194 protein-coding genes, 3 tRNA genes, 1 other RNA gene and 1 riboswitch (1 of these 199 running past the window's edge) are annotated in these 230,686 nt (G+C 55.7%); of the genes, 95 read left to right on the plus strand and 103 right to left on the minus strand.

Translation table 11 applies throughout. From position 1 onward, the window contains the following. Positions 1-17: 17 nt before the first annotated feature. Both FHW74_RS08895 and FHW74_RS08900 read left to right on the plus strand, forming a co-directional pair. A tRNA-Met gene (locus FHW74_RS08895) sits at positions 18-94 on the plus strand. A 92-nt stretch (positions 95-186) separates the two neighbouring features. Then, a tRNA-Met gene (locus FHW74_RS08900) sits at positions 187-263 on the plus strand. Positions 264-348: 85 nt separating this feature from the next. Here FHW74_RS08900 and amiC read toward each other — a convergent pair. Beyond that, positions 349-1,611 (minus strand): N-acetylmuramoyl-L-alanine amidase AmiC, encoded by a 1,263-nt coding sequence (gene amiC, locus FHW74_RS08905; RefSeq protein WP_183170090.1) that lies wholly within the window; start codon positions 1,609-1,611, stop codon positions 349-351. A 231-nt stretch (positions 1,612-1,842) separates the two neighbouring features. On the opposite strand from amiC, the gene argA reads away from it, so the two are divergent. Continuing rightward, positions 1,843-3,174 carry an amino-acid N-acetyltransferase gene (argA, locus tag FHW74_RS08910; RefSeq protein WP_183170091.1) on the plus strand — a complete coding sequence of 444 codons (1,332 nt, stop codon included), beginning with the start codon at positions 1,843-1,845 and terminating at the stop codon, positions 3,172-3,174. A 9-nt stretch (positions 3,175-3,183) separates the two neighbouring features. Here the strand turns inward: argA and recD are convergent, their stop codons facing one another. From recD to rppH, 12 genes are all read right to left on the minus strand, one after another. Next, the gene (gene recD / locus FHW74_RS08915) at positions 3,184-5,013 is read right to left on the minus strand and encodes an exodeoxyribonuclease V subunit alpha (protein ID WP_183170092.1); all 1,830 of its coding nucleotides are present in this window, start codon (positions 5,011-5,013) and stop codon (positions 3,184-3,186) included. After that, positions 5,010-8,552, minus strand: coding sequence for an exodeoxyribonuclease V subunit beta (gene recB, locus FHW74_RS08920; RefSeq protein WP_183170093.1), 3,543 nt, complete (start codon positions 8,550-8,552; stop codon positions 5,010-5,012). The genes recD and recB overlap by 4 nt, the downstream gene beginning before the upstream one ends. Beyond that, complete coding sequence (gene ptrA / locus FHW74_RS08925; protein WP_183170094.1) at positions 8,549-11,437, minus strand: pitrilysin; 2,889 nt, start codon at positions 11,435-11,437, stop codon at positions 8,549-8,551. Before ptrA ends, recB begins: the two co-directional genes overlap by 4 nt. 149 nt (positions 11,438-11,586) lie before the next feature. After that, positions 11,587-14,961: an exodeoxyribonuclease V subunit gamma gene (gene recC, locus FHW74_RS08930; protein ID WP_183170095.1), complete on the minus strand. Its 3,375-nt coding sequence runs from the start codon at positions 14,959-14,961 to the stop codon at positions 11,587-11,589. 21 nt (positions 14,962-14,982) lie between these two features. Then, positions 14,983-15,303, minus strand: coding sequence for a prepilin-type N-terminal cleavage/methylation domain-containing protein (locus FHW74_RS08935; RefSeq protein WP_183170096.1), 321 nt, complete (start codon positions 15,301-15,303; stop codon positions 14,983-14,985). Then, entirely contained in the window at positions 15,288-15,704 is a 417-nt protein-coding gene (locus FHW74_RS08940) for a DUF2509 family protein (protein ID WP_183170097.1), read from the minus strand. The genes FHW74_RS08935 and FHW74_RS08940 overlap by 16 nt, the downstream gene beginning before the upstream one ends. Next, complete coding sequence (locus FHW74_RS08945) at positions 15,701-16,261, minus strand: prepilin peptidase-dependent protein (RefSeq protein ID WP_183170098.1); 561 nt, start codon at positions 16,259-16,261, stop codon at positions 15,701-15,703. Before FHW74_RS08945 ends, FHW74_RS08940 begins: the two co-directional genes overlap by 4 nt. Then, entirely contained in the window at positions 16,255-16,725 is a 471-nt protein-coding gene (locus FHW74_RS08950; protein WP_183170099.1) for a prepilin peptidase-dependent protein, read from the minus strand. The genes FHW74_RS08945 and FHW74_RS08950 overlap by 7 nt, the downstream gene beginning before the upstream one ends. A gap of 180 nt (positions 16,726-16,905) precedes the next feature. Then, positions 16,906-17,700 (minus strand): thymidylate synthase, encoded by a 795-nt coding sequence (gene thyA, locus FHW74_RS08955; RefSeq protein WP_183170100.1) that lies wholly within the window; start codon positions 17,698-17,700, stop codon positions 16,906-16,908. 6 nt (positions 17,701-17,706) lie between these two features. Next, entirely contained in the window at positions 17,707-18,582 is an 876-nt protein-coding gene (gene lgt / locus FHW74_RS08960) for a prolipoprotein diacylglyceryl transferase (protein WP_183170368.1), read from the minus strand. Between the two features lie 150 nt (positions 18,583-18,732). Beyond that, positions 18,733-20,979 carry a phosphoenolpyruvate--protein phosphotransferase gene (gene ptsP / locus FHW74_RS08965; protein WP_183170101.1) on the minus strand — a complete coding sequence of 749 codons (2,247 nt, stop codon included), beginning with the start codon at positions 20,977-20,979 and terminating at the stop codon, positions 18,733-18,735. An 11-nt stretch (positions 20,980-20,990) separates the two neighbouring features. Further along, positions 20,991-21,521: an RNA pyrophosphohydrolase gene (gene rppH / locus FHW74_RS08970; RefSeq protein ID WP_125295292.1), complete on the minus strand. Its 531-nt coding sequence runs from the start codon at positions 21,519-21,521 to the stop codon at positions 20,991-20,993. A gap of 441 nt (positions 21,522-21,962) precedes the next feature. Between rppH and FHW74_RS22845 the strand changes: the two genes are divergently transcribed. The 4 genes from FHW74_RS22845 to FHW74_RS08985 all read left to right on the plus strand — a co-directional run bounded on the left by FHW74_RS22845 (position 21,963) and on the right by FHW74_RS08985 (position 24,427). Then, positions 21,963-22,112 (plus strand): hypothetical protein, encoded by a 150-nt coding sequence (locus FHW74_RS22845; RefSeq protein WP_370527989.1) that lies wholly within the window; start codon positions 21,963-21,965, stop codon positions 22,110-22,112. A 90-nt stretch (positions 22,113-22,202) separates the two neighbouring features. Further along, positions 22,203-22,883, plus strand: a complete 681-nt coding sequence (mutH, locus tag FHW74_RS08975) for a DNA mismatch repair endonuclease MutH (protein ID WP_183170102.1) — start codon at positions 22,203-22,205, stop codon at positions 22,881-22,883. A gap of 170 nt (positions 22,884-23,053) precedes the next feature. Further along, the gene (locus FHW74_RS08980) at positions 23,054-23,272 is read left to right on the plus strand and encodes a YgdI/YgdR family lipoprotein (RefSeq protein WP_183170103.1); all 219 of its coding nucleotides are present in this window, start codon (positions 23,054-23,056) and stop codon (positions 23,270-23,272) included. Positions 23,273-23,386: 114 nt separating this feature from the next. Beyond that, positions 23,387-24,427: an NADP(H)-dependent aldo-keto reductase gene (locus FHW74_RS08985; RefSeq protein WP_183170104.1), complete on the plus strand. Its 1,041-nt coding sequence runs from the start codon at positions 23,387-23,389 to the stop codon at positions 24,425-24,427. Between the two features lie 30 nt (positions 24,428-24,457). Here FHW74_RS08985 and lplT read toward each other — a convergent pair whose 3' ends face one another. Together lplT and aas are read right to left on the minus strand one after the other, a co-directional pair. Further along, positions 24,458-25,651, minus strand: a complete 1,194-nt coding sequence (gene lplT / locus FHW74_RS08990; RefSeq protein WP_183170105.1) for a lysophospholipid transporter LplT — start codon at positions 25,649-25,651, stop codon at positions 24,458-24,460. Continuing rightward, complete coding sequence (gene aas / locus FHW74_RS08995; RefSeq protein WP_183170106.1) at positions 25,644-27,800, minus strand: bifunctional acyl-ACP--phospholipid O-acyltransferase/long-chain-fatty-acid--ACP ligase; 2,157 nt, start codon at positions 27,798-27,800, stop codon at positions 25,644-25,646. Before aas ends, lplT begins: the two co-directional genes overlap by 8 nt. 629 nt (positions 27,801-28,429) lie before the next feature. Here aas and galR point away from each other — a divergent pair. Continuing rightward, entirely contained in the window at positions 28,430-29,437 is a 1,008-nt protein-coding gene (gene galR, locus FHW74_RS09000; RefSeq protein WP_125295299.1) for an HTH-type transcriptional regulator GalR, read from the plus strand. Here galR and FHW74_RS09005 read toward each other — a convergent pair. Continuing rightward, entirely contained in the window at positions 29,434-29,883 is a 450-nt protein-coding gene (locus FHW74_RS09005; RefSeq protein ID WP_183170107.1) for a GNAT family N-acetyltransferase, read from the minus strand. The genes galR and FHW74_RS09005 overlap by 4 nt on opposite strands. A 30-nt stretch (positions 29,884-29,913) precedes the next feature. Then, positions 29,914-31,176: a diaminopimelate decarboxylase gene (gene lysA, locus FHW74_RS09010; RefSeq protein WP_183170108.1), complete on the minus strand. Its 1,263-nt coding sequence runs from the start codon at positions 31,174-31,176 to the stop codon at positions 29,914-29,916. 124 nt (positions 31,177-31,300) lie between these two features. Here lysA and FHW74_RS09015 point away from each other — a divergent pair, with 124 nt between their 5' ends. Beyond that, the gene (locus tag FHW74_RS09015) at positions 31,301-32,227 is read left to right on the plus strand and encodes a LysR family transcriptional regulator (RefSeq protein ID WP_183170109.1); all 927 of its coding nucleotides are present in this window, start codon (positions 31,301-31,303) and stop codon (positions 32,225-32,227) included. Here the strand turns inward: FHW74_RS09015 and FHW74_RS09020 are convergent. Then, positions 32,214-32,912 (minus strand): aspartate/glutamate racemase, encoded by a 699-nt coding sequence (locus FHW74_RS09020; RefSeq protein ID WP_183170110.1) that lies wholly within the window; start codon positions 32,910-32,912, stop codon positions 32,214-32,216. The two genes, FHW74_RS09015 and FHW74_RS09020, sit on opposite strands and share 14 nt — an antisense overlap. Before the next feature lie 160 nt (positions 32,913-33,072). Here FHW74_RS09020 and FHW74_RS09025 point away from each other — a divergent pair, with 160 nt between their 5' ends. Continuing rightward, complete coding sequence (locus FHW74_RS09025) at positions 33,073-33,396, plus strand: cupin domain-containing protein (protein ID WP_183170111.1); 324 nt, start codon at positions 33,073-33,075, stop codon at positions 33,394-33,396. 101 nt (positions 33,397-33,497) lie between these two features. Here FHW74_RS09025 and kduD read toward each other — a convergent pair whose 3' ends face one another. From kduD to FHW74_RS09040, 3 genes are all read right to left on the minus strand, one after another. Next, positions 33,498-34,259, minus strand: coding sequence for a 2-dehydro-3-deoxy-D-gluconate 5-dehydrogenase KduD (gene kduD, locus FHW74_RS09030; protein ID WP_043865925.1), 762 nt, complete (start codon positions 34,257-34,259; stop codon positions 33,498-33,500). Positions 34,260-34,821: 562 nt separating this feature from the next. Next, positions 34,822-36,003, minus strand: a complete 1,182-nt coding sequence (locus tag FHW74_RS09035; protein ID WP_183170112.1) for an acetyl-CoA C-acetyltransferase — start codon at positions 36,001-36,003, stop codon at positions 34,822-34,824. Positions 36,004-36,233: 230 nt separating this feature from the next. Further along, entirely contained in the window at positions 36,234-36,941 is a 708-nt protein-coding gene (locus FHW74_RS09040) for a phage antirepressor KilAC domain-containing protein (protein ID WP_183170113.1), read from the minus strand. Positions 36,942-37,774: 833 nt separating this feature from the next. Between FHW74_RS09040 and FHW74_RS09045 the strand changes: the two genes are divergently transcribed. The 3 genes from FHW74_RS09045 to pdxY all read left to right on the plus strand — a co-directional run bounded on the left by FHW74_RS09045 (position 37,775) and on the right by pdxY (position 41,389). After that, positions 37,775-39,145, plus strand: a complete 1,371-nt coding sequence (locus FHW74_RS09045) for a tyrosine phenol-lyase (RefSeq protein ID WP_183170114.1) — start codon at positions 37,775-37,777, stop codon at positions 39,143-39,145. A gap of 112 nt (positions 39,146-39,257) precedes the next feature. Then, a complete protein-coding gene (locus FHW74_RS09050) occupies positions 39,258-40,520 on the plus strand; it encodes an aromatic amino acid transporter (protein ID WP_183170115.1) in 1,263 nt (420 codons plus the stop codon). A gap of 11 nt (positions 40,521-40,531) precedes the next feature. Then, positions 40,532-41,389, plus strand: coding sequence for a pyridoxal kinase PdxY (gene pdxY / locus FHW74_RS09055; RefSeq protein WP_183170116.1), 858 nt, complete (start codon positions 40,532-40,534; stop codon positions 41,387-41,389). Positions 41,390-41,819: 430 nt separating this feature from the next. Here pdxY and FHW74_RS09060 read toward each other — a convergent pair whose 3' ends face one another. The 4 genes from FHW74_RS09060 to actS all read right to left on the minus strand — a co-directional run bounded on the left by FHW74_RS09060 (position 41,820) and on the right by actS (position 47,087). Next, positions 41,820-42,446 (minus strand): helix-turn-helix domain-containing protein, encoded by a 627-nt coding sequence (locus FHW74_RS09060; protein WP_183170117.1) that lies wholly within the window; start codon positions 42,444-42,446, stop codon positions 41,820-41,822. Between the two features lie 91 nt (positions 42,447-42,537). Further along, positions 42,538-45,327: an autotransporter outer membrane beta-barrel domain-containing protein gene (locus FHW74_RS09065; RefSeq protein WP_183170118.1), complete on the minus strand. Its 2,790-nt coding sequence runs from the start codon at positions 45,325-45,327 to the stop codon at positions 42,538-42,540. An 860-nt stretch (positions 45,328-46,187) separates the two neighbouring features. Then, positions 46,188-46,261 (minus strand) — tRNA-Gly (locus FHW74_RS09070). A gap of 79 nt (positions 46,262-46,340) precedes the next feature. Next, a complete protein-coding gene (gene actS, locus FHW74_RS09075; protein WP_183170119.1) occupies positions 46,341-47,087 on the minus strand; it encodes an amidase activator ActS in 747 nt (248 codons plus the stop codon). 281 nt (positions 47,088-47,368) lie between these two features. On the opposite strand from actS, the gene xdhA reads away from it, so the two are divergent. The 3 genes from xdhA to xdhC are packed head-to-tail and all read left to right on the plus strand — an operon-like array spanning position 47,369 to position 51,034. Beyond that, positions 47,369-49,666 (plus strand): xanthine dehydrogenase molybdenum-binding subunit XdhA, encoded by a 2,298-nt coding sequence (xdhA, locus tag FHW74_RS09080; protein ID WP_183170120.1) that lies wholly within the window; start codon positions 47,369-47,371, stop codon positions 49,664-49,666. Positions 49,667-49,676: 10 nt separating this feature from the next. Next, positions 49,677-50,555, plus strand: a complete 879-nt coding sequence (gene xdhB, locus FHW74_RS09085) for a xanthine dehydrogenase FAD-binding subunit XdhB (protein WP_183170121.1) — start codon at positions 49,677-49,679, stop codon at positions 50,553-50,555. Further along, entirely contained in the window at positions 50,552-51,034 is a 483-nt protein-coding gene (xdhC, locus tag FHW74_RS09090) for a xanthine dehydrogenase iron sulfur-binding subunit XdhC (RefSeq protein WP_183170122.1), read from the plus strand. Before xdhB ends, xdhC begins: the two co-directional genes overlap by 4 nt. Before the next feature lie 30 nt (positions 51,035-51,064). Here the strand turns inward: xdhC and FHW74_RS09095 are convergent, their stop codons facing one another. Further along, positions 51,065-52,843: a sigma-54-dependent Fis family transcriptional regulator gene (locus tag FHW74_RS09095; RefSeq protein ID WP_183170123.1), complete on the minus strand. Its 1,779-nt coding sequence runs from the start codon at positions 52,841-52,843 to the stop codon at positions 51,065-51,067. A gap of 497 nt (positions 52,844-53,340) precedes the next feature. Between FHW74_RS09095 and ygeW the strand changes: the two genes are divergently transcribed. The 5 genes from ygeW (at position 53,341) to arcC (ending at position 59,503) form a co-directional block, all read left to right on the plus strand. Beyond that, positions 53,341-54,528, plus strand: a complete 1,188-nt coding sequence (gene ygeW, locus FHW74_RS09100; protein WP_183170124.1) for a knotted carbamoyltransferase YgeW — start codon at positions 53,341-53,343, stop codon at positions 54,526-54,528. 67 nt (positions 54,529-54,595) lie between these two features. After that, positions 54,596-55,792: a diaminopropionate ammonia-lyase gene (gene dpaL / locus FHW74_RS09105; protein WP_183170125.1), complete on the plus strand. Its 1,197-nt coding sequence runs from the start codon at positions 54,596-54,598 to the stop codon at positions 55,790-55,792. 71 nt (positions 55,793-55,863) lie between these two features. Beyond that, positions 55,864-57,081 carry a YgeY family selenium metabolism-linked hydrolase gene (locus FHW74_RS09110; RefSeq protein WP_183170126.1) on the plus strand — a complete coding sequence of 406 codons (1,218 nt, stop codon included), beginning with the start codon at positions 55,864-55,866 and terminating at the stop codon, positions 57,079-57,081. Positions 57,082-57,131: 50 nt separating this feature from the next. Beyond that, positions 57,132-58,517 carry a dihydropyrimidinase gene (hydA, locus tag FHW74_RS09115; protein ID WP_183170127.1) on the plus strand — a complete coding sequence of 462 codons (1,386 nt, stop codon included), beginning with the start codon at positions 57,132-57,134 and terminating at the stop codon, positions 58,515-58,517. Positions 58,518-58,570: 53 nt separating this feature from the next. Beyond that, positions 58,571-59,503: a carbamate kinase gene (gene arcC, locus FHW74_RS09120; RefSeq protein ID WP_183170128.1), complete on the plus strand. Its 933-nt coding sequence runs from the start codon at positions 58,571-58,573 to the stop codon at positions 59,501-59,503. A 58-nt stretch (positions 59,504-59,561) separates the two neighbouring features. Here the strand turns inward: arcC and yqeB are convergent, their stop codons facing one another. After that, positions 59,562-61,187, minus strand: coding sequence for a selenium-dependent molybdenum cofactor biosynthesis protein YqeB (yqeB, locus tag FHW74_RS09125; RefSeq protein WP_183170129.1), 1,626 nt, complete (start codon positions 61,185-61,187; stop codon positions 59,562-59,564). Positions 61,188-61,236: 49 nt separating this feature from the next. Continuing rightward, positions 61,237-62,007 carry a selenium cofactor biosynthesis protein YqeC gene (gene yqeC / locus FHW74_RS09130; RefSeq protein WP_183170130.1) on the minus strand — a complete coding sequence of 257 codons (771 nt, stop codon included), beginning with the start codon at positions 62,005-62,007 and terminating at the stop codon, positions 61,237-61,239. Between the two features lie 24 nt (positions 62,008-62,031). Here yqeC and FHW74_RS09135 point away from each other — a divergent pair, with 24 nt between their 5' ends. The 8 genes from FHW74_RS09135 to FHW74_RS09170 all read left to right on the plus strand — a co-directional run bounded on the left by FHW74_RS09135 (position 62,032) and on the right by FHW74_RS09170 (position 75,361). After that, positions 62,032-62,631, plus strand: a complete 600-nt coding sequence (locus FHW74_RS09135) for an NTP transferase domain-containing protein (protein ID WP_183170131.1) — start codon at positions 62,032-62,034, stop codon at positions 62,629-62,631. Between the two features lie 304 nt (positions 62,632-62,935). Beyond that, positions 62,936-66,037 carry a putative selenate reductase subunit YgfK gene (gene ygfK, locus FHW74_RS09140; RefSeq protein ID WP_183170132.1) on the plus strand — a complete coding sequence of 1,034 codons (3,102 nt, stop codon included), beginning with the start codon at positions 62,936-62,938 and terminating at the stop codon, positions 66,035-66,037. A gap of 2 nt (positions 66,038-66,039) precedes the next feature. Next, positions 66,040-67,368, plus strand: a complete 1,329-nt coding sequence (ssnA, locus tag FHW74_RS09145; protein ID WP_183170133.1) for a putative aminohydrolase SsnA — start codon at positions 66,040-66,042, stop codon at positions 67,366-67,368. Between the two features lie 47 nt (positions 67,369-67,415). Next, positions 67,416-68,195, plus strand: coding sequence for a molybdopterin-dependent oxidoreductase FAD-binding subunit (gene ygfM / locus FHW74_RS09150; protein WP_183170134.1), 780 nt, complete (start codon positions 67,416-67,418; stop codon positions 68,193-68,195). Beyond that, the gene (locus tag FHW74_RS09155) at positions 68,192-71,062 is read left to right on the plus strand and encodes a molybdopterin-dependent oxidoreductase Mo/Fe-S-binding subunit (RefSeq protein ID WP_183170135.1); all 2,871 of its coding nucleotides are present in this window, start codon (positions 68,192-68,194) and stop codon (positions 71,060-71,062) included. The genes ygfM and FHW74_RS09155 overlap by 4 nt, the downstream gene beginning before the upstream one ends. A 173-nt stretch (positions 71,063-71,235) precedes the next feature. Then, positions 71,236-72,630: a nucleobase:cation symporter-2 family protein gene (locus FHW74_RS09160; RefSeq protein WP_183170136.1), complete on the plus strand. Its 1,395-nt coding sequence runs from the start codon at positions 71,236-71,238 to the stop codon at positions 72,628-72,630. Positions 72,631-72,647: 17 nt separating this feature from the next. After that, complete coding sequence (gene guaD, locus FHW74_RS09165) at positions 72,648-73,964, plus strand: guanine deaminase (protein ID WP_183170137.1); 1,317 nt, start codon at positions 72,648-72,650, stop codon at positions 73,962-73,964. Between the two features lie 29 nt (positions 73,965-73,993). Further along, positions 73,994-75,361, plus strand: a complete 1,368-nt coding sequence (locus FHW74_RS09170; RefSeq protein ID WP_183170138.1) for an NCS2 family permease — start codon at positions 73,994-73,996, stop codon at positions 75,359-75,361. Between the two features lie 57 nt (positions 75,362-75,418). On the opposite strand, the gene FHW74_RS09175 is transcribed toward FHW74_RS09170, so the two are convergent. Beyond that, complete coding sequence (locus FHW74_RS09175; RefSeq protein ID WP_183170139.1) at positions 75,419-77,362, minus strand: FAD-dependent oxidoreductase; 1,944 nt, start codon at positions 77,360-77,362, stop codon at positions 75,419-75,421. Positions 77,363-77,892: 530 nt separating this feature from the next. Here FHW74_RS09175 and FHW74_RS09180 point away from each other — a divergent pair. Further along, positions 77,893-79,347: a nucleobase:cation symporter-2 family protein gene (locus FHW74_RS09180; RefSeq protein ID WP_183170140.1), complete on the plus strand. Its 1,455-nt coding sequence runs from the start codon at positions 77,893-77,895 to the stop codon at positions 79,345-79,347. A gap of 281 nt (positions 79,348-79,628) precedes the next feature. On the opposite strand, the gene FHW74_RS09185 is transcribed toward FHW74_RS09180, so the two are convergent. The 6 genes from FHW74_RS09185 to xerD all read right to left on the minus strand — a co-directional run bounded on the left by FHW74_RS09185 (position 79,629) and on the right by xerD (position 86,391). Then, a complete protein-coding gene (locus FHW74_RS09185) occupies positions 79,629-80,129 on the minus strand; it encodes a hypothetical protein (protein WP_183170141.1) in 501 nt (166 codons plus the stop codon). A gap of 165 nt (positions 80,130-80,294) precedes the next feature. Continuing rightward, the gene (gene lysS / locus FHW74_RS09190; protein ID WP_183170142.1) at positions 80,295-81,812 is read right to left on the minus strand and encodes a lysine--tRNA ligase; all 1,518 of its coding nucleotides are present in this window, start codon (positions 81,810-81,812) and stop codon (positions 80,295-80,297) included. A gap of 9 nt (positions 81,813-81,821) precedes the next feature. Further along, positions 81,822-82,920, minus strand: a protein-coding gene (gene prfB / locus FHW74_RS09195) for a peptide chain release factor 2 (RefSeq protein WP_183170143.1) whose coding sequence is annotated in 2 segments (ribosomal slippage) — positions 81,822-82,844 and positions 82,846-82,920 — 1,098 coding nt in all. Because the reading frame shifts where the segments join, the coding sequence is not laid out codon by codon here. A 96-nt stretch (positions 82,921-83,016) separates the two neighbouring features. Then, positions 83,017-84,750, minus strand: coding sequence for a single-stranded-DNA-specific exonuclease RecJ (recJ, locus tag FHW74_RS09200; RefSeq protein ID WP_183170144.1), 1,734 nt, complete (start codon positions 84,748-84,750; stop codon positions 83,017-83,019). A gap of 3 nt (positions 84,751-84,753) precedes the next feature. Continuing rightward, the gene (gene dsbC, locus FHW74_RS09205) at positions 84,754-85,467 is read right to left on the minus strand and encodes a bifunctional protein-disulfide isomerase/oxidoreductase DsbC (protein ID WP_183170145.1); all 714 of its coding nucleotides are present in this window, start codon (positions 85,465-85,467) and stop codon (positions 84,754-84,756) included. A 24-nt stretch (positions 85,468-85,491) separates the two neighbouring features. Further along, entirely contained in the window at positions 85,492-86,391 is a 900-nt protein-coding gene (gene xerD / locus FHW74_RS09210) for a site-specific tyrosine recombinase XerD (RefSeq protein WP_183170369.1), read from the minus strand. Positions 86,392-86,492: 101 nt separating this feature from the next. Here xerD and fldB point away from each other — a divergent pair, with 101 nt between their 5' ends. Further along, a complete protein-coding gene (gene fldB, locus FHW74_RS09215; RefSeq protein WP_183170146.1) occupies positions 86,493-87,014 on the plus strand; it encodes a flavodoxin FldB in 522 nt (173 codons plus the stop codon). Positions 87,015-87,018: 4 nt separating this feature from the next. Here fldB and FHW74_RS09220 read toward each other — a convergent pair whose 3' ends face one another. Together FHW74_RS09220 and sdhE are read right to left on the minus strand one after the other, a co-directional pair. Beyond that, positions 87,019-87,438: a protein YgfX gene (locus FHW74_RS09220; RefSeq protein ID WP_183170147.1), complete on the minus strand. Its 420-nt coding sequence runs from the start codon at positions 87,436-87,438 to the stop codon at positions 87,019-87,021. Further along, complete coding sequence (gene sdhE, locus FHW74_RS09225) at positions 87,419-87,685, minus strand: FAD assembly factor SdhE (RefSeq protein WP_183170148.1); 267 nt, start codon at positions 87,683-87,685, stop codon at positions 87,419-87,421. The genes FHW74_RS09220 and sdhE overlap by 20 nt, the downstream gene beginning before the upstream one ends. Before the next feature lie 258 nt (positions 87,686-87,943). On the opposite strand from sdhE, the gene ygfZ reads away from it, so the two are divergent. Further along, positions 87,944-88,930 carry a tRNA-modifying protein YgfZ gene (gene ygfZ, locus FHW74_RS09230; protein WP_183170149.1) on the plus strand — a complete coding sequence of 329 codons (987 nt, stop codon included), beginning with the start codon at positions 87,944-87,946 and terminating at the stop codon, positions 88,928-88,930. Positions 88,931-88,964: 34 nt separating this feature from the next. Here ygfZ and FHW74_RS09235 read toward each other — a convergent pair whose 3' ends face one another. Then, the gene (locus FHW74_RS09235; RefSeq protein WP_125295344.1) at positions 88,965-89,624 is read right to left on the minus strand and encodes a hemolysin III family protein; all 660 of its coding nucleotides are present in this window, start codon (positions 89,622-89,624) and stop codon (positions 88,965-88,967) included. Between the two features lie 220 nt (positions 89,625-89,844). On the opposite strand from FHW74_RS09235, the gene FHW74_RS09240 reads away from it, so the two are divergent. The 3 genes from FHW74_RS09240 to FHW74_RS09250 all read left to right on the plus strand — a co-directional run bounded on the left by FHW74_RS09240 (position 89,845) and on the right by FHW74_RS09250 (position 93,724). Beyond that, on the plus strand, positions 89,845-90,576 hold the full coding sequence (locus FHW74_RS09240) for a MurR/RpiR family transcriptional regulator (protein WP_183170370.1): 732 nt from the start codon (positions 89,845-89,847) through the stop codon (positions 90,574-90,576). A gap of 123 nt (positions 90,577-90,699) precedes the next feature. Next, the gene (locus FHW74_RS09245; protein ID WP_183170150.1) at positions 90,700-92,133 is read left to right on the plus strand and encodes a 6-phospho-beta-glucosidase; all 1,434 of its coding nucleotides are present in this window, start codon (positions 90,700-90,702) and stop codon (positions 92,131-92,133) included. A 199-nt stretch (positions 92,134-92,332) separates the two neighbouring features. Next, positions 92,333-93,724, plus strand: coding sequence for a cytochrome c peroxidase (locus tag FHW74_RS09250; protein ID WP_183170151.1), 1,392 nt, complete (start codon positions 92,333-92,335; stop codon positions 93,722-93,724). 24 nt (positions 93,725-93,748) lie between these two features. Here FHW74_RS09250 and FHW74_RS09255 read toward each other — a convergent pair whose 3' ends face one another. The 8 genes from FHW74_RS09255 to FHW74_RS09290 all read right to left on the minus strand — a co-directional run bounded on the left by FHW74_RS09255 (position 93,749) and on the right by FHW74_RS09290 (position 103,770). Further along, positions 93,749-94,492: an SDR family oxidoreductase gene (locus tag FHW74_RS09255; RefSeq protein WP_183170152.1), complete on the minus strand. Its 744-nt coding sequence runs from the start codon at positions 94,490-94,492 to the stop codon at positions 93,749-93,751. A 60-nt stretch (positions 94,493-94,552) separates the two neighbouring features. After that, a complete protein-coding gene (gcvP, locus tag FHW74_RS09260; protein WP_183170153.1) occupies positions 94,553-97,426 on the minus strand; it encodes an aminomethyl-transferring glycine dehydrogenase in 2,874 nt (957 codons plus the stop codon). A 110-nt stretch (positions 97,427-97,536) separates the two neighbouring features. Further along, positions 97,537-97,926: a glycine cleavage system protein GcvH gene (gene gcvH, locus FHW74_RS09265; protein WP_183170154.1), complete on the minus strand. Its 390-nt coding sequence runs from the start codon at positions 97,924-97,926 to the stop codon at positions 97,537-97,539. A 26-nt stretch (positions 97,927-97,952) separates the two neighbouring features. Further along, the gene (gene gcvT / locus FHW74_RS09270; protein ID WP_183170155.1) at positions 97,953-99,050 is read right to left on the minus strand and encodes a glycine cleavage system aminomethyltransferase GcvT; all 1,098 of its coding nucleotides are present in this window, start codon (positions 99,048-99,050) and stop codon (positions 97,953-97,955) included. Positions 99,051-99,461: 411 nt separating this feature from the next. Beyond that, on the minus strand, positions 99,462-100,664 hold the full coding sequence (gene ubiI / locus FHW74_RS09275) for an FAD-dependent 2-octaprenylphenol hydroxylase (protein WP_183170156.1): 1,203 nt from the start codon (positions 100,662-100,664) through the stop codon (positions 99,462-99,464). A gap of 10 nt (positions 100,665-100,674) precedes the next feature. Beyond that, complete coding sequence (gene ubiH / locus FHW74_RS09280) at positions 100,675-101,850, minus strand: 2-octaprenyl-6-methoxyphenyl hydroxylase (protein WP_183170157.1); 1,176 nt, start codon at positions 101,848-101,850, stop codon at positions 100,675-100,677. Next, complete coding sequence (pepP, locus tag FHW74_RS09285) at positions 101,847-103,163, minus strand: Xaa-Pro aminopeptidase (RefSeq protein ID WP_183170158.1); 1,317 nt, start codon at positions 103,161-103,163, stop codon at positions 101,847-101,849. Before pepP ends, ubiH begins: the two co-directional genes overlap by 4 nt. 25 nt (positions 103,164-103,188) lie before the next feature. After that, positions 103,189-103,770, minus strand: a complete 582-nt coding sequence (locus FHW74_RS09290) for a YecA family protein (protein ID WP_183170159.1) — start codon at positions 103,768-103,770, stop codon at positions 103,189-103,191. Between the two features lie 161 nt (positions 103,771-103,931). Between FHW74_RS09290 and zapA the strand changes: the two genes are divergently transcribed. The 3 genes from zapA (at position 103,932) to FHW74_RS09305 (ending at position 105,145) form a co-directional block, all read left to right on the plus strand. Further along, on the plus strand, positions 103,932-104,261 hold the full coding sequence (gene zapA, locus FHW74_RS09295; RefSeq protein WP_002434440.1) for a cell division protein ZapA: 330 nt from the start codon (positions 103,932-103,934) through the stop codon (positions 104,259-104,261). A gap of 41 nt (positions 104,262-104,302) precedes the next feature. Next, positions 104,303-104,486, plus strand: a non-coding RNA gene (gene ssrS, locus FHW74_RS09300) — 6S RNA. 59 nt (positions 104,487-104,545) lie between these two features. After that, positions 104,546-105,145, plus strand: coding sequence for a 5-formyltetrahydrofolate cyclo-ligase (locus tag FHW74_RS09305; protein ID WP_183170160.1), 600 nt, complete (start codon positions 104,546-104,548; stop codon positions 105,143-105,145). A gap of 37 nt (positions 105,146-105,182) precedes the next feature. On the opposite strand, the gene serA is transcribed toward FHW74_RS09305, so the two are convergent. Continuing rightward, positions 105,183-106,421 carry a phosphoglycerate dehydrogenase gene (gene serA / locus FHW74_RS09310; protein ID WP_183170161.1) on the minus strand — a complete coding sequence of 413 codons (1,239 nt, stop codon included), beginning with the start codon at positions 106,419-106,421 and terminating at the stop codon, positions 105,183-105,185. Positions 106,422-106,691: 270 nt separating this feature from the next. Beyond that, positions 106,692-107,351: a ribose-5-phosphate isomerase RpiA gene (gene rpiA / locus FHW74_RS09315; RefSeq protein ID WP_183170162.1), complete on the minus strand. Its 660-nt coding sequence runs from the start codon at positions 107,349-107,351 to the stop codon at positions 106,692-106,694. Positions 107,352-107,529: 178 nt separating this feature from the next. Between rpiA and argP the strand changes: the two genes are divergently transcribed. Then, on the plus strand, positions 107,530-108,423 hold the full coding sequence (gene argP / locus FHW74_RS09320) for a DNA-binding transcriptional regulator ArgP (protein ID WP_183170163.1): 894 nt from the start codon (positions 107,530-107,532) through the stop codon (positions 108,421-108,423). 30 nt (positions 108,424-108,453) lie between these two features. Here argP and FHW74_RS09325 read toward each other — a convergent pair whose 3' ends face one another. The 6 genes from FHW74_RS09325 to epd form a co-directional block, all read right to left on the minus strand. Continuing rightward, positions 108,454-109,224: an oxidative stress defense protein gene (locus FHW74_RS09325; RefSeq protein ID WP_183170164.1), complete on the minus strand. Its 771-nt coding sequence runs from the start codon at positions 109,222-109,224 to the stop codon at positions 108,454-108,456. A gap of 100 nt (positions 109,225-109,324) precedes the next feature. After that, positions 109,325-109,960, minus strand: coding sequence for an arginine exporter ArgO (gene argO, locus FHW74_RS09330; RefSeq protein ID WP_183170165.1), 636 nt, complete (start codon positions 109,958-109,960; stop codon positions 109,325-109,327). Between the two features lie 139 nt (positions 109,961-110,099). Further along, complete coding sequence (gene mscS / locus FHW74_RS09335; RefSeq protein WP_183170166.1) at positions 110,100-111,065, minus strand: small-conductance mechanosensitive channel MscS; 966 nt, start codon at positions 111,063-111,065, stop codon at positions 110,100-110,102. Positions 111,066-111,264: 199 nt separating this feature from the next. Next, a complete protein-coding gene (fbaA, locus tag FHW74_RS09340) occupies positions 111,265-112,341 on the minus strand; it encodes a class II fructose-bisphosphate aldolase (RefSeq protein WP_161662076.1) in 1,077 nt (358 codons plus the stop codon). Between the two features lie 68 nt (positions 112,342-112,409). Then, positions 112,410-113,573, minus strand: a complete 1,164-nt coding sequence (pgk, locus tag FHW74_RS09345) for a phosphoglycerate kinase (RefSeq protein WP_183170167.1) — start codon at positions 113,571-113,573, stop codon at positions 112,410-112,412. 49 nt (positions 113,574-113,622) lie between these two features. Continuing rightward, complete coding sequence (gene epd / locus FHW74_RS09350; RefSeq protein ID WP_183170168.1) at positions 113,623-114,642, minus strand: erythrose-4-phosphate dehydrogenase; 1,020 nt, start codon at positions 114,640-114,642, stop codon at positions 113,623-113,625. 380 nt (positions 114,643-115,022) lie between these two features. On the opposite strand from epd, the gene FHW74_RS09355 reads away from it, so the two are divergent. The 5 genes from FHW74_RS09355 to FHW74_RS09375 are packed head-to-tail and all read left to right on the plus strand — an operon-like array spanning position 115,023 to position 118,099. Further along, complete coding sequence (locus tag FHW74_RS09355; RefSeq protein ID WP_183170169.1) at positions 115,023-115,460, plus strand: PPC domain-containing DNA-binding protein; 438 nt, start codon at positions 115,023-115,025, stop codon at positions 115,458-115,460. Positions 115,461-115,479: 19 nt separating this feature from the next. Then, entirely contained in the window at positions 115,480-116,058 is a 579-nt protein-coding gene (locus FHW74_RS09360) for an ECF transporter S component (RefSeq protein ID WP_125293241.1), read from the plus strand. Beyond that, positions 116,059-116,766 carry an energy-coupling factor transporter transmembrane component T gene (locus FHW74_RS09365; RefSeq protein WP_183170170.1) on the plus strand — a complete coding sequence of 236 codons (708 nt, stop codon included), beginning with the start codon at positions 116,059-116,061 and terminating at the stop codon, positions 116,764-116,766. After that, positions 116,754-117,431 carry an ABC transporter ATP-binding protein gene (locus FHW74_RS09370; RefSeq protein WP_183170171.1) on the plus strand — a complete coding sequence of 226 codons (678 nt, stop codon included), beginning with the start codon at positions 116,754-116,756 and terminating at the stop codon, positions 117,429-117,431. The genes FHW74_RS09365 and FHW74_RS09370 overlap by 13 nt, the downstream gene beginning before the upstream one ends. Further along, positions 117,425-118,099, plus strand: coding sequence for an energy-coupling factor ABC transporter ATP-binding protein (locus FHW74_RS09375; protein ID WP_183170172.1), 675 nt, complete (start codon positions 117,425-117,427; stop codon positions 118,097-118,099). The genes FHW74_RS09370 and FHW74_RS09375 overlap by 7 nt, the downstream gene beginning before the upstream one ends. A 42-nt stretch (positions 118,100-118,141) precedes the next feature. On the opposite strand, the gene tkt is transcribed toward FHW74_RS09375, so the two are convergent. Beyond that, on the minus strand, positions 118,142-120,133 hold the full coding sequence (gene tkt, locus FHW74_RS09380) for a transketolase (RefSeq protein WP_183170173.1): 1,992 nt from the start codon (positions 120,131-120,133) through the stop codon (positions 118,142-118,144). A gap of 288 nt (positions 120,134-120,421) precedes the next feature. Here tkt and FHW74_RS09385 point away from each other — a divergent pair, with 288 nt between their 5' ends. After that, positions 120,422-121,180, plus strand: coding sequence for a M48 family metallopeptidase (locus FHW74_RS09385; protein ID WP_183170174.1), 759 nt, complete (start codon positions 120,422-120,424; stop codon positions 121,178-121,180). Positions 121,181-121,238: 58 nt separating this feature from the next. Here the strand turns inward: FHW74_RS09385 and speB are convergent, their stop codons facing one another. The 3 genes from speB to yqgB form a co-directional block, all read right to left on the minus strand. Further along, entirely contained in the window at positions 121,239-122,159 is a 921-nt protein-coding gene (speB, locus tag FHW74_RS09390) for an agmatinase (protein ID WP_144130730.1), read from the minus strand. A gap of 174 nt (positions 122,160-122,333) precedes the next feature. Then, on the minus strand, positions 122,334-124,310 hold the full coding sequence (speA, locus tag FHW74_RS09395) for a biosynthetic arginine decarboxylase (protein ID WP_183170175.1): 1,977 nt from the start codon (positions 124,308-124,310) through the stop codon (positions 122,334-122,336). Next, on the minus strand, positions 124,303-124,470 hold the full coding sequence (yqgB, locus tag FHW74_RS22960) for an acid stress response protein YqgB (protein WP_183170176.1): 168 nt from the start codon (positions 124,468-124,470) through the stop codon (positions 124,303-124,305). The genes speA and yqgB overlap by 8 nt, the downstream gene beginning before the upstream one ends. A 719-nt stretch (positions 124,471-125,189) precedes the next feature. On the opposite strand from yqgB, the gene metK reads away from it, so the two are divergent. Then, positions 125,190-126,344, plus strand: coding sequence for a methionine adenosyltransferase (metK, locus tag FHW74_RS09410; RefSeq protein WP_183170177.1), 1,155 nt, complete (start codon positions 125,190-125,192; stop codon positions 126,342-126,344). A gap of 122 nt (positions 126,345-126,466) precedes the next feature. Here the strand turns inward: metK and FHW74_RS09415 are convergent, their stop codons facing one another. Beyond that, entirely contained in the window at positions 126,467-126,916 is a 450-nt protein-coding gene (locus tag FHW74_RS09415; RefSeq protein ID WP_183170178.1) for a hypothetical protein, read from the minus strand. 239 nt (positions 126,917-127,155) lie between these two features. On the opposite strand from FHW74_RS09415, the gene FHW74_RS09420 reads away from it, so the two are divergent. From FHW74_RS09420 to ruvX, 7 genes are all read left to right on the plus strand, one after another. Further along, positions 127,156-128,541 (plus strand): sugar porter family MFS transporter, encoded by a 1,386-nt coding sequence (locus tag FHW74_RS09420; protein WP_370527990.1) that lies wholly within the window; start codon positions 127,156-127,158, stop codon positions 128,539-128,541. A gap of 73 nt (positions 128,542-128,614) precedes the next feature. After that, positions 128,615-129,124, plus strand: a complete 510-nt coding sequence (locus tag FHW74_RS09425; RefSeq protein ID WP_183170180.1) for a SprT family zinc-dependent metalloprotease — start codon at positions 128,615-128,617, stop codon at positions 129,122-129,124. Between the two features lie 96 nt (positions 129,125-129,220). Further along, positions 129,221-129,928: a deoxyribonuclease I gene (gene endA, locus FHW74_RS09430; RefSeq protein WP_183170181.1), complete on the plus strand. Its 708-nt coding sequence runs from the start codon at positions 129,221-129,223 to the stop codon at positions 129,926-129,928. A gap of 74 nt (positions 129,929-130,002) precedes the next feature. Then, on the plus strand, positions 130,003-130,734 hold the full coding sequence (rsmE, locus tag FHW74_RS09435; RefSeq protein ID WP_183170182.1) for a 16S rRNA (uracil(1498)-N(3))-methyltransferase: 732 nt from the start codon (positions 130,003-130,005) through the stop codon (positions 130,732-130,734). A 55-nt stretch (positions 130,735-130,789) separates the two neighbouring features. Further along, a complete protein-coding gene (gene gshB, locus FHW74_RS09440; RefSeq protein ID WP_183170183.1) occupies positions 130,790-131,737 on the plus strand; it encodes a glutathione synthase in 948 nt (315 codons plus the stop codon). 136 nt (positions 131,738-131,873) lie between these two features. Continuing rightward, entirely contained in the window at positions 131,874-132,437 is a 564-nt protein-coding gene (locus tag FHW74_RS09445; RefSeq protein ID WP_183170184.1) for a YqgE/AlgH family protein, read from the plus strand. Beyond that, positions 132,437-132,853, plus strand: coding sequence for a Holliday junction resolvase RuvX (gene ruvX / locus FHW74_RS09450; RefSeq protein ID WP_183170185.1), 417 nt, complete (start codon positions 132,437-132,439; stop codon positions 132,851-132,853). Before FHW74_RS09445 ends, ruvX begins: the two co-directional genes overlap by 1 nt. Before the next feature lie 10 nt (positions 132,854-132,863). Here ruvX and FHW74_RS09455 read toward each other — a convergent pair whose 3' ends face one another. Beyond that, the gene (locus FHW74_RS09455) at positions 132,864-133,841 is read right to left on the minus strand and encodes a type IV pilus twitching motility protein PilT (RefSeq protein ID WP_183170186.1); all 978 of its coding nucleotides are present in this window, start codon (positions 133,839-133,841) and stop codon (positions 132,864-132,866) included. Between the two features lie 17 nt (positions 133,842-133,858). Between FHW74_RS09455 and FHW74_RS09460 the strand changes: the two genes are divergently transcribed. Genes FHW74_RS09460 through hemW form a run of 5 tightly spaced genes read left to right on the plus strand, consistent with a single transcriptional unit; the run spans position 133,859 to position 137,176 of the window. Beyond that, complete coding sequence (locus FHW74_RS09460) at positions 133,859-134,572, plus strand: YggS family pyridoxal phosphate-dependent enzyme (RefSeq protein ID WP_183170187.1); 714 nt, start codon at positions 133,859-133,861, stop codon at positions 134,570-134,572. A gap of 15 nt (positions 134,573-134,587) precedes the next feature. Next, positions 134,588-135,154: a YggT family protein gene (locus FHW74_RS09465; protein ID WP_002434390.1), complete on the plus strand. Its 567-nt coding sequence runs from the start codon at positions 134,588-134,590 to the stop codon at positions 135,152-135,154. After that, on the plus strand, positions 135,151-135,438 hold the full coding sequence (yggU, locus tag FHW74_RS09470; RefSeq protein ID WP_183170188.1) for a DUF167 family protein YggU: 288 nt from the start codon (positions 135,151-135,153) through the stop codon (positions 135,436-135,438). The genes FHW74_RS09465 and yggU overlap by 4 nt, the downstream gene beginning before the upstream one ends. A 15-nt stretch (positions 135,439-135,453) precedes the next feature. Beyond that, entirely contained in the window at positions 135,454-136,047 is a 594-nt protein-coding gene (locus tag FHW74_RS09475) for an XTP/dITP diphosphatase (protein ID WP_183170189.1), read from the plus strand. Continuing rightward, complete coding sequence (gene hemW, locus FHW74_RS09480; RefSeq protein WP_183170190.1) at positions 136,040-137,176, plus strand: radical SAM family heme chaperone HemW; 1,137 nt, start codon at positions 136,040-136,042, stop codon at positions 137,174-137,176. The genes FHW74_RS09475 and hemW overlap by 8 nt, the downstream gene beginning before the upstream one ends. 71 nt (positions 137,177-137,247) lie before the next feature. On the opposite strand, the gene secA is transcribed toward hemW, so the two are convergent. The 22 genes from secA to leuO form a co-directional block, all read right to left on the minus strand. Beyond that, entirely contained in the window at positions 137,248-139,953 is a 2,706-nt protein-coding gene (secA, locus tag FHW74_RS09485; protein ID WP_183170191.1) for a preprotein translocase subunit SecA, read from the minus strand. A 59-nt stretch (positions 139,954-140,012) separates the two neighbouring features. After that, entirely contained in the window at positions 140,013-140,516 is a 504-nt protein-coding gene (gene secM, locus FHW74_RS09490) for a secA translation cis-regulator SecM (RefSeq protein WP_183170192.1), read from the minus strand. Between the two features lie 246 nt (positions 140,517-140,762). After that, a complete protein-coding gene (gene lpxC / locus FHW74_RS09495; protein ID WP_183170193.1) occupies positions 140,763-141,680 on the minus strand; it encodes a UDP-3-O-acyl-N-acetylglucosamine deacetylase in 918 nt (305 codons plus the stop codon). Between the two features lie 101 nt (positions 141,681-141,781). Continuing rightward, positions 141,782-142,933, minus strand: coding sequence for a cell division protein FtsZ (ftsZ, locus tag FHW74_RS09500; RefSeq protein ID WP_183170194.1), 1,152 nt, complete (start codon positions 142,931-142,933; stop codon positions 141,782-141,784). 60 nt (positions 142,934-142,993) lie between these two features. Continuing rightward, the gene (gene ftsA / locus FHW74_RS09505) at positions 142,994-144,250 is read right to left on the minus strand and encodes a cell division protein FtsA (RefSeq protein ID WP_002434382.1); all 1,257 of its coding nucleotides are present in this window, start codon (positions 144,248-144,250) and stop codon (positions 142,994-142,996) included. Then, the gene (gene ftsQ, locus FHW74_RS09510; protein WP_183170195.1) at positions 144,247-145,077 is read right to left on the minus strand and encodes a cell division protein FtsQ; all 831 of its coding nucleotides are present in this window, start codon (positions 145,075-145,077) and stop codon (positions 144,247-144,249) included. The genes ftsA and ftsQ overlap by 4 nt, the downstream gene beginning before the upstream one ends. A gap of 1 nt (position 145,078) precedes the next feature. Next, on the minus strand, positions 145,079-145,999 hold the full coding sequence (locus FHW74_RS09515) for a D-alanine--D-alanine ligase (protein WP_183170196.1): 921 nt from the start codon (positions 145,997-145,999) through the stop codon (positions 145,079-145,081). Further along, positions 145,992-147,467 (minus strand): UDP-N-acetylmuramate--L-alanine ligase, encoded by a 1,476-nt coding sequence (gene murC / locus FHW74_RS09520; RefSeq protein WP_183170197.1) that lies wholly within the window; start codon positions 147,465-147,467, stop codon positions 145,992-145,994. Before murC ends, FHW74_RS09515 begins: the two co-directional genes overlap by 8 nt. A 71-nt stretch (positions 147,468-147,538) precedes the next feature. Continuing rightward, positions 147,539-148,606, minus strand: a complete 1,068-nt coding sequence (gene murG / locus FHW74_RS09525) for an undecaprenyldiphospho-muramoylpentapeptide beta-N-acetylglucosaminyltransferase (protein WP_183170198.1) — start codon at positions 148,604-148,606, stop codon at positions 147,539-147,541. Next, complete coding sequence (ftsW, locus tag FHW74_RS09530) at positions 148,603-149,847, minus strand: cell division protein FtsW (RefSeq protein WP_183170199.1); 1,245 nt, start codon at positions 149,845-149,847, stop codon at positions 148,603-148,605. The genes murG and ftsW overlap by 4 nt, the downstream gene beginning before the upstream one ends. Continuing rightward, positions 149,847-151,163 carry a UDP-N-acetylmuramoyl-L-alanine--D-glutamate ligase gene (murD, locus tag FHW74_RS09535; protein WP_183170200.1) on the minus strand — a complete coding sequence of 439 codons (1,317 nt, stop codon included), beginning with the start codon at positions 151,161-151,163 and terminating at the stop codon, positions 149,847-149,849. Before murD ends, ftsW begins: the two co-directional genes overlap by 1 nt. 2 nt (positions 151,164-151,165) lie before the next feature. Continuing rightward, entirely contained in the window at positions 151,166-152,248 is a 1,083-nt protein-coding gene (gene mraY / locus FHW74_RS09540) for a phospho-N-acetylmuramoyl-pentapeptide-transferase (protein WP_125293208.1), read from the minus strand. Further along, positions 152,242-153,600, minus strand: coding sequence for a UDP-N-acetylmuramoyl-tripeptide--D-alanyl-D-alanine ligase (gene murF, locus FHW74_RS09545; RefSeq protein WP_183170201.1), 1,359 nt, complete (start codon positions 153,598-153,600; stop codon positions 152,242-152,244). Before murF ends, mraY begins: the two co-directional genes overlap by 7 nt. Then, the gene (gene murE, locus FHW74_RS09550; protein ID WP_183170202.1) at positions 153,597-155,084 is read right to left on the minus strand and encodes a UDP-N-acetylmuramoyl-L-alanyl-D-glutamate--2,6-diaminopimelate ligase; all 1,488 of its coding nucleotides are present in this window, start codon (positions 155,082-155,084) and stop codon (positions 153,597-153,599) included. The genes murF and murE overlap by 4 nt, the downstream gene beginning before the upstream one ends. After that, positions 155,071-156,837, minus strand: coding sequence for a peptidoglycan glycosyltransferase FtsI (locus tag FHW74_RS09555; protein WP_125293205.1), 1,767 nt, complete (start codon positions 156,835-156,837; stop codon positions 155,071-155,073). Before FHW74_RS09555 ends, murE begins: the two co-directional genes overlap by 14 nt. Positions 156,838-156,852: 15 nt before the next feature. After that, a complete protein-coding gene (gene ftsL, locus FHW74_RS09560) occupies positions 156,853-157,218 on the minus strand; it encodes a cell division protein FtsL (protein WP_183170203.1) in 366 nt (121 codons plus the stop codon). Next, positions 157,215-158,156 (minus strand): 16S rRNA (cytosine(1402)-N(4))-methyltransferase RsmH, encoded by a 942-nt coding sequence (gene rsmH / locus FHW74_RS09565; protein ID WP_183170204.1) that lies wholly within the window; start codon positions 158,154-158,156, stop codon positions 157,215-157,217. The genes ftsL and rsmH overlap by 4 nt, the downstream gene beginning before the upstream one ends. 3 nt (positions 158,157-158,159) lie before the next feature. Continuing rightward, on the minus strand, positions 158,160-158,618 hold the full coding sequence (gene mraZ, locus FHW74_RS09570; RefSeq protein WP_183170205.1) for a division/cell wall cluster transcriptional repressor MraZ: 459 nt from the start codon (positions 158,616-158,618) through the stop codon (positions 158,160-158,162). A 557-nt stretch (positions 158,619-159,175) separates the two neighbouring features. Beyond that, on the minus strand, positions 159,176-160,180 hold the full coding sequence (gene cra / locus FHW74_RS09575) for a catabolite repressor/activator (RefSeq protein WP_183170206.1): 1,005 nt from the start codon (positions 160,178-160,180) through the stop codon (positions 159,176-159,178). 178 nt (positions 160,181-160,358) lie between these two features. Beyond that, positions 160,359-160,850: an acetolactate synthase small subunit gene (gene ilvN / locus FHW74_RS09580; protein ID WP_183170207.1), complete on the minus strand. Its 492-nt coding sequence runs from the start codon at positions 160,848-160,850 to the stop codon at positions 160,359-160,361. A gap of 2 nt (positions 160,851-160,852) precedes the next feature. Then, the gene (gene ilvI, locus FHW74_RS09585) at positions 160,853-162,577 is read right to left on the minus strand and encodes an acetolactate synthase 3 large subunit (RefSeq protein WP_183170208.1); all 1,725 of its coding nucleotides are present in this window, start codon (positions 162,575-162,577) and stop codon (positions 160,853-160,855) included. Between the two features lie 357 nt (positions 162,578-162,934). Then, positions 162,935-163,879: a transcriptional regulator LeuO gene (gene leuO, locus FHW74_RS09590; protein WP_183170209.1), complete on the minus strand. Its 945-nt coding sequence runs from the start codon at positions 163,877-163,879 to the stop codon at positions 162,935-162,937. A gap of 642 nt (positions 163,880-164,521) precedes the next feature. Here leuO and leuL point away from each other — a divergent pair. From leuL to leuD, 5 genes are all read left to right on the plus strand, one after another. Then, on the plus strand, positions 164,522-164,605 hold the full coding sequence (gene leuL, locus FHW74_RS23005; protein WP_121497546.1) for a leu operon leader peptide: 84 nt from the start codon (positions 164,522-164,524) through the stop codon (positions 164,603-164,605). Positions 164,606-164,701: 96 nt separating this feature from the next. Continuing rightward, on the plus strand, positions 164,702-166,273 hold the full coding sequence (leuA, locus tag FHW74_RS09600) for a 2-isopropylmalate synthase (RefSeq protein WP_183170210.1): 1,572 nt from the start codon (positions 164,702-164,704) through the stop codon (positions 166,271-166,273). Then, on the plus strand, positions 166,273-167,364 hold the full coding sequence (gene leuB / locus FHW74_RS09605; RefSeq protein ID WP_183170211.1) for a 3-isopropylmalate dehydrogenase: 1,092 nt from the start codon (positions 166,273-166,275) through the stop codon (positions 167,362-167,364). Before leuA ends, leuB begins: the two co-directional genes overlap by 1 nt. Before the next feature lie 2 nt (positions 167,365-167,366). Beyond that, positions 167,367-168,767 (plus strand): 3-isopropylmalate dehydratase large subunit, encoded by a 1,401-nt coding sequence (leuC, locus tag FHW74_RS09610; protein ID WP_183170212.1) that lies wholly within the window; start codon positions 167,367-167,369, stop codon positions 168,765-168,767. 11 nt (positions 168,768-168,778) lie between these two features. Continuing rightward, positions 168,779-169,384: a 3-isopropylmalate dehydratase small subunit gene (leuD, locus tag FHW74_RS09615; protein ID WP_183170213.1), complete on the plus strand. Its 606-nt coding sequence runs from the start codon at positions 168,779-168,781 to the stop codon at positions 169,382-169,384. A gap of 31 nt (positions 169,385-169,415) precedes the next feature. Here leuD and FHW74_RS09620 read toward each other — a convergent pair whose 3' ends face one another. Next, positions 169,416-170,594: a sugar efflux transporter gene (locus FHW74_RS09620; protein WP_183170214.1), complete on the minus strand. Its 1,179-nt coding sequence runs from the start codon at positions 170,592-170,594 to the stop codon at positions 169,416-169,418. A gap of 300 nt (positions 170,595-170,894) precedes the next feature. On the opposite strand from FHW74_RS09620, the gene sgrR reads away from it, so the two are divergent. The 4 genes from sgrR to thiQ all read left to right on the plus strand — a co-directional run bounded on the left by sgrR (position 170,895) and on the right by thiQ (position 175,975). Continuing rightward, positions 170,895-172,556: an HTH-type transcriptional regulator SgrR gene (gene sgrR / locus FHW74_RS09625; protein WP_183170215.1), complete on the plus strand. Its 1,662-nt coding sequence runs from the start codon at positions 170,895-170,897 to the stop codon at positions 172,554-172,556. A gap of 35 nt (positions 172,557-172,591) precedes the next feature. Next, a riboswitch (TPP riboswitch) is annotated at positions 172,592-172,691 on the plus strand. Positions 172,692-172,723: 32 nt separating this feature from the next. Continuing rightward, a complete protein-coding gene (gene thiB / locus FHW74_RS09630) occupies positions 172,724-173,707 on the plus strand; it encodes a thiamine ABC transporter substrate binding subunit (RefSeq protein ID WP_183170216.1) in 984 nt (327 codons plus the stop codon). Next, the gene (gene thiP / locus FHW74_RS09635; RefSeq protein WP_183170217.1) at positions 173,683-175,293 is read left to right on the plus strand and encodes a thiamine/thiamine pyrophosphate ABC transporter permease ThiP; all 1,611 of its coding nucleotides are present in this window, start codon (positions 173,683-173,685) and stop codon (positions 175,291-175,293) included. Before thiB ends, thiP begins: the two co-directional genes overlap by 25 nt. Continuing rightward, positions 175,277-175,975 carry a thiamine ABC transporter ATP-binding protein ThiQ gene (gene thiQ / locus FHW74_RS09640; RefSeq protein ID WP_183170218.1) on the plus strand — a complete coding sequence of 233 codons (699 nt, stop codon included), beginning with the start codon at positions 175,277-175,279 and terminating at the stop codon, positions 175,973-175,975. Before thiP ends, thiQ begins: the two co-directional genes overlap by 17 nt. On the opposite strand, the gene FHW74_RS09645 is transcribed toward thiQ, so the two are convergent. Beyond that, a complete protein-coding gene (locus FHW74_RS09645) occupies positions 175,972-176,745 on the minus strand; it encodes a DedA family protein (protein ID WP_183170219.1) in 774 nt (257 codons plus the stop codon). The genes thiQ and FHW74_RS09645 overlap by 4 nt on opposite strands. A gap of 128 nt (positions 176,746-176,873) precedes the next feature. After that, positions 176,874-177,725, minus strand: a complete 852-nt coding sequence (araC, locus tag FHW74_RS09650; RefSeq protein ID WP_183170220.1) for an arabinose operon transcriptional regulator AraC — start codon at positions 177,723-177,725, stop codon at positions 176,874-176,876. Positions 177,726-178,064: 339 nt separating this feature from the next. Between araC and araB the strand changes: the two genes are divergently transcribed. From araB to rluA, 7 genes are all read left to right on the plus strand, one after another. After that, positions 178,065-179,771, plus strand: coding sequence for a ribulokinase (gene araB / locus FHW74_RS09655; protein WP_183170221.1), 1,707 nt, complete (start codon positions 178,065-178,067; stop codon positions 179,769-179,771). A 10-nt stretch (positions 179,772-179,781) separates the two neighbouring features. Next, positions 179,782-181,284 carry an L-arabinose isomerase gene (gene araA / locus FHW74_RS09660; RefSeq protein ID WP_161659400.1) on the plus strand — a complete coding sequence of 501 codons (1,503 nt, stop codon included), beginning with the start codon at positions 179,782-179,784 and terminating at the stop codon, positions 181,282-181,284. Positions 181,285-181,344: 60 nt separating this feature from the next. Then, positions 181,345-182,040 carry an L-ribulose-5-phosphate 4-epimerase gene (gene araD, locus FHW74_RS09665; protein WP_183170222.1) on the plus strand — a complete coding sequence of 232 codons (696 nt, stop codon included), beginning with the start codon at positions 181,345-181,347 and terminating at the stop codon, positions 182,038-182,040. Between the two features lie 191 nt (positions 182,041-182,231). Continuing rightward, the gene (locus FHW74_RS09670; RefSeq protein WP_183170224.1) at positions 182,232-182,828 is read left to right on the plus strand and encodes a YdcF family protein; all 597 of its coding nucleotides are present in this window, start codon (positions 182,232-182,234) and stop codon (positions 182,826-182,828) included. Positions 182,829-182,910: 82 nt separating this feature from the next. Next, entirely contained in the window at positions 182,911-185,268 is a 2,358-nt protein-coding gene (polB, locus tag FHW74_RS09675; protein ID WP_183170225.1) for a DNA polymerase II, read from the plus strand. 129 nt (positions 185,269-185,397) lie between these two features. Further along, positions 185,398-188,304, plus strand: a complete 2,907-nt coding sequence (gene rapA / locus FHW74_RS09680; protein WP_183170227.1) for an RNA polymerase-associated protein RapA — start codon at positions 185,398-185,400, stop codon at positions 188,302-188,304. Between the two features lie 12 nt (positions 188,305-188,316). Continuing rightward, entirely contained in the window at positions 188,317-188,970 is a 654-nt protein-coding gene (gene rluA / locus FHW74_RS09685; RefSeq protein ID WP_183170228.1) for a bifunctional tRNA pseudouridine(32) synthase/23S rRNA pseudouridine(746) synthase RluA, read from the plus strand. Positions 188,971-189,010: 40 nt separating this feature from the next. Here the strand turns inward: rluA and djlA are convergent, their stop codons facing one another. Continuing rightward, complete coding sequence (gene djlA / locus FHW74_RS09690; RefSeq protein WP_183170229.1) at positions 189,011-189,826, minus strand: co-chaperone DjlA; 816 nt, start codon at positions 189,824-189,826, stop codon at positions 189,011-189,013. A 360-nt stretch (positions 189,827-190,186) separates the two neighbouring features. Between djlA and lptD the strand changes: the two genes are divergently transcribed. Genes lptD through apaH form a run of 6 tightly spaced genes read left to right on the plus strand, consistent with a single transcriptional unit; the run spans position 190,187 to position 196,932 of the window. Next, entirely contained in the window at positions 190,187-192,544 is a 2,358-nt protein-coding gene (gene lptD / locus FHW74_RS09695; RefSeq protein WP_183170230.1) for an LPS assembly protein LptD, read from the plus strand. A gap of 48 nt (positions 192,545-192,592) precedes the next feature. Further along, entirely contained in the window at positions 192,593-193,879 is a 1,287-nt protein-coding gene (surA, locus tag FHW74_RS09700) for a peptidylprolyl isomerase SurA (RefSeq protein WP_183170232.1), read from the plus strand. Continuing rightward, the gene (gene pdxA / locus FHW74_RS09705) at positions 193,879-194,874 is read left to right on the plus strand and encodes a 4-hydroxythreonine-4-phosphate dehydrogenase PdxA (protein WP_183170233.1); all 996 of its coding nucleotides are present in this window, start codon (positions 193,879-193,881) and stop codon (positions 194,872-194,874) included. Before surA ends, pdxA begins: the two co-directional genes overlap by 1 nt. Further along, positions 194,871-195,692: a 16S rRNA (adenine(1518)-N(6)/adenine(1519)-N(6))-dimethyltransferase RsmA gene (rsmA, locus tag FHW74_RS09710; RefSeq protein WP_183170234.1), complete on the plus strand. Its 822-nt coding sequence runs from the start codon at positions 194,871-194,873 to the stop codon at positions 195,690-195,692. Before pdxA ends, rsmA begins: the two co-directional genes overlap by 4 nt. A gap of 3 nt (positions 195,693-195,695) precedes the next feature. Then, complete coding sequence (gene apaG, locus FHW74_RS09715; RefSeq protein ID WP_183170235.1) at positions 195,696-196,073, plus strand: Co2+/Mg2+ efflux protein ApaG; 378 nt, start codon at positions 195,696-195,698, stop codon at positions 196,071-196,073. Between the two features lie 4 nt (positions 196,074-196,077). Further along, positions 196,078-196,932: a bis(5'-nucleosyl)-tetraphosphatase (symmetrical) ApaH gene (gene apaH / locus FHW74_RS09720; protein WP_183170236.1), complete on the plus strand. Its 855-nt coding sequence runs from the start codon at positions 196,078-196,080 to the stop codon at positions 196,930-196,932. A gap of 43 nt (positions 196,933-196,975) precedes the next feature. Here the strand turns inward: apaH and folA are convergent, their stop codons facing one another. Then, complete coding sequence (gene folA / locus FHW74_RS09725) at positions 196,976-197,455, minus strand: type 3 dihydrofolate reductase (RefSeq protein ID WP_183170237.1); 480 nt, start codon at positions 197,453-197,455, stop codon at positions 196,976-196,978. Positions 197,456-197,722: 267 nt separating this feature from the next. Here folA and FHW74_RS09730 point away from each other — a divergent pair, with 267 nt between their 5' ends. After that, on the plus strand, positions 197,723-198,337 hold the full coding sequence (locus FHW74_RS09730) for a LysE family transporter (protein WP_183170238.1): 615 nt from the start codon (positions 197,723-197,725) through the stop codon (positions 198,335-198,337). A gap of 46 nt (positions 198,338-198,383) precedes the next feature. Here FHW74_RS09730 and kefC read toward each other — a convergent pair whose 3' ends face one another. The 7 genes from kefC to FHW74_RS09765 all read right to left on the minus strand — a co-directional run bounded on the left by kefC (position 198,384) and on the right by FHW74_RS09765 (position 205,560). Beyond that, entirely contained in the window at positions 198,384-200,246 is a 1,863-nt protein-coding gene (kefC, locus tag FHW74_RS09735; RefSeq protein ID WP_183170240.1) for a glutathione-regulated potassium-efflux system protein KefC, read from the minus strand. Continuing rightward, positions 200,239-200,769 carry a glutathione-regulated potassium-efflux system oxidoreductase KefF gene (gene kefF, locus FHW74_RS09740; protein WP_183170241.1) on the minus strand — a complete coding sequence of 177 codons (531 nt, stop codon included), beginning with the start codon at positions 200,767-200,769 and terminating at the stop codon, positions 200,239-200,241. Before kefF ends, kefC begins: the two co-directional genes overlap by 8 nt. 86 nt (positions 200,770-200,855) lie before the next feature. Beyond that, complete coding sequence (locus FHW74_RS09745) at positions 200,856-202,181, minus strand: MFS transporter (protein ID WP_183170242.1); 1,326 nt, start codon at positions 202,179-202,181, stop codon at positions 200,856-200,858. A 27-nt stretch (positions 202,182-202,208) separates the two neighbouring features. After that, entirely contained in the window at positions 202,209-202,496 is a 288-nt protein-coding gene (gene fixX / locus FHW74_RS09750) for a ferredoxin-like protein FixX (RefSeq protein WP_183170244.1), read from the minus strand. Beyond that, complete coding sequence (gene fixC / locus FHW74_RS09755) at positions 202,493-203,779, minus strand: FAD-dependent oxidoreductase FixC (protein WP_183170245.1); 1,287 nt, start codon at positions 203,777-203,779, stop codon at positions 202,493-202,495. The genes fixX and fixC overlap by 4 nt, the downstream gene beginning before the upstream one ends. A gap of 54 nt (positions 203,780-203,833) precedes the next feature. Next, a complete protein-coding gene (locus FHW74_RS09760) occupies positions 203,834-204,775 on the minus strand; it encodes an FAD-binding protein (RefSeq protein WP_183170247.1) in 942 nt (313 codons plus the stop codon). Between the two features lie 11 nt (positions 204,776-204,786). After that, on the minus strand, positions 204,787-205,560 hold the full coding sequence (locus tag FHW74_RS09765) for an electron transfer flavoprotein FixA (protein ID WP_183170249.1): 774 nt from the start codon (positions 205,558-205,560) through the stop codon (positions 204,787-204,789). Positions 205,561-205,951: 391 nt separating this feature from the next. On the opposite strand from FHW74_RS09765, the gene caiT reads away from it, so the two are divergent. The 8 genes from caiT (at position 205,952) to FHW74_RS09805 (ending at position 214,462) form a co-directional block, all read left to right on the plus strand. Then, complete coding sequence (gene caiT / locus FHW74_RS09770; protein ID WP_183170250.1) at positions 205,952-207,466, plus strand: L-carnitine/gamma-butyrobetaine antiporter; 1,515 nt, start codon at positions 205,952-205,954, stop codon at positions 207,464-207,466. A 39-nt stretch (positions 207,467-207,505) separates the two neighbouring features. Continuing rightward, positions 207,506-208,648 (plus strand): crotonobetainyl-CoA dehydrogenase, encoded by a 1,143-nt coding sequence (caiA, locus tag FHW74_RS09775; RefSeq protein ID WP_183170252.1) that lies wholly within the window; start codon positions 207,506-207,508, stop codon positions 208,646-208,648. 60 nt (positions 208,649-208,708) lie between these two features. Then, the gene (gene caiB, locus FHW74_RS09780) at positions 208,709-209,929 is read left to right on the plus strand and encodes an L-carnitine CoA-transferase (protein WP_183170253.1); all 1,221 of its coding nucleotides are present in this window, start codon (positions 208,709-208,711) and stop codon (positions 209,927-209,929) included. Between the two features lie 65 nt (positions 209,930-209,994). Next, a complete protein-coding gene (gene caiC, locus FHW74_RS09785; protein WP_183170254.1) occupies positions 209,995-211,551 on the plus strand; it encodes a crotonobetaine/carnitine-CoA ligase in 1,557 nt (518 codons plus the stop codon). 66 nt (positions 211,552-211,617) lie between these two features. Further along, complete coding sequence (gene caiD / locus FHW74_RS09790) at positions 211,618-212,403, plus strand: crotonobetainyl-CoA hydratase (protein WP_183170256.1); 786 nt, start codon at positions 211,618-211,620, stop codon at positions 212,401-212,403. A 22-nt stretch (positions 212,404-212,425) separates the two neighbouring features. Next, on the plus strand, positions 212,426-213,016 hold the full coding sequence (caiE, locus tag FHW74_RS09795) for a carnitine operon protein CaiE (protein WP_183170257.1): 591 nt from the start codon (positions 212,426-212,428) through the stop codon (positions 213,014-213,016). Positions 213,017-213,308: 292 nt separating this feature from the next. Further along, the gene (locus FHW74_RS09800; RefSeq protein WP_183170258.1) at positions 213,309-214,097 is read left to right on the plus strand and encodes a lysozyme; all 789 of its coding nucleotides are present in this window, start codon (positions 213,309-213,311) and stop codon (positions 214,095-214,097) included. Next, positions 214,094-214,462 carry a hypothetical protein gene (locus FHW74_RS09805; protein WP_183170260.1) on the plus strand — a complete coding sequence of 123 codons (369 nt, stop codon included), beginning with the start codon at positions 214,094-214,096 and terminating at the stop codon, positions 214,460-214,462. The genes FHW74_RS09800 and FHW74_RS09805 overlap by 4 nt, the downstream gene beginning before the upstream one ends. 518 nt (positions 214,463-214,980) lie before the next feature. Here the strand turns inward: FHW74_RS09805 and caiF are convergent. The 6 genes from caiF to ycgZ form a co-directional block, all read right to left on the minus strand. Then, the gene (gene caiF / locus FHW74_RS09810) at positions 214,981-215,412 is read right to left on the minus strand and encodes a carnitine metabolism transcriptional regulator CaiF (protein ID WP_370527992.1); all 432 of its coding nucleotides are present in this window, start codon (positions 215,410-215,412) and stop codon (positions 214,981-214,983) included. Positions 215,413-215,605: 193 nt separating this feature from the next. Then, positions 215,606-215,839, minus strand: coding sequence for a YgdI/YgdR family lipoprotein (locus FHW74_RS09815; RefSeq protein ID WP_125293159.1), 234 nt, complete (start codon positions 215,837-215,839; stop codon positions 215,606-215,608). A gap of 112 nt (positions 215,840-215,951) precedes the next feature. Next, positions 215,952-216,443 (minus strand): toxin-antitoxin system YwqK family antitoxin, encoded by a 492-nt coding sequence (locus tag FHW74_RS09820; RefSeq protein ID WP_255459892.1) that lies wholly within the window; start codon positions 216,441-216,443, stop codon positions 215,952-215,954. Between the two features lie 197 nt (positions 216,444-216,640). Further along, positions 216,641-216,919: a biofilm development regulator YmgB/AriR family protein gene (locus FHW74_RS09825; protein ID WP_183170262.1), complete on the minus strand. Its 279-nt coding sequence runs from the start codon at positions 216,917-216,919 to the stop codon at positions 216,641-216,643. Between the two features lie 36 nt (positions 216,920-216,955). Next, positions 216,956-217,273, minus strand: a complete 318-nt coding sequence (locus tag FHW74_RS09830; protein ID WP_183170264.1) for a hypothetical protein — start codon at positions 217,271-217,273, stop codon at positions 216,956-216,958. A gap of 164 nt (positions 217,274-217,437) precedes the next feature. Continuing rightward, the gene (ycgZ, locus tag FHW74_RS09835) at positions 217,438-217,683 is read right to left on the minus strand and encodes a regulatory protein YcgZ (protein WP_183170265.1); all 246 of its coding nucleotides are present in this window, start codon (positions 217,681-217,683) and stop codon (positions 217,438-217,440) included. A 444-nt stretch (positions 217,684-218,127) separates the two neighbouring features. On the opposite strand from ycgZ, the gene FHW74_RS09840 reads away from it, so the two are divergent. Together FHW74_RS09840 and FHW74_RS09845 are read left to right on the plus strand one after the other, a co-directional pair. Further along, on the plus strand, positions 218,128-219,339 hold the full coding sequence (locus FHW74_RS09840; protein WP_183170266.1) for a diguanylate phosphodiesterase: 1,212 nt from the start codon (positions 218,128-218,130) through the stop codon (positions 219,337-219,339). A gap of 225 nt (positions 219,340-219,564) precedes the next feature. Next, positions 219,565-220,296 (plus strand): MerR family transcriptional regulator, encoded by a 732-nt coding sequence (locus tag FHW74_RS09845; RefSeq protein ID WP_183170372.1) that lies wholly within the window; start codon positions 219,565-219,567, stop codon positions 220,294-220,296. 53 nt (positions 220,297-220,349) lie between these two features. On the opposite strand, the gene carB is transcribed toward FHW74_RS09845, so the two are convergent. The 3 genes from carB to dapB all read right to left on the minus strand — a co-directional run bounded on the left by carB (position 220,350) and on the right by dapB (position 226,029). Continuing rightward, entirely contained in the window at positions 220,350-223,574 is a 3,225-nt protein-coding gene (gene carB, locus FHW74_RS09850) for a carbamoyl-phosphate synthase large subunit (RefSeq protein ID WP_183170267.1), read from the minus strand. Positions 223,575-223,590: 16 nt separating this feature from the next. Beyond that, positions 223,591-224,739: a glutamine-hydrolyzing carbamoyl-phosphate synthase small subunit gene (gene carA / locus FHW74_RS09855; protein ID WP_183170268.1), complete on the minus strand. Its 1,149-nt coding sequence runs from the start codon at positions 224,737-224,739 to the stop codon at positions 223,591-223,593. Between the two features lie 468 nt (positions 224,740-225,207). Further along, complete coding sequence (gene dapB, locus FHW74_RS09860; protein WP_183170269.1) at positions 225,208-226,029, minus strand: 4-hydroxy-tetrahydrodipicolinate reductase; 822 nt, start codon at positions 226,027-226,029, stop codon at positions 225,208-225,210. Between the two features lie 555 nt (positions 226,030-226,584). Between dapB and bcsO the strand changes: the two genes are divergently transcribed. The 4 genes in view from bcsO to bcsB are tightly spaced (at most 18 nt apart) and all read left to right on the plus strand, a layout consistent with a single transcriptional unit that may run on beyond the window. Next, positions 226,585-227,133, plus strand: a complete 549-nt coding sequence (gene bcsO / locus FHW74_RS09865; protein WP_183170270.1) for a cellulose biosynthesis protein BcsO — start codon at positions 226,585-226,587, stop codon at positions 227,131-227,133. Continuing rightward, complete coding sequence (bcsQ, locus tag FHW74_RS09870) at positions 227,124-227,927, plus strand: cellulose biosynthesis protein BcsQ (protein ID WP_183170271.1); 804 nt, start codon at positions 227,124-227,126, stop codon at positions 227,925-227,927. The genes bcsO and bcsQ overlap by 10 nt, the downstream gene beginning before the upstream one ends. Positions 227,928-227,945: 18 nt before the next feature. Then, positions 227,946-230,060 (plus strand): UDP-forming cellulose synthase catalytic subunit, encoded by a 2,115-nt coding sequence (bcsA, locus tag FHW74_RS09875; protein ID WP_183170272.1) that lies wholly within the window; start codon positions 227,946-227,948, stop codon positions 230,058-230,060. Then, positions 230,057-230,686: the 5' portion of a cellulose biosynthesis cyclic di-GMP-binding regulatory protein BcsB gene (gene bcsB, locus FHW74_RS09880; RefSeq protein ID WP_255459893.1), read on the plus strand. It continues 1,797 nt past the right edge of the window; only the first 630 of its 2,427 coding nucleotides appear in the window; the start codon lies at positions 230,057-230,059; its stop codon lies off the right edge, out of view. The genes bcsA and bcsB overlap by 4 nt, the downstream gene beginning before the upstream one ends.

Genomic DNA, 230,686 nt, shown 5'->3' on the forward strand with positions numbered 1-230,686 from the left:
TGCGCAGCAGAATCGGACGCGGGGTGGAGCAGCCTGGTAGCTCGTCGGGCTCATAACCCGAAGGTCGTCGGTTCAAATCCGGCCCCCGCAACCAATTAAAATTTAATGCAGTAATCATTCTGCAAAGCAGTTCGAATCACAGGAAAGCCAACGCACATGTGATTTGAAATGCGCAGCAGAATCGGACGCGGGGTGGAGCAGCCTGGTAGCTCGTCGGGCTCATAACCCGAAGGTCGTCGGTTCAAATCCGGCCCCCGCAACCAACATCTAACACCCATCCGGGTGTTTTTTTGTTTCTGACGTCTGAAAAAGCCCATTACCGCAGCGCAAGCGCCGCGGCATCAGGATCTATCCGCGCCGCGCCAGCGTTGCCTCGCTGGTAAAGTAGGCTTTAATCCCCGCCAGAATCGACTCCGCCACTTCCTGCTGAAAGGCAGCGGTCTTCAGTTTACGCTCTTCTTCGATGTTACTGATGAATGCCGTTTCCACCAGAATCGACGGGATATCCGGCGCTTTCAATACCGCAAACCCGGCCTGATCGACCCGGTTCTTATGCAGCCGGTTCACTTTGCCCATTCTGTTCAGCACTTCTTTACCAAACTTCAGGCTGTCGGAAATCGTCAGGGACTGCACCATATCGAACATGGTGTGATCGAGATAGCGATCGCCGCTTTTGCTTACCCCACCCACCAGGTCAGCGGCGTTCTGGGTTTGCGCCAGATACCGCGCGGCGGTACTGGTCGCCCCTTTGGTCGATAGCGCAAACACCGAAGAGCCACGCGCCTCACGGCTGGTAAACGCATCGGCGTGTATCGAGATAAACAGATCGGCGCGCTGCTTCTGCGCTTTGGCGACGCGTACCTTCAGCGGGATGAACACGTCTTCGTTGCGCGTCATATAAGCCTTCATATTAGGCTCTCTTTCAATGAGCGCGCGCAGACGACGGGCGATTTGCAACACCACGTCCTTTTCCCGCGTTTTATATTTCCCGATGGCGCCGGGATCCTCTCCGCCATGCCCCGGGTCGAGCATGATAACGATTGGCCTGTCGCGCCCGGCTTTTCCGGGTTGCGGCCCGGTGTTACTGGTTCCGGCAGGCGGCACCTTCTTGTCCAGCTCGCCGCTGTTGTAGTCCTCCAGCAATGCCAGCAGCGGATCCTGCTCGCTGTTGGCATTCACCGGATAGAGGTCCATTACCAGTCGCTCTTTAAATTCGGCGACCGGCGCCAGCGCAAACAGATGCGGCGTCACGTTCTGTTTGAGTTCGAAAACCATACGTACGGTTTTCGGATCGAACTGACCGACGCGTGCTGACTGGATAAAGGGATCATCACTACGGATCTGGTTGCCCACCCCTTTCAACACCGAGTTAAGGTTCACGCCTTCAAGATCCACCACCACGCGCGACGGGTTGCTCAACGCAAACTGGCGGTATTTAATTTGCCGGTTAGATTCCACCGTGACGCGGGTATAAGAGGAAGCGGGCCACACGCGAACGGCGATCACCTGGCTGCTCGCGGCAAAGCCAGGCTGGCTTACGCTTAATAACCACATCGCGCCTGCCCCTTTGATTAACTGGCGGCGACTAAATAATTTACTGGAATCCGACATGCCTCTCCCGAGCACTAAAATCTGTCACTGGCATAACAACTTAAAATCTGGACCAAAAACTTTAGCGAATGGCGTCCGGCCTGTCATCTATAAAAGGGTAAACATTGTGAGCATGCGGGTTGTTTAAGAATAGCGTGGGTAGCGCCTGGATAAAAAAGCCGCTTGCGCCACAGCCAATAAAAGAATAAAAATACATTATTTACGAATAATAATGCACTGAGAGGGTTTGCCGTGGTGAAGGAACGTAGAACCGAGTTGGTCGAGGGTTTTCGTCATTCTGTCCCTTATATTAATACCCACCGGGGGAAAACGTTTGTCATCATGCTGGGCGGTGAGGCCATTGAGCATGACAATTTCTCCAGTATTGTTAATGACATAGGGCTACTGCACAGTCTGGGTATCCGCCTGGTGGTGGTGTACGGCGCCCGTCCGCAAATCGATGCCAACCTTGCAGCGCACCATTGCGAGCCGGTTTACCACAAGCATACCCGCGTCACTGACGCCAAAACCCTGGAGCTGGTTAAGCAAGCGGCCGGGCTGTTGCAGCTTGATATCACCGCGCGCCTCTCGATGAGCCTCAGCAATACGCCGCTTCAGGGCGCGCATATCAACGTGGTCAGCGGTAATTTTATTATCTCCCAGCCGTTAGGCGTGGATGATGGCGTGGATTACTGCCACAGCGGACGTATTCGCCGTATTGATGATGAAGCGATTAACCGCCAGTTAGACAACGGCGCAATTGTCCTGATGGGGCCGGTGGCGGTCTCCGTGACGGGAGAAAGCTTTAACCTCACCTCGGAAGAGATCGCCACACAGATCGCCAGCAAATTAAAAGCGGAAAAAATGATCGGCTTTTGCTCATCTCAGGGCGTGACCGACAGCGAAGGGAATATTATTTCCGAACTGTTCCCCAATGACGCCCAGGCGCGGATCGATGAGCTGGAAGCCGCAGGCGATTACCATTCCGGCACGGTGCGTTTCCTGCGCGGCGCGGTGAAAGCCTGTCGCAGCGGCGTGCGGCGCAGCCACCTGATTAGCTATCAGGAAGACGGCGCGCTGTTGCAGGAGCTGTTTTCCCGGGATGGCATCGGTACGCAAATCGTTATGGAAAGCGCCGAACAAATTCGTCGCGCCACCATTAACGATATCGGCGGCATCCTTGAGCTGATCCGTCCGCTGGAGCAGCAGGGCATTCTGGTGCGCCGTTCCCGTGAACAGCTGGAAATGGAGATCGACAAGTTCACCATTATCCAGCGCGATAACCTGACCATTGCCTGCGCGGCGCTCTACCCCTTCCCGGAAGAGAAAATTGGCGAAATGGCCTGCGTGGCAGTGCATCCGGATTACCGCAGTTCGTCACGCGGCGAAGTGCTGCTGGAGCGCATCGCCAGCCAGGCGAAACAGCTCGGCCTGAGCAAACTGTTCGTGCTGACCACGCGTAGCATCCACTGGTTCCAGGAGCGCGGTTTTACGCCGGTGGATATTGATTCCCTGCCGGAAAGCAAAAAAGAGATGTACAACTATCAGCGGCGCTCAAAGGTGCTGATGGCAGACCTGACATAATCCCTTTCACTACTGCGAGAAATGCGTCAGCAGCCCGCTGCGCCGCTCGGTACGGGCGGTAACGGCCTGGCGCAGCACCCGTTCATCGCCATACAGCGATAGCTTTTCCCGGGCGCGGGTAATGGCGGTATACACCAGTTCGCGGGTCAGCACCGGCGCGTATTGATTGGGCAGAATCAGCGCCGCATGTTTGAATTCCGATCCCTGGGATTTATGCACGGTCATCGCCCAGGCGGTGTCGTGATCCGGCATGCGGCTGGGCGACACCGATTTAATCGTTCCGTCCGGCAGCGGGAACCAGACCCGCAGCCCCTGCCCGCGATTAAGCGCCACGCCAATATCGCCGTTAAACAGCCCGAGCGCGCTGTCGTTACGGGATATCATCACCGGCCGGCCTTCATACCATTTGGAATGTGCCGACCGGGTAATTCTGCGCTTACGGACTAATGCCTGTTCAAGCTGCTCGTTAAGCCCGCTGACGCCATAGGGCCCTTCGCGCAGCGCGCACAGCAGTTGGAACTCGCTAAACTCGCGCAGAATATCCGCCGGTTCGGCCTGCGCATTCACCTGCTTCAGATAACGATCGTAACCGGCAATCGCGTCTTCAATCATCGCCACATAATCTTCGCCACCGTTGAGCGGCTTCTGGCAGATGTCGGCGAAACCGTTGGCGAAAGCCTGATTCACGCCGTGATGGTCGCTACAGTTCACCGCCTGCGCCAGTTGCCCGATACCGGATGAACTGTCGAAGCGGTAGCTGGTGCGCAGCAGGCACAGCGCGTCGCGCAACTCGCACGCGGCGGTGGAGCGGGAATGCGGTACCAAACAGCCGGTCAGTTGGCTCAGCTCGGCAGCGCGCTCCGGCGTATAGGCGTCATGGGCGTAGTGGCAGATATCGCCCAGCACCGCGCCCGCTTCCACTGACGCCAGTTGATCGCGATCCCCCAGGAAAATCACCCGCGCGTGGGGCGGCAGCGCGGCGATTAAACGGGCCATCATCGGCAGGTCGATCATTGAGGCTTCATCCACCACCAGCACATCCAGATGCAGCGGATTGGATTCATGATGGCGCGCCCGCTGACGGCCCGGCGTTACGCCCAGCAGACGGTGCAGGGTGCTGGCATCGTCGGGGAACGCCGCTTTTTGGGCATCGCTGAGCGGTAAACTCGCCAGCGCGGAGCCTAACGATTCCGTCAACCGTGCCGCGGCTTTCCCGGTGGGGGCCGCCAGTTTGATGCGCGGCGGCGTATCATTGAGTTGAACCAGCGCGGCCAGCAGCTTCGCCACGGTGGTCGTCTTCCCGGTGCCCGGCCCGCCGGAAATCACCGATATCCGGCGGGTCAACGCCACCGCAGCAGCAACCTTTTGCCAGTCAATCACTTCCGCAGAAGCAAATAACCCGTTTAATACTTCCGCAACCCGCGAGCCGTCCACCGTCATTACCCGGTTATGCTCGCGGAAAAACGCCGCAACGGCTTTTTCATGCCGCCACATGCGATGCAAATAGAGACATTCTCCCACCAGCTTAAGCGGCGTCGGCTCTTCGCCCTCACTCACCGCATGGCTGCCAAGCAGCAGGCCGCGCCAGTCGCCCGGATTGCCCGCCGCCTCAAACAGCGTCTGCCAGAGCGGGTCGCGCCGCAAACCTGCCGCGTCGTCGGGGTTTAACCGGCTCAGGGGCATACAAACGTGCCCTTCGCCTGCGTCGCGACTGACTAATGCCGCTGCCAGCATCACTGCGGGCTCTTCGGCCGAGGCCACCATAAACGCGAACTGAACGTCCAGCGGACGCAGCAATTTCAGCTGTTGGGCCTGGTGGAGTAATTTATCCATTTTCATTGCGTCGCCAGCTCCTGACCTGCAAACAGCGCATCCATTTCATCGATTAACCGGGCATCCGGCCGGATGGTAAAAATCCCGTTTGACGGCTGGCTCGGGTCCACACCGCGCAGGAACAGGTAAATCACGCCGCCGAAATGCCGCTCGTAGTGATAATCCGGCAGCCGGTGGCGCAGGTAGCGGTGCAGCGCCAGGGTATACAACTGGTACTGCAAATCGTAGCGGTGGGACTGCATCGCCTGCACCATCGCCTCGCGGGTATAGGCTTCGCTGCCCTCACCCAGCCAGTTCGATTTGTAGTCCAGCAGGTAATAACGCCCCTGCCAGCGAAACACCAAATCAATAAAGCCCTTGAGCATCCCGCGTACCTGGCGGAAATCCAGCGGCGGGCACGGCGCGGAGAGCGGATCGTAACCACGAATTATCGCGTCGAGCCGCCGGGGATCAAGATCGGTGTCGATGGGTAAATAAAATTCCAGCTCAACCTGCTTATCCTTGGCGCCGAGTTGATTAAGGCTGGCACCGCTGTCGGTGAGCGGCGCGGCTAAAATCGCCTCGAACCAGCCGGAAAACACCCCGGCCCAGTCGCCATCGAATCCGCCCAGCTGTAGCTGTTCCGCAAGCCAGGCGGAATCGATCGGCGCGGTAAAATCGAGATTTTCAAACAGGCCGTGTAAAAAAGTGCCCGGCGACGCGCCGCGCGGGAAGGTGTGCGGCGTCATATCCAGGCTGACGGTTTCAACGCGATTGCCTGCGGCATCGATATCCAGCCGCGGCAACAGCAGCTGCGCGGCGCTGCCGCCGTGCTGCTGGAGCGCGGAGTAGCTGGTGACTCGCCAACTGTCTTTCACTTCACGCTTAGGCTCACGGGCGTCCAGTTGCAGGGCGGGCGGCTGCGGTGGCTGCCAGGGTTGCATATCAGGTTCGGCGGCAATTTCCAGCGTGATATCGTCGCCGCATAATGCCTCGAGACAGCGACGCAGCCCGGCGGCGTCCTGCGGTTCACCGCCCTGGATCAACCGGCCCAACGCGCTTTGATGCAGGCTGGTATCGCCTTTTTTCCCGCCCCGGCCTTTAAACAGCGGCGCAATACCGATGCTGCAATGCCAGACAGAGCGGGTCAACGCCACGTACAGTAACCGCAAATCCTCCGCCAGACGCTCGGCTTCAGCCAGCGCCAGGCTCTCCTCGCTGTTATCCAAATCCAGCACCGGCGCGAACGTAGCGCGATCGTGATAAAACGCCTGTTTCTGCTCGCGGTAATCGGCGATAAACGGCAGCCAGACCAGCGGATATTCCAGCCCTTTCGACTTATGCACCGTGACGATCTGCACTAAATGTTTGTCGCTTTCCAGCCGGAGCTGCTGGCTGGAGGCGTTGGCATCTGGCTCGGCGATATGTTGGGACAGCCAGCGCAGCAGCGCCGGTTCGCTGTCGAGTTGCGCAGAGGCTTCCTGCAACAGCTCCGTCAAATGCAGCAGATCGGTTAAGCGACGCTCGCCACCGGGCGTCGCCAGCAGGTTTTCGGCAATGCGCCGCTCGACCATCAGCGCGCGGATCGTCGGCATCACACCGCGTGCCAGCCAGATTTGCCGGTAGCCGTCAAACTCTTCCACCAGCGTATCCCAGGCCTCTTCATCCTGATTGATGGCGTCGATAGCGGCGGCGTTCAGGCCGAGCATGCTGGTGGCGATAGCGCTGCGCAACGCGCTTTCCAGCTCCGGATTCAGGATCGCCTGCAACACCCACAGCAAATCAAGCGCTTCCTGAGTCGAAAATACGCTATCGCGGTTGGAGAGATATACCGAAGGAATGTTCAGCGCTTCCAGCGCCTGGCGGATCACGGCGGCTTCAATGCGGTTACGCACCAGCACCGTGATATCGGATGCCTGAACCGGTCGTTGCTTATGGTTATCGCACAGCAGCGCCTTGCCCTGCGCGCCCGCATCCAGCCAGTCGCGAATTTGCCCGGCGCAGAGGGTCGCCATAGTTTGTTGGTACTCGCTCACGCCTGCGCCTTCGCCATCCATTAACCACAGGCGCATGGCCGACTGAGCCTGGCCGTTGAGTTCAAAGCGCAAGCCGTGATTCTTTTCGGCGGCCTTAACCTTCAGGAAAGGAATGTCTTTGAACATAAACGGCTGTGGGAGCTGGCTGAACAGTTGATTAACGCTCGCCACCATACCTGGCGCGGAACGCCAGTTAGTATCAAGCGTATAGTGAGCGCTAACTTCTCCACGGGCGCGCATATAGGTAAAGATATCCGCGCCACGGAACGCGTAAATCGCCTGCTTGGGGTCGCCAATTAACAGCAGCGCCGTATCCGGCTGCTTATGCCAGATGCGGCGGAAAATACGGTATTGCTGCGGGTCGGTATCCTGGAATTCATCGATCATCGCCGCCGGATAGCGGGCGCGTATCGCCTCGGCCAACGCCTCGCCGCCCGGTTGATGCAACGCCTCATCAAGGCGGCTTAACATATCGTCAAAACCCAGCTCGCCGCGACGGCGTTTTTGCATCGCCACGGTATAGCGAATCTCTTTGATGGCGCGGGCTAAAACCAGATCGCGCAACGACAGCGGCTCCGCCAACAGCGCATCGATTTCGCTAAATAGCGCATGGCGCGGCGGCTCGCCCTTTTTAGTTTTCTCATCAAGGGTCGACTGAGCGAATTTTTCCAGCGCATCCGGCAATGTATAGGTTTGAGTCTCTTCGCAGGCCCAGGCGTTAACTTTATCCAGCCAGTTAGGCAGATTGCGGCTGCTGTAACTGCGCTTATCCACACCGGAGTCGGCAATGAGCGGGCCAATATCCTCTGCCGCCGCGCGCCACAGGTTTTTAACGCGCTCAAGCCGCTCGACGATTTTTTTATGGCGGCTTTCAATAGTCTCGTCTTCTGCAGGCGGCGCTTTCAACTGCGGCGCTTCGCCCTGCAGATAACTGTTGATGTCCTGCAGTAAGGCGTGGGGCCCCTGCCATAACTCGCTTACCGGGCGCGCCACGGATTTGTCTAACGGATAGCAGTGGCGACGCCAGAAATCCGCGCACGCCTGATAGCGCAGCAGGGATTCATCTTCGATCAGCTTTTGCTCAAACGGCATCCCGGATTCAAACGCGTTGAGATTGAGCATCCGCTGGCAAAAGCCGTGAATGGTGAAAATCGAGGCCTCATCCATCTGGCGCTCCGCCAGCAGCAGGGCCTGAGCCGCATCGTTCAGATCGGGGATTTCTGCCAGCAGACGCTGAAACAGCGGATTGGCGGTATGCCCGCGCAGGCAGGCGATACGCAACTCATGGATATTGGTGCGGATACGGCCACGGAGCTCTTCCGTAGCCGCTTCGGTAAAGGTCACTACCAGCAGGGATTCCGGCATCAGGATGCGCGGATGGGCGGCGTCACCGCCCAGCCCCAGCAACAGCCGCAAATAGAGCGCGGCAATGGTATAGGTTTTCCCTGTACCGGCAGACGCTTCGATCAGCCGTTCACCAACCAGCGGTAAACGTAGTGGATCAAGGGGCTGCACGGTCTCATCGGTCATGGTTTCTCGCTTAACAGGGGCAAAGATTGTTGCAACGCACTCACGCTGTCCCAAATCTTGCCACCCTCAGGCTTCGCATAATCCGGCTTGCTGCTCTGGCTGCCGGAAACCTGCGACAGAATCGTCATGCCCTGAGGAGCAACCACGGCCTGATGAAAGAAATCGGCCAGTTTTTGGGGCGTCAGCAGTTTAATTTCGGCAATTACTTTATCACGTGAATCAAACTTCATATTGCCCCGATCGAAATCTTTGCTGACGATTGACGCTTCCTGCGCCAGAGTTTGCGGCGCTTCCAGCATTTGATTAATCACGCCCTGCTGAATTTGCGCAAAGGTGGCGTTGTCCATTTCCCGCAGCCGTTTTTCAGCGGTGGGGAAGAACGCCTGATAGCGCGCCCACAGCGCCGCGGGTTGTTTATCGCTGCTTTGCAGCAGGAAGCCCATACCCCACTGGCGGCCTACGCCCATCGGGAAAGCGAACACCGCGTAGCCTAACTGCTCTTCCGTGCGTAACTGGTTATAGAACCATGGCTGGACGATTTGCCCCAGCATGGCGCTATACGCCGAACTGACCGTCTCGCTGTAGCCTGTGGGGACAAAAACCGCAGCCAGCGCGGAGTCGGTACTGCTGCCGACTTTGTTAAAGATCGCCTGCTGCTTTTTATCCACCACAACGTCTTTGTTACGGCACCATTCATTGCCGTGGGTCGCCAGTTGGGTTTTCACCTGGCGCGCCAGGTCGGTAACCTGTTGCGCGGCCATATTCCCCACCACCAAAAACTCAGGGCGGGCGTTGGCTTTCAGCTGTTCACGGTAGCTAAGCACATCGGCAAGGGTAATCGACGGCAGCAGCGCCCGACGCTCTTCGCGCTGGAAATACGGCACCTGAGAAAGCATCTGCACCGGCATAATCGCTTGATCGTAGGCTTTACCCTTCTCAGCCGAATCCATCATCTGGGCGTACCAGGATTTCGCCTGCGCCAGTTGTTGCTCGTCCGGCGTAAAGCTGAAATACCCTTCAAGCAGCGTTAAAAACAGCTTCGGCAAACGCTGGGTATAACCATCCGCATTGACCATCAGGCCATTGTTGGCGTTAGTAGAAAAACTGATACCGCCAACAGAAGCCTGATTGCTAAGCTGGTCGAGCGCCAGACCGGCAAGATAATCATTCAGCGCAAACAGCACCTGGTTTTTGGCGCTATCCATCGCCTGCGGATTGCGCAGAATTACCGAGATATTCGCCTTCGGTTCGCTGGCGAAATAGCGGCTCGGCATATACACCACGCGCAAATCCTGTTCATCGACCAGCAGTTGCGGATGCTTATACGACTTATCCGCCTTGATCAGCGTAAAATCGTCAGGAATATAGGGGTTCAGCTCCGGCAGTTGTAGCTTGATGGACTGCGCTTTTTGCTGCCAGTTCGCCAGCGTCGTAGCAGGGATTTTTTCAACCTGATACGGCGCTTCCACAAAGTAAGCTTTCTTGTTGTGCGGTTCATTGGGGCTGATATACCAGATGCGGGCGTTTTCCGGCGTCATCATGGTTAAGCGCGCGTTGATTTCCTGCGGATCGAAGCGATCGGCAATATTGACCGCATCCAGGGTATGGGCGACAGGCACGCGGATCATGGTATCCGCCAGCCACTCTACATAGCCCATATCACGGGAAATAGACGGGTAACGGAAATCGAGATCCAGGACATGCGCCAGTTCATCGAAGTAACGTTTATCAATGCCCTGGTTTTTTAATAAATTGATATAGCTGAATACCGCTGCGACGACCTCGTCGCGGTTTGCCAGCCCTTTATCCGTCAGGGTCACGGAGATAGCGAAAACCCCGCTGTTGCCATTGACGATAGGATCGGAATCGGCGCGCACGCCTTCAGCCAGCCCCTGCTTTTGCAGCCAGTCAGACAGAGTATCGGCGCTGCGGTTGCCGATCAGGTAGCCAATCAGCTCATCGGTTTTACTGCGAAATTTATCGGTGTTGTTGTTGATGCGAAATTCAATGCGCACCACTTTGCGCGGCATCACTGGCACATAGTGAATAAATAGCCCTTTTTGCGCATCGGTCACCACCGGCACGTCGATAGTCGGCTTTTCGATATTTTTATTCGGTACCCGCCCATAGGTTTGCGCCGCAATACGCGCCAGTTCGGGTAGCGGTTTGTTACTGTAAACCACCGCTTTCATCAGATTGGCGGAATACCAGGTATCGCGAAACGCCACCAGTGCGTCGTGCAACGGATTGCCCGGTTTATCGCTTAACGTTTCCAGGTTACCGCCGGAAAACTGCGATCCGGGGTGTTCAGGGTTGATGGTTTCTGCGCTGACCTGAGCCATACGCATACCGTCTCGCGAGCGCGCCATGGTCAGTTCGGCATTCACCGCGTTTCGCTCGCGCTGCGCATAGGCTTTCGACAACGTCGGCTCGGCGATGGCGTCCGCCAGACGATCCACGGCGCCTTCCAGCGCGTTGTTTTCCACTTCCAGATAAAACGCGGTGCGATAAGGCGCGGTGCTGGCATTATGGCTGCCGCCGTGCATCTTCAAAAATTCAGCGAGACTATCGGGCTGGGGATATTTTTTCGATCCCATCAGCGTCATGTGTTCCAGGTAATGCGCCAGCCCCTGGTGATCTTTCGGATCTTCCAGCGAACCGACCGGCACCACCAGCGCAGACAGCGATTTGACTGCCTGCGGGTCGTTAACCAACAGCACCACCATGCCATTATCCAGGCGAATCGCCTGATATTGACGGGGATCTTTTTCACTTTTACGGATGGTTTCCTGAATCGGTTGCCAGCCCGTATCCGCCTGGCTGACGGGTGCCCAGAGGGCAACGGAAAAGAAAAGCGCGGCTAACCAGGTGCGGCAATTAGGCATTCACGAACCTCATAATCACGAAACCTCTTGTGCTATTCATCATCAATTCAATGTCTTGTTATGACGGTTTTACCCGTAATCGTCGCACCCCTGTCTGGATGAGATGCGCATAGTAAATGAACGCCTTCGACTGTGCAATTTTTATACAGTCATTCTGTTTGATTGAAACGAAATAAGGGCAATAAATAACGCTGCGCCTGCTCGATAATGGCATCGTAGTATTCTGGCTCCAGCGTGCGCCACAGGCGTTGATACCACATATCCGCCCCTTCGCCTTCAATATTGTAACTACCGGTCCAGGCCTGAATCAGCTTGTTGCGCGCCTTTTGCTGGGTTTCGTCATCCCACAAGATGGTATCCGTTTCTTTGTCATAACAGGCTTTTAACCATTCACCGCCGGACTGCGGCAAGACGATCAAGGGCTCGGTTAAGCCGGCCTTATAGCCTTCGATTAACATCAGCAAATACCCTTTCGCCTGCTCCGCGTCCATTGGCGGGAAATGCCAGCGCGTGGATTTTCGCCCATACAACCGGCTACTGCCGTCACGTCCACAGGCACAATAGACAAGATGCTCCAGCCAAAGTTGCATACCATGTTCAACCCGCAATACCGAAGGCCGCCAGCGCAGCAGACCGTCTGCCTGAACCTGCGGCAGCCAGCCGGTAAGGCGATGCCCGTCGAGATGAAGGTCGATTTCCATGTTTTCACTCTCGCAGCGCAGGGCGATGATCTCATCGGCCATGGTTTGCATTTCCGCCAGTTGCTCTTCCCAGAACAGTTCACCAAAGGGGCCATACGGCAGCGAGCCGGCGGCTTTATAGCGGCGGAACAGCGGTTCCGGATCCTGCTGTTCCACCAACGTCGTGAGCAGATCCTGATTGAGATAAAATTTATCTAGGCTGTCGAGGGTAAAAGGCTCGGTGTCCATTAACTCCACCTCTTCGGCGTGGAAATTCACCCGCAGCCTCATCTGGAAGAACGCCCGCACCGGGTGACGCCAGAAACGCGCCAGTTGCTCCAGAGTGATTTCCGTAGTTTCAAATGGCGTCAGCGGATGGATAAACGAAGGCTGCGCCTGCCCTTCTCCGCAGGCAGCGGGCAGCCATTCACGGGCATAGCTCTGCCGCTCATCTCCAACACGAAAATTTTCCGGCTCGAAGGGGGTACGCGGGTGCAGGCGCGTAATGTGTTGCTTAACGCGGCGGGCGCTTTCATCGCAATTGAGCGAGGCATCACCGGGCAGGTAATGGCTTTGCGCCACGTAATCCACCAGTTCCTCCACCAGCACCGAGGGATAGCGCTCCGCATTGTCCTGCACCGAACGGCCAATGTAGCTAATGTAGAGCTGATGCTGCGCGGAAATCAGCGCTTCAAGGAACAGGTAACGATCGTCATCGCGGCGGCTTCGATCCCCCTTGAGCGGTTTATCGCTCATCAGATCGAACCCCAGCGGTGACAGCGTACGCGGGTAAACCCCGTCGTTCATACCTAACAGGCAGACAACTTTGAACGGGATGGAACGCATCGGCATGAGCGTACAGAAATTCACCGGCCCGGCTAAGAAACGCTGGCTGATGCGCTCCTGGTCGAGACGCGACGAGATCTCATCACGCAGCAGGCTCAGCGGCACCTCTTCACCGTAGCGGGAGGCCACACCCTGCTCGATCATGGCTTGCCACTGCTGTTCGATCAGCGTTATGGCCGCTTCGGTTTCACTATCCGGATCGAACAGGCTTTGCAGCAGATCGCGACACACCGGCAGCCATTCCACCAGCGGCCTGTCCTGGCTGAGTCCCGCGCGCCAGATGTTCAGTTGCATCAGCAGGTCTGCCAGATTACCTGCCAGTTCGGCAATCAAACCGCTCGACTCATCATACGGCAGGATTGACTGCCATTCCCCGACGCGGCTCTCCATGGCATAGCCCAACAGCATACGGGTCAGGCCGAAATGCCAGGTGTGTTGACCCGTTGCCGGCAGGTCGAATTCGCGAACGTTGTCATCATCCATCCCCCAGCGGATACCGGCTTCGGTGACCCACTGGCGTAGATAGCGCAACCCCTGTTCATCGATTGAGAAACGCGCCGCCAGCGCCGGGACTTCCAGCAGCGCCAGCACGTCTTCTGCGGTGAAACGGCTATCCGGTAAAGAAAGCAGGGAAATAAAGGCCTGAAGCGCCGGATGCGCCTGCCGCGCCCGGCGGTCGGAAATCGCGTAGGGGATCCGGCGATTATCGCGCGCCGCGCCAAATACCGCCTGAATAAACGGGCTGTAGCTGTCGATATCCGCCACCATGACGATGATATCCCGCGGCGTGAGCTCGGGATCGTCTTCCAGCATTTTCAGTAATCGATCGTGCAGGATTTCCACCTCACGCTGGGGACTATGGCATACGTGGATCGTCAGGCTTTGATCCTCAGGATCGAGCAGCCTTTTGCTTGCGCTATTTTCATAAGTTTCCAGCGTGACGCCTGCCACCGCATGGTTTTCCAGCTCCAGCAAATCGCACTGGATACGATGCAGCAGATTATCCGGCGTGACATCGACAAAGGCGTCAAGCTCCTGGAAACGCTCCAGGCCGGAAAGCAAAAACAGATAATCGCGCCCCAGTTTGCCCCATGAGGCCAGCAGCGGATTTGCCGTCTCCTGCTCGCCGTTGGCGTTAAAAAGCGATGAGGCCAGCGCGCTGTCCTGAAACAGCGGCGTATTTTCATCGCTACGGGTTCTCTGGCGCTGGCGGCTCAGCAATTTCGCCAGATAGCTGGCGTCTTTAATATCACCCCAGTAGTAGCGGCACGGATTGGTGAACAGCAAGTGGATATCAATATGTTTACCCAACGCCTGCAACGCTTCCAGGTAGACCGGCGGCAGAGCGGAAATGCCGCAAATAAACACCCGCTCAGGCAAACCCGCGGGGCGCTCCGTCGCTGTCTCCAGGGTGGAAATAAAACGCTGATAAAGATTGGCACGATGCCACTGCGGCTGATTCAGCTGATGGGTTAATTCGACCAGCGCTTTCCAGAGCGGCGCCTGCCATTGCTGTGATTCGCCGATGCCCTCTACACGCTCATCCGCCTCCCAACGGGCAAGCCAACTGGGCCGATAAACCAGATATTGGTCGTACAGATCCGCGATGCGTACAGCGAGCTGGAAGCACTTCCGTTTGTCCGCGTCATCTTCAAGGTAGTGACGAAGCATGGCGAATTCCGGGCGTTCGAGCATTTGCGGCAGTAGCGTCATCAGTTTCCAGCTCATGCTCTGTTTACTGAACGCGCTCTCCGGGGGAATATCCTTGAGTACCCGCACGAACATATCCCAGATAAAGCTGGCAGGCAGCGGAAATTCAATGTTCGCTGCGATACCAAACTTTTTTGCCAGGGTCATTTGCAGCCATTGCGCCATCCCGGTGCTTTGCACCAGCACCACTTCCGGATCGAAGGGATCGGGCTGAGGCTGTTGCTCAATGAGATACTCCATGAGCTCCTCAAGCACATCCAGACGATTCGAGTGGTAAACCCGCAACATGTAAATACCTCATCAGATAACTTACCGGCATTGCAAACGGGATAATTCACCCCGCCTGCCCGCTGGGCTGGTAACAATAACCGAAATGCTGACACATCCAGCCGTGGATGTCTGCCCCCGCGTAACCGTCCAGCCCGACGGTGGCGGTAGCGCCTGGCGCTCAACCTGTTGAGCGGCGATTCGCCACAGCTCCCGATACTGCCATAACGACTGGAAACTTAACGATAAACCCCGGTGATATCCCATCAGCGCTGAGATCACGACTCCATAAAGCGCCAGCGCCACCAGGACTTCCGTCAGGCTAAATCCGCTGTCTTTACTCGTTGTCAGGGAAGCTGGCATAAGATTGGCTCGCTTAATGGACAGCTGTCGATCCAGCCATTCGCAGAGAAAGTCACGGTTGCCCCCTGTTTGCCCCAACGCCACAGCGTGATTGGCTGACTATCGCTTATCCCCTGCGCCGCCAGCAGCACATCGCCTTTTTGCCCGGCTTTAAGACAAGCCCGCCAGCCCTCTGTTTGCATGGTCTGGCATTGCCATTCGCCGGTGGGTTGCCAGTTTATCGTCGTTCCCCATGCCTGGGCAGATAGCGCCGCGTTAAATGCGCGGATGGCGTCGCGTTCATTGAGCAGCAGCGGCGTCTGGGCGCGTAAATGCTGGTCGAGCCCGTGCAGTAGCACGCCGCCTAATACCAACAGCATCATCACCATGCCGATGGATGAAAATCCGCTTTGCCGGTTCACTGGTTATACCCGACGATCTGTTGTACGACGTTCAGGCTACGAGTCGGGTCCTGTGCCATGGCCGCGGAGAGAGAGATCGTGATTAATGGTTTTTGCCCCGCCCTGTCAATTTTCGCTACGGTAAAATCGTCAATCCTGAACTGTGCGGGGTCGGTCAATCGTTCCCAACCTTTGCCGGTGCACTGCGTCGCGCCGCGCTGGATCTCAATATTTCTTTCCCGCAGTCGGTAGCCGGTCTGCTCTGGCTCTGAGGCTGTGGCACCGTCCCATTTACCATTGTGATTGGCGTCCCACTGCACAATCAGGCAGTGGCCGTCGTCGAGAATCTCCATCCCTTTGCCGGGACATTCGCCGTGGCAGTATCCTGCCCGCTGCGCCTGCTTAGCGATGCCGAATGCGAGTTGCCACACATCTTCTCGCATCAGGTTTAACTGAGATTGCTGTAGCACCGCGCGCTGAAGGGACGGCAGTAGTCGCATTGTGCCGATCATCAGAATACTGCTCAGCGACATCGCCACTAACACTTCCATCAGCGAAAAACCACGCGAGGCTAACATGCCGCCCCCGTTGAGATATTACAGGCGCGTATACGGCCCCAGGCGGAAACGATGATTTTCCATTCGCCGCTGTCGTTACGCAGCCGGATGTGCCCCGGCCAGGCGGTATTGCGCAGGCCGAAAAAACCTAAACCCGGGGTGATGTCCAGCAGTTGAACGTCTGGCGATGGCATCACGATATGCCAGGCAGAACGCGTTTCACAGGTGGTTTGATCCTCTGTCTTACTGCCCATGCACCACCCCTTGCCCCCCTGGCGAGCCCATAACAGATGGTCGCGGTTATGCCAGTTAGCGTCTTCCCGCAAGAAGGTAAGGAAATCCCTTAGCTGTATCGCAGCTTCGCGCAGCTGTTGCTGCTGCTGCCAGTCGCGCCAGCTGTACATACCTGCGCCAGCCAACGCAGTGACAATAACCATCACCACCATCATTTCCATCAGCGTAAATCCATCAGTACGTATTTTCATGGCGGCACGGTGCCATAAAAAAAGCGCGCCGATGAGCGCCAAAAAGCGCAATTACGAGATATGCCGAAGGGTTTTAAGCTGCGTTGCAGTCTGTTGCAGAAGATCGGGAAGCTGTCGCGCAGGGTTGATTATTAAGCGAAAAAAACCGACGCATGGCGCGTCGGTTATGGCAGAGTGCGGTTAAATCGCGACAGGCGCTTTAATGCCAGGATGCGGGTCGTAACCGTCGATTTCAAAATCCTCGAAGCGGTAATCAAACAGCGAATCCGGCTTACGTTTGATAATCAGCTTCGGCAGCGCGCGCGGTTCACGCGTAAGTTGCAGATGCGTTTGTTCGAGGTGGTTGCTGTACAGGTGCGTATCACCGCCCGTCCAGACGAAATCGCCCACGTCCAAATCGCACTGCTGCGCGATCATGTGCACCAGCAAGGCATAGCTGGCGATATTAAACGGCAAACCAAGGAACACATCGCATGAACGCTGATAAAGCTGGCAGGAAAGTTTACCCTCCGCCACGTAGAACTGGAAAAACGCGTGACAAGGCGCCAGCGCCATTTTATCCAGTTCCCCGACGTTCCAGGCGGAGACAATAATGCGCCGCGAGTCCGGATCGTTTTTCAACTGGTTCAATACAGTGGTGATCTGATCGATATGACGGCCATCCGGCGTTGGCCACGCGCGCCACTGCTTGCCGTATACCGGCCCCAGGTTGCCATTTTCGTCGGCCCATTCATCCCAAATGGAGACGTTATTCTCGTGCAGGTACGCGACGTTGGTATCGCCTTTCAAAAACCACAGCAGTTCATGAATGATGGAGCGCAGATGGCAACGCTTGGTGGTCACCAGCGGGAAACCGTCCTGGAGGTTAAAACGCATCTGGTGGCCGAAAATAGACAGCGTACCCGTTCCGGTGCGATCGTTTTTTTGAGCGCCCTCGTCGAGGACCTTTTTCATCAATTCAAGATATTGTTTCATGGTTCGTTACGATACCTGTTGCTGCGGGCGGCGGCGATAAGCCCAAACCATCATCGCGATACCTGCGACGATCATCGGGATAGAAAGGATCTGGCCCATACTGATGTACTGCACCCAGGCGCCGGTAAACTGCGCATCTGGCTGGCGGAAAAATTCAACAATGATACGAAACGCACCGTAGCCAATCAGGAACAGGCCGGAGACAGCCCCCATCGGACGCGGTTTGCGTATAAACACGTTGAGGATAATAAACAGCACAATACCCTCCAGCACCATCTCATACAGTTGAGAAGGGTGACGCGGCAGAACGCCGTAGGTATTGAAAATCGACTGCCACTCCGGATGGGTGGCAAGCAGCGCGATATCTTCACCGCGCGAGCCCGGGAACAGCATCGCGAACGGGAAACTTGGGTCAACGCGGCCCCATAATTCGCCGTTGATGAAGTTGCCTAAACGGCCTGCGCCCAGACCAAACGGGATCAGTGGCGCAATAAAATCGGCAACCTGGAAGAAGGTGCGTTTGGTACGGCGCGCAAACCAAATCATCACGCAGATTACGCCGATAAGCCCGCCGTGGAAGGACATCCCACCATCCCAGACTTTGAACAGATACAGCGGGTTATCGAGAAACAGCGGCATATTGTAAAACAGCACATAGCCAATACGGCCGCCGAGGAATACCCCAAGAAAACCGGCGTATAACAGGTTTTCGACTTCGTTTTTAGTCCAGCCGCTGCCGGGACGGTTGGCGCGGCGGATCGCCAGCCACATGGCAAACACAAATCCGACCAGGTACATCATGCCGTACCAGTGGAGGGAAAGCGGCCCTACGGAAAAGATTACCGGATCGATATCGGGAAAATGCAGATACCCACTGTTCATAGTCATCATAACTCGTTGTTAATGCCGCTAAATTCAGGATGCGGGCTCAATGATGCACCCGGTAAGGGGCGCTCCCAAAGCAGCGAAGCATAGCATAAACGCCGGGCGGCTTGCCGTTGGGTTGATGTAAAAGATATGTAAGAAGCAGTATTACAGACCGCCGCGTATCAGGCCGCCCATGCCCCGGCGCTCCATAAATGCCGCCACCTGATGACGCACTTCTGTCGCTAACTGCGCATCAAGGCTACGTCTGGCAAGGGTTTGCGCCTCTTCCTGGGTAATATGGCGCAGCAGATATTTCACCCGCGCTACCGAACGGCCGTTCATGGAAAGATGACGGAAGCCTAAACCCACCAACAACGCCACGCACATAGGGTCGCCCGCCATTTCACCGCACAGACAGAGATCAATGCAATAACGCTGCGCTTCGCTGGCAATCATGCTCAGCGCCCGCAACATAGCGGGATGCAGGCTGTCATACAGGTTTGCGACACGGGTATTGTTGCGATCTACCGCCAGCAGGTATTGCGTCAGGTCGTTGGTGCCGACGGAGATAAAATCGATGCGGTTGGTCAAATGCGGCAGCATAAAGACCATGGACGGCACTTCCACCATCACGCCGAGGCGCGGACGCGGAATGGCATAGCCCAGCATCTCTTCAACTTCGCGGCCCGCGCGATCAATCAGGCGGCGCGCTTCATCCACTTCGTCAATGCTGGTGACCATCGGCAGCAGAATATTAAGGTTGCCGGTGGCGGCATTGGCGCGCAGCATCGCCCTTACCTGCACCAAAAATATTTCCGGCTGGTCGAGGGTTATGCGAATGCCGCGCCAGCCCAGACACGGGTTTTCTTCGCTGATGGGCATGTAAGGCAGTTGCTTGTCCGCGCCGATATCCAGGGTGCGCAGCGTGACCGGCTTATCGTTGAACATCTGCAACATGCCCTGATACTGTGCGACCTGCTCCTCTTCTGAGGGGAAGCCGCTTTGCAGCATAAAGGGAATTTCAGTGCGATAAAGCCCGATGCCGTCAATCCGGCTGCCGAGTTTTTCTTCGTGCTCCGGGCTTAACCCGGCATTAAGCATAATCTGGACGCGTTCACCGCTTTTCAGCGCGGCGGGTTGGTCAACGTCGTCTTCCGCCAGGCGGCTAAGTTCGTTCTCTTCGCTGACTAACCGCTGGTATTCCTGCAACAATACCGGTTCAGGATCGACCAACAGCTCGCCGCGATAGCCGTCCACCACCAGCATACGGGCATGCAGCACGGCAGGCTGGATATCCGCCCCCATTACGGTCGGAATACCCAGCGCACGTACCATAATGGCGGCATGGGAGTTAGCCGCGCCATCACGCACCACCACGCCCGCCAAACGATCCTGGGGAAGTTCGGCAAGCGTAGTGGCGGAGAGTTCATCAGCGACCAGAATAAAGCGTTCCGGCCAGGTATTCGGCCCCTGAATGGTATCGTCGAGGTGAAACAGCAGCCGCTGCCCCAGCGCGCGCAAATCGCCGGCGCGCTCTTTCAGGTAATTATCGCTTAGCGCGGCGAACTGCTCGGCAAATTTCTCGATAACTTTTTTGACAGCCCACTCCGCCACCGAACCTTTGGTGACTTCTTCGAACAGTTCCCGGCGCAGCCTGGGGTCAGAGAGCAAGTGTGAGTAAAGATCGAAAATCGCCGCCGTTTCTTTTTGCGCGCTGGCGGCATAGCGCTTGCTGTAGCGCCGGAACTCGCCGGAGGCTTCTTCGAGGGCGAAAGTCAGACGCTCACGTTCCATGCCAGGATCCAGCGTTGACGCTTCTGACACCTGCTCGATTAACGGAACGGTGGAGTCCATCCAGCCAGGCGCTACGGCAACGCCTGGCGCGGCGGCGAGCGCGCGAATACGGGTCTGGCGGTACTGGCCAAACAGCGCGGTTAGCTGGGTCTGGGAAAGGATCGCCGCCATTTGGGTGGCGAGCGTCACCAGGAAAGATTCTTCGCTTTCATCATACTGGCGCAGCTCGCGCTGCTGAACCACCAGTACGCCAAGCAGCTGGCGGCGCTGAATGATCGGCACGCCGAGAAAAGCGCGGAAGCGCTCTTCTTTCACAGCCGGAACATATTTAAAGCTGGGATGTTTTTGCGCGTCTGCCAGGTTGATCGGCTCAGCAAGCCGCCCGACAAGGCCGACGATGCCTTCGTCAAAAGCCAGCGTGACCGTACGGCCGCGCGGCTTTTTCAGCCCCCGTGTTGCCATCAGGTAGTAGCAGCGACGATCGTTATCCGCCAGGTAGACAGAACACACCTCGGTGTCCATTGCCAGGCAAACGTCATTCACCAGGATATTCAGCGCTTCATTCAATCGCGGCGCGCTGGCTACCTTTTCAACTATTTCTCGCAACTGGGTCAGCATAGGCGTGTGGCTTAACCTCTTTTTCGTCGATAAGCAGGCGCGTGATGGCGCACTGGCGCTGCTTCCTGCAAGGCCATAACTACGCTGGCAAACTCTTTCATGACTCGACGATACACATCGCGTTTAAAGGAGACTACCTGACGCACCGGATACCAATAACTAACCCAACGCCACCCGTCAAACTCAGGTGTACTGCTGGTCTGCATATTGATATCGGAATCATTGCTTATCAATTGCAGAAGAAACCATTTTTGCTTCTGGCCGATACAAACCGGCTTTGTGTCCCAACGCACCAAACGTTTCGGTAATTTATAACGCAACCAGTTTCGGGTTGTAGCGAGGATCCTGACGTCTTTTCGCTGTAATCCGACCTCTTCGAAAAGTTCACGGTACATGGCCTGCTCTGCCGATTCGCCGGGGTTAATGCCCCCCTGCGGAAATTGCCAGGAGTGTTGGCCGAAGCGTCTCGCCCACATGACCTGTCCCTGACGATTACAAATTACGATACCAACATTTGGGCGGTAGCCATCATCATCGATCACCGGACTACCTCGATAAAAAACAAAATATCATCGATTGTTTCACACTCCTGAAAAACGGTAAACCACTATCCTGACGGGGCACAAAGGTATAACAATTGAATAACTCACAAAAAAAGTCGAGGTTATAAACAGACTGCGGCCATTAAGCGGTGTTTTATTCACTTTTTCTGTGGATATCGCTGTGAAGAAGTACGGAATTTCCTAAGGAAAACTCCGGATAACCTTTTGTATGCTGTCGCGGGCTCGTCACGCATCATTAAATTTATCATAGACTTAACGTTGAAATTCTTGTGGTAGCTTTTCATTGCGTGATCTACGTCACAAGGTAGATCCTTATTATGTTTAAAGATCGAACAACGTCGTTTTTATCCACAGTTTATGCCCCTTACTTAAGTGTTAATTGTTCAAAAACTCGATATTGCTCGCACGTCAAGCCTGTAAATGGAAACAGTATTAAGCAGTTTTACCAGTTATCCCATTTTTCTGTGGATAACATGGTGTAAGATCCTGTTCATTGTCAGTGACCTAATTTGGAAAACCCGCGAAAGGCAGTCATTTTCACCCGTGAATAAGCCTTATTTCATCTTCTAAATCATTAGGTTAATATCGATGAGCTGAAAGTTTTTCCCGCTGTGTATAAGCGGCTTCGATGCAGTACATTTTTTAACCAAGGGAAGTTTTATGATCGCTCCACTGTCGGGTCCGCCAGAAAATGAGAGCCAGTTATTAAGCCAGGCGCAGGCGCTGGCAGGCTATACGCTGAGCGAACTGGCTGCGCTGGCGAGCATACCCATTCCAAAGGATTTACGTCGCGATAAAGGCTGGATTGGCGTGTTGCTGGAACGCTGGCTGGGCGCAACGGCGGGCAGTAAACCCGAGCAGGACTTCGCGGCACTGGGCGTAGAGCTTAAAACCATCCCCATTGACCGCTATGGACGCCCGCTGGAAACCACCTTCGTCTGCGTGGCGCCGCTGACCGGCAACAGTGGCGTGGTATGGGAAACCAGCCACGTACGCCATAAGCTGAAACGCGTGCTGTGGGTACCGGTAGAAGGCGAACGCAGCCTGCCGCTGGCAGAGCGGCGCGTTGGATCTCCGCTGCTGTGGAGCCCTTCCCCCGAGGAAGAAGAACAGCTGCGTCTCGACTGGGAAGAGTTAATGGATTTAATTGTGCTGGGCCAGGTGGAGCGCATTACCGCCCGGCATGGCGAAGTGTTGCAGCTTCGGCCCAAAGCGGCGAACAGCAAAGCATTAACGGACGCGATTGGGATCAACGGCGAGCCGATTTTGACGTTGCCGCGCGGCTTTTATCTGAAGAAAAATTTCACCGCTGCGTTGCTGGCGCGTCATTTTTTATTGTAATCGCCCCGCCAGAACAGGTTTTTTGCGTCACGCCATCCAACCGGATTATGTATATCTGTTACCCGGCCTCAACTTTAGTTGCAGTTTTTAAGACTTACCTGCTGTTTTCCTCCACTTTTTCCCGCTATTACTAACGGGACATCACACCAATTCATACGAGGCGCATAACAATGAAGAAATGGGCTGTAGCAATTTCTGCTGTCGGTTTGGCATTCGCCGTATCAGGGTGTAGCAGCGATTACGTCATGGCGACCAAAGATGGCCGGATGATCCTGACGGAAGGAAAACCGCAGGTGGATAACGACACCGGACTGGTCAGTTATCGCGATATCCAGGGCAATGAAATGCAGATTAACCGCAACGAGGTTTCTCAAATCATTGAACGTTGAAGTTAAAAAGGTCAGTTAGCGCTGGCCTTCGTTTTTTTACCCTACGCTCTTCCCCTTTTGTTTCCCCTCTGCCATGTTTATATCCCCCATAACCACAATAAAAGGTAAGCGGCTATGCAATATCACCGTATTCCCCACAGCTCGCTGGAAGTCAGCACCCTGGGGCTGGGAACCATGACGTTTGGTGAACAAAATAGTGAAGCCGACGCCTGGGAACAGCTCGATTACGCCGTCAGCCAGGGCATTAATTTAATCGATGTGGCAGAGATGTATCCGGTGCCGCCGCGCCCGGAAACCCAGGGTCTCACGGAAACCTATGTGGGCAACTGGCTCAATAAACGCGGTTTGCGCGACAAGCTGGTTCTCGCGACTAAAGTCAGTGGGCCGCCGCGCGCCGGCGATGCGGGCATCCGCCCCGATCAGGCGCTGGATCGCAAAAATATCCGTAACGCGCTGGATGCCAGCCTGAAGCGCCTTCAGACCGATTATATCGATTTATACCAGGTTCACTGGCCGCAGCGCGCCACCAACTGCTTCGGCAAGCTGGGCTACAGCTGGAGCGACAGCGCGCCGGCGATCACGATACTGGAAACGCTTGAAGCGTTAACTGAATTTCAGCGCGCCGGGAAGATCCGTTATATCGGTGTCTCTAACGAAACGCCCTGGGGCGTGATGCGCTATCTGCATCTGGCGGAAAAACACGATCTGCCGCGTATCGTCACTATCCAGAACCCCTACAGCCTGCTGAACCGCAGCTTTGAAGTGGGTCTGGCGGAAGTAAGCCAGTATGAAGGCATTGAACTGCTGGCTTACTCCTGCCTCGGGTTCGGCACCCTGACCGGTAAATACCTGAACGGCGCGAAACCGGCTGGCGCGCGCAATACGTTGTTCAGCCGCTTTACCCGTTACAGCAGTGAACAGGCGCAGCATGCCGTGGCGGCCTATGTCGAGATTGCGAAGCGCCATAACCTGGACCCGGCGCAGATGGCGCTGGCTTTTGTACGCCAGCAGCGTTTTGTCGCCAGCACTCTGCTGGGCGCAACCACAATGGACCAGTTGAAAGCCAACGTCGGGAGCCTGAACGTGACGCTGAATGAGGCGGTGTTGGCTGAGTTAGAAGCGGTTCATCAACGCTATACCTACCCTTCGCCGTAAAAATTAAGGGGCGGATATCCGCCCCTTGCATTATGCTTTCTGACGCCGCTGCCAGAGCCACAGCCCGGCGATCGCCACCGCAAACAGCACGCCAAAACCGATACCGATACCCACGACCGGCACGCCGATTTTCACTGTCAGCGAGTACAGGCCGAGCATTAGCAGCATGGCGCTGTTTTCGCCCAGGTTTTGCACCGCAATCGCATTGCCTGCGCCGACCGAACGCTTTCCACGGTCCTGAAGCAATGCATTAAGGGGCACCACGAAAAAGCCGCCGAAAATCCCCAGCAGCATCAGCAGCACATAGGCAGGTAGCTGCGTTTGTTGAACCGCGAACGCGACAACCGCCACGCCGATTAAGATCCCGGCAGGCATACAGCGGGATACCGTTTCCAGCGTAACCAGTTTCGCCGCCGCGCCAGCCCCTACCACGATCCCGATAGCGACCATAGCGTTGAGATAGGTTGGCGTGGCGTTATCGGTAATGCCCAGCGCCACCGGCACCCACAGCACCAGCAAAAAGCGCAGCGTCACGCCCGCCCCCCAAAATAAACTGGTGCCCACCAGCGTGAAGCGGGTTTCGCCGTTGTTCCACAACTGCCGACAGGCGGCAAAGAACTGCCGGACCATGGTGAAAAGATTCCAGGATTGCCCTGGACGCGCCGCTGCCAGTTTTGGGATATACAGGTTCGCCACTACCGCGCCCGCATAAAACAGCGCACACACCCCAAGTGCTGCGCCGATATGCCAGTCCGCCAGAACGCCGCCTGCTACCGACCCCATCAGGATCGCCGCAATGGTGGATGACTCCATCAGCCCGTTGGCTTTAACCAGTTTATCCCCGGTTGTGATTTCACCAAGGATGCCATATTTCGCGGGTGAATAGGCTGCCGCGCCAACGCCCACCAGGGTATAACCGATAAACGGATTGAAACCGGTGGCGATCACCAACGCGCCGATCAATTTCAGACTGTTCGCCACCATCATTACCCGGCCCTTGGCGAAGCTGTCGGCAAACTGCCCGACAAACGGCGCGAACAGGATATACGCCGCGACAAACACCATTTGCAGCACTGGCTGGCTCCAGTCCGGATAAAACTGCGCTTTCAGCACCGCCAAAGTGGCGAACAGCAAGGCGTTGTCAGCGAAGGCGGACAAGAACTGGGCGGCGATAACCGCCATCATTCCCCGCGAGCGCAACGACGTGTCGGCAATATCATGCATTTTGCTGTTCCTGTTCAACCATGCCTTTGAGGGTGACGAAGTCAGGTTTGCCGCTGCCCAATACCGGCAACTGTTTCAGAACGCGAATATCACGCGGCACTGCCAGCTCCGGTATACCGTGCGCACGGGCATATTGCTGTAAGGCATCGCGGGTTAATTCACCGTCGGTAGTAAACAGCACCAGCGCTTCGCCTTTGCTCGCATCCTGTTTTAACACGGTTGCATGAGGCTTTTCTGGCGAAACGCCGGTCGCCATCTGTTCAACCATCTCCAGCGAAACCATCTCCCCGGCGATTTTGGCAAAGCGTTTGGCCCGGCCCTGAATCTGGCAGAACCCTTGCTCGTCGAAGGCCACGATATCCCCGGTGTCGTACCAGCCGGGCTCCAGCTCGCCCTGGGCGTTTTCCGCCGCGGGCGCTTCCAGCACGCCAGGGTTTTCGACCCGCAGATAGCCTTTCATAATGTTCGGCCCTTTAAGTTGCAGCCGCCCGCCCTGTTCGATGCCGGGAACTTGAAGCAGACGCGCGTCCATACCCGGCAAGATGCGCCCCACGGTGTGAGGTTTTGCCGCCATCGGCACGTTAATCGATACCACCGGCGCGCACTCCGTCACGCCATAGCCTTCCAGAATGCGCAGGCCAAATTTGTCCTGCCAGATCTGCCGGGTGCTTTCCTGGAGCTTCTCCGCGCCCGCCACCACGTAGCGCACCCGGAAGAAATCATACGGGTTGGCGAATCGGGCATAGTTGCCGAGGAAGGTTGAAGTACCAAACAGCACCGTACAATTACGGTCATAAACCAGTTCCGGAACGATGCGGTAATGCAGCGGGCTTGGATAGAGGAACACTTCCGCCCCGGTCAACAACGGCGTAAACAGCCCGACAGTCAGGCCGAAAGAGTGGAACAGCGGCAATGCCGACATAAAACGGTCTTTGGCGGTAAAGTCGGCGATAGTACGGATCTGCTCGACGTTCGCCAGCAGGCTTTTATGGCTGTGCACCACGCCTTTCGGGTTGCCTTCTGAGCCAGAGGTAAATAACACCATCGCGGCGTCTTCCGGCTCCTGTTTCACCTGCGCCAGACGCGGCATTAATACGCGGGAAAAGATCCACAGTTTGTCCGCGCCGGTGACATCGCCTTTGAGATCTTCGAGGAAGACCCAGCGCACCTGGGTGAGCTGTTCCGGTAAGTGCCACAGCTTGCCTTTATCCAGGAACTGGCGTGAGGTAAATACCGTTTTAATTTGCGCGGCAGTGATGGCGCTGCTTAATCCTTTAACGCCAGCGGTGTAGTTCATCATCGCCGGGATGCGCCCGCGTACCGTCGCGCCGAGGATCACCGCCGCGCTGATGGCGGCGTTAGGCAGCATCAACCCGATGGTTTCACGCGGCGCGCTGTATTTATCCAGAATGCGCGCCACAAACAGCGTTTTGGTCAGTAATCCGCGATAGCTGTCAGGGTTGAAGTTAATATCTTCAATGCAATTTTTGCCTGCGCCGTAACGGTACTTTGCTGCCAGAAAAGCCTCGTACAGGGTCTCACGCGGGCGCACCGCCATGCGCGCTTCCATCATGATCTGATGCAGCATCTCACCGGCAATTTTGCGGCGTTCCCTGGCGCGCGGTGCCTGCGGCATTTCCAGCGTCGTAGGCGGCAGAATGTGAATCGTGATCGTGGGGAACAGACGCTGCCTGACCAGCCCTTTCAGGCGGCTGAAAAAGGTCAGCTCTGCGCCTTCGATACGAATCGGGACCACCGTTGCCTGGGATTTTGCCGCGACAAACCCCGCGCCCTCGTAGATTTTCATCAGTGAACCGGTCACCGTCAGGCGGCCTTCCGGGAAAATCACCACCGGCCTGCCCTGCTCTATCAGGCGCACCAGATATTTCACCGACATCGGTTTGGTCGGGTCCAGCGGAACAAAATCAATCAGCGATTTTAACCAGCGCATATACCATTGCTGGCTGATGGAGGTGTATACCGCAAATACCGGGCGGCCAGGCAAAAACAGCGCCAGCAAGATGCCGTCGATAAACGATACGTGATTAGGGGTGATCAGGACGCGGGGCGCGCTTAGCGAGCGCGTATCACCATAAAGCCTGACCCGGAACAGAATGCGACACAGCGCGCGAAAAAAACCGAAAAGCATCTCAACTCCCTTTGGGTTAGCAACGAACAATAGATATTTGCGGGCAGATTACACGAGATAACTCAGGTTGGCTAAGTGTAGCAGGAGCAAAAAAAAACCTGCGCATCTGCGCAGGTTGGTGCAAGTGTTCGAAGGGAATTCTCACCAATCAATACCTCTGGGTACATTAATTCTGGAACCCGCAACGCCGCTGCGCCATGGGAAATAAGCAAGGGAGATTGTTGAAGTGAAACCAGGTGTGTAAAAGCTCGCGGGGTGTAACAGGTTGGGAGAGGCAAAAAAAAACCTGCGCATCCGCGCAGGTTGGTGTAATTCAAGTGAGCAGCAAAGATGTTGCTAACTCCACCTATCAATACCTCTGGGACAACTACTGTATCAGCAGCGCAATTTGGCTCGCCAGCAGCCAATCGCAACAGCCTACAGCAAAGTGTAACTAAAGGTTTTAACAGACATTATTACTGCCGTTTCGGTTACAAATACCGGCGGCTTGCTTGTTTCGTCCCTGGCGAACCCGCCATGATTTTTCAGCGAATTTGCGACGCCGCCATCAGCGGCGGCCTTGTTTCTGCGCCTGTTTTCCGTAAGACTTAACGCTGTGTAAACGCTTACCCTCCAGGAAAAAGTCATTTATGGCGACGATTAAGGATGTAGCGCGGCTTGCAGGAGTGTCTGTCGCCACGGTCTCACGAGTTATCAATGCGTCACCGAAAGCCAGCGACGCCTCGCGGGCGGCGGTGCAAAGCGCCATGGAACAGCTTAACTACCACCCAAACGCCAATGCCCGGGCGCTGGCTCAGCAAACCACAGAAACCATCGGCCTGGTGGTGGGCGATGTTTCCGATCCCTTTTTCGGGGCGATGGTTAAGGCAGTGGAACAGGTAGCCTACCATACCGGCAATTTCCTGCTGATCGGCAACGGCTACCATAACGAGCAAAAAGAGCGCCAGGCTATTGAGCAGCTCATCCGCCATCGCTGCGCGTCACTGGTCGTGCACGCAAAAATGATCCCCGACAGTGAACTGATCCTGTTGATGAAACAGATCCCCGGTATGGTGTTGATCAACCGGATCGTACCCGGCTTCGAGAAACGTTGCGTCGCGCTGGACGATCGTTACGGCGCCTGGCTGGCGACCCGCCATCTGATCCAACAAGGCCACACCCGCATCGGCTACCTGTGTTCCACCCATGCGATTTCCGATGCTGAAGACCGCTTGCAGGGCTATTACGACGCCCTGAAAGAGCACGGTTTGCCCTGTAACGATCGTTTAGTGACGTTTGCCGAGCCTGATGAGAGCGGCGGCGAGCAGGCGATGACGGAACTGCTGGGCCGCGGCAAGCAGTTTACCGCCGTGGCGTGTTACAACGACTCGATGGCGGCAGGGGCGATGGGCGTGCTGAATGATAACGGCATTGACGTGCCGAAAGAGATTTCACTGATCGGTTTTGATGATGTGCTGATTTCACGCTATGTGCGCCCGCGCCTGACCACGGTGCGTTATCCCATCGTGACGATGGCGACCCAGGCGGCGGAGCTGGCGCTGGCGTTAGCGCAAAACCAGACGCCATCGGAAGTGACGCACCTGTTCAGCCCAACCCTGGTGCGCCGTCATTCCGTTGCGGCTCTGGCCGAAAGCTAGAGCGCCTTGTGATACAGATGAACGGTTTTATCCGGGTACTCCAGGCCATCGCCGATGTACTCCCAGCCAAACCGTTCATAATAATCCCGGCAGGCGGAATAGAGATACAGCGCATCAAATCCGGCCTGCTGCGCCGCGCCCATGACATGCTCCTGCATAATTCCGCCTAAGCCTTTACCCCGCGCCGCCTCATCAATGTACAACGCCGCCAGCCACGGCGTGAGATCCTGGCGGCTGATCAAATCGCAGCGCCACAACCCGACGGTGCCCAGTAGCTTGCCCTTGTCCAGGGCGATAAAAGTCAACGGTAAAGCGCCCGGCGTCTGGCTGTGATGAATGATATCGGCGAAAAAGGCGCGCGGTTGTTCCGGGCCAAATGCCTGCCACAGCCAGTCGATTACCCGGTCGGCATACTGTGGAAACTGATAAAGCGGAACGATTTGCACACCCTTTCCTCTGTTTGTGATTCGGCTGGCTTACAGCAATTCCAGCGCCAGCAGCTCTTCGATAGTCTGGCGACGGCGAATCAGTTTAGCCGCGCCGCTATCGAATAACACTTCCGGCAGCAGCGGTCGGCTGTTGTAGTTTGACGACATCGACGCGCCATAGGCCCCGGTATCATGAAATACCAGATAGTCGCCGGTCGTAACCGCAGGGAGCGCGCGGGTTTCCACTTTGCCGCCTTCCTGCTGGGTAAAGACATCGCCTGATTCGCACAGCGGCCCGGCAACCACGGTGTCAACGGTTTGCGCATCAGTCAGATCGCGACCGTCAGCGGCCAGTGCCGTAATGTGGTGATAGCTGCCGTACATGGCCGGACGCATTAAATCATTAAACCCGGCATCCACCAGCACAAAATGACGGGAACCCATGTTTTTCACGCTTCTTACCTGCGCCACCAGCACGCCAGCTTCCGCAACCAGGAAGCGGCCCGGCTCGATTTCCAGTTTTACCGCATGGCCGAGATGGCGGGCGATTTGCTCGCGGGCAGCGTTCCACAAACCAAAGTAGTGCGCGGTATCAATGGCTTCTTCACCTTCGCGATACGGGATAGACAGCCCGCCGCCAGCGGAGATGGCCTCCAGATCCTGACCAAACTCCACCACCTGACGCACCATCGCGCCGCATACCTGCTCAAGATGGCCGTAGTCCACGCCGGAACCGATATGCATATGAATGCCAACCAGTTTCAGGCCATGCTGCTGCATCACCGCCAGCGCCTGCGGCAGATCGCTATACCAGATGCCGTGCTTGCTGTTCTCGCCGCCGGTGTTGGTTTTCTGGCTGTGGCCGTGACCAAACCCGGGGTTGACGCGCAGCCAGACGCGGTGACCCGGCGACACGCTACCCAGTTGATCCAACATATCCACCGAACCGGCATTAACCGGGATCTGGAGATCACGCACTCGCTCAAGCGTCGCAGCGTCGATGACATCGGCAGTGAACACGATGTCATCCGGATGCTGTTTGGGATCGTAACCCGCCGCCAGCGCCCGCTCAATTTCGCCCAGCGATACGGAATCCACCTTCACGCCCTGCTCGCGCATCAAACGTAAAATATGGATGTTTGAGCAGGCTTTCTGTGCGAAACGCACCACGTCGAAGGCCTGAAGCTGGGCAATTTGACGACGAATAATCGACGCGTCGTAAACCCAGACCGGGCAGCCAAACTCGGCAGGCAGACGCAGTAAATTATCGGCATTGAGGTCGGTGTCGTGCTGGTGCAGTGAACGTGGCATAGCGGGCTCCTGAATTCGTTTCGCTTATTACGCCACAGCTGTTAATGAAGAAAAAATATCGATTTCTACAGAGTCTATGCAAAGATGATATGGATAACGTTTGTGATTATTAAGGATACCCGCAATGCCCGCCGTAACGTTGCGTCATATAGAAATTTTCCATGCGGTAATGACGGCTGGCAACGTCACCGAAGCTGCCGCACTGCTGCATACCTCGCAACCCACGGTGAGCCGAGAGCTGGCGCGCCTCGAAACGCTGACGGGCCTGCAACTGTTTGCCCGGAGCCGGGGGCGGCTGCATCCCACTGTGCAGGGGTTGCGATTGTTTGAGGAAGTCCAGCGTTCGTGGTACGGCCTGGACCGCATCGTCAGCGCAGCGGAAAGCCTGCGTCAGTTTCGCCAGGGTGAATTATCGATCGTCTGCCTGCCCGTGTTTTCCCAGTCGTTTTTACCGCTACTGGTGCAGCCGTTTCTGGCGCGCTATCCCGACGTCAGCCTGAATATCGTGCCGCAGGAATCGCCGCTGCTGGAGGAGTGGCTCTCCGCCCAGCGTCACGATCTTGGTCTCACTGAAACTCTCACCACGCCCGCCGGAACGGAGCGCATTCCGCTGTTAACGCTCAATGAAGTGTGCGTGTTGCCGCAAGGCCATCCGCTCGCGCAGAAAGATTTACTGACGCCCCAGGATTTCAATGGTGAGAATTACATCAGCCTGTCGCGTACCGACAGCTATCGCCAGTTACTGGACGCGCTATTTAGCGAGCACGACGTGAAACGCCGTATGGTGATGGAAACGCACAGCGCGGCGTCGGTCTGCGCGATGGTGCGCGCAGGCGCGGGGATATCTGTTGTTAACCCGCTTACCGCGCTGGACTATGCGGCAAGCGGCGTGGTGGTGCGGCGCTTCAGTATTGAGGTACCTTTTACTGTGAGCCTGATCCGCCCGGTACATCGCCCGGCGTCGGCACTGGTCGATGCGTTTTGCGAGCATCTCCAGCGTAACCAGAACCTCTATACCACGCCGCTTGAGGCGCTACTTACCCCTCGCTAAGCATAAAATTGACCGCATCTTCCGCATGCAGCGCGGCGGTATCGAACAACGGTAACGGAGACTGCTGCTGATTGAGCAGCAGGCCGATTTCAGTACAGCCAAAAATCACGCCCTGCGCGCCCTGCTCCGCCAGCCGGGTGATAACCTGTTGGTAGTAACGGCGGGATTGATCGCTAAATACGCCCAGGCACAGTTCCTCAAAAATAATCTGGTTGATGCGTTCGCGCTCGGCTTCATCCGGGATCAGCGTAGTAATAGCAAATTGCTCGGTTAACCTGCCGCGATAAAAATCCTGCTCCATGGTGTAGCGGGTGCCCAGCAGTGCGACTTTATCCATCCCGCTTTGCGTAATGGCGCGGCCTGTGGCGTCGGCGATATGCAGGAACGGCAGTGAACAGGCCGCTTCGATATGTCCGGCCACTTTGTGCATGGTATTGGTGCACAACACGATGGCATCAGCCCCGGCTTTTTGCAGGCCGCAGGCGGCGTCTGCCAACATATCTCCGGCTTTATCCCAGTCGCCGCTCGACTGGCAGGCTTCGATGTCGTGAAAATCGACGCTATGCAGCACCAGCTTTGCGGAGTGCAGCCCGCCGATCCGGGCTTTTACGCCTTCATTAATAAACCGATAATAGGGAATCGTCGATTCCCAGCTCATACCACCAATCAGACCCAGGGTTTTCATTTATCACCTCCGTAATTCACAAGGTATAACAAAACCGCCTGCTGGCGGGAAGCGATAAACATTTGTGATCGGCGGCGCAGTTCACAGCCACAACTTATATTTAAATGGACTCCTGATATAGAATATTTGAAACGTTGTTTCACTAATTAGAGGCAAGCTGATGTTTATTCCCCATAATGAAACCAAACTGGAAGATTTAGGCGGCGGCGTGACCCGCAGGATCCTGGCCCATAACGGCAGAATGATGGCAGTGGAAGTGAATTTTCAGGAAGGCGCAGTGGGCGCCATGCACAACCATCCGCATGAGCAGTTGACCTACGTGCTGTCCGGCGAATTTGAATTTACTATCGGTGATGAAACCCGTCGCGTCACGGCGGGCGATACGCTGTATAAAGAGCCGCATATTATGCACGGCTGCGTCTGTATTAAAGCGGGTACCCTGCTCGATACCTTTACGCCGATACGCGAAGATTTTCTTAAGTAAACATAACGCCACGCCGGGGAAACCCGGCATTTTTTTATCTCGTTCACAGCAAAAAGCCCGTCAGCGTTTCCACTGACGGGCTTTTTCGACGCTGGAGCGGATTAACGCGCCAACCAGCCGCCGTCTACTGCAACGGTGTAGCCGTTGATGTAGTCTGATGCGCTGGAAGCCAGGAAGACGATCGGCCCCTGCAGATCGCTCGGCAGCCCCCAACGGCCCGCCGGAATACGGTCCAGGATCTCTGCGCTGCGCTGTTCGTCAGCACGCAGTTGCTGGGTGTTGTTGGTGGCCATGTAGCCCGGCGCGATAGCGTTAACGTTGATGTTGTGCTTCGCCCACTCGTTAGCCATCAGGCGGGTGATACCCATTACGCCGCTCTTAGAGGCAGTGTAAGACGGTACGCGGATGCCGCCCTGGAAGGAGAGCATCGAGGCGATGTTGATAATTTTGCCGCCTTTACCCTGAGCGATAAACTGTTTGGCTACCGCCTGGGACATAAAGAACACGGATTTGATGTTCAGATTCATTACGTCATCCCAGTCGGTTTCGCTGAAGTTGATCGCATCTTCGCGACGGATCAGACCCGCGTTGTTGACCAGAATGTCGACATGGCCGAATTCTGCGACAGCGCGCTCCAGCAGTTCCGGGATCGCGTCGATCTTACGCAGATCGGCCGTCAGGCTCAGGAAACGACGGCCCAGCGCGGTGACGCCTTCGATCGTTTCAGTCGGTTCAACAATGTTGATGCCAACGATATCGCAACCCGCCTGCGCCAGACCCAGCGCCATACCCTGGCCTAAGCCGGTATCACAGCCAGTCACAATCGCAACTTTACCTTCGAGAGAGAATGAATCCAAAATCATGGTGGTTTCCTTAGTGTTCCCGCCTGTCACAGACAGATGCCTATTCACAACGGTGTACCTGACGCGATTGGTCGCGGATCAGTCGCAGAGTGATCACACCTGAACTGCCTACGGCCGGTTAACACCTTTCGCTATTTGTCTTTACCGTCAAAGCCTCAAAACGCTATTTCGTACTACTGCAAAACATCGTTTCGTTTTCATTTATGGGATTATACTAGCCCCTCTAAAACACGTTTTCAATTATAAATAAAACAATGTTTCATTTTTTGAGGTACCAAAGTGCGAATTTGGAATTAGGATCACGAAACCTCAGCTGGGCCTTTTCGCCACGCCGATGAGCGACTTGAGAGATCAACCCCGTAATAGCTGTTTTGCTGACGCATGGGGAGTTTAGGTTTGGTTTTGCCAGGCAGAACGCATCACATAAATGAACGCAGGCGAAAGGACGCCCATCTTTGGCAAGGGGCGCTTTTTGTCAAAGCCAGGCGCTATCTGAAACCAGTCGGCAGGAAAGGAGAACTATCAAGGAGTTGTGCGCGGCCAACCAGGGCCGCGCCAGTTGCTAATCACGTTCAATCGCCAGCGCGACGCCCTGGCCGCCGCCAATGCAGAGTGTCGCCAGCCCTTTGCGGGCGTCGCGCTTCACCATTTCATGCACCAGCGAAACCAGAATACGGCAACCCGACGCGCCGATAGGATGGCCGAGCGCAATCGCGCCGCCGTTAACGTTAACTTTGCCTGGGTCCCACTCAAGCACTTTACCGACCGATAACGCCTGAGCGGCAAAAGCCTCATTGGCTTCGATGAGATCAACATCATTTAGTTGCCAGCCTGCCCGCTCAAGGCAGCGGCGTGTGGCATAGACCGGGGCTATCCCCATCAGGGCCGGATCGACGCCAATGCTGGCGAAGGCACGAATACGCGCCAGTACGGGCAGGTTGAGTTCTTCTGCGCGGCTGGCGCTCATCATCATGACCGCCGCCGCGCCGTCGTTAATTGTCGAGGCGTTACCCGCCGTCACGCTACCGTGTAAATCAAACGCTGGAGCAAGACTGGCTAATCCTTCCGCGCTGGCATCGGTGCGCGGTTGCTCGTCGGTATCCACCAGTAATTTTTTACCAGGGGCTAACTCCACTTCCACCGGTACGATTTCGTCCCGAAAACGGCCGCTATCAATCGCCACGCGCGCCTTATGCTGAGAAGAGAGCGCATAGGCATCCTGCAATTCGCGGCTAATGCCATATTCCCGCGCCAGATTTTCCGCCGTGACGCCGATATGATAATCGTTGAATGCGTCCCACAGGCCATCATGCACCAGGCTATCGATTAACTGGCTGTTGCCTAATTGCGCGCCAGTACGGCTGTCGGTGAGCACGTGCGGAGCGCGGCTCATATTTTCCTGGCCGCCCGCGATAACCACATCGGCTTCACCGCACTGGATCGCCTGAGTGGCGAGATGCAAGGCTTTCAGGCCCGATCCGCAGACGTCGTTAATGGTGATGGCGGAAACTGCCCAGGGCAGGCCGCTATTAAGCGCGGTTTGCCGTGCCGGGTTTTGCCCGGCTCCGGCCGTTAACACCTGGCCCAGAATGACCTCATCCACATCAAGAGGGTTGATGCCCGAGCGTTCAATCAGCGCTTTCACCACCACCGAGCCCAGCTCAACGGCAGTGCGACGCGCAAGCGCACCCTGGAAGCACCCAATAGGCGTTCGCGCAGCGCCGACAATCACTACATCTTTCATGTTCAACCTCTCAAGGACAAGACTGAAATAGAGTAGCGACTGTTATCAAATAATTTCGTAAATGTTTAAAAAATGGTGAACAGAGTCACACAGTAAAAACGTATGACGTTAACTGAAACGCGCATATGGCGGGGAACGAACACAAAAAAGGGAAATAAAACAGGCCATAAGCGATGACCTGTCGTTATGAAAAAGACGCCCCACGTGGCAACGCGGGGCGGGTTGTATCATCAGGCCGCAACGCTTTTCGGCTGAGAAGATAGATGCCCTGCCCACAGGTTGGCAATCCATTTCACGCCCCGGGCGGTGAAGCGTGCCTGAGAAAAGGTGTGCTGGTTTTCACCCACACCTGAACGCAGCGTGAAATAGCCCGCCTGCATATGATGCGGCGGCGGCGTCAGCGTACCGTTGGCGCGATACATAATGTTGCGCTCCAGCAGAAACTGACGGAACTCAGGCTCTTTCACTTTCAGCATTTTGCACACCTGCCGAAACCCCAGCGAATCTTCCACCTGAATCAGATGATCAAATAATTCCGCCTTTGGCAAGGTGATCGCCAGTTGCTGCTCTGCCGCCTGACGTTGCTCATACTGCTCCGCCCAGGCGCGCGCGGCGGCGGCCGGGTTGGTGAAGTCAGGGATCTCTGCGCGCTGTTCACGCTCCTGCCACCAGTCCAACACATTCGCCGTAAAACCAGGAGAAACCCGCGCGACGGCCAGCAGCGAATCACGCTTGTTCAATAAGTACTCCTGGTAGCTCTCCCCTTCCCGCTCAAACTGGTTGATAACGAGGGGTTGCGACAGGCGCTGAGCCGTTTCCAGACTTTTAATGATACGTTTCACTTCGCCGTGAGTTATGCCCGTCAACGTAGCAATTTCACGGCTGCTCATTGTGACTGATTGATCCAAAGAATGTCGGTTTAAAGAAGGATTCATCATAGGCCTCACCACTTACTCACAAACAGCAACACCCTGGCGGGTAGTAGAAATAGTATACAATATGCTGTTTAAATATCCAGTAGTTTTTATGAGCAATTTACCTTAAGGAAATCAGATAATTCGCGATTTTTTTACTGGATGCCTATACAGGCAAGTCTTGATAAAGCCTTGCACTGCGAGGGTTAGCGCCGTAGATAAATCCTGGAAGTACCGCATGTCAGATGGCGCGCAACCTGTTAATCGCTGCGATAAAGCTCAGATAGCGATCCTTCATTCAGTCCTCCCTCCGGCGCGCCATTTCCCACAACCATTCTTTCATTCAGCAGCACACGCTGAACTGCCGCTCCTCCATCCGCATCCGTAATAAGCGAAACGCACCCTGAAGGTGTAAATTTAAATTTACACTCTATTTTCATGCCTTGTAATATTTTGTCTAAAAACAATGACTCCGTTCGCAATTTTTACGCCGTAGTAAGTCATCACGAAAGCAAAAGAAAAAAACAGGAAAGGGAAAATACCATTACTTTACATAATCCAGGTATTATCGATGCATTTAAGGCAAATCAATGCCTGGTAATTACTTGATTTTATATCGCTCTTTTTAAATACAGTGACTCAGGTCACGGGTTTTACAGATGGACTAAAAATATGCGTTAGCAAACTGTTGCCTGGCTATTTCAACGCTTGAATGTTTAACGCATAATCGCTTTGCCTTAACATTTTACGATTATTTAAACAGGGTGCTAAACCCGGAAATTATTCCGCCTCGGAGTTCAGGCGGGACGATATGCTTTTAACCAACGAATACCACCCTATACAACGGAGATATTTAAATGAATTTTCCAGCAGAACCGTTCCGTATTAAAAGCGTTGAAACCGTTTCTATGATCCCACGCGATGAGCGTATTAAGAAAATGCAGGAAGCGGGCTACAATACTTTCTTATTAAATTCGAAAGACGTGTATATCGACCTGCTGACTGATAGCGGAACCAACGCCATGAGCGATAAGCAGTGGGCCGGAATGATGATCGGCGACGAAGCTTATGCGGGCAGCGAAAACTTCCATCATCTGGAAAGAACGGTTCGTGAACTCTTCGGCTTTAAACATATTGTACCGACTCACCAGGGGCGCGGCGCAGAAAACTTATTATCGCAACTGGCTATTAAACCGGGCCAGTATGTTGCGGGAAATATGTATTTCACCACTACCCGTTATCATCAGGAAAAAAATGGCGCGACCTTTATCGACATCGTTCGTGATGAAGCGCACGACGCCACGATTGAAGTCGCCTTTAAAGGCAATATCGATCTGAATAAATTGCAGAAACTGATCGATGAAAAAGGTGCGGAAAATATCGCCTATATTTGCCTGGCGGTAACCGTTAACCTGGCAGGCGGCCAGCCGGTATCCATGGAAAATATGCGCGCCGTACGCGAACTGACTGCTGCGCATGGAATTAAGGTGTTCTATGACGCCACCCGCTGTGTTGAAAACGCCTATTTCATTAAAGAGCAGGAAAAAGGTTACGAGAACACCAGCATTAAAGATATCGTCCATGAAATGTTCAGCTATGCCGATGGCTGCACCATGTCCGGTAAAAAAGACTGCCTGGTTAACATCGGCGGCTTCCTGTGCATGAATGATGATGAAATGTTCTCTTCCGCTCGCGAGCTGGTTGTGGTTTACGAAGGGATGCCTTCTTACGGCGGTCTGGCTGGCCGTGATATGGAAGCCATGGCGATTGGCCTGCGCGAAGCGATGCAGTATGAGTATATTGAGCATCGTATCAAGCAAGTTCGCTACCTCGGCGAAAAACTCAAAAGCGCGGGCGTGCCGATTGTCGAACCGATCGGGGGTCATGCGGTATTCCTGGATGCACGTCGTTTCTGCCCACATTTGTCTCAGGATGAATTCCCGGCACAGAGTCTGGCAGCCAGCATCTATATGGAAACCGGCGTTCGCAGTATGGAGCGCGGCATCATTTCCGCTGGACGTAATAAAGAGACCGGTGAGCACCACAGACCGAAACTGGAAACCGTACGTCTGACTATTCCGCGTCGCGTTTATACCTATGCGCATATGGACGTCGTCGCTGATGGTATTATCAAGCTGTATAAGCATAAAGAAGATATTCGCGGACTGAAGTTTGAATACGAACCGAAGCAACTGCGTTTCTTTACGGCTCGCTTTGATTACATCTAATTCAGTATTTGGCCCTGCCTCGTTGCAGGGCCTTTTTGTTTCTGAACGAGGCCGTTTAAAAATTGAGTATAAATGCTGTAAATAACAATAATTTTTTTACAGGAACATAATTATGGGTATTCATAACCCCGCTCAAAATGGTACCCCTGGATTAACCAGTGGTGCAGTGCTCGTGATTGCTACCGTCATTGGCGGCGGCATGTTTTCTCTTCCGATTGCCATGGCCGGCGTATGGTTTACCGGCGCAACTGTGATTTTAATCGCTATTGCGTTTATGATGTTATTAACCGGTTTGATGTTAGTTGAAGTCAACCTGCACTTTGAACCCGGGGCCAGCTTTAATACTTTTACCCAGGAACTGCTGGGAAAGAAATGGAATATTGTTGTTGGTATCGCGTTTGGCTTTGTCTTATATATTCTCACCTATGCCTATATTTCTGGTTCGTCGGCAGTATTGAGCCAGACGCTCATGAAATACAGCGGCATCCATTTTCCGGCTAAATTTTCAGTTATTGTGGTGACGCTGTTTGTCGGGATTATCGCCTGGTATAGCTCTTTACTGGTTGGCCGTATTACGACGGTACTTATACTCGGTAAGTTTATTGCTTTTTTTGCTACCTTTTCCGGGCTGGTGAGCCATATTGAGATGGCTAAACTGCTGGATAGCGCCTCTGTCGCCATACCGGGCACCCGCTATCTTCCCTATGTGCTAATGACATTACCGTTTTGCATTATTTCATTCGGCTTTCATGGCAACGTGCCGAGTCTGGTAAAACTATATGGGAAGCAGGGCGTGCCGAATATCACACGCTCAATCGTGATCGGAACCGTGTTTGCGGTGCTTTTGTATATTTTCTGGCTGGCGGTCACCATGGGGAATATCAGCCGCGCCTCGTTCTCGCCGATTATCGCTAAGGGCGGCAATATCGACGTTTTCGTTGAGGCCATCGGCGGGATCTTCACCAGCCGCTATATGGATCTTATCCTGACTTTCTTCGGAAACTTCGCCGTGGCAAGTTCATTGCTCGCCGCGACGCTCGGCCTTTTCGATTACATTGCCGACCTGTTCCACTTCCCTAACGATCCGCTGGGCCGTTTTAAAACCACGCTGGTGACTTATCTTCCGCCCGCGTTTGTCTGTTTCTTTTTCCCCAACGGCTTCGTGTACGCCATCGGTTATGCCGGTTTAGCATTCACCATCTGGAGCGTCATCCTTCCACCCTTCTTGGTGAAAAGCGCACGGCGTCGTTATAGCTCGGCGATTTACACCGCTCCCTGTAATAACACGATGCTGAATCTGGTTATTGTCTGCGGCGCTATTGTCTATCTGACGGTCGTGCTTGATGTTCTCGGCTGGCTGCCGGCATTTAAGTAATTGAGGTTGTTATGAAAAACGTATTATCAATCCAGTCGAGCGTGGTATACGGCTACGCGGGCAACAAGGCCGCCGTCTTGCCGATGCAGTTGTTAGGTATTGATGTCTGGCCTTTTCATACCGTGCAGTTTTCTAATCACACCCAATATGGGCACTGGCAGGGAATGGCGCTGCCGCCGGGCCAGTTGACGCATATGATTGCCGGGCTGGAGCAAAACGATAAATTGCCTGAGTGCGATGCCGTTTTATCAGGTTATCTCGGCGACAGCAGGCAGTGTGAAGAGGTGGCGCTGGCCGTTAACCAGGTCCGTCGTTATAACCCGAAAGCGCTTTATTTTTGCGATCCTGTGATGGGCCATCCTGAAAAAGGTTGCGTGGTGGCTAACGGCGTCGATACGTTTTTCAAAAACGAAGCCATTGCGCTGGCAGACGTGATGGGCCCCAACTTACATGAACTGGAAATATTAACCGGCAAAACATTAAATACCTTTGATGAGGTGGTGTATGCGGCACAGCAACTGGTCGCGCAAGGCGTGAGCAAAGTGTTAGTCAAACACCTGGGGAAATGTGCCAAAGATCCAGCCGCTTTCGAGATGCTTTTGGTCACCGGACGGCAGGTTTTGCATATTGCACGACCGCTGTACCTTTTCCCCAAACAGCCGGTTGGTGTAGGCGATCTGACCTGTAGCGTGTTACTTGCAGGTTTGCTGAACGGTTTTGATGACGTTACCGCGCTGGAATACAGCGCCAATATTGTCGATGCCGTAATGCGCCATACCTGGCAGCGAGAAAGTTATGAGCTGGAACTGATTGAATCACGACATTTCATCATGAATCCGGTGATTCGTTATGCAGCAATAGAACTGTAGCCGAATAACCTGGGGTGAAGGATGTTTCTGACGCTTCTTAGAATTCAGTTTCCGCTGGTGCATAGATTCGCGCTATTGCGTATCCTGCTGATTACTTTGCAGTTAACAGGGTTGCGAAAGAAGAAGCGATAACAGGTAAAGTTGCACCCCGGCTCGTTATGCGGGGTGCAAGCTTGCTAATGACGCGCTTATGCCCGGAAATAACGCGGCGGGATCAACGCAGCAAAAGCATCAATTTTGTTGAGAAGTTTTTTGTAGAAAGACATATTGTCAACCTCAGTGTGATACAGGTCACATATTGTACCCTTCCTGTTACGAAGCGCCAATATCCTCACGTCTTCCTTGTCAGTCTAAGTGTAAACCTGACTGTAAATATTTTTTGCTTTCGCTCCGTAATTATTTTACGCCCCAACCTTCGTCATCCGGCGATCTAGTAATTTAGCGGTAGTTTATGAACTGCGATGAGTTTGCCTTTTTGCATTTCGATGTAGTTTCCCTTTCGCAGCGCGGAAAGCATTTCAGCGATCACCGACCGGGAGATATGGGTGTGGGTCTGAATATAATTGATGACGCCGATCTGAGAGCGCAACTCTTGGTCCCACGACGCCATGGTTAATAGCGTGGAGCGAATTTGCGCATAGGTTGAGGCGCCAATGAATTGCGAATCGCGCCATTCAAACCAGCGCATTTGATAGGTTTGCCAGTGGCAAAATGACTTCCAGAGCCCCTGCTCTTCAATAATATCCATTGCACGGCTCACGGGTAAGTAAAACCCTGTACAGTTCGATTTAGTGACAATTTTATAATTTAAGGGGCTGGGGATAAGATCGTCTGATAAATTGAGTAATACGGGAGCAGTAAGGAGTTCTACATGTATGTTGTTGTTTTCTCGCCATATATCGAGAAAACCTTCTTTAAAAAACCAGCATTGTTGTTCGCCTTCTTCGTCAGAAAAACGTAGTTCCTCTCCGGCGGCAATACTGAAGGGGGTAGCGGAAGGATTAAAATGGCTGCGAAGAATATCTAAATGATTTAACGGTTTTACCAAAGCTAACATGTGAGTAGTCCATTCACTCTGGTTATAGAAATGCCCGTCCAGACAAGGACAGGCATTTAATAACCACAACATCATTACAGTGTGGCGGTGATTACCATGTGTATTTCACACCCACATTTGCTGCCCAATCCTGGTCAACGTCGCCGCCGCCCAGATAGTTAGCATCCGCATAAGTGCTGAAATTTTTCGTAAAGCTGAATTGGCCGCCCAGACCAACGCGAACCGCAGAACCTTCTACGCCGTTATCGATGCTGTCGCCGTTAACATTAGCGCTATTATCTGCATCGTCGTAAACGTAAGCCAGTTTGCCATAAGGGGTGAAGGATTGATCGTTACCATAGTTGAAGGTGTAACCAATATCAGCACCCAGTTCATAACGCAGGCTGTCATAAGACTGGCTATCAACATCCATCTTGTTGCTAAGCTGGTAGTCGTCGCCATCCTGGAACAGGCCAGTAATGCTGGCATACGGAGTCAGATAACCGTTCTCGTTGAACTGCCAATCGTAACCCGCTTTCAAGCCAAAGCCCCAGGCATCAGATGAAATGTCGCCGGAAACAGAATCACCGTTGCTCATTACTGAAGTCAGATCATTGCTGTAATGGCTGTAGCTCAATGTGGTATCAACAAAGATGTTGTTCGGGAAGCGGGCTGACGTATAGAAACGAGCAGACTGAGTATCCTGATCAACATTGCCGGAACGATCGTCCAGGCTGCCTTTACCAAAGCCGGCAGCTGCACCGACAGTCCATTTCGCATTGTTGCCATCGATCTGTTTATCAACACCGACCATGATGCCGTTAACGTCCTGGTCATAGTTCAGCACATCATTGCTGCCGTTAAAGTTGCCCCCGAAGTAGGCAACCCATGCGCCACCCTGATCCCCTGCAGTATGACGGCCATTCGCGAGGCGCGTTGACAGGACATCCTGCTCCAGATTCCAGATGTTGCTGTTTGCAGAAGGTACGCTAAGCGCCATGTTGGCATAGTCGGTCAGCTCTTCCTGATGCAGTGTCACGACATCGCCATCTTGTTTAGCTTCATAGGTGTAGGCACCCAGGTCAGCTTTGTTAGCGGCGGTGAAGCTAGCGTTGGTATTGGCGTCATTATCATATACGCGGATAATTTCTTTATCTTTGTATTGAGCTTCTGAACCGGTACCTGTTGCATTGTCGATGCGTACTTCGTAATTGCCTGCAACATCGCCATTCACGGCCAGATGGCCATCGGAATTCAGCGCAATCACACCATAATCGTAATTGGCATCATGGATATCGTTAGTGATATAGCGGCCATTGTTCAGGTCTGAATTCAGTACGTAATCACGGCTGGCGATGTTAAGCACACCGGCGTTAGTCAGCACCATATTATTGGTGTCAATCTGACCCAGACCCAGATTCAACTGACCATGATTATCCACGGTGATGGTGTTGGCGTACAGGCTGGCAGTTTCTTCAAGCAGGGATGCCTGGCTGTAGCTATCGATATGCAGACTGTTAGTAGCAACTTCGTAACCGGCATAATCATCAGCCGCGTTGTTGGAGTCGCCGATGTTCAATGACGAACCATTTGTCAGGGTGATGCTATCAGCCAGCAGGCTTGAATTCTCAACGTTGACTTTCGATGCGTTGTTTACAGTCAGATCGTCAATATTGGAAACCTTACGGGTATCCCATTCGGAACCGTTGTCCAGCGTGACGTTGAAGATGCCGCTCTGATAAACCGCATTGCCAACCACATGGTTTTCTTCATCAAAAGCAGTACCGTCAGTACCGATACCGTAGACAGAGCTCGGCCAAATGCTGTTCGGCTGATAATCATACAGTTCAGAGGTCGCTTCAACATCGGAGATCGCCGCGCCAACCCATTTGCTGCCGTTTGTCAGCGTAAGATCCAGACGATCGGTGCCGTCCCAACCATTTGAATCAAACGTGCCGTCGCCATTGCGGTCGTAAGCATCCACATGGACAACATTGCCCTGGTCATCCAGCGTATTGTAGCCGCCGAAGTTATTATCGAAGGTGCTGGAGAACAGAACGTCACCGGTTAAGGTTGAGTGATCGAACGTTGCGGTAGTCTGCATGGCGTTGTCAGCATCGGAAGCGACAACTGCAAGGGCAATATCGTCCGCCGTTGCTGTATTGCTGTAATCGCTGGCTTTACCGGTACGGCCATAGAAGCCTGTTGTCCCTTCATCGCTCAGTGAGCCAGAAGTCACAACAGAGTCTTTTACCACGACAGTATCATTAAAGATTTCGCCGCTGTTCCAACCGTCAGGCGCCGTTACGTCAAGATTATCTTCCCATTCATAACCCTGGCCCAGCATAATGCCGGCAACTTTAGAGTTGTTCTGGATGACTAAATCAACTTCCTGATCCAGGGTGATTGCCGTCCCTAAGTTGTAAACATCATAGGAAGCTGTTTCAGCGGTTTCAGCATTGTAATAGGTATAGTGCTCAAAGTTATCGTCGATTGTTGAGTTATCAACGGTTAAAGCCAGACGATTGTAAGCATAGCCATCAGCGCGCCCATCAGCACATTCCGTGGTCATGCATTCAGAAGTGATCATGCCATTGATATAGCTGTCTTTGATCGTCAGAGAGTTCGGGTTGGTGTTGCCCGCGACGCCATCATCAAGATAATACGTCGAGATGACACCGTTAACGTTGGCCCCATTAATAACAGGATAGATATTCCCGTTATAGTAGTTAGAACCGTAATCATAGCCCACGTAACCCTGATACATTACGCCACCGTTATAATAAAAGGTGTCATAATTGGTACCAGAAATATCAATGGTAGCAGATGCCTGAGAAGCGATTGCCATCGTACAAGCTATTGCTAATTGAGATACAACGAGTTTCTTATTCCAGCAGCGCATTTACCATCCCTCCTCAGGGACATACTTATGTTGGTCCATCAATTATGCGGTTTACTAAAAAGTTAAAAACGACACATAACACAGATATGTTTAAAATTAGAGAAGCACTTGCGGGAGAAATTATGCGCACCGAAGGATAAATGGTTCAAATAAACTTTAGCGAAAGTATGATTTCACACTTTCAATAAAAATAAGATTCAAACCAAAATATAAACCAGAACAATATAAATAAGATAATGATATAACGCTGAGGATTCCAATAAAAACAAAACTTTCTTTTTGTTTTTTCCAAATAATTCCAGAATTGTTTAATTACATAAAAAACAGCACAATAAGCCAATCCCCTTGAAAAACATGAAAAATAAAAAAACAGAATGATTTCTCCTCATCATCACGCCAAAAATCGCTATGTATACATAATACGCTTTGCAATATATGCTGTAGCCTGATAGCGATATTTGCTCAGTGTCGCGTTCATATTCGACTTACGTCGCAACATCGCAAACACAGATGTTACTGTGCAAGAACTTTTAAATATCCGGATTCGATGTGAATAGATTTTTTTGAGTGAACAATAGCGGTATAACAAATACAATTTTAAAAATATCATCCATCATATGAATTATCTCTTTTCGGGCGAATCATTCTAATGCAACAGTGGAGTTAAATAATTTTATAATCAGGATTGATATAATTCATAAGAATGGCAAAGCGATGAAACCCATAAATTGATGAAATAGGTAATCGGGTTTATTAGATGAATAAAGTCGGTGAATTATAGAATTCAGAGATATGAGTTCTTTAAGGCGTTGTACGTGATTAGCGTAAGAGGCAGTGACAAAATTCAGGGGGCTGATTACTGGAGCGGGTGAAGGGAATCGAACCCTCGTATAGAGCTTGGGAAGCTCTCGTTCTACCATTGAACTACACCCGCTTCGAGGTGTGCAAGGCATTATAGACCTTCACTGACTTCAGGCAATACCTTGCAGCTTAACTGATGCTCTTTTAAACAGTTAGCACGAAGGCGCTTTGCCCGGCGGTGGCAGGTAGCGCTGCGGATCGATGGCCGTGGCGCGATAGCGAATCTGGAAATGGAGCTGCACCCCGTCTGCGCCGCTGCTGCCCATCGTTGCGATTTTCTCCCCCGCTTTCACTTTCTGGCCATTGTTGACCAACAGCGCCTCGTTATGCGCATAGGCCGTGATGTAATCTTCACCGTGCTTAATCATCACCAGGTTGCCGTAGCCGCGCAGCTGGTTGCCTACATACACCACCGTTCCGGCACCGGACGCCACGACAGGCTGCCCGCGCGAACCGGCAATATCAATGCCTTTATTGCCGCCATCCGCCGTTGAATAGGGCAGGATCACTTTCCCGCTGGTCGGCCAGCGCCAGCAGCGTTGTCCCACTGGCGGCCAGGACGATTGCGGCACTGCGGAGGACGGCGTCACCGCTGCGGTTTTGCCGGACGATTTACGGGAAGACGAAGCGGTTTTCGTCGTGCCGTTCACTTTCAGCCGCTGCCCTACCTCAATGGTATAGGGCGCGGAGATGTTATTGAGCCGGGCCAGATCTTTAACGCTGGTACCTGTCATCCGCGAAATCCGATACAGCGTATCGCCCCGTTTCACCGTATAAACGTTGCCGGAATAGCTACCCGGATCAGAGGATTTATTGCCTGAACAGCCTGCGATCAGCAGTGCTATCGCCAGGCTAATGGCAATTCGAAAGGGGGTTCCAGACAGGCGTCCTGCGCTCAAAACAGATCCTCTTTAAAGACAAATGACGGTTTATCATAGCAGCCTGGCGTCGGATGCCCAATTCCAGCGCACGTTATGATACTTATCAGATTGAGAGTTGTCTGGTCATTATGATAAAGAGATAACCTCTCACCTGCCCCGCTTTTCATTTATTCCCCGACATTTTTTAAGGTCATCACAGTTTACTTCTTGTACAACGGGCATTTTCTCTTCTGGCGTAAATTTTGCCTGATCGTTCTATTGACTGAAGAACAGCGTCTGTCACATCAGGAGAGAGAAAAATGGAACAACGGGAAGCTGCCGCAACGGGCGAGCCCTGTATGCGTGTGGATGCCGTTGCTAAAGCAACGGGCCGCGCACGATATACTGACGATTATGTGATGGCGGGAATGTGTTACGCCAGATATGTTCGAAGCCCCATCGCTCATGGTTATGCCAGCAAAATTGACTGCACAGAGGCGAAAGCGCTCAATGGCGTACTCGCCGTGTTCACCTGGGAAGACGTACCGGAGATCCCCTTCGCGACAGCGGGCCACGCATGGACATTAGATGCGGGCAAGCGCGATATCGCTGACCGGCTGTTGTTAACCCGCCACGTCCGTCATTATGGCGATGGTGTTGCCATCGTCGTCGCCCGCGACGAACTCACCGCAGAAAAAGCGGCGTTATTAGTTAAGGTCGAATGGGAAGAATTACCGGTTATCACCACCCCTCACGCCGCGCTGGCCGAAGATGCCGTCGCGATCCACCCTTCCGGCAACACATTAAAGCACAGCGAAATCATGGCGGGCGATCCGGTTAAAGTTATCGCCGAAGCGGAGTATCAGGTTAGCGGCCATTACCAAACGCCGGTCATTCAACACTGCCATATGGAAAGCGTCACCAGCTTTGCGTGGATGGAAGAAGATGCGCGCATCACTATCGTTTCCAGTACCCAGATCCCGCACATTGTCCGCCGTGTTGTCGCGCAGGCGCTGGATATCGCCTGGTCGCGGATCAGAGTGATCAAACCCTACGTCGGCGGCGGCTTTGGCAACAAACAGGATGTGCTGGAGGAGCCGATGGCGGCGTTTCTGACATTAAAACTGGGCGGTATTCCAGTCAAAGTGATGCTCAGCCGCGAAGAGTGTTTTACCGCCACCCGCACTCGCCACGCCTTTACTATCAACGGGCAGCTCGGCATTTCCCGCGACGGTATCCTCAAAGGCTATATGCTGGACGTGCTGTCGAATACCGGCGCTTACGCGTCTCACGGTCACTCCATCGCCGCAGCCGGCGGCAACAAAATCCCCTATCTCTATCCGCGTATCGCCTTCGGCTATCGCGCCACTACCTGTTACACCAACCTGCCCTCTGCGGGGGCGATGCGCGGCTACGGCGCGCCGCAGGTGGTATTTGCGCTGGAGGCAATGCTGGATGATGCCGCCGCACAGCTGGGCATCGATCCGGTAGAGATCCGCCTGCGCAACGCGGCGCGCGAAGGGGATCTCAACCCGGTCAATCAAAAGGTAATCCACAGCGCCGGGCTGCCGGAATGCCTGATAAAAGGCCGCGAGATTTTCGAATGGGATCAACGTAAAGAGGCGTGCCTGGGCCAGCAGGGCAATCTGCGGCGCGGCGTGGGGGTGGCTTGCTTTAGCTATACCTCAAACACCTGGCCGGTAGGCGTGGAGATTTCCGGCGCGCGGCTGCTGCTTAACCAGGATGGCACCATTAACGTACAAAGCGGCGCGACGGAAATCGGTCAGGGCGCCGATACGGTGTTCTCGCAAATGGTGGCAGAAACCGTTGGCGTACTGGTCAGTTCGGTACGGGTAATCTCCACCCAGGATACCGACATCACGCCGTTCGACCCAGGCGCGTTTGCCTCGCGGCAAAGCTACGTGGCGGCCCCAGCTCTGCGTCAGGCGGCGTTACAGATGCGTGAAAAAATCCTTCAGCATGCCGCGCTGATGTTGCACCAGTCAGCGATGAATCTGACGCTCATTCGCGGTGACGTGGTGCTGACCGAGCGCCCGAACGCGCCGCTGTTGTCGGTTGCCGACATCGCCATGGATGCGTTTTATCACCCCGAGCGCGGTGGACAACTCTCCGCAGAGGCGTCGGTGAAAACCACCACCAACCCGCCCGCGTTTGGCTGCACCTTTGTCGATCTCACGGTGGATGTAGACCTGTGCAAAATCACCATTAACCGCATCCTCAACATGCACGACTCCGGGCACATCCTCAACCCGGTGCTGGCGGAAGGCCAGGTTCACGGCGGGATGGGAATGGGCATCGGCTGGTCGATTTTCGAAGAGATGATCATTGATGAAAAAACCGGCGTCGTGCGCAATCCCAATCTGCTGGATTACAAAATGCCCACCATGCTGGATCTCCCCGAACTGGAATGCGGGTTTGTGGATACCCATGAACCGCAATCGGCCTACGGGCATAAGTCTTTGGGAGAACCGCCGATTATCCCGGTCGCCGCAGCGATACGCAATGCGGTAAGGATGGCGACAGGCGTGGCGATTAATACCCTGCCGCTAACGCCGAAACGTCTGTTCAGTGAATTCCGCGAGGCGGGTCTGATTTAAGGATAACGCTATGTTTGATTTCGAAAGCTATCACCGCGCTACAGGGATTGCCGACGCGGCAGCGCTGCTGGCGCAGCATCCGCAGGCGCGGCTGCTGGCAGGCGGCACGGACGCGCTGATCCAGTTGCATCATCATAATGCCCGCTATCGCCACGTGGTGGATATTCACGGTCTGGCGGCGCTGCGCGGCATTGAAATAAATGACGAAGGCGGACTGCGCATCGGCTCTGGCACCACCTTTACCGAACTGATCGAAAGCCCGCTGGTCAGGCAACATCTTCCGGCGTTAAGCGCCGCCGCCGCGTCTATCGCCGGGCCGCAAATCCGCAACGTCGCCACCTACGGCGGCAATATTTGCAACGGAGCCACCAGCGCCGATTCCGCTACGCCGTCGCTGATTTACGATGCCACGCTGGAAATCGCCTCCGCTTCCGGCACCCGTTTCACCTCTGTCAACGGCTTCCATACCGGCCCCGGCAGCGTGGCGCTGGAAGCAGGCGAGATACTGGTGGCGTTTCACTTCCCGCCCCAGCCAACCTCCGGCGCAGGCAGCGCCCACTTTAAATACGCGATGCGTGACGCAATGGATATCGCCACCATTGGCAGCGCAGCGCGCTGCCTGATCAAAGAGGGCAAATTTGATGAATTGCGGCTGGCATTTGGCGTCGCCGCGCCCACGCCGATCCGCTGCCCCCATGCTGAGCAGGCGGCGCAGGGCGCGCCATTGACGCAACAAACCCTGGCCGCTATCAGCGAAGCCGTGTTGCAGGACGTCTCCCCGCGCTCCTCCTGGCGCGCAGCCAAAGAGTTCCGTTTACATCTGATCCAAACCATGACCCGAAAAGTCGTCTGCGAAGCCGTAGAAAACGCGGGAGGGAAACTGCTATGAAAAATGAAGCCTGGATAACCGTTAATTGCATGATTAACGGCGCGCCCTTCCGCTTTACCGCCTCGCCCGCGACACCGCTGGCAGAGCTGCTGCGCGGACAGGGGTTACTGAGCGTAAAACAGGGATGCAACGTCGGGGAGTGCGGTGCCTGCACCGTGCTGGTCGACGGCATCGCCATCGATAGCTGCCTGTATCTCGCGGCATGGGTGGAGGGAAAAGCGATCCGCACGGCCGAAGGCGAATCCATCGGGGGGCAGTTATCTGCCGTTCAGCATGCCTATACCCGTTCCGGCGCGGTGCAGTGCGGCTTCTGTACGCCTGGGCTGATAATGGCGACGACCGCATTACTGGCGAAACCGCACGCTAAGCCCTTTACGGTGCTGGAGATCCGCCAGGGCCTGGCGGGCAATCTTTGCCGCTGCACCGGCTATCAGATGATTGTGGATACCGTGCAAGCCTGCGATCGTCCGCAGGAGTAAACCGAGGCGGGCACACAAGGTGCCCGCTTTTCATCCTGCCTGCAGCTCATATTTTTTGATTTTGCGGTACAGCGTGGCAATGCCGATCCCCAACTCATCCGCCGCCTGTTTTTTATTGCTGTAGCGCGACAAGGCATCACGAATCATCTGTTTTTCCATCTCTTCCAGCGCCGTTCCGCCGGATTCATCCACGCGCGGGGCCATAGCGAAAACCGCATCCATATCGGTATCCGCCAGCTTCACGCCATTCGTCAGATTCGGTGGCAACAGCGACGCGTCGATCACCTCCCCTGACGGCACCACGTTGATCAAATATTCAATGAGGTTACTCAGTTCACGTAAATTGCCCGGCCAACGATAGCGTTTGAGGATCAGCATCACTTCCGGCGCCACGCCCGGGTAAACCAGGCCGATCCGCCGGGTATGGAGATGAAGGAAATAGTGGATCAACAGCTCCATATCATCCTGACGCTCGCGCAGCGGCGGCAAGCTGACCGGGATGACATTCAGGCGATAGTACAAATCTTCCCGGAATTTCCCGTCGGCAATAAATTGCTCCAGATTCTGGTTGGTGGCGGAAATAATGCGAATATCCACCTGCACCGGGTGGCTGGCGCCAATGGGCTGGATCTCGCGCGCTTCGATGGCGCGCAGCAATTTGGCCTGGAGGGTAAGCGGCATATCGCCGATCTCATCCAGAAACAGCGTGCCGTGGTTTGCCGCCTGGATAAGCCCGGTCTTGCCGTTGGCGGATGCGCCGGTAAATGCCCCTTTCACATAGCCGAACAGTTCGCTTTCCAGCAGTTGTTCCGGGATGGCCGCGCAATTAATCGCGATAAAGGGCTTATTTTTCCGATCGCTGAGCTGATGAATCGCCCGCGCCACCACTTCTTTGCCGGTTCCGCTTTCTCCGACAATCAAAATACTCGACGGGCTGGGCGCGATGCGGCTAATCAGGCGTTTTAGCTGGCGCATCGGGCGGCATTCCCCTACCAGATGCTCAATATGGGGTTCATCCTGGGCAATCGCCACGCCGGATGAGGTATGCGACTGATGAAACGCCATCAGGAACAGCTGATGGTCCTGCACATGGTGAAGCTGCCCGATTATCAGTTCGCTTTTGTCATCGAACGTGACGATGTGCTGCATATGCCCCTGGGTAAAATTGCTTTCAAAGGTCAGCGGACGGAAATTAACGGTCTGGCCAATCATATTCCCCTGGGTCACCCCAAGTATTTTCAGCGCCGTCAGGTTGGCAAACTGCACGCGACTATCCTCACCCACCACCAGCACCCCTTGATCCATATTTTCGATCATGGTGGAGAATATTTTACGAATACTGCCGCTGCCGTTCTGATCTTCCAGCAATTTAGAAACAAAGATTGTCGAAATATGGCGGACATAATCAGAGAACTCATGCAGGTTATCATTAATATGCTCCTGCTGCTCATGGGTCACGGCGATAAGGCTAATCACGCCGACGCAATTGTCCTGGAATATTACCGGCGTGCCGAGAAAAGCTTTCTCCTTGCAATTATCTTTACTGGTACATCCTTCACATAATGGATCGTAACGCGAATGGGTCACGACCTTTTCCTGTTTGGTTTCCAGCACGTAACGCAATAAGCGCGAATTGGTATTGAGTTTCTGACCAAGGAATTTGCCGTAAGATCCCGTGCCAGCCACCCGGCACAGGTTTTCATCAACAATCTCGACCTCAAGCTGCAACACGCTGGCGAGCATTCTGGCAAAGCGTTGAATTATCGGCTGAATCTGCATCAAAACGGATTGCGTATTGGCGGGTATCATAGCTTAACCTTCGAATATCACTTAATTGGTTGATATTTATAAAGTCGCTTAGAGAATAATCTGAACCCTATGATACTACCCTGTCTGCCTGTGATATTGATAAAAACACCTTTCCTTTATCATTCTCAGATGGAAATATGGAAGAAACATCACAATTCCATATCAATATGAGAATAAGCGCAGCTAATTTATCAAATTGACGGCGCTTCTGGTTTCACGCGCAAATAAGCCCTGTGTTATTCCCGCGCGACTCACAGCCGGTAAATAAAGCCAAACGATTACGTATTAAATACGGGTCAATAAATGGCATTAATTTGTGATTTATTTCTCATTATTGGTGGCATTAAGCGGTATTAAACGGGTCGGTAATGATTCTGGCACAGTTATTGTTAAGACACAGATATCGCTGTGAATCGCGTTTCTCAATGCCCGGCTCATTCCATGCCTGACACAGCTAAATGCCACCATGCCTGTCATTCCACTACCAGGATCTAAAAATGAAAACTGTTAATGAGTTGATAAAGGATATCAATGCGCTGAACTCTCACCTCCACGAGAAAGACTTTTTGTTGACGTGGGAGCAAACCACAGATGAATTGAAACAAGTGCTGGACGTCGCAGCCGCGCTGAAAACGCTGCGCGCAGAAAATATTGCCACCAAAGTTTTCAATAGCGGTCTTGGCATCTCTGTGTTCCGCGATAACTCTACGCGTACCCGCTTCTCCTATGCGTCGGCGCTCAATTTACTTGGCCTGGCGCAACAGGATCTCGACGAAGGGAAATCGCAGATCGCCCACGGCGAAACCGTGCGGGAAACCGCCAATATGATCTCGTTCTGCGCCGATGCCATCGGTATCCGCGACGATATGTATCTGGGTGCCGGCAACGCCTATATGCGCGAAGTGGGTGCCGCGCTGGATGACGGCTACAAACAGGGCGTACTGCCCCAGCGCCCCGCCCTGGTCAACCTGCAATGCGATATTGACCACCCCACACAGTCGATGGCGGATCTTGCCTGGCTGCGCGAGCATTTTGGTTCACTGGAAAACCTCAAGGGCAAAAAAATCGCCATGACCTGGGCCTACTCACCCAGCTACGGCAAACCGCTGTCCGTGCCGCAAGGGATCATCGGCCTGATGACCCGTTTCGGTATGGAGGTGACGCTGGCGCACCCGGAAGGCTACGACCTGATCCCGGATGTGATTGAAGTGGCGAAAAACAACGCCAAATCCTCCGGCGGCAGCTTCCGCCAGGTGACCAGCATGGAAGAAGCGTTCAAAGACGCCGACATCGTCTACCCGAAATCCTGGGCGCCGTACAAAGTGATGGAACAGCGCACCGACCTGCTGCGCGCCAACGATCACGATGGTCTGAAAGCGCTGGAAAAAGCCTGCCTGGCGCAGAATGCCAACCACAAAGACTGGCACTGCACCGAAGAGATGATGAAGCTCACCAAAAAAGGCGAAGCGCTGTATATGCACTGCCTGCCTGCGGATATCAGCGGCGTCTCCTGTAAAGAGGGCGAAGTTACCGAAGGCGTATTCGAAAAATACCGTATCGCCACCTACAAAGAAGCCAGCTGGAAGCCGTACATCATCGCCGCCATGATCCTCGCGCGTAAATATGCCAAACCCGGCGTTCTGCTGGAACAACTGCTGCAGGAAGCGCAAAAACGGATCAAATAATCCACTCCGCCGGCCTGCGGGCCGGCCTCTCTGCTCCCCATGATGTTACGAAGGATAAGGATGGGATATGTCAGTTTTCGCATTGAAAATGGATATCGCCGATAACCGATTTTTTAACGGTGAAACCTCGCCGCTGTTCTCACAAAAACAGGCGCAGCAGGCCCGCCAGTTTCACCAGAAAATCGCGGGATATCAGCCAACGCCGCTGTACGCGCTGGATGAGCTCGCCGGGCTGTTCGGCGTAAAAAAAATCCTCGTTAAAGATGAGTCCCAGCGCTTCGGGCTCAACGCATTCAAGATGCTGGGCGGCGCGTACGCCATCGCCCAGTTGCTGTGCGAGAAGTACCACATCAACATCGCTGATTTCTCGTTCGAGAAAATCAAAACCACCATCAGCGAAAAAATGACCTTCGCCACCACCACCGACGGCAACCACGGCCGCGGCGTGGCGTGGGCGGCGAAGCAGCTCGGCCAGAACGCCGTGGTGTATATGCCGAAAGGGTCGGCCCAGGAGCGCGTGGACGCCATCCTCAAACTCGGCGCGGAGTGCATCGTCACCGACATGAACTATGACGACACCGTGCGCCTGACCATGAAAAACGCCCAGCAAAACGGCTGGGAAGTGGTGCAGGACACCGCGTGGGAAGGCTACACCACGATCCCAACCTGGATCATGCAGGGCTACGCCACCCTGGCGGACGAAGCCGTCGAACAGATGAACGCGATGGGCGTTAAGCCCACCCACGTCCTGTTACAGGCGGGCGTTGGCGCGATGGCGGGCGGCGTACTCGGCTATCTGGTCGATGTCTACGGGCCGCGCAACCTGCACTCGGTGATTGTCGAACCGGAACTGGCCGACTGCGTTTACCGCTCCGGCGTGAAGGGGGAAATCGTCAACGTTGGCGGCGATATGGCCACCATCATGGCCGGTCTGGCCTGTGGTGAGCCCAACCCGCTGGGGTGGGAGATTTTACGCAATTGCGCCACCCAGTTTATTTCCTGCCAGGACGCCGTCGCCGCGCTGGGGATGCGGGTGTTAGGCAACCCGCTCGGCAACGATCATCGCGTGGTGTCGGGCGAATCCGGCGCGGTCGGCCTCGGGGTGTTGGCCGCCGTCCATCACCATCCACAGCGTGACGCCTTAATGAAAAAACTGGGGCTGGATAAAGATTCCGTGGTGCTGGCGATCAGTACCGAAGGCGATACCGACGTGAAGCACTACCGCGAAGTGGTCTGGGAAGGCAAACACGGCATTCCGGATTAACAGCGCACATCTTCACACTGACGAATTGACGCTCCCTGTCGGACGGGGAGCCTAAGACTGGAGAATCACAGATGGCTAAGCATATTCCGTTCGCGCTCATTCTGGAAAAAGCGAACCACTACAAAGATGATATGACCCGTTTTCTACGCGACATGATCGCTATTCCCAGCGAGAGCTGCGACGAGAAGCGCGTTATTCACCGCATCAAACAGGAAATGGAAAAAGTCGGTTTTGATAAGGTGGAAATCGACCCGATGGGCAATATTCTCGGCTATGTCGGCCATGGCCCACGCCTGGTCGCCATGGATGCGCACATCGACACCGTTGGCATTGGCAACATCAAAAACTGGAACTTCGACCCGTACACCGGCATGGAAACCGATGAACTGATCGGCGGGCGCGGCGCGTCCGACCAGGAAGGCGGCATGGCGTCGATGGTTTATGCCGGTAAGATCATCAAAGACCTGGGCCTTGAAGACGAATACACGCTGCTGGTCACCGGCACCGTGCAGGAAGAGGACTGCGACGGCCTGTGCTGGCAATACATCATTGAACAGTCCGGCATCCGTCCGGAGTTTGTGGTCAGCACCGAACCCACCGACTGCCAGATTTATCGCGGCCAGCGCGGGCGTATGGAAATTCGCATCGACGTACAGGGCGTGAGCTGCCACGGCTCCGCGCCGGAGCGCGGCGACAACGCGATTTTCAAAATGGGCCCAATTCTCAACGAACTTCAGGGGCTGTCCCAGCGTTTAGGCCATGACGACTTCCTCGGCAAAGGCACGCTGACCGTGTCGGAAATCTTCTTCACTTCCCCAAGCCGCTGCGCCGTGGCCGACAGTTGCGCGGTCTCCATTGACCGTCGTCTCACCTGGGGCGAAACCTGGGAAGGCGCGCTGGATGAAATTCGCGCCCTGCCGGCGGTACAGCAGGCCAATGCGGTGGTCTCGATGTACAACTACGACCGCCCGTCATGGACCGGCCTGGTTTACCCCACCGAGTGCTACTTCCCGACCTGGAAAGTGGAAGAAGATCACTTCACGGTACGCGCGCTGGCGGCGGCCTATGAAGGCCTGTTCCACCAGCAGCCGGTGGTCGATAAGTGGACATTCTCCACTAACGGCGTTTCGATTATGGGCCGTCACGGCATTCCAGTGGTCGGATTCGGTCCGGGTAAAGAGCCGGAAGCCCACGCGCCGAACGAGAAAACCTGGAAAGCGCACCTGGTGACCTGCGCCGCCATGTATGCCGCCATCCCGCTGGCCTGGCTTGCCACTGAAAAACAATAATCATCGTGCTATCCCTCCGGCTGCACAGCCGGAGGGATTCTGGAGTCACTATGCGTGTACTGATTAAAAACGGCATCGTCGTCAACGCCGACGGCCAGGCCCGCCAGGATGTGCTGATCGAAAGCGGCCATGTCCGCCAGGTCGCCCCTGGCATCAACCCCGAACTGCCCTGTGAAGTGATCGACGCCGAAGGGTGTTACGTGATGCCCGGCGGCATCGACGTGCATACCCATTTCAACATCGATGTCGGCATCGCCCGGAGCTGTGATGATTTTTTTACCGGTACCCGCGCCGCCGCGTGTGGCGGTACAACAACCATTATTGACCATATGGGATTTGGGCCTGCGGGCTGCAAACTGCGCCACCAGTTAGAGGTTTACCACGGCTACGCCGCCCATAAAGCGGTGATCGATTACAGCTTCCATGGCGTGATCCAGCATATCAACCACGCCATTCTCGACGAGATCCCGATGATGGTGGAGGAAGGGATCAGCAGCTTTAAGCTCTACCTGACCTATCAGTTCAAACTCAACGACGACGAGGTGTTGCAGGCGCTGCGGCGGCTGAACGACGCCGGCGCGTTGACCACGGTTCACCCGGAAAACGACGCGGCAATCGCCCGTAAGCGCGCCGAATTCATCGCCTGCGGTAAAACCGCGCCGATGTACCACGCCTTAAGCCGTCCGCTGGAGTGCGAAGCCGAAGCCATCGCCCGGATGATCAACCTGGCGCATCTGTCAGGCGATGCGCCGCTGTACATCGTGCATCTCTCTAATGGCCTCGGGCTGGATTACTTACGGCTGGCGCGGGCGCAGCATCAGCCGGTATGGGTGGAAACCTGCCCGCAGTATCTGCTGCTGGATGAACGCAGCTACCAGGCGGAAGACGCGCTGAAGTTTATTCTCAGCCCGCCGCTGCGCAACGTGCGCGAGCAGGACAAACTGTGGTGCGGCATCGCCGACGGCGCGGTGGACGTGGTGGCGACCGACCACTGCGCGTTTTCTATGGAACAGCGCCTGCGTCTGTCCGGCGGCGATTTCAGCCGCTGCCCGAACGGCCTGCCGGGCGTGGAAAACCGCTTATTACTGCTGTTCTCCCACGGGGTGATGAGCGGGCGTATTTCTCCCGAGCGCTTTGTCGCCCTGACCAGCGCCACCCCGGCCAAGCTGTTCGGTCTGTGGCCGCATAAAGGCCAGATTGCCCCCGGCGCGGACGGCGATATCGTGATTATCGATCCGCGCCGCACCACGACCATTCGCCATGAAAACCTGCACGACAACGCCGACTACTCCCCCTGGGAAGGCAGGGTGTGCCAAGGCGCGATCCGCCAGACCCTGTCGCGCGGCAATAGCGTTTTCCGTGACGGCAAATTTACCGGTAGCCCCGGACAAGGGCGCTACCTGCGACGTAAACCGTTTAAACACCCCGTCCCCTAACCGGCAAAGTGGCGTAAACGGATGACCCCGAAACCCTACGAAGTGAGGAAAGGATGAGTAAGAAAATAGTTCTCGCCCTGGGCGGGAATGCCCTTGGCGACGATCTGGCCGGGCAGATGGCAGCGGTAAAAACCACCTCCCGGGCGATAGTCGATTTAATCGCCCAGGGCCATCAGGTGGTGGTGACGCACGGCAACGGTCCCCAGGTGGGCATGATCAATCTGGCGTTTGAGGCCGCAGCCAAAACCGAGGCGCATACCCCAATGCTGCCGATGTCGGTCTGCGTGGCGCTCAGCCAGGGCTACATCGGCTACGATCTGCAAAACGCGCTGCGTGAAGAGCTGCTCTCGCGCCAGATGCAGAAACCGGTCGCCACGCTAATCACTCAGGTCGAAGTAGACGCCAACGATCCGGCATTTCTTAATCCCACCAAGCCTATCGGCTCCTTCTTTAGCGAGCAGGAAGCCGCGCGTTTAACCCAGCAGGGCTACACCATGAAAGAAGATGCCGGGCGCGGCTACCGGCGCGTGGTGGCCTCGCCGAAACCGGTGGATATCATCGAGAAAGAGACCGTTAAAGCGATGATGGAAGCAGGCCACGTGGTGATCACCGCAGGCGGCGGCGGTATTCCGGTGATCCGCGAAGGCAACCACCTGCGCGGGGCCAGCGCGGTGATCGACAAAGACTGGGCCAGCGCCCGGCTGGCGGAGATGATCGACGCCGATATGCTGATCATCCTCACCGCAGTAGAAAAAGTGGCGATCAACTTTGGCAAGCCCAGTGAGCAGTGGCTGGATCGCCTGTCGCTGAACGACGCCCAGCGCTTTATCGATGAAGGGCATTTCGCTAAAGGTTCGATGCTGCCGAAAGTGGAGGCCGCCGCTGCATTTGCCCGTTCTCGTCCGGGCCGTGAGGCGCTGATCACCGTATTGAGCAAAGCTAAAGAAGGAATTGAAGGCAAAACCGGCACCATTATCAGCCAGTGACGCGCGAGGTTGTTGGCGTGCGAGGATATTACGGGGCGTTAAACGCCCCGTTTCATTGTTATGCCACCGTCAGGACTTCTTTGGTGGATTTCACACCCTGATGCATTAAAGTCATTACCGCTTCCAGTACCCCGCCGCCAATGGCGCGGGCCTTATCGGACACGCTGGTGTAATCCGCCGCCGCGCCGCGCGGATCGATATCGCCGATTTTAAACCCGCCGCTCACCGCCAGGCCGTCGTAAAGTAAACCGCGCACCATCCCCGCCAGCGGCGCTTCGATGGGCGTATCGCCAATATGGGCAATCACATCGCCTTCGTTAACGATATCGCCCAATTTGACAGACGCGCGCATGATCCCGGCGACCGGCGCGCGGATCACCCGGCGCGAGGTGTGGCCCATAATATTGCCCGGTATGCCGGTATTTTCCTGCGCTGTCCCGTTATAAATCACCTGCCCCAGCCAGTGTCCGCGATTGGTTTCGATCACCGCATGGCAGTCTTTTCCGGCAGTAAAACCCGGCCCCAGCGCCAGGGTTATCGGCGCCATGCCGCAATGGGTGCCGGTATTTTCTTTGGCGAGGATGGCATCCACCAGGCAACCTGGCTCCAGCACGTTCAACGAGGTGCAATTCGGGTCAATCAGCACCGGCACTACGCCGCTGTCCGCCAGGGCAATGGCCTCTCTGGCGGAAGTGGCGCGTTTCGCCGTCACCCCTTCCACCACCATTTCGCCATCGAACACCGCCTGGGCAAACGCCACGGTACGGCGGATCACCGTGGGTTTATCCACCTCCAGCATGATCACTTTAAATCCGGCATGGAACAGGCGCAGCGCCACGCCGGTCGCGATATCCCCTGCCCCGCGGATCGCCACCCGCTGATGATGGGACGGATGCGCCGCCTGGCTCATCAATCCGCCCGCCGCGTGGTTTTTAATCTGCAAAATTTCCGCTAGCACGCTGATGGCGATTTCCTGCGGGGTTTCCGCGCCGATGTTATAGCCGACGGGCGCATGGAACTGAGCCAGCTGTTCTTCACTTAACCCGCTTTCACGCATCTGACGGATAAACACCTGGGCTTTGCGGCGGCTGGCCAGCAATCCAAGCCAGGCAACGGGCTGGGTAATCAGTTTATCCAGCGCTTCACGATCCTGGTTATTGGTGGCGATCAGCACAAAATTATCGGGCTTGATATCGAGGGCATCCACGGCAGCGGAAAACGACGCGGCGTGGAGCAGTTGCGTTGCGGGTGGGAAGAAATCGGGGTTAAGGCTTTCCGGGTAAATATCCGCCACTGAAATCTCGAACCCGAGCGGCTGCGCCGCCAGGGCAATCGCCCGGTTAACGTGGCCTGCGCCAATCAACACCAGCCGGGGCCGCAGCCCGTGAACGCTAATGTACACCGACATCGCGCCGCCGCAGTCGGAGCCGACGGCATCGTCGCCGTTGCGCGCCATACGTCCGTGGAACAACCGGGGTTTACGTTCGCGCATCGCCTCCAGGGCTTCGTCAATGACCCGACGCTCCACCATGCCGCCGCCAATGGTGCCGACGATGGAGCCATCCTGATGAACGATCATTTGCGCCGAATGACGCGGCGTGGAGCCACGGCTATCGATAATTTGCGCCATGGCGAACGGGCAGTTTGTTTCTTCGAGTTTTGCAGCTTCAGTGAAAATATTCATTGTTACCTCAACAGAAATATCCATTCGGTGCCCCGCAAAACCTGGGCTGCTATCTCACCACTCTGCGCGTGATGGGCGGCGTTTCCTGAACCGCCCCTTGCCAGATGACGTCCACGTCGTTCGCCTCCAGCATCTCTTTCAGGGTGTGCTGATTCTCAAAGTGAGAAACGCGGTTGATAAACCAGATCCGGCGACAGCCCGGCGGAGCCCCTTTAAACAGCCCCTGCGGATGCTGAACCAGCCGCCGCATAGCCGGTAAATCCAGCCGGTCTCCGGCGTTCAGCCCGGTTATTGCCGCAAAATGCGCCCAACGATGAACGTTATCCGGCCCAACCGGCTTACCTGACAGGCCGCCGCCGGTTACCCCTATCACGCAACGGCTGGATTGAGGTATGCAAGGTTCATGCTCAGCGGGCGCTTTTAATGCAAAACCGCGAGCGCCGTCAGCTTCTATCAAAATGACATCCAGATCTTGTTGCGCAATCAGGCGGTCTATGAGTTCCGGGGAAAATCCGCGCACTTTGCCACGCGCGGCACTCCAGCCCGAGAAACAGGCCATCAGCGGCGACTGGAAAAAATCAGCAGGAAGTTGCGCAGGATCGCGGCAAAGAGTTACCGGGCAGGCGGGATCGGGCATATACATCTGGGTGGTGGTGGTAATGAGCACGCGCCTGCCGGAATCACAAAATAATCCGGCTAACCAAAACAGCGTACTGGTTTTCCCCCCTGCGCCGACCAGACTTATTATTACGGGTTTGGCAAGCGCGTTCACATCACATAACAACAGATCGCGATCCGGTATATTTTGCGTTATTGTCATCAGGCTCCGGGATCGAAAAATAAAGTGGAAAATATTGACTGCATAATTACCGCAGCGGGTCTTTCTTCCCGAATGGGGCAATGGAAAATGATACTACCCTGGCAGGGTGGCACAATGCTTGACGCAAGTATCAAAAACGCGCTTCAATTTTGCACGCGCATTATTCTGGTTACCGGATTTCGCCACGAAGAACTTGCGCAACGATATATCCATGATCCGCAACTACTGATTGTTTATAACCCTGATTATCAATCCGGCCTGCTCTCTTCCGTGCAAGCCGGCGCGGCGCAGGTGATCACAGAATATTGCTATCTCACCCACGGCGATTTGCCCTGCCTGCAACACTCTATATTCAATAATCTCTGGCACTTACGCGGGGATTACGCGCTAATGCCGCAGTATCGCGGTAAACCTGGCCACCCCGTTTTATTGCCGCGTGAGCGATTATTGCAGGCGACGCGCTTATCGAATGTCCGTTCGATGCGTGAGGCGTTAATGGCGGGGGAATATCGTTTTTGTGAAATGAATCATCCGGAAATAATTTTTGATGTTGATACGCCTGAAGATTTCCTGGCGTTGCAAAATCGACATCATAAAAAATTAAACGCCAGCAGCAGGGACTGATGATAATTATTATTCTTCCCGCGCTGCGCTTATCATTATGATAACGACGCGTTAGTTTTGAGAAAAAGCATTCTCCCGATGACACAGCGTGTGGCGTATATAAACAGAGTGATTTTAATTCTCATTTGTGAGCTGTGAGATATTTCACAAACCCAGGCCAACTTTCGAGGCTTCTCACAAATCTGTTTATTACCCGCGCCCTGGATAAATAGCTGGTGCGATTGTTGCTCCTTTAACGTAATCCACCGGACGTTAAATCACTGCCGGTAATTCCGATTAAAAATGTTACGTTAAGGAGAGGGCTATGGGGGATATCATGCGTCCCGTCCCGTTTGAGGAACTTTTGACGCGCCTGTTCGATGAATACCACCAGCACCACACGATTTTTGGTATTCCTGAACAACAGTTTTATCAGACCGGGCAACACCAGCCGATTTCCGTGTTCGGCGAAACCTGCGCCACGCCCGTTGGCCCCGCTGCCGGACCGCACACCCAGCTGACCCAGAATATCGTCACTTCCTGGCTGACAGGAGGCCGTTTTATCGAACTGAAAACGGTGCAAATCCTCGATCGGCTGGAGCTGGAAAAACCCTGTATCGATGCGGAAGACGAATGCTTTAACACCGAATGGTCCACCGAATTCACCCTGCTGAAAGCCTGGGATGAGTACCTGAAAGCCTGGTTTATTCTGCATCTGCTGGATGAAATGCTCACCGCGCGCGGCCCCGACGACGCCAAATCCTTTATCTTCAACATGAGCGTCGGCTACAACCTGGACGGTATCAAACAGCCGCCGATGCAGCAGTTTATCGACAATATGATGAACGCGGCGGATCACCCGAAATTTACCGAGTATCGCCAGACTCTGAAACGCTGGATGAATAATCCGGCCTTTACCGCCCGGCTGCCGGAAGCAAAACGCGAACAGCTCGCCAGCCTGGATGCGCGTATCCCGTCAACGCTGGTTCATGGCGTCACGCTCTCCACCATGCACGGTTGCCCGCCCAATGAAATTGAAGCCATTTGCCGCTATATGCTGGAAGAAAAAGGGCTGAATACCTTCGTTAAACTGAACCCGACGCTGCTGGGCTATCCGCGGGTGCGTGAAATTCTCGACAACTGCGGCTTTGACTATATCGGCCTGAAGGAAGAATCCTTCGACCACGATTTAAAACTCGACCAGGCGCTGGCGATGCTGCAACGGCTGATGACGCTGGCAAAAGAGAAAAACCTCGGTTTCGGGGTAAAACTCACCAACACCCTCGGCACCATCAACAATAAAGGCGCATTACCGGGCGAAGAGATGTATATGTCCGGCCGCGCCCTGTTCCCATTGTCTATCAACGTAGCAGCGGTACTCTCCCGGGCCTTTAACGGCCAGTTGCCTATTTCTTATTCCGGCGGCGCCAGCCAGCTGACCATTCGCGATATTTTTGAAACGGGGATTCGCCCTATCACCATGGCGACCGATTTGCTGAAGCCTGGCGGCTACCTACGCCTGTGCGAATGCCTGCGCGAACTCGAAAAATCCGACGCCTGGGATATGCAGCAGGTCGACGTGGCGCGTCTCGATGAGCTCGCCGAACGCGCGATCAGCATGGAGTACACGCAAAAACACTGGAAGCCGGAAGAGCGCATCGAAGTGGCCGACGGGCTGCCGCTCACCGACTGCTATGTCGCGCCCTGCGTCACCGCCTGCGCCATTAAGCAGGATATTCCTGAGTACATCCGCCTGATGGGTGAGCAGCGCTACGCCGACGCGCTGGAACTGATCTATCAGCGCAACGCCCTGCCCGCGATCACGGGCCATATCTGCGATCACCAGTGCCAGTACAACTGCACCCGTCTCGACTATGACAGCGCGCTGAACATTCGCGAGCTGAAAAAAATCGCGCTGGAGAAAGGTTGGGAAACCTACCAGCAACGCTGGCATAAACCGGCGGGCTCCGGTTCACGCCATCCGGTGGCGGTAATTGGCGCAGGCCCGGCGGGTCTGGCGGCGGGTTATTTTCTGGCGCGCGCCGGGCACCCGGTGACGCTGTTCGAGCGTGAGAAAAACGCTGGCGGCGTGGTGCGAAATATCATTCCGCAATTCCGTATTCCGGGCGAATTAATCCAGCACGATATCGATTTTGTTACCGCCCACGGCGTGAAAATCGAATACGGCTGCGACCCGCATCTGACGGTGGATAAACTGCAACAGCAGGGCTTCCACTATGTGCTGATCGCCACCGGCACCGAGAAAAACAGCGGCGTCCAACTGCGCGGCGATAACCGCAATGTCTGGAAATCGTTACCGTTCCTGCGTGAATACAACCTCGGCGCAAGCCTCCAACTCGGCAAGCATGTGGTGGTGGTCGGCGCAGGCAACACCGCCATGGACTGCGCGCGCACCGCGCTGCGTGTGCCGGGCGTGGAAAAAGTCACTGTGGTGTACCGCCGTTCATTGCAGGAAATGCCCGCGTGGCGCGAAGAGTACGAAGAAGCGCTGCATGACGGCGTGCAGTTCCAGTTCCTCAGCAATCCGGAACAATTCGATGCCGACGGAACCCTGACGGTGCGCGTGATGAAACTGGGCGAGCCCGATGCCAAAGGCCGCCGCCGTCCGGTAGAAACCGATGAAGTTCGCACCATGCAGGTGGACTGCCTGATCACCGCCATCGGCGAGCAGCAGGATAGCGATGCCCTGCGCGCCATGGGCGTCCCGCTGGATGACAATGGCTGGCCGGTGGTTAACCACTTCGGCGAAACCCGCCGCCCGGACGTCTTCCTGATTGGCGACGTGCAGCGCGGCCCGTCGTCCATTGTTTCCGCCATCGGCAACGCCCGTCGCGCCAGCGATGTGATCCTGACTCGGGAAAATATCCGCTCCCATCAGGGCGATAAGCGCTGGAATAACGTCAACCCGACGGAGGTTTACCGTCGTAAGGGCGCCATCTCGGTCGCGCAGGTGGATAAAGACGATCGCGACGCCTTTGTGGCCCAGGAGGCCGAGCGCTGCCTGGAGTGTAACTACATCTGTAGCAAGTGCGTGGACGTCTGCCCGAACCGCGCCAACGTCTCCATCGCCGTTCCCGGCTTCCAGAATCGCTATCAGACGCTGCATCTCGACGCTTACTGCAACGAATGCGGCAACTGCGCCCAGTTCTGTCCGTGGCAGGGCAAACCGTACCAGGACAAAGTCACGGTCTTCAGCCTGCCGGAAGATTTCCGCAATAGCGGTAACCCGGGCTTCCTGGTGGATGACAACCGGGTGCATATCCGTCAGGGCGATCAGACCTGGGAGTTGACCATCGGCAGCGACGGCCAGTTCCGGGATGTGCCCGCCGGGCTGGATGACATGTGCCGCATCATCAGCCATGTGCACCAGCACCATCACTATCTGTTAGGCCGGGTGGAGGCGTAATCATGCTTATTTTAAAAAATGTCACCGCCGTGCAGTTGCATCCGGCAATGGTTCAGGAAAACGTCGATATCGCCATCGACGGCGAGGAGATTATGGCGGTCGGGCCGGCGTTAACCCAGCGTTTCCCGGACGCGTCATACAAAGAGATGCATGGCCGGGTGGTGATGCCCGGCATCGTCTGCTCGCATAACCATTTTTACTCGGGGCTGTCGCGCGGTATTCAGGCGAAGATCGATCCCTGCCCGGACTTTATCTCCACCCTGAAAAACCTCTGGTGGCGGCTGGACCGGGCGCTGGATGAGGAATCGCTCTATTACAGCGGCCTGATTTGCTCGCTTGAAGCGATCAAAAGCGGCTGTACTGCGGTCATCGATCATCACGCTTCACCCGCTTACATCGCCGGTTCGCTGGATACGCTGCGCAACGCTTTTATTAAAGCGGGTTTGCGCGGGATGACCTGCTTCGAAACCACCGACCGCAACGGCGGGCTGAAGGAGCTCCGGGCGGGTGTCGAAGAGAATATCCGCTTCGCGAAGCATATCGATGCGGCGAAAGAGAAAGGCCAGCAGCCGTATCTGGTGGAAGCCCATATTGGCGCGCACGCTCCGTTCACCGTACCGGACGCCGGGCTGGCGATGCTCAGCGAAGCGGTCAAGGTGACCGGGCGCGGGCTACATATCCATGCGGCGGAAGACCGCTATGACGTCTCTCACAGCCATCACCACTACGGCAAAGACCTGCTGGCGCGGCTGGCGGAATACGACCTTATCGACAGCAAAACGCTGATCGCCCACGGGCTGTATCTCTCCGCCGATGATATCAAGCTGCTGAACGATAAAGACGGCTTCCTGGTGCATAACGCCCGTTCCAATATGAACAACCACGTGGGCTACAACCAACAGCTCACCAGCGTTCGTAACCTGGCGCTCGGCACCGATGGCATCGGCTCGGATATGTTTGAAGAGCTGAAATTCGCCTTCTTCAAACACCGCGACGCCGGCGGCCCGCTGTGGCCGGACAGCTTCGCCCGCGCGCTGACCAACGGCAACGCGCTGCTGAGCCGCAACTTCCACGCCAAATTTGGCCGCCTGGAAGCAGGCTACAAAGCGGACCTGACCTTCTGCGATTACGCCTCCCCGACGCCGCTGCTGCCAGAAAACGTTGCCGGACATATCGCGTTCGGTCTCGGGTCGTCGAGCGTGCACAGCGTAATGGTGAATGGCGTGATGGTCTACGAAGACCGCCAGTTCGCCTTTGATTGTGAACCCATCTATGCGCAAGCACGAAAAGTCGCCGCCCGGATGTGGCAACGCATGGATGCACTGAATTAAAACCTGCCGCCTCCCGGCTAGCGGGAGGCGAAAAATGAGGGTGAATTATGATTGAGCACTTTCTCACACCAGGCTCCATTGAGCAGGCGCTGGAACTTAAGCAGCGCTATCTGGACGATGCCACCTGGTTTGCGGGCGGCAGCAAGCTAAATTCCGCGCCGGGCCGCACTGAAAAAACCGTGGCGATCTCGTTGCAGCGTTTGTCCCTCGACTGGGTCGACTGGGATAACGACTGCATGCGCATCGGCGCAATGACCACGCTACAAACGCTGCGCGACAGCCATCATCTGCCTCCCGCCCTGTATGAGGCGTTGGGATTTGTTTACTCCCGCCACCTGCGCAACCAATCCACATTAGGCGGAGAAATCGCCGCCATGGAGCAGGAATCGGTGCTGGTCCCGGTACTGCTGGCGCTGGATGCGGTACTGGTGTTTGGCGACGGCGAAACCGAGGCACTGGAAAGCTACCTTGCGCAACCCGCCGACCGCCTGATTACCGAAATCATTATTAAAGACCCTTATCGCGCCTGCTCTACCCGCAAAATCAGCCGCTCCCAGGCGGGCCTCACCGTATTAACCGCCGCCGTGGCTATCGACGAAGACCAACGTGTTCGTATCGCGCTGGACGGCGTGGCGGATCGCCCCTTGCGATTACGGGATGTGGAGGCGCAGCGGCTGGACGGCGAGCAGCTTGAAGCCGCCGTCGCCGCGGCGGTTTTCCCGCGTGACGATGTGCGCGGCAGCGTGGCCTATAAGCGTTATATCGCCGGTGTGGTGGTGGCCGACCTGTATGCGGACTGCCAGCAGAAGGGAGAGGAAATCCAATGATTATTCAATTTACGCTTAACGGCAGCGCGCATCAGCTTGATGCCCATCCCGGCGCCAACGTTCAGAAACTGTTGTTCGGGCTGGGGATGCACTCGGTACGCAACAGCGACGACGGATTCGGCTTCGCCGGTTCAGACGCCATCCTGTTTAATGGCCGAGTGATTAACGCTTCGCTGCTGATTGCCGCCCAACTGGAAAACGCCCACATCAAAACGGCGGAATCATTAGGCAAATGGAACCAACTCAGCCTGGTGCAACAGGCGATGGTGGACGTCGGCGTCGTCCAGTCGGGCTATAACGATCCCGCCGCCGCGCTGATTATTACCGACTTACTCGATCGCATCTCCACACCGACCCGCGATGAGATCGACGATGCGCTATCTGGCCTGTTCAGCCGCGACGCTGGCTGGCAGCAGTATTACCAGGTGATCGATCTGGCGGTGGCGCGTAAAGCCGATCCCCACGCCACCTGCGCCGTTGCGCCAACATTCCGTGACGATCTGGCGGTAGTCGGCAAGATCCACCCGAAAACCGACGCCGCCAAAATGGTTCAGGCCAAGCCCTGCTACGTGGAAGATCGCATTACAGCGGATGCCTGCACCATCAAAATGTTGCGCAGCCCGCATCCCCACGCGCTGATAACCCACCTTGACGTCAGTAAAGCCGAAGCGCTGCCCGGCGTGGTACACGTGATCACCTGGCGCAACTGCCCGGATATCTACTACACCCCCGGCGGGCAAAGCGCGCCGGAGCCTTCGCCGCTTGACCGCCGCATGTTCAGTAAAAAACTGCGTCACGTGGGTGACCGCGTCGCGGCAGTGGTCGCCGAAAGCGAAGAGATCGCCTTGCAGGCGTTGAAACTTATCGATGTGCAATACCAGGTGCTAAAACCGGTGATGTCGATTGATGAAGCCATGGCGGAAGACGCGCCGGTGGTTCACGACGAGCCGGTGGTGTATGTCGCGGGCGCGCCGGATACGCTGGAAGAAGACAATAAAAAAGCCGTCCAGCGCGATGAGCATATGATTATCAACTTCCCGATTGGCTCACGCCCGGCGAAGAATATTGCCGCCAGCATCCATGGCCACATCGGCGATGTCGAGCGCGGTTTTGCCGAAGCGGACGTAATTATCGAACGCACCTATTCGTCAACCCAGGCCCAGCAATGCCCGACCGAAACCCATATTTGCTTTACCCGTATGGACGGCGACCGGCTGGTGATCCACGCCTCAACCCAGGTGCCGTGGCACGTGCGCCGCCAGGTGGCGCGCATCGTCGGCCTGAAGCAAAACAAAGTGCACGTGATTAAAGAGCGCGTGGGCGGGGGCTTCGGATCGAAGCAGGATATTTTGCTGGAAGAAGTGTGCGCCTGGGCCACCTGCGTAACGGGCCGCCCGGTCTGGTTCCGCTATACCCGCGAAGAAGAGTTTATCGCCAACACCTCGCGCCACGTGGCGAAAGTCACCGTGAAGCTGGGCGCCAAAAAAGACGGGCGCTTAACCGCCATCAATATGGATTTCCGCGCTAACACCGGGCCGTTCGGCAACCACTCGCTGACAGTGCCCTGTAACGGACCGGCGCTCTCGCTGCCGCTCTACCCATGCGATAACGTCGATTTCCAGGTGACAACTTACTACAGCAACATCTGCCCAACCGGGGCTTATCAGGGCTACGGCGCGCCGAAAGGCAACTTCGCCATCACCATGGCGCTGGCGGAACTGGCGGAACAGTTGCAGATCGACCAACTGGAGATGATCGAACGTAACCGGGTTCACGAAGGCCAGCAGCTGAAGATCCTCGGCGCGATTGGCGAAGGTAAAGCGCCGACCTCTGTGCCCTCCGCCGCCAGCTGCGCGCTGGACGAGATCCTGCGCCAGGGCCGGGAGATGATCCAGTGGGATTCGCCAAAACCGAGCCAGGGCGACTGGAAGATAGGCCGCGGCGTGGCGATCATCATGCAGAAATCCGGGATCCCGGATATCGATCAGGCCAACTGCATGATCAAACTGGAATCCGACGGCACCTTTATTGTCCACTCCGGCGGCGCGGATATCGGCACCGGGCTGGATACGGTGGTCAGCAAGCTCTCTGCGGAAGTGCTGCGCTGCCCGCTGGAAGATGTGCACGTGATTTCCGGTGATACCGACCACGCGCTGTTTGACAAGGGCGCTTACGCCTCGTCCGGCACCTGCTTCTCCGGCAACGCGGCACGCATGGCCGCCGAAAACCTGCTGAAGAAAATCCAGTTCCACGGCGCGCAAATGCTCAATGAGCCGGAAAGCGACGTGACGATTGTCGCACCCGGCATCGTGCGCGGTAAAAAAGGCGAAGTCACTTACGGGCAGATTGCCCATAAAGCGGAAACCGGCACCGGGTTCGGCACCCTGGTGGCGACGGCCTGCTACATCACGCCGGAATTCGCCTTCCCGTATGGGGCCAACTTTGCCGAAGTGGCGGTGAATACCCGCACCGGGGAGATCCGGCTGGATAAATTCTATGCCCTGCTCGACTGCGGCACTCCGGTTAACCCGGATCTCGCTCTGGGGCAGATCTATGGCGCAACACTGCGCGCCATCGGTCACAGCCTGATGGAAGAGATTATTTATAACGCCGAAGGCCAGCCGATTACCCGTGATTTACGCAGTTACGGCGCGCCGAAGATTGGCGACATCCCACGCGATTTCCGTGCGGTGCTGGTGCCAAGCGATGACAAAGTCGGGCCATTTGGCGCGAAATCCATCTCTGAGATTGGCGTAAACGGGGCCGCGCCCGCTATCGCCACCGCCATTCATGACGCCTGCCAGGTCTGGCTGCGGGAATGGCACTTCACCCCGGAGAAGATCCTCAGCGCATTAGGAAAATTGTAATTGTGCAGGCCGCTACGGCGGCCTGTTTCCAACGATTCAATGCCTCACAACATAAGCGTCTGCGTACAGAGCCTGTACCGGCTCAGGGCAAATTGTCCCTGAAAAACGGGGGTTTAAGGCAGGTAATTATTAATTGAATCAGATGATCATATTTGCTTAACAGGAGTAAAGGGATGTCTGATATATCGCACAAAGGGTCGGATCTTATTTATGAGTTAGAAGATAACCCACCGTTTCATCAAACCCTGATTGGCGCCATTACCCACCTGCTGGCGATATTCGTGCCGATGGTGACCCCTGCGCTGATCGTCGGCGCGGCGCTGCAACTCTCAACCGAAACTACCTCTTACCTGGTTTCCATGGCGATGATCGCCTCCGGCGTTGGCACCTGGCTCCAGGTGAATCGCTACGGGCATATCGGCTCGGGTTTACTGTCGATTCAGTCGGTGAACTTCTCATTCGTTACCGTGATGATTGCGCTGGGCAGTAGCATGAAGAGCGACGGCCTGCATGAAGAGCTGATTATGTCGGCGCTGCTGGGCGTGTCGTTCGTCGGCGCGTTTTTAGTGGTCGGCTCCTCGTTTATTCTTCCTTACCTGCGACGGGTCATCACCCCCACCGTCAGCGGCGTGGTGGTGCTGATGATCGGCCTGAGCCTGATCAAAGTCGGCATTATTGATTTCGGCGGCGGGTTCGCCGCCAAAAGCAGCGGCACCTTCGGCAATTATGAAAATATCGGCGTCGGCCTGCTGGTGCTGCTGGTGGTCATCGGCTTTAACTGCTGCCGCAGCCCGCTGTTACGCATGGGCGGCATCGCGATTGGCCTGATTGTGGGTTACATCGTGTCATTTTGCCTGGGCATGGTGGATTTTAGCAGCATGCGCAATCTGCCGCTGGTCACCGTCCCGATCCCGTTCAAGTACGGGTTTGAATTCAACTTTCACCACTTCCTGGTGGTCGGCACCATTTATTTGCTGAGCGTGCTGGAAGCCGTCGGGGATATCACCGCCACCGCGATGGTTTCGAACCGCCCGATCAAAGGCGAAGAGTATCAGTCGCGCCTGAAGGGCGGCGTGCTGGCTGACGGGCTGGTTTCGGTGATCGCCTCTGCCGTGGGCTCCCTGCCGCTGACCACCTTTGCCCAGAACAACGGCGTGATCCAGATGACCGGCGTGGCTTCCCGCTACGTGGGGCGATTTATCGCCGTGATGTTAGTTATCCTCGGGCTGTTTCCGAGCATCGGGCGCTTCTTCACCACCATTCCCGCGCCGGTGCTGGGCGGCGCAATGACGCTGATGTTCTCGATGATCGCCATCGCCGGGATCCGCATCATCATCTCTAACGGCCTGAAACGCCGGGAAACCCTGATCGTCGCCACCTCGTTAGGGCTGGGCCTCGGCGTTTCCTATGATCCGGCGATTTTCCAGGTGCTGCCAGCCTCTATCTACGTGCTGGTTGAAAACCCCATTTGCGCAGGGGGCCTGACCGCCATCCTGCTGAATTTGTTGATTCCGCTTGGGCAGCAGCAAGAAGAGCCGGTGCCTCATGCGGTTGAAGAACTGGATTAACCACTAAGGAGTCGATCATGTCAGGCGAACAGACGCTAAAAGCCGTGCGCGGGAGCTTTCTCGATATTACCCGCACCGTTGAGCATCCCGAGGAAATCGAGTCCGCGTTGCGCTTTGTGGAAGACGGGCTGCTGTTGATCCGCGACGGTAAAGTGGCGTGGTTTGGGCAATGGGAAGAGGGAAAAGCGCAAGTCCCCTCCTCGATTCGCGTGCGCGATTACCGGGGCAAAATCGTGGTGCCCGGGTTTGTCGATACCCATATTCACTACCCACAAAGTGAAATGGTCGGGGCCTACGGCGAGCAACTGCTGGAGTGGCTGAATAAACACACCTTTCCCACCGAGCGCCGTTATCAGGATGCGGAATACGCCCGGGAAATGTCGACTTTCTTTCTGAAGCAACTGTTACGCAACGGCACCACCACGGCGCTGGTATTCGGCACCGTGCACCCGGAATCGGTGGACGCCTTGTTCGAGGCCGCCAGCCAAATCAATATGCGAATGATTGCCGGGAAAGTGATGATGGATCGCAACGCCCCGGACTATCTGCTGGACGACGCCGAAAGCAGCTATCTGCAAAGCAAAGCGCTGATCGAGCGCTGGCATAAAAATGGCCGCCTGCTGTACGCCATCACCCCGCGCTTTGCCCCGACCTCCACGCCGCAGCAGCTCGCCATGGCGCAACGGTTGCGCGAAGAGTATCCCGATACCTGGCTGCATACCCATCTTTGCGAAAACAAGCAGGAAATCGCCTGGGTTAAAGAATTATTCCCGGAACACGACGGCTATCTGGATGTGTATCACCAGTACGGGCTGACCGGGAAACGCAGCGTATTCGCCCACTGCGTCCACCTTGAAGAAAAAGAGTGGGACTGCCTGAGCAAAACCGGCTCCAGCATCGCCTTCTGCCCGACCTCCAACCTCTATCTCGGCAGCGGCTTGTTCAATCTTCAGCAGGCGTGGCGCAAAAAAATCAAAGTGGGGATCGGCACCGATATCGGCGCAGGCACCACCTTCAACATGCTCCAGACGCTGAACGAGGCCTACAAAGTGGTGCAGTTGCAGGGCTACCGGCTTTCCGCTTACGAGGCCTTTTATTTGTCGACCCTGGGCGGCGCGCATTCGCTGGGGCTGGACCACTGCATCGGCAACTTTACCCCCGGTAAAGAAGCGGATTTTGTGGTGCTGGAACCTACCGCCACCCCACTCCAGCAGCTGCGCTACGACAACTCCATCTCACTGGTCGACAAGCTGTTTGTGATGATTACGCTCGGCGACGATCGTTCGATTTACCGTACCTACGTCGATGGCCGTCTGGTTTATGAACGCACCTGATTATTAAAATGTTAACTGAGGGCATTCTTATGTCTGGCGATACGCTACACACACCCACTACCGCGCAGCCGCGCAATGCACTGGACCATTTTTTCAAAATCTCCGAGCGCGGCAGCACCACGCGCCAGGAGATACTTGCGGGTTTAACCACGTTTCTGGCGATGGTCTATTCGGTCATCGTGGTGCCGGGGATGTTAGGCAAAGCCGGCTTTCCGCCTGGCGCGGTATTTGTCGCAACCTGTCTGGTGGCGGGCTTTGGCTCGCTGCTGATGGGGCTGTGGGCCAACCTGCCAATGGCCATCGGCTGCGCCATTTCTCTTACCGCCTTTACCGCCTTCAGCCTGGTGCTTGGCCAGCAGATCAGCATTCCGGTGGCGCTGGGCGCGGTGTTTCTGATGGGGGTGATTTTCACCGCCATTTCCGTGACCGGCGTGCGTACCTGGATCTTACGTAATCTGCCGATGGGCATCGCCCACGGTACCGGCATCGGCATTGGCCTGTTCCTGCTGCTGATTGCCGCCAACGGCGTCGGCATGGTAATCAAAAACCCGCTGGAAGGTTTACCGGTCGCACTGGGCGCGTTTACGTCTTTCCCGGTGATGATGAGCCTGCTGGGGCTGGCGATGATCTTCGGGCTGGAAAAATCGCGCATTCCCGGCGGGATCCTGTTAGTGATTATCGGCATTTCGATCATCGGGCTGATTTTCGATCCGGCGGTGAAATACCACGGGCTGGTGGCGATGCCAAGCCTGAGCGGCGAAGACGGCAAGTCGCTGATTTTCAGCCTGGATATTATGGGCGCGCTGCAACCGCACGTGCTGCCCAGCGTGCTGGCGCTGGTAATGACCGCCGTGTTTGACGCCACCGGCACCATCCGCGCCGTGGCAGGCCAGGCCAACCTGCTGGATAAAGATAACCAGATTATCAACGGCGGCAAGGCGCTAACCAGCGACTCGGTGAGTTCGATTTTCTCCGGGTTAGTGGGCGCGGCGCCGGCGGCGGTGTATATCGAATCGGCGGCGGGAACGGCGGCAGGCGGCAAAACTGGCCTGACGGCGGTGGTGGTCGGCGCGCTGTTTCTGCTGATCCTGTTCTTGTCGCCGCTGTCGTATCTGATACCGGGTTATGCCACCGCGCCTGCGCTGATGTATGTTGGCCTGCTGATGCTGAGCAACGTTTCGAAACTCAACTTCAACGACTTTATTGATGCCATGTCCGGCCTGGTGTGCGCGGTGTTTATCGTGCTGACCTGTAACATCGTCACCGGGATTATGCTGGGCTTCGTGACGCTGGTGGTGGGCCGGGTATTTGCCCGGGAATGGGATCGCCTGAACATCGGCACCGTGGTGATTGCCGCCGTGTTAGTGATTTTCTACGCCGGAGGCTGGGCGATTTAAGGATCTGAGAAACCAAAAAAAACCCGCTTCGCGAAGCGGGTTTTTTATTGGCTGCAACTACATAGCCACCTGGCTCGCGGTGTTGTGCGCAAACATCGCCAGCATATCCCGCGCCGCCTGATGCCCGGCTGCCATCGCGGTGACCACTAAATCCGCGCCGTGCACCGCATCACCGCCGGCAAACACGTTATCACGGGTGGTTTGTGTTACCAGCCGCCGCGCGCCGCCGGTGATGATTAACCCGTCGTCGTCACGCCGCACGCCGCTGCCCTGCAACCACGGCATCGCGTGAGGCCGGAAGCCGAACGCCATAATCAGCACATCCGCAGGCAGCTCAAATTCAGAACCGGCTATCGGCTGGGGACGCCGCCGCCCATCCGCGCCCGCCGTACCCATCTCGGTGCGAATCAGCCCAATCCCGCTTACCTGCCCATGCGCATTGCGGGCGATATACTGCGGCTGGACGTTGAATAAAAATTCCACGCCCTCTTCCCGGGCGTTGGTCACCTCTTTGCGCGAACCGGGCATACTGGCTTCATCCCGACGATAAGCGCAGGTCACGCTGGCAGCCTCGCGCCGCACCGAGGTACGCAGGCAGTCCATCGCGGTATCCCCACCGCCCAGCACGACGACCTGCCTGCCTTTCAGTTCGGTCCACGGATAGTCGGGCGAATCCTCCAGCCCCATCACCCGCCGGGTATTGGCGATTAAAAACGGCAGCGCCTGAATGACGCCTGGCGCATCTTCATGTTCCAGCCCGGCGGTCATAAGCCCGTAGGTGCCCATCGCCAGGAATACCGCGTCGTACTCTTCGGTTAGCTGATGGAACGATTTATCGCGGCCAATCTCGCAGTTGAGATGAAACTGAATGCCCATCTCGCTGAAGATTGCGCGCCGCTGGCTGAGCAGCGATTTATCCAGTTTAAACGGCGGAATGCCGAAGGTCAGCAGGCCGCCGATTTCCGGATGGCGGTCGAACACGTCGACTTTCACCCCTTCGCGCGCCAGGAAATCGGCGCAGCCTAACCCGGCCGGCCCCGCGCCAATCACCGCCACGCGTTCCCGGCGCGGCAGTGCGGGAACAAAGGTGGGTCGCCAGCCCATTTTTAGCGCGCTGTCGGTGATGTAGCGTTCGAGATTGCCGACAGTCACCGCGCCGCTGCGGTTTTTCAGGGTGCAGGCCCCTTCACACAGGCGATCCTGCGGACAAACGCGACCACAGATTTCGGGTAACGAGCTGGTCTGGTGAGAAAGCTGCGCCGCCTCTTTAATCCGTCCCTGCTGAACCAGGCGGATCAAATCCGGTATGGCGTTATGTACCGGACAGGTCCAGTTGCACCAGGCTTTCTGCGCGCAATACAGACAGCGCTCGCTTTCATAGCTGGCCTGCGCCTCATCCAGCCCGTGATAGATTTCCTCAAAATGGGTTTTGCGCTCGGCGGCGTCGCGCTTTTGCGCCCCCTTGCGCGGCGGTTTACGCAAGATGATTTTGTTCTGCGGCGTCGGCATAAATCCCTGCGGGTCCGCCGCCTGTAACTGGCGGGCGCAGCGCAATTTGCCAAGCCCGTCGCTGTCCATGACGCGTAACGCCTGAGTCGGGCAATGGGAAACACAGGCGGGCCGGGCGTGCTCTACCGACTGGCATAAATCGCATTTTTGGGCCAGCAGCCCCTTCTCATCAGGCGTAACGACAATATCAATCGCGCCAAACGGGCAGGCTACCAGGCAGCTTTTACAGCCGATACAGCGCGTGGCGTCCAGTTGGATCACCTCGCTCTGGTAGTGCAGCGCCTCTACCGGGCAACTCTTGACACAGGGCGCGTCGAGGCAGTGTTTGCAGGTTACCGCGCTGCTGTGTTCGCCGTTGAATATGACGCGTATGCGCGGCAAAAAATCGCTGCGCTGCTGCGGCCAGCCGTCGTTATGCGCAACCACACAGGCAACCTCACAAGCGCGACAACCGATACACTCCGTGCTATCGGCGACAATCAATCTGTTCATAGGCATCCTTTATGTTTCGGTTTGTGAAATTACTTTTCTGGAAACAATGCAAGAACCGGGCGATGTTGTGATTCCCGGTCCTTAAGAGCCAAATGTTGTGAATGCGGTCAAATTAATGGCGCCAGAACTGTGGCAAGCGGTTTTCTATGGCAGGCGTTGCGCTCTCAGAATGAGAGACGGGAAAGAGGAGTAAAGAACGAATTTATCCTCACGCGATCCTGAGATAAGCGATCCACAATGAATCGCCTGCTTTATCAATCTGAGAATCCCCGGTTTTATCAAATGCAAACGCTTGCGTCACGCTCTGGTCTGATGCCTGCGCGACACGGCAACTTTGTGAACTCCCCCGCGTTTTAACCACTTCCTTTGGCCTGAACGAAAAACTGGCACTTTCTGAGCATGGTGTCAGAGGTTGGCAACCGTAATCACATCACGGCAGATCCGGGTCGTCTCAGACCGTCGTCAGAGGAAGCCGTATTCACGCAGGCAGCGCCTGGTCTGCTCGCGGGTTTAACAAAAGGATGGAATTCATGAGTACGCTTGATTCACGACCACAAACGCTCCCCCAGGATAACGCCGCGCCGACGGACGAAGTCGACCGCGTGTTGTCCCCGGCAAAACTGTGCATTCTCGGATTACAGCATGTGCTGGTGATGTATGCCGGCGCGGTGGCGGTGCCGCTAATGATTGGCGACCGGCTCGGGCTGGACAAAGAAACCGTCGCGCTGTTAATCAGTTCCGATCTGTTCTGCTGCGGCGTGGTCACGCTGCTGCAATGTCTGGGCGTGGGCCGATTTATGGGGATCCGCCTGCCGGTCATTATGTCGGTAACCTTCGCCGCCGTGACCCCGATGATCGCCATTGGCCTGAACCCGGATATCGGGCTAACGGGGATCTTTGGCGCGACGATCGCGGCAGGGGTGATCACGACGCTGTTGGCCCCGGTAATTGGCCGTTTGATCCCGCTGTTCCCGCCGCTGGTGACCGGCGTGGTGATCACCTCGATCGGGTTGAGCATTATTCAGGTGGGTATTGACTGGGCGGCGGGCGGTAAGGGCAATCCGCACTACGGTGATCCGGTTTATCTGTGCATCTCGTTTGCCGTGCTGCTGTTTATTCTGGTGGTGACCCGCTTTGCTAAAGGGTTTATGTCAAACGTGGCGGTGCTGCTGGGGATCGTGTTTGGTTTTGTGCTGTCGCTGATGGTCAATGAAGTGAATCTGGCGGGTCTGCATGATGCCAAATGGTTTGCCATCGTCACGCCGATGGCGCTGGGTACGCCGGTGTTCGATCCGGTGTCGATCCTCACCATGACTGCCGTGTTGATTATCGTGTTTATCGAATCGATGGGGATGTTTCTGGCGCTGGGAGAAATCGTCGGGCGCAAGCTGACGTCGCAGGATATCGTGCGCGGCCTGCGAGTGGACGGCGTCGGCACGCTGTTCGGCGGCTTGTTTAACAGCTTTCCGCATACTTCGTTTTCGCAAAACGTCGGGCTGGTGAGCGTGACCCGCGTCTACAGCCGCTGGGTGTGCGTGGCGGCGGGGATCATTTTGATACTCTTCGGCATGGTGCCGAAAATGGCGGTGCTGGTGGCGTCTATCCCGCAATTCGTGCTGGGCGGCGCGGGGTTGGTCATGTTCGGAATGGTGCTCGCCACGGGTATTCGCATTCTCGCCCGCATCAACTACACCACTAACCGTTACAACCTTTATATCGTGGCTATCAGCCTGGGCGTGGGGATGACGCCGATGCTGTCGCACAACTTTTTCTCGCAATTCCCTGCTATGCTCCAGCCGCTGCTGCACAGCGGGATCATGCTGGCGACCTTTAGCGCGGTCACGCTGAATCTGTTTTTTAACGGATACCATCCGCAAACCGGGTTGGCGGAAGAGCCATCCTGCGTCAGCGGCAAGTCGGTGAGAACGGTGCGGATGTGGTTGTTATTGCGCAAGGTGAAGAAGAATCGGGAATCGGGGGAATAAACCGGACATTCATGCCTGCGGATAGGGCCTTTCGCAGGCTTGTTGCAATGCATCTCCGGCGTATTCCTGACGGCGTTATAAGTATTGCAAACGCCCCATCAGACTACTATGATGAAGGCGTCGATACAGACCGGAACCGAGAAATCGGGGTATTGATACCGGAGAATGAACTCTCTTCTCCCCCAGCCTGAGAGCGGGATAATCAAAGGTACAGGCCGGAATTTTTGAGAGTAAAAATCGAAATTACTTTCGCACTAAGGCGCTAATTATCAGCGCCTTTTTTATTTCCTGCGAGGTAAATACGTCTGACCGTTTAAACGAAGATGACCAATATAGCTAAATTTTACGGGTTTACCCTTCGGCATCGTATCTTTGCCCCATTGATCCCTCTCATAAGCTGAGGTCACAAACAGCATTAATCCGCATGGATTATTAGCATCCGGGCGCAGGTCAAAGAACACAGCATAATCGTGGATCGCCGCATAGTAGTACACTTCATTGCTGCTTTTATCGAAATGCGGAACAATATAGCCGTTAACCAGATGCTCCTGTATAAGGCGTGGAAGATTCAGGCTGCATTGATAGCGCGCCTCACAAAAATAACGGCCGCTTATTAATGGTTGCCCATTACCTTTTTTATCCGTAAAACAATGATGAGAGAAAGCAACAGAAATACTGACAATGCTACCGTTCATGGTTGTCTGAAAGCTGAACGGATGAAGGTGTTTTAAGTCGAAGTTTTTTCCGTTGTCGTTCACATCGCGCCAGCTTGTTCCCTGCACATTGGCATCCTCAAAGTTAACAACGGGAGGATGCTAACACATGCGTTCACGATGAAAATATCGCTACGGTATGGATTATTTTGCGGATATTCCACCGGGATAATCCGCCATACCTGAAATAAAAAAACCCCGGTATAAACCGGGGTCATTCACAATGCTGAAACCTTACTTAACCGGACGCATTGCCGGGAACAGGATCACGTCGCGAATGGTGTGGCTGTTGGTGAACAGCATAACCATACGGTCGATACCGATGCCCAGGCCTGCGGTCGGCGGCAGACCGTGCTCCAGCGCGGTCACGTAGTCTTCGTCGTAGAACATCGCTTCATCGTCGCCCGCATCTTTGGCATTCACCTGATCCAGGAAACGCTGCGCCTGGTCTTCCGCATCGTTCAGCTCGCTAAAGCCGTTGCCGATTTCACGGCCGCCGATGAAGAATTCAAAGCGGTCAGTGATTTCCGGGTTCTCGTCGTTACGACGCGCCAGCGGAGAGACTTCTGCCGGGTATTCGGTAATGAAGGTCGGCTGGATCAGGTGCGCTTCCGCCACTTCTTCGAAGATCTCGGTCACGATACGGCCCAGACCCCAGCTCTTCTCAACCTTGATACCGATGGATTCAGCAATCGCTTTGGCAGAATCGAAGTTGTCCAGGTCCGCCATATTGGTTTCCGGACGATATTTCTTGATCGCTTCGCGCATGGTCAGTTTTTCGAACGGCTTACCGAAGTCGAACACTTCATCGCCGTAAGGCACTTCGGTTTTGCCCAGAACGTCCTGCGCCAGGGTGCGGAACAGCGATTCGGTCAGCTCGATCAGATCTTTGTAATCCGCATACGCCATATAGAGTTCCATCATGGTGAACTCTGGGTTATGACGCACCGAGATGCCTTCGTTACGGAAGTTACGGTTGATTTCGAACACGCGTTCGAAGCCGCCAACCACCAGACGCTTCAGATACAGTTCCGGCGCGATACGCAGGTACATATCCAGATCCAGCGCGTTGTGATGGGTGATAAACGGACGGGCAGACGCGCCGCCTGGGATCACCTGCATCATCGGGGTTTCCACTTCCATAAAGCCGCGGCCCACCATGAACTGACGGATGCCCGCCAGGATCTGGGAACGCACCTTGAAGGTATTGCGGGATTCATCGTTGGAGATGAGATCCAGGTAGCGTTGACGGTAGCGCGCTTCCTGATCCTGCAGGCCGTGGAATTTATCCGGCAGCGGGCGCAGGGCTTTGGTCAGCAGGCGCAGTTCAGTACAGTGGATCGACAGCTCGCCAGTTTTGGTTTTAAACAGCTTGCCGCGCGCCGCCAGGATATCGCCCAGATCCCACTTTTTAAACTGCTCGTTGTAAACGCCTTCCGGCAGATCATCGCGGGCAACATATAGCTGAATGCGGCCGCCAACGTCCTGCAGGGTGACGAAAGAGGCTTTACCCATAATGCGGCGGGTCATCATACGACCGGCCACCGCCACTTCCACATTCAGCGCTTCCAGCTCTTCGTTTTCTTTGGCATCGAATTCAGCGTGCAGTTGGTCAGAGGTGTGGTCGCGACGGAAATCGTTCGGGAACGCGACGCCCTGCTCACGCAGTTGCGCCAGCTTGTCGCGACGGGTCTGGAGTTCGTTATTAAGATCGGCTACCGCATCAGCGTTCTGCGCGTGTTGTTCAGACATGTTGGTTCCTCATAACCCTGCTTTCAAACTTGCTTCGATGAATTTGTCCAGATCGCCATCCAGCACCGCCTGCGTGTTACGGGTTTCAACACCGGTACGCAGATCCTTGATGCGGGAGTCATCCAGGACGTAAGAGCGGATCTGGCTGCCCCAGCCGATATCCGATTTGTTATCTTCCAGCGCCTGTTTCTCAGCGTTTTTCTTCTGCATCTCAAGCTCATACAGCTTCGCTTTCATCTGCTTCATGGCCTGATCTTTGTTCTTGTGCTGAGAACGGTCGTTCTGGCACTGCGTCACCGTACCGGTCGGAATGTGGGTGATACGCACCGCGGATTCCGTACGGTTAACGTGCTGGCCGCCCGCGCCAGATGCGCGGTAAACGTCGATGCGCAGATCCGCCGGGTTGATTTCGATATCGATATCATCGTCCACTTCCGGGTAGACAAACGCGGAACTGAACGAGGTGTGGCGACGGCCACCGGAGTCAAACGGGCTCTTACGCACCAAGCGGTGAACGCCGGTTTCAGTACGCAACCAGCCAAACGCGTATTCGCCGGAGATTTTGATGGTGGCGGATTTAATACCGGCCACTTCGCCTTCGGATTCTTCGATGACTTCGGTTTTGAAGCCGCGCGCTTCAGCCCAGCGCAGATACATACGCAGCAGCATGCTGGCCCAGTCCTGGGCTTCGGTGCCGCCGGAACCGGCCTGCAGGTCGAGATAGCAGTCGGCGCTGTCGTATTCGCCGGAGAACATGCGGCGGAATTCCAGCTGCGCTAATTTGGCATCGAGCTGATCGAGTTCGGCTACGGCTTCGTTGAAGGTTTCTTCATCGTCAGCTTCAACCGCCAGTTCCAGCAGGCCGGAGACATCTTCCAGGCCCTGGTTTAACTGGTCCAGCGTATCGACGATGGCTTCCAGAGACGAGCGCTCTTTACCCAGCGCCTGGGCGCGTTCAGGCTCGTTCCAGACGTCAGGCTGTTCGAGTTCAGCGTTTACTTCTTCGAGACGTTCTTTCTTTGCATCGTAGTCAAAGATACCCCCTAAGAACGTCGGTGCGCTCGGTGAGGTCCTGAATACGGTTTTTTACCGGGTTAATTTCAAACATGGTCAGTATGATCTTTAAGTGATGACGGTAGTCAGAATGCGGTCGTAAGGGCGAAAGTTTACCGGAAATTCGCCCTTTTTTATAGCGAAACTGGCGTTAAAGCGGCCAGAGATGGTCGATTATTAACTGCAGGCTGCGATTGCCGCGAAACTCGTTGATATCCAGCTTGTAAACGATTTCCACCTCGCGTACCCCCGCGTCGGGCCAGCGGGCGGTATCAACATTAAACGCGATGCCGTCTAACAGCGGGCCGCCCTGCGCCGGCTCCAGCATGACTTTGAGGTGACGCTCCCCCACCAGCCGCTGCTGCAACAGGCGAAAACGCCCGTCAAACGCCGGTTCCGGGAACGCCTGGCCCCACGGACCGGCATCACGCAATTGTTCGGCGACCTCCAGCGTCATCTCCTGAGGCTGTAGCGGGCCGTCGGACCACACTTCTCCTTCGAGCAACGCCGGGTCGAGCCATTGCTCTACCAGTGCAGCGAAGCGCTGCTGAAACTCCTCAATTTTTGCGGCTTCCAGCGACAGGCCCGCTGCCATGGCGTGGCCGCCAAATTTGAGCATCAGTCCTGGATTAAGCGTGTCGAGGCGCTCCAGCGCATCGCGCAGATGCAGCCCGGGAATCGACCGCCCGGAGCCTTTAAGCGTGCCGTCGCCCGCAGGGGCAAAGGCGATGACCGGGCGATGGAACCGCTCTTTAATCCGCGATGCCAGGATACCCACCACGCCCTGGTGCCACTCAGGATGATAAATCGCCAACCCGACCGGCAGTTCGTCAGCGCTTTTCAGGAAGGCATCGCACAACGCCAACGCTTCTGCCTGCATGCCCTGCTCGATCTCTTTACGGGTCTGGTTTAACGCGTCCAGTTCATTCGCCAGCACGCGGGCCTCGCCGGGGTTATCGCACAACAGCAGCGCCACGCCCACCGACATATCGTCCAGCCGCCCGGCGGCATTTAAGCGCGGCCCGAGGGCGAACCCCAGATCGCTGGCCGCCAGTTTTTGCGGATCGCGGTTGGCAATTTCTAACAGCGCGCGAATACCCGGACGACATTTCCCGGCGCGAATACGGCTCAGCCCCTGCCAGGTCAAAATGCGGTTATTGGCATCGAGCGGCACCACGTCCGCCACGGTGCCTAACGCTACTAAATCGAGATATTCCGCCAGATTGGGAATAGCGATGCCCTGTTCGTCAAACCAGCCTTTATCGCGTAGGTGGCTGCGCAGCGCCAGCATCAGGTAAAACGCCACGCCAACGCCCGCCAGTGATTTCGACGGGAATTCGCAGTCCGCCAGGTTGGGGTTGATGATGGCTTCTGCGTCCGGCAACGTGGCGCCCGGCAGGTGGTGATCGGTCACCAGCACCGGGATACCGTACTGATGCGCATGCTCTACGCCTGCATGGGAGGAAATGCCGTTATCCACCGTCATGATCAGCTCAGCGCCCAGCGCTTTTGCCTGATCCACCACTTCCGGGCTTAACCCGTAGCCGTCTTCAAAACGGTTCGGCACCAGATAACCAATCTCTTTGCCGCCGAGGCTGCGCAGCGCCAGCACGCTGAGCGCGGTGCTGGTCGCGCCATCGGCGTCAAAATCCCCCACCACCACGATCCGCTGCCCGGTCTTAAACGCCTGATATAGCATTTCAACGGCGGCGTTGATGCCGGTTAGCTGCTGCCAGGGAAGCATTCCCTTTACGCTGCGCTCAAGATCTTCCGCGCCGCGCACGCCCCGGCTGGCATACAGCCGTTTTAACAGCGGCGAAAGCGTCGGCGGCAGCACCGCGGTTTCATCCACCGTACGCCGACGGAGTTGCGATTGTTGCTTCACCCGTTATTGCCCGCCGGTCTGTTTCTGGTGTTGGTCAAGGAAAGCTTTCATCTCTTTCGGCCCCTGATAACCCGGAACCACATAGCCATTGCTTAACACAATCGCCGGTGTCCCGGTCACGCCGAACTGTACGCCCAGCGCGTAGTGATCGGCGATATCGATATCGCAACTGGCGGCGGGTACGGATTTGCCGCTCATGGCGTCATCAAAGGCTTTATTGCGGTCTTTGGCGCACCAGATAGATTTCATGTCTTTCTCCGCCTGGCTCTGGATGCCCTGACGCGGGAACGCCAGATAACGCACGGTGATGCCCAGCGCGTTATAGTCTTTCATCTCTTCATGCAGTTTGTGGCAATAGCCGCAGGTGATATCGGTAAACACGGTGATGACGTGTTTTTCCTGCGGGGCTTTATAAACAATCATCTCTTTTTCGAGCTGGGCAAGTTTGCCCATCAGCAGCTTGTTGGTCACATTGACTGGCGAGCTGCCGCTGACGTCATACAGCGGCCCCTGGATAATGTGTTTGCCGTCTTCGGTGACATACAGCACGCCGCTGCTGGTCAGCACGGTTTTCAGGCCGGGTACCGGAGAGGCCTGAATATCCGCGCTTTGCACGCCCAGTTTCGCCAGCGATTGTTTAATTACCGCGTCGTCAGCGTGAACCATACCGGAAACAGTGGCTGCCAGAAGCGTCAGCAGCATAAAGCCTTTTTTCATAACATGTCCTTAGTCAGCAATCACTTACGCACGAGGGTGATGCTGTTGATGAAGTTGCCGCAGGCGTTCAGTCGCCACGTGCGTATAAATTTGCGTCGTTGATAAATCGCTATGGCCCAGCAGCATCTGCACCACGCGCAGATCCGCGCCGTGATTAAGCAAATGCGTGGCGAAAGCATGGCGTAAAACGTGAGGCGAGAGTTTATCGCTGTCAATGCCTGCCAGTGTGGCGTAATGCTTAATGCGATGCCAGAAAGTCTGGCGCGTCATTTGTTGCGCGCGGTTACTCGGGAACAGCACATCGCTGGACTGGCCGTTAAGCAGCCACGGCCTGCCGTGTTCGAGATACTGCTCCAGCCAGTGCACGGCCTCTTCGCCCAGCGGCACCAGACGCTCTTTGTTACCTTTCCCCACCACGCGCACCACGCCCTGGCGCAGGCTGATATCACTCATGATCAGCCCCACCAGCTCAGACACGCGCAGCCCGGTGGCATAAAGCACTTCGAGCATCGCCTTGTCGCGAAGTTCAATCGGGTTACCTTCCAGCGCCGGGGCCTGCAACAGCCGATCAACCTGGGCCTCGCTTAAATCCTTCGGCAAGCGCTGAGGCAGTTTCGGTGAGGCCAACGAGGCGCTGGGATCGTCCGGACGGATTTTTTCCCGGTACAGATGCTGAAACAGCCGGCGCACAGCGCTGAGCAGGCGCGCAGAACTGGTGGCCTTATAGCCCCCTTCGACGCGCTCGGCGAGCAATCCCTGTAGATCATCGCTACCAGCGGAGAGTAAATCCCGCTGATGATGATGGAGCCACTGCACCAGCATCGTCAGATCACGACGATAGGCGCTAAGGGTGTTTTCCGACAGATTCCGCTCCAGCCAGAGCGCATCCAGAAACTGTTCGACGCGGGCAATATCCTGTTCCACACGAGCCTCTCGTTTATCACGCAGGGTTGCATTATGCATGATAGCGGCCGCGATCTGGTACACTGAGCCACCCGCACAGCAAGAAATGAGATGTAATCGCGATGAAAATGGGTCTTTTTTATGGTTCCAGCACCTGTTACACCGAAATGGCGGCGGAAAAAATCCGCGACATTATCGGGCCGGAGCTGGTTACGTTACACAACCTGAAAGATGACGCCCCGGCGCTGATGGCGCAGTACGATGTGTTGATCCTCGGCATTCCGACCTGGGATTTTGGTGAGATTCAGGAAGACTGGGAAGCCGTATGGGACCAACTGGACACGCTGGATCTCGAAGGAAAAATCGTTGCGCTGTACGGCATGGGGGACCAGCTTGGCTACGGTGAATGGTTCCTTGACGCCCTCGGTATGCTGCACGATAAGCTGCTGCCGAAAGGCGTGAAGTTTGTTGGCTACTGGCCGACCGAGGGATACGAATTTACCAGCCCGAAACCGGTGATTGCCGATGGGCAACTTTTTGTCGGCCTCGCGCTGGATGAAACCAATCAATACGACCTTAGCGATGAGCGTATTGAACAGTGGTGCGAACAGATTCTGGCGGAAATGGCCGAACATTTCTCCTGAGCGATTATGACGGGCGACCGCTTTGCGGTTGCTGTAACAGCACCCGGCGCAAATCGCGCCATTCACTGGCATCCATGCTGTCCGCCGCCAGCCATAAATGCTGGCTGCGTTGCGATTCAGGATGCCGCAAGCGCAGCAGCATCCCGCTTTGCAGCATCCACGGCGCGCCGGTCAATTCCCATTCCACGCCCTGCCAGCGCAGCCGGTAGTCCATTGTCAGTTTTACTTCGCCTTGCAGCGAATGAATACGCCGCTGGCTACGCACGCAATCAAATACCACCAACGACAATAAAACCAACCAAACCGGCATATAACTCAGCGGCCAGGGCAGCAGTAAAATCACCGCTGCGACAATGCCGTGCAGCATGAGGGAAAACCACTGTGCGCGCCACGAGACGCGGAGATCAGATTGCCACAGGACCACGATCCCGGTTCCGCGTCTGAATCAGTTGCACCATGCGCTGCAATTCACTGTCTGCAGGCTTACCGTGATTCATTAACCAGTTGAAAAGATCGGGATCGTCGCATTCGAGCAGGCGAATAAACACCTGTTTATCGGCATCGCTCAGAGAGTCGTACTCGTGTTCAAAGAACGGCATGATAGAAATATCCAGCTCACGCATCCCGCGACGGCACGCCCAGTGAATACGGGCTTTATTGTTAATATCCATGACTGCTTTCCTGGGTAATCACTCTGGAAGATGCCTGCTAGTGTAACTCGTTTTCAACACTTCATTTAATGGAATGTTGTCATTTACGCGTCGTCTTCCAAAAAACCTTATTAATAATGAAACTATTACGCGTTTTTTGCGCGAAAACGCGTAAATCAAAAAGACGGCACGAATGGCAATGTCAAAGCGCTTGCAATGTCTTGTGGCTCTTTTACCATTAGTCTCATTCGACTCTGCATGATGAACCGGGGCACTTTTATGGCATTTAATCCGTTTCCACCGCGCCAGCCGACGGCTGCCGCTCGACTGCCTTTGACGCTGATCTCTCTTGAAGACTGGGCGCTTTCGACCATCACCGGCGCTGATAGTGAAAAGTATATACAAGGCCAGGTGACTGCGGATGTGGCGCTGATGACGGAAAACCAGCATCTGCTGGTGGCCCACTGCGACGCGAAAGGCAAAATGTGGAGTAACCTGCGCCTGTTTCGCCAGAATGAAGGCTTCGCCTGGATCCAGCGCCGCAGCGTGCGCGACGCGCAACTCGCCGCGCTGAAAAAGTATGCCGTGTTCTCGAAGGTGACTATTGCGCCGGACGACAACGTGGTGCTGTTAGGCGTGGCTGGTTTCCAGGCGCGCGCCGCGCTGGCGAACTATTTCTCGTCCCTTCCGGACGCAGACAATCCCGCGGTGCATGTCGACGACACCACCCTGCTGTGGTTGCCGTTGCCCGCAGAGCGTTTTCTGCTGATCACCACAGAAGAGAAAGCCCAGCAGCTCACCGAAAGCCTGCGTGGTGAAGCGCAACTTAATGCCAGCCAGCAGTGGCTGGCGCTGGATATCGAAGCCGGTTATCCGGTTATTGACGAAGCCAACAGCGCGCAGTTTATTCCCCAGGCGACCAACCTTCAGGCCTTTGGCGGCATCAGCTTTAAAAAAGGCTGCTATACCGGCCAGGAGATGGTGGCGCGTGCGAAATTCCGTGGCGCCAACAAGCGCGCGCTCTGGACGCTGGTCGGCAACGCCAGCCGCACGCCAGCGCCAGCGGAAGATCTGGAATTGAAAATGGGTGACAACTGGCGTCGTACCGGGACCGTGCTGGCCGCCGTGAAACTGGACGACGGCACCGTGCGCGTTCAGGTGGTGATGAATAACGACATGGAAAGCGCCAGCGTCTTCCGGGTGCGTGATGAACCCAGCCATACGCTGGCGATTGAGCCGCTGCCGTATTCGTTAGAAGACGCGTGATGACGAGCCCCTCGCAGGCCGCGAGGGGTGTTTTTTAATGCTGACCGACGTAAAGGTATATCGCCAGGAAGTGACACACGCTGCCGCCCAGCACAAAGCCATGCCAGATCGCGTGGTTGTATGGAATGCGTTTACATACGTAAAAAATCACGCCCAGCGAATAGACAATCCCGCCTGCCGCTAACAGCGTTACCCCGCCGAGGGCGAGTTTTTCCGTTAACTGATAAATCACAATCAGCGACAGCCAGCCCATCGCCAGATAAGTCACCAGCGACAGCACCTTAAAGCGGTGCGCGATGGTTAATTTAAACAGAATGCCCAGCAGCGCTAATCCCCAGATAACAATCATCAGGGTGCGCGCCAGCGGTGAATCAAGCCCCACCAGTAAAAACGGCGTGTAGGTCCCGGCAATCAGCAAATAGATTGCGCAGTGGTCGAATTTCTTCAGCCAGATTTTCGCTCGGGCATGGGGAATGGCGTGGTACAACGTTGATGCCAGAAACAGCAAAATCATGCTGCCGCCGTACAGGCTGTAACTGGTGATCGCCATGACATTAGCGTTGGCGTCCACCGCCTGGATCAGCAGTAAGACCAACCCAACGATCCCGAACACCAGCCCGATACCGTGACTGATGCTGTTGGCTATTTCCTCAGCCAGTGAATATCCCTTCTCAATTAATGGTTTGCTAACCATAAGGCGACTCCGGGGAAACTGAATATAAAAGCAGCTTCACTAGCTTAATTGAGAATGATTTCAGTGTACACGTGTTCGCTAAAATAATTATTTACTGATTGTGTACATCGCTAAAGCGTAGTTCAGAATATCAGGGGGATCCCCTTTCCCGGGGTGGGTTCAAGGCCACAATTCCAGTATCCTTGAACCTGTGTATGAAAAAGGATCGCTCGCCGTGACGATATTCACCCATTCCGCCGTCGCCAGCCTGAATAACATCGAAATGATGGTCTATAACTACGTCATCAAAAATCGCGACAAAGTGATGTACATGACCATCCGTGAGCTGGCTGAAGCGGCGGGGGTTTCAACAACCACGGTGCTGCGTTTTTGCCGCAAGCTCAACTGCGACGGCTATTCCGAATTTCGGGTGCGCTTTAAGCTCTATCTGGAACAAAACCAACCCCAACAGGCCAACTTTGGGGCCAGCGAGATTATCAGCTTTTTCCGCAGCGTGAATAACGACGAGTTTGACCAACTGCTGGATCAAGCCGTGGATATTATTCTCGCCTCAGAACGGATTATTTTTGTCGGCGCGGGGACTTCCGGTTCGCTGGCAAAATACGGCGCGCGCTTTTTTTCAAACGTCGGGAAATTCAGCAATCATATTGATGATCCTTACTTCCCGGTGACCAACGATATGGCGAAAAACGCGCTGGCGATTGTGCTGTCGGTTTCCGGCGAAACGGCGGAGATCCTGCGCTTCGCCAGCCAGTTCAGCCTGCATCACTGCAAAGTGCTGTCGATCACCAGCCATGATAATTCGTCGCTGGCGAAACTGGCCGATTTTAACCTCTCCTGGCATATTCCCCAGACGCGTATCGCAGGCGTTTACGACATTACCACCCAAATCCCGGTGGTCTATATTCTTGAGACCCTGGGGCGCAAAATCGCCGGCAAACTGGGTGGATAAAACACCCTGTTTTCTGGCGGTAACAAGTCACAACCCGTTGATTTTGTTATATCGTGACATTTGCTTTTCCTTTTGCCAGACTCGCCTACAACTCCTGTCTCACTCTGTTCCGGGATCTCAACGATGAAAAAACTGACTTTACCCAAAGACTTTTTATGGGGTGGCGCGGTGGCCGCGCACCAGGTTGAAGGCGGCTGGAATAAAGGCGGCAAAGGCCCCAGCATCTGTGACGTATTGACGGGCGGCGCGCACGGCATCCCGCGTGAAATCACCCACAACGTGGAAGCGGGCAAATACTATCCCAATCATGAAGCCGTGGATTTCCATGGCCGCTACAAAGAAGATATCAAGCTGTTCGCCGAGATGGGCTTTAAATGCTTACGCACCTCCATCGCCTGGACACGTATTTTCCCGAATGGCGATGAGCAGACCCCAAACGAAGAGGGTTTACAGTTCTACGACGACATGTTCGATGAGCTGCTGAAGTACAATATTGAGCCAGTGATCACGCTGTCCCACTTCGAAATGCCGCTGCATCTGGTACAGCAATACGGCGGCTGGACTCACCGTAAGGTCGTTGATTTCTTTGTGCGCTTCGCCGAAGTGGTGTTCGAGCGTTACCAGAACAAGGTCAAATACTGGATGACCTTTAACGAGATCAACAACCAGCGCAACTGGCGCGCACCGCTGTTCGGCTACTGCTGTTCCGGCGTGGTGTATACCGAACATGATAATCCGGAAGAGACCATGTACCAGGTGCTGCATCACCAGTTCGTTGCCAGCGCGCTGGCGGTGAAAGCGGCACGCAGCATCAACCCGGCGATGAAAGTCGGCTGCATGCTGGCAATGGTGCCGCTGTATCCGTTCTCCTGTAAGCCGGAAGATGTGATGTTTGCCCAGGAGTCGATGCGCGAACGCTATGTCTTTACCGATGTGCAGCTGCGCGGCTACTACCCGTCCTATGTACTGAATGAGTGGGAGCGTCGCGGCTTCACCATCAATATGGAAGACGGCGATGAGCAGGCGCTACGTGAAGGCACCTGCGATTATCTGGGCTTCAGCTACTACATGACCAACGCGGTGAAAGCCGAAGGCGGTAGCGGCGATGCGCTATCGGGGTTCCAGGGCAGCGTACCGAACCCGCATGTCAAAGCGTCTGACTGGGGCTGGCAGATTGACCCGGTTGGCCTGCGCTACGCGCTGTGCGAACTGTATGAGCGCTATCAGAAGCCGCTGTTTATCGTTGAGAATGGCTTCGGCGCATACGATAAGGTGGAAGAAGACGGCAGCATCAATGACGATTACCGCATCGACTACCTGCGCGCCCACGTTGAAGAGATGATCAAAGCGGTGACGTATGACGGCGTGGATTTAATGGGTTATACCCCGTGGGGCTGCATCGACTGCGTGTCCTTCACCACCGGCCAGTACAGCAAGCGTTACGGCTTTATCTATGTGAACAAACATGATGACGGCACCGGGGATATGTCCCGCTCCCGTAAGAAAAGCTTTAACTGGTATAAAGAGGTCATCGCCAGCAACGGCGAAAAACTGTAATCCAGTAAGGGGCCTTAGCGCCCCTTTTTACCGCGCAATCATTAACGACATTGATGAAACCTATCCCAATGATAGGCCCGGCTTGTGAAATTTATTGATACCTATCAAGAGGTAGAATCCCCACACTGACACTATGCCCTTTCAGGAACCAGATAGTTTGCGGTCTCTGAGACCTCATTCACCTTGAAGGGATAATAAGATGAAAAACCTCACTAAACTGGCGCTGGGTGTCGTGGGCGTCGGTCTTGTAGGCTACCTCGGGCTTGTGGCGTATGTGTATCACCACGACAGCGAGCGTAATAGCCGTGCTTTGACTCAAACCTCTGCTTCACCGCAAAACAATAAAGTGCTGGCGATCATGCGCGACAAAGGGTGCGACTACTGTCATACCGTGTCCAGCGATCTGCCGTTCTATTCCTCGCTGCCCGTCGCAAAGCAGCTGATGAACGACGACATGCACCTTGGCTACAAATCGTTCAATCTCACCCCGCTGCGTCAGAGCCTGATTGACGACACGCCCGCCCTGCAAAGCGATTTGACCAAAATCGAATGGGTGATGGAGCACCAGACCATGCCACCGACGCGCTACACCGCCCTGCACTGGGACGGCAAAATGAGCGATGACGAACGCGGCGTGGTGCTCGACTGGATCAAGGCCCAACGCCTGAAGTACTACGCGGCCGAGGATATGGCGCAGCAGCACCGCAATGAACCGGTCCAGCCGATCCCGCAAACCGTGCCTTACGATAAGCGCAAGGCCGCGCTGGGCTTCCGGCTGTATCACGATCCGCGCATCTCTGATGACAACTCCATCTCCTGCGCGAGTTGCCATCAATTGGGCGCGGGCGGCGTGGATGGCCGGAAAACCTCGACCGGCGTGCGCGGCGAAATCGGGCCGATTAACGCCCCAACAGTGTTTAACTCGGTGTTTAACGTGGTGCAATTCTGGGATGGCCGCGCGCCAGACCTGAAAGCCCAGGCCGGCGGCCCGCCGCTCAACCCAATCGAAATGGCGTCCAAATCCTGGGATGACATCACCGCCAAACTGAACCAGGACGCGATCCTCAAGCACGACTTTAGCGCCGTCTATCCGCAGGGCTTAAGCGGCGACACCATTACCGACGCTATCGCCGAGTTTGAAAAAACGCTGATTACGCCGAACTCGCCGTTCGACAACTATCTGCGCGGCGATGAAAACGCGCTGACAGCCCAGCAGAAACAGGGCTGGAAGCTGTTTAAAGATAACAAGTGCGCCACCTGTCATACCGGCGTGATCCTCGGCGGGAGAACGTTTGAACCGCTGGGCCTGAAGAAAGAATTCACGTTCGGCGACGTACTGCCAGCGGATATTGGCCGCATGAACGTCACCCACGACGAACGCGACCGCCTGCGCCAGAAAGTGCCGACGCTACGTAACATCGCGCTTACCGCGCCGTATTTTCACCGCGGCGACGTGGCGACGCTGGATGAGGCGGTGAAACTGATGCTGCGTTACCAGGTGGGCACCGAACTGCCCCAGTCCGAGGTGGACGATATCGTGGCGTTCCTGCAAAGCCTGAACGGCGTGTATAAGCCCGCGCCGCTGGAATAACCCTACCGCCGCCCGCCAGGGCGGCTACTTGCCCCCGGCCAGATCGATAAAGCTGCCGGTAACGTACGACGCGTTATCACTCACCAGCCAGGCGATAGCCTGCGCCACCTCTTCCGGCTGCCCGCCGCGCCGCATCGGGATGGCAGGCGCAACGCGATCCACCCGCCCCGGCTCACCGCCCGACGCATGCATATCGGTATAGATAAAACCGGGCCGCACGCCGTTAACGCGGATCCCCTGCGCCGCCACTTCCAGGGAAAGCCCGATGGTCAGCGTGTCCACCGCGCCTTTAGAGGCCGCATAGTCAACATATTCTCCCGGCGATCCCAGCCGCGCCGCCACTGAAGAGACATTGACAATCGCCCCGCCGCTGCCGCCGTGTTCGGTGGACATCCGCTTTACCGCTTCCCGGCAGCATAAGAAATAGCCAGTCACGTTGGTGGACAGCACCCGATTAATCCGCTCGGCAGTCAGGTTTTCAACGCGGCACTGGGTAGAAAGAATGCCCGCATTGTTAACCAGCACGTTCACGGGCCCCCAGGACTGGTCAATGGTGGTAAACATCGCCACCACCTGCTGCTCATCAGAGACATCCGCTTGCAAGGCTATGGCTTCACCGCCCGCCCGGGTAATTTCCTCTACCACCGTCTGCGCAGCCTGCCGATCGCGATGATAGTTCACTACCACCCGCATCCCCTGCTGCGCCAGCAGCAGAGCAGTGGCTTTGCCAATTCCCCGGCTTGCGCCGGTAATCAGTGCGATTGTCATGGGATCCTCCAAAAAATAAGGGCACCGAAGTGCCCTTACAGAATAGAACAACGCGCTACGTTATTGATATTCGCTCATCGGTACGCAGGAGCAGAACAGATTGCGATCGCCGTAGACATCGTCCAGACGTTTTACCGTCGGCCAGTATTTTCTGTGGTGGCTTTCCGGGAATACCGCCAGTTCGCGGCTGTACGGGTGGTTCCATTCCGCCACCAGCTCATCCTGGGTATGCGGCGCGTTAACCAGCGGGTTGTCTTCCAGCGGCCACTCGCCTTTCGCCACGCGATCGATCTCCTCGCGGATTGTCAGCATCGCGTCGATAAAGCGGTCCAGCTCCAGTTTGCTTTCCGATTCGGTCGGCTCAACCATCAGGGTTCCGGCAACCGGGAAAGACATGGTTGGCGCGTGGAATCCGTAGTCGATCAGGCGTTTGGCGATGTCCAGCTCGCTGATGCCGGTCTGCTCTTTCAGCGGACGGATATCAAGGATGCATTCGTGCGCCACGCGGCCATCGCGCCCGGTATACAGCACCGGGAACGCGCTTTTCAGACGCGTTGCGATGTAGTTGGCGTTGAGGATCGCCATCTGGCTGGCGCGCTTAAGCCCCTGCGCACCCATCATGCGGATGTACATCCAGCTGATCGGCAGAATCGACGCGCTACCGAACGGTGCGGCGGAAACCGCGCCCTGACGGGTCAGCATGCCTTCAATCTGCACCACGCTGTGGCCCGGCACAAACGGGGCCAGGTGCGCTTTCACGCCGATCGGCCCCATGCCTGGGCCGCCGCCGCCGTGCGGAATGCAAAAGGTTTTATGCAGGTTGAGGTGCGACACATCCGCGCCGATATGGCCCGGCGTGGTAATGCCCACCTGGGCGTTCATGTTTGCGCCGTCAAGGTACACCTGGCCGCCAAACTGATGCACCACGTTGCACACTTCGCGAATGGTTTCTTCGTACACGCCGTGCGTTGACGGATAGGTCACCATGATGCACGACAACTGGTCGCCTGCCTGCTCGGCTTTAGCACGCAGATCGGTCAGGTCGATGTTGCCCTGCTTATCGCACGCCACGACCACCACCTGCATCCCCGCCATCTGCGCGGAGGCCGGGTTGGTGCCGTGCGCGGACGCCGGGATCAGGCAGATATCGCGATGGCCTTCGTTGCGGCTCTCGTGATAGTGACGGATTGCCAGCAGACCCGCGTATTCACCCTGCGCGCCGGAGTTCGGTTGCATACACAGCGCGTCGTAACCGGTGAGTTTCACCAGCCACTCGGAGAGCTGCGCGATCATCTGGTGATAGCCTTCCGCCTGATCCACCGGGCAGAACGGGTGCAGTTCAGCAAATTCCGGCCAGGTGATCGGGATCATTTCCGCCGCCGCGTTGAGCTTCATGGTGCAGGAGCCCAGCGGGATCATCGCTTGGTTGAGCGCCAGATCTTTGCGCTCCAGGGAGTGCATGTAGCGCATCATCTCGGTTTCGCTGTGATAGCGGTTAAACACCGGGTGAGTCAGGATCGCGTCCTGGCGCAGCATGGCGTCCGGGACCGAGCGGCTGTCGTGCGCCACATCTTTATCCAGCTCGCTGATATCCAGCCCGTGGTTGTCCCCCAACAGCACGCTAAACAGGTTCAGCAGATCCTGACGGGTGGTGGTTTCATCCAGGGTGATGCCCACCGCGTTCAGCACGTCGCTACGCAGGTTGATCTCTTTGGCCTGGGCGCGGCTTAGTACGGTAGCTTTATCGGCGATTTCTACGCACAGCGTGTCGAACCAGCTGCTGTGGCGCAGTTTCAGGCCTTTTTGCTGGAGGCCCGCCGCCAGAATGTCGGCCATGCGATGGATGCGATCGGCGATGCGCTTCAGGCCTTTCGGGCCATGGTAAACCGCATACAGGCTGGCGATATTGGCCAGCAGCACCTGAGAAGTACAGATGTTGGAGTTGGCTTTCTCGCGGCGGATATGCTGTTCGCGGGTCTGCATCGCCATACGCAGCGCGGTATTGCCCGCCGCGTCTTTGGAAACGCCGATGATGCGGCCAGGCATGGAGCGTTTATGCTCGTCGCGCGCGCCGAAGAACGCCGCGTGCGGCCCGCCGTAGCCCATCGGTACGCCGAAACGCTGGGCGGAGCCGAACACGATATCCGCGCCCTGGTGGCCCGGCGCGGTCAGCAGTACCAGCGCCATAAAATCAGCGGCCACGCTGACCACCACTTTGCGGGATTTCAGTTCGGCGATCAGCGCCGAGTAATCGTGTACTTCGCCGGTGGTGCCGACCTGCTGCAACAGCACGCCGAACACGTCCTGATGGTCGAGCACTTTTTGCGCGTCATCGACAATCACGTCAAAGCCGAAGGTTTCGGCACGGGTCCGCACTACGTCCAGCGTCTGCGGGTGTACGTCAGCCGCCACGAAGAAGCGGTTCGCGCCCTTGAGTTTGCTGACGCGTTTGGCCATTGCCATGGCTTCCGCCGCCGCGGTGGCTTCATCCAGCAGCGACGCCGACGCGATGTCCATACCGGTGAGATCGATAGTCACCTGCTGGAAGTTCAGCAGCGCTTCAAGACGGCCCTGGGATACTTCCGGCTGGTACGGCGTATAGGCGGTGTACCAGCCCGGGTTTTCCAGCATATTGCGCAGGATCACCGGCGGGGTGTGCACGGCGGCGTAGCCCATGCCGATAAAGGTCTTAAAACGTTTGTTGCGGGCGGCGATGGCTTTCAGTTCAGCCAGCGCCGCGTATTCGGTGGTCGCCTCGCCGATAGCGGGCGGTGTCGCCAGCTGAATGTCCGCAGGGACGATTTGCGCCGTCAGGGCATCAAGGGATTGCGCGCCAACGGTTTTGAGCATGGTGTGTAGCTGCTCGCTATCCGGGCCGATATGACGGTCGATAAACGCGTCGCGATTTTCCAACTGGTCGAGAGTCTGGGTCATGAGCGAGGGTTCCTGAAACGTGCGGTGAATCGGTTGGTAACGGGTGATACTCGAATAATTGTTCATGTTGCAGAAGCCAGCGCCCCTGCAACATGCATGATGACGCGTATTTATTCGTCTTCTAACAGGGCTTCGTAACCCGCCGCATCCAGTAACGCTTCCAGTTCGGATTCGTCGCTGGCTTTGATACGGAAGATCCAGCCTGCGCCGTATGGCTCGCTGTTCACCTGCTCCGGGGAGTCGCTCAGGGCGTCATTGACCGCGACGATTTCACCGCTGATTGGTGCGTAGATATCTGATGCCGCTTTCACGGATTCCGCCACCGCGCAGTCCTCGCCCGCGCTCACGGTCGCGCCAACATCCGGCAGATCGACGAATACCATATCGCCCAACAGTTCCTGGGCATGTTCGGTAATACCTACGGTGTAAGTACCGTCCGCTTCTTTGCGCAACCACTCATGCTCTTTACTGTATTTCAGTTCACCTGGCACATTGCTCATTTCTTTTTCTCCGAATAACAAAACAGTTACTGAACCACCGGCTTACCGGCGCGAACAAAAATCGGTTTGGTGACGATAACCGGCATTTCACGGTTGCGGATCTGCACGATGGCGGTGTCGCCAATCCCGGCAGGAACACGCGCCAGCGCGATGCTGTAGCCCAGGGTGGGCGAGAACGATCCGCTGGTGATTTTGCCTTCCTGCACGTTGCCCTGCGCATCGGTGAATCGCACCGGCAGGTCATTACGCAGTACGCCTTTTTCTTTCATCACCAGGCCAACCAGTTGGTCGGTGCCTCGCTCCCGCTGGGATTCCAGCGCTTCACGGCCAATAAAATCACGATCTTCCGGCTGCCAGGCGATAGTCCAGCCCATGTTGGCTTCCAGCGGCGAAACGCCTTCGTCCATCTCCTGACCGTACAAATTCATCCCCGCTTCCAGACGCAGCGTATCGCGCGCGCCAAGGCCGCACGGCTTCACGCCCGCTTCAACCAGTTGGCTCCAGAACGAAGCGGCTTTTTCTGCTGGCATCGCGATTTCATAACCCGCTTCGCCGGTGTAGCCGGTTGTCGCGATAAACAGATCGCCCGACTGCACGCCAAAGAACGGCTTCATGCCCTCTACGGCCTGGCGCTGTTCATCAGTAAACAGAGTTGCGGCTTTCTGTTTTGCCTGCGGGCCCTGAACGGCAATCAGCGCCAGGTCGTCGCGAACGGTGATATCGAGGGAATAGGGTTCGGCGTGCTGGGTGATCCAGGCGAGGTCTTTTTCACGGGTGGCGGAGTTAACAACGAGGCGGAAATAATCTTCAGTGAGGAAATAAACGATCAGATCGTCAATCACGCCGCCGGAGGCATTGAGCATTCCGCTATACAGCGCTTTACCCGGCTGGGTGAGCTTCGCCACGTCGTTCGCCAGCAGATAGCGCAAGAATTCGCGGGTGCGCTCGCCATGCAGGTCGACGATGGTCATGTGGGAAACATCGAACATCCCGGCGTCGCTGCGCACTGCGTGATGCTCATCAAGCTGCGAGCCGTAGTGCAGCGGCATCATCCAGCCATGGAAATCCACCATGCGCGCGCCGCAAAGCGTATGTTGTTCGAACAAAGGAGTCTGTTGAGCCATCTTTTCCTCTTTCAGTCAGCAGAGGCGAATTGCCTCTTTACTACTGGACGAAACCCGGCGTCGGCATCATTCCCGCTGCCCACGCAAACGTTACCTTTGGCCTGAAGTTACCATCTAACGCAGGGACAAACCACACGCGAAAATGGGTCATTACATTAGCTTATGACCAAAATGGGAAAAGAAGGCTACAGTGGAATTCACTGGAAAAATGCGAATGTAGACACATAAACGCAACATAATCGGCAGTGATTTTTTATGGGGAAGCATTAACGTCGGAAATTCAGACGAAATCGCTGAAAGTGAAAAATCGCCACATTAAAAAAACTAATTCGAAAAATCCGGTCAAATTAGAATAATTCAAATGAGGCGAGGCTTCCCTTTTCAGGTACTGAAAAGGGAAGTGTGATCGAGTTAACGTAACCAGTCAGGCAGGTCGTTAAGACCCATCGCTTCGCGAATGAGCTGCGGTTTTACCCCTGGCAAAGTGTCCGCCAGTTTGAGTCCCACATCGCGCAGCAGTTTTTTGGCAGGATGGCTACCGGCAAACAGGTCGCGAAACCCCTGCATGCTGGCCAACATCACCGCCGCGCTGTGCTTGCGGCTACGCTCGTAACGGCGCAGATAGAGATGCTGCCCGATATCTTTGCCCTGCTTGTGCAGACGGCGGATTTCGGCAATCAACTCCGCCGCATCCATAAAGCCGAGATTCACACCCTGCCCGGCGAGCGGATGAATGGTGTGCGCCGCATCGCCCACCAGCGCCAGACGGTGAGCGGCGAACTGGCGGGCATAGCGCCCGGTCAGCGGGTAGATCTGGCGGTCGCTTTCCACCGAACACAGGCCAAGGCGGTTATCAAAGGCGATGCACAGTTCCTGGTTAAAGGTATCGGCATCGCACTGCTGTAACCGCTCCGCCTCTTTCGGCGGCAATGACCAGACGATGGAGCAGAGATTAGGATCGGGCAGCGGCAGGAACGCCAGGATGCCTTCGCCATGAAAAATCTGCCGCGCCACCGCGCCGTGCGGTTCTGCGGTGCGAATGGTCGCCACCAGCGCGTGATGCCCGTAATCCCAGAATGTCAGCGGGATATCCGCGCGGTTGCGCAGCCACGAGTTAGCCCCATCAGCCCCCACCACCAGCCGCGCAGTCAGCATGGTACCGTCCTGCAACGTCAGAAAGGCTTCATTCTCACCGAACGCCACCTGTTGTAGCTGCGACGGGGCAATCAGCGTGGTATCCGCGTTGCGGGAGGCTTTATCCCACAGCGCCTGGTGGACCACGCTGTTTTCGATAATATGGCCAAGATGGCTGTAGCCCATGCTTTTATCGTCAAACGCAATCCGCCCGAAGCTGTCTTTTTCCCACACTTCCATGCCGTGATAGCGGCTGACACGCTGGTCCAGAATGGATTGCCAGACGCCGAGTTTTTCCAGCAGTTTTTCGCTGGCCGCGTTAATGGCGGAAACCCGCAGCGCGAAAGGCGCATCCGCCGCCAGCGGTTGGGGACGCTGCTGCTCAAGCACCGCGACGCGTAAGCCGCTGCCCTGCAATCCGCACGCCAGCGCCAGCCCGACCATTCCGCCGCCTACAATCGCCACATCTACGCTTTGCACATTTGTCTCCTTAGCGCGCAACCCAACCCAGGGTCCGCCTGGCCAGCGCATCGCGCGCTGGCGTGAATATCTCAACGCCCATCAACCCTAAATTCCGCCCGACCACCAGCGGCGACCAGTGATTGGCAAACAGGTGCACCAGCCCGTCGGTGACGCCCACGGTGGCGTCGCGATCCGGCTCGCGCTGGCGCTGCCAGCCGTTAAGCACGGCAAATGCGCCAATGTCCTGCCCCGCCTGCCAGGCTTGCGCCACGTTTTCCGCCAGGGTGATCACATCGCGCATACCGAGGTTAAACCCCTGTCCGGCGATGGGATGCAGCGTTTGCGAGGCGTTGCCCACCAGCGCAACACGATGGGAGACCGACGACTCCGCGCGGCTCAGCACCAGCGGATAGGCGCTTCTGGCCCCCGCATGGGTGACGCGGCCCAAACGCCAGCCGAACGCTTTCTGAAGCTCATCGCAGAACCGCGCGTCGCTCCAGTCCAGCACCTGTTGGTTTTCCAGCGGATGGCACCACACCAGCGAACAGCGCCCCTGGGTCATCGGCAATACCGCCAGCGGCCCGTGCTCGGTAAATCGTTCGAAGGCCCGGCCACGATGCGGTTGCGCGGTGGTGACGTTGGCGATCACCGCCAGTTGTTGATAGGGAATATTTTGCCAGCGGATGCCGCACTGCTCGCCGATAGCGGAACGCGAACCGTCCGCCGCCACCAGCAGCGCGCCGCGGATCCGCTCGCCGTTAGACAGGGTGACGTCAACGTGCTGCTCGTCACGCGCCACGCTCATCACTCTGGCCGGGCAGTGCAGCGTCACGCCGCGCGCGCGCTTGAGCAGCGAAAACAGCCGCTGGCCGACTTCATGCAGCTCAACCACCTGCCCCAGCGCATCAATCTGATAATCCCGTGCGTCGATGGTGACAAACCCGGCGTGGCCGCGGTCGCTGACGTGCACCGTCTCAATGGCGGTGGCGCAGTCGGCCAGATTTTGCCAAATGCCGATGCGCGCCAGATGCGTCACCGTGCCCTGCGCCAGCGCGATGGCGCGGGCGTCAAACCCCGGATGCGCGGTGCTGGAAGGCGGCGTCGCTTCAATCAGATGCACCGCCAGCTTGCCCTGGGTTAAGTGGGAAATGGCCAGCGCCAGGGTCGCGCCCGCCATTCCGCCGCCGACGATGATGATACTCATGGCTGTTTCGCCGCAGCCATCAGCGCTTCGATATCATCGGGGCGCTTCACCACGCTTGCCGTCAGGTTTTCATTGCCGGTTGCGGTGATCAGGATGTCGTCTTCAACCCGGATGCCGATACCGCGGTACTGCGGCGGCACGTCGGCGTCCGGCGCGATATACAGACCCGGCTCCACGGTGATCACCATGCCCGGCTCCAGGGTGCGGGAGCGATCCGGGCCGTACACGCCGACGTCGTGCACATCCAGCCCCAGCCAGTGGCTTAAGCCGTGCATAAAGTAAGGGCGGTGGGCGTTTTCGCTAATCAGCTGATCGACCTCGCCTTTCAGGATGCCCAGCTTCACCAGGCCGGTAACCATGATGCGCACCACCTCTTGCGTGACGTCCTGCATTGAGGTGCCTGGGCGATACAGCTCAAGCGCCGCGTCCAGCGAGGCCAGTACGATGTCATAGATTTCGCGCTGCGGCTGGGTGAATTTACCGTTGATCGGGAAGGTACGGGTGATGTCGCCCGCATAGCCCTGGTATTCGCAACCCGCGTCGATCAGCACCAGTTCGCCATCCTGCAACAGCGATTCATTTTCGGTGTAATGCAAAATGCAGCCGTTTTCTCCGCCGCCGACAATGGTGTTATAAGACGGGAAGCGAGCGCCATGGCGGTTGAATTCGTGAAGGATTTCCCCTTCAAGCTGATATTCAAACATCCCCGGCCGGCATTTTTCCATCGCCCGGGTATGGGCCAGCGCAGTGATTTCTCCGGCGCGGCGCAGCACGGCGATCTCTTCTTCGGATTTGAACAGGCGCATTTCATGCACCCACGGACGCCAGTCGGTCAGCGTGGCGGGCGCAGTCAGATTCTGGCGCGAGCCGCGACGCAGTTTATCCAGCGCGTGGAACACGGCCGCGTCAGCAAAATCGTACTGGCCCTGGGCGTGGTACACCACGTCTAGCCCGTTCAATAGCTGGAATAACTGCTCGTTGAGTTCATCCCAGGCAAGCGCGCGATCTACCGCCAGCTTTTCCGGGGCGGCCTCCTGCCCCAGACGGCGGCCAAACCAGATTTCGGCGGTTTTATCGCGCACCCGGTTAAACAACACGCTGTGGTTGTGGGTATCGTCGCTTTTGATTAGCACCAGCAGGGCTTCGGGTTCGTTAAACCCGGTGAAGTACCAGAAATCGCTGTTCTGGCGGAAGGGGTATTCGCTGTCGGCGCTGCGGGTAACTTCCGGCGCGGCGAAGATCAACGCGGCGCTGCCTGGCGCCATTTTAGCCAGTAATTGCTGGCGACGACGAAGGAATTCCTGTTGGGTCATGGCGCCTCCTACGCGGTGACGAAAATTAATGGAGCGTCGGTTTACGCACTTCCGGGGCGGTCGGCTGCTGCTGGCGACTAAAGGTGTCGTGGCAAAGCAGCGCGGCAACGCGGACGTACTCGACAATCTCTTCAAGAGACATCTCTAATTCTTCCTGATCTTCTTCTTCATCGTAACCCAGCTGGGCGATGTTACGCAGATCGTCGATCGCTTCGCCGGTTTCGCCGGTGACTTTATCCAGCTTAGTCTGCGTTACGCCGAGGCCCAGCAGGAAGTGGTTAACCCAGCCCGCCAGCGCATCGGCGCGGTCGAATACCGAGACGTCATCCCCTTCCGGCAGGTAGAGCTGGAACAGGAAACCATCGTCTTCCAGCGAATCACTGGTGGCGGAGTGCATCTGACGCAGCGCCTGCGCCAGGTTCTGGCCGAAGGCCAGACCTTCGTTGGTCAGGTCGTGCAACAGCGGCTGCCAGCTGCTGTCATGATTGCCGCCGCACAGCATCCCACTGATGAGGCCATGCATTTCGGCGGGCGTCAGTCCCACACCCTGTTGGGTGAGTAGCTGGTTAACGTCATCGTAACCAGGTAAAGCGTTCTGTATAGACATGCGCATTCATCGTCGTTGGGAGGAAAAGTTCGTGTTATGCTACCACTTTGGGCCCTGGGGATACCAGAAAAGGGCTTGTATCTTCATATAAGGGTAGCTATAGTGTCGCCCCTTCGCAGCCCCGGCTGCGGTAGCAGGCGAGTCAACAGCAGGAAGGTGGAATGTCTGCACAACCAGTCGATATCCAAATTTTTGGGCGTTCACTGCGGGTGAATTGTCCGCCTGAACAAAAAGATGCGTTGAATCAGGCTGCAGAAGAGCTGAATCAACGGTTGCAAGATTTAAAAGTTCGCACTAGAGTCACAAATACCGAGCAGTTAGTCTTCATCGCAGCACTGAACATTTGCTATGAACTAACGCAGGAAAAGGCCAAGACGCGCGACTACGCTGAAAGCATGGAACAGCGTATCAGAATGCTCCAGCAGACCATTGAACAGGCATTACTTGAGCAAGGTCGCATAAGTGAGAGAACAGGGCCGAAGTTTGAATAACACTTCAGGGTTTACTATGGTAGAGTGACCGTGAAGAAAAAATTTCTCTGAGATGTTCGCAAGCGGGCCAGTCCCCTGAGCCGATATTTCATACCACAAGAATGTGGCGCTCCATGGTCGGTGAGCATGCTCGGTTCGTCCGAGAAGCCTTAAGACTATGACGACACATTCACCTTGAACCAAGGGTTCAAGGGTTACAGCCTGCGGCGGCATCTCGGAGATTCCCTTCCCTACCTCATCAGCTATTTCAACAGCCACACCTTCATACTGAAGGATACTGTTTCATGACCCAACAGCCTTTACCCATTTCCCCACGCCAACACATTCGCCAGCAGATCAGATTACGCCGAAAATCACTTACCCAGCAGCAACAGTTGCACGCCGCCCAGCAGGGTGCCGCACGCATGATGGCCTTTGCGCCGGTTGTTGAAGCGCACACCGTGGCGCTGTTTCTCTCTTTCGATGGCGAACTGGACACCCGGCCTTTAATCGAAGGGCTATGGCGTGCAGGCAAGAAGGTCTATTTGCCGGTACTGCATCCGTTTAGCCCGGGAAACTTACTGTTTTTGCGCTACTTCCCCGACAGCGATCTGGTGCTTAATCAGTTTAAAATTCATGAGCCGGTTCTGGATGTGCGCCACGTTTTACCGCTTCATAAACTTGATGTACTGGTGACGCCGCTGGTGGCGTTTGATTCCGCCGGGCAGCGTCTCGGCATGGGCGGCGGCTTTTATGACCGCACGCTCCAGAACTGGCGCGAGCATGGCCTGTTTCCGGTAGGTTACGCCCATGATTGCCAGCACGTGGAATCACTGCCGGTTGAAGAGTGGGATATCCCATTGCCCGCCGTAATCACCCCGACCGCCACCTGGCAGTGGCCATAAAAAAGCCCACCGAAGTGGGCTATTACGCTTACGAAAATCAGTACAGCAGACGCGCGCGGATGGTGCCCGGAATCGCTTTCATCGCCTGTAGCGCGTTATGCGCCACATCTTCTTCCGCATCAATGTCGATCACCACGTAACCCATTTGCGAGGTGGTCTGTAGATACTGGGCCGCGATGTTCACGCCCTGCTCGGCGAAGATCTGGTTGATGGCGGTCAGAATACCCGGGCGGTTTTCGTGAATGTGCAGCAAACGGCTGACGCGGCCTTCATGCAGCGGCAGTGATACTTCCGGGAAGTTCACGGCAGAGAGGGTCGATCCGTTATCGGAATACTTCGCCAGTTTGCCCGCCACTTCGAGGCCGATGTTTTCCTGCGCTTCCTGGGTGGAGCCGCCGACATGCGGCGTCAGGATCACGTTATCGAATTCGCACAGCGGCGAGTTAAACGGATCGCTGTTGGTCGCCGGTTCGGTCGGGAATACGTCAATAGCCGCACCCGCCAGATGTTTACGTGACAGCGCATCGCACAGCGCCGGAATATCCACCACGGTGCCGCGCGCGGCGTTGATCAGCAGCGAGCCGGGCTTCATCAGCGCCAGTTGTTCCGCGCCGATCATATCTTTAGTAGAGGCGTTTTCCGGCACATGCAGGCTGACCACGTCGCTCATGTTCAGGAGGTCAGAGAGATGATGCACCTGAGTGGCGTTGCCCAGCGGCAGCTTGCTTTCGATATCATAGAAAAAGACGTGCATCCCCAGCGATTCCGCCAGAATGCCCAACTGGGTACCGATGTGGCCGTAACCGATAATGCCCAGCTTTTTACCACGCGCTTCAAAAGAGCCCGCCGCCTGCTTATTCCAGATACCGCGGTGTGCTTTGGCATTCGCTTCAGGAATGCCGCGCAGCAGCAGCAGCAGTTCGCCGATCACCAGTTCGGCGACCGAACGGGTATTTGAGAACGGCGCGTTAAACACCGGCACGCCGCGACGCGCCGCCGCCTGCAAATCAACCTGGTTGGTGCCGATGCAGAAACAGCCTACCGCCACCAGTTTTTCCGCCGCAGCGAAGATCTCTTCAGTGAGATGAGTGCGGGATCGCAGGCCGATGAAATGGGCATCACGGATGGACTCTTTCAGTTGCTCGCTGTCCAGCGCGCCTTTGTGATATTCGATATTGGTATACCCTGCTGCGCGCAGGCTATCGATGGCTTTCTGGTGAACACCTTCCACCAGTAAGAATTTAATCTTGTCTTTTTCCAGTGATACTTTTGCCATTTCCCGACCCTGTTATTCTGAGCTGATGTTGTGCTGGGTAATAAGTCACCCTTCTGCCAACATATCAAAATTTCGCGGCCCGGCAATATGAACGTTTGCGTCACGATTTTGAAGAAATATCATCCAACTGCAAAAGCCAGAATAAAATATTGCCCGAAAGAATAAAGACGAAAGGAATGACAGGAGTGCGTGGGAATTGTGACAGATGTCACCAAATTCCGTGGGGGAAATTTTTTTTCTGAAACAGGGCACTTTCATGCCCCGCTCAGATCATTTCACGATGGTTTTCACGCCGTCGGCGGTACCGATCAGCGCCACATCTGCGCCACGATTTGCAAACAGCCCCACGGTCACCACGCCCGGAATGCTGTTAATGGCATTCTCCAGCGCCACAGGGTCAATGATTTCAAGGCCATGCACATCAAGGATCACGTTGCCGTTATCGGTCAACACGCCCTGGCGGTACTCCGGACGGCCACCCAGTTTAACCAGCTGACGTGCCACACAGCTGCGCGCCATCGGGATCACTTCCACCGGCAGCGGGAATGCGCCAAGGATATCCACCTGTTTGGAGGCATCCGCGATACAGATAAATTTCTCCGCCACCGAAGCAATGATTTTCTCGCGGGTTAACGCCGCGCCACCGCCTTTGATCATCTGCATATGGCCATTGATCTCGTCGGCGCCATCCACGTAGATGCCCAGCGAATCGACTTCATTGAGATCATAAACGGTGATGCCGAGCGCTTTCAGTTTTTCGGTGGAAGCATCTGAGCTTGAAACGGCCCCATCAATTTGATGTTTGATGGTGCCAAGCGCGTCAATAAAATGTGCGGCGGTCGATCCTGTTCCCACTCCTACGATGGTGCCGGGCTGCACGTACTGGAGCGCTGCCCAACCCACTGCTTTTTTCAGTTCATCCTGCGTCATGGTCTTTTGCCTGTGGTATGAAATCTGTGGCGCATTATAGAACAAGGCGTGACGAAAAGGGGTATCTATTGGCGCGGCAAATCTCTGCCAGATTCTGTTTTTGTCGATAACGCCGGGAAAATTATGTCATAGTGCCCGGTAGTGCAGATTATCAGGAATTCAGGAGCAGCCCCGAGACATGAAACGCCCGGACTACAGAACATTGCAGGCGCTGGACGCAGTCATTCGTGAACGCGGTTTTGAGCGCGCGGCGCAGAAGCTGTGCATTACTCAATCCGCGGTATCGCAGCGGATAAAGCAACTGGAGAATCTGTTCGGCCAGCCGCTGCTGGTGCGTACTGTGCCCCCCCGCCCAACCGAACAGGGGCAAAAGCTGCTGGCGCTGCTGCGCCAGGTGGAGCTGCTGGAAGACGAGTGGCTGGGGGATGAGCAAACCGGTTCGACGCCGCTGTTGTTATCGCTGGCGGTTAACGCCGACAGTCTGGCGACGTGGCTGCTGCCGGCGTTAGCGCCGGTGCTGGTGGATTCCCCCATTCGCCTCAATCTTCAGGTCGAAGATGAAACCCGCACCCAGGAACGTCTGCGGCGCGGCGAAGTGGTGGGCGCGGTGAGTATTCAGCCCCAGCCGCTGCCGAGCTGCCTGGTGGATCAACTGGGGGCGCTGGATTACCTGTTTGTGGCATCCAAAGCCTTCGCGGAACGCTATTTTCCCAACGGCGTCACTCGCGCCGCATTACTGAAAGCTCCCGCCGTGGCGTTCGATCATCTGGACGACATGCACCAGGCCTTTTTACAGCAAAACTTCGATTTGTCGCCAGGCAGCGTACCCTGCCACATCGTCAACTCCTCGGAAGCTTTTGTGCAGCTGGCGCGCCAGGGGACAACCTGCTGTATGATCCCCCACTTGCAGATTGAAAAAGAGCTGGCAAGCGGCGAGCTGATCGACCTGACGCCCGGGCTTTTCCAGCGCCGGATGCTCTACTGGCACCGCTTTGCGCCGGAAAGCCGCATGATGCGCAACGTCACCGATGCGCTGCTGGAGTATGGTCACAAGGTGTTGCGCCAGGTATAAAAAAACCCGCCGGCTGGCGGGTTTTTATTATTACTGCGCGGTTTGCGAAGGGGTGGATGTCGCAGGCTGCGACGGCGTAGTGCTCTGCCCCTGGCCTGGCTGGAGTTCAAACACCACATCCACCTGATCGTCAAACTGGATAGTGGGCTGTTCGTAGGTTTCCTGAGCCGATACCGCAGGCGCGGCGTCCGCTTTCATCATCCGAACCATCGGGCTCGGCTGGTAGTTGGAAACGTGATAACGCACGCTGTAAACCGGCCCGAGTTTGCCTTTGAAGCCTTCCGCCAGCTGTTGCGCCTGGTGGGTAGCATCATCAATCGCCGCTTTACGCGCTTTATCTTTGTACTGCTCCGGGTCGGCTACCGCTAACGAGACCGCACGGATTTCGTTAAGTCCCGCTTTTAATGCCCCGTCGAGCAGGTTGTTAAGCTTGTCGAGCTGGCGCACGGTCACTTCGACGGTGCGGATGGCGCGATAGCCTTTAAGAATGCTTTTGCCGTTCTGGTAGTCGTAATCCGGCTGAGTGCGCAAATTCGCCGAATTGATATCTTTTTTCTCTACCCCGTTTTCCTGCAGGAAAGTGAGATATTGCGCAACGCGATCGTCAGCCTGTTTTTTGGCTGCGGCGGCGTCTTTAGCTGAAACATTCACTTCGATAGCGAGTGTCGCGATATCCGGCACGGCATCGACGCTGGCCGTCCCTGACGTCACGATATGTGGGCCGTTCGGCAGTTCGTTCGCCTGCACGCCACCCGCGCCTAATCCAATCATTGCCGCCAGGGCCATCACTTTAAACTTCACTGTTCTTCCTCCGTGTACGTTCCAAAACAAACGCCCGGAAATAATACGAGCGCCACGTGCAAGCTTAGCCGCTGGCGGCCGAAAGTCTATAAGAGAAAGATTAGTTAATCAGGTGTGACAGGTGGTTAACGCCCTCTTTCGCCAGTTGGAAAGCAATTACCCACATCACCAACCCCACGATGCCATTGATAATACGCTGCGCTTTAGCCGTGCGCAGACGCGGCGCCAGCCAGGCGGCCAGCAGCGCAAGTCCAAAAAACCACAGGAACGACGCGCTGACCGTGCCCAACGCAAAGGCGCGTTTTGGCCCCTCGGCCAGTTGGCTGCCTAAGCTGCCCAACACCACAAAAGTATCCAGATAAACATGCGGATTCAGCCAGGTCACCGCCAACAGCGTACCGATAATACGCAGCCGGCCCTGGCGCATCACTTCGGCGTTGGCCAGCTCGATATTCTGGCTCATGGCAGTGCGAAACGCGCCCCAGCCGTACCACAGCAAAAAACCAACGCCGCCCCAGGTCACCAGCGCCAGCAGCCAGGGGGACTGCATCAGAATTGCGCTGCCGCCAAAAATCCCCGCGCAAATCAGCGCTAAATCGCTGATAGCGCATAGCAGGGCAATCATTAAATGGTACTGGCGGCGAATGCCCTGGTTCATCACAAAGGCGTTTTGCGGGCCTAACGGAAGGATCATGGCCGCGCCCAGAGCAAGCCCTTGAAAATAATAACTTATCACACTGCTTTCCTGAAATTCACGAGATAAAAAGCAAGTGTAATGCGCCGCGCTCATTAGCTCTAACGCAAAGTTTTAATCACTAATAAGCGCGGCTAATAGCCGCAGGCAGAAAAAAGCCAGCGAGACGCTGGCTCAGGGATTATTGCGCGTCGGAGGGTTTATCCAGCGACGTCGGTTTGATGTCCTGCGCCGTGGTCTCGGTGATGATAGACGGCTGCTTCGATTGCGGCTTCTCTGCTCGCGCCTGTTCCTGCTTAGGCTGCGCCAGCTGTTTGACGTTCACATCCATCTGCGGATACGGAATGCTGATGCCCTCGGCGTCCAGCGCTTTTTTAGCGCGCTCAAGGATATCCCAGTAAACGTCCTGCAAATCACTGCTTTTGCTCCAGGCGCGAACCACGAAGTTGATGGAGGAAGCGCCCAGCTCGTTCATGCGCACCGTTCTTTCACGATCCGGCAGAATGCGCTCATCGGACATCACAATATCCGTCAGGATCTCGCGAACGCGGTCGATATCCGCGTCGTAAGACACGCCAATCACCAGTTCGTTACGGCGCACCGGCTGGCGCGAAAAGTTGATGATGTTGCCTGCGATAATTTTACCGTTCGGCACCACCACATACTTACCGTCGGCGGTAATCAGCGTGGTCGAGAAAATCTGCACGTGCTGCACGGTGCCCGCAATCCCACCGAGATCGACATACTCTCCGGCGCGGAACGGACGGAAGGTGACTAACAGTACGCCCGCCGCCAGGTTGGACAGCGACCCCTGCAACGCCAGACCCACGGCTAAACCCGCCGCACCCAGTACGGCAATCACCGAGGCCGTTTGCACACCCACGCGCCCCAGCGCCGCAATCAGAGTAAACGCGATAATGCCGTAACGCACCAGCGCGGAAAGGAAATCCGCCACGGTGGGATCGATATGACGCGCCAGCATCAGCTTGTTGACGGTATTGGAAATCGCGCGCGCCACAATCATCCCCACAATGATGATCGCGATGGCCGCAACGATATTGACTAAATAACTTAACAGTAGCGCCTGGTTAGTCACCAGCCAGTTGCCAGCACCGTTGATGCTGTCGACAACGTTCAAATCTTCCATTTAGTGTTCCTTTTGCTATCGCTCAATTTGGCCTTCATTGCCCCGCTGGGCTTTGAATCACGGTTTATAAAGGGTAAACAAAAACGATTGAGTGTGCCAAGCCGGTCACAAAAATGAGATGCCAGAACGAGTAATAGCGGGAAAATTAAGAAAAAACCCGCACAAGGCGGGTTTTATATACGGGCGTTAGAGCAACAAATTACAGAACGTCAACCGCGTTCAGTTCTTTGAAAGCCTGCTCCAGACGAGTGATCATAGAAGTCTGGGCAGCACGCAGCCATACGCGCGGATCGTAGTATTTCTTGTTCGGCTGGTCTTCGCCTTTCGGGTTGCCCAACTGACCTTGTAGATACGCTTCGTTAGCTTTGTAGTAGTTCAGAATACCTTCCCAGGTCGCCCATTGGGTATCGGTATCGATGTTCATTTTGATAACGCCGTAGCTGACGGAGTCTTTGATTTCCTGAGCGGAAGAACCGGAACCGCCGTGGAACACGAAGTTCAGGCTGTTGTGCGGCAGGTTGTGTTTTTTGGACACATATTCCTGAGAATCGCGCAGGATGGTCGGGGTCAGTTTTACGTTACCCGGCTTGTAAACGCCGTGAACGTTACCGAAAGAAGCGGCGATGGTGAAGCGCGGGCTGATGGCGTTCAGTTTGGTGTACGCGTAGTCCACGTCTTCCGGCTGGGTGTACAGTGCGGAAGCGTCCATATGGCTGTTGTCCACGCCGTCTTCTTCACCACCGGTGCAACCCAGTTCGATTTCCAGAGTCATGCCGATTTTGGACATGCGCTCCAGGTACTTAGAGCAGATTTCGATGTTCTCTTCCAGAGACTCTTCAGACAGGTCGATCATGTGAGAAGAGAACAGCGGTTTACCGGTAGCGGCGAAGTGTTTTTCACCTGCGTCCAGCAGACCGTCGATCCACGGCAGCAGTTTCTTCGCGCAGTGGTCAGTATGCAGGATCACCGGCACACCGTAGTGTTCAGCCATCTGATGTACGTGATGCGCGCCAGAGATAGCGCCAAGGATCGCAGCCTGCTGCCCTTCCGCTTTCAGGCCTTTGCCCGCGATAAACGCAGCGCCGCCGTTAGAAAACTGAACAATAACCGGCGCTTTAACTTTTGCAGCAGTTTCCAGCACGGCGTTGATGGAGTCGGTGCCTACACAGTTAACCGCTGGCAGAGCAAAGTTATTCTCTTTAGCCACCTGGAAGATTTTCTGTACGTCATCACCCGTGACTACGCCCGGTTTTACAAAATCAAAAATTTTAGACATGTTTAGTTTGTCCTGTATCGTCGACCATCTATTTGAAAATCAGGCGGGTATCCCCGCCTGTTCAACGCTTACTTCTTAGCACGCTCTTCGAGCATAGCTACGGCTGGAAGCACTTTGCCTTCCACAAACTCAAGGAATGCGCCGCCGCCAGTAGAGATGTAGGAAATTTTGTCGGAAATACCGAACAGGTCGATAGCGGCCAGCGTGTCACCGCCGCCTGCGATGGAGAATGCCTCGCTGTCGGCGATAGCATTAGCCACGATTTCGGTACCCTTACGGAAGTTAGGGAATTCAAATACGCCAACCGGGCCGTTCCACAGAATGGTTTTGGCGTTTTTCAGGATTTCAGCCAGTTTCTGCGCAGAAACGTCGCCGATATCCAGAATCTGCTCGTCGTCTTTCACGTCGGAAACAGATTTCAGGGTCGCGTCAGCGGTTTCAGAAAACTCAGTGGCTACGCGAACATCGGTCGGAACCGGGATGTCGCAGGTGCCGAGCAGGCGTTTCGCTTCGTCAACCAGATCCGCTTCATAAAGGGATTTACCCACATTGTGGCCCTGTGCTGCAACGAAAGTGTTCGCGATGCCGCCGCCGACGATCAGCTGATCGGCGATTTTAGACAGGGAGTCCAGCACGGTCAGTTTGGTAGAAACTTTAGAACCGCCAACGATCGCCACCATCGGACGAGCCGGCTCTTTCAGCGCTTTACCCAGCGCTTCCAGCTCATCAGCCAGCAGCGGGCCCGCGCAAGCAACATCTGCGAATTTGCCCACGCCATGGGTAGACGCCTGCGCGCGGTGCGCAGTACCGAATGCGTCCATCACGAACACATCGCACAGCGCAGCGTATTTTTTCGCCAGGGTCTCGTCGTCTTTCTTCTCGCCTTTATTAAAGCGAACGTTTTCCAGAACCACTAACTCACCTTCAGCCACTTCTACGCCGTCCAGGTAGTCTTTAGCCAGACGGACCGGGCTGGAGAGTTTGTCTTTCAGGTAGTTAACAACCGGCAGCAGAGAGAATTCTTCGTTGTATTCACCTTCGGTCGGGCGACCCAGGTGAGAGGTTACCATCACTTTAGCGCCTTGTTTCAGGGCCAGTTCAATGGTCGGCAGCGATGCGCGGATACGGGCATCAGAAGTCACTTTACCTTCTTTAACCGGCACGTTCAGATCGGCACGGATCAATACGCGTTTACCTGCCAGATCCAGATCGGTCATCTTAATTACAGACATGGTGAATCCTCTCGTTGATTCTTAAAGTTTTGCAGGCACAAATTGCGCCTTACCGGAAACCTTGAGCGGCCATGGCTAACGTCGTGTCGAGCATTCGGTTAGCAAAGCCCCATTCATTATCACACCAGACCAACGTTTTGATCAGATGCGAACCGCTGACCCGCGTTTGCGTGCCATCAATAATGGCACTGTGCGGGTCGTGGTTAAAATCACTTGAGACCAACGGTAACTCCGTATAGTCAACTATACCACGAAATGTCTCGCGCGCCGCTTTTTGCAGCAACCCGTTGACTTCACAGGCTTTAACCGCTTTGTTCACCGTTACGCTTAAATCGATAGCGGTGACGTTAATGGTCGGCACACGCACGGCAATGGCTTCAAAACGGTCGTTAAATTTGGGGAAAATACGCGTAATCCCCGCCGCCAGGCGCGTATCCACCGGGATAATCGACTGGCCGGCCGCCCGCGTACGACGTAAATCGGAATGCCAGGAATCGATAACTTGTTGATCGTTCATGGCCGAGTGGATCGTCGTCACGGTCCCGGAATCAATATCAAAGGCTTCATCAAGCAGCTTGATTACCGGAATAATACAGTTGGTGGTGCATGAAGCGTTGGAGACAATGCGATGCTCCGCTTGCAGTGCGTCATGGTTGACGCCGTACACCACCGTCGCATCTAAATCATTGCCGCCAGGGTGGGAAAAAAGCACCTTTTTCGCCCCCGCCACCAGATGGGCTTCGCCATCAGCGCGCGATCCATACACCCCGGTGCAGTCCAGCACGACATCAACACCCAGCTCACGCCAGGGCAAATTCTCAATATTACGGTGATGAAGAAGCCGGACGACGTCATCACCAATCCAGAGCTGTTCACACTCCTGGCGTACATCCCAGGAAAAGCGTCCGTGCGTGGTGTCGTACTTTAACAAGTGCGCCATGCCCTGGGCATCGGCTAACTCGTTGATCGCCACCAGTGTGATTTCCGCACGACGCCCGGATTCGTATAACGCGCGAACCACGTTGCGCCCAATGCGCCCGAACCCGTTTACCGCAATGCGTAGTGTCATAGATCCCCTGCAAGACATTCCAGGTGAAAGAAGTGGCTGACAGGGTAATGCAGCGACGCCACCAGGGGAATGCTTGCCGACCATAAACCTTAGCCAATCGTTTATTTGTCGAGCGAAATACAAACTGAAACGCTTCAGCTAGGATAAGCGAAACGCGGAATAAAAGATATTCATCAGGCGTGAACAAAAACTGATATCTGATCCACATCACACTTTCCTGCAAAACTGACCGGCAAATTATTCCAATGGCAGAATTATCGCAAAGCTTTGCCACATTCCTTGTTTGTGCTGCATCGCGTTTCCTGATTTATATCAGCAATTGATTTCTTGCGTCCCTATATTATCAGCCTCACGTCCGAGTCTCGGAGTAACCCTAACCCATGTCAAAAACAACGTTTTCATCTTTACCCGCCTCCGGGGCGCGTTTTTACGCGTTACGTCTGCTTCCCGGCGACGAGGTGCTAAGCCAGTTACGCGCCTTCATTCAACAACACCACCTGTCCGCCGCCTGGATTGCCGGCTGTACCGGCAGCATGACCGATGTCGCGCTGCGCTATGCCGGGCAGGAAGAAACCACTCAACTGCACGGGACCTGGGAGGTGATCTCCCTGAGCGGGACGCTGGAACCCGCCGGTGAACATTTACATCTCTCCATTTCCGATCCGCAGGGCGCAATGCTTGGCGGGCATATGATGCCCGGCTGCACGGTGCGCACCACGCTGGAAATCATTATCGGCGAGCTCACTGCGCTCACTTTTAGCCGCCAGCCCTGCCACGTCTCCGGTTACGAAGAACTGGTCATTAACCCCCGTTACTAAACTGACAAGAGGTCATTTTATGGCTCAGCGCCAATTTTCCAGCCAGACTCTGGCACTTATCGTTATCGCTATTGCGATTAACATGATCGGTGGGCAATTAATCAGCATGCTGAAGTTGCCCATTTTCCTCGACTCCATCGGCACCCTGATCAGCGCCGTACTGCTTGGGCCATTAATCGGCATGCTGACCGGGCTTATCACTAACCTGATCTGGGGCCTGCTCACCGACCCGATTGCCGCCGCCTTCGCGCCGGTGGCGATGGTGATTGGCCTGGTGGCCGGCTGGCTGGCGAAAGCAGGCTGGTTCCGCACCCTGCCGAAAGTGATCGTCAGCGGCGTGATCATTACCCTCGCCGTGACCGTGGTGGCGGTGCCGCTGCGTACTGCGCTGTTTGCGGGCGTGACCGGCAGCGGCGCTGATCTGTTCGTCGCCTGGATGCACTCTATGGGCCAGAATCTGGTGGAATCCGTTGCTGTAACGGTGCTGGGCGCTAACCTGGTGGATAAGATCCTGACAGCGGTGATCGTCTGGATCCTGCTGCGCCAGCTTCCCCTGCGCACCACCCGTCACTTCCCGACCATGTCGGCTGTGCGCTAAATGCACCCGTTTACGTCATTAACGCTGTGGGCGTGGGCGGCTTGCGCCACGCTGCTGCTTCCTCCGGGTATGATCCTGGCGATTTACAGCGCCACGGCGTTTTTATCATTACTGCTGTTTAAGGCGACGCGCCCCAGAGCGCGCTACGTCGGCTGGCTGATGTTTTCGCTGGGTGCGGGTTTGTGGCTGGTGCATGGCGGCTGGCTTACTGAGTGGATTAGCGGCCAGCCGCGCGATCCGCAACGCTGGGCGCATGCGATAACGCTGTGGCTGCGCATTCTGGCGATTGTCTCTACTTCACAACTGTGGATGGGCTTTGTTCCGGCGCGCCAGTTTACCCGCGCCCTGTTCGCCAGCCGTCTGCCGCCGGGCATCGCCTACGTGTTTGCCGGGCCGCTGTTGGTGGTGGAGCAACTTAAGCGCCAACTTGCCAGCATCAACGAGGCGCAACGTGCGCGCGGCGTACCGCTGGATGGCCGTTGGTATGAGCGGTTGCGGGCTATCCCGGCGCTGATCGTGCCGCTGACCCATAATGCGTTGAACGATTTGGCGGTACGCGGCGCGGCGCTGGATATGCGTGGGTTCCGCCTGCATTCACGCCGCACCACGCTATGGGCGCCAGCGGATAGCGCGCGACAACGCGTTGCGCGCTATGGGCTGATTACGTTGATCGTTGCGCAAACGGGAGCCTGGCTATGGTTACGCTAGACGATTTTTGCTATCGCCCGCGCCACGCCACACAGCCCTCGGGCAGGCTCAACTTTCATTATTCACTGCCAGGAATGGTGGCGATATTCGGCGGCAACGGCAGCGGTAAAAGCACGCTCGCGCAACTGCTGGCCGGGTGGTATCCCGACTTTCTCCCCGGAGAGATCAGCGGCAAAGGCCAGTTGCTCGGCCAGCCGATTGGCCTGCACTCGCTCGTCGAGCAGTCGCAGACCATTCAACTGGTGCAACAGGCCCCTGCCCTTCAGCTTTCTGGCTGTACCTTTAGCGTGGAAGAGGAAGTGGCGTTTGGCCCGGAAAACCTCTGCCTGAGCGAACAGGAAATCCTGCAACGCGTTGATGAGGCATTAACGCTCGCCGATTGCCAGGGGTTGCGCCATCGCCATCCTGCGACGCTATCGGGCGGCGAATCCCAGCGGGTGGTGATCGCCAGCGCGCTGGCGATGCAGCCTCGCGTTTTACTTCTTGATGAAGCATTCAGCCGCTTAACGCCGCAGGCAACCCAGCGACTGTTGACGGTGCTTACGGCATGGGCGCAGGAACGCCAGGCGCTGGTTATATTGTTTGAGCGCAACACCCAGCCGGTTCTCGACTACTGCCAGGCGGCATGGCAACTGAAGGCAGGAGAACTCACACCGTTATGTTGAAGATAAACCAGATTGATTTTTCGTGGCCGAGAGCAGCGCAGCCCTGCCTTAACGCACTGTCGTTAGCGGTTTCCCCGCAAGAAAGCGTGGCGCTGATTGGCGATAACGGCGCGGGGAAATCGACCCTGCTGCGCCTGATGGCGGGATTACTGCAACCGACCCGGGGCGAAATCCATATCCAGGGCCAACCGCTGGCGAAACTAAAAGCGCAGCAGCGCGCCAGGCTTATCGGTGTGTTGTTTCAGGAAGCGGAACATCAGATCCTGCACAGCGAGGTATATACCGAAGTGGCGTTCGGCTTGCGGCTGCAAAAGCGGCCTGAAGCGGAAATTCGCCAGCGTACCGACGCGGCTCTGGCGCTGTGCGGGCTGGAAGAGGTGGCGCAGGCGCATCCGCTGGATTTACATGTTGCGCAACGCCGGATGGTGGCGGTCGCCAGCCTGGAAGCAATGGCGCCGCCGTTGATTCTGCTGGACGAGCCCAGCCGGGATTTTGACACGCACTGGTTGGCCCTGTTCGAGCGCTGGCTCGCGGCCTGCCAACAACGCGGGGATACCATTATCGCCATCAGCCATGATTACGATTTTACCCGCCGCCACTTTCCGCGCGTGATCCGCCTTAGCGAGGGGCGCATCAGCGAAGAGGGTACGCCGCAACAACTGCTATAAAAAAAGGGCCGCATTAGCGGCCCTCACGTCGATTCTGGCGAATTACAGAATTGCTTTTGCCTGTTTCACCACGTTTTCCACAGTGAAACCAAACTCTTCAAACAGCTGCTCAGCCGGTGCAGACTCACCGAAGGTGGTCATACCGACAACCGCGCCGTTCAGGCCGACGTATTTGTACCAGTAGTCAGCAATACCCGCTTCTACCGCTACGCGTGCAGAAACCGCTTTCGGCAGCACGGATTCACGGTATGCCGCATCCTGCTTCTCGAACGCATCGGTAGACGGCATGGAAACCACGCGCGCTTTAATGCCTTCTGCGGACAGTTGATCCCACGCCGCCACAGCCAGTTCAACTTCGGAACCGGTGGCAATCAGGATCAGCTGCGGCTGGCCGTCGCAATCTTTCAGAACGTAACCGCCGCGAGCGATATCCGCCAGCTGCTGTTCGGTACGCTCTTGCTGCGCCAGGTTCTGACGGGAGAGGATCAGCGCGGTCGGGCCGTCCTGACGCTCAACACCGTATTTCCACGCTACCGCGGATTCCACCTGGTCGCACGGACGCCATGTGGACATATTCGGCGTCACGCGCAGAGAAGCGGTCTGCTCTACCGGCTGGTGAGTCGGGCCGTCTTCGCCCAAGCCGATGGAGTCATGGGTGTAGACCATCACCTGGCGCTGCTTCATCAGGGCCGCCATACGCACCGCGTTACGGGCATATTCCACAAACATCAGGAAGGTGGAGGTGTACGGCAGGAAGCCGCCATGCAGGGCGATACCGTTGGCGATGGCGGTCATACCGAATTCGCGCACGCCGTAGTGGATGTAGTTGCCTGCGGCGTCTTCGTTAATCGCTTTGGAACCAGACCAGATCGTCAGGTTGGACGGTGCCAGGTCAGCGGAGCCGCCGAGGAATTCCGGCAACAGCGGGCCGAAAGCTTCAATGGCGTTCTGGGACGCTTTGCGGCTGGCGATTTTCGCCGGGTTAGCCTGCAGTTTAGCGATGAATTCGTTGGCTTTCGCGTCGAAGTCTGCCGGCATTTCACCTTTCATACGACGGGTAAACTCAGCAGCCTGCTCCGGGAAGGCTTTCGCATAGGCAGCGAATTTCTCATTCCATGCGGATTCTTTCGCTGCGCCTGCTTCTTTCGCATCCCACTGCGCATAGATGTCAGACGGGATGTCAAAGGCGGCGTGTTTCCAGCCCAGCGCTTCACGGGTCAGCGCCACTTCTGCTTCGCCCAGCGGCGCGCCGTGGGAGTCATGGGTGCCGGCTTTGTTCGGAGAACCGAAGCCGATAACGGTTTTGCACATCAGCAGGGACGGCTTGTCGGTGACCGCGCGGGCCTGTTCCACGGCGCGTTTGATGGCGTCGGCGTCATGGCCGTCCACGCCGCGCACCACGTGCCAGCCGTAGGCTTCAAAGCGTTTAGCGGTATCGTCGGTGAACCAGCCTTCCACGTGGCCGTCAATGGAGATGCCGTTGTCGTCATAGAACGCCACCAGCTTGCCGAGCTTCAGGGTACCGGCGAGGGAGCACACCTCATGGGAGATGCCTTCCATCATGCAGCCGTCGCCCATAAACACGTAGGTGAAGTGGTCAACAATGTCGTGGCCCGGACGGTTGAACTGCGCCGCCAGGGTTTTCTCTGCGATAGCCATGCCCACCGCGTTAGCGATGCCCTGGCCCAGCGGGCCGGTGGTGGTTTCCACGCCGGCGGTGTAGCCCACTTCCGGGTGGCCCGGGGTTTTTGAGTGCAGCTGACGGAAGTTTTTCAGCTCGTCAATCGGCAGGTCATAGCCGGTGAGATGCAGCAGGCTGTAAATCAGCATTGAGCCGTGGCCGTTGGACAGCACAAAGCGGTCGCGATCGGCCCAGGCCGGGTTGGTAGGGTTATGGTTCAGGAAATCACGCCACAGGACTTCGGCAATGTCAGCCATACCCATCGGGGCGCCCGGGTGACCGGATTTGGCTTTCTGTACTGCGTCCATGCTTAGCGCACGAATAGCATTGGCAAGCTCTTTACGAGAGGACATTTTGACTCCAGATCGGATAGTTAAAGGACAAAGCGTGTTAACGACTTGACGATGGCTCGTTATGGGCTACGCCCGGAAAAATTGAACCACAATGTAACCCAAGCCGCTTTCCATGTACATGCTATGTACATGGAGCATCCTTTTACCGCTTAAGAAATCTCTGGATCCTTCTCGCAGCTTGCGCAAGCTTCTCGCCCAGAGCGTTATCACTTCTTTATACTGAGTGTTACCGGCACGTTAATGTGCTAAACCAAAACGTATTACGACACTTTTAGCGGAAACCTACACATGAAGATGCGCGCGATATTGCCTGGCCTGGTTGCCGTTGCTCTGCTGAGCGGTTGCCAGAATATGGACTCCAACGGTTTGCTCACCTCCGGCGCTGAGGCGTTTCAGGCGTATACCTTAAGCGATGCGCAGGTCAAAACGCTCAGCGATGAAGCCTGTAAAGAGATGGACAGCAAGGCGACCATTGCGCCTGCGAGCAGCCAGTACGCTCAGCGTCTGAATACCATCGCCGCTGCGCTGGGCGATAACATCAATGGCCAGCCGGTAAACTACAAGGTTTATATGGCGAAAGACGTCAACGCCTTCGCCATGGCGAATGGCTGTATCCGCGTTTACAGCGGATTGATGGACATGATGAACGACAACGAAGTCGAAGCAGTTATCGGCCATGAAATGGGCCACGTGGCGCTGGGGCACGTCAAGAAAGGAATGCAGGTCGCGCTGGGTACCAACGCCGCGCGCGTTGCCGCAGCCTCGGCGGGCGGCGTGATCGGCAGCCTGTCGCAATCGCAGCTTGGCGATTTAGGCGAGAAACTGGTGAATGCGCAGTTCTCCCAGCGTCAGGAATCAGAGGCGGACGACTACTCTTACGATCTGCTGCGCAAACGCGGGATCAACCCCATCGGGTTGGCAACCAGTTTCGAGAAGCTCCAGACGCTGGAAGCGGGACGTCAGAGCTCAATGTTTGACGATCACCCGGCTTCAGCCGAACGCGCCCAGCATATTCGCGATCGCATGAAGGCGGATGGGATTAAGTAATAAAAAAAGCGCCGGTATGACGCCGGCGCTTTGTTAGTGGGCAAGAAAACCCGCCAGATTACTCGCCTTTCTTGGCGGCCTGGATATACAGCATCTCTAACGCCAGCGTCGCAGCAGCCAGCGCGGTAATTTCAGACTGGTCATAAGCCGGAGCCACTTCCACCACGTCCATACCGACGATATTCAGATCTTTCAGGCCGCGCACCAGTTTGATGGCGCGATCGGAAGTCAGGCCGCCGATCACCGGTGTGCCGGTGCCCGGTGCGAATGCCGGATCCAGGCAGTCGATGTCGAAGGTCAGATAAACCGGCAGATCGCCAACGATCTGTTTCACCTGGGCAATGATGTCATCCACGCCGCGATCGTTCACCTGGCAGGCGTCCAGCACGGTGAAGCCGTTATCTTTATCGAATTCGGTGCGGATGCCGATTTGCACCGAGTGGTTCGGGTCGATCAGGCCTTCGTTCGGCGCGGTGTAGAACATGGTGCCGTGGTCGAACTCGCAGCCGTTGGCGTAAGTGTCGGTGTGCGCATCAAAGTGCACCAGCGCCATTTTGCCAAAGTGTTTCGCGTGAGCGCGCAGCAGCGGCAGGGTCACGAAATGGTCGCCGCCGAAAGAGAGCATACGTTTACCGGCAGCCAGCAGTTTCTCCGCGTGGGCCTGCAGTTTTTCGCTCATTTCACGGGCATCGCCGAAGGCGTACACCAGGTCGCCGCAATCCACCACATTCAGGCGCTCGCGCATGTCGAAGTTCCAAGGGAAGCGGTTGTGCTCCCAGGCGAGATTGGTGGAAACCTGGCGGATCGCCGCCGGGCCGTGACGACCGCCTGCGCGGCCAGACGTCGCCATATCAAACGGAACGCCGGTGATCACCCAGTCAGCGTCGCTGTCGTAGGGCTGGAAATTCATTGGTAAACGCAAAAAACCAAAGGCGTTGGATACCAGAGAGTTATCGTATTGATGGCCTAAGGTGCTCATTGATATGACCTCTTTCGTAAAGTCGATGTAAAAAAAATCCCCTCCGCGTCGTTAAGCCCGACGAGGAAGGGATTGATTAGAGTCAGTTTGCTGGCGCGAATTATCGCCGTGTTTCATGCCGGGTTCAAGCGTCTGCATGTCCATCAGTATAGCCAGGCAGACGCAGCCGGATAGTTACTCGTCTTCCAGGTAAGTGTACCCGTAAAGACCCGCTTCAAACTCTTCCAGGAACTGCTGTTGCAGCGCATCGTCCAGACCGGTGTTTTTCACCTGGTCGCGGAACTGGGTCAGCAGCGTGTTCGGGTCGAGCTGCACGTATTGCAGCATATCCGCCACGGTATCCCCTTCATCGGACAGCTCAACTTCCACGCTGCCGTCAGGGAACACAAACACGTCAACTGCTTCGGTATCGCCAAACAGGTTATGCATGTTGCCAAGAATTTCCTGGTACGCGCCCACCATAAAGAAGCCCAGCATCGGCGGGTTCTCCGGGTCGTACTCCGGCATCGGCATAGTGGTGGCAATCCCGTCGCCGTCGATATAGTGATCGATGGCACCGTCAGAGTCACAGGTGATATCCAGCAGCACCGCGCGGCGTTCCGGGATCTGGTTCAGCCCTTCCAGCGGCATTACCGGGAACAACTGGTCGATACCCCAGGCGTCCGGCATGGACTGGAACAGAGAGAAGTTGATGTACATCTTGTCCGCCATACGCTCCTGCAACTCGTCGATAATCGGACGATGAGCGCGGTTGCTCGGATCAAGCTGTTTCTGCACTTCATGGCACATGCTCAGGTAGAGCTGCTCCGCCCATGCGCGCTCCTGCAGGCTGAACGCGCCTGAAGAGTAGCCCACGTGGATGTCGTGCAGATCCATCTGGCTGTCGTGCAGCCATTCACGCAGCGAGCGACGGGTGCCCGGCTCGTGCATCTCCTGCCAGGTCTCCCACATGCTTTGCAGGGCGCGCGCCGCGTCTTCCGCTGGCGCGGTGGGCACGGTGTATTCGTTGCGCTCAACGCCGATAATGTTGGACACCAGCACGGTATGGTGGGCAGTCACCGCGCGGCCAGACTCGGTGATCACCGTCGGGTGCGGCAGGCCATTCTCTTCACAGGCATCGCCAATCGCCCAAATGATGTTGTTGGCGTATTCGTTCAGACCATAGTTCACCGAGCAATCAGACTGCGAACGCGTGCCTTCATAGTCAACGCCCAGACCGCCGCCCACGTCGAAGCACTGGATATTCACGCCCAGCTTATGCAGTTCAACGTAGAAACGCGCCGATTCACGGACGCCAGTCGCGATGTCGCGGATGTTGGCCATCTGCGAACCAAGGTGGAAGTGCAGCAGTTGCAGGCTGTCGAGACGGCCCGCTTCGCGCAGCATCTCAACCAGTTGTAGCACCTGGGTCGCCGCCAGGCCGAATTTTGATTTTTCGCCGCCGGAGGACTGCCATTTACCGGAGCCCTGAGACGCCAGACGCGCCCGCACGCCCAGGCGCGGCACCACGTTCAGACGTTCGGCTTCTTCCAGAACGATACGGATTTCCGACATTTTTTCGATAACCAGATAGACCTTGTGGCCCATCTTTTCACCGATTAACGCCAGACGAATGTATTCACGGTCTTTATAGCCATTACAGACGATAACGGAACGCGTCATGCCCGCATGGGCCAGCACGGCCATCAGCTCCGCTTTCGAGCCGGCTTCGAGGCCCAGCGGTTCGCCGGAGTGGATCAGCGTTTCGATGACGCGGCGATGCTGGTTAACTTTAATCGGGTAAACCAGGAAATAGTCGCCGTTATAACCATAGGATTCGCGCGCGCGTTTGAACGCGGCATTAATAGAACGCAGGCGGTGCTGCAAAATCTGCGGGAAGCAGAATAACGCAGGCAAGCGCTGGCCTTGCGCTTCACGGGATTTCACCAGTTTGGCGAGATCCACGCGGGCTTCCGGGACGTCGGGGTCCGGGCAAACGCTGATATGGCCCAGTTCGTTGACGTCATAGTAATTATTGCCCCACCAGGCAATGTTGTAGGTGCGCAGCATTTTACTGGCTTCCTGAGAACTCATTGCAACCTCCTGCATGGAACGTAGTACACCCTGTTCGCCTGCTGACGAAGGCGAAAACGAAGACATGTCGTCAGACATAGCGAACCTCAAACTCTGTTGAAAGTGTATACCCGACACCGTCGGGCATAGCGAAGTTGACTACTATCGCAGCGTTAAATTGCGATAACAACCCATAAGCAGCCGGACCTGGCAGCATAGTACGCTGACCGCCCCGCTGTGCGACCGGTTTCATATTCATATCATTGTAAAACACGTATCCGAACGCTGTATGACAGGTTCGTCGAAACCACGAGAAAACCCTTGCTTAGCAAGAGCGCCCTTGTTCAGTCATCACGCGCCTTAACCGGCCCGGGAATCCTGAGAAGCGCCGAGATGGGTAGAACATCGGCAGGTTTGCAAAAAAGGGATGCAGGTTGAGAGGGACAACAGTACACCAGAACGGTGTGACAGATTCTGCAGATTACTCCGATTCATTATTTCGTATCACCTCCACGCCAGCCTTTAGGGACAAGCGACAAGCAAAGCTAATGGTTAATGCTCAACCCGGCTGGAAGTGGCGACACGAACAATCGTCGTGCGCTTTTTTTCATCCTTCGCTGCAAAAGCGAAAATGGAGAAGCCGCGCGCGCCGTTTTATACCGACAACACAGGGTAAATGCAAAATAAAAATCGCGTGATTGACGCCGATGTCAGGAAATATTGCCATTTCCCCCGTTTCGCCTGTTTAACGCCGGGTAAAAATCGCTGGAAAAGGGATGAATAAATGACCTAGAATAGCCGTCCAGATGTTAATCCATCTATATACCTACGGAGTGTCAGGTGAGGTTGCGCAAGGCAAGCGCTAAAAGAGGATTAACACTCATCGCCTGTATTGCCTGCAAGCCGCTGCCAAAAGGCAGGTAAGTGCTTTTAATACAATACGTTGAGTCAACATATTAATACCGAGTTTAAACGAATATGGCTAAACACCTTTTTACATCCGAGTCTGTATCAGAAGGGCATCCCGATAAAATCGCTGACCAGATCTCCGATGCGGTCCTTGACGCAATTTTGGAACAAGATCCTAAAGCGCGCGTGGCCTGCGAAACTTATGTGAAAACCGGCATGGTTTTAGTGGGCGGTGAAATCACCACCAGCGCATGGGTGGATATCGAAGAGATCACCCGCAACACGGTCCGCGAAATCGGCTACGTGCATTCTGATATGGGCTTTGATGCCAACTCCTGCGCGGTGTTAAGTGCGATTGGCAAACAGTCTCCGGACATCAACCAGGGCGTTGACCGCACCGATCCGCTGGAACAGGGCGCGGGCGACCAGGGCCTGATGTTTGGTTATGCCACCAACGAAACCGACGTGCTGATGCCAGCGCCAGTGACCTACGCGCACCGTCTGGTGCAGCGCCAGGCTGAAGTGCGTAAAAACGGCGCCCTGCCGTGGTTGCGTCCGGATGCGAAAAGCCAGGTCACTTTCCAGTACGACAACAACAAAATCGTCGGTATTGATGCCGTTGTTCTGTCTACCCAACATTCTGAAGATATCGACCAGAAATCACTGCACGAAGCGGTGATGGAAGAGATCATCAAGCCGGTGCTGCCTGCGGAATGGCTGAACGAAACCACTAAATACTTCATCAACCCGACCGGACGTTTTGTGATCGGCGGCCCAATGGGCGACTGCGGCCTGACCGGCCGTAAAATCATCGTGGATACCTACGGCGGTATGGCTCGTCACGGCGGCGGCGCGTTCTCTGGTAAGGACCCGTCAAAAGTTGACCGTTCCGCAGCTTATGCGGCGCGCTACGTGGCGAAAAACATCGTTGCTGCCGGCCTGGCTGACCGTTGTGAAATCCAGGTTTCTTACGCCATTGGCGTAGCTGAACCGACCTCCATCATGGTGGAAACCTTCGGTACTGAGAAAGTGCCGACCGAGCAGCTCACCCTGCTGGTTCGCGAATTCTTCGACTTGCGTCCGTACGGCCTGATCCAGATGCTGGATCTGCTGCACCCGATCTACAAAGAGACCGCAGCATACGGTCACTTTGGTCGCGAGCATTTCCCGTGGGAAAAAACCGACAAAGCCGCGCTGCTGCGTGACGCTGCCGGGCTGAAATAAGTTTTACGCTTAAGTTAAAAGGCGTTTATTCTCTACCTATTCAACGCTTAAAAATCCGGGAACGTTCTGCGTTTCCGGATTTTTTGCTTTTCAGGGTCTGACTCAGCAAGGGGGTGGCAACACTAGCTGATAACGACACCGGTTAACCAGGAAATTATCATCAGCAACAAGATAATGCCGCAAACCAGCCCAATACCAAAAACCAGCATATGAAACGCAAGGGTAGCGCCGCCAAAAATCAGCGCTCCGCTGACCCCGAAGCGGCTTTCTTTACGCATCCCACCAGCAAAAGCGCAAACTAATGCCAAAACAGCCAGCCCGATACCAACATTATCCAGCACTTTGTCTACATTAAGGCGTTGACGAACAACCGGTGCAGTCGATTCCTTACCTGTCAGCCCGGTAAGGATCCCTCTTTTAACTGCTGAAACTTCCCTGGCCACAACGCTTTCCAGCGTTTGTGATGGCGAAGTAAAAGGTCCCATAGAGAAATGGAAGATACCGAGAATCAATGCGATAGCCCCCAGTAAGATTCCAGTTGAACTCCACCTGTTGTGCTTTAGAACATCCATACACCATCCTTGTATAAATGATACAAACAGAGCATAAAGCGTACGCCATCACGATAATGCAAAGCTGTAGTTATAGTCCTGGATACGTCTGGCATCTCAATTCATTCAATGACTTCTTTCATCGATCATTCCCATTTAACAAATGGAAGCGATTACATAATTACGATTTTTCCCACATATCTTTACACTCTCGCAACCTACCTTTTCCATTGATAAAACCAATAATTCAATGGGAGGGCATGATGCCTGATAAGAATAAAAATAGACGCATGACGTTTTTCGTCTGTTTTCTTGCTGCACTGGCAGGGTTACTGTTTGGTCTGGATATCGGCGTGATCGCAGGCGCATTGCCGTTTATCACTGATGATTTCCAGATCACCTCGCATCAACAGGAATGGGTGGTGAGTTCGATGATGTTCGGTGCCGCCGTGGGTGCCGTGGGCAGCGGATGGCTGTCGTCCTCTCTCGGACGTAAAAAAAGCCTGATGATCGGCTCGGTGCTGTTTGTGGTCGGTTCGCTCTGCTCCGCCGCCGCGCCGAATGTTGAGATTTTAATTGTTTCCCGCGTGCTGCTCGGCCTGGCGGTGGGTATCGCCTCCTACACGGCTCCGCTGTATCTCTCAGAAATCGCGCCAGAAAAAATCCGCGGCAGTATGATTTCGATGTATCAGTTGATGATTACCATCGGTATTCTCGCCGCCTATCTTTCTGACACCGCGTTTAGCGATGCAGGCGCCTGGCGCTGGATGCTGGGGATCATTACCATTCCGGCAGTGCTGTTGCTGATTGGCGTATTCTTCCTGCCTGATAGCCCGCGCTGGTTCGCCGCTAAACGCCGCTTCCACGATGCGGAACGCGTGTTAATGCATCTGCGTGACTCCAGCGCTGAAGCGAAACGCGAACTGGATGAGATCCGCGAAAGCCTGAAAGTGAAACAGAGCGGCTGGGCGCTGTTTAAAGACAACAGCAACTTCCGCCGTGCGGTATTCCTCGGCGTGCTGTTGCAGGTGATGCAGCAGTTCACGGGGATGAACGTCATCATGTACTACGCCCCGAAAATCTTTGAGCTGGCGGGCTACGCCAATACCAAAGAGCAGATGTGGGGCACGGTGATTGTCGGTTTGACCAACGTGCTGGCGACCTTTATCGCCATCGGTCTGGTGGATCGCTGGGGCCGTAAGCCGACACTGGTGCTGGGTTTCCTGGTGATGGCCTCCGGCATGGGTATTCTGGGTTATTTAATGCATGTGGGTATCGACACCGCGACGGGCCAGTATTTCGCTGTTGCGATGCTGCTGATGTTTATCGTGGGCTTCGCCATGAGCGCCGGTCCGCTGATTTGGGTGCTGTGCTCGGAAATCCAGCCGCTGAAAGGGCGTGATTTCGGTATTACCTGTTCTACCGCCACGAATTGGATCGCCAATATGATCGTCGGCGCAACCTTCCTGACGATGCTGAACACGCTGGGCAACGCAAACACCTTCTGGGTGTACGGCGGGCTGAACCTGTTGTTTATCGTGTTGACCCTGTGGCTGGTGCCAGAGACTAAACATATCTCTCTGGAGCATATTGAACGCAACCTGATGAAAGGCCGTCGCCTGCGCGAAATCGGCTCGCACAACTAATCGTTACGCCCCCTCTGCGCAGGGGGCGTCTTTCGGTTGCAGCGCCATCCCCTTCCCTCTATGCTTTGCCGTTATGAAAACCCCGCGTCTCCCTATCGCCACACAACAAGCCGTGATGCGCAGCCTGCGCGAAAATTTAGCGCGCGCCAATCAGCATCTTGGCCGTGATTATCCTGAGCCAAAACTGGTCTACCAGCAGCGCGGCACTGCTGCGGGCACCGCCTGGCTTGAACGTTATGAAATTCGTCTTAACCCCACGCTTTTGCAGGAAAATCTCCAGGCTTTTGTTGAAGAAGTGGTGCCCCATGAACTGGCGCATCTGCTGGTGTGGAAACAATTTGGCCGCGTTGCGCCCCATGGTAAAGAGTGGAAGTGGATGATGGAGAGCGTGCTGGGCATACCGGCGCGCCGTACCCATCAGTTCGCGCTGGATTCGCTGGCGCGCAATACCTTCCCCTACCGCTGTCGGTGCCAGCTCCATCAGCTCACCGTGCGGCGTCATAACCGGGTACTGCGCGGCGAAACCGAGTACCGCTGCGTACACTGCGGCGAGAAACTGAAACCAGAATCGACATTCGATTAGTTATTGGCGCGCTATCTGGAAATTTTCTGATCTGACTGATTGCATCTGGCGCTTCCTCTGGTTAGGGTGCGGACTCGTTTTACCACGGAGTCCGGGATGTCTCGCAAATTTATGCTGGCGGTTGCAGGTGTTGCAGCCGCTTTTTCATGGAGCGCATTCAGCGCTGAAATTAACAATTTTTCACAGGCCAAAGCCGCAGGGGTGAAAGTCAACGCTGACGCCCCCGGCGATTTTTATTGCGGCTGCAAGATTACCTGGCAGGGAAAGAAAGGCATCCCCGATCTGGAATCTTGTGGTTACAAAGTGCGCAAAAATGAGAATCGCGCCTCGCGTATTGAATGGGAGCACGTGGTGCCGGCCTGGCAATTCGGCCACCAGCGCCAGTGCTGGCAGGACGGCGGGCGGAAAAACTGCGCTAAAGACCCGGTTTATCGCGCCATGGAAAGCGATATGCATAACCTGCAGCCAGCGGTGGGTGAAGTGAACGGCGATCGCGGTAATTTTATGTACAGCCAGTGGAACGGTGGTGAAGGCCAGTATGGCCAGTGCGCCATGAAAGTTGATTTCAAAGAAAAATTAGCCGAGCCGCCAGCCCGTGCGCGCGGAGCCATTGCCCGCACCTATTTCTATATGCGTGATAAATATTCCCTGACGCTGTCCCGCCAACAAACCCAGCTGTTCAACGCCTGGAATAAGCTTTACCCGGTCACCGCCTGGGAGTGCGAGCGCGATGAGCGGATTGCCCGCGTACAGGGCAACCACAACCCCTATGTTCAGCAGGCTTGCCAGGCCCAAAAGAGCTAACCTACACTACCGGGCATTGAAAACTGCCGTTCCCCCCTCATGTTAGGGGGAACGCCTTTGACCGGATTATCGTTATGCGCATTCCCCGCATTTATCACCCTGAGCCTCTTAGCCCCAATATTGAAATCGCATTAAGCGACGACGCCGCCAATCACGTTGGCCGTGTGCTGCGCATGGTCCCGGGCCAACAGCTGCAACTGTTCGACGGTTCGAACCAGGTCTTTGAAGCCCGTATTACCCATGCCGATAAGAAAAGCGTCCGGGTTCAGCTGCTCAGCGCCGCCGAAGACGATCGTGAATCGCCGCTGCATCTGCATTTAGGCCAGGTGATGTCGCGCGGCGAAAAGATGGAATTTACCATCCAGAAATCCATTGAGCTGGGCGTTAACGTCATTACCCCGCTGTTTTCTGAACGTTGCGGCGTTAAGCTGGATGCCGAGCGGTTAAACAAGAAAATTCAGCAGTGGCAGAAGATCGCTATCGCCGCCTGCGAACAGTGCGGACGCAACCGCGTCCCGGAAATCCGCCCGGCGATGGATCTTGACGCCTGGTGCGCCGAGCCTGACGAGGGTCTGAAGCTCAACCTGCACCCGCGCGCCAGCCAGAGCATTAATACCCTGCCCCTTCCGGTCCAGCGCGTGCGCTTATTGATTGGTCCTGAAGGCGGGTTGAGCGCCGATGAAATTGCCATGACCGCACAGCATCAATTTACTGATATTCTGTTGGGACCACGTGTATTACGCACTGAAACCACCGCGCTCACCGCTATTACCGCGCTACAGGTGCGTTTTGGCGATCTGGGTTAAAATCTGCCGTTGAGGCCTGCAAACACCCTCAACGTCAGCTTCACAGGAGAACATAATGATTAAGCTCGGCATTGTGATGGACCCCATCGCAACCATTAATATTAAAAAAGACAGCAGCTTCGCCATGCTTCTGGAAGCCCAACGTCGCGGCTATGAACTGCACTATATGGAAATGGCCGATCTCTATCTGATCAATGGTCAGGGTCGCGCCCGCACCCGTCTGCTGAGCGTTGAACAGAACTACGACAAATGGTACGACTTCACTGGCGAGCAGGACATCGCGCTGGCGGACCTGGACGTAGTGCTGATGCGCAAAGATCCGCCGTTCGATACCGAATTTATCTACGCCACCTATATTCTGGAGCGCGCCGAAGAACAGGGCACGCTGATCGTCAACAAACCGCAGAGCCTGCGCGACTGTAACGAGAAGCTGTTTACCGCCTGGTTCCCGGATCTGACGCCGCAAACCCTGGTGACGCGTAATAAGGCGCAACTGAAAGCCTTCTGGCAGGAGCACGGCGACATCATTCTGAAACCGCTGGACGGCATGGGCGGCACCTCGATTTTCCGCGTGAAAGAAGGCGATCCGAACCTGTCGGTAATTGCCGAAACGCTGACTCAACTGGGCACCCGCTACTGTATGGCGCAGAACTATCTGCCAGCGATTGTCGACGGCGATAAACGCGTATTAGTTGTCGACGGCGAACCGGTTCCGTACTGCCTGGCGCGTATTCCGCAGGGTGGCGAAACCCGTGGCAACCTGGCGGCCGGTGGCCGTGGCGAACCGCGTCCGTTAACCGAAAGCGACTGGGATATCGCCCGCCGCGTCGGCCCGACGCTGAAAGCTAAAGGGCTGATTTTCGTTGGGTTAGATATTATCGGCGATCGCTTAACTGAGATTAACGTGACCAGCCCAACCTGCATCCGTGAAATCGAAGCGCAGTTCCCCATTTCCATTACCGGCATGCTGATGGACGCCATCGAAAAACGGCTGGCGAAGTAATTGCCCGTGCGGGAGGGACCCCGCACCCACCTTTATTATCTGTTCCGTCATGCTCTTCTGCGAGGAGTGACAGACCATTACTTTCCCCGCATACTGGGCGAAGATGTTTTTTTAACCAGGGAAACAGACCGCTGATATGAATTTACAGCATCACTTTCTTATTGCCATGCCAGGCCTGCAGGATCCGCTGTTCCGCCGCGCCGTCGTTTATATTTGCGAATATAACGAGGACGGCGCTATGGGGCTCATCATCAATAAGCCGCTGGAAAACTTGAAGGTGGACGGCGTTCTGCAGAAACTCAAAATCACTCCTGAACCGCGCGATCCGGCGATCCGCCTGGACAAGCCGGTATTCGTCGGCGGCCCGCTGGCTGAAGATCGGGGTTTTATCCTCCATACGCCGCCGGACAAATTTAATTCCAGCATCCGGATTTCTGATAACACCATTATCACGACCTCCCGTGACGTGCTGGAAACGCTGGGCACGGATTCGCAGCCTGAAGAAGTGATTGTCGCGCTGGGCTACTCCTCCTGGGAAAAGGGCCAACTGGAGCGCGAGATCCTTGAGAACTCCTGGCTGACCGCCCCGGCGGACATGAATATTTTGTTCCGCACGCCGATTGCTGACCGCTGGCGCGAGGCGGCCAAACTTATCGGCATTGATATCCACACAATGCCGGGCACAGCGGGGCATGCCTGATGAGCGGAACCATACTGGCCTTTGACTTTGGCACCAAAAGCATCGGCGTGGCTATCGGGCAGCGCATCACCGGCACCGCACGCCCGCTCACGGCGATAAAAGCCAACGACGGCACCCCTGACTGGACGCAGTTCGAAAAGCTGCTTAAAGAGTGGCAGCCGGAACGGGTGGTGGTCGGCTTGCCGCTGAATATGGACGGCACCGATCAACCGCTTACCGACCGGGCGCGTAAATTCGCCAATCGCCTGCATGGCCGTTTCGGCGTTAAAGTCGAATTACAGGACGAGCGCCTGAGCACCGTTGAAGCGCGCGCGGGCCTGTTTGAGCGCGGCGGCTTCCGGGCGCTGAACAAAGGCAGCGTCGATTCCGCCTCCGCCGTGATTATCCTCGAAAGTTACTTCGAGAATCACGGGTAACGCCGTTCCTTTAAGCCGGCATCGTCGTCAGTTTTTGCAAGCTCTGTTCAAAACTCTGCATCCCATACTGCTGCCCGGTCTGCAACACGCCGGGCAGTTGATGGGTTTTGCCTTCGCGGATCAGATTCGCCACGGCTGAGGTATTAATCAGCAGTTCAAACAGCGCTGCCCGCGTACCCTGCGCCGTCAGGATTAGCTTTTGCGCCAGCACCGCTTTCAGGCTCCCCGCCAACTGGCTGCGGATCATGTTTTTCTCCTCGGCGCTGAACACATCCACCAGCCGTTCCACCGCCTGGGACGCACCGCGGGTGTGCAGCGTCGCCAGTACCAGATGGCCGGTTTCCGCAGCGGTTAATGCCAGCCGGATAGTCTCGCTGTCGCGTAACTCGCCCAGCAGGATCACGTCTGGATCTTCCCGCAGCGCCCCGCGTAACCCGTCGCTAAAGCTGTGGCAGTGGGTGCCGACTTCGCGCTGTTGGATCAGGCATTTATCGCTGGCGTAGAGATACTCGATGGGATCTTCCAGCGTCAGAATATGGCCGCTTTGTGTTCGGTTAAGCTCGTTGACCATCGCCGCCAGGGTGGTGGATTTCCCGCTGCCGGTCGCGCCGGTCACCAGAATCAGCCCGTCCTGAGCGCCAAGCAGTTCCCGCAACCGTTGTGGCGCGCCCAGCGCATCGAGTTCTGGCGCGGCTTGGGGCAGAATGCGCAACGCCAGCGAAATGCCCTGAGATTGTTGAAACGCATTCGCGCGCAGACGGGCGCCATTCGCCAGCGTGACCGCAAAGTCGAGTTGGCCCTGCCGGGTAAATATCTGCTGCTGCTCTGCCGATAACCATTGATGAAGCAGCGTATGCGGCGGCGGCGCGCCCTGTGGCGCGCATTCCAGCACGCCTTTACGCCGCCATCGCGCCGGTAAGTCGCTGCACAGGTGTAGATCCGAAACATTATGCTTTACACTAAGGGCCACCATTTCTTCCATTTCCATACAGCTTCCCGACGATCATGAGTGATATAGCGCGCAACTTAGCGCAGATAACAGCAAAGATCTCAGCGGCTGCGTTACGCTGCGGCAGATCTTCACAAGAAGTTACGTTGCTTGCAGTCAGCAAAACAAAACCTGCGAGTGATATCGAAGAAGCCATTGCCGCCGGTCAGCGGGCATTTGGTGAGAACTATGTGCAGGAAGGGGTGGATAAAATCCGCCACTTCGCCGATGCGGGCGTGTCCGGGTTGCAGTGGCACTTTATCGGGCCATTACAGTCCAACAAAAGCCGCCTGGTGGCCGAGCACTTTGACTGGTGCCATACCATCGACCGGTTGCGCATCGCCACCCGGCTCAGCGACCAGCGTCCGAAAGAAATGCCGCCGCTTAACGTGCTGATTCAAATAAATATTAGCGATGAGAACAGCAAATCCGGCATAACCCTTGCCGAGCTGGATGAACTGGCAAGCCAGGTGGCGGAACTGCCGGGCCTGACGCTGCGCGGCCTGATGGCGATCCCGGCGCCTGAGTCAAGTTATGAAAGGCAGTTTGCCGTGGCACAGCAAATGGCTGTAGCATTTACCGCGCTTAAAAATCGCTATCCTGACGTCGATACCCTTTCTCTGGGAATGAGTGACGATATGGAGGCGGCGATTGCTGCCGGGAGCACTATGGTGCGCATCGGCACCGCCATTTTCGGCGCGCGCAATTACCAGCCACATCAAGGACAATAACCACAGAGGAATGCCATGAAGACGTTGACTTTCCTGATTTCCACCGCGCTTGAGCTGTATACCATGGTGATGCTGTTACGCATCTGGATGCAGTGGGCGCGTTGCGATTTCTACAATCCCCTCGCCCAATTCGTTGTGAAAGCCACGCAGCCGATCGTCGGGCCGCTGCGCCGTATTCTTCCGTCAATGGGCCCGATTGATACGGCGTCATTAGTGATGGCGTTTGTGCTGAGTCTGATTAAGTCGATGGTGCTGTTTATGGTCATCACTTTCCAGCCGATTATCTGGATTGCCGCGCTGCTTATCCTGATCAAAACCATCGGTCTGCTGGTGTTCTGGGTGCTGCTGGTGATGGCGCTCATGAGCTGGGTCAGCCGTGGCCGCAGCCCGGTCGAGTATGTGTTGATGCAGCTGACCGAGCCGCTATTGTCGCCGATCCGCCGTATGCTGCCCGCGATGGGTGGGATTGATTTCTCGCCAATGGTATTAGTGCTGCTGTTGTACGTGCTGAACATGGGCATGATGGAGTTGCTGCAAAGCACCGGAAATATGCTGCTGCCGGGGCTGTGGATGGCGCTATGAGTGCCGTGGAACAGACCGCGGACCGACTGACGCTTCGGCTGTATATTCAGCCGAAGGCCAGCCGCGACGCGATTATTGGACTGCATGGCGATGAAGTAAAAATCGCCATCACCGCCCCGCCGGTTGACGGCCAGGCCAATGCGCATCTGGTAAAATTCCTCGCTAAACAGTTTCGCGTCCCGAAAAGCCAGGTGACCATTGAAAAAGGCGAAACGGGCCGTCACAAACAGATCATGGTTTTTGAACCGCAACAGATCCCGCCCGCGATAGCGGCACTGCTTTAATCACAGGATTTCACTATGCAAAAAGTTGTCCTCGCTACCGGAAATGCCGGTAAAGTGCGTGAACTCGCGTCGTTGCTGCGCGATTTTGGCCTGGATATCGTCGCGCAGACTGAGTTAGGCGTTGAGTCGGCGGAAGAAACCGGCCTGACCTTTATTGAGAATGCTATTCTGAAAGCCCGCCATGCGGCGGCCATTACCGGCATGCCGGCTATCGCCGATGATTCTGGACTGGCGGTAGACGCGCTGGGCGGCGCGCCGGGTATTTACTCCGCGCGTTATGCCGGCGTAGACGCCAGCGATCGACAGAACCTGGGAAAGCTGTTAGTTGCGTTAAAAGACGTGCCGGACGGGCAGCGTCAGGCGCAGTTCCACTGCGTGCTGGTTTATCTGCGTCACGCCGATGATCCGACGCCGCTGGTGTTCCACGGCGTATGGCCAGGCGAAATCACCCGCGCGCCCGCCGGTGAAGGCGGCTTTGGCTACGACCCTATTTTTTATGTCCCCTCCGAAGGCAAAACCGCCGCGGAGTTGACCCGTGAAGAAAAGAGCGCTATTTCCCACCGTGGGCAGGCGCTGAAAAAGTTACTGGAAGCAATGCGACATGGCTAATTTGCCACCTCTGAGCCTGTATATTCATATCCCCTGGTGCGTGCAGAAATGCCCTTACTGCGATTTCAACTCCCACGCGCTGAAGGGCGAAGTGCCTCATGATGATTATGTGCAACATCTGTTAGCCGATCTGGATAACGATGCGGCGATGGCTCAGGGACGGGAAATCAGCACCATTTTCATTGGCGGCGGTACGCCCAGCCTGCTCTCCGGACCGGCGATGCAAACTCTGCTGGATGGGGTGCGGGCACGCTTAGATTTACGCGCCGATGCGGAAATTACCATGGAGGCCAACCCCGGCACCGTAGAGGCCGATCGCTTCGTTGACTATCAGCGCGCCGGGGTAAACCGTATCTCTATCGGCGTACAGAGTTTCGAACAGAGCAAGCTCACCCGGTTGGGGCGTATTCACGGCCCGGAAGAAGCGAAACGCGCCGCACATCTGGCGAGCGCGTTGGGGTTGCGCAGCTTTAATCTGGATTTAATGCACGGGCTGCCGGAGCAGTCGCTGGACGAGGCGTTAGACGATCTGCGCCAGGCGATAGCGCTTAATCCGCCACACCTTTCCTGGTATCAACTGACCATCGAGCCGAACACTATGTTTGGTTCGCGCCCGCCGGTGTTACCCGACGACGACGCGCTGTGGGATATCTTCGAGCAGGGCCATCAGTTACTGAGCGCAGCAGGTTATCAGCAGTATGAGACCTCGGCCTACGCCAAACCGGGCTATCAGTGCCAGCACAACCTCAATTACTGGCGCTTTGGCGATTACTTAGGGATTGGCTGCGGTGCGCACGGGAAAATCACCTTTCCGGACGGCAGGATTTTACGCACCGCGAAAACCCGTCATCCGCGCGGCTATATGCAGGGCAACTATCTCGATCGACAGCATGACGTTGAGGACGCAGATAAGCCGTTCGAGTTCTTTATGAACCGCTTCCGGCTACTTGAAGCCGCGCCGCGTGCGGAATTTACCCGTTATACCGGCTTGAGCGAAACAACGATTCGTGCGCAAATCGACCAGGCGTTGAGCCTGGGTTATTTGGTGGAAACGCCGGAGCACTGGCAGATCACTGAGCACGGAAAGCTATTCCTGAATTCGCTGCTTGAGTTGTTCCTGGCCGACTGATTTTGGTTAACGACCCATAAAAAAAGCCCTCGCTTTGTAGCGAGGGCTTTTGTTTTTAGTGCGGTTACCGATTAACTCAGGCGACCATGGCACTGTTTGTATTTCTTACCGGAGCCGCACGGACACGGATCGTTACGCCCCACTTTACGCTCGCCGGTCTGCTCCGCCAGCGCTGCGGCTGCCGCGCTGTCGTCGTCCTGATGGCTGAGTTGCTGCATCTGCGCCAGGCGTTCAGCCTCTTCACGACGCTGCTGCTCCATCGCTTCCACTTCTTCCGGCATCCGCACCTGGACTTTGCTCAGGGTACTGATGACTTCATATTTCAGGGATTCCAGCATAGTGGCGAACATCGAGAACGACTCGCGCTTATATTCCTGCTTCGGATCTTTCTGCGCGTAACCACGCAGATGGATGCCCTGACGCAGATAGTCCATCGCCGCCAGATGCTCTTTCCACAGGGAATCGAGAGTTTGCAGCATCACGCCTTTTTCAAAATGACGCATCATCTCAGCGCCAACCACTTCTTCTTTACGCTTATAGACCTCAATGGCGTTCTGCAGAATGCGCTCGCGCAGGGTTTCTTCGTGCAGTTCCGGCTCTTTATCCAGCCACTCGGCAATCGGCAGATCCAGATCGAAATCGTTCTTCAGGCGCTCCTGGAGCCCCGGGATATCCCACATCTCTTCCAGAGACTGCGGCGGGATATGCGCATCGATGGTCGCTTTGAACACGTCTTCACGGATGCTGTTCACGGTTTCGCTGATGTCAGACACATCCAGCAGTTCGTTACGCTGGGTGTAGATCGCACGACGCTGGTCGTTCGCCACATCATCGTATTCCAGCAGCTGCTTACGAATATCAAAGTTGCGGCTTTCTACTTTGCGCTGGGCGTTGGCGATGGCTTTGGTCACCCACGGGTGCTCAATCGCTTCGCCCGGTTTCATACCCAGTTTACGCATCATCCCGGAAACGCGATCCGAGGCGAAAATACGCATCAGGGCATCTTCCATAGAGAGGTAGAAGCGGGAAGAACCGGCATCACCCTGACGACCAGAACGGCCACGCAGCTGGTTATCGATACGACGGGATTCGTGGCGCTCAGTACCAATGATATGCAGACCGCCGGACGCCAGTACGGCTTCGTGACGCACCTGCCAGTCGGCTTTGATCTGGGCGATTTGCTCCGGCGTTGGGTTTTCCAGCTCGGCCACTTCCGCCTGCCAGCTGCCGCCCAGCACGATATCAGTACCACGGCCCGCCATGTTGGTGGCGATGGTCACCGCCGCCGGGTAACCCGCCTGCGCGACGATGGCTGCTTCGTTGGCATGGAATTTCGCGTTCAGTACGTTATGGGCGATGCCCGCTTTAGTCAGTTCGTTGGAGACCACTTCTGATTTTTCAATCGAAATAGTCCCCACCAGCACCGGCTGACCGTTGGCGGTACGCTCTTTGATGTCTTCGATAATCGCGTTGATTTTATCCATCTCGGTCATATAGACCAGGTCCGGCATATCCTTACGTATCATCGGACGGTTGGTCGGCACTACGATGGTGTCGAGTTTGTAGATGGAGCGGAATTCAAAGGCTTCGGTATCCGCAGTACCGGTCATACCGGCCAGCTTCTCATACAGACGGAAGTAGTTCTGGAAGGTGATGGAGGCCAGCGTCTGGTTCTCGTTCTGAATTTCCACACCTTCTTTGGCTTCCACCGCCTGGTGCAGGCCATCAGACCAGCGGCGACCCTGCATGGTACGGCCAGTATGCTCATCAACGATGATAACCTCGCCGTCTTTGACGATGTAATCCACGTCGCGAGTGAACAGCGCATGGGCGCGCAGCGCCGCCGTCACGTGGTGCATCAGCATAATGTTGGTCGGCGAGTAAAGCGACTCGCCCTCTTCCATAATGCCCTGATTCACCAGTAATTCTTCAATCAGCACCAGACCGCGTTCGGTCAGGTTAACCTGGCGCGCTTTCTCATCCACGGAGAAGTGGCCTTCGCCCTGGAAGGTGTCGGAGTCTTCTTTCTCCTGACGCACCAGATGCGGGATGATTTTGTTCACTTTCTTGTACAGTTCGGAACTGTCTTCCGCCGGACCGGAGATGATCAGCGGGGTACGCGCTTCATCGATCAGGATGGAGTCCACCTCATCCACCAGCGCATAGTGCAGTTTACGCTGCACGCGTTCTTCAGGGCTGAACGCCATGTTGTCGCGCAGGTAGTCGAAGCCGTATTCGTTGTTGGTGCCGTAGGTGATATCCGCCGCGTAGGCCTCACGTTTAGCCGGGGCAGGCATACCTGGCAGGTTAATGCCAACGGTCATGCCGAGGAATTCAAACAGCGGACGGTTGTTTTCCGCATCGCGCTGGGCAAGATAGTCGTTCACCGTGACCACGTGAACCCCTTTGCCGCTTAACGCGTTCAGGTAAGCCGGCAGCGTGGCGGTCAGGGTTTTACCTTCACCGGTGCGCATTTCCGCGATGCAACGATCGTTCAGCACCATACCGCCCATCAGCTGAACGTCAAAGTGACGCATGCCGAATACGCGTTTACTGGCTTCGCGCACGACCGCGAAGGCTTCAGGCAGCAGGCTTTCCACGGTTTCGCCTTTTTCCAGACGTGCGCGGAACTCTCCGGTTTTGGCTTTCAGTTCGTCATCGGACAGTTTTTCCATCGCCGGTTCCATGGCGTTGATGACAGATACGGCTTTGCGCATACGGCGCAGGGAACGGTCGTTACGGCTACCGAAAACTTTAGTTAATAATTTGATTAGCATAATAAAATCTCAAACGCCTCGCCTGTGCGAAGAAATAAAAAAGGATAAGTATAAAAGACTTAACTGAGGCGTTGAGGGCCTGCGCGGATGCCTTTGACCTGACTTATCCAGTGGCTGACGGCGAAATGCCGATCGGCATACGTCTGCGCCGGAAGCAGGCTGAGTACCCGGGAAGGCTGGGTTTCGTGCGTAAGAAGCGTACTTAAGGTGTCAAGCAGAGCCAGTTGCTGTGCCTGAAGGGGAATTTTTACCTCTTCCGCCACCGGCAGCGTTTGCGGCGCCATGGCGAAAGTCAGGTGGCGGATTACGGTACGAATGGCATGTTGATGCCAGTAATCCACGCTAAATGAGGGCCGACGAACCGTCTGTTGCAGCGCCAGGGTGTCAAAATTGAACGGCTGCTGATTATCAATATTGCGGGTCGAGGCTTTAGCGGGTAATTCCGGTTCGGCGCTGTTGTTTAACGCGGGCAGCCCAAGGCTTGCCGCGACCATCCCCAACAAGAGATGCGGCCAAAAAAAACGTCTGCCTATTTGTCGCCAACAGGTCAAAAGTCCGGACACGTTACCCACCAGAACAAACGAAATGTTTCCGTCGTTCGTTAATCATTTAAATTTGCGCACAAATATTATCATCATTCACGCAGCCAGACAGCAGGAATCAGGCTTAAAGGCAAGACAATCGGACAAGAAACCGGCAGTTAAACCGATCAAGGTCAAAAAGATTTTATAAATGAAGCAATAAAAAAACGGCCAGCTTTTCTGATCGGAGAGAGTACCAGAAAAACCAGCCGTATTATGAAGTGCGTATTACGCCAGAACGATGGAAGGCGCTTTGAAAGCGAGCGGCATTTCTGCTTCGTCTTCGAAAGTCACAAATTCCCACGCTTCCTGTTTCGCCAGTACAGCCTGCAACAGTTTATTGTTCAGCGCATGGCCTGATTTATAAGCCGTAAACGCGCCAATAATGTTGTGGCCACACATGAACAGGTCACCGATGGCATCCAGCATTTTGTGACGAACGAATTCGTCTTCAAAACGCAGGCCGTCTTCGTTCAGCACGCGATAATCGTCAACAACGATGGCACAATCGAAGCTGCCGCCCAGGCACAAACCACGGGATTGCAGATACTCGATATCGCGCATAAAACCAAAGGTACGCGCGCGGCTGATTTGACGCATAAAGGCATCAGCGGAGAAGTTCATCTGGTAACGCTGGGTGCTGGAATCAATCGCCGGATGGTTAAAATCGATGGTGAAGTCCAACGAAAAACCATTGTACGGCTTGAATTCAGCCCATTTGTCACCGTCTTCCACGCGAACGGTTTCTTTAATGCGTACAAATTTCTTGGCCGCTTTCAGCTCATCGATACCTGCATCAAGCAGCAGGTAAACGAACGGCGCTGCGCTACCATCCATAATCGGGATTTCCGGGGCGTCAACTTCGATAACGATGTTGTCGATTCCCAGACCCGCTAAAGCTGCGTTCAGGTGCTCAACGGTAGAAATCCGCACGTCATGCTCGTTCACCAGGCAAGTACAGAGCATGGTATCACGCACAGATTTGGCATCAGCCGGGAAATCTACCGGAGGATTCAAGTCGGTGCGACGATAGATGACCCCGGTATTTGCCGGCGCAGGGCGTAACGTCAGTGTGACTTTTTTGCCGGTATGCAAACCGACGCCAGTCGCCTGAACGATACGTTTAAGAGTCCTTTGTTTGATCATCGTATAATCTCGCCAAATAACCTATACAACCGAGAGTGTATATCACAATCGGCAGCGCAGTTTAGCACAAAGAGCGCTGAACCCCAACTTCCGGTTTATTCTTAGTCAGCCTGTTTACGCAAAAACGCCGGAATATCTAAGTAATCCGGTTCTTTAGCCACTTGCGGCGTCGTATCGTTCACCGCTTTTGCTGCCGGTTTCTGTTCCTGCTGCAGCGGCGCCATACCGTGCTGCTGGTAACGATCCATGACCGGCTGCTGAGCCTGCTTGTTAGTCACCAGGGTGATTTCCGGACGTTTGTCCATGCCGATACCCGTCGCAACAACAGTTACGCGCAGTTCGTCATTCATATCCGGGTCAAGCGAGGTACCGATAACCACGGTCGCGTTATCAGACGCAAACGCACGGATGGTGTTACCCACGGTTTCGAACTCGTCGAGACGCAGGTCGAAGCCCGCGGTGATGTTAACCAACACGCCGCGCGCGCCAGACAGATCGATATCTTCCAGCAGCGGAGAAGAGATGGCCATTTCTGCCGCTTCTTCCGCACGGTCTTCACCGCTCGCCACACCGGAGCCCATCATGGCGTAACCCATTTCAGACATCACAGTACGCACGTCCGCGAAGTCAACGTTCATCAGGCCCGGACGGGTAATCAGTTCCGCGATGCCCTGAACAGCGCCTTTCAGCACATCGTTGGCTGCGCCGAACGCATCCAGCAGAGAAATACCGCGGCCCAGCACTTTCAACAATTTATCGTTAGGGATAGTGATCAGCGAGTCCACATGCTTGGACAGCTCAGTGATCCCCTGCTCTGCGAAGGCCATACGCTTCTTGCCTTCGAAGTTAAACGGTTTAGTCACCACCGCAACGGTCAGGATGCCCAGGTCTTTGGCCACTTCAGCCACTACCGGCGCAGCGCCCGTACCTGTACCACCGCCCATACCGGCCGCGATGAACACCATGTCTGCACCATCCAGCGCAGCGCGCAACGCTTCGCGGTCTTCATCCGCAGCATTACGGCCCACTTCAGGATTCGCACCAGCGCCAAGGCCTTTGGTGATCCCGCTACCAATCTGGATAGTCTGTCCTACTGCGGTCTTACGCAATGCCTGGGCATCGGTGTTTACCGCGAAGAATTCCACACCTTCGATGCGCTCGCGCACCATGTGTTCGACGGCATTACCACCGCCACCGCCGACGCCGATGACTTTAATCACCGCGTCATTGGTCAGTTCCATAGGTTCAAACATAGTTTCTCTCCGTTTTGTGCCTGTCGCCTGAGACCGCAAACTCAGCGGTCTCTTTTAAAATTAAAACTCTTTTCGTAGCCACCCGTTGAGTCGTTTGATCCACGAGCCGACTGAAGTCCGTTTTTCCGTTTCCGTTTCACCACTGAGATGGGTTTCTTTCCCGTAGTGCAACAGGCCTACCGCCGTCGAATAGTAAGGCTCCTGAGCATAATCAGTAAGACCGGTAATATTCAATGGCTGCCCGATACGCACCTGCGTATGGAATACGCGTTGCGCACAGGCGGCGAGGCCTTCAATTTGTGCTGCGCCGCCGGTTAAGACGATGCCAGCCGCAAGATGGTGTTTCACCCCTTGCTGACGCAACTGCTCCTGCAATTGCAAAATTTCTTCGTTCACGAGGTTGAGCAACTCGGTATAACGCGGCTCAATCACCTCGGCAAGCGTTTGACGCTGTAAACTGCGCGGCGGACGCCCACCCACGCTCGGCACTTCGACGCTTTCGTCTTTGCCGACAATCGACCCCAGCGCGCAGCCGTGGCGCACCTTAATCGCCTCGGCATCGCTCGGCGGCGTACCGAAGGCGTAAGCGATATCACTGGTCACCACGTTCCCGGCATAGGGGATCACTTTGGTATGACGCAGCGCACCGCCGGTATATACGGCGATATCCATTGTACCACCGCCGATATCCACGACACAGACGCCAAGTTCACGTTCATCTTCAGTCAGCACCGAATAGCTCGCTGCAAGACCTGCGAAAATGAGTTGGTCAACTTTCAGGCCACATCGTTCAACCGCTTTGACAATGTTTTTTGCCATATCGTTGTGGCAGGTGATCAAATGTACTTTAGCCTGCATACGTACACCGGATAACCCGACCGGATTTTTAATGCCTTCCTGATAATCGATGGCATATTCCTGAGGAATAACATGCAGAACGCGGTGTTCGTCGCGCACACGCACCGATTTAGCGGTATGAACCACGTTTTCTACGTCTTCCTGCGTCACTTCCTCTTCGGAAATCGGCACCATACCGATTTCGTTCTGGCAACTGATGTGTTTACCCGAAAGCGCCAGATACACCGAAGAGATCTGGCAATCCGCCATCAATTCCGCCTGGTCGATGGCGCGCTGCACGCACTTCACCACCGACTCCAGATCGTTTACCCCGCCTTTGTCCATGCCACGGGAGGGGCAACTCCCGACGCCAATAATATTGACCATACCGTCGGGCAGAACTTCCCCTACTAAAGCGGCGACCTTCGCGGTCCCGATCTCTAGTCCAACTACCAGTTTTCTGTCCGTCGCCTTGATCATTGTTGTTCTGCCTGTGCCTGATTCTGTTGCTGATTAGGTTCTTCAACTGGCGCGGGTATCCAACCCACCGCCGCGCCTGAGTCGTAGCGCAAATCGACGTAACTGATTCGTTTTGCGTCAGCCTGCGACTGCTGTTGCAGAACCGGGTAAAGTTCTACAAACCGCGCCAGACGTTTCATCGTATCGCCTCTGCCCAGATTGAGCTTAATGTCATTGGTCAGCGTCAACTGCCAGGAGCGGCGAGCGGTCATAGCCGCTTCCTTAACCGTGAACCTGTCCTTCGCCAGCACTTGTCCCATATCGCGATACCCCTGAAGGACTTCGCTTTCACTGCCTTCCGGGCCATACAGCATCGGTAAAATCTGTTTGCTGGTTCGCGAGGCCGGCACGCTGAACGCATTTCCCTGAGCGTCAATCATGTGCTGGTCATTCCAACGTGCTATGGGCACATATTCAACCAGATGAATCTTCAATTCGTCCGGCCACTGCTTTCTTACGCTCGCCTGCTTGATCCAGGGCAAGCGTTCAATTTGCTGCTGGATGATATTGACGTCCTGGGTCATAAACGTGCCTGGCGAACCTAACGCCAGGATCGACTGACGAATATCATCATTACGCGTGTAGTGCCTGTCTCCAGTCACCACCAGCTTTGATAAAGGAAGACGCTGCGCATCTTCCATCCAGCCCAATACCACCCAACCGCCAAAAAACACGGTACATAACACGGCCAGCAGAAACAATATTCCTGCAAGTCGCGTTCCATTATTGCGGTTCGAGGTCGTCACCTCCTCGGACCGGTTTCGGGTGTTTAGCGCCGCCTGCGACATATCACTCCGCCAATGCCAGAATACGGACAACTAATTGCGAGAAGCTCAGCCCTGCCTGACGCGCCGCCATCGGCACCAGGCTGTGGCTGGTCATTCCCGGCGCGGTATTCACTTCCAGTAAATAAAACGCGCCATCGCTATCCAGCATCACGTCAACCCGTCCCCAGCCCCGGCAACCCAGGGTGTTCCAGGCCTGAAGCACCAGCGCGTTCAACGCGCTTTCACGATCGGCATCCAGGCCTGACGGGCAGAAATATTGAGTATCATCAGAGAGATACTTGGCCTCATAATCATAGAAGGTTCCAGCGGGTTGAATACGGATCGACGGTAAAATTTCTTCACCGAGGATCGCCACGGTAAACTCCGGGCCGCTCAGCCACTTTTCAACCAGCACTTCTTCGTCGTGTTCAAATGCTAAGGCCAGCGCCGCATCAAGGTTTTCTGATGCGTCGACTTTCGACATGCCCACGCTGGAGCCTTCACGGCTGGGCTTCACGATTAACGGCAAACCTAATTCCGCAATCGCCTGACGGGTGGCGTCATCAAGCCCGGCGCGGAACGCTTTACGCGTCAACCCCACCCAGGGCGCAACCGGCAGACCCGCACCTTTCCAGAGCAATTTGGTACGCTGTTTGTCCATGGTGATCGCCGAGGCCATCACGCCGCTACCGGTATAGGGCAGCCCCATAAACTCCAGCAGCCCCTGCAATGTGCCATCTTCACCGCCCCGGCCATGCAGGGCGATAAAGACTTTCTCGAAACCTTCTTCTTTCAGAGTGGTGACCGGCGTGTCGCGCGGATCAACGGCACAGGCATCAACGCCGCCTTCGCGCAGCCCTTTCAGCACCGCTGCGCCGGATTGCAAAGACACTTCACGCTCGGCGGAAAAACCGCCCAGCAGTACTGCAATTTTCTCAGCCATGTTGCTCATCCTCACGCGTTTGCGGCTGCAACTTCACTTCAGCCAGGTGGCGAGCAATCTTGCCGATATTCCCGGCGCCCTGCACCAGAATTAAATCATTACCGGTCAATACCGGCGCCAGCATCTCAGCAACTTGTTTCGGCTCGGACACCAGGATTGGGTCGATTTTGCCGCGCCCACGAATGGTGCGGCACAGCGAGCGGCTATCCGCACCAGGGATCGCCGCCTCGCCTGCGGAATAGACGTCCAGCATCAGCAGCGCGTCGACCTGTGACAGCACGTTGGCGAAATCGTCATACAGATCGCGGGTACGGGTATAACGGTGCGGCTGGAATATCATCACCAGATTTTTATCCGGCCAGCCTGCGCGCGCCGCTTTAATGGTGGCGTCCACTTCTGTCGGATGATGACCATAGTCATCGACCAGCATCGCGGTGCCCGGTTTCTCGTTCACGGCTGCCAGCGGGAATTCGCCCAGGAAATCAAAGCGGCGGCCTGTGCCCTGGAAGTTTTCCAGCGCGCGCAGAATGGCCTCGTCTTCGATTCCCTCTTCCGTCGCTACCGCCACCGCTGCCGCGGCGTTGAGCGCGTTATGGCGTCCCGGCGCATTCAGGGTAACGCGCAGGTCCGGTTTATCCTGACGCAGGATAATAAAGTTGCCCTGCGCGCCTTTCTGCACGTACTGCTCGACGCGCACGTCGGCGTCATCGCTAAAACCGTAGGTGGTGGTCTGCCGGCCAACGCGCGGCAGCAGCTCACGGATCACCGGATCGTCGACGCACATTACCGCACGGCCATAAAATGGCAGGTTGTGCAGAAAGTTAATAAAGGTCTGTTTTAAGTTCTCGAAGTCGCCCTGGTAGGTATCCATATGGTCGGCTTCGATGTTGGTCACGATAGAAACCATCGGCTGCAGGTGCAGGAACGATGCATCGCTTTCATCCGCTTCGGCAATCAGGTAACGGCTGTGCCCCAGACGCGCATGTACGCCCGCCGCTTTCACCAGGCCACCGTTGACAAACGTCGGGTCGAGGCCCGCTTCGGCGTAAATGCTGGACACCATCGCCGTCGTTGTTGTTTTACCGTGCGTCCCGGCTATCGCGATGCCGTGACGAAAACGCATTAACTCCGCCAGCATTTCCGCGCGGCGGATCACCGGGATACGCGCTTCATGCGCGGCAACGATCTCCGGGTTATCCGCAGAAATCGCGCTGGAAACCACCACCACGCTGGCGTCGCTGACGTTTTCCGGGCGATGGTTGAAATAAATCGTGGCGCCTAAAGCAGCCAACTGCTGGGTCACCGGGTTGGGCGCCAGGTCGGAGCCGCTAATCTGATACCCTTCGTTCGCCAGCACTTCGGCAATACCGCCCATGCCAGCACCGCCGATGCCGACAAAATGAATGTGCCGGACGCGACGCATCTCGGGCACGATAGAACGCAGTTTCGCCAGTTGTTGTGTATTCATTCTTCTAAAGCCTTTGGCATCAACGCCTTAACATCTCAACATCACGCGGATCAAAAGGTTGTCCGCAAGAATTACGCCTGTGTAACGGCGCGTACTTCATTGGCTACCCGTTCGGTAGCATCCACAATGGCCGCCCCGCGCGCCCGCTTTGCCATCGCCAGCAGAGTGGGACGATCCCATCCCGCCAGCGTTTCGCTCACCGCGTCGACGGTGAAGTGTGGCTGTTCAAAAATCTTCGCCGCCCCGGCTTTCTCCAGCGGAAGCGCATTCCAGTACTGCTGGCGATCTTTGTGCTGGAAAGGCACAAACAGCGCGGGCAGACCGGCTGCGGCGAGCTCGCTCACGGTTAACGCCCCGGAGCGGCACACCACCACGTCGGCCCAGCTATAGGCCGCCGCCATATCATCAATAAATTCGGTCACTTTATGCTGCGGTTGACCGGCTGCGGCGTAAGCCTGCTGCACCTCGTTTAACGCGCCTTTACCACACTGGTGCCAGAGGGTGATTCGCTCGCCCAGACGCCCCGCCACCTGCGGCATGGTCTGGTTGAGGATACGCGCGCCCTGAGAACCGCCCACCACTAACACCCGCACCGGCCCTTCGCGGCCCGCCAGGCGCTGTTCCGGTTCCGGCAGCGCCAGCACATCGGTACGCACCGGGTTACCCACCACATCCGCATGGGGGAATGCGCCGGGGAAAGCCTGCATCACTTTGCTGGCGATTTTCGCCAGCCATTTATTGGTCAGCCCGGCAATCCCGTTTTGCTCGTGCAGCACCACCGGGATGCCCAGCGACCAGGCTGCCAGACCGCCAGGCCCGGAAACATAGCCGCCCATGCCCAATACCACGTCCGGCTGATAGCGCTTCATAATGGCGCGCGCCTGCCGCCAGGCGTTAAAAATACGCATCGGCGCAAGCAACAGCGCTTTCACGCCTTTGCCGCGCAGCCCGGAGATGCGGATAAAGTCGATCTCAATGCCATGACGCGGCACCAAAGCCGCTTCCATCCGGTCAGCCGTTCCCAGCCAACGCACCTGCCAGCCCTGGGCCATTAAATGGTGCGCCACGGCCAGCCCCGGGAACACATGTCCCCCGGTACCGCCTGCCATCACCATTAACCGTTTCGTCTGGCCGCTCATCGGGCACTCCTTGTAAACGCCTGCGCCTTTTCCAGACGCGTTTCGTAGTCAATCCGTAACAACAGCATGATCGCGGTCGACATAATAATTAAGCTGGAGCCGCCATAACTGATCAGCGGCAGCGTCAGGCCTTTGGTGGGCAACATCCCCGCCGCCGCCCCGACGTTAACCAGTGCCTGGAAGCTAAACCAAATGCCGATAGAGCACGCCAGAAACCCGGAAAAACGCTGATCGATCTCCAGCGCGCGGCGGCCAATCGACATGGCGCGAAAAGCGACGAAGAATACCATCAAAAGCGCCAGTACTACACCGATATACCCCAGTTCTTCGCCGATGATGGAGAAGATGAAGTCGGTATGCGCTTCCGGCAGATACTCCAGTTTTTGTACCGAATTACCTAACCCCTGGCCCCACAGTTCGCCGCGGCCAAACGCCATCAGCGATTGCGTTAACTGATAACCGCTGCCGAACGGATCTTCCCACGGGTTCCAGAACGAGGTCACACGCCGGATACGGTAAGGCTCCGCGAGGATCAGCAGCACAACCGCCGAGATCCCCATACCGATGATGGCGATGAACTGCCACAACTTAGCCCCCGCCAGGAACAGCATGGCCAGCGTAGTGACAAACAGCACCACCACCGTACCGAGGTCAGGCTGGGCGAGCAGCAGTATCGCCATCACCAGAATCACGCCCATCGGTTTTAAGAATCCGCGTAGGTTGTTGCGGACTTCATCTACCTTACGCACCAGGTAGTTGGACAGATAACAAAACAGCGACAGCTTGGAAAATTCCGCTGGCTGAATACGCAACGGGCCCAGAGCAATCCAACGCGATGCCCCGTTAACCGAGCTACCGACCACCAGTACGATCAGCAGCATTACAATAGACGCGATTAACAGCGCGGCGCTGTAGCGCTGCCAGACTTCCATCGGCATCCGCAGCGTGACCAACGCCAGCATAAACGCCAGGAAGATATAGATAGCGTCACGCTTGGCGAACAGGAACGGATCGTCCGCCAGCCGTTGCCCAACGGGCATAGACGCCGAGGTCACCATAATAAAACCCACTGCCGCCAGGCCCAGCGTCAGCCACAGCAGCGTGCGGTCATACATCACGAGGCTATTGGCGTCTTTATCCCTGGACCCCATCACCCAGCCTTTCAGCGCCACAAACAGCCATGCCAGGATACCGAATCCCGGGAAGCGTGGAACGCGCAGGCGAGGAAGAGACAACCGCATCAGCCTAACTCCTTCGCCAGACGGGTAAACACATCACCGCGTTGCTCAAAGTTTTTAAACTGATCGAGGCTGGCGCAGGCGGGAGACAGCAGCACCATATCCCCTGGTTGCACTTTGCTGGCGATAATGCGCATGGCCTCTTCCATGGTAGCGGTTTGTTCCGCCACGTCCGGGCGCAGCGCCGCCAGTTCCGCACCGTCGCGGCCAAAACAGTAAAGACGAATATGGTCGCCTTGCAAATAGCGGTTGAGCGGAGAAAAGTCGGCGGATTTGCCGTCGCCACCCAGCAGCAGGTGCAGAGTGCCATCGATATGCAAACCATTGAGTGCCGCTTCGGTGCTGCCGACGTTGGTGGCTTTAGAGTCGTTGATCCAGCGCACGCCGTTATGGTCGTAAGCCAGCTGGAAGCGGTGCGCCAGCCCGGTAAAGGTGGTCAACGCTTTCAGGCTACTGGAGCGTGGCAGACCAACGGCATCCGCTAAGGCCAACGCCGCCAGGGCGTTGGTGTAGTTGTGACGGCCAACGATTTTCATCTCTTTCGCGTTAAGGATCTTCTCGCCTTTCACCCGCAGCCATGTATCGCCCTGCTGGTGGTTGAGATGGTAATCCCCGACGTCGATGCCGAAGCTCACGCAGCGTTCATCCGCCCCGCGCACCGGCATGGTCAGCGCGTCGTCAGCGTTCACCACGCAGACTTCAGCGTTTTCATAAATCTTGAGTTTTGCCGCGCGGTATTGCTGAAGGCCAAAGGGATAGCGATCCATATGATCTTCGGTCACGTTCAGCACCGTGGCGGCTTTGGCGCGCAGGCTGTACGTGGTTTCCAGTTGAAAGCTGGAAAGCTCAAGCACATACAGCTCTTTTTCCGCATCCAGCAGCATCAGCGCTGGCAAGCCGATATTGCCGCCCACACCCACGCTGACGCCCGCCGCTTTCGCCATTTCACCCACCAGGGTGGTGACAGTGCTTTTACCGTTGGAACCGGTAATGGCAACAATGGGGGCCTGCGCTTCACGGCAGAACAGTTCAATATCGCCAATGATTTCAACGCCAGCGTCCGCTGCCGCGCTGAGTGACGGATGCGCCAGCGCCATACCGGGGCTGGCGATAATCAGATCGGCGTTCAACAGCCAGTCATCGTTCAGCGAACCCAAATGGCGCTCAACAGTTTCAGGAAGATTATCAAGGCCCGGCGGCGCCTGGCGGGTATCCATCACGCGCGGCGTCACGCCGCGCGCCAGGAAAAAGTCCACGCAGGAAAGCCCGGTTAATCCGAGACCAATGATGACGACTTTCTTACCCTGATAATCTGCCATGATTAACGTACCTTCAGCGTCGCCAGGCCAATCAGCACCAGCATCAGCGAAATAATCCAGAAGCGCACAATCACGCGCGGCTCCGGCCAGCCTTTCAGTTCATAGTGATGGTGAATCGGGGCCATGCGGAAAATACGTTGCCCGCGCAGCTTGAACGATCCGACCTGTAAGATCACCGACAGGGTTTCCACCACAAACACGCCGCCCATGATCACCAGCAGGAACTCCTGGCGCAGCAGTACCGCAATAATGCCCAACGCGCCGCCCAGTGCCAGAGAACCAACGTCGCCCATAAAGACCTGGGCCGGATAGGTGTTGAACCACAGGAAGCCGAGCCCTGCACCGACAATCGCCGTACAGACAATCACCAGTTCACCGGCATGCCGTAAATAAGGAATATGCAGATAGCTGGCGAAGTTCATGTTGCCAGTCGCCCAGGCCACCAGCGCAAAGCCCGCTGCCACAAACACGGTCGGCATAATCGCCAGGCCGTCCAGGCCGTCGGTCAGGTTAACCGCGTTGCCGGTGCCGACAATCACGAAATAGGCCAGAATCACGTAGAAGATGCCCAGTTGCGGCATCACGTCTTTAAAGAATGGCACCACCAGTTCGGTAGCCGGCGTGTCTTTGCCCGCCATATACAGGGCGAACGCCACGGTCAGGGCAATCACCGACATCCAGAAGTATTTCCAGCGGGCGATCAGGCCTTTAGTGTCTTTGCGCACCACTTTGCGGTAATCATCCACAAAGCCGACCGCGCCATAACCCACCAGCACAAACAGCACGCACCAGACATAAGGGTTGGATGGATAGGCCCACAGCAGCACCGAAACCACGATGGAGGTCAGGATCATAATCCCGCCCATCGTCGGAGTGCCGCGCTTGCTGAAGTGCGACTCCGGGCCGTCGTTACGCACAACCTGGCCAAAGGATAATTTTTGCAGATGCGCAATCATGCGCGGCCCCATCCATAACGAGATAAACAGAGCGGTCAGCAGGCTGACAATGGCGCGAAACGTCAGATAGGAAAAGACGTTGAAGCCGGAATAATATTTGACCAAATGCTCGGCCAGCCAAACTAACATGTCGCGGTCTCCTGTAATGCGCGAACCACCTCTTCCATGGCAGAGCTGCGTGAACCCTTCACTAAAATCGTCATAATGGTATGTTCCGCGCGTAGCGCCCTGAGGCGTTCGATCACGGCTTTTTTATCCTGATAATGTTCGCCTACGCCGCTGGCCTGGCTCAAAATTTCGCTGGCTTTGCCGACGCTTAAGACTTTGTCGATATTCGCAGCTTTCGCCGCTTCGCCCACTTCACGATGGCAGGCGTCGGACTCCGCGCCCAACTCCGCCATATCGCCCACGACCATGACACGGTAGCCCGGCATTTCGCTCAGCACCTGCGCCGCCGCCGTCATGGAACCGACGTTGGCGTTGTAGCTGTCATCCAGCAACAGCTGGTTTTCAGCCAGTGGGATCGGGAACAGACGGCCCGGCACGGCTTTTAATTTCGCCAGCCCGGCTTTAATGGCATCATGGCTTGCGCCCACCGCCGTCGCCAGCGCGCTCGCCGCGAGGGCATTGGCGATATTGTGGCGGCCCGGCAGGGGCAGCAGCACATCCACATCGCCAGTCGGGGTGACGAGGGTCAACTCGGTGCCGTGGCTGGTAATATGGATATTCGTGGCGCTGAAATCGCTTCCGGCGGCGTTCGGTGAAAAACGCCATACTTTGCGATCGCCGATCACCGCCTGCCAGTTCAGCCAGTCGTTGTTATCCGCGTTCAGGATCGCGATGCCGTCAGTGGTCAGGCCGGAGAAAATCTCCCCTTTCGCTTTCGCAACGCCCGCCAGCGAACCAAATCCTTCCAGATGCGCGGCGGCGAGGTTATTCACCAGCGCCGCTTCCGGACGAGTCAGCCCAACGGTCCAGGCGATCTCGCCCTGATGGTTTGCGCCCAGCTCAATCACCGCGTACTGATGCTCCGGCGTCAGGCGCAGCAATGTCATCGGCACGCCGATGTCATTATTTAGGTTGCCTGCGGTAAAAAGCGTGTTGCCGCATTCGCTGAGGATCGCCGCCGTCATCTCTTTGACGGAGGTTTTGCCGGAGGAGCCGGTTAACGCCACAATGCGTGCCGGCACCTGCGAGCGCACCCACGCCGCCAGTTCGCCGAACGCGAGGCGCGTATCGCTAACGATAATCTGCGGCAGCGCCGCGTCTACCGGGCGGCTGACCAGCAACGCGCCTGCCCCGCCCTGCTGCGCGGTTTGCGCGAAGTCATGGGCGTCGAAACGTTCGCCTTTGAGCGCCACAAACAGGCAGCCCGGCGTTAATTTGCGGGTATCAGTAGTGACCGCGTCGATGACGCGATCGTCACCGCGCAACTCGCCGCCCAGCAGCGTGGCGAGTTTTTCCAGAGAAACCGGGATCATGCCACCACTCCTAACAGACGCGCGGCGGTCACACGATCCGAATAGTCCAGCCGACGCGTGCCGACGATTTGATAATCTTCATGGCCTTTACCGGCAATCAGCACCACGTCGTTTTCTTTAGCCTGCATAATGGCGTTGGTCACCGCTTCGGCGCGGCCTTCCACGGCACGCGCGCGACCGGCATCCAGCATACCGGCCAGGATATCAGTGATAATCGCTTTGGGATCTTCGGTACGCGGATTGTCATCGGTGACCACAACCACATCGGCGAACTGCTCGGCGATAGCCCCCATCAGCGGGCGTTTGCCTTTATCGCGATCGCCGCCGCAGCCGAACACGCACCACAGTTTACCGGCGCAGTGTAAACGCGCGGCCTGCAATGCTTTTTCCAGCGCATCAGGGGTATGGGCGTAATCCACGACCACGGTGGGCTTGTTCGGCGCGCTGAATACTTCCATGCGGCCGCACACCGGTTGCAGGCGGGACGCGGTTTCCAGCAGTGCCGGAAGCGAATAATCCAGCGCCAGCAGCGTTGCCAGCGCCAGCAACAGGTTGCTGACGTTAAATGCGCCCATCAGGCGGCTTTCGATTTCGCCGTTGCCCCATGAGGAGTCAAAGCGGATCGTCGCGCCGCTGTCGTGATAGCGCACCTCGCTGGCTTTCAGCCAGCGGCCCCGGCAGGCCGGGTTAATATTGTCTTCCATCGAGACCGCAACGGCGTCCGGCAATTTCGCCAGCCAGCGGCGACCCACTTCATCATCGGCATTGATGATGGGCTGCCCGTAGTGATGCGAAGAGAATAGCAGCCATTTCGCAGCTTCGTAGCTCTCCATATCGCCGTGATAATCGAGATGATCGCGGCTTAAATTGGTAAACACCGAGGCCGCGAATTTCAGCGCAGCAACGCGGTGCTGCACCAGGCCGTGGGAGGACACTTCCATAGCGGCGAAGGTCGCACCCTGGTCCGCCAGGCCGCCCAGCACCTGCTGGACATCCACCGCAGAACCGGTGGTGTTTTCCGTCGGGCTGACTTTTCCCAACAGGCCATTACCCACGGTGCCCATCACGGCGCTGGTTTCGCCCAGCAGTTGGCTCCACTGCGCCAGTAATTGCGTGGTGGTGGTCTTGCCGTTGGTGCCCGTCACGCCGACCAGGCGCAACTGCTGGCTCGGCTCATGATAAAAACGCCCCGCCAGCGCGGATAACCGTTCATTTAACTGTTCGAGAAAGATAACCGGAACGCCGTGAATTTCACGGACTTCACCGTCAGTGGCTTCGCCTTTCGCTTCCGCCACAATGGCAGCTACACCTTGCGCTATCGCCTGCGGGATAAACCGACGCCCGTCCGCCTGATGACCGACCACAGCTACAAAAAGATCGCCCGCGGCAGCCAAACGGCTGTCGAGCGTCATTTCTCGTAGCGCGCGCGCAGGTAAACCCGTTACCCACGGCGCTAGAAGGTCGCGCAAATTACGATCTGCCACCTGTTCCCTCTGCTTGATTGATTACAAATTCACTTTTTTCGCCCGTCGCCAGGGCATCTGGTTCGATATTCATGGTGCGTAATACGCCGCCCATAATGGCTCCGAACACCGGTGCAGATACGGCACCACCGTAATATTTACCTGCCTGCGGGTCGTTGATGACCACCACCAGCGCAAAGCGCGGATGGCTCGCCGGTGCGACGCCCGCGGTGTAGGCAATGTATTTGTTGATATAGCGCCCGTCCGGGCCGACCTTTTTCGCCGTACCGGTCTTGATGGCGATGCGGTAACCCTTGATTGCCGCTTTCACGCCGCCGCCGCCAGGCAGCGCCACGCTTTCCATCATATGCACCACGGTACGCACGACGGATTCATTGAAAATGCGCTCGCCGGGAACCGGCGGATCGACTTTGGTGATCGACAGCGGACGGTAGATCCCGTAGCTGCCAATCGTTGCGTAGACTCGCGCTAACTGTAACGGCGTTACCATTAGCCCGTAGCCGAAAGAGAAGGTGGCCCTCTCTATGTCAGACCACCGTTGTTTTTGAGGATATAAGCCACTGCGTTCTCCGACCAACCCCAAATTGGTCGCTTTACCCAGTCCAAAACGTGAGTAAGTATCTACTAACGCTGAGGACGGCATCGCTAACGCCAGCTTTGAAACACCGACGTTACTCGACTTCTGTAACACCCCGGTCAGGGTTAATTCGCTGTAGCGCGCCACGTCTTTGATCTCATGACCATTGATGCGGTACGGCACAGTATTCAGTACGGTATTTTCATTGACCACGCCGCGCTGGAGGGCCGTCATCACCACCATCGGCTTCACCGTTGAACCCGGTTCGAAGACGTCGGTGATGGTGCGGTTACGCATAATGTCTTTCGGCGTGCCCGAGATGTTATTCGGGTTATAAGAGGGGCTGTTGGCCATGGCCAGCACTTCGCCGGTGTTCACATCCACCAATACGGCACTCCCGGACTCGGCTTTGTTGAACGCCACGGCGTTGTTCAGTTCGCGGTAAACCAGCGCCTGTAAACGCTCATCAATACTTAGCGCCAGGTTGTGCGCCGCCTGGCTGTCAGTAGAAGAGATGTCTTCAATCACGCGGCCATAGCGGTCTTTACGCACAATACGCTCGCCTGGCTGGCCGGTAAGCCATTTATCGAAGCTTTTTTCAACGCCTTCAATCCCCTGGCTATCCACGTTAGTAAAGCCAATGAGGTGAGCGGTCACTTCGCCCGACGGGTAGTAACGACGAGATTCATCGCGCAGATGGATACCGGGGAGTTTAAGCTTTTTGATGTAATCGCCGATGTCCGGATTCACCTGACGGGCAAGGTAGATAAAGCGCCCTTTCGGGTTGGCGTTGATTCGCGACGCCAGTTGGTCCAGCGGCAGCTTCAGGGCATCGGAAAGCGCTTTCCAGCGGTTATCGAGCGTAATACCGCCCGCGTCGTGCAGTTCTTTAGGATCGGCCCATACTGCCCTGACCGGCACGCTGACCGCCAGTGGGCGGCCGGAACGGTCGGTAATCAGTCCGCGGGACGTCGCCACTTCCTGGACGCGTAGCGAGCGCATATCGCCCTGGCGCACCAGCATATCGGGCGCAATAATTTGCAGCCAGGCCACGCGCGCCAGCAGGAAAGAGAGCGCCAGCAAGATACACCCGCAGAGCAACGCAAAACGCCAACCTATAAAGTTGGCCTGTTCTTCCTGGCGTTTCGGTTTAAGCGTTTTTGCCGCTGCTCTCATGCCTGCTGTAAATCCTTATTTCTGAACCACGATATTTTCCTGGGATGGATCGACATGCTGCAACTGCAGCTTTTCAGTGGCGATCCGCTCGACCCGGCTGTGGTCGCCGAGCGCGTTTTCTTCAAGGATCAGGTTGCGCCATTCGATATCCAGCGCATCCCGCTCCAGCACCAGTTGCTCACGTTGCGCCGTCAGAAGACGGGTATGGTGAGCGGTGGTCACCACGGAAATCGCGGTGACGATGATAATAATGAACAAGCAGAGTGGCAGTTTCCCGTGTCGCAACAGATCGCTGCCGATCACGCCAGGCAAGGCATGGCGCTCGTTGCTTCCTAACGATCCGGTAACTTTGCTGAGGGTCTCCGTCACTCTGCCGATCATGCGTTCGTCCTCTCTGCTATACGCAGCACTGAACTACGGGCACGTGGATTTTCCGCCACTTCTTCTTCGCCCGGCATTAACTTGCCTAATGCTCGTAAATGACGACCGCCCAGTTTACTGAGTTGCGCTTCCGTCATCGGGATCCCTGCGGGCACCTGGGGGCCACGGCTTTGCTCGCGCATAAAGCGTTTGACCAGCCGATCCTCCAGCGAGTGGAAACTGATGACAGAAAGGCGTCCTCCCGGAGCCAGTACGTCAAGCGAGCCTTTTAGCGCCAGCTCGATCTCCTCGAGTTCACTGTTCACCCAAATACGCACCGCCTGAAACGTGCGGGTCGCCGGGTGCTTAAATTTGTCTTTTACCGGCGTCGCTGCCGCCACCACGTCCGCTAACTCTTTGGTGCGGGTCATCGGCTGTTCGCGGTTACGCTCAACGATGGCGCGCGCGATGCGTTTCGCAAAGCGCTCTTCACCATAGGTTTTCAGTACCCAGGTGATGTCGCTCTCTTCTGCCGAGAGTAGCCATTCAGCGGCGGATTGCCCGCGAGTCGGGTCCATCCGCATGTCCAGCGGCCCGTCGCGCATAAAGGAGAAACCGCGCTCTGCGTCGTCAAGCTGCGGTGAAGAAACGCCAAGATCGAGAAGGATACCGTCGATCTTCCCCTGAAGATCGCGATCACGCACGTAGTCCGCCAGCGCAGAAAACGGACCATGTACAATAGAAAAGCGCGGATCGTCGATGGCGTTTGCGGCTTCAATAGCCTGAGGATCGCGATCGATCGCCATCAGCCGGCCTTCCGGCCCGAGCTGGGACAAAATCAAACGTGAGTGACCACCGCGACCAAATGTGCCATCGATGTAGATGCCATCAGGACGAATATTCAGGCCATTAACGGCCTCGTCGAGCAGCACCGTTTTATGTTTATAGTTTTCCATCATTTTTTATAAGGACAAATCCTGCAATCGCTCTGACATCACTTCAGAGGAGGACTGCTCTGCGTCTATGTCTTCCTTGACACGTTGATACCAGGCCGTTTCGTCCCACAGCTCAAACTTATTGAACTGCCCGACCAGCATCACTTGTTTGGTAAGTCCGGCATGCTGCCTCAACACGGGGGTCAACAGCAGTCGTCCGGCACTGTCCATCTGACATTCACTGGCATGCCCTAACAACAGCCGCTGCACACGGCGTTCATTGGGATTCATGCTCGACAGACGCGATAGCTTTTGTTCAATCACTTCCCATTCAGGAAGCGTATAAAGCAGCAGGCAGGGGTGATGGATGTCGATGGTGCAAACCATCTGACCAGCAGCGGTCTCGATCAGTTGTTCCCTGTAGCGGGTAGGCACCGATAAGCGCCCTTTACTGTCGAGGTTTACTAACGAAGCGCCACGGAACATGCCAGCCTCACCCTGATAAGCCCCTTTCCACCACAATATCCCACAAATTCCCACATTAGGGAGTGTACGGAGCGGAGGAAAAGCTTGTCAAGCCAGCACCGGTGCTGGAATTAACAAATTATCCGTTCCTGAGGAGGAGAAGTGCTAATTTAAAAAGCTGCGTTTAAAGCGAGGCAAAATTAACGTCATGAATATTTGTAAGAAAAATGGCGAATAAACCGGGAGGGGTAAAATCGACTATTTACGTACAAAAAAACTACAAAGTGCCGAGTTTGCGACGCGAGCGGCATTTTAAGGCAATTCATGCGGGCTGAACAGCGACTCCTGGCGTGTGGCGGTGTGATTCAGACTAACTTGCGATAAAAATTGCGTTATTTATCGGCATGGTTACGCCGTGCAGATGTTACAAAATGATTCATAGGAAATATTAATTTACTGCTTATCGGATATTAATCCTACATTTGAAGCCGTTATTTAATAATTTAAGAAATACGCACTTTAAGTACGGAATAATCCGAATATTAAAAAAGGCAGCCCGAGCTGCCTTTATGTGGGAATTAACGACGGCTGAGACTGCCGCGCTTATACAGATTACGCCGGATCCGCGTAAGCCCAGGTTTCGGTTTACGCGGCTCGTCAAGGCTGGCAAGCACCAGTTCCAGCACGCGTTCCGCCACATCGCGATGACGTTGCGCCACTGCGAGCACCGGGCATTGCAGGAAATCGAGCAGTTCATTATCCCCGAAGGTGGCGATAGCCAGATCGGTTGGCAAACGTCCTTCACGTTTCAGCGTGACATCCATCACCCCTTGCAGTAAAGCAAAGGAGGTGGTGAACAGCGCCTGAGGCATCGGGTGCGTTTCCAGCCATTTTTCGAAAAGCTGCGCCGCCGCCTCTCTTTCATAACTGTTGGCATACAGATAATGCACTTCCCGGGGATCGTCTTTCCACGCGGCGCGGAAACCCTGCTCGCGTAAAAAACTCACCGACAGCTCCGGGAGTGCCCCCATATACAGCACGGTTTGCGCCGGGAATTTGCGTAATTCGCCAGCCAGCATTTCCGCATCATCCTGATCGGCACCCACTACGCTTGTGAAATGCTCGCGATCTAACGCGCGATCCAGCGCGACGATGGGGAACGAATTATTAGCCCAGCGTTGATAGAACGGATGCTCAGGCGGTAAAGAAGTGGAAACGATAATGGCGTCAACCTGACGCTGTAGCAGGTGCTCAATGCAGCGCATCTCGTTATCAGGCTGATCTTCCGAGCAGGCGATCAGCAGCTGATAGCCGCGCTGACGAGCCTGGCGCTCAAGATAATTGGCAATACGCGTGTAGCTGGTGTTTTCAAGATCGGGGATCACTAAGCCGATTGAGCGCGTTCTGCCTGCACGCAATCCCGCCGCCACCGCGTTTGGGTGGTAGTTATGCTCACGCACGACCGCCATCACTTTTTCGACAGTTTTATCGCTCACACGATACTGTCGGGCTTTTCCATTAATGACGTAGCTCGCCGTTGTGCGCGATACCCCTGCCAGTCGCGCGATTTCATCCAGTTTCACAATTGCCCCTTAGTGAATGACATACTCCATAGCCTTATTAGGGTTATAGCAAAATTCATAACATCTAAACGCAGAATAATACCCTGAGCAACTGCTTTTGCGCGCTCTTGCTGGCGTTCAGGCAAAAAAAAAGCCCGGTGAGACATGGCCGGGCTTGTCACTCTCTTTCTGTTTCGCGTTAGCGCATGATCTTATCACCACGCGACAACCCAACCACGCCGGAGCGGGCGACTTCGACAATTTTCGCCACATCGCGAACGGTGGCGAGGAACGCATCCAGTTTATCGCTGGTGCCTGCCAACTGCACGGTATACATCGACGGGGTCACATCGATAATCGATCCGCGGAAAATTTCGGTGTTGCGTTTGACTTCATCACGGCCATAGCCGCTGGCCTGAATTTTCACCAGCATGATCTCACGTTCGACGTGCGCGCCCTGCCCCAGTTCATTTACGCGCAGTACATCCACCAGCTTATGCAGCTGTTTTTCGATCTGCTCAAGAACCTTGGCATCGCCCACCGTCTGGATGGTCATGCGTGACAGCGTAGGATCTTCCGTCGGCGCGACGGTCAGGCTTTCAATGTTATAGCCGCGCTGGGAGAACAACCCAATCACCCGTGACAACGCGCCCGATTCGTTTTCCAGTAACACAGATAGTATCCGGCGCATGCTTATGTCCTCTCCGTTTTGCTTAACCACATTTCATCCATCCCGCCGCCACGAATATGCATCGGATAAACGTGCTCGGTGCCATCCACGGTCACATCGACAAACACCAGGCGGTTATTGCGCACCTGCTCCAGGGCTTCGCTTAATTTGCTCTTAAGCTCATCGGGGCGGGTGATGTTAATGCCCACATGCCCGTAGGCCTGTGCAAGGCGGGCGAAGTCCGGCAGCGACTCCATATAGGATTGTGAATGGCGGCCAGAATAGATCATGTCCTGCCACTGCTTCACCATGCCGAGATAGCGGTTGTTAAGGTTTAATACCAGCACCGGCAGTTCATATTGCAGCGCGGTTGACAGCTCCTGGATGTTCATCTGGATACTGCCATCCCCGGTCACGCAAATTACCGTCTCATTCGGCAGCGCCAGCTTAACGCCCAGCGCCGCAGGCAAACCGAATCCCATGGTGCCGAGGCCGCCGGAATTTATCCAACGGCGCGGTTTATCGAAAGCGTAATAAAGAGCAGCGAACATCTGATGCTGGCCAACATCTGAGGTCACATACGCATCGCCGTGGGTTAAACGATGAATAGCTTCTATCACCGCCTGAGGTTTGATGCTCTCCCCTGAGGTGTTGTAACTCAGGCACTTGCGCGCCCGCCAGACGTCAATTTGCTGCCACCAGTCGCGGATATCATCCAGCGACTGGGAGCCTTCTTCCTGCTCCAGCAGTTCCAGCATTTGCTCCAACACCAGCCCCGCGTCGCCCACGATAGGAATATCGGCGGATACCGTTTTAGAAATCGACGCCGGATCGATATCGATATGCAGCACCGTGGCATTCGGGCAGTACTTCGCCAGATTGTTGGTGGTGCGATCGTCAAAACGCACCCCGACGGCGAAAATCACGTCAGAGTGGTGCATCGTCATATTGGCTTCGTAGGTGCCATGCATGCCCAACATGCCTAATGACTGACGATGCGTACCGGGAAACGCTCCCAGCCCCATTAATGAAGAGGCGACAGGCAGGTTGAGTTTTTCAACCAGACGGCGCAGCGGCGCGTCGCAACCAGAATTAATCGCGCCGCCGCCGACATACAGCACCGGCTTTTTCGCGGCCAGCAATGTCTGGAGAGCGCGTTTGATTTGCCCTTTATGGCCCTGGGTGGTGGGATTGTAGGAGCGCATACTGACGGACTCGGGCCAGACGTACGGCATCTTTTTCGCCGGGTTAAGAATATCTTTCGGCAAATCGACCACCACCGGGCCAGGGCGGCCGCTGGCGGCCAGCCAAAAGGCTTTCTTTAATACGGTTGGGATATCTTCGGTTTGTTTCACCAGAAAGCTGTGTTTCACCACCGGGCGCGAGATGCCCACCATGTCGCATTCCTGGAAGGAGTCATAGCCGATCAGCGATGTCGCCACCTGGCCGGACAGCACAACTAAAGGAATGGAATCCATATAGGCGGTTGCGATACCGGTAATGGCGTTGGTTGCACCGGGGCCAGATGTCACCAGCACCACGCCAACTTCGCCAGTCGCGCGGGCCAGACCATCGGCCATATGGACAGCAGCTTGTTCATGCCGCACCAGTATATGGTCAATCCCGCCAATCGTATGTAGCGCGTCATAGATATCCAGCACGGCCCCACCGGGGTAACCGAATACCTGTTTCACGCCCTGGTCGATCAGCGATTGCACCACCATCTCGGCTCCAGACAACATCTCCATCATTTGCCTCCAGGCTTTTATTTTCTATCAACGGCGGAAATCATATTCTCGCCGTCGCGATGTGCTTTTTTATATCTCATACCATAACCGCTCGGGATCGGGCAGGCAATTAACCCGCCATGGACGCCTCCATCGCGTTTTTTTTCTCCCGACCAGGCAAATTACGTGGATGAATGAGAAATCCCTGGCAGAAGCGAATGTCATGGCGGGATATTTTATAAGTGTTGAAGATTACAGTGGGAGATCAAGCAAAACGGGGAAAGTCAGTGGCAGAGGGACGCAGCAGAATAATTCGCTGGTAATGATATAAAAAACAGCAAAACCGAATGGCTGCCCATTCGGTTTATCGCCCTTTTGTTACCTTTTACAAATAGTAATAAGCAACTCTTCCATCCATTGATGGCCTTTGTCACGCCCTGCCGCTTCATGCCATGACAGATAGCAGGTACGTCTGTTGAGTTCCAGGGGCAGTGGCAGAATATCGAGACTAAGCGTTGAAATAAATTCTTCTGCCAACCAGCGAGGTGCGATGGCAATCAGGTTAGTTTGCGACACCACATTCAGGACGCTGGTCATTGCCATGCCCTGATACGCAATAACGCTTTGTTTTTCCGGGGTGTCATACCAGGGCGCACTAAATGAGCCAAAACGCTCTAACGCCACAACCGCGTGTTGCTCACGATAAACGCCCTGCTCATGAGTCAACTCTTTCTTGCGAGGATGGGCTTTACTGCAGACCAAAACCATCTCATCTTCAAATAAAGGCACACATGAAAATTCAGGGCGACGGAATAGATCGTAGCTAATAACAAATTCGGTTTCCTGATAGCGCAGCTGATGCTCAATATTCTGATTAAGAGAGGATTTAAATGCCAAATGAATATTAGGAGCAATGTTGGTCACGCTATTGTAAATAATCGACGTTAAGAGGTTATCTAACGGGCTGCACACGCAGAGATTAAATAAGCGTTCACTGCTCAGAGGTTCGAATCCGGAACCGGGCAGTTCATTTTGTACGAGCTGCAACGCCTGGCGGATAGAGCCAAACAGCTGACAGGCGCGCATCGTAGGCTGTATGCCCCGACCATAACGCACAAAAAGCTCGTCATTAAACATTACCTTAAGGCGGGATACCGCATTACTTACCGCAGGTTGAGACATACCAAGCAGATGCGCGGCACGGGTGATATTTTGTTCCTGCATGACGGCGTCGAAAACGGTCAGTAAATTGAGGTCTACCGAGCGCAATTGAGGTTTTAATCCTTCAGTCACGGGGAAATGTTCAATATTATTTTCAGGCATAAACCACTCCAATGATACATTGTTACCCTTCCTGGCAACCTTATTGGAATGCACGCTATTGCGCATTCAGGAAAAGACAGCGTTAACTTATAAACAATCCAGAAAAGGATTTATTTGTACATTACAGAACAAATCTTGTAAGGCCTACGCATAAACTTCAGGATGCCCCTTACAGTTTACAAGTCTACTCACGGTTCAATTTGTTATGGGTGTTAATCAAAACATACTCTGTGAAAATTCTCAATAATTCACCGGATGAATTATCATTTTAGGATTATTAAAATATGGCATCCATTAAAATGTGCTCGATTTATACGAGTCGTTGGCACAGAAGTGCCACGTTATCTTTGGAAATATCTTAAATTATAATGAGTTCCTTAAATGTTTGTTGCGCCATTGATAAAAATCCTGATCTCAACACAAGCGAGAGATTCACACGGAAGTCTTAAAATAAGATATTCACCCCTGCGAATAGCCACAAAATAATTGATTGTTGTTTTCCGTATTTTTTAGCACATTTCGCTAAATATAAACTTTGTGAATTCTTTACCGTCCATCACGGGTTACCCGAAAGAAAGGTTGACACCTCCTCGCGAATCAAGTACCACTAAAAGCATCTAAACGAATTCTGAGGCCTGATCAATGATTCGCACCGTTCGCCTACTCGGTCTACTACTACTCAACGCATCTCTGCGCGGTAGACTGTTGGGCGGCATTCAGCGATAGGTTGGATCAGGCCACAAGAGATAACGAAACCCGCGCACTGCGCGGGTTTTTTTATGCTCGTCGCAGGCGCAGAAAACTAAAATAAGGACCGAATTCATGAGCCAGCAAGTCATTATTTTCGATACAACATTACGTGATGGTGAACAAGCGTTGCAGGCCAGCCTGAGCGTGAAAGAGAAACTGCAAATCGCTCTGGCCCTGGAACGTATGGGTGTTGATGTTATGGAAGTTGGCTTCCCGGTCTCTTCGCCTGGCGATTTCGAATCCGTCCAGACCATCGCGCGTAATGTGAAAAACAGCCGCGTCTGCGCCCTGGCGCGTTGTGTAGAAAAAGACATAGATGTGGCGGCAGAATCGCTGCGCGTTGCCGAAGCGTTCCGAATTCATACTTTTATCGCCACCTCGCCCATGCATATCGCCACCAAGTTGCGCAGCACCCTGGACGAAGTGATTGAACGCGCGGTCTATATGGTGAAGCGCGCGCGCAATTATACCGATGACGTCGAGTTTTCTTGTGAAGATGCGGGCCGCACCCCAATTGAAGACCTGGCCCGCGTGGTGGAAGCCGCGATCAACGCTGGCGCGAAAACCATCAACATTCCCGACACCGTGGGCTACACCCTGCCCTTTGAATTCAGCAACATTATTACCGGCCTGTACCAGCGCGTTCCGAACATCGATAAAGCGATCATTTCCGTTCATACCCATGACGATTTAGGCATGGCGGTCGGCAACGCGCTGGCAGCCGTGAATGCGGGCGCACGCCAGGTTGAAGGCACCCTGAATGGCATCGGCGAGCGCGCCGGCAACTGTGCGCTGGAAGAGGTGATTATGGGGATTAAACTGCGCCAGAATCTGCTGAACGTACATACCAACATTCATCACCAGGAGATCTGGCGTACCAGCCAGACCGTCAGCCAGATTTGCAACATGCCGATCCCGGCCAACAAAGCGGTTGTCGGCAGCGGGGCTTTCGCTCACTCATCCGGTATCCATCAGGATGGCGTGCTGAAAAACCGTGAAAACTACGAAATCATGACTCCGGAATCCATTGGCCTGAATCAGATCCAGTTGAACCTGACTTCCCGCTCTGGCCGTGCCGCCGTGAAGCACCGCATGGAAGAGATGGGCTATCACGAAGGGGACTACAACCTGGACAACCTGTACGACGCCTTCCTGAAACTGGCGGACAAAAAAGGCCAGGTGTTTGATTACGATTTAGAAGCGCTGGCATTCATTAATAAGCAGCAGGAAGAGCCGGAGCATTACCGTCTGGACTACTTCAGCGTGCAGTCCGGTTCTAACGCCATGGCGACTGCGTCCGTGAAGCTGATTTGCGGCGATGAAGAAAAAGCCGAAGCCGCTAACGGCAACGGCCCGGTAGATGCGGTGTACCAGGCGATCAACCGCATCACTGAATACGATATCGAACTGGTGAACTACCAGTTAGGCGCTAAAGGCCAGGGCAAAAACGCGCTGGGTCAGGTGGATATCGTGGTGAACTACAACGGCCGCCGCTTCCATGGCGTGGGCCTGGCGACAGACATCGTTGAATCCTCCGCCAAGGCCATGGTGCACGTGCTGAACAATATCTGGCGCGCCGCTGAAGTCGAAAAAGAATTACAACGCAAAGCTCATAACAAAGAACACAATCAGGAAACCGTGTGATGTCGAAAAATTACCATATTGCTGTTTTGCCGGGCGACGGTATTGGCCCGGAAGTAATGGCGCAAGCCCTGAAGGTACTGGAAGCCGTTCGTAGCCGTTTCGATATGCGTATTACCACCAGCCACTATGACGTAGGCGGCGTGGCGATTGACCGTCATGGCAATCCGCTGCCGCAGGCCACCGTGGAAGGCTGCGAACAGGCCGATGCGATTTTATTCGGCTCGGTGGGCGGCCCGAAATGGGAGCATCTGCCCCCTGCCCAGCAGCCGGAGCGCGGCGCACTGCTGCCGCTGCGTAAACACTTCAAATTGTTCAGTAACCTGCGTCCGGCGAAGCTGTACCAGGGCCTGGAGGAATTTTGCCCGCTGCGCGCCGATATCGCCGCCAACGGCTTCGACATCCTGTGCGTACGTGAACTGACTGGCGGCATTTACTTTGGCCAGCCGAAAGGCCGCGAAGGCCAGGGCATGCATGAGAAAGCCTTTGATACCGAGGTGTATCACCGCTTTGAGATTGAACGCATCGCGCGCATCGCCTTTGAATCGGCCCGCAAACGCCGTAAAAAAGTCACCTCGATAGATAAAGCCAACGTATTGCAGACTTCGCTGCTGTGGCGCGAAATCGTTAACGAAATCGCCAATGATTACCCGGACGTGTCGCTGTCGCACATGTATATCGACAACGCCACCATGCAGCTGATTAAAGATCCTTCCCAGTTCGATGTGCTGCTGTGTTCCAACCTGTTCGGCGATATTCTGTCTGACGAATGCGCGATGATCACCGGCTCAATGGGCATGCTGCCTTCCGCCAGCCTGAACGAGCAGGGTTTTGGCCTGTATGAACCGGCGGGCGGCTCTGCGCCGGACATCGCCGGGAAAAACATCGCCAACCCGATTGCGCAAATCCTGTCGCTGGCGCTGTTGCTGCGTTACAGCCTGAACGCGGGCGACGCTGCCGATGCCATTGAACGCGCCATCAACCGTGCGCTGGAAGAAGGTGTTCGCACCAGTGACCTGGCGCGCGGCGACCAGGCAACCCGTACTGATGAAATGGGCGATATTATTGCCCGCTATGTCGCCGAAGGGGTGTAATCATGGCCAGCACACTGTACCAAAAATTATTCGATGCCCACGTGGTGTATGAAGCAAAGGACGAAACGCCGCTGCTGTACATCGACCGCCATCTGGTGCATGAGGTCACGTCCCCGCAGGCGTTCGACGGTTTGCGCGCTCACGGGCGCCCGGTGCGCCAGCCGCGCAAAACCTTCGCTACCATGGATCACAACGTCTCGACGCAGACCAAAGACATCAACGCCTCCGGCGAGATGGCGCGCATCCAGATGCAGGAACTGATCAAAAACTGCAATGAATTCGGCGTCGAACTGTATGACCTGAACCACCCGTACCAGGGCATCGTGCATGTGATGGGCCCGGAGCAAGGCATCACCCTGCCCGGTATGACCATCGTTTGCGGTGACTCCCACACCGCCACCCACGGCGCGTTCGGCGCGCTGGCGTTTGGTATCGGTACTTCGGAAGTAGAACACGTTCTGGCGACCCAGACCCTGAAACAGGGCCGCGCCAAAACCATGAAGATTGAAGTCAACGGCACCGCCGCACCGGGCATCACCGCTAAAGACATCGTACTGGCGATTATCGGTAAAACCGGTAGCGCAGGCGGCACGGGGCATGTGGTGGAATTTTGCGGCGACGCGATTACCGCGCTGAGCATGGAAGGCCGGATGACCCTGTGCAATATGGCGATTGAGATGGGCGCCAAAGCGGGCCTGGTCGCACCGGATGAAACCACGTTCAACTATGTGAAAGGCCGTCTGCACGCACCGAAAGGCAAAGACTTTGACGATGCCGTCGAGTACTGGAAAACCTTTAAAACTGACCCCGACGCGGTGTTCGATACGGTGGTCACGCTGGATGCCGCCGACATCGCGCCGCAGGTCACCTGGGGAACTAACCCCGGCCAGGTTATCTCGGTAACCGATCGCGTACCGGAACCCGCCTCCTTTGCCGATCCGGTTGAGCGCGCCTCAGCGGAAAAAGCGCTGGCCTATATGGGCCTGCAGCCTGGCGTCCCCTTGACTGAAGTGGCGATTGATAAAGTGTTTATCGGCTCCTGCACCAACTCGCGGATTGAGGATTTGCGCGCCGCGGCGCAAATCGCCAAAGGGCGTAAAGTCGCGCCGGGCGTTCAGGCGCTGGTAGTGCCGGGCTCCGGGCCGGTAAAAGCCCAGGCGGAAGCCGAAGGTCTGGATAAGATCTTTATCGAAGCGGGTTTTGAGTGGCGTTTACCGGGCTGCTCGATGTGCCTGGCGATGAACAACGACCGCCTGAACCCGGGCGAACGCTGCGCCTCTACCAGCAACCGTAACTTTGAAGGCCGTCAGGGCCGCGGTGGCCGCACTCACCTGGTCAGCCCGGCGATGGCGGCAGCGGCGGCGGTAACCGGCCACTTCGCTGATATCCGCACACTGAAATAAGGAGCATCACCATGGCAGAAAAATTTACCCAACATACCGGCCTGGTGGTTCCACTGGATGCGGCCAACGTCGATACCGATGCGATTATCCCGAAGCAGTTTCTGCAAAAGGTCACCCGTACCGGCTTTGGCGCCCACCTGTTTAACGACTGGCGTTTCCTCGACGACAAAGGCGAAGTGCCGAATCCGGAATTTGTGCTGAACTTCCCGGAATACCAGGGCGCATCGATTCTGCTGGCGCGGGAAAACTTCGGCTGCGGCTCGTCCCGTGAACACGCGCCGTGGGCGCTGACCGATTACGGCTTCAAAGTGGTGATCGCCCCGAGCTTCGCGGATATTTTCTATGGCAACAGCTTCAACAACCAACTGCTGCCGGTGAAACTGAGCGATGAAGAAGTCGATGAGCTGTTTACGCTGGTGCAGGCTAATCCGGGCATCCGCTTTGAAGTGGATCTGGAAGCGCAGGAAGTGAAAGCGGGCGACAAGCGTTATGCCTTCACGCTGGACGCGTTTCGCCGTCACTGCATGTTGAACGGGCTGGACAGCATCGGCCTGACCTTACAGCATGAAGACGCGATTTCCGCCTACGAACAACGCCAGCCAGCGTTTATGAACTAAAAAAATGCCGGGTGCGATGCCCGGCATTTTTTTAAACGTCTTTCACCCGCGAGGTGATCAGCAGGGTAAAAATCCCCATTCCCGCCACCGCCCAGTACACCGCGTAATGCCCAAAGCTTTCCACCAGCGCGCCCTGAATGACACCCGCCAGAATCACGCCGGTTGAGATACTGTTGGTGAAAAGCGTCGTCGCCGAACCCGCCCGTCCCGGCATCAGGTCCTGAAACCAGATCATGCCGATCGCTGCGATAATCCCGATAAACACCGCATTAAAGATTTGCAGCATTAACAGCGCCTGCTGGCTCTGGAACAGCAGCAGGCCGATGTAGAACAGAATGGCGGAGACCACCGCCAGCAGCATAATCCGCCGCTTGCCAACGCGCTTCACGTAATAGCCCGCCAGCAGCATCACCGGGATTTCCAGCCCGGCGGCGGTGCCCATCAGGACGCCGGCCAGCTTATCCGGCAGCCCCAGCTCGCTGCTGATCCACAGGGGCATATCGATAAAATACATGGTGTTGCAGGTCCACATCAGCACCGAAGCGATAAACAGCAGCCGCACGTTTTTATCCTGCCAGCCACTCACCTGGGTAAGCGCCATGTCGGGTTGCAGCGTTTCGCGCGGCACCGACGGCAGCGCCAGCGCAATGACTCCCAGGCTCAGCAAAAAGATAAACCCGGCAAACAGGAACATGGCGGTAAAGCCGTAATTGAGCGCCAGCAAAAACGCCAGCGGTGGCCCAATGACCCACGCCAGCGACAGCTGCGCACGCATTACCGAGCTGAACATCACCGCTTCCCGCGCCGAGCTGTCTGCGTATTCCCGCGCCAGGGCAAACAGCTGCGGCATCGTCGTGTTCGCCAGCGCCGACAGCAGTACACCGGCGGTGAGCAGCGTCAGGTAATGGCGGGTAAAGGCAAACAACACGCAGTTGGCGATCGCCATCAGGCAGCAGAACATAATCAGCTTGCGCCGGTCGCCCTGGACATCGGAGCGCTTCGCCAGCCACAGGCTTACCACAATTCCGGCCAGGGCATTTACGGTATAAAACAGCCCCACCCAGAACGGGCGCACATCCACTTCCCGGCTTAAAAACAGGCTCAGCGTCGGGGCCTGCAATGCGCTGGCCACGCCCACCATAAAGGCGACGCCCATAAACGCTATATAAACCCCGTTCAACTGGCGACTGCGCGTTAATAACCACTGCATAAGGTGCATCCTTTCGTTAGGGGGGATGGAAAGCATAAACGAAAAAAGCCAGCAGTAAAAAAACCGCTGGCGGGTGAAAAACACCAATACTCAGTCACACTTGATGCCTGCAATGCTCCGGGAACAACCGAACACGCTTCAGGACCTTGTCGCATTGCCGCGGGCCAGCGGCGATACCACAACGCTTCTCCCCTAAAACCGCACTCATCACAGCGGAATCATCACTTTCATCAGGACAAATTATTAGCTTAATATAGGGAAAGAAAAATTGATGCGTTTCGCTACAGGAGTTCCTCTTTTATGTCTTCTGCCCGGCTCCAACAACAATTTATCCGTCTGTGGCAATGCTGTGATGGAAAGCCGCAGGAGACCACGCTGAATGAACTGGCCGAGCTGTTGAACTGCTCGCGCCGCCATATGCGCACGTTGCTAAACGCGATGCAGGAAAAGGGCTGGCTGACGTGGGACGCCGAGGCAGGCCGGGGCAAACGTTCGAAGCTGGCGTTCCTGTATACTGGCCTTGCGCTCCAGCAGCAGCGCGCCGAAGACCTGCTGGAGCAGGATCGCATCGATCAACTGGTGCAAATCGTCGGGGATAAAGCCGCCGTGCGCCAGATGCTGATTTCCCATCTCGGACGCAGCTTCCGCCAGGGCCGCCATATCCTGCGCATCCTCTATTATCGTCCGCTCAAAAACCTGCTGCCGGGCAGTGCGTTACGCCGTTCAGAGACCCATATCGTCCGGCAGATCTTTAGCGGTCTGACGCGCATAAATGAGGAAAACGGGGAAATCGAAGCCGATATTGCCCACCACTGGCAGCAGCTTGGCCCGCTGCACTGGCGCTTCTTTTTGCGGCCCGGTATCCATTTTCACCATGGCCGTGAGCTGGATATGCTGGATGTTATTGGCTCGCTCCAGCGCATCAACACACTGCCGCTCTATTCGCACATCACCCGCATCGAATCCCCTACCACCTGGACACTGGATATTCATCTTGCTCAACCGGACCGCTGGCTGCCGTGGCTGATGGGCAGCGTGGCGGCGATGATCCTGCCGCGGGAATGGCCGTCGATGAATAACTTCTCCAGCCGTCCGGTGGGCACCGGTCCCTATGCCGTGGTGCGCAACAATAACAACCAGCTTAAGATCCACGCCTTTGATGATTACTTCGGTTACCGGGCGCTGATTGACGAAGTGAATTTCTGGGTACTGCCGGATATTGGCGATGAACTCAGTAGCGGCGTTCATCTGGAGTCGTCCGCCGAAGGCGAAGAAAAAGCGGTTGAAAGCCGCCTCGAAGAGGGTTGTTACTATTTACTGTATGACCAGCGCTCCCCGCGCGGCGCGCTGCCGCAGGTGAAAAACTGGCTCAGCCATGTACTGTCGCCGGTGAATTTGCTGTGGCGGGCCAGCGAACAGCATCAACGTTACTGGTTCCCGGCGTACGGTCTGCTGCCGCGCTGGCATCATACCCATCCCTCCACCGCCAGCGAAAAGCCCGCCGGGCTGGAAACCCTAACGCTGACATTCTATCGCGAACACATCGAACACCGGGTGATCGCCGAGATCATGGCGTCGATCCTGGCGGAGCATCACGTGAAGCTGGAGATTCAGGAAGTGGACTACGATGAGTGGCATCGGGGGGAAATCGTCAGCGATATCTGGCTGAACAGCGCCAACTTCACCCTGCCGCTGGAGTTTTCGCTGTTCGCGCACCTGTTTGAAACGCCGCTGATGCAGCACTGCGTGCCCATCGACTGGCAGGCGGACGCGCGACGCTGGCAATCAGGGGAGCTGAATCATGCGCTGTGGTGCCAGCAACTGCTTGAGCAACAGGCCATTTTGCCGCTGATCCACCACTGGCTGATGATCCAGGGCCAGCGCAGTATGCGCGGCGTGCGGATGAATACCCTGGGCTGGTTTGATTTTAAATCTGCCTGGTTTGCGCCGCCGGAGCCATAATTCTTTTAAATATTCACCAAATCATTACAATACGACCGTTCTCAACGGGGTGCCGCAGCAAACTGCGCGCTGAGAAAATACCCGTCGAACCTGATCCGGATAACGCCGGCGAAGGGATTTGAGGCTGCCTGCTCAAAATCCTTTGCCACTTCCTTTTGAGGTGCAAAGTGTTCAAAAAATTTCTGCCATTACTGGTCCTCGCGACCGCCCCGGTTTTCGCCAAACCTGCGCTCACCGTTTATACCTACGACTCTTTCTCCGCCGACTGGGGCCCTGGCCCGAAAGTCAAAGCCGCGTTTGAAAAAGAGTGCGACTGCGAACTCAAATTCGTGGCGCTGGAAGACGGCGTCTCGCTGCTGAACCGTCTGCGGATGGAAGGCAAAAACAGCAAAGCCGATGTGATCCTTGGGCTGGATAACAACCTGCTGGAAGCGGCGACCCAAACCGGCCTGTTCGCTAAAAGCGGCGTCACTAATGATGCTGTTAACGTGCCGGGCGGCTGGCAAAACGACACTTTCGTGCCGTTTGACTACGGCTATTTCGCTTTCGTCTATGACAAAACCAAACTGGCGAATCCCCCGAAAAGCCTGAAGGAGCTGGTGGAGAGCGACCAAAAATGGCGGGTTATTTACCAGGATCCGCGCACCAGTACGCCGGGCCTTGGCCTGCTGCTGTGGATGCAAAAAGTGTATGGCGATAATGCGCCGCAGGCCTGGAAAAAACTGGCGGCGAAAACCGTTACGGTCACTAAAGGCTGGAGCGAAGCCTATGGCCTGTTCCAGAAAGGCGAAAGCGATCTGGTACTGAGTTACACCACCTCTCCGGCGTACCACATTATCGAAGAGAAAAAGGATCAATACGCTGCCGCCAACTTCAGCGAAGGCCACTATTTGCAGGTGGAGGTCGCCGGAAGGCTGGCCAGCAGCAAACAGCCGGAACTGGCGCAAAAATTCCTGACCTTTACGGTTTCTCCGGCGTTCCAGAACACTATCGCCACCGGCAACTGGATGTATCCGGTGACTGGCGTCGCGCTACCGCAGGGCTTTGAACAGCTCACCAAACCGCAAACCACATTGCAGTTCACGCCGCAGGAAGTCGCGTCCCAGCGCGCAAACTGGATTAATACATGGCTGCGCGCCGTCAGCCGCTAATTCCGGGCTGGCTGTGGCCAGGCGTTATCGCCGCGCTGTTGATGGTGGCGGTGGCGCTGGCGGCCTTTAGCGCGCTGTGGTTCAACGCGCCGCCCTCCGGCGGCGCAGGCTTCTGGCAGGACAGCTATCTCTGGCACGTGGTGCGCTTCTCGTTCTGGCAGGCGCTGTTGTCTGCGCTGCTGTCGGTTCTCCCCGCCATTCTCCTCGCCCGCGCCCTGTACCGGCGGCGCTTTCCTGGGCGGCAGGCACTGCTGCGCCTGTGCGCGATGACGTTAATTCTGCCAGTGCTGGTGGCGGTTTTCGGCCTGCTCAGCGTCTACGGTCGCACCGGCTGGCTGGCGGCGCTGTGGGGGCAACTGGGGCTGGAGTGGACGTTCTCCCCTTACGGCTTGCAGGGCATTTTGCTGGCCCACGTCTTCTTTAATATGCCGATGGCGACCCGTCTGCTGCTGCAAACACTGGAACACATCCCCGGCGAACAGCGCCAGATTGCCGCCCAACTGGGGATGCGCGGCTGGCACTTTTTCCGGCTGGTGGAGTGGCCGTGGATCCGCCGTCAACTCCCGTCGGTCGCGGCGCTGATCTTCATGCTCTGTTTCGCCAGCTTCGCCACGGTACTGTCACTGGGCGGCGGGCCGCAGGCCACCACCATCGAACTGGCCATCTACCAGGCGCTGAGTTTTGATTACGATCCGGCGCGCGCCGCGCTGCTGGCGCTGATCCAGATGACCTGCTGTCTGGGGCTGGTCCTGCTGAGCCAGCGTCTGGGTAAAGCCATCGCACCGGGCGTTAATCAGATCCAGGGCTGGCGCGATCCGCAGGACAACTGGCGCAGCAGGTTGACCGATGGGCTGCTGATCGGCCTGGCGCTGCTGCTGATGCTGCCGCCGCTGCTGGCGGTGATCGTTGATGGCCTGCAGGGCGATATCCTGCGGGTGCTGTCGCAATCCATTCTGTGGGATGCGCTCTGGACCTCGCTGCGCATCGCGCTGGGTGCCGGGGTGCTGTGCGTGACGCTGACCATGATGCTGCTGTGGAGCGGGCGCGAGCTGTATCTGCGCCAGCAACGCATTGCCGCTCAAAGCCTCGAACTCAGCGGCATGCTGATTCTGGCAATGCCGGGGATTGTACTGGCGACGGGTTTCTTCCTGCTGCTCAATAACACGATCGGATTGCCGGAATCGGCGGATGCTATCGTGATTTTCACTAACGCGCTGATGGCGGTGCCCTACGCCCAGAAAGTGCTGGAAAACCCGATGCGCGATATCGCACTGCGATATGGACCGCTGTGCCAGTCGCTGGATATTAGCGGAATCAACCGCCTGAAAATCATCGAACTCAGGGCGCTAAAAAAGCCGATTGCCCAAGCGATGGCCTTTGCCAGCGTGCTGTCGATAGGTGATTTCGGAGTCGTGGCGCTGTTCGGCAACGATAACTTCCGCACGCTACCTTATTACCTGTATCAGCAGATCGGCGCGTATCGCAGCGACGACGGGGCGGTGACCGCGCTGTTGCTGCTGTTGCTCTGTTTTGCGCTTTTTACGGTCATTGAAAAACTGGCGGGACGACATGCTAACGCTCACTGATGTAACCTGGCTTTACCACCATCTGCCGATGCGTTTCTCCGTTCACGCCGAGGCGGGCGAGCGGATTGCCATTCTGGGGCCCAGCGGCGCCGGGAAAAGCACCCTGCTGAATTTGATTGCCGGATTCCTGAGCCCGGCGAGCGGTCAGATTGAGCTTAACAGCGGCGATCACACCCGTACCCCGCCCGCGCAGCGCCCGGTGTCGATACTGTTCCAGGAAAACAATCTGTTTAACCACTTAACGGTGCGCCAGAATATCGGGCTGGGATTACATCCGGGGCTGAAGCTTAATGACAGGCAGCGCCAGGAGATCGCCACGCTGGCCGGAAAAATGGGCTTGACCGAACTGCTGGACCGCCTGCCTGGCGAACTGTCCGGCGGCCAGCGGCAGCGGGCGGCGCTGGCGCGCTGTCTGATCCGTCAGCAGCCGATTTTGCTGCTGGACGAACCCTTCTCGGCGCTTGACCCGGCGCTACGCCAGGAAATGCTCCAGCTTCTGAGCACCCTGTGCCGCGAGCGTAATATGACGCTCTTGATGGTCTCGCACAGCCTGGAGGATGCGCTGAGCATTGCGCCGCGCAGCCTGGTGGTGCGCGATGGCCGCATCATCTGGGATGGTGCCACCGCCACGTTACTGGAAGGCAACAGCGACGCCTCGGCGCTGCTGGGCATCCAGCGTTAAAAACCGGAAATCACTTTCCAGAGGATGGCGCGGTACACCGGCATCAGCGGATGATTGAGGATGGCGATTAACGCCGCTACCCCTGCTACGCTGACCAACGGCGCGACCCACATCAATCTGCCGCGCGGTAGCCACTGCACCAGTTTATCGCTGGGATTCGCTTTGGCGCTGCGCCATAGCCGCCAGCACAACCATACCGCCAGCCACAGCAGTAGCGCCACGCCAAGCAGCATCCACTTAAAGGCGCCGCTTTGCTGATCCGCCGGGATATCAATGGCGGCCCCGGCCAGAATGCCGGGCAAGAAATAGCACGGTGGCCAGAACAGGCAACCAATCAGATTAGGCGGGAGGAACTTGAGCGCAGGAAGATCCAGCATCCCGGCGACCATCGGCACCAGCGGCCGCGTCGGCCCGACAAAGCGCCCTACCAGGATGGTGAACATGCTGTGCTGATGCAGCGCGTGCTCGGTTTTATCCAGCAGCGCTTTGTTTTTCTTGAGGAATGACCAGCGGTGCAGCGGCTTTTTAAAGCGCCAGCCCAGCCAGAATGAGATCCAGTCGCCCAGCATACAGCCGACAATCCCCGCCGCCCAGGCCTCATAGAAATTGACTTCGCCGCTGCCGATCAGCGCGCCAAGACCGGCCATCATCACCGTACCCGGCAGCAGCAACCCAACCAGCGCCAGCGACTCCAGAAACGCCACCAGCGCAATCGCAACCAGAGAATAAGTCACTGATTGGGTAATAAAATGATCCAGAAATGCTTCCATAAAGGTTCCGGTAAAATAACGAGGGAGCGATTCTCCCGGCTACCCCGAGCAGCGTCAAGGCATCGTTAAAGTTTATAGCCTACCGGTTACGACATTTTTAAAAACGTTATGGTTCCATTTAAGATCGATCAGCTCGACTCGCATCCGGCGCGAAACTCGCTCGGGCTGGCTCCGGTGCATTTCTTGAACACCCGGGAAAAATAGAGCTGATCCTCAAAGCCGACATTGCGGCCCACGGTGGCGATAGGCATCCGCGTGGTGCTGAGCAACAGCTTCGCCTGGCTGATGCGCTGATCCTCGCGCCAGCTCAGCACGCTGACGCCAAGCTGCTGGCGGAACAGGTGCGACAGGCGTGATTGCGACAGGCAGACATGCTGCGCGACGCCTGCGATATCAAAATGGCTGTCGGCTAAATGATCGCTGATGTACTGGCAAGCATCCCTGACGCGGCTATCGAGCGGCGCTTTCATCGACTCGCTGATCGCCTCGACGCGGCGTAAAAAGAGCTGCTCCAGCAAGTTGATGGCCAGCAGCTCCGAGTAGCGCCCCTCTCGCTGGGAAGCATCGATAATTTGCTGAAACAGCGTGGAGAAGGCCTCTTGCTCGCCCTCTGCGGGGCGGTAATAGCCAGTCTGGGCAAATATCGACGGCCAGCTGAGCCACTCCTGCCAGTAAGCGCGCGGGCGGAAGTACACCCACTGGTGATACCACTCTTTAGCCTGCGGACTGCGGCCATAGTGATGAATTTCCCCCGGCGGGAACAGCAGCATGTCCCCTGGCTTGCAGATGAACTCTTTACCGTTGTTCTTAACGATCCCTTCCCCGCGAATGGTGAGATTCAGGATGTAGCCTTTCATGCCAAGTGGACGATCGATAAAAAAATCGAGGTGGCCCTCGGCATCAATGGGCGTTAATCCCGCGACCAGGTGCGCATTAAATGAGTACCCCGGCAACAGGGGATCGTTTTGCGTTTCAGCCATAGTAAATCGTGCTCCACCATCGGTGGGAAGAGACCATTTGTCCATATCTTACGACACCCCTGAAAATTGGGAATTACCGAAGCCATGAACCACAATAACCCACTTCACCACCGGATTTGAACCTAAAAACTCATCAGGATAAGCGCTCACATCAGGCTTTTCGCTTGATAACCAAAGTGTCTATAACCGCAACAGAATTGTCCACATCTATTATTTGCGTGAGGTCACAAATCAGCAAGGCATAGCACTTTAATCCATAAGATAAGCCAAATACACCTGACGCTTTTTTCTCCGCAAATCTAATGTCACTGCATGTTTGTTTATCCATGGAGTGAAAAAATGGCCATTGCGCTGGGACTCGACTTTGGCAGCGACTCGGTTCGCGCCTTAGCGGTTGATTGCACCTCGGGCGCTGAACTCGCCACCAGTGTGGAATGGTATCCGCGCTGGCAGGCCGGGCAGTTCTGTAACGCCGCACGTAACCAATTCCGCCACCATCCCCTTGATTACATTGAATCCATGGAAGCCGCGCTTAACAGCGTGCTTGACCAGTTAGGCGCAGAAAAACGCCAACAGGTGGTGGGCATCGGCGTTGACACTACCGGTTCCACCCCTGCCCCTATTGATGCCGACGGCAATGTGCTGGCGCTTAACCCTGGCTTCGCCGACAACCCGAACGCCATGTTCGTACTGTGGAAAGATCACACTGCGGTTGAAGAAGCCGAAGCCATTACCCGCCTGTGCCACCAGCCGGATAAAATCGATTATTCGCGCTACATCGGCGGGGTGTACTCCAGCGAATGGTTCTGGGCCAAGATCCTGCACGTGACCCGTCAGGACGCCGCCGTTGCCAAAGCCGCCAGCTCGTGGATTGAACTGTGTGACTGGATCCCGGCGCTGCTTTCCGGCACCACTGCCCCGGCAGCCATTCGCCGCGGACGCTGTAGCGCAGGCCATAAATCCCTGTGGCATGAGAGCTGGGGCGGTTTGCCGCCAGCCAGCTTCTTTGACGAACTCGATCCGATCATCAGCCAGAATCTTGAACTGCCGCTGTTTACCGATACCTGGACCGCTGACGTGCCGGTAGGCACCCTGACGACAGAGTGGGCCACGCGCCTCGGCCTGCCGGAAAGCGTCGTGATCAGCGGCGGCGCGTTTGACTGCCATATGGGCGCAGTCGGCGCTAACGCTCAGCCGAATACGCTGGTGAAAGTGATCGGCACCTCTACCTGCGACATTCTGATTGCCGACCAACAATCCGTCGGCGACCGCGCCGTCAAAGGCATCTGCGGGCAGGTAGACGGCAGCGTCGTGCCCGATTTTATCGGAATGGAAGCGGGCCAGTCGGCATTCGGCGATATGTACGCCTGGTTTGGCCGCGTGCTGAGCTGGCCGCTGGATCGCCTTGCCGAGCAGCATCCTGAACTGAAGACCCAAATCAGCGACAGCAAAAAAGCGCTGCTGCCTGCGCTCACCGCCGACTGGGCGAAACAGCCGTCGCTCGATCATCTGCCGGTGATCCTCGACTGGTTTAACGGTCGCCGTACGCCATTTGCAAACCAGCGCCTGAAAGGCGTGATCACCGATGTGAATCTCGCCACCGACGCGCCGCTGCTGTTCGGCGGGCTGATCGCCTCCACGGCCTTTGGCGCGCGCGCCATTATGGAGTGCTTCACTGATCAGGGCATCCCGGTTAATGAAGTGGTGGCGCTGGGCGGCATTGCCCGTAAAAACCCGGTGATCATGCAGGTGTGCTGCGATGTATTGAACCGCCCACTGCAAATTGTCGGCTCCGATCAATGCTGTGCGCTGGGCGCGGCGATTTTCGCCGCCGTCGCCGCAGGCGTATATGACGATATTCCTCAGGCGCAGCAAGCCATGGCGAGCGAGATGGAAAAAACCCTCCAGCCGGACCCGGCCACCGCCGCCCGCTTCGAAGAACTCTATCGCCGCTACCAACGCTGGTGCGAAAGCGCCGAGCTTCACTATTCCCCCTCTGACACGGCCCAGCCTTCTGATGCAGACCGTGCAGCCCTGACGCTTTAAGGACAAGACAATGACAGCCTTTAGTAAATACGAAGTATGGTTTGTAATCGGCAGCCAGCATCTTTACGGCCCGGAAACGCTGCGCCAGGTGACGCAACACGCCCAGCAGGTGGTGGATTCCCTGAACAGCGAAGCCAAACTGCCGTGCAAACTGGTGCTGAAACCGCTCGGCACCTCGCCGGATGAAATCACCGCCATCTGCCGCGACGCTAACTATCACGATAACTGCGCCGGGATGATGGTCTGGCTGCACACCTTCTCGCCAGCCAAAATGTGGATCAACGGCCTGAGCATCCTCAACAAACCGCTGCTGCAATTCCATACCCAGTTCAATGCCCAGATCCCGTGGGACAGCATTGATATGGACTTTATGAACCTGAACCAGACCGCGCACGGTGGCCGCGAGTTCGGCTTTATCGGCGCGCGTATGCGTCAGCAGCACAGCGTCGTGACCGGTTACTGGAAAGATCCTCAAGCCCACCAGCGCATCGGCTCCTGGATGCGCCAGGCGGTGTCGAAACAGGAAACCCGTCATCTGAAAGTGGTGCGTTTCGGCGATAACATGCGCGAAGTGGCGGTAACCGACGGCGATAAAGTCGCGGCGCAAATCAAATTCGGCTTCTCGGTGAACACCTGGGGCGTTGGCGATTTAGTGGCGGTGGTTAACGAAATCAGCAATGGCGACGTCAGCGCGCTGGTCGACGAGTATGAAAGCACCTACCGCCTGACGGCTGCGGCGCAGGTCAACGGCGACAAACGCCAGAATGTGATTGATGCGGCGCGTATCGAACTCGGCATGAAGCGCTTCCTCGAGCAAGGCGGTTTCCATGCCTTTACCACCACCTTTGAAGATCTGCATGGCCTGAAGCAACTGCCGGGCCTGGCGGTACAGCGCCTGATGCAACAGGGCTACGGCTTTGCGGGCGAAGGCGACTGGAAAACCGCGGCGCTGCTGCGCATCATGAAAGTGATGTCCGGCGGGCTCAACGGCGGTACCTCGTTTATGGAGGATTACACCTACAACTTCGAGTCCGGCAACGACATGGTGCTGGGTTCCCATATGCTCGAAGTGTGCCCGTCCATCGCCACTGATGAAAAACCGATCCTCGATGTGCAATACCTCGGCATCGGCGGCAAAGACGATCCGGCGCGCCTGATCTTCTCCAGCAAAACCGGTCCGGGCATTAACGCCAGCCTGATCGATCTGGGCGATCGTTTCCGCCTGCTGGTCAACTGCGTGGACACCGTCGAAGCGCCGCATGCGCTGCCGAAACTGCCGGTGGCGAACGCGCTGTGGAAAGCGCAGCCGGATCTGACAACCGCCTCCGAAGCCTGGATCCTGGCGGGCGGCGCGCACCATACCGTATTCAGCCACGCGTTGACCCTCGACGATATGCGCCTGTTCGCAGAACTGAACGACATCGAACTGGCCGTTATCGACAACGACACCCGCCTGCCGGCGTTTAAAGATGCGCTGCGCTGGAATGAGGTTTACTACGGCTTTAAACGCTAATCACAGGGGAACCTTTGGCCAGCCCATGCGGCTGGCCCCTTTTTTTAGCGGAGGATAGCGATGTTAGAAGATCTGAAACGTCAGGTGCTGGAAGCCAATCTTGCGCTCCCGGCCCACAATCTGGTTACCCTGACCTGGGGCAACGTCAGCGCGGTCTGCCGCGAACAGGGCGTGTTTATCATCAAGCCATCAGGCGTTGATTACTCCGTCATGACCGCCGAAGATATGGTGGTGGTCAGTATCGAAACCGGTGAAGTCGTCGAGGGCAATAAGAAACCCTCTTCCGATACGCCGACCCACCGCCTGCTGTACCAACAGTTCCCGGATATTGGCGGCATCGTACATACCCACTCCCGCCACGCCACTATCTGGGCGCAGGCCGGGAAAAGCATTCCGGCGACGGGCACCACTCACGCCGACTATTTCTACGGCCCCATCCCCTGCACCCGTAAAATGACCGATGACGAAATCAACGGCGAATATGAATGGGATACCGGAACGGTGATCGTCGAAACCTTCCGCGAGCTGGGCATTGAAGCGAAACAGATGCCTGGCGTGCTGGTGCATTCCCACGGCCCCTTTGCCTGGGGTAAAGACGCCATGGATGCCGTGCATAACGCCATCGTAATGGAAGAAGTGGCCTATATGGGCATTTTCTGCCGCCAGCTCACGCCTGACCTTCCGCCAATGCAGCAAACGCTACTGGATAAGCACTATCTGCGTAAGCATGGAGCGAAGGCGTATTACGGGCAGTAATCCATAGTCTTTTGCTCTAAAACCCAGACGCCGTTCTGGGTTTTTTATTTTCATGCGCTTTACGCCGTCCGGGTCAAAAACCGAAAGGTGATGCTCCCGCCTTTTCAGCCATCTCTTCAGCGAAGAAAATAGCGTCCGACTCCCGGGCGATACAACGCCTGAAGAGACAGGGATAAGCGGAAGGGGTAAGCATGAAAGCAGTGAAAAAAGTTGGCATCTTGTTTGTTGTTAGTGTCGCAGCGGTTCTGGTCATTGGCTGTATAAACGCCCTCTCTGTCTTCAACTACAGCCTGGTTGACGAAACCCATACCGCCGATTGCGCGATTGTCGCGGGTGCGGCTGTCAGGGGCGATCAACCCTCCCCGGTTTTCCAGGAACGGCTGAACCACGCGGTGGCGCTGTATCGCGATGGCTATGTGAAAACGCTGATCGTCACCGGCGGTTATTCAAACAATAACGCCCTCTCCGATGCCGCTGTGGCACGTCGCTATCTGTTAGCGCAGAATGTGCCTGACCAGGCGATTCTGGTAGAAGATCGTTCACAGGTAACCCGTGAAAACCTGCGTTATGCGAAAGCGATCATGGCATTGAATCAACTGAATAATGCACTGATCGTCAGCGATCCAATGCATATGAAGCGGATTATGTTGATTGCTAAGGATGAACGAATTGAAGCCTGGTCATCGCCTACGCCAACCAGCCGCTATCACTCGTTCGGCACCAAAGCGCGCTTTCTGATAAGCGAGACATTCTGGTACTCCCTTTATCTCGTCTATCGCCTGCTCTAACCCCGCCAACACTGTACAAAACACCAGCACCCCAACAGAATCCAGGCTATAATCAGGCCTGGTTTTTTATTGGAAAAATAGCGTGGCAGAGACGCGACAGGGGTTTGTTCTGACCCGACACTGGCGGGATACGCCCCAGGGCACCGAAGTTGAATTCTGGCTGGCAACCGACAGCGGGCCGCTGTGCGTGACGCTGCCCGCGCAGGAATCTGTTGCCTTTATCCCCCAGGCTCAACGCGCCCGCGCGGAAAGCGCGCTGGCGGGTGAATCCTGCCGTCTGGAATCGCTTTCCCTGCGTGATTTTCATCAACAACCGGTGTGCGGTCTCTATTTTCGCCAGCATCGTCAGTTAATGCGCTGCGAAAAACTGCTGCGTGAAGCGGGGGTAACGGTCTATGAGGCCGATGTGCGCCCGCCCGAACGCTATCTGATGGAGCGTTTTATTACCGCCCCGGTCTGGGTGACCGGCGAGATGCGCGGCGGCGGGTTGCGTGACGCCAAAATGAAACCCAACCCAACGTACCGCCCGGCGCTGAAATGGGTGTCGCTGGATATTGAGACCAACCGCCACGGTGAACTCTACTGCATCGGTCTGGAAGGCTGCGGCGAGCGCACAGTATATATGCTCGGGCCGGAAAACGGCGATGCCAGCGGGCTGGATTTCAAACTCGAATACGTCGCCAGCCGTCCGCAACTGCTCGAAAAACTGAATGCCTGGTTTGCCGAATTCGATCCCGATGTGCTGATCGGCTGGAACGTGATCCAGTTCGATTTAAAAATGCTTCAGAAACATGCTGAACGCTACGCTATCCCGCTGCGCCTCGGGCGCAACGGCCAGGAGATCGAATGGCGCGAGCACGGCTTTAAGGCCGGGATGTTTTTCGCTCAGGCTCCGGGCCGGTTGATCATAGACGGTATCGATGCGCTGAAATCGGCGTTCTGGAGCTTTTCCTCTTTTTCGCTGGAATCGGTATCGCAGGAGCTGCTGGGCGAAGGGAAAGCCATCGACAACCCCTGGGATCGAATGGCAGAAATCGACAGGCGCTTCGCCGAAGACAAACCCGCGCTGGCGACCTATAACCTGAAAGACTGCGAGCTAGTGACGCGCATTTTTCATAAAACCGAGATCATGCCGTTTTTACTGGAGCGCTCCACGGTCAACGGATTACCTGCGGATCGCCACGGCGGGTCGGTGGCGTCGTTCAGCCATCTCTATTTCCCGCGTATGCATCGTGCCGGTTTTGTCGCGCCGAATTTGGGTGATGTCCCTCCTCAGGCGAGCCCCGGCGGATATGTGATGGATTCCCGCCCAGGGCTGTACGATTCAGTGTTGGTGCTCGATTACAAAAGCCTGTATCCATCGATTATCCGCACCTTTTTAATCGACCCGGTCGGTCTGGTGGAAGGCCTGGCGCAGCCTGATGACGCGCACAGCGTGGAAGGTTACCTGAACGCCCGCTTCTCGCGCACCACCCACTGCCTGCCGGAGATCGTGTCGCAAATCTGGCTGGGGCGCGAAGAGGCCAAAAAGCACGGCAACAAACCGCTTTCCCAGGCGCTGAAAATCATCATGAACGCCTTTTACGGCGTGCTGGGCACCAGCGCTTGCCGGTTCTTCGACCCACGGCTGGCATCATCCATCACGCTGCGCGGCCATGACATTATGCGCCAGACCAAAGCGTTGATTGAGGCGGAAGGCTACGACGTGATTTACGGCGATACCGACTCCACATTTGTCTGGCTCAGGAAGGCTTATGACAATGCTCAGGCCAGCGAAATCGGCAACGCCCTGGTCGCCAAAGTTAACCAGTGGTGGCGCGAGCACCTGAAGCAGACCCTGAAAGTAGAAAGCGCGCTGGAGCTGGAGTTCGAGACCCATTTTACGCGCTTCTTAATGCCTACCATCCGGGGCGCGGAAATGGGCAGTAAGAAACGCTACGCCGGGCTGATTGAGCAAGACGGCGAACAGCGCATGGTATTCAAAGGACTGGAAACGGTGCGCACCGACTGGACGCCGCTGGCGCAGAACTTCCAGCAGGCGCTGTATTTGAAAATTTTCCGCCGCGAGCCGTACCGGGATTTTGTGCGTGAAACCATCGCCCGGTTGCTGAACGGCGAACTCGACGACCAGCTGGTTTATCGCAAGCGCCTGCGCCGCCCGTTAAAAGAGTATCAGCGCAACGTACCGCCTCATGTCCGCGCCGCGCGGTTGGCGGATGAAGAAAACGCCCGGCTCGGCAGGCCAGCCCAGTACCAGAATCGCGGTACGATTAAGTATGTCTGGACCACCAACGGGCCGGAGCCGCGCGACTATCAACGCTCGCCGCTGGATTACGATCATTACCTGACGCGCCAGCTTCAGCCGGTGGCGGAGGGAATTTTGCCTTTTATGAAGGATGACTTTGCTACACTCATGACAGGGCAACTGGGGTTATTTTGACAGGTGACGAACGCGTTACCATCCAGTACCATAGCGCCCTTTCCTATTCTGAATCCCATTTACTGCACCGCGAGTTATTTGCGGTGGACATACTATTGCCTGCAAATTATTAACCAGAGCCGAACAGATATGCCTTTTACACTTGGTCAACGTTGGATTAGCGACACGGAAAGCGAACTTGGATTAGGAACCGTGGTAGCGCTGGATGCGCGGATGGTGACTTTGCTTTTCCCTGCTACCGGCGAAAACCGTCTGTATGCCCGTAATGACTCCCCCATCACCCGCGTGATGTTTAACCCCGGCGATACCATTACCAGCCACGACGGCTGGCAGTTAAAAGTTGCCGATGTCGCCGAAGAAAACGGGCTGCTCGCCTATACCGGAACCCGGCTTGATACCCAGGAGGAAAACGTCACCCTGCGTGAAGTCTTCCTCGACAGCAAACTGGTGTTCAGTAAACCGCAGGACCGTCTGTTTGCCGGGCAAATCGACCGTATGGATCGTTTCGCCCTGCGCTTTCGCGCCCGCCGCTACCAGAGTGAACAGTACCGCATGCCGTGGAGCGGGCTGCGCGGCCAGCGCACCAACCTGATCCCGCATCAGTTGCACATCGCCAATGATGTGGGTCGCCGCCATGCGCCGCGCGTGCTGCTGGCGGATGAGGTGGGCCTGGGTAAAACCATCGAAGCGGGCATGATTATTCATCAGCAGTTGCTGGCTGGCGCAGCGGAACGCGTGCTGATCGTGGTGCCGGAAACCCTGCAACACCAGTGGCTGGTGGAGATGCTGCGCCGCTTCAATTTGCGTTTCGCGCTGTTTGACGACGCTCGCTACGCCGAAGCCCAGCACGATGCCGATAACCCGTTCGAAACCGAACAGCTGGTGATCTGTTCGCTGGATTTTGTGCGCCGCAACAAGCAGCGCCTTGAGCATCTGTGCGAAGCCGAATGGGATTTGATGGTGGTGGATGAAGCCCACCATCTGGTGTGGAGCGAAGACGCGCCGAGCCGCGAATACCTGGCGATTGAACAGCTGGCGGCCCAGGTGCCTGGCGTACTGTTGTTGACCGCCACGCCGGAACAGCTGGGGCTGGAGAGCCACTTTGCCCGCTTGCGCCTGCTGGATCCGAACCGCTTCCATGATTTCGAACAGTTTGTCGAAGAGCAACAAAACTACCGCCCGGTGGCGGATGCCGTCGCCATGCTGCTGGCGGGCAAGCACCTGTCCGATAGCGAACTGAATACCCTGAGCGATTTGATTGGCGAGCAGGATATCGAGCCGCTGCTGCAAACCGCTAACAGTACCCGCGACGGTGCGGAATCAGCGCGTCAGGAACTGGTTTCCATGCTGCTGGATCGCCATGGCACCAGCCGTGTACTGTTCCGCAACACCCGCAACGGCGTTAAAGGCTTTCCGAAGCGCGAGCTGCACACGGTAAAACTGCCGCTGCCGACCCAGTATCAAACGGCAATTAAAGTCTCCGGGATCATGGGCGCGCGCAAATCGTCGGAAGAACGCGCCCGCGACATGCTCTATCCGGAACAGATTTATCAGGAATTCGAAGGCGATACCGGCACCTGGTGGAACTTTGATCCGCGCGTTGAATGGCTGATGGGCTACCTCACCAGCCACCGCTCCCAGAAAGTGCTGGTGATCTGCGCCAAAGCCGCCACGGCGTTGCAGCTTGAACAGGTACTGCGCGAGCGTGAAGGCATTCGCGCAGCGGTGTTCCATGAAGGGATGTCCATCGTCGAGCGTGACCGCGCGGCGGCGTGGTTCTCGGAAGAAGACACCGGCGCGCAGGTGCTGCTGTGTTCGGAAATCGGCTCGGAAGGCCGTAACTTCCAGTTCGCCAGCCATCTGGTGATGTTCGACCTGCCGTTCAACCCGGATCTGCTGGAGCAGCGAATTGGCCGTCTGGATCGTATCGGCCAGGCGCACGATATCCAGATTCTGGTACCCTGGCTGGAAAAAACCGCCCAGTCGGTGCTGGTGCGTTGGTATCACGAAGGGCTGGACGCGTTCGAGCATACTTGCCCGACGGGCCGCACCATTTATGACAGCGTCTATAACGAGCTGATCAACTATCTGGCCGCGCCGGAAGAGACCGAGGGCTTCGATGAGCTAATCAAGTCGTGCCGCGAACAGCATGATGCGTTAAAAGCCCAGCTGGAGCAGGGCCGCGACCGCCTGCTGGAGATTAACTCCAACGGCGGCGAACAGGCGCAGGCGTTGGCGGAATCTATCGCCGGGCAGGACAACGACACCGGCCTGGTTAACTTCGCGATGAACCTGTTTGATATCATCGGCATTAATCAGGACGATCGCGGCGAGCATATGATTGTGTTGACGCCGTCTGACCATATGCTGGTGCCGGATTTCCCGGGCCTGCCGGAAGACGGCTGTACCATCACCTTTAACCGCGATGTGGCGCTGTCTCGCGAAGATGCCCAGTTCATCACCTGGGAACATCCGCTGATCCGCAACGGCCTGGATTTGATCCTCTCCGGCGATACCGGCAGCTGCGCGCTGTCGCTGCTGAAAAACAAAGCGCTGCCGGTGGGCACCCTGCTGCTTGAGCTGATCTATGTGGTAGAGGCCAAAGCGCCGAAGCAGTTACAGCTCAACCGCTTCCTGCCGCCGACGCCGATCCGTATGCTGGTGGATAAAAACGGCACCAACCTCGCCGCCCAGGTGGAGTTTGAAGGCTTCAACCGTCAGCTCAGCGCGGTAAATCGCCACACCAGCAGCAAACTGGTCAACGCGGTGCAGCAGGACGTCCATGCCATTCTGCAACTGGCGGAAAGCAAAGTAGAAAGCGCGGCGCAGGCGTTGATTAAGACGGCGCGTGAAGAGGCGGATGAGAAACTGTCTGCTGAATTGTCGCGTCTGGAAGCCCTTAAAGCGGTCAACCCCAACATCCGCGACGATGAACTCGCGGCGATTGAGAGTAACCGTGAACAAGTGCTGGCAAGCCTCAATGAAGCGAGCTGGCGGCTGGACGCGCTGCGCCTGATCGTCGTCACGCATCAGTAACCGGGAAACACTATGCTGGAAGCCTATCATCCTGCAACCGATCCCTGGCTGGTCGTCCTGTATCAGGACGACCATATCATGGTGGTCAATAAGCCGAGCGGGCTGCTCTCTGTACCAGGCCGGCTCGAAGAGCACAAAGACAGCGTGATGACGCGCATTCAGCGCGATTATCCGCAGGCGGAATCGGTGCATCGTCTGGATATGGCGACCAGCGGCGTGATCGTAGTGGCGTTGACCAAAGCCGCCGAGCGCGAACTGAAGCGCCAGTTTCGCGAGCGCGAGCCCAGTAAACAATACGTGGCCCGTGTTTGGGGCCATCCGCCGGAAAAAGGGATAGTGGATTTACCGCTGATCTGCGACTGGCCGAACCGCCCTAAACAAAAAGTGTGTTATGAAACCGGCAAGGCGGCGCAAACCGAGTATGAAGTGCTGGAGTATGGCGAGGATAATACCGCGCGCGTGCTGCTAAAGCCGATTACCGGGCGCTCCCACCAGTTGCGGGTGCATATGCTGGCGCTGGGCCACCCGATTTTAGGGGATCGCTTCTACGCCACGCCGGAAGCCCTGGCGCTGGCGTCACGTCTGCTGCTGCATGCCCAGACGCTGACCATTACCCATCCGAAATTTGGGAGTGCGATGACCTTCCGCGCGCCTGTCGATTTCTGAAAAGACCCGTTGGCTTCATTACGAAGACAACGGGCAATCCTTATTTAAACCCTTTCGTGGTTTTAATCAGATCGTAAGCTTTTTGAATTTCCTGGGCTTTCTGCTTCGCCATTTGCATCATTTCCGGCGGTAGCCCTTTGGCGACCAGTTTGTCCGGGTGATGTTCGCTCATCAGTTTGCGGTATGCGCGCTTGATGGTGGTTGGCTCATCATTCGGTTTGACCCCCAGCACGTTGCAGGCGTCTTCCAGCGTCGGCCCCTGCGGCGCTTGCTGCCAGGGACCTTGCTGATGCCCCTGCTGGCCGCCACCGCTAAACTGCGCGCCACCCTGCATCATACGCAGGAATTGATCGAACTGGGTGCGGGAAATCCCCAACTCTTCAGCGATAACGTACAGCACCTCGCGCTCGTTGGGATGCAGTGATCCGTCAGCGAACGCTGTCTGAATTTGAATTTCCAGAAACATCCGAATTAAATCGAAACGGCCAAAACAGATGCCGCGCAGCTGGCGCATTTTTTCACGTAGCGGATAGCCCGGCTCTTTGCCGACGCGAAAGGCGTTTTGCGCGGCAATGCGCGAATTTCCATGCAGATCCATGCGATCCATAAACAGGGTCGCCATATGGATATCGGCCTGAGTGACCCGCCCTTTGGATTTGGTCAGATGGCCCATCACTTCAAATGTGGTGGTGAAAAACAGCGATTGCCGCTGCTGTTGGGTGCTAAAAAACGCCATCCGCCGACTGCGTGCTTTGTCAAAAAAGTGACCGATCAGCAAACCTAATACCACGCCCCAGAAGCCACCGCCCATCATCAGGGCCATCGCCACGCCAACTATTTTTCCCCAATACTGCATAGACTCCCCAAATCGTCAGGCTGCTGGACAGGCGGTATCCCCTTTTTCGCGCCTGTTGGTGCGCTATCAGGGTCTTTTAGCCCGGCGTTGACGCCACGGTCAACTGCGGGACATAGCCTATAATTTGCTTTATCATACCCGTCATTCAAAGCCGTGCCTAACAAACAGGCTCGAAAGCGGGCAGGATAATACTAGCGCTGTGGTGATGAGTCAGTTAGTCTCTGACCGTTTGCCGGCGCTACACCCTTTTGATTCTTTCAGGTTGCATCCACGCTCGCGTGCGACCAGGCGCATGATGCATTCTCGATCCTGAACGATGACGGGGACAGGCCACTGATGACGGAACAACGAATAACACGTATGAAAAAACGTATTCCCACCTTGCTGGCCACCATGATTGGCGCAGCCCTCTATAGCCAACACGGTATGGCTGCAGACCTCGCTTCACAATGTATGCTTGGCGTGCCCAGCTACAACCGTCCCCTGGTGGAAGGGGATCCGAACAGCCAGCCAGTAACGATCAATGCGGATAGCGCGAAAGGCGACTATCCCGACAACGCCGTGTTTGGCGGCAATGTGGATATTCAACAGGGCAACAGCCGCTTGCAGGCGGATGAAGTCCAGTTGCATCAAAAACAGGTCGAAGGCCAGCCGGATCCGGTGCGCACTGTCGACGCGCTGGGCAACGTCCATTACGACGATAATCAGGTGATCCTTAAAGGGCCGAAAGCCTGGTCGAACCTGAATACCAAAGATACCAACGTCTGGGAAGGCGATTACCAGATGGTGGGGCGTCAGGGCCGCGGGAAAGCGGACGTAATGAAGCAGCGCGGCGAAAACCGCTATACCATTCTGGAAAACGGTACCTTTACCTCCTGCCTGCCGGGTTCAGATACCTGGAGCGTGGTGGGCAGCGAAGTGATCCACGACCGTGAAGAGCAAGTGGCGGAGATCTGGAACGCCCGCTTCAAACTGGGCCCGGTGCCGGTTTTCTATAGCCCCTATTTGCAGCTCCCGGTGGGCGACAAGCGCCGCTCCGGTTTTTTGATCCCCAACGCCAAATACAGCACCAACAACGGTATTCAGTTCTCTCTGCCTTACTACTGGAATATCGCGCCTAACTTTGACGCCACCATCACGCCGAACTATATGGAGAAGCGCGGTACCCAGTGGCAGAATGAGTTCCGCTATCTGACCCAGGCGGGTGCCGGTTTGATGGAGTTTGACTACCTCGGTTCCGACGACAAGTTCCAGGACGATCACCCGCAGGAGAGCGACAAGCATCGCTGGCTCTATTACTGGAACCACAGCGGGGTGATGAATCAGGTATGGCGCTTTAACGTTGACTACACCAAAGTCAGCGATCCCTATTATTTCAACGATTTTAGCTCTACCTACGGTTCCAGTACCGACGGCTACGCCACGCAGAAATTCAGCGCTGGTTATGCCAACGAGAACTTTGACGCCACGTTATCCAGCAAAAAATTCCAGGTGTTTAACACCCAGGCAGGCAACACCTACGGGGCCGAGCCGCAACTGGATGTGAACTGGTACCAGAATAACGTCGGTCCATTTGATACCCGGGTTTACGCACAGGCGGTGAAGTTCGTTAACGTGAACGAAAATTACCCTGAAGCGACCCGCGTGCATATTGAGCCGACCATCAGCCTGCCGCTGTCGAATCAGTGGGGTAGCATCAACACCGAGGCGAAACTGCTGGCTACGCATTATCAGCAGGATAATATCGAGCACTTCCAGAATTACCTGGGCGGCAATAATGAAGCGGCCAATAAACTTAAAGAGTCGGTAAGCCGTACGCTGCCGCAGTTTAAAATCGACGGCAAAATGGTTTTCGAGCGGGAAGTAGACTGGGCGGAAGGCTATTCCCAGACGCTGGAACCCCGTGCGCAATACCTGTATGTGCCGTATCGCGATCAGAGCAGCATCAATAACTTCGACTCCTCATTGTTGCAGTCGGATTACACGGGCCTGTTCCGGGACCGGACTTATGGCGGCCTTGACCGTATCGCTTCCGCCAATCAGATCACCACGGGCGTCACGTCACGTATTTATGATCAAGAAGCGATTGAACGTTTTAACGTTTCCGTGGGTCAAATCTACTATTTCACCGAATCCCGTACCGGTGATGAAGATATCAACTGGGAAAAAGACAAGAAAACCGGCTCTATCCTGTGGGCGGCGGACACCTACTGGCGCATCTCCGAACGTTGGGGCCTGCGCGGTGGTGTTCAGTACGATACCCGTCTGGATAACGTCGCGACAGGCAGTAGCGCCATCGAATACCGCCGCGACGAAGACCGCTTGATGCAGTTGAACTATCGCTATGCCAGCCCGGAGTACATCCAGGCGACATTGCCTTCGTTCGCTCAGGCTACCCAGTATAAAGACGGCATCTCTCAGGTTGGCGTCACGGCAAGTTGGCCGATTGTCGATCGCTGGTCCGTAGTGGGCGCGTACTACTACGACACCAACGCGAAGAAACCGGCCGATCAGATGCTTGGTGTGCAGTATAGCTCCTGCTGTTATGCCATCCGCGTCGGTTATGAGCGGAAAATTAACGGTTGGGAAAACGACCAGAGCAAATATGACAATGTGTTTGGTTTCAACGTTGAACTGCGTGGCCTGAGCTCGAACTACGGTCTCGGCACTCAGCAGATGTTGCGTTCGAACATTCTGCCGTATCAAAGCTCGCTGTAAGCCTTGATGAAAATACTCCGCTTTGCGATTAATCATAATGGAAAAGGTATGAAGAACTGGAAAACGCTGCTTCTTGGTCTCACCCTGGTGGTGAATACCAGTTTCGCTGCGCCGCAGGTTGTCGATAAAGTCGCCGCCGTCGTGAATAACGGCGTGGTGCTGGAAAGTGACGTTGATGGTCTGATGCAGTCCGTGAAGCTCAATGCCGGTCAGGCTGGCCAGCAGCTTCCTGATGATGTGACCCTGCGTCATCAGATTCTTGAACGTCTGATTATGGACCAGATCATCCTGCAGATGGGCCAGAAAATGGGCGTCAAAATCAGCGATGAGCAGCTCGATCAAGCCATCGCGAATATCGCGAAGCAGAACAACATGACTCTGGATCAGATGCGTAGCCGTCTGGCCTATGATGGTCTCAATTACAACACCTACCGGAATCAGATTCGTAAAGAGATGACGATCTCCGAAGTGCGTAATAACGAAGTGCGCCGTCGCGTCACCATTCTGCCGCAGGAAGTCGAGTCTCTTGCGCAGCAGGTGGGCAACCAGAACGACGCCAGCACCGAATTAAATCTCAGCCACATCCTGATCCCGCTGCCGGAAAACCCGACGGCAGACCAGGTCGGCGAAGCGGAAAGCCAGGCGCGCTCTATTGTTGATCAGGCCAAAAACGGCGGCGATTTCGGTAAATTAGCCATTGCCTACTCTGCAGACCAACAAGCGCTGAAAGGCGGCCAGATGGGCTGGGGACGTATTCAGGAGCTACCGTCTATCTTTGGCCAGGCGCTGAGCACCGCGAAAAAAGGCGATGTCGTCGGCCCGATCCGTTCAGGCGTGGGTTTCCATATTCTGAAAGTGAACGATCTGCGCGGCCAGTCGCAAAGCATTTCAGTAACCGAAGTGCATGCGCGCCACATTCTGCTGCGTCCGTCGCCGATCATGACTGACGATCAGGCGCGCATGAAGCTGGAACAGATCGCTGCCGACATCAAGAGCGGAAAGACCAGTTTTGCCGCTGCGGCGCGTGAGTTTTCCCAGGATCCGGGCTCTGCCAACCAGGGCGGCGATATGGGCTGGTCTTCCCCTGACGTTTACGATCCGGCGTTCCGCGATGCGTTGATGAAGCTGCAAAAAGGCCAGCTCAGCGCGCCGGTGCACTCCTCTTTCGGCTGGCACCTGATTGAACTGATGGATACCCGCAACGTCGATAAGACCGATGCGGCGCAAAAAGATCGTGCTTACCGGATGCTGTTCAACCGTAAGTTCTCGGAAGAAGCAGCAACCTGGATGCAGGAACAGCGCGCCAGCGCTTACGTCAAAGTTCTGAGCAACTAATGGCCAGCACCTGGCGTGTGGTAATCACTCCCGGCGAACCCGCCGGGATTGGTCCGGAACTGGTCGCGATGCTTGCGCAACGCGACTGGCCGGTGGAACTGGTGGTCTGCGCCGACCCGCAACTTCTCCAGGCTCGCGCCAGCCTGCTTAATCTCCCCCTTACGCTCCTCCCCTTCCAGCCCGATACGCCGCCGCGCCCCCAGCAAAAAGGGTCGCTGACTGTGCTGCCGGTTTCTCTGCGCGCGCCGTCCGTAGCCGGGCAGCTGGAAGTGGAGAACAGCCATTATGTGGTGGAAACCCTGGCCCGCGCGTGTGACGGCTGCATCAACGGCGAATTCGCCGCGCTGATCACCGGTCCGGTGCACAAGGGCATTATTAATGATGCTGGCATCCCGTTTACCGGTCATACCGAATTTTTCGAAGCGCGCGCCCAAAGTCATAAAGTGGTGATGATGCTGGCTACCGAGTCGCTGCGCGTGGCGCTTGCCACCACGCATTTGCCGCTGCGCGCGATTGCTGACGCCATCACCCCCGAACTGCTGCGTGAAATCATTACCATTTTGCACAGCGACTTGCAGAGCAAATTTGGCATCCCGCACCCGCATATTCTGGTGTGCGGCCTGAATCCCCATGCGGGCGAAGGCGGCCACATGGGCACCGAGGAAATCGACACCCTGATCCCGGTGCTAAACGAAATGCGTGCCAAAGGTATGAATCTGACCGGGCCGCTCCCGGCGGATACCCTTTTCCAGCCCAAATATCTCGATCATGCCGACGCGGTGCTCGCGATGTACCACGATCAGGGCCTGCCCGTGCTAAAATACCAGGGCTTTGGCCGCGCGGTGAATATCACGCTCGGTTTACCCTTTATTCGTACCTCGGTCGACCACGGCACCGCGCTTGAGCTGGCCGGCCAGGGGACTGCCGACGTGGGCAGTTTTATCACGGCGCTTAATCTCGCCACCAGCATGGTTTTTAACAGTAATAATCAATGAATAATCGAGTTCACCAGGGTCATTTAGCCCGCAAACGCTTTGGGCAAAACTTTCTTAACGATCAATTTGTTATTGATAGCATTGTCTCGGCCATTCACCCGCAAAAAGGCCAGGCGATGGTCGAAATCGGCCCCGGGCTTGGCGCATTAACCGAGCCAGTGGGCGAGCGTATGGATAAGATGACGGTCATCGAACTGGACCGCGATCTGGCAGCCCGCCTGCAAACCCATCCGTTCCTGGCGCCCAAGCTGACGATTTATCAGCAAGACGCCATGACCATGGATTTCGGTGAATTGTCCCGTACCCTGGGCCAGCCGCTGCGCGTGTTTGGTAACCTGCCGTACAACATCTCCACCCCGCTGATGTTCCATCTCTTTAGCTATACTGATGCGATTGCCGATATGCACTTTATGTTGCAAAAAGAGGTGGTCAATCGTCTGGTTGCAGGGCCGAACAGTAAGGCGTATGGTCGTTTAAGCGTGATGGCGCAGTACTACTGCCAGATTATCCCGGTACTGGAAGTGCCGCCGACAGCGTTTACTCCGCCGCCTAAAGTTGATTCCGCCGTGGTGCGCCTGGTGCCTTACACCACATTGCCGCATCCGGTAAAAGAGATCCGCCTGCTGAGCCGTATTACCACCGAAGCGTTTAACCAGCGCCGCAAAACCATCCGCAACAGCCTTGGCAATGTGTTTAGCCTGGAAGCGCTGGAAAGCCTGGGCATTGACCCGGCGCTGCGCGCGGAGAATATTTCGGTCGCGCAATATTGTCAGTTGGCCAATTATTTAGCTGATAATCCGCCCTCGAAGGAGAGCTAAGCTATGTTAGATTCGCCCCGTGTTTGTGTGCAGGTTCAGAGCGTTTACATCGAATCGCAATCGTCTCCTGATGAAGAACGTTTCGTGTTTGCCTATACCGTGACCATCCGCAACCTGGGGCGCTCCCCTGTCCAGTTGTTAGGTCGTTACTGGCTCATCACCAACGGCAATGGACGGGAGACCGAAGTACAGGGCGAAGGCGTGGTGGGCGAACAACCCCTTATCGCGCCAGGCAGCGAGTTTCAGTACACCAGCGGCGCGGTTATCGAAACGCCGCTGGGCACCATGGAAGGCCATTATCATATGGTGGATGAGCAAGGTAATACGTTCAGCGTCGCCATTCCCGTCTTCCGTCTATGCGTTCCAACACTCATTCATTAATAACATGTCAACTTACCTGATTGGCGACGTTCATGGTTGCTACGATGAACTGCAAGCGCTGTTAAAGCATATCGAATTCAATGCGGCGAACGACACGTTGTGGCTGACCGGCGACCTGGTCGCCCGTGGCCCTGGCTCGCTGGACGTGCTGCGTCTGGTGCGCTCCCTCGGCGAGAGCGTGCGTATGGTGCTTGGCAACCACGATCTCCATCTGCTGGCCGTGTATGCGGGTATCAGCCGCAATAAACCTAAAGATCGTCTGAACCTGCTGCTTGAAGCCCATGATGCCGACAAGCTGATCAACTGGCTGCGTCGCCAGCCGTTGTTGCAGGTAGATGAAGAGAAGAAGCTGGTGATGGCTCATGCCGGCATCACTCCGCAGTGGGACCTGGCTACCGCCAAAAGCTGCGCCCGTGATGTCGAAGCGGTGCTCTCCAGCGACAGCTATCCGCTGTTTCTGGATGCGATGTACGGCGATATGCCAAACAACTGGTCAACGGAACTGTCTGGCCTGGCGCGGCTGCGCTTTATCACCAACGCGTTTACCCGGATGCGCTACTGCTTCCCGAACGGGCAGCTTGATATGTTCAGCAAAGACAATCCGGAAAGCGCGCCCGCGCCGTTGAAACCCTGGTTTGCCATTCCTGGCCCGGTTTCACGGGAATACAGCATTGCTTTTGGACACTGGGCGTCGCTGGAAGGGAAAGGTACGCCGGAGGGGATTTACGCGCTGGATACCGGCTGCTGCTGGGGTGGCACGTTAACCTGCCTGCGCTGGGAAGATAAAGCCTGGTTTGTACAACCCTCTAACCGTCAACGCGATTTGGGTGAAGGCGAAGCCACTGCTGTCGCCTCCTGACCCATCACCCTGGCCCTTATCGCAGAGATAAGGGCCAGGACGATTAACGACGCTCGAGGATTTCGAAACAGTAGCTGTGAGAGTTGCTCTCATCCGCGTCGTGGAACTCACTGAAGACCGACTGCCATTCGTCCGGCTCGTAGTCCGGGAAATGCGTATCCCCTTCCACTTCGGCATCGATATGAGTGAGGTACAGTTTCTGTGCTTTCGGCAACAGTTGCTCGTAGATACGACCGCCACCAATCACCATAATCTCTTCCGCGTCGCCACAGGCGCTGAGCGCGGCATCAATGGAAGTGACCCACTCAACGCGATCGTCGGTGCCCGGCTTGCTGCTGACGACGATATTTTTACGTCCCGGCAGCGGACGGCCAATGGATTCCCACGTTAAACGGCCCATAATGACCGGCTTATTCAGAGTGTTACGTTTAAACCAGGCGAGATCGGCGGGGAGCGTCCATGGCATGGCATTTTCCATACCGATAACGCGATCCACCGCGAGCGCCGCAATCAGACTGATCATTGAAATTTTCCCGGGTAAAAAAAATTGCCGCCACTATACGGAAAGCGCATTCTTTAGTCGACTGGCGTCAGGCAGCGAGTGATGAATTATTTACGATCTGTTGCCTGGGCCACGTCGTCAACTGGACAGAGCTGTTACCAAAAGATTTTAAAACAAAAGGTTAGCTAAAATTTCCTGAAAGCGTATTTTTAACACCTTTATCTTCGATGTGCCCGACGTATTGGTTTAAGTTATAGTTCACAAATTATTGGTACACGAGATTGACCCATGCTGGAAACTACGCTGTTTGTCGCCACTATCGCCGCCCTCGGCATGCTCTCGCCGGGGCCGGATTTCTTCCTGGTTATCAAAAACGCCGCTATCTATCAGCGTAGCGCGGCGCTCATGACGGCGCTGGGCGTGATTCTGGGTGTTGTGACCCACATGGCCTATTGTGTCGCCGGTATTGCGGTGGTGATCACCACCACGCCCTGGCTGTTCCAGATGCTGAAATACGTTGGCGCAGCGTATCTGGTCTGGCTCGGCCTGAATGCGTTGCTGTCGCGCGGCAGCAGCAAGATGGACGTCGCCAGCGCTGAAGCGCAACGGGCATCGTTGAAGAAGGCGTTTATTCAGGGCTATATGTGCAATCTGCTGAACCCAAAAGCCACGCTGTTCTTCCTGGCGATGTTTACCCAGGTGCTTAACGTGAATTCCGGCATGCTGGAAAAGCTATGGTACGCGGGGATTATCGTCGGGTTATCGGTGCTTTATTGGCCTGCGCTGGTGATGCTGATCCAGAGCGCGCCGGTACGCCGCGGGCTGGCGAAAGCGCAAAAGATTATCGATAAACTGCTCGGCGGAATGCTGCTGGCGCTGGGCATTAAAGTCGCCCTGAGCTAATTGTATTACTGACAGATAACGCCCCGGCATGCCGGGGCGTTTTTGTTTACGGCGTCGGCTGGCTCTCTGGCGCATCATCCGGGTTCCCGGTGTGTTTGCCCTCTTTCGTGCCCTGCCAGCCGTGACGCTGGATCAGCGACAGATGCGCGCGGTCCTCGCTGATAATCTCCGTCAGCATCGCGCTGGTGCGTTTATACACGTCCGCCCGCGCCGCCGTATCGTGCGCGCCCTGCGCCATCTCTTCCACCATCTGGGTGTTATAGCGGCGAAACAGGTCGGCCCGCTCACGCGCTTCATAGGAACCCACGCCAAGCTGTTCCAGCGCCTGCCGGCCTACCTTCAATGCGCCTTCAAAGGTTTCACGTTCCGGCAGCGTTACGCCCGCCTCGCGCAACCGGATGTAGTGATCGACATCGCGCGCCCTGGCGATAATTTGCAGCCGCGGAAAATGTTCTTTCACCAGCTCGGTTAATTGCAGGCTGGCCTGGGGATCGTCGATGGCGTTAATGATCACTTCCGCATTCGCTGCGCCCGCAGACTCCAGCAAATCCACACGCGTGGCGTCGCCGTAAAACACCTTCATGCCGAATTTACGCAGCGTTTCGATATGGTCCGGGTCGTGATCCAGTACCACCATTTTCACACCGCTGGATAACAGCAAACGGCCCGATATCTGCCCGAAGCGCCCGAAACCGGCAATAATCACCCGCGGCTGCTCTTCGTCGATCTCATCGGCATCGCGCGCCTGCGCCGAGCTGCTTTTCTCCAGCCGAGTCAGCAGCACCAGCAGTATCGGCGTCGCGGCCATGGAGAGCGCCACCGCCAGCGTCAGTGATTTCGCCCAGGTCACATCCAGCACCTGCGCGGTTTGCGCCGCGCCGAAAATCACAAAGGCGAATTCACTCCCCTGCCCCAGCAGTACGGCAAACCAGCGGTACTGTTTGCGCGGCACGCCCAGAGGGCGTGCGATAAGCCACAGCATCACGCTCTTTATCGCCAGGAAGCCGACCAGCAGCAGCAGGATGCGCAGCGGGTTATCAATCAGAGTGCCGAAGTCGATCGACATCCCTACGCCGATAAAAAACAGCCCCAGCAGTAGCCCTTTAAACGGCTCGATGTCGCTTTCCAGCGCGTGGCGATATTCCGAACTCGCCAACAGTACGCCGGCCAAAAACGCCCCCATCGCCATCGACAGCCCGGCTTCTTCCAGCAACAGGCCAAAACCGAATACCAGGAACAGCGCCACGGCGCTGAACACTTCGCGTAAACCGGAGCGCGCCACAAAGCGCAGCGCCGGACGCGCCACATAGCGCCCCACCACCACCACCAGCGCCAGCGCGCCCACCACCTTCAACGCCGACAGCGTAAACGCGCCGAGCGTGGTGGCGGCCCCGCTGCTGGCTAATAACGGGATCATCGCCACCAGGGGAATAGCGGCGATGTCCTGGAACAGCAGCACGGCAAAAGTGCTGCGCCCGAGCTGGGAAACCGTAAGGTTACGCTCGTTCATCGCCTGCATGGCAATAGCGGTAGAGGAAAGCGCCAGCGTCAGGCCAATCAGGATGGCGATTTTCCAGGAGAGCCCCAACGCCACGCAAAAACCACCCAGTGCCAGCCCGCACGCCGCCATTTGCAGCGCGCCGCCGCCAAATACCGAGGCGCGTAACTTCCACAGGCGCTGCGGATCGAGCTCCAGACCGATTACAAATAGCATCAACACCACGCCGATTTCCGCAAAGTGCAGAATCGACTCGGCATCGGTCACCAGCCGCAATCCCCACGGGCCAATCAAACAGCCGGCGATGAGATAGCCCAGCACCGAGCCGAGGCCCAGCCGCACGGCAATGGGCACAATCAGCGCGGCGGAACCCAGATAAATCAGCGCCTGAATCAGGGTATGGCTATCCATGATGCGTCTCCTGCCAGTCGATTAACCGCTGTTTGTAATGCCGGGCCTGTGCCGCAATGGTTTCGTCGTCGCAGATAAAGGTGCAGTGCATGGAGAACGGCGGTAGCCAGCGCATCCCGCAATAGAGCGCCGTCGCTTGCAGCGGTTGCGCCAGCACGTCAAAACCGGGATGGTCGCCGATATCGAAATGATTTTCCCCGCCCCCCGTTGTGACCGCCCACAGCAGGGTTTTGCCTTTAAGCGCACAAGCGTCGTGCCCATAGGCCCAGCCGTGCGAAAGCACTTTATCGATCCAGAGTTTGAGTAATGGCGGGATGCTGTACCACTGCATCGGGTGCTGTAACACGATCAGATCGGCACGCGCCAGCGCCTGCTGCTCAGCAGCAATATCGACAGAAAAATCAGGATAAAGTTGATACAGCGAGCGGATTTCGACGCCGTCCAGCGCCTCCACCTGCTCAATCATCCGCTTATTAGCATGGGAGTGCTGCGGATAAGGATGGGCGTAGATAATTAAAATCATGTCGTTCTCGTTTCGCTAATGCATTCCATAACGATAAGCGATTTTTTAAGAAAACGACATGAGAGCCAAAGCTGTAATTCAGAGATTCACTCTTTTCTGGAAATTTTCATATTCGTGGTTTGCAGTAACGACAGGCCACGGGTTTCCGGGGCCAGCGCAATTGAAACCAACAGGCCGATCAGGGATATTAACGCGCCCATTAACATCACGCGGCTAATACCATACCGGGCAATAAATAATGGCAATGCCCAGGTGGAAATAATCGTGCCGATACGGCTAAGCGACATAATTACCCCTACTGCTGTTGCGCGAATATCGGTCGGAAATAATTCATTAGGATATAACCATTGTAATATTCCCGGTCCGCCGGAAAAAAAAGCGTATATCGCGAACGCCAGCACCACCAGCCACATCGTCAGGTCGGAAGCCAGGCCCAGCAAGGCCAGCGCCAGCGTCATCATCGCAAAGCTGCCGATCAATAAAGGACGTCTTCCAGTGCTGTTCAGCCAGTACATGGCGGGTATACAGCCGAGCATAAAAAACAGGCTAATCACCACATTGCCCAACGCTGCATTTTTGCCCTGATCCCAACCTAATAAGCCGACGATTTGCGGGCCGAAAGTGTAAATCGCGAACATCGGGATCACCTGGCAGGTCCAGATCGCCGCGACAAACAGCACAAAGGGGAAATGGCGTTTATTAAATAGCTGAAGGAAGCGCGTTTCCTGCGGCGCTTCCTCATCAAACTCCACCGGTTCGCCGAACAGTTTGATCATCATTTGCTGGCACTCGGCAATGCGTCCTTTGCGGATCAGCCAGCGCGGCGATTCGGGTAAATCAAAACGGCCAATCAGGATTATCACGCAGGGAATAAACGCGCTGCCCAGCATCCAGCGCCAGCCGCCTTCGACATCATATAAACACCAGCCGACCAGGTTGGCGCAGGTCGCGCCCACGTACCACATCGCGGCGATAAATCCCACGGCGAAGGCGCGCTGGCGGGTATTGGAAAACTCGGTGATCATCGAGGTGGCGATGGGATAATCCGCGCCGATCACTACGCCGATCAGCACTCGCATCACCAGCAGTTCCATGGGCGAGGAGATAAACATGGTGGCGACAGAAATCAGGCCGATGGCGATGATATCCACCAGAAACATCTTGCGCCGCCCGATCCGATCGGAGATATAGCCGAATAGCGAGGTCCCGATAAACAGCCCGGCAAGCGTAGCGGCCCCAAGCATGCCGGTCCATACCGCGTCGAGATGCAGCACCGGCGTGAGCTGCTCGAGCGCCACGCCAATCATCACCAGCACATAGCCATCCAGAAACGGGCCGCCGCTGCCCCACAACATGATCCGGCGGTGGATTGAGGAGAAATGGATGTCGTCGAAATTTCTGGCCTGCTGCATAGCGTGGTCCCTGTGATTAGCGGAAAATTAACCGTAGCGGTACTCAATACCAAAGGTACCGCGCGGGTATTGCCATTTTTCCAGCGCGCTATCCAGCCCGAGAATTCGACAGGTGCCGCACTCCAGGCAACCCGCGTAATCGAAGCGGACCGAGCCATCTTCCTGTTTTTTGTACAGCCCGGCCGGGCAGGCGCGGGTTAAGATTTCCAGCGCCTCGCGATCCGGCTGCGACTTAATCACGATGTGCGGATGTTCTTCATCCACGTTAAATTTATTGACGCCAAGTTTTATATCGACGTTGACGGGTGCATTCATAGTGCCGTCACTCCCTTAATGCCATCCTTAATAAAATTGAAGATCCCGACGCGCCTGGCATGGCGCAGCAGCGTTTTACGCAGCGGCACCGGCGCGCGGCCATCTACGGTGAATAAAGACTGCATCATGCCCGCCGCCATCGCCGGGTAGACGGAGAACAAGCGCGGATTGTCGAGAAACCCGGGTAAACGCTGATACGCGCGCATATCGCGCAGCACGCCGTCATTCAAAAATTCGCGATAGCCCGCCAGCCCCTGGCGGCTGAAATCACCGCTGCGCATCGCGGCCAGCACCGCTTTAGCTGCGGCCTCGCCCGCCCCCATCGCCAGGTCCATACCGCGAATGGTGAAGCCGAGATTCATGCACATCCCTGCGGCGTCACCGGCAATCAGCACGCCGTTGCCGACCAGTTCCGGCAGCATATTGACGCCCGCTTCCGGCACCAGGTGGGCGGCGTATTCGATCATTTTGCCGTCGGCGATTAACGGCGCGACGGCAGGGTGCCGTTTGAAATCTTCCAGCATTTGCGGCACGGATTTGGACGCGGCGTGAAGATGGTGCAGCCCGCACACCAGACCGAGCGACACGGACGTGCGGTTGGTATATAAAAAGCCGCCGCCCATCAGGCCGTCAGTGGGCGTACCGGCAAACAGGCAGGCGACGCCTTCATTGCCCTGTAAATTAAAACGCTCGCGGAGGGTCGCTTCAGGCAGTTCGATAAGTTCTTTCACCCCGACGGCGACATCTTTCGCCGCGACCCGTTTTGCCATGCCGATCTGTTCCGCCAGCAGCGAATTTACGCCATCAGCCAGAATAACCACATTCGCTTCCAGCACATCGCCATCCGCCTCGACGCCGACCACGTTGCCGTCGCGCTGGACGAGGTTATCGACCCGGATCCCGGTAATAAATTGCGCGCCTGCGGCTTCCGCCCGTTCCATCAGCCATTGATCGAACTTACCACGCAATACCGAATAAGACGCCTGATCAGGATCGACCGTCTCGCCATTCTGGTAATCCATCGTCACGGCGACGGTTTCGATCAGAAAAGCCAGTTTCTCACGGGTAATCAACCGCTCCACGGGCGCCTGGTCGGCGAACCCGGGAATGATGCGCTCAAGGGTATGCGCGTACATGCGCCCGCCGGTGACATTTTTCGCCCCGGCATAATTCCCCCGCTCGATGACCAGCACCTGAGCGCCTTCCCGGGCCAGCACCAGCGCGGCCACCGAACCCGCAAGCCCAGCGCCGACAATAATCGCATCGAAATTATCTTCGGACATACATTCTCCACAACTGCAACGGCAGGGAACCGTCCAGGCTCCCTGCCCTGTTGATTAACGTGATAACGCCGCAGTTAACGCGGGTAGCACTTTGAACAAATCACCGACGATGCCGTAATCCACACACTGGAAAATCGGCGCGTTTTTATCTTTATTAATCGCCACAATGGTCTGTGCGCCGTTCGCGCCAACCATATGCTGGATTTGCCCGGAAATGCCGACCGCCAGATAGAGTTCGGGCTTGATCATCAGATTGGAGATCCCGACGTAACGCTCATGTTCCATCCACTTCTCGTTTTCCGCCACCGGACGCGAGCAGGCCAGTTCAGCGCCGATCGCCTGGCTAAGCGCGGCGGCCAGCGCGATATTCTCTTTGCTGCCGATGCCGCGCCCAACGCTGACCACGCGTTTGGCTTTATCGAGATCGACGGCGTTGCTCTGCTTCACCTTTGATGCGCTACGGATAACCGCCACCTCGGGCGCTTGCCACATCACGGTTTTCGCCGTGCCGCAGGCGGCGTTGTTAACCGCCGCAGGCTCAAACGCACCTGCGCTTAAGGTCGCCACGGCCCAGGACGACAGCAGCGTCTCTTCACCTATCGCCAGTCCGCCGTACACCATATGCTTCGCCACCGCCTGATTATTCGCGACGCTAAGCGCGCTGGCGTCGTTGGTCACCGCCGCCGCAAGCCGTGCGCCCAGACGGGCCGCCAGCAGTTTGCCGCGCCGGGTGGCTGGCAGCAGTACCAGGCCGGACGAACCCCGGCCGCCCATCGTCTCCGCCATCACGTTGGCGTAATCTTCCAACATCCGATCTTCGGGTTTACCGGATAACAGCCAGACGTTATGCGCCCCCAGATGGAATGCGCTTTCGGCCTCCGCCGGAGTAAGCGCGAATACGTTAATCTGTTCCGCCAGATGCTGCGCGCCGCCGATTAATTCAGGCAGGCGGGACTGTGAATCGCTGAATACCCAACAGCTTGAAAACTTGCTCATTTCCGTCCCTCTTAATGAATAATCTTGCGCAGATGTTCGGCAAAGGCCGCGATCTGCTCGTCGCCGTCGCCTTCAATAATGACGCGCTGACGCTGGCGCTGTGTGGGCGCGCTGACCTGCTGGGTGGAACGCGGCGGCGCGGCGGTCACGCCGAGATCCGCCAGCGTCCAGGCCTGAACCGACTTCTTCGCGGCACCCAGAATGGCTTTCATTGAAGGGATTTGCGGGGCGTTAATATCTGTGGAAACGGCAATCACCGCCGGTAACGGGACCACCAGCGTTTCGGTTTCGTCTTCCAGTTCACGCTCAACGGTGATGGCGTCGGTGGTGACGGAAAGGATGTTTCTAATACCGTTGATGGCGACGATATTCAGCGCTTCGCCAAGCAGCAGGCTCACCTGCTGGGCATACAGATCGGCGGAACCATCGCCGCACAGGATCAGGTCAAAACCGATTTTCTGCGCGGAGGCGGCCAGCACGGCGGCGGTTTGATGAGGCAGCGCGTGTTCCAGCGCGTCATCCACTACCACCATTAATTCATCCGGGCCGCGCGAGAGTACATCTTTACGGCCTTTGGCATTATTCAGCCCATTGCCGCCGACGCTCAGCGCCAGCACTTGCGCGTCAGGCATCTGCTGACGTATCTGGCAGGCGGCTTCAATGGCGTTTAAATCGTACTGGCTTATTTTTGTTTCCGCTTTACTCATATCCAGCGAGCCGTCCGCATTATTTACTACAATATCCTGTTCATCCGGCACGCATTTGTAGCAGGTAATTATCTTCATTCCCTCTCCAGAATCGTCATTAATATCGAATAGCTCGACAACAGAAATAACAAGTAACATGCGCAGATAACCAAAAATAAAACCTGCATCACCAATACTGAAGTCATGCGGCGCGCAAAGGAAATGACGTTCAATATTGCCGCAGGCTTCACCAATATTGAAAGTGAGCGCCGTCAACCCATTCATATCACCAAGACAATCTATTGATTTATTAATAAAAAATAAAACAGGGGATTGTTTCAACAAATCGAATGCCGCGACTCTGTGATCTATTTAACAGAATCAGCAGGAGGCTCTATTCATTATGCCCCGGCAATAGCAACAAAACGCCAGCAAATGGAAATACGGGATAAATAATATTGCCAGGATGTAATAAAATTGGAATTTAAATATGAACAGTGAAAAGAAAAAACCAGGAGTTGAAGCTAAGGTTTTTTTCCCGCCATTAATTATCGTCGGCATATTATGTTGGTTGACGGTACGCGATCTGGATGCGGCAAATAAGGTTATTAACGCGGTATTCAGCTACGTGACCAGCATGTGGGGTTGGGCATTTGAATGGTACATGGTGGTGATGTTCGCCGGTTGGTTCTGGCTGGTGTTCGGGCCGTATGCCAAAAAACGCCTCGGCGAGGAAGCGCCGGAATTCAGCACCGCCAGTTGGATTTTTATGATGTTCGCGTCATGCACTTCCGCCGCCGTGCTGTTCTGGGGATCGATTGAAATCTACTACTACATCTCCAGCCCGCCATTCGGCCTGCCCCCCAACTCCAACGCCGCCAAAGAATTTGGTCTGGCGTACAGTTTATTGCACTGGGGCCCGCTACCCTGGGCGACCTATAGCTTTCTGTCGGTGGCATTCGCCTATTTCTTCTTTGTGCGCAAAATGGACGTTATTCGCCCCAGTTCCACGCTAACGCCGCTGATTGGCGAAAAGCATGCCAGCGGGTTGTTCGGCGTGGTGATCGACAACTTTTATCTGGTGGCGCTAATCTTCGCAATGGGCACCAGCCTTGGGCTGGCGACGCCGCTGGTGACTGAGTGCATCCAGTTCCTGTTCGGCGTTCCGCACACCCTCGAACTGGACGCGATCATCATCTCTTGCTGGATCGTGCTGAACGCGATTTGCGTGGCCTGCGGCTTACAGAAAGGGATCAAGATCGCCAGCGATGTGCGCAGTTATCTGAGCCTACTGATGCTCGGCTGGGTCTGCATCGTCGGCGGCGCTAGCTTTATGGTCAACTACTTCACCGATTCCATCGGGACGCTGTTGATGTATCTACCGCGTATGCTGTTCTATACCGATCCCATCGGCAAAGGCGGCTTCCCGCAGGGCTGGACCGTGTTCTACTGGGCGTGGTGGGTGATTTACGCTATCCAGATGAGCATCTTCCTGGCGCGTATTTCCAAAGGCCGAACGGTGCGCGAGCTATGCCTCGGCATGGTCGCCGGTCTGACCGCCGCCACCTGGCTGCTGTGGACCATTCTGGGCAGTAACACGCTGCTGCTGATGGATCAAAACATCATTAATATCCCGCACCTGATTGAACAGTACGGCGTACCGCGCGCAATTATTGAAACCTGGGCGGCGCTGCCGATGCGCACCGCGACGATGTGGGGCTTCTTTATCTTGTGCTTTATCGCCACCGTGACGCTGATTAACGCCTGTTCTTACACCCTGGCGATGTCCACCTGCCGCGCCGTGAAAGACGGCGAAGAGCCGCCGCTGCTGGTGCGTATCGGCTGGTCGATCCTGGTGGGAATAATTGGCATCGTGCTGCTGGCGCTGGGCGGCCTCAAGCCGATTCAGACGGCCATTATTGCCGGCGGCTGCCCGCTGTTCTTCGTCAATATCATGGTTACGCTTTCGTTTATCAAAGACGCCAAAGTGAACTGGAAAGAGTGATTTTCACGGACCCTAATTCCAACAGATGAGGTTATTGAGATGGATTTTTCATTGAATGATGAACAGGAACTGTTTGTCGCCGGTATTCGTGAACTGATGGCCAGTGAAAACTGGGAAGCGTATTTCGCCGAGTGCGACCGCGACAGCCAGTATCCGGAACGTTTTGTTAAAGCGCTCGCGGATATGGGCATCGATAGCTTACTGATCCCCGAAGAACATGGCGGATTAGAAGCTGGTTTCGTCACTCTGGCGGCGGTATGGATGGAACTGGGCCGCCTGGGCGCGCCGACTTACGTGCTGTACCAGTTGCCGGGAGGTTTTAACACCTTCCTGCGCGAAGGCTCGCCGGAACAAATCGACCGGATCATGGCGTTTCGCGGCACCGGCAAACAAATGTGGAACTCTGCCATCACCGAACCGGGCGCGGGTTCCGATGTCGGCAGCCTGCAAACTACCTATACCCGCAAAAACGGCAAGGTGTATCTCTCCGGCAGCAAATGCTTTATCACCAGTAGCGCCCATACCCCGTATCTGGTGGTAATGGCACGCGACGGCGCGTCGCCGGACAAAGCGGTGTTCACCGAATGGTGCGTCGATATGACCAAACCGGGCATCAAAGTGAACAAGCTGGAAAAACTCGGTTTGCGCATGGATAGCTGCTGCGAAGTGGTATTCGACAATGTGGAGTTGGAAGAAAAAGACCGCTTTGGCCGCGAAGGCAACGGCTTTAACCGCGTCAAAGAAGAGTTCGACCACGAGCGCTTCCTGGTGGCGCTGACCAACTACGGCACCGCGATGTGCGCCTTTGAAGACGCGGCCCGTTACGCCAATCAGCGCGTTCAGTTTGGCGAAACCATTGGCCGCTTCCAGTTGATTCAGGAGAAGTTCGCGCATATGGCGATCAAACTGAATTCCATGAAAAACATGCTGCTGGAAACCGCCTGGAAAAGCGATAACCACCTGATCACCTCCGGCGACGCCGCGATGTGCAAATACTTCTGCGCCAATGCCGCGTTTGAAGTGGTGGATTCGGCGATGCAGGTGTTAGGCGGCGTGGGCATCGCCGGTAACCATCGCATCACCCGTTTCTGGCGCGATCTGCGCGTTGACCGCGTCTCCGGCGGTTCGGATGAAATGCAGATCCTGACGCTGGGCCGTTCGGTATTGAAACAGTATCGCTAATCCCGCTCAACACGGCGCCCGAACGGGCGCCGTTGGCTGCCACTTTGTAAGGAACGCACTATGACCGCTCAGTTATCGATGCCGCAATTTGGTCCACTTTCCGGCGTGCGGGTTGTTTTTTCCGGGATTGAAATCGCCGGTCCGTTTGCCGGGCAGATGTTTGCCGAATGGGGCGCGGAGGTTATCTGGATTGAAAACGTCGCCTGGGCGGATACCATTCGCGTCCAGCCGCACTATCCGCAGCTTTCGCGGCGGAATCTTCACGCGCTGTCGCTGAATATCTTTAAAGAGGAAGGCCGCGAGGCATTTCTTAAGCTGATGGAAACCACTGATATTTTCATCGAAGCCAGCAAAGGCCCGGCGTTTGCCCGGCGCGGGATCACCGATGACGTGCTGTGGCAACGCAACAAAAAGTTAGTAATCGCCCACTTATCTGGCTTCGGGCAGTACGGCACCGAGGAATACACTAATCTGCCCGCCTATAACACCATCGCCCAGGCGTTCAGCGGCTATCTGATCCAGAACGGCGATAAAGACCAGCCGATGCCCGCCTTCCCCTACACCGCCGATTACTTTTCCGGTATGACCGCCACTACGGCGGCGCTTGCTGCGCTGTACAAAGCCCGTGAAACCGGAGTCGGCGAAAGCATTGACGTGGCAATGTATGAAGTGATGCTGCGCATGGGCCAGTACTTCATGATGGATTATTTCAACGGCGGCGAAGTCTGCCCACGCATGACCAAAGGCAAAGATCCCTATTATGCCGGGTGCGGGCTATACCGCTGTAAAGACGGTTACATCGTAATGGAATTGGTCGGCATCACCCAGATCCAGGAGATCTTTAAAGATATCGGTCTGGCGCATCTGCTGAACACGCCGGAAATCCCGGAAGGTACCCAGCTGATTCACCGCATCGAATGCCCGCACGGCATGTTGATAGAAGAGAAACTTGATAGCTGGCTCGCCGCGCTCACCATCGAGCAGGTGCTGGCGCGCCTCGCGGAGCTGAATATCGCCAGCGCCAAAGTGCTGACCATTCCGGAGCTGGAACATAACCCGCAATATATCGCCCGCGAATCCCTTACCCAGTGGCAAAACCTGGAAGGAAAAACCTGTCGCGGCCCGAATGTGATGCCGAAGTTTAAAAACAATCCCGGAAAAATCTGGCGCGGGATGCCGTCGCACGGCATGGATACCGTCGCCATTCTGAAAAACATCGGCTACAGCGACGCGCAAATAGCGGCGCTTGTCGAAAAAGGCCTGGCGAAGGTAGAAAAGTAACTTCACATATTGCGCGGGCCAGCGGCCGCCGCGCTTTTCGGCACAGCACAAGGGACAATAACGGAATGGATATGATTGGCGGCCAACATTTACGCCAGATGTGGGATGACCTGGCGGAAATGTATGGCGACAAAACCGCACTTATTGTTGAGTCCTGCGAGGGAACCCTCACACAACTGAGTTACGCCGCGCTCAATCAGCAAATTAACCGCACGGCGAATTTGTTCACCATGCTTGGCATCGTCAAAGGCGATAAGGTCGCCCTGCATCTGGATAACTGCGCGGAATTTATTTTCTGCTGGTTCGGTCTGGCGAAAATCGGCGCGATTATGGTGCCGATTAACGCGCGATTATTAAGCGATGAGAGCACCTGGCTGCTGGGTAACTGCCAGGCGCGGATGCTCGTCACCTCAACGGCGTTTTACCCCATGTACCGGCAGATAAAAAACGCCGGGGAAACCATGCTGGAGCGCATCTGCCTGATTAGCGCCGAGCCGTTTAGCCCCGGCGACGATGAGATCGACTTTATCTGCCAGAAAGATTCCCAGCCCGCGACGTTGATGTACGCGCCGCCCCTTGATCCGCTGGATACCGCAGAAATCCTGTTTACCTCGGGAACCACGTCACGCCCGAAAGGCGTAGTGATTACTCACTACAATTTACGCTTCGCGGGTTATTACTCGTCCTGGCAGTGCGCGCTGCGCGAAGATGATGTCTATCTGACCCCGATGCCCGCTTTTCATATCGATTGCCAGTGTACCGCCGCGATGGCGGCGTTTTCCGTCGGTGCGACTTTTGTGCTGCTGGAAAAATACAGCGCTCGCGCTTTCTGGAAGCAGGTTTGCCGCCATCAGGCGACCCTCACCGAATGCATTCCGATGATGATAAGAACCCTGATGCTGCAACCGTCGGTTGCCGAAGAGCGCCAGCACTGCCTACGCGACATTCTGTTCTATCTCAATCTGTCGGTGGCGGAAAAAGACGCGTTTATGTCGCGGTTTAACGTCCGGTTGCTGACCTCATGGGGAATGACCGAAACCATCGTCGGCGCGATCGGCGATCGCCCCGGCGATAAGCGGCGCTGGCCATCCATCGGGCGGCCCGGCTTCGGCTACCAGGCGGAGATCCGCGATAGCCGGAATCAACCCGTTCCCTGCGGCGAGGCCGGGGAACTGTGTATTAAAGGCGAGCCGGGTAAGACACTGTTCAAAGAGTATTACAACCATCCCGACGCCACGGCCCGCGCTCTGGATCAACAAGGCTGGCTGCATACCGGCGATTTTGCGTATGTCGATAACGAAGGCTTTTTTTATTTTATCGACCGCAGTTGCAACATGGTCAAACGCGGCGGCGAAAATATTTCCTGCTCGGAAATTGAAAATATTATCGCCGGGCATCCGGGAATTCAGGATGTCGCGGTGATCGGCGTCCACGATCCGATGCGCGACCAGGCGCTAAAAGCGTTTGTGGTGCTCAACGACGGCGAAAGCCTCAACAAACAGGAATTTTTTACTTTCTGCCAGAACGCGATGGCGAATTTTAAGGTGCCGTCATTCGTCGAGTTTTGCAGCGATCTCCCACGTAATTGCACCGGCAAAATCATCAGGAAATATTTGAAATAACCGATCACGCGCCAGAGTTAGCGCTCTGGCTTTTCAACATCTCTGTGATTAAGAGGATTAAAAAAGATGAACTCATCACTCCATATCATCCGCAACGGCCCTATCCTTGAAATCGTGCTCGACAGACCCAAAGCCAATGCGATTGATGCCAAAACCAGTTTCGCCATGGGCGAAGTCTTTATGCACTTTCGCGACGACCCGCAATTGCGCGTCGCTATTATTACCGGCGCTGGCGAACGTTTCTTTTCCGCTGGTTGGGATTTAAAAGCCGCTGCGCAAGGCGAAGCACCGGATGCCGATTTCGGCCCGGGCGGTTTCGCCGGGTTGACCGAATTATTTCATCTCGATAAACCGGTGATCGCTGCCGTCAACGGCTACGCCTTCGGCGGCGGCTTCGAACTGGCGCTGGCGGCGGACATGATTGTTTGTTCCAGCAACGCCCGTTTCGCCCTGCCCGAAGCGCGTCTCGGCATTGTGCCTGACAGCGGCGGCATTCTGCGTCTGCCGAAAATTCTTCCTCCGGCGATCGTTAATGAGCTGGTAATGACGGGGCGGCATATGGAAGCCGAAGAAGCGCTGCGCTGGGGGATCGTCAACCGCGTGGTGGAGCCGAGCGAATTGATGGCAAGCGCACGAGAACTCGCCGCCAGCATTGTGGAAAGCGCCCCGCTCGCGGTCACCGCGTTAAAAGAAATCTATCGTGAAACCTGTGAATTACCCGTTGAGCAAGGCTATCGCCATATTCGCAGCGGCGCGTTAACGCATTATCCGGCGGTGTTGCATTCTGAAGATGCCAGCGAAGGCCCGCTGGCGTTTGCGGAAAAACGCGCCCCGGTCTGGAAAGGCCGGTAAAAATTTGGCTCAGGAGCGCGCTATGCATATTTATTCTTTTGAAGGGCTAATTCCGGTTATTCATCCGGACGCATATATCCATCCCAGCGCGGTAATAATCGGCGATGTAATGATTGGGGAAAATGTTTATATCGGCCCCCATGCTTCATTACGAGGTGATTACGGCCGACTGATTATTAAAGCGGGTTCAAATATCCAGGATAGCTGCATTATGCATGGCTATTGCGACATGGATACGGTGGTTGAAGAAGAGGGTCATATTGGTCATGGCGCAATTTTGCATGGCTGCGTTATTGGCCGTGATGCCTTAATTGGTATGAACAGCGTCATTATGGATGGCGCGTATATCGGCGCTGAAAGCATTGTGGCGGCAATGAGTTTCGTCAAAGCGGGATTTACTGGAGCGCCCCGCCAGATGCTGATAGGCAGCCCGGCCAAATATTATCGCGATGTTACCGAACAGGAACTTCACTGGAAGCGATTAAATACCCGTGAATATCAAGATCTGGCGCAACGCTGCCATTTGGGGTTGCGGGAAACCGAACCGTTGAACGAACCGGAACCGCAGCGTCGCCGCCTTAAAGGCACCACCAACGTTCAACCCCAGGTATAAAGATGGCGGCAAAAGCAAAATATTATCCTTATCTATCAGTCTGTTGAAAGACATAAAGTCGATGCGCCAGCGGGTTTAAACTATCACATATCCCCAAGAAGCAGGGAAACATAACGGCAGTGGTACGCCGCAATAACTGCCTATGCAAACTCAGTGGTACAAAAGGTGATGCAAGAGCAATCTTTTAGCAACGTGGCAGTAATAGAAATTTTTACATTTAAACCAGGCATCAAAACTTTGTTTGGTTTATTTTAAGTGTTAAGTCTTACGCTAATTCAAGGGAATGATATATATGAAAATTATAAAAGCATCTGTTGGCATTCGCGGCATAAATAACAATTCGGATGTCAGAACGGTTGCCCAATGGTTGTTCAAAAAAGGATTTTATAATCTTGATTGCCATTCAATAAACATAGGGAATGTCGCAAGGGCAATTGTAGTATATCAGAGGTCCCTTCTCTTAAATGCAGATGGAATCATTTTGCCAGGAAAACATATTGAAAAATTACTGAGCGGTGCGGAACAAGGGGCAATAAGATATAAAGGTTTTGATAACACCTCCAACAGATATGATGCTCGCGATATGCAACCCAGTCAGCAGTGCATAAAATTAATGAAAAGCTATGAAACATATCAGCGCTATCCATATAATGATCAGACCAGCAGGAGAGTAAACGGGTGGTGCCCAGGCGCTACAATAGGTTACGGGCATCTCCTTAGCAGAAGTGAATTTACACATTATGCTGGCGGCCTTTCAGAGCCAGATGCATCACGTTTTTTTAATAACCAACTCATTGAGTATATTAAACCAGTACAAAATTATGTAAAAACCAAACTCACGCAGGGGGAGTTTGACGCACTCGTTATGCTGACTTACAACATAGGGCCGCGCAATGACGATAAAAAATCCGGATTTTATCACTCAGAGGTATTGAAAATAATAAATGGTGAATCTTCTGATGAACTTGAAAAAGCGTGGCGGGCTTACAGCATTTCACAAGGCCATATAATGCACGGGTTGGTTAACAGGCGAACATCTGAACTAAATGTATTTAACAACAATGGCTATGTAAAAATATGAAGTGGCTATTGTGTGCAGTATTCATTTACCCTCTTTTATGTTTTGGCAGCTTTGAAAATGAAACGTTCAAAATAGAAATTGATCAGGGTGATTGCAGTGAATATGATATAGCTTGCAATGGGATTATTTACCATTCCATAAACAAAAAAAACGGTACCACATTGACCATTAAAAATGGTCGTACACTTAACGTTGGTGCGATGCAAAATTTTAGAGGGTATGTCTTTGAAAAAAAAGGTTATATCTATAACCTTATTCAGGGGCAATATCCAGATGATGGGGATGATGCCTGGCAGTTGCTTGTAACAGCAAAAGCTAAATCTGGATACAAAATCCTTCTTGAGCAAAAAATTTGGGCCAAATAATCCGGGTATGCTGGCAGCGAGATGATAAAACCAGGAAGGCAACTTTTTACCTGACGTGTGGAGAATATATTCAGATATTCTTCATACGTATTGAAATCAGTATCACTGAAGCGGCTATGTTCATATACAGTGCTTATCTACTGATAATAAGTAGGCATCCTCAGAGAGTAGTCCCGCCTCCTACTCAATGTAGCAGCCAGTCAGCTGTTTAACTGACTGGCAATGTCAGCTAATCAGGCTTTTTCACAAACGATAACCGTCATAATTCAAGTTGCAGGTGCGTTCGCTGCACTCACGCACCCCGGTTACGTACTTATGTACGCACCAGGGAATGAATTTGAGGCATCTCGTCTCTCACCGAAAGCCAGCCAGTGGCTGTTCACATTCGTTCCAGACGAATTTGTCTTTCTCTTGCCGCGTGACTGAGCCTTCGGCCTGGCCCTTTCGGGGCCAGCACAAGCGTTGTTCAAAGCCCTTTGGTTTTTTTCCGGAAATTTAATAAGTCAGGTATAAACCGTTTAACGGCGAAGGGTTTTTGAAAGCATCATTTGCCATTTTTGCTCCCGGTTCATTTCTCCCGCTAGCTGAGGGGCCTGACGGGGCAGCGCGACCGCGACGTCCTCTTTATTTTGTGGGCTATTCTGAAACCTCGCATGGATTTGGGAATCGATATGCTTTACTTTAACTAAACGCTGACACTGACACCCTCGACCTTCAAGCTGGTTAGGGATCGTCTTAGTCTCACAAACTATTTCCCCAACTTGTGAAAGAATATAGGACATCGTATTGATCGCCTTGCAGTGAGGTATATCGAACTCACTTGCAATCTCTTTGGCACTTACCCAGCGATTCTGCGCCATCACCCAATTTGCAATTAACAAATAAAGCGGTTTTCCAACAGTTTCTTCACTCATAATGACACCGTTATCACATATCTCTGGCCACAACATGAAATTATCAGGTAGCAAAACTAACCTGCACCCATAACCACGGAAAAACTATGGCTAATAATATGATAATAACCCGCCAAATACCTCTTTAGTCTTATTCAGATGAGATTTATAAGAATAACGATGCGAAAATTTGCGTCAACCAGTGGAAATGAAGGCGTATAGCCGGAGTAATTCTATACGCCTCAGAAGGTTAGTTATCCAGTTCACTCATGGATTTAACCTGATCGCGGTTAATCTGCTCGGTTTTACCGGTTTCGGCATTCTCGTAAGAGACCAAGCCGGTATCACTGTCCACTTCCGGTTTACCGTCAGTCACGATGGTGCTGCCATCGGTGGTTTTTACCGACTGGTTAGAGGAGCAGCCGCTAATAAACAACAGCGCGCTGGCGGCTAAAATAGGGGTAATGAGATATTTCGCTCGCATGGTTTTCTCCCGTGCATTGCAGTGTATTTATGGTATTTACCCTTTAACTATAGTTGCGCGAGCGAAACGGTGGCGCGGAAACAGAACACTCTTAGAGCGCCACGCTGCGTTATCAGGATTTATCTGCCGGATACCCGTCTTTATAAATAACGGTTTTGGTGATTTTCCCGTTGGCGTCGTAGGCCGAGACTTCACCATTGGCGAGGCCATTTTTATAATTAATTACCGTGCGTAATTTACCGTCCTGGGTATATCCCTGCGATTTGCCTTCCGCTTTGCAATTCACCAGCGGCGTATGGGTACGTAATTGGCCATTGGGATAATAAAGATCGAGGTATTCATTAAAGCAGCGGTTTTTTACTACGGTTTCAAATTTTTTATTGCCGTTATCGTAACGCTCAACCAGCTTCCCTTCCGGCACGTTGTCGGTAACGGAAATGGCAGGCGTTTCAAGTTTATGATTTTGCAGTTCGTTCGGCGTGGTTCCCTTCGCATAGTCCGGAGCCATTCCCATGGCGTCAATGGTATTGGTCACGGAGGAAGAGAATTCGGCGCAGCCTGAAAGCAGCAGTGAAAACGACATGATTACCAGTGCGCGTTGCAAAATGTTCTCCTTAATAAGTGCATTCCTGCGGGCACGGTAATTTTAGCTAATGATTCAAGGGTTACCTGAAACTCATCATATTTGGTAGGGAGAAATAATAAGGCAGGGAAGTCGGCAAAGCTAAACCACGCCTCACCGCTACGGCGCTCAATAATATGAACGATTCGCGGTGAAGGTTGCGCCTGACAAATGCAGGGTTAGATATCGTCAGTGGTATGGTTAACGACGATCTCCAGCGTCTTACGAATAACGTCGCATTTCACCGCATCCTGGGTGTTTTTTAGCGCCGCCATTAATCGCACAATAATCGCTTTATTGGTCAACGGCTCTTGCGAAGCAATAATGCTGTTTACCACCGTACCCAGCAGCAGAGACTCTTCTGCCAACATCTCCCCGGCATTACGGAAATAGTTGGACAGTGTGTTGTCAGGCAGGTTGGTATAGGCCTCTGATTCCTGAATAATTACCTGGCTCATTTGCTTACATCCTTATTCATGAGTGATGAGATGCAGTCAGTGTTTTTTGCTGTTTCCTGGCTGCTTACTATCTTCGAACAACTGATAAACGTTATCCCTGGCGATCCTGCCATCCCGGCTTAATGCTTTTTCATCGGGTACTGGCTTACGTCGCGTCGCAACCACGGTATGACTGATTTTGGCGATCACTTCACCGATCAGTTCACGTCGCTCGCTGTTAGACTCCTCGTCTTTCATCGCCCTAAGCTGCCTGATGAGGGCCTGAGTATTGATAGGCAGGTTTTCCTTAAGCAGGAATAGCACCGCTTCGCCAATGATTTCGTCTGTTAGTTGCTCGATTTCACTTCTGTTCATAACTGCGTCTCTGATTGCCGCTTTCTCCCGGAGCGGATACGCGGCATTGAGTCAGTTATCCGGGGAAGAAGGTCCGCGCCAGATGGGCAAACCTTTGTGTAACCTGAAAATTACTCCCGCCAGAATTGACTTAATAACCAGGTAATCTGTTGCTGTTGAGTGATTTAGTCGTGGCGCTCAAAAAGCAAACCAATCAACGTGTGATAATGATTTTCTTCTTCCGGGCCGGAAGCCTGCTCTAGCCGTCGCAACAATCGGGTGCAAATCGCCTTCCGGCTTAGATTCCGCCCCTCACTGAGGATTTCTACAGCGATCTGACCGAGCGTCTCCTGCTGGGTGGGTAACGCCGCTTTATTGAAATAACGGGCAATGGCATTAGCGCGTTCCGGAAGGTAACCGTTCTGTTGCATATGTCACTCCAGCAATATTCAGATTCAGTAAAGTTTAAAGAAAGTATACAAGATGATCAAAGTTGTACATCAAAATTGTACAACGGCACAAGGTTTTTTTAAGATAAATATTAAAAAACGTTAAATATCAAAATCATAATGTTAACAATTTTTCCTGTTCCGCATGCTATTCAACGCAAGAACAACAGAAAAGCGATACATAGAAAATTTTGACTCCAGAATATATCCTGTATCTTCTACAAGGATATTTAACAATTAGCCTTGCAACGAATCCGTATGTAAAAATAGTGTTTATAAACAACGCGCCAGATACCGATTATTCTGGGCCACGCCCGTTATCGCTATGTGTCCATCCAGGTTCCTTACGAGAAACCATAATCATGACAAGACCTCGCCGTAGTCATCTGATACTGTGGCGTTTCATACACCTACTCTGGGATTGTCATGCTCACCACCCTCATCTACCGCAGCCATATCTGCGACAACGTTCCGGTCAAAACGCTGGAAGACATGGTCGAGGCAGCAAATAACAAAAACAGTCAGGCCGACGTTACCGGCATTTTGTTGTTTAACGGCACACATTTTTTCCAGTTGCTTGAAGGGCCGGAAGAGAGCGTGCTGACGATTTATCGCCATATTTGTGAAGATGCGCGTCATTACAACGTGGTGGAACTGTTGCGGGATTACGCGCCTGCACGGCGTTTCGGCAAGTCAGGGATGGAACTGTTTGATTTACGCGAACATGACAGTAATCAGGTGCTCCAGACGGTGCTGGATAAAGGGACATCAAAGTATCAGTTAACCTATGACGACCGCGCGTTGCAGTTTTTCCGTACCTTTGTCGAATCCAGAGAAAAAGAAAACTACTTTGAAATCCCGGCGGCTGATTCCTGGGAATTTGTTCCTGATGACAGCGCAGTCGCGCCAGTGGTCGCACAGCCCGGGCGTTGCAGCTTCGCTTTCCAACCGATTATCGACCCGCTGGCACAGGAAGTGGTCTCGCTGGAAGCCCTGCTGCGTACCCCGGATGGGGATTCGCCGCAGGCCTGGTTTGCGGGGCTGGAAGGAGATGATGTCTATGAAGCCGATCTGAAAAGTAAAACCGTCGCGTTTGCCATGGCTGCGGATCTGAATCTCGGCAAGCAAAGCCTGTCGGTTAATCTGCTGCCCATGACCCTGGTGAAGATCCCCGGCGCGGTCGCGTTTCTGGTCGAGGAGATCCATAAAAACGGCCTGGTGCCCGACCAGATTATTGTGGAGTTCACCGAACAAGAAATTATCTCGCGCCTTGAAGAGTTTACCGGTGCAATCCGCCAGTTGAAGGCCGCAGGCATCCGCGTAGCGATCGACCATTTTGGCGCCGGGTTTGCCGGCCTTTCCCTGCTGGCGCGTTTCCAGCCCGATCGCATTAAGATCAATCGTGAACTGATCGAGGACGTCCATAAAAGCGGTCCGCGTCAGGCGATTATTTTAGGTATCATCAAAAGTTGTACATCGTTAGAAATTTCGGTGTGCGCCGTGGGCGTTGAGAAACCGGAAGAGTGGATGTGGCTGGAGTCGGCTGGCATTGCGCTGTTCCAGGGGCATCTGTTTGCCCGCCCTGCATTCGCGAGCATCCCTGCTGTAGCCTGGCCGGAAAAAAAATCTGCTTTTTGAATAACTAACCTCGCGTTCTTGTCTGAAAAGGAAACAGAGTGGCGAGAATAATCAGCAAGACGCGAGGAAGCTTATTACACTGTTTAGTGAAAATTCCTGCTGCACCCGAGGCGGTTCGTGACAGCAAATAGCCTCCAGGGTTATACAACAGAAAATGATTTGTACGAGATGTGCAAATTAGTTAGTTTGGAACACGGACGTACCGGTTTGAGTATGAGTGAGTCAATGGCCTTTTATAGTATTGGCGAAGTCGCTGAACGATGCGGAATAAACCCTGTCACGCTGCGCGCCTGGCAGAGACGGTATGGGTTATTCAAACCTCAGCGCAGCGAAGGCGGGCATCGTCAGTTCGATGAAACCGACATTCAGCGTATCGAAGAGATAAAGCGCTGGATCCAGAGCGGCGTGCCGGTTGGCAAAGTTAAAGCGCTGCTGGAAGAGCGTCATAATATTGAGCATGACGACTGGGCATCCCATCAGGAAGAGATGATGACGGTGCTGCGCCATGCCCGTCCCGCGAAACTCCGCGCCGCAATTATCGCTGCGGGCCGTCAGCACTCCGCCGACGCGCTTATCGATCATATTATTATTCCTGTGCGTCACCGGCTTCGGCTCGATCAAAATACCGCCCGCGCCATTTGCAGCATGCTGGATGGGGTATTGATTGACTACGCCGTATCGGCGCTGGCGGAAGTCCGCAAGAAATCCGCTAAAGAGGCGCTGCTGATTGGCTGGGATTGCGACGACCGCACCCGGCTCTGGCTGGAGGCCTGGCGGCTTGCGCAACAGGGCTGGAATATTGATGTGCTGGCAGAACCGCTGGAATCCCCGCGCCCGGAGCTGTTTCCCGGTCAGCATATCTTTGTCTGGACAGGCAAAACCCTGTCGCTGCGTCAGCAGGAGCAGTTAACCCACTGGCAGGAACAGGGCTTTGATATTGCGTTTCACGGCGTGTAATACGCACCCCGTCGATTAAGCCATCTCCGGGGTGCCGCTTAGCGCCCTTTCACTTACCTGGTGATTTGCGCGTGCATCTCCTGCACGGAAATCACTTTTTCTTTCGCATCCGCATTCAACGCCATCGCCGTCGCGAAGCCGCCGTTCAGCGTGGTGTCGTAATGCACCTTGTACTGCAGCGCGCTGCGGCGAATCAGTTTGGAATCCTCAATCGCCTGACGGCCTGCGGTGGTGTTGATGATGTAGGTGTACTCGCCATTCTTGATACGGTCCTGAATGTGCGGACGGCCTTCATGCACTTTATTCACCAGACGCGGGTTGATACCGGCTTCGCCCAGCACAATCGCGGTGCCGTGGGTGGCATCCAGCTCAAAGCCCTGCTTCAGCAGTTTCGCCGCCAGATCCACCACGCGCTCTTTATCGCCTTCACGTACCGACAGCAGCGCGCGACCCGATTTCTTCATGGTCGAGTTACTGCCCAGTTGCGCTTTGGCGAACGCTTCCGCGAAGGTGCGGCCCACGCCCATCACTTCGCCGGTTGAGCGCATTTCTGGCCCTAACAGCGGGTCAACGCCCGGGAATTTATTGAACGGCAGCACCACTTCTTTTACCGAGTAGTACGGCGGGATGATCTCTTTGGTGACGCCCTGTTCTGCCAGGGTTTTGCCCGCCATCACGCGCGCCGCCACTTTCGCCAGCGCCACACCGGTGGCTTTGGAAACGAACGGCACGGTACGCGCGGCGCGTGGGTTAACTTCAATCAGGTACACTTCGTTGTCTTTTACCGCGAACTGCACGTTCATCAGGCCGCGTACCTGCAATTCCATCGCCAGTTTCTGCACCTGCTGGCGCATCACGTTCTGGATATCCTGGCTCAGGGTGTAAGCCGGCAGCGAACATGCGGAGTCGCCAGAGTGCACGCCCGCCTGCTCGATATGCTCCATGATGCCGCCAATCAGCACCATTTCGCCGTCGCAGATGGCGTCAACGTCCACTTCCACCGCGTCGTCCAGGAAGCGGTCCAGCAGTACCGGCGCATCGTTAGACACGCTGACCGCGGTCAGGAAGTAGCGGCGCAGGTCGGATTCGTCATAAACAATCTCCATCGCGCGGCCACCCAGCACGTAAGATGGGCGCACCACCAGCGGATAACCGATTTGCGCGGCTTTCTCTACCGCCTGTTCGATGGTGGTGACGGTGGCGTTAGCGGGTTGTTTCAACTTCAGGCGATCCACCGCCTGCTGGAAGCGCTCGCGGTCTTCCGCGCGGTCGATGGCGTCCGGGCTGGTGCCGATAATCGGCACGCCTGCCGCTTCCAGCTCACGCGCCAGTTTCAGCGGGGTCTGGCCGCCGTACTGGACAATCACGCCTTTCGGCTTCTCGATGCGAACGATTTCCAGCACGTCTTCCAGGGTGACCGGTTCAAAGTACAGACGGTCGGAGGTGTCGTAATCGGTGGAGACGGTTTCCGGGTTGCAGTTGACCATAATGGTCTCATAACCATCTTCGCGCAGCGCCAGCGAAGCGTGTACGCAGCAGTAGTCAAACTCGATGCCCTGGCCGATGCGGTTCGGTCCGCCGCCCAGCACCATGATTTTTTCGCGGTCCGGGTTCGGGCGCGATTCGCACTCGTCTTCATAGGTGGAGTACATATAAGCGGTATCGGTGGCGAATTCCGCTGCGCAGGTATCCACGCGTTTGTAGACCGGATGCAGATTGTATTGTTCACGCAGTTTGCGGATTTCCGATTCGCGCACGCCAACCAGTTTCGCCAGGCGCGCGTCGGCAAAGCCTTTGCGCTTCAGGGTCCACAGGAAATCTGCCGTCAGGCCGGTGATACCCACATCCGCCACCTGCTCTTCCAGGCGAACCAGCTCCTCGATTTGCACCAGGAACCAGCGGTCAATGTTGGTCAGGTTGAACACGCCGTCAACCGACAGGCCCGCGCGGAACGCGTCGGCGATGTACCAGATACGCTCAGCGCCGGCGTCTTTCAGTTCGCGGCGGATTTTGGTCAGCGCATCCGGGTCATCCAGATTCACTTTCGGATCAAAGCCGGTGGCGCCCACTTCCAGGCCGCGCAGCGCTTTCTGCATCGATTCCTGCTGGGTGCGGCCAATCGCCATCACTTCGCCGACCGATTTCATCTGAGTGGTCAAACGGTCGTTCGCGCCCGCGAATTTTTCAAAGTTAAAGCGTGGGATTTTGGTAACCACATAGTCGATGGACGGTTCAAACGACGCCGGGGTACGGCCGCCGGTGATGTCGTTCATCAGCTCATCAAGGGTGTAGCCCACCGCCAGTTTCGCCGCCACTTTAGCAATCGGGAAGCCGGTGGCTTTCGAGGCCAGCGCGGAAGAACGCGACACACGCGGGTTCATTTCGATAACGATCAGGCGGCCATTTTTCGGGTTAACGGCGAACTGGACGTTAGAGCCGCCGGTTTCCACGCCGATTTCACGCAGTACCGCCATCGAGGCGTTACGCATGATTTGGTACTCTTTATCGGTCAGGGTCTGCGCCGGCGCGACGGTGATAGAGTCGCCGGTATGGATGCCCATGGCGTCGAAGTTTTCAATCGAGCAGACGATGATGCAGTTGTCGTTTTTATCACGCACCACTTCCATCTCGTACTCTTTCCAGCCGATCAGCGATTCGTCGATCAGCAGTTCGTTAGTCGGAGAGAGATCCAGACCGCGCTCGCAAATCTCTTCGAACTCTTCACGGTTGTAGGCGATACCGCCACCGGTGCCGCCCATGGTGAAGGACGGACGAATGATGCACGGATAACCAACATCCGCCGCCACTGCCAGCGCTTCTTCCATGGTATGCGCGATACCGGAACGCGCGGTGTCGAGGCCGATTTTCTTCATGGCGACGTCAAAACGGCGGCGGTCTTCCGCTTTGTCGATGGCGTCAGCCGTCGCGCCAATCATGGTGACGCCGAATTCTTCCAGTACGCCCTGGCGTTCCAGCTCCAGCGCGCAGTTCAGCGCCGTCTGGCCGCCCATGGTCGGCAGCACCGCGTCCGGGCGCTCTTTCTCGATAATCTTACGCACCACTTCCCAGTGAATCGGCTCGATATAGGTGGCATCGGCCATTTCCGGGTCGGTCATGATGGTCGCCGGGTTCGAGTTTACCAGGATAACGCGGTACCCCTCTTCGCGCAGCGCTTTACACGCCTGGGCGCCCGAGTAGTCGAATTCGCAGGCCTGCCCGATAACAATCGGGCCAGCGCCAAGGATCAGGATGCTTTTTATGTCTGTACGTTTTGGCATGGCTCTTTTCTCCTGATTATTTGGCGTTCTTACGGTACTGCTCAATTAACGCAATAAAATGGTCAAACAGCGGCGCGGCGTCGTGCGGGCCGGGGCTGGCTTCCGGGTGACCCTGGAAGCTGAATGCCGCTTTATCGGTGCGATGGATGCCCTGTAGCGTGCCATCGAACAGAGATTTGTGGGTTACGCGCAGCGTGGCGGGCAGCGTGGCCTCATCCACCGCAAAACCGTGGTTCTGGGCGGTAATCAGCACGGTGTTGTTTTCAACGTTTTTCACCGGGTGGTTGCCGCCGTGGTGGCCGAACTTCATCTTCACGGTTTTCGCACCGCTGGCCAGCGCCAACAGTTGGTGACCGAGACAGATGCCGAATACCGGGATGTCAGTGTCCAGGAAGGTTTTAATCGCATCGATGGCGTAGTCGCACGGTGCCGGGTCGCCAGGTCCGTTGGAGAGGAAAACCCCGTCCGGGTTCATCTTCAGCACCTCAGCCGCCGGGGTCTGCGCCGGAACCACCGTCAGGCGGCAGCCGCGATCCACCAGCATGCGCAGAATGTTGCGCTTCACGCCGTAGTCGTAAGCCACCACGTGGAACGGCAGTTCCTCGTCGGTTTTGGCTTCTGGCAAACCGTTTTTCAGGTCCCAGCTTCCCTGGGTCCAGCGGTAAGGTTCGTTGGTAGTGACTTCTTTCGCCAGATCCATCCCGTTCAGGCCAGGGAAGTTTTTAGCTTTTTCCAGCGCCAGGGCGGCATCCAGATTGTCACCGGCAATAATGCAGCCGTTCTGCGCGCCTTTCTCGCTCAGCAGGCGAGTCAGCTTGCGGGTATCCACATCAGCGATGGCCACAATGTTGTGGCGCTTGAGGTAAGAAGAGAGGTCTTCGGTATTGCGGAAGTTGCTGGCAATCAGCGGCAGGTCACGGATGACGAGGCCTTGCGCATGTACCTGGGAAGATTCTTCATCTGCCGGGTTAGTACCGACATTACCAATATGGGGATAAGTGAGAGTGACAATCTGGCGGGAGTAGGAAGGATCAGTGAGGATTTCTTGATAACCGGTCATTGAAGTATTGAAAACGACTTCCCCTACTGCCGTACCTGATGCCCCTATGGCCCGACCGTAGAATTGGGTTCCGTCTTCCAGAACCAACAGCGCTGACTTAATCAAAACGTCCTCCAGGGAATAAACAGTCAATTTATCTGCATATTAATTCATTTAGTATGAATGAATCAACGCAAATACGCTTGCCCGGTGAATTTTTGGCAAACGGCGGCATTCTAAGGAGAGGATGGGCAAAAGTCTACCCTGAAAACGGGATTTTTCAGTTAATTTTGTCAACCACAGAGAAATAATGGGGGATAAGCGCTAAAAAACCGATCAAACCTGGCGACGAAACCGATTAACAGGCTTATTAAATGTTAAATCACTGCCTGATGCCACTAAAAAGTGGACCAGACGGTCAAAATTTACAATAAAATAACAGAGAAATGGCAGATAATACGTGCTTTTGGATGTTACATCGAATATAAAAACTAAAACCCTTATAAAAACATAAAAAATTAAGGGCGATAAAATATCACCCTCTCAATCAATGCACTACGATTGTAATAACCACATCACGATGGGTAAAAATGATTATAAATTGTTTAAATCCAGCACATCTCGCATATCAAAAAGCCCATTTTTCTCCGCATTGACCCAAATTGCGGCGCGAATCGCGCCATTTGCAAAAGTCATCCGGCTGGAGGCCTTATGAGTAATCTCTACACGCTCGCCGATATCAGCAAACATGGCAGTATGCTCGCCGATAATGTCGCCAGCGCGCACGGTGGCAAAACCGATAGTGCCAGGCTGACGTTCACCGGTATGGCCTTCACGCGCATACACCGCGCAATCCTTGAGATCTTTATTTAACGCATCCGCAATCGCCTCGCCCATTGCCAGTGCGGTACCGGACGGCGCATCCACTTTATGGCGGTGATGCGCTTCGATAATTTCGATATCGGCATAGTTGCCCATGACTTTGGCCGCTTTTTCCAGCAGCTTGAGCATCACGTTCACGCCCACGCTGAAGTTAGCCGCAAATACAATGCCAATATCCGCACTGGCATCGCGGATCGCCTGCTTGCCCGCTTCATCAAAACCGGTGGTGCCAATGACCATGCCTTTATGATGGGCGCGGCAAAACGCCAGATGCTGCAATGTCCCTTCAGGACGGGTGAAATCAATAAATACGTCGAAATCATTCACTACCGCTTCAAGACTGGTCTGGATCCGCACGCCAGTGGCGCCTGCGCCTGCCAGCTCTCCGGCATCGCTACCCACCAGCGAAGACCCTTCACGCTCCAGCGCTGCGCCAAGAACCACACCTTCCATTTGCAGCGCCGCCTGAATCAGTTGCCGTCCCATACGGCCACCCGCTCCCGCGATGGCTACGCGAACCTGTGCATCATGCATATCGATACTCTTTATGTTTAGAAATGACCTGGTACTAAGTTTCAGGTTAACGACTCTGCATAGACGCTGCCAACCTAAAACACCGATGATTAGAAATTTACGTCAAAGGCACATTGATATCAGTAAAGCGCATCAATCCCTTACTGATATTGAGCCATTCGCTCTCTCTGTTTATTGACCTGACAAAAATCCCTGGCTCCCTCATGACCTTCCTGAGATCGGCTAAACTCATTTTCAAAATCAGTCTTTTTTATTATGGCGGAATTCAAATTTCCGCTTTTTAACACACCATCTATTCAGACAAATCACTGCCGCCACGCTAAAATTCTGGAGGAATGACCGTTAAAACCGATATATTGTATCGTGTCAGCCGGTAATAGATTTAAAAGAAAATAATAACTTGGGCGACTATTGCCATTCGGAAATACCAAATAATCGTCGGCGACGCCGGGATATTTGATGAATTACGACCTTTGGCTTATTGTCTGAATTAACCGTTATGCTTCCAACGTGCGTGGAAGAAGAAAAAATTTCTTGTAAATCATAAGCCTCGCTATGAAAAATTATGATGATTTGCAGCGTTTCAAGGATAAGACACGCACCGGCGCTATCGATTTCAAGGACATGTCGGCGCAAAGCCAGCAGCACAGCAGCGGTAACTGGGCCATCATCAAACAGCTGGCATCTGAAGGCGACGAGCAAACCCAGCTCGCGCAAGGCGGCAGCGTGTCCGCCCCGGTTCCCCAGGCCGTCGATGCCCATACCTTTGAAGCCAGCCTGGCCAAACCTGTGCCATCGGCGCCCAAACCTGTCGCGACGGCTTCATCCATCTTTGGCAGCCTTGCGCCCCAGCAGTCTGATGTCCGTCAAACGCCTGCGCAACCGCCGCTGCTTTCTCAGGTGCCGCCGCCGGCCTCCGCCGCCGCGCCTGCTCAACCTGTTTTATCGTCCCCCGCCGCACCGGTTGATGCCCCTGCGCCTGGGCAGACTCAACCCGTGCGGTTTGATCGGTTGTTTGCGACAAAAGGCGCAATGCCAACTGGGCAAAACGCGAAAGATATCCCCTTACAAACGTTGCTGGAGACCATCGCGTCATGCCGTTAGTTTGTGTTTGTTCGCCTAAAGGCGGCGTAGGAAAAACAACCGTTACGGCCAACCTGGCGTACGCGCTGGCTCGCTCGGGCAGTAAAGTGCTGGCGATTGATTTCGACGTACAAAACGCCCTGCGCTTGCATTTTGGCGTGCCGCTCTCCGACGGGCGCGGCTACGTGGCGAAGGCGGGCGAATCCGCCGACTGGAGCCAGTTCGTCTTGACGGCGGGTGGCAACGTGTTTCTGCTGCCCTATGGCGATGTCACAGAAGAGCAGCGCTTAACCTTCGAGCAGCACCTCGCCAGCGACCCGCATTTTTTGCTGCGTGGCTTAAGCACACTGCTGAATTACCCCGGTCTGGTGATTATCGCCGATTTCCCGCCAGGCCCCAGTCCGGCGCTGAAAGCGATGTCCCGCCTCGCAGATCTGCACCTGGTGACACTGCTGGCAGATACCGCCTCCCTGTCGCTGCTCCCGCATATCGAAAACCATCGTCTGATCGGCGAGCCGCTGAACCACAAACAGGGCTATTACTTCGTACTTAATCAGAGCGATAACCGCCGGAATATCAGCCGCGACGTCACCGCGTTTATGCAACAGCGTCTGGGCGAACAGCTTATTGGCATTATTAATCGTGATGAGAGCGTTTCGGAAGCCAACGCCTCGCAGCAGTCCATCTTTGATTTCAGCCCGGCTTCCGCCGCGGCATTCGATATCGAATTAATCAGTAAAAGAGTGGCAGGCCTGCTTGGCATCAATATTGGAGACGGTGCGGTTCACGCCAGTCTTAAAACATCACATTTCTGACGATTACCAGGAAGGCCTATGAAGAAGGTCCTGTTTTATTTACTGCTGTTGGTGCTTGCGCCAATAGCGGTGCTGATCATCATTACGCCAATGGATAGCCAGAAACAATATATTTTCGGTCTGGTGAGCATTGGTATTCTGTTTTTATTAGGGTTCAGCAAAAAGCACAGCATTTCCGTCGTGATGATGGTGGTTTCGGCGCTGATGTCGACGCGATATATTTATTTCCGCGCTACTCAAACCCTGCATTTTAATTCCGAGATTGAAGCCATACTCGGCATCGGGTTATTTCTGGCGGAATTGTATATCTGGGTCATCTTATTACTCACCTATTTGCAAACCGTATTCCCGCTGAAAAGAGGGATTGTCCCGCTACCCGATGACGTCTCGACATGGCCGACGGTGGATATTTATATCCCGTCCTATAACGAGAGCCTGGAAGTGGTGCGCGACACGGTGCTGGCGGCGCAGTGTATTGATTATCCGCGCGATAAGCTCAACATTTACCTGTTGGACGACGGCAAGCGCCGGGAATTTGCGGTATTCGCCGCCGATGTCGGCGTCGGCTATATCACCCGTAACGATAATGTCCACGCCAAAGCAGGCAACCTTAACCACGCCATGAAGCTGACCAAAGGCGAGTTGATCTGCGTTTTTGACTGTGACCACGTCGCCACGCGCATTTTTCTGCAAGCCACCGTTGGCGCGTTTTTGCAGGACCCCAAACTGGCGCTGCTGCAAACGCCGCACTACTTTTACTCTCCCGATCCGTTCGAACGTAACCTGTCGCTGGGCAAAAATATTCCCAACGAAGGTTCGCTGTTCTACGGCCCGATCCAGCAGGGCAACGATAACTGGAACGCCACTTTCTTCTGCGGCTCGTGCGCGGTGATCCGCCGTTCGGCGCTGGAAGAGATCGGCGGCTTTGCGGTAGAAACCGTGACCGAAGATGCCCACACCGCGCTGAAAATGCAGCGTCTGGGCTGGAAATCGGCGTTCCTGGCGATCCCACTGGCAGCAGGCCTGGCAACCGAACGTCTGGTGCTGCACGTGATCCAGCGTACCCGCTGGGCGCGTGGTATGACGCAAATATTCCGTATGGATAACCCGCTGTTTGGCCGCGGGCTGACCTGGCAGCAGCGCTGCTGCTATCTGAGCGCCATGCTCTATTTCCAGTTTGCCCTGCCGCGCGTGGCATTCTTAACCGCACCGCTGGCTTATCTGCTGTTTAACCTGAATATCATTCACTCGTCAGCAGGGCTGATTTTCGCCTATGCCCTGCCGCACCTGCTGCTGACTATTTACCTCAACTCGCGAATGAACGGGCGCTATCGCTACAGCTTCTGGGGCGAGATTTACGATATCGTGCTGGCGTTCCACCTGATCCTGCCGACGGCGATCACCATGATTTTCCCGAAGCGCGGCAAATTCAACGTTACCGACAAAGGCGGCCTGCTCAACATCGGTTATTTCGATTTCAGCGTGGTGCGTCCGCATCTGATTGTCGCCATTCTGCTGACCATCGGGATTATCGCGGGCCTGGTCAGGGCCTTTGCCCACGACTATTTTGCCGTCGATCCCAAGGTTATCGCGCTTAACGTGGGATGGGGGATCTACAGCCTGGTATTCCTGCTGGCGGCGATTGCCGTGGCGCGGGAAACCCGCCAGACCCGTAAAACGATTCGTATCGACGTCGACGTGCCGGTGATCGTTCACTATGCCAGCGGGATCTCATCGCGCACCCACACCCAGGACTTGTCGATGGGCGGCTGCCGCATCGTGGTGCCGGATAACCGCCATCTCAGCGACGAGATTGAAGAGATCGAGCTACAGCTTCAGTCCGGCTCCATCAGCATTCCGGTGAGCGTGATCGGCTCTGACGATGAGTTTATCCGCCTGATGTTTGAAGATATTCCGCTGTCCCGCCGCCGTGAGCTGGTGCGCGTGGTACTGGCGCGCGCCGATGCGTGGATCCGTCCGCCGAAGCCGCAGGATAACCCGTTCCGCTCGCTGTTAATCATTATCCGCAGCGTGTTCGACCTGTTCTGGCTGACATGGAAATCACGCCGTGAAAACCGCCGCCTGCGTGAGGAAGAGGCGCGCCGTCTCAAAGCCGAGGACACCGCTGCATGAAAAGGATGACCTTCAAAGCCTGCCAGGTTTTGCTGGCGTTATGCGTACTGACAAGGACCGTACCGGCGCAGGAGCCGCAGCCGGGCACACCTGATTTCACCGCGCCCGCCGCCGATGCCGCCGCGCCGTCAGACATGCCCGCGACGCTCTCCCCGGAAGGGGCCGCGCCGCAAACCGATACGCCGGACCCAACGCCCGTTCCGGCCATCCCACTGGATTTGCCGCCGCCGACTCAGGCTGCTGATAGCGCGCCCGCCGCGCCGCAGCTCATCCCCGGAAACGCGGTCAGCGTAACGGTGGCGCAAATGGGCCAGCCGCAGGGCGTGATCCTCAGCGGCGGCCAGCTCCAGGCGGGCATCAACTTTACCCTGCCCTCCGACCAGGTGATCACCAGCGCACAGTTAAACCTGAACCTGAAAGTCTCCCCGGACATGGCGGCGCGTAACGCCACCCTGCAACTGATGATGAACGGCCAGCCGTTGGGCACCGTGCCGCTCGGCACCTCAGACAGCAACGTCTCGAACTATCAACTGGAGATCCCGGCGGCGCTGGTAGTATCAAGCAACAACATCAGTTTTAAGATCAACGACGGCGACGCCCTGCTGTGCCTGCGCGATCTCTCTGAT

Source organism: Atlantibacter sp. RC6 (assembly GCF_014193285.1).
Classification (GTDB): Bacteria; Pseudomonadota; Gammaproteobacteria; order Enterobacterales; family Enterobacteriaceae; genus Atlantibacter.

Excerpts from the sequence above, each read along its gene's own strand:
- FHW74_RS09765 (WP_183170249.1), bottom strand. The coding sequence starts at position 205,560 with ATGAAGATAATTACCTGCTACAAATGCGTGCCGGATGAACAGGATATT.
- FHW74_RS09235 (WP_125295344.1), bottom strand. The coding sequence starts at position 89,624 with ATGGTTAGCAAACCATTAATTGAGAAGGGATATTCACTGGCTGAGGAA.
- yqgB (WP_183170176.1), bottom strand. The coding sequence starts at position 124,470 with ATGAATATGAAACCGGTCGCACAGCGGGGCGGTCAGCGTACTATGCTG.
- hydA (WP_183170127.1), top strand. The coding sequence starts at position 57,132 with ATGCGTGTACTGATTAAAAACGGCATCGTCGTCAACGCCGACGGCCAG.
- hemW (WP_183170190.1), top strand. The coding sequence starts at position 136,040 with ATGGCTAATTTGCCACCTCTGAGCCTGTATATTCATATCCCCTGGTGC.
- folA (WP_183170237.1), bottom strand. The coding sequence starts at position 197,455 with ATGATCAGTCTGATTGCGGCGCTCGCGGTGGATCGCGTTATCGGTATG.
- kduD (WP_043865925.1), bottom strand. The coding sequence starts at position 34,259 with ATGATTTTGGATTCATTCTCTCTCGAAGGTAAAGTTGCGATTGTGACT.
- FHW74_RS09645 (WP_183170219.1), bottom strand. The coding sequence starts at position 176,745 with ATGGAAGCATTTCTGGATCATTTTATTACCCAATCAGTGACTTATTCT.
- FHW74_RS09465 (WP_002434390.1), top strand. The coding sequence starts at position 134,588 with ATGAAGACGTTGACTTTCCTGATTTCCACCGCGCTTGAGCTGTATACC.
- zapA (WP_002434440.1), top strand. The coding sequence starts at position 103,932 with ATGTCTGCACAACCAGTCGATATCCAAATTTTTGGGCGTTCACTGCGG.
- xdhA (WP_183170120.1), top strand. The coding sequence starts at position 47,369 with ATGGAACAACGGGAAGCTGCCGCAACGGGCGAGCCCTGTATGCGTGTG.
- FHW74_RS09845 (WP_183170372.1), top strand. The coding sequence starts at position 219,565 with ATGGCCTTTTATAGTATTGGCGAAGTCGCTGAACGATGCGGAATAAAC.
- FHW74_RS09800 (WP_183170258.1), top strand. The coding sequence starts at position 213,309 with ATGAAAATTATAAAAGCATCTGTTGGCATTCGCGGCATAAATAACAAT.
- caiB (WP_183170253.1), top strand. The coding sequence starts at position 208,709 with ATGACCGCTCAGTTATCGATGCCGCAATTTGGTCCACTTTCCGGCGTG.
- FHW74_RS09025 (WP_183170111.1), top strand. The coding sequence starts at position 33,073 with ATGTTTATTCCCCATAATGAAACCAAACTGGAAGATTTAGGCGGCGGC.
- xdhB (WP_183170121.1), top strand. The coding sequence starts at position 49,677 with ATGTTTGATTTCGAAAGCTATCACCGCGCTACAGGGATTGCCGACGCG.
- bcsO (WP_183170270.1), top strand. The coding sequence starts at position 226,585 with ATGAAAAATTATGATGATTTGCAGCGTTTCAAGGATAAGACACGCACC.
- rapA (WP_183170227.1), top strand. The coding sequence starts at position 185,398 with ATGCCTTTTACACTTGGTCAACGTTGGATTAGCGACACGGAAAGCGAA.
- FHW74_RS09620 (WP_183170214.1), bottom strand. The coding sequence starts at position 170,594 with ATGCAGTGGTTATTAACGCGCAGTCGCCAGTTGAACGGGGTTTATATA.
- dapB (WP_183170269.1), bottom strand. The coding sequence starts at position 226,029 with ATGCATGATGCACAGGTTCGCGTAGCCATCGCGGGAGCGGGTGGCCGT.
- pdxA (WP_183170233.1), top strand. The coding sequence starts at position 193,879 with ATGGCCAGCACCTGGCGTGTGGTAATCACTCCCGGCGAACCCGCCGGG.
- apaH (WP_183170236.1), top strand. The coding sequence starts at position 196,078 with ATGTCAACTTACCTGATTGGCGACGTTCATGGTTGCTACGATGAACTG.
- kefF (WP_183170241.1), bottom strand. The coding sequence starts at position 200,769 with ATGATTTTAATTATCTACGCCCATCCTTATCCGCAGCACTCCCATGCT.
- araB (WP_183170221.1), top strand. The coding sequence starts at position 178,065 with ATGGCCATTGCGCTGGGACTCGACTTTGGCAGCGACTCGGTTCGCGCC.
- yqeB (WP_183170129.1), bottom strand. The coding sequence starts at position 61,187 with ATGAATATTTTCACTGAAGCTGCAAAACTCGAAGAAACAAACTGCCCG.
- FHW74_RS09095 (WP_183170123.1), bottom strand. The coding sequence starts at position 52,843 with ATGATACCCGCCAATACGCAATCCGTTTTGATGCAGATTCAGCCGATA.
- FHW74_RS09445 (WP_183170184.1), top strand. The coding sequence starts at position 131,874 with ATGAATTTACAGCATCACTTTCTTATTGCCATGCCAGGCCTGCAGGAT.
- mscS (WP_183170166.1), bottom strand. The coding sequence starts at position 111,065 with ATGGAAGATTTGAACGTTGTCGACAGCATCAACGGTGCTGGCAACTGG.
- FHW74_RS09040 (WP_183170113.1), bottom strand. The coding sequence starts at position 36,941 with ATGATGAATCCTTCTTTAAACCGACATTCTTTGGATCAATCAGTCACA.
- FHW74_RS09060 (WP_183170117.1), bottom strand. The coding sequence starts at position 42,446 with ATGTTAGCTTTGGTAAAACCGTTAAATCATTTAGATATTCTTCGCAGC.
- FHW74_RS09250 (WP_183170151.1), top strand. The coding sequence starts at position 92,333 with ATGAAAAACCTCACTAAACTGGCGCTGGGTGTCGTGGGCGTCGGTCTT.
- apaG (WP_183170235.1), top strand. The coding sequence starts at position 195,696 with ATGTTAGATTCGCCCCGTGTTTGTGTGCAGGTTCAGAGCGTTTACATC.
- rluA (WP_183170228.1), top strand. The coding sequence starts at position 188,317 with ATGCTGGAAGCCTATCATCCTGCAACCGATCCCTGGCTGGTCGTCCTG.
- fixX (WP_183170244.1), bottom strand. The coding sequence starts at position 202,496 with ATGAATGCACCCGTCAACGTCGATATAAAACTTGGCGTCAATAAATTT.
- FHW74_RS09670 (WP_183170224.1), top strand. The coding sequence starts at position 182,232 with ATGAAAGCAGTGAAAAAAGTTGGCATCTTGTTTGTTGTTAGTGTCGCA.
- sdhE (WP_183170148.1), bottom strand. The coding sequence starts at position 87,685 with ATGGATATTAACAATAAAGCCCGTATTCACTGGGCGTGCCGTCGCGGG.
- recB (WP_183170093.1), bottom strand. The coding sequence starts at position 8,552 with ATGACCGATGAGACCGTGCAGCCCCTTGATCCACTACGTTTACCGCTG.
- yggU (WP_183170188.1), top strand. The coding sequence starts at position 135,151 with ATGAGTGCCGTGGAACAGACCGCGGACCGACTGACGCTTCGGCTGTAT.
- ygfZ (WP_183170149.1), top strand. The coding sequence starts at position 87,944 with ATGGCATTTAATCCGTTTCCACCGCGCCAGCCGACGGCTGCCGCTCGA.
- murG (WP_183170198.1), bottom strand. The coding sequence starts at position 148,606 with ATGAGCGGCCAGACGAAACGGTTAATGGTGATGGCAGGCGGTACCGGG.
- FHW74_RS09370 (WP_183170171.1), top strand. The coding sequence starts at position 116,754 with ATGGTTACGCTAGACGATTTTTGCTATCGCCCGCGCCACGCCACACAG.
- FHW74_RS09420 (WP_370527990.1), top strand. The coding sequence starts at position 127,156 with ATGATGCCTGATAAGAATAAAAATAGACGCATGACGTTTTTCGTCTGT.
- caiD (WP_183170256.1), top strand. The coding sequence starts at position 211,618 with ATGAACTCATCACTCCATATCATCCGCAACGGCCCTATCCTTGAAATC.
- araC (WP_183170220.1), bottom strand. The coding sequence starts at position 177,725 with ATGGCTGAAACGCAAAACGATCCCCTGTTGCCGGGGTACTCATTTAAT.
- leuD (WP_183170213.1), top strand. The coding sequence starts at position 168,779 with ATGGCAGAAAAATTTACCCAACATACCGGCCTGGTGGTTCCACTGGAT.
- galR (WP_125295299.1), top strand. The coding sequence starts at position 28,430 with ATGGCGACGATTAAGGATGTAGCGCGGCTTGCAGGAGTGTCTGTCGCC.
- FHW74_RS08935 (WP_183170096.1), bottom strand. The coding sequence starts at position 15,303 with ATGCCAGCTTCCCTGACAACGAGTAAAGACAGCGGATTTAGCCTGACG.
- pepP (WP_183170158.1), bottom strand. The coding sequence starts at position 103,163 with ATGACCCAACAGGAATTCCTTCGTCGTCGCCAGCAATTACTGGCTAAA.
- FHW74_RS09015 (WP_183170109.1), top strand. The coding sequence starts at position 31,301 with ATGCCCGCCGTAACGTTGCGTCATATAGAAATTTTCCATGCGGTAATG.
- FHW74_RS09355 (WP_183170169.1), top strand. The coding sequence starts at position 115,023 with ATGTCAAAAACAACGTTTTCATCTTTACCCGCCTCCGGGGCGCGTTTT.
- ftsZ (WP_183170194.1), bottom strand. The coding sequence starts at position 142,933 with ATGTTTGAACCTATGGAACTGACCAATGACGCGGTGATTAAAGTCATC.
- FHW74_RS09460 (WP_183170187.1), top strand. The coding sequence starts at position 133,859 with ATGAGTGATATAGCGCGCAACTTAGCGCAGATAACAGCAAAGATCTCA.
- FHW74_RS09840 (WP_183170266.1), top strand. The coding sequence starts at position 218,128 with ATGCTCACCACCCTCATCTACCGCAGCCATATCTGCGACAACGTTCCG.
- kefC (WP_183170240.1), bottom strand. The coding sequence starts at position 200,246 with ATGGATAGCCATACCCTGATTCAGGCGCTGATTTATCTGGGTTCCGCC.
- caiT (WP_183170250.1), top strand. The coding sequence starts at position 205,952 with ATGAACAGTGAAAAGAAAAAACCAGGAGTTGAAGCTAAGGTTTTTTTC.
- FHW74_RS09170 (WP_183170138.1), top strand. The coding sequence starts at position 73,994 with ATGTCTGGCGATACGCTACACACACCCACTACCGCGCAGCCGCGCAAT.
- ftsW (WP_183170199.1), bottom strand. The coding sequence starts at position 149,847 with ATGCGGTTGTCTCTTCCTCGCCTGCGCGTTCCACGCTTCCCGGGATTC.
- dpaL (WP_183170125.1), top strand. The coding sequence starts at position 54,596 with ATGTCAGTTTTCGCATTGAAAATGGATATCGCCGATAACCGATTTTTT.
- ftsL (WP_183170203.1), bottom strand. The coding sequence starts at position 157,218 with ATGATCGGCAGAGTGACGGAGACCCTCAGCAAAGTTACCGGATCGTTA.
- surA (WP_183170232.1), top strand. The coding sequence starts at position 192,593 with ATGAAGAACTGGAAAACGCTGCTTCTTGGTCTCACCCTGGTGGTGAAT.
- mutH (WP_183170102.1), top strand. The coding sequence starts at position 22,203 with ATGATCGCTCCACTGTCGGGTCCGCCAGAAAATGAGAGCCAGTTATTA.
- FHW74_RS08985 (WP_183170104.1), top strand. The coding sequence starts at position 23,387 with ATGCAATATCACCGTATTCCCCACAGCTCGCTGGAAGTCAGCACCCTG.
- tkt (WP_183170173.1), bottom strand. The coding sequence starts at position 120,133 with ATGTCCTCTCGTAAAGAGCTTGCCAATGCTATTCGTGCGCTAAGCATG.
- ptsP (WP_183170101.1), bottom strand. The coding sequence starts at position 20,979 with ATGCTGACCCAGTTGCGAGAAATAGTTGAAAAGGTAGCCAGCGCGCCG.
- murD (WP_183170200.1), bottom strand. The coding sequence starts at position 151,163 with ATGGCAGATTATCAGGGTAAGAAAGTCGTCATCATTGGTCTCGGATTA.
- FHW74_RS09425 (WP_183170180.1), top strand. The coding sequence starts at position 128,615 with ATGAAAACCCCGCGTCTCCCTATCGCCACACAACAAGCCGTGATGCGC.
- leuL (WP_121497546.1), top strand. The coding sequence starts at position 164,522 with ATGATTCGCACCGTTCGCCTACTCGGTCTACTACTACTCAACGCATCT.
- pdxY (WP_183170116.1), top strand. The coding sequence starts at position 40,532 with ATGAAAAACGTATTATCAATCCAGTCGAGCGTGGTATACGGCTACGCG.
- rsmH (WP_183170204.1), bottom strand. The coding sequence starts at position 158,156 with ATGATGGAAAACTATAAACATAAAACGGTGCTGCTCGACGAGGCCGTT.
- sgrR (WP_183170215.1), top strand. The coding sequence starts at position 170,895 with ATGTCTTCTGCCCGGCTCCAACAACAATTTATCCGTCTGTGGCAATGC.
- FHW74_RS09385 (WP_183170174.1), top strand. The coding sequence starts at position 120,422 with ATGAAGATGCGCGCGATATTGCCTGGCCTGGTTGCCGTTGCTCTGCTG.
- mraZ (WP_183170205.1), bottom strand. The coding sequence starts at position 158,618 with ATGTTCCGTGGCGCTTCGTTAGTAAACCTCGACAGTAAAGGGCGCTTA.
- FHW74_RS09045 (WP_183170114.1), top strand. The coding sequence starts at position 37,775 with ATGAATTTTCCAGCAGAACCGTTCCGTATTAAAAGCGTTGAAACCGTT.
- ycgZ (WP_183170265.1), bottom strand. The coding sequence starts at position 217,683 with ATGCAACAGAACGGTTACCTTCCGGAACGCGCTAATGCCATTGCCCGT.
- FHW74_RS09175 (WP_183170139.1), bottom strand. The coding sequence starts at position 77,362 with ATGAACAGATTGATTGTCGCCGATAGCACGGAGTGTATCGGTTGTCGC.
- fldB (WP_183170146.1), top strand. The coding sequence starts at position 86,493 with ATGAAAATGGGTCTTTTTTATGGTTCCAGCACCTGTTACACCGAAATG.
- amiC (WP_183170090.1), bottom strand. The coding sequence starts at position 1,611 with ATGTCGGATTCCAGTAAATTATTTAGTCGCCGCCAGTTAATCAAAGGG.
- gcvP (WP_183170153.1), bottom strand. The coding sequence starts at position 97,426 with ATGACCCAGACTCTCGACCAGTTGGAAAATCGCGACGCGTTTATCGAC.
- araD (WP_183170222.1), top strand. The coding sequence starts at position 181,345 with ATGTTAGAAGATCTGAAACGTCAGGTGCTGGAAGCCAATCTTGCGCTC.
- djlA (WP_183170229.1), bottom strand. The coding sequence starts at position 189,826 with ATGCAGTATTGGGGAAAAATAGTTGGCGTGGCGATGGCCCTGATGATG.
- bcsA (WP_183170272.1), top strand. The coding sequence starts at position 227,946 with ATGAAGAAGGTCCTGTTTTATTTACTGCTGTTGGTGCTTGCGCCAATA.
- carB (WP_183170267.1), bottom strand. The coding sequence starts at position 223,574 with ATGCCAAAACGTACAGACATAAAAAGCATCCTGATCCTTGGCGCTGGC.
- gshB (WP_183170183.1), top strand. The coding sequence starts at position 130,790 with ATGATTAAGCTCGGCATTGTGATGGACCCCATCGCAACCATTAATATT.
- araA (WP_161659400.1), top strand. The coding sequence starts at position 179,782 with ATGACAGCCTTTAGTAAATACGAAGTATGGTTTGTAATCGGCAGCCAG.
- lysS (WP_183170142.1), bottom strand. The coding sequence starts at position 81,812 with ATGTCTGAACAACACGCGCAGAACGCTGATGCGGTAGCCGATCTTAAT.
- FHW74_RS09020 (WP_183170110.1), bottom strand. The coding sequence starts at position 32,912 with ATGAAAACCCTGGGTCTGATTGGTGGTATGAGCTGGGAATCGACGATT.
- argP (WP_183170163.1), top strand. The coding sequence starts at position 107,530 with ATGAAACGCCCGGACTACAGAACATTGCAGGCGCTGGACGCAGTCATT.
- yqeC (WP_183170130.1), bottom strand. The coding sequence starts at position 62,007 with ATGACAATAACGCAAAATATACCGGATCGCGATCTGTTGTTATGTGAT.
- lysA (WP_183170108.1), bottom strand. The coding sequence starts at position 31,176 with ATGCCACGTTCACTGCACCAGCACGACACCGACCTCAATGCCGATAAT.
- gcvH (WP_183170154.1), bottom strand. The coding sequence starts at position 97,926 with ATGAGCAATGTGCCAGGTGAACTGAAATACAGTAAAGAGCATGAGTGG.
- ssnA (WP_183170133.1), top strand. The coding sequence starts at position 66,040 with ATGCTTATTTTAAAAAATGTCACCGCCGTGCAGTTGCATCCGGCAATG.
- thiQ (WP_183170218.1), top strand. The coding sequence starts at position 175,277 with ATGCTAACGCTCACTGATGTAACCTGGCTTTACCACCATCTGCCGATG.
- endA (WP_183170181.1), top strand. The coding sequence starts at position 129,221 with ATGTCTCGCAAATTTATGCTGGCGGTTGCAGGTGTTGCAGCCGCTTTT.
- ilvI (WP_183170208.1), bottom strand. The coding sequence starts at position 162,577 with ATGGAGATGTTGTCTGGAGCCGAGATGGTGGTGCAATCGCTGATCGAC.
- rsmA (WP_183170234.1), top strand. The coding sequence starts at position 194,871 with ATGAATAATCGAGTTCACCAGGGTCATTTAGCCCGCAAACGCTTTGGG.
- ruvX (WP_183170185.1), top strand. The coding sequence starts at position 132,437 with ATGAGCGGAACCATACTGGCCTTTGACTTTGGCACCAAAAGCATCGGC.
- leuA (WP_183170210.1), top strand. The coding sequence starts at position 164,702 with ATGAGCCAGCAAGTCATTATTTTCGATACAACATTACGTGATGGTGAA.
- leuO (WP_183170209.1), bottom strand. The coding sequence starts at position 163,879 with ATGCCTGAAAATAATATTGAACATTTCCCCGTGACTGAAGGATTAAAA.
- leuC (WP_183170212.1), top strand. The coding sequence starts at position 167,367 with ATGGCCAGCACACTGTACCAAAAATTATTCGATGCCCACGTGGTGTAT.
- FHW74_RS09360 (WP_125293241.1), top strand. The coding sequence starts at position 115,480 with ATGGCTCAGCGCCAATTTTCCAGCCAGACTCTGGCACTTATCGTTATC.
- serA (WP_183170161.1), bottom strand. The coding sequence starts at position 106,421 with ATGGCAAAAGTATCACTGGAAAAAGACAAGATTAAATTCTTACTGGTG.
- FHW74_RS09830 (WP_183170264.1), bottom strand. The coding sequence starts at position 217,273 with ATGAACAGAAGTGAAATCGAGCAACTAACAGACGAAATCATTGGCGAA.
- leuB (WP_183170211.1), top strand. The coding sequence starts at position 166,273 with ATGTCGAAAAATTACCATATTGCTGTTTTGCCGGGCGACGGTATTGGC.
- rpiA (WP_183170162.1), bottom strand. The coding sequence starts at position 107,351 with ATGACGCAGGATGAACTGAAAAAAGCAGTGGGTTGGGCAGCGCTCCAG.
- FHW74_RS09155 (WP_183170135.1), top strand. The coding sequence starts at position 68,192 with ATGATTATTCAATTTACGCTTAACGGCAGCGCGCATCAGCTTGATGCC.
- FHW74_RS09110 (WP_183170126.1), top strand. The coding sequence starts at position 55,864 with ATGGCTAAGCATATTCCGTTCGCGCTCATTCTGGAAAAAGCGAACCAC.
- FHW74_RS09035 (WP_183170112.1), bottom strand. The coding sequence starts at position 36,003 with ATGAAAGATGTAGTGATTGTCGGCGCTGCGCGAACGCCTATTGGGTGC.
- FHW74_RS22845 (WP_370527989.1), top strand. The coding sequence starts at position 21,963 with ATGGAAACAGTATTAAGCAGTTTTACCAGTTATCCCATTTTTCTGTGG.
- lpxC (WP_183170193.1), bottom strand. The coding sequence starts at position 141,680 with ATGATCAAACAAAGGACTCTTAAACGTATCGTTCAGGCGACTGGCGTC.
- thiP (WP_183170217.1), top strand. The coding sequence starts at position 173,683 with ATGGCTGCGCGCCGTCAGCCGCTAATTCCGGGCTGGCTGTGGCCAGGC.
- rsmE (WP_183170182.1), top strand. The coding sequence starts at position 130,003 with ATGCGCATTCCCCGCATTTATCACCCTGAGCCTCTTAGCCCCAATATT.
- FHW74_RS09160 (WP_183170136.1), top strand. The coding sequence starts at position 71,236 with ATGTCTGATATATCGCACAAAGGGTCGGATCTTATTTATGAGTTAGAA.
- speB (WP_144130730.1), bottom strand. The coding sequence starts at position 122,159 with ATGAGCACCTTAGGCCATCAATACGATAACTCTCTGGTATCCAACGCC.
- FHW74_RS09245 (WP_183170150.1), top strand. The coding sequence starts at position 90,700 with ATGAAAAAACTGACTTTACCCAAAGACTTTTTATGGGGTGGCGCGGTG.
- FHW74_RS09455 (WP_183170186.1), bottom strand. The coding sequence starts at position 133,841 with ATGGAAATGGAAGAAATGGTGGCCCTTAGTGTAAAGCATAATGTTTCG.
- fbaA (WP_161662076.1), bottom strand. The coding sequence starts at position 112,341 with ATGTCTAAAATTTTTGATTTTGTAAAACCGGGCGTAGTCACGGGTGAT.
- ftsA (WP_002434382.1), bottom strand. The coding sequence starts at position 144,250 with ATGATCAAGGCGACGGACAGAAAACTGGTAGTTGGACTAGAGATCGGG.
- ptrA (WP_183170094.1), bottom strand. The coding sequence starts at position 11,437 with ATGCCTAATTGCCGCACCTGGTTAGCCGCGCTTTTCTTTTCCGTTGCC.
- fixC (WP_183170245.1), bottom strand. The coding sequence starts at position 203,779 with ATGTCCGAAGATAATTTCGATGCGATTATTGTCGGCGCTGGGCTTGCG.
- FHW74_RS09475 (WP_183170189.1), top strand. The coding sequence starts at position 135,454 with ATGCAAAAAGTTGTCCTCGCTACCGGAAATGCCGGTAAAGTGCGTGAA.
- FHW74_RS09050 (WP_183170115.1), top strand. The coding sequence starts at position 39,258 with ATGGGTATTCATAACCCCGCTCAAAATGGTACCCCTGGATTAACCAGT.
- FHW74_RS09065 (WP_183170118.1), bottom strand. The coding sequence starts at position 45,327 with ATGCGCTGCTGGAATAAGAAACTCGTTGTATCTCAATTAGCAATAGCT.
- aas (WP_183170106.1), bottom strand. The coding sequence starts at position 27,800 with ATGCTTTTCGGTTTTTTTCGCGCGCTGTGTCGCATTCTGTTCCGGGTC.
- thyA (WP_183170100.1), bottom strand. The coding sequence starts at position 17,700 with ATGAAACAATATCTTGAATTGATGAAAAAGGTCCTCGACGAGGGCGCT.
- secA (WP_183170191.1), bottom strand. The coding sequence starts at position 139,953 with ATGCTAATCAAATTATTAACTAAAGTTTTCGGTAGCCGTAACGACCGT.
- FHW74_RS09760 (WP_183170247.1), bottom strand. The coding sequence starts at position 204,775 with ATGAGCAAGTTTTCAAGCTGTTGGGTATTCAGCGATTCACAGTCCCGC.
- FHW74_RS08980 (WP_183170103.1), top strand. The coding sequence starts at position 23,054 with ATGAAGAAATGGGCTGTAGCAATTTCTGCTGTCGGTTTGGCATTCGCC.
- lplT (WP_183170105.1), bottom strand. The coding sequence starts at position 25,651 with ATGCATGATATTGCCGACACGTCGTTGCGCTCGCGGGGAATGATGGCG.
- pgk (WP_183170167.1), bottom strand. The coding sequence starts at position 113,573 with ATGTCTGTAATTAAGATGACCGATCTGGATCTGGCAGGTAAACGCGTA.
- caiE (WP_183170257.1), top strand. The coding sequence starts at position 212,426 with ATGCATATTTATTCTTTTGAAGGGCTAATTCCGGTTATTCATCCGGAC.
- guaD (WP_183170137.1), top strand. The coding sequence starts at position 72,648 with ATGTCAGGCGAACAGACGCTAAAAGCCGTGCGCGGGAGCTTTCTCGAT.
- FHW74_RS09555 (WP_125293205.1), bottom strand. The coding sequence starts at position 156,837 with ATGAGAGCAGCGGCAAAAACGCTTAAACCGAAACGCCAGGAAGAACAG.
- recD (WP_183170092.1), bottom strand. The coding sequence starts at position 5,013 with ATGAAAATGGATAAATTACTCCACCAGGCCCAACAGCTGAAATTGCTG.
- caiC (WP_183170254.1), top strand. The coding sequence starts at position 209,995 with ATGGATATGATTGGCGGCCAACATTTACGCCAGATGTGGGATGACCTG.
- mraY (WP_125293208.1), bottom strand. The coding sequence starts at position 152,248 with ATGTTAGTTTGGCTGGCCGAGCATTTGGTCAAATATTATTCCGGCTTC.
- recC (WP_183170095.1), bottom strand. The coding sequence starts at position 14,961 with ATGTTGCGGGTTTACCACTCGAATCGTCTGGATGTGCTTGAGGAGCTC.
- speA (WP_183170175.1), bottom strand. The coding sequence starts at position 124,310 with ATGTCTGACGACATGTCTTCGTTTTCGCCTTCGTCAGCAGGCGAACAG.
- ygfM (WP_183170134.1), top strand. The coding sequence starts at position 67,416 with ATGATTGAGCACTTTCTCACACCAGGCTCCATTGAGCAGGCGCTGGAA.
- FHW74_RS09255 (WP_183170152.1), bottom strand. The coding sequence starts at position 94,492 with ATGACAATCGCACTGATTACCGGCGCAAGCCGGGGAATTGGCAAAGCC.
- xdhC (WP_183170122.1), top strand. The coding sequence starts at position 50,552 with ATGAAAAATGAAGCCTGGATAACCGTTAATTGCATGATTAACGGCGCG.
- epd (WP_183170168.1), bottom strand. The coding sequence starts at position 114,642 with ATGACACTACGCATTGCGGTAAACGGGTTCGGGCGCATTGGGCGCAAC.
- FHW74_RS09825 (WP_183170262.1), bottom strand. The coding sequence starts at position 216,919 with ATGAGCCAGGTAATTATTCAGGAATCAGAGGCCTATACCAACCTGCCT.
- ilvN (WP_183170207.1), bottom strand. The coding sequence starts at position 160,850 with ATGCGCCGGATACTATCTGTGTTACTGGAAAACGAATCGGGCGCGTTG.
- ftsQ (WP_183170195.1), bottom strand. The coding sequence starts at position 145,077 with ATGTCGCAGGCGGCGCTAAACACCCGAAACCGGTCCGAGGAGGTGACG.
- ubiH (WP_183170157.1), bottom strand. The coding sequence starts at position 101,850 with ATGAGTATCATCATCGTCGGCGGCGGAATGGCGGGCGCGACCCTGGCG.
- lgt (WP_183170368.1), bottom strand. The coding sequence starts at position 18,582 with ATGAACAGTGGGTATCTGCATTTTCCCGATATCGATCCGGTAATCTTT.
- metK (WP_183170177.1), top strand. The coding sequence starts at position 125,190 with ATGGCTAAACACCTTTTTACATCCGAGTCTGTATCAGAAGGGCATCCC.
- FHW74_RS08945 (WP_183170098.1), bottom strand. The coding sequence starts at position 16,261 with ATGTTAGCCTCGCGTGGTTTTTCGCTGATGGAAGTGTTAGTGGCGATG.
- FHW74_RS09805 (WP_183170260.1), top strand. The coding sequence starts at position 214,094 with ATGAAGTGGCTATTGTGTGCAGTATTCATTTACCCTCTTTTATGTTTT.
- caiA (WP_183170252.1), top strand. The coding sequence starts at position 207,506 with ATGGATTTTTCATTGAATGATGAACAGGAACTGTTTGTCGCCGGTATT.
- FHW74_RS09745 (WP_183170242.1), bottom strand. The coding sequence starts at position 202,181 with ATGCAGCAGGCCAGAAATTTCGACGACATCCATTTCTCCTCAATCCAC.
- ygeW (WP_183170124.1), top strand. The coding sequence starts at position 53,341 with ATGAAAACTGTTAATGAGTTGATAAAGGATATCAATGCGCTGAACTCT.
- FHW74_RS09375 (WP_183170172.1), top strand. The coding sequence starts at position 117,425 with ATGTTGAAGATAAACCAGATTGATTTTTCGTGGCCGAGAGCAGCGCAG.
- FHW74_RS09290 (WP_183170159.1), bottom strand. The coding sequence starts at position 103,770 with ATGTCTATACAGAACGCTTTACCTGGTTACGATGACGTTAACCAGCTA.
- FHW74_RS09415 (WP_183170178.1), bottom strand. The coding sequence starts at position 126,916 with ATGGATGTTCTAAAGCACAACAGGTGGAGTTCAACTGGAATCTTACTG.
- murF (WP_183170201.1), bottom strand. The coding sequence starts at position 153,600 with ATGATCCCGGTTTCTCTGGAAAAACTCGCCACGCTGCTGGGCGGCGAG.
- FHW74_RS08950 (WP_183170099.1), bottom strand. The coding sequence starts at position 16,725 with ATGAAAATACGTACTGATGGATTTACGCTGATGGAAATGATGGTGGTG.
- arcC (WP_183170128.1), top strand. The coding sequence starts at position 58,571 with ATGAGTAAGAAAATAGTTCTCGCCCTGGGCGGGAATGCCCTTGGCGAC.
- dsbC (WP_183170145.1), bottom strand. The coding sequence starts at position 85,467 with ATGAAAAAAGGCTTTATGCTGCTGACGCTTCTGGCAGCCACTGTTTCC.
- FHW74_RS09365 (WP_183170170.1), top strand. The coding sequence starts at position 116,059 with ATGCACCCGTTTACGTCATTAACGCTGTGGGCGTGGGCGGCTTGCGCC.
- FHW74_RS09730 (WP_183170238.1), top strand. The coding sequence starts at position 197,723 with ATGCTGGAAACTACGCTGTTTGTCGCCACTATCGCCGCCCTCGGCATG.
- lptD (WP_183170230.1), top strand. The coding sequence starts at position 190,187 with ATGAAAAAACGTATTCCCACCTTGCTGGCCACCATGATTGGCGCAGCC.
- FHW74_RS09305 (WP_183170160.1), top strand. The coding sequence starts at position 104,546 with ATGACCCAACAGCCTTTACCCATTTCCCCACGCCAACACATTCGCCAG.
- FHW74_RS09515 (WP_183170196.1), bottom strand. The coding sequence starts at position 145,999 with ATGGCTGAGAAAATTGCAGTACTGCTGGGCGGTTTTTCCGCCGAGCGT.
- bcsQ (WP_183170271.1), top strand. The coding sequence starts at position 227,124 with ATGCCGTTAGTTTGTGTTTGTTCGCCTAAAGGCGGCGTAGGAAAAACA.
- murC (WP_183170197.1), bottom strand. The coding sequence starts at position 147,467 with ATGAATACACAACAACTGGCGAAACTGCGTTCTATCGTGCCCGAGATG.
- FHW74_RS09180 (WP_183170140.1), top strand. The coding sequence starts at position 77,893 with ATGAGTACGCTTGATTCACGACCACAAACGCTCCCCCAGGATAACGCC.
- gcvT (WP_183170155.1), bottom strand. The coding sequence starts at position 99,050 with ATGGCTCAACAGACTCCTTTGTTCGAACAACATACGCTTTGCGGCGCG.
- FHW74_RS09815 (WP_125293159.1), bottom strand. The coding sequence starts at position 215,839 with ATGCGAGCGAAATATCTCATTACCCCTATTTTAGCCGCCAGCGCGCTG.
- caiF (WP_370527992.1), bottom strand. The coding sequence starts at position 215,412 with ATGTTGTGGCCAGAGATATGTGATAACGGTGTCATTATGAGTGAAGAA.
- ygfK (WP_183170132.1), top strand. The coding sequence starts at position 62,936 with ATGGGGGATATCATGCGTCCCGTCCCGTTTGAGGAACTTTTGACGCGC.